This is a genomic window from Pseudomonas sp. R1-1, assembly GCF_051132135.1.
Taxonomy (GTDB): domain Bacteria; phylum Pseudomonadota; class Gammaproteobacteria; order Pseudomonadales; family Pseudomonadaceae; genus Aquipseudomonas.
Genome location: NZ_CP071663.1, coordinates 5,851,372 through 6,072,500, shown reverse-complemented (window position 1 = coordinate 6,072,500; position 221,129 = coordinate 5,851,372). Strand labels below are relative to the sequence as shown.

At 59.9% G+C, this 221,129-nt stretch carries 182 protein-coding genes, 3 tRNA genes, 3 rRNA genes and 2 pseudogenes (2 of these 190 only partly in view); 94 read left to right on the top strand and 96 right to left on the bottom strand.

The genetic code is table 11. The annotated features are described in order from the left end of the window. From J3P75_RS27060 to rrf (J3P75_RS27050), 3 genes are all read left to right on the top strand, one after another. Window positions 1-1,753: ribosomal RNA gene (locus J3P75_RS27060) — 23S ribosomal RNA — on the top strand; it begins 1,141 nt to the left of the window's first position. 152 nt (window positions 1,754-1,905) lie between these two features. Then, window positions 1,906-2,021, top strand: a 5S ribosomal RNA gene (rrf, locus tag J3P75_RS27055). A gap of 105 nt (window positions 2,022-2,126) precedes the next feature. After that, window positions 2,127-2,242, top strand: a 5S ribosomal RNA gene (gene rrf, locus J3P75_RS27050). Window positions 2,243-2,312: 70 nt separating this feature from the next. On the opposite strand, the gene J3P75_RS27045 is transcribed toward rrf (J3P75_RS27050), so the two are convergent. The 4 genes from J3P75_RS27045 to J3P75_RS27030 all read right to left on the bottom strand — a co-directional run bounded on the left by J3P75_RS27045 (window position 2,313) and on the right by J3P75_RS27030 (window position 7,662). Then, complete coding sequence (locus tag J3P75_RS27045) at window positions 2,313-3,491, bottom strand: PepSY-associated TM helix domain-containing protein (RefSeq protein WP_434708840.1); 1,179 nt, start codon at window positions 3,489-3,491, stop codon at window positions 2,313-2,315. Between the two features lie 77 nt (window positions 3,492-3,568). Beyond that, complete coding sequence (locus J3P75_RS27040; RefSeq protein WP_434708839.1) at window positions 3,569-6,073, bottom strand: TonB-dependent siderophore receptor; 2,505 nt, start codon at window positions 6,071-6,073, stop codon at window positions 3,569-3,571. Window positions 6,074-6,160: 87 nt separating this feature from the next. Next, window positions 6,161-7,162 (bottom strand): FecR domain-containing protein, encoded by a 1,002-nt coding sequence (locus tag J3P75_RS27035; RefSeq protein ID WP_434708838.1) that lies wholly within the window; start codon window positions 7,160-7,162, stop codon window positions 6,161-6,163. Then, on the bottom strand, window positions 7,162-7,662 hold the full coding sequence (locus tag J3P75_RS27030) for a sigma-70 family RNA polymerase sigma factor (protein WP_434708837.1): 501 nt from the start codon (window positions 7,660-7,662) through the stop codon (window positions 7,162-7,164). Before J3P75_RS27030 ends, J3P75_RS27035 begins: the two co-directional genes overlap by 1 nt. 311 nt (window positions 7,663-7,973) lie before the next feature. Between J3P75_RS27030 and J3P75_RS27025 the strand changes: the two genes are divergently transcribed. Further along, window positions 7,974-9,854, top strand: coding sequence for a methyl-accepting chemotaxis protein (locus tag J3P75_RS27025; protein WP_434708836.1), 1,881 nt, complete (start codon window positions 7,974-7,976; stop codon window positions 9,852-9,854). A 136-nt stretch (window positions 9,855-9,990) separates the two neighbouring features. On the opposite strand, the gene J3P75_RS27020 is transcribed toward J3P75_RS27025, so the two are convergent. The 5 genes from J3P75_RS27020 to J3P75_RS27000 all read right to left on the bottom strand — a co-directional run bounded on the left by J3P75_RS27020 (window position 9,991) and on the right by J3P75_RS27000 (window position 17,035). Beyond that, window positions 9,991-10,458, bottom strand: a complete 468-nt coding sequence (locus J3P75_RS27020) for an SRPBCC family protein (RefSeq protein ID WP_434708834.1) — start codon at window positions 10,456-10,458, stop codon at window positions 9,991-9,993. 23 nt (window positions 10,459-10,481) lie between these two features. Continuing rightward, window positions 10,482-13,871, bottom strand: coding sequence for an amino acid adenylation domain-containing protein (locus tag J3P75_RS27015; protein WP_434708833.1), 3,390 nt, complete (start codon window positions 13,869-13,871; stop codon window positions 10,482-10,484). Window positions 13,872-13,884: 13 nt separating this feature from the next. Further along, window positions 13,885-14,814, bottom strand: coding sequence for a diiron oxygenase (locus J3P75_RS27010; protein WP_434708832.1), 930 nt, complete (start codon window positions 14,812-14,814; stop codon window positions 13,885-13,887). Then, a complete protein-coding gene (locus J3P75_RS27005) occupies window positions 14,811-15,584 on the bottom strand; it encodes a DUF3050 domain-containing protein (RefSeq protein ID WP_434708831.1) in 774 nt (257 codons plus the stop codon). Before J3P75_RS27005 ends, J3P75_RS27010 begins: the two co-directional genes overlap by 4 nt. Before the next feature lie 740 nt (window positions 15,585-16,324). After that, window positions 16,325-17,035, bottom strand: coding sequence for a GntR family transcriptional regulator (locus tag J3P75_RS27000; RefSeq protein WP_434708830.1), 711 nt, complete (start codon window positions 17,033-17,035; stop codon window positions 16,325-16,327). Between the two features lie 194 nt (window positions 17,036-17,229). Here J3P75_RS27000 and lapG point away from each other — a divergent pair, with 194 nt between their 5' ends. Together lapG and lapD are read left to right on the top strand one after the other, a co-directional pair. Beyond that, window positions 17,230-17,922, top strand: a complete 693-nt coding sequence (lapG, locus tag J3P75_RS26995; protein ID WP_434593729.1) for a cysteine protease LapG — start codon at window positions 17,230-17,232, stop codon at window positions 17,920-17,922. A 14-nt stretch (window positions 17,923-17,936) separates the two neighbouring features. Continuing rightward, window positions 17,937-19,883: a cyclic di-GMP receptor LapD gene (lapD, locus tag J3P75_RS26990; RefSeq protein WP_434708829.1), complete on the top strand. Its 1,947-nt coding sequence runs from the start codon at window positions 17,937-17,939 to the stop codon at window positions 19,881-19,883. A gap of 140 nt (window positions 19,884-20,023) precedes the next feature. Here lapD and J3P75_RS26985 read toward each other — a convergent pair whose 3' ends face one another. Together J3P75_RS26985 and J3P75_RS26980 are read right to left on the bottom strand one after the other, a co-directional pair. Beyond that, a complete protein-coding gene (locus J3P75_RS26985; protein ID WP_090288078.1) occupies window positions 20,024-20,362 on the bottom strand; it encodes a tryptophan synthase subunit beta in 339 nt (112 codons plus the stop codon). 147 nt (window positions 20,363-20,509) lie between these two features. After that, window positions 20,510-36,445 (bottom strand): LapA family giant adhesin, encoded by a 15,936-nt coding sequence (locus tag J3P75_RS26980; RefSeq protein WP_434708828.1) that lies wholly within the window; start codon window positions 36,443-36,445, stop codon window positions 20,510-20,512. Window positions 36,446-36,805: 360 nt separating this feature from the next. Between J3P75_RS26980 and J3P75_RS26975 the strand changes: the two genes are divergently transcribed. From J3P75_RS26975 to pgaD, 24 genes are all read left to right on the top strand, one after another. Beyond that, window positions 36,806-38,158 (top strand): TolC family outer membrane protein, encoded by a 1,353-nt coding sequence (locus J3P75_RS26975; protein ID WP_434708827.1) that lies wholly within the window; start codon window positions 36,806-36,808, stop codon window positions 38,156-38,158. Between the two features lie 33 nt (window positions 38,159-38,191). Next, a complete protein-coding gene (locus J3P75_RS26970; RefSeq protein WP_090288085.1) occupies window positions 38,192-40,348 on the top strand; it encodes a type I secretion system permease/ATPase in 2,157 nt (718 codons plus the stop codon). Beyond that, window positions 40,338-41,705, top strand: coding sequence for an HlyD family type I secretion periplasmic adaptor subunit (locus J3P75_RS26965; protein ID WP_203420236.1), 1,368 nt, complete (start codon window positions 40,338-40,340; stop codon window positions 41,703-41,705). Before J3P75_RS26970 ends, J3P75_RS26965 begins: the two co-directional genes overlap by 11 nt. Before the next feature lie 335 nt (window positions 41,706-42,040). Next, entirely contained in the window at window positions 42,041-42,937 is an 897-nt protein-coding gene (locus J3P75_RS26960) for a TauD/TfdA dioxygenase family protein (RefSeq protein ID WP_434708826.1), read from the top strand. 21 nt (window positions 42,938-42,958) lie between these two features. Further along, window positions 42,959-43,819 (top strand): ABC transporter ATP-binding protein, encoded by an 861-nt coding sequence (locus tag J3P75_RS26955; RefSeq protein ID WP_434708825.1) that lies wholly within the window; start codon window positions 42,959-42,961, stop codon window positions 43,817-43,819. 20 nt (window positions 43,820-43,839) lie between these two features. Continuing rightward, a complete protein-coding gene (locus J3P75_RS26950; RefSeq protein ID WP_434708824.1) occupies window positions 43,840-44,706 on the top strand; it encodes an ABC transporter permease in 867 nt (288 codons plus the stop codon). Between the two features lie 174 nt (window positions 44,707-44,880). Further along, a complete protein-coding gene (locus tag J3P75_RS26945) occupies window positions 44,881-45,798 on the top strand; it encodes a LysR family transcriptional regulator (RefSeq protein WP_090288096.1) in 918 nt (305 codons plus the stop codon). 220 nt (window positions 45,799-46,018) lie between these two features. Beyond that, window positions 46,019-47,557, top strand: coding sequence for an MFS transporter (locus J3P75_RS26940; RefSeq protein WP_434708822.1), 1,539 nt, complete (start codon window positions 46,019-46,021; stop codon window positions 47,555-47,557). A gap of 26 nt (window positions 47,558-47,583) precedes the next feature. Then, a complete protein-coding gene (locus J3P75_RS26935; RefSeq protein ID WP_434708820.1) occupies window positions 47,584-48,651 on the top strand; it encodes an HlyD family secretion protein in 1,068 nt (355 codons plus the stop codon). Beyond that, a complete protein-coding gene (locus tag J3P75_RS26930) occupies window positions 48,648-50,225 on the top strand; it encodes an efflux transporter outer membrane subunit (protein WP_434708819.1) in 1,578 nt (525 codons plus the stop codon). Before J3P75_RS26935 ends, J3P75_RS26930 begins: the two co-directional genes overlap by 4 nt. A 78-nt stretch (window positions 50,226-50,303) precedes the next feature. Continuing rightward, complete coding sequence (locus J3P75_RS26925; RefSeq protein ID WP_434708818.1) at window positions 50,304-50,549, top strand: DUF2789 domain-containing protein; 246 nt, start codon at window positions 50,304-50,306, stop codon at window positions 50,547-50,549. 87 nt (window positions 50,550-50,636) lie between these two features. After that, entirely contained in the window at window positions 50,637-50,882 is a 246-nt protein-coding gene (locus tag J3P75_RS26920; protein ID WP_434708816.1) for a type II toxin-antitoxin system Phd/YefM family antitoxin, read from the top strand. A gap of 187 nt (window positions 50,883-51,069) precedes the next feature. Next, on the top strand, window positions 51,070-52,539 hold the full coding sequence (locus J3P75_RS26915; RefSeq protein WP_434708815.1) for a Fic family protein: 1,470 nt from the start codon (window positions 51,070-51,072) through the stop codon (window positions 52,537-52,539). Window positions 52,540-52,729: 190 nt separating this feature from the next. Further along, the gene (locus tag J3P75_RS26910; protein ID WP_434598506.1) at window positions 52,730-53,158 is read left to right on the top strand and encodes a MarR family winged helix-turn-helix transcriptional regulator; all 429 of its coding nucleotides are present in this window, start codon (window positions 52,730-52,732) and stop codon (window positions 53,156-53,158) included. Next, complete coding sequence (locus J3P75_RS26905; RefSeq protein ID WP_434708813.1) at window positions 53,155-55,218, top strand: FUSC family protein; 2,064 nt, start codon at window positions 53,155-53,157, stop codon at window positions 55,216-55,218. The genes J3P75_RS26910 and J3P75_RS26905 overlap by 4 nt, the downstream gene beginning before the upstream one ends. Next, the gene (locus J3P75_RS26900; RefSeq protein ID WP_434708812.1) at window positions 55,215-55,424 is read left to right on the top strand and encodes a DUF1656 domain-containing protein; all 210 of its coding nucleotides are present in this window, start codon (window positions 55,215-55,217) and stop codon (window positions 55,422-55,424) included. Before J3P75_RS26905 ends, J3P75_RS26900 begins: the two co-directional genes overlap by 4 nt. Continuing rightward, window positions 55,421-56,311 carry an efflux RND transporter periplasmic adaptor subunit gene (locus J3P75_RS26895; RefSeq protein WP_434708810.1) on the top strand — a complete coding sequence of 297 codons (891 nt, stop codon included), beginning with the start codon at window positions 55,421-55,423 and terminating at the stop codon, window positions 56,309-56,311. The genes J3P75_RS26900 and J3P75_RS26895 overlap by 4 nt, the downstream gene beginning before the upstream one ends. Continuing rightward, on the top strand, window positions 56,308-57,750 hold the full coding sequence (locus tag J3P75_RS26890) for an efflux transporter outer membrane subunit (protein ID WP_434708808.1): 1,443 nt from the start codon (window positions 56,308-56,310) through the stop codon (window positions 57,748-57,750). The genes J3P75_RS26895 and J3P75_RS26890 overlap by 4 nt, the downstream gene beginning before the upstream one ends. A 93-nt stretch (window positions 57,751-57,843) precedes the next feature. After that, window positions 57,844-58,479, top strand: a complete 636-nt coding sequence (locus tag J3P75_RS26885; RefSeq protein WP_090288119.1) for an NADH:ubiquinone oxidoreductase subunit N — start codon at window positions 57,844-57,846, stop codon at window positions 58,477-58,479. Between the two features lie 302 nt (window positions 58,480-58,781). Further along, the gene (locus J3P75_RS26880) at window positions 58,782-60,287 is read left to right on the top strand and encodes a YdgA family protein (RefSeq protein WP_434708807.1); all 1,506 of its coding nucleotides are present in this window, start codon (window positions 58,782-58,784) and stop codon (window positions 60,285-60,287) included. Between the two features lie 260 nt (window positions 60,288-60,547). Continuing rightward, a complete protein-coding gene (gene pgaA, locus J3P75_RS26875) occupies window positions 60,548-63,028 on the top strand; it encodes a poly-beta-1,6 N-acetyl-D-glucosamine export porin PgaA (RefSeq protein WP_434708805.1) in 2,481 nt (826 codons plus the stop codon). Between the two features lie 12 nt (window positions 63,029-63,040). Continuing rightward, on the top strand, window positions 63,041-65,038 hold the full coding sequence (gene pgaB, locus J3P75_RS26870; protein ID WP_434708804.1) for a poly-beta-1,6-N-acetyl-D-glucosamine N-deacetylase PgaB: 1,998 nt from the start codon (window positions 63,041-63,043) through the stop codon (window positions 65,036-65,038). A 1-nt stretch (window position 65,039) separates the two neighbouring features. After that, complete coding sequence (gene pgaC / locus J3P75_RS26865; protein ID WP_434593668.1) at window positions 65,040-66,395, top strand: poly-beta-1,6-N-acetyl-D-glucosamine synthase; 1,356 nt, start codon at window positions 65,040-65,042, stop codon at window positions 66,393-66,395. Beyond that, complete coding sequence (gene pgaD, locus J3P75_RS26860) at window positions 66,392-66,919, top strand: poly-beta-1,6-N-acetyl-D-glucosamine biosynthesis protein PgaD (protein WP_434708803.1); 528 nt, start codon at window positions 66,392-66,394, stop codon at window positions 66,917-66,919. Before pgaC ends, pgaD begins: the two co-directional genes overlap by 4 nt. Before the next feature lie 115 nt (window positions 66,920-67,034). Here pgaD and J3P75_RS26855 read toward each other — a convergent pair whose 3' ends face one another. Beyond that, entirely contained in the window at window positions 67,035-68,558 is a 1,524-nt protein-coding gene (locus J3P75_RS26855) for an FAD-dependent oxidoreductase (RefSeq protein WP_434708801.1), read from the bottom strand. A gap of 138 nt (window positions 68,559-68,696) precedes the next feature. On the opposite strand from J3P75_RS26855, the gene J3P75_RS26850 reads away from it, so the two are divergent. After that, entirely contained in the window at window positions 68,697-69,257 is a 561-nt protein-coding gene (locus tag J3P75_RS26850; RefSeq protein ID WP_203420252.1) for a YbhB/YbcL family Raf kinase inhibitor-like protein, read from the top strand. A 70-nt stretch (window positions 69,258-69,327) separates the two neighbouring features. Then, a complete protein-coding gene (locus tag J3P75_RS26845; protein ID WP_434711386.1) occupies window positions 69,328-69,561 on the top strand; it encodes a hypothetical protein in 234 nt (77 codons plus the stop codon). Window positions 69,562-69,638: 77 nt separating this feature from the next. Here the strand turns inward: J3P75_RS26845 and J3P75_RS26840 are convergent. Continuing rightward, a tRNA-Arg gene (locus J3P75_RS26840) sits at window positions 69,639-69,715 on the bottom strand. Window positions 69,716-70,146: 431 nt separating this feature from the next. Between J3P75_RS26840 and gabD the strand changes: the two genes are divergently transcribed. From gabD to J3P75_RS26825, 3 genes are all read left to right on the top strand, one after another. Beyond that, window positions 70,147-71,589: an NADP-dependent succinate-semialdehyde dehydrogenase gene (gabD, locus tag J3P75_RS26835; RefSeq protein ID WP_434708799.1), complete on the top strand. Its 1,443-nt coding sequence runs from the start codon at window positions 70,147-70,149 to the stop codon at window positions 71,587-71,589. A gap of 185 nt (window positions 71,590-71,774) precedes the next feature. Beyond that, on the top strand, window positions 71,775-73,052 hold the full coding sequence (gene gabT, locus J3P75_RS26830; protein ID WP_434708798.1) for a 4-aminobutyrate--2-oxoglutarate transaminase: 1,278 nt from the start codon (window positions 71,775-71,777) through the stop codon (window positions 73,050-73,052). A gap of 139 nt (window positions 73,053-73,191) precedes the next feature. Next, window positions 73,192-74,403, top strand: coding sequence for an HDOD domain-containing protein (locus J3P75_RS26825; RefSeq protein WP_434708796.1), 1,212 nt, complete (start codon window positions 73,192-73,194; stop codon window positions 74,401-74,403). A gap of 136 nt (window positions 74,404-74,539) precedes the next feature. On the opposite strand, the gene J3P75_RS26820 is transcribed toward J3P75_RS26825, so the two are convergent. Beyond that, on the bottom strand, window positions 74,540-75,529 hold the full coding sequence (locus J3P75_RS26820; protein ID WP_434708795.1) for a GGDEF domain-containing protein: 990 nt from the start codon (window positions 75,527-75,529) through the stop codon (window positions 74,540-74,542). Between the two features lie 145 nt (window positions 75,530-75,674). Further along, window positions 75,675-76,859 (bottom strand): delta-9 fatty acid desaturase DesA, encoded by a 1,185-nt coding sequence (gene desA, locus J3P75_RS26815; RefSeq protein WP_434708794.1) that lies wholly within the window; start codon window positions 76,857-76,859, stop codon window positions 75,675-75,677. 146 nt (window positions 76,860-77,005) lie between these two features. On the opposite strand from desA, the gene dibA reads away from it, so the two are divergent. The 6 genes from dibA to J3P75_RS26785 all read left to right on the top strand — a co-directional run bounded on the left by dibA (window position 77,006) and on the right by J3P75_RS26785 (window position 83,340). Then, entirely contained in the window at window positions 77,006-78,925 is a 1,920-nt protein-coding gene (dibA, locus tag J3P75_RS26810; RefSeq protein ID WP_434708793.1) for a phosphodiesterase DibA, read from the top strand. Window positions 78,926-79,141: 216 nt separating this feature from the next. Next, complete coding sequence (gene oscA, locus J3P75_RS26805) at window positions 79,142-79,324, top strand: sulfur starvation response protein OscA (protein ID WP_007917682.1); 183 nt, start codon at window positions 79,142-79,144, stop codon at window positions 79,322-79,324. A gap of 132 nt (window positions 79,325-79,456) precedes the next feature. Next, window positions 79,457-80,470 (top strand): sulfate ABC transporter substrate-binding protein, encoded by a 1,014-nt coding sequence (locus tag J3P75_RS26800; protein WP_434708792.1) that lies wholly within the window; start codon window positions 79,457-79,459, stop codon window positions 80,468-80,470. 173 nt (window positions 80,471-80,643) lie between these two features. Further along, window positions 80,644-81,462, top strand: coding sequence for a sulfate ABC transporter permease subunit CysT (gene cysT / locus J3P75_RS26795; protein WP_090288164.1), 819 nt, complete (start codon window positions 80,644-80,646; stop codon window positions 81,460-81,462). Between the two features lie 12 nt (window positions 81,463-81,474). Then, a complete protein-coding gene (cysW, locus tag J3P75_RS26790; RefSeq protein WP_090288166.1) occupies window positions 81,475-82,347 on the top strand; it encodes a sulfate ABC transporter permease subunit CysW in 873 nt (290 codons plus the stop codon). Window positions 82,348-82,350: 3 nt separating this feature from the next. Beyond that, window positions 82,351-83,340, top strand: coding sequence for a sulfate/molybdate ABC transporter ATP-binding protein (locus J3P75_RS26785; protein ID WP_332765794.1), 990 nt, complete (start codon window positions 82,351-82,353; stop codon window positions 83,338-83,340). A gap of 90 nt (window positions 83,341-83,430) precedes the next feature. Here J3P75_RS26785 and J3P75_RS26780 read toward each other — a convergent pair whose 3' ends face one another. Further along, complete coding sequence (locus J3P75_RS26780) at window positions 83,431-83,955, bottom strand: DUF962 domain-containing protein (RefSeq protein WP_434708791.1); 525 nt, start codon at window positions 83,953-83,955, stop codon at window positions 83,431-83,433. An 84-nt stretch (window positions 83,956-84,039) separates the two neighbouring features. Between J3P75_RS26780 and J3P75_RS26775 the strand changes: the two genes are divergently transcribed. Next, window positions 84,040-84,717 (top strand): Crp/Fnr family transcriptional regulator, encoded by a 678-nt coding sequence (locus J3P75_RS26775; RefSeq protein WP_434708790.1) that lies wholly within the window; start codon window positions 84,040-84,042, stop codon window positions 84,715-84,717. Window positions 84,718-84,839: 122 nt separating this feature from the next. On the opposite strand, the gene uraH is transcribed toward J3P75_RS26775, so the two are convergent. Both uraH and J3P75_RS26765 read right to left on the bottom strand, forming a co-directional pair. After that, window positions 84,840-85,250 carry a hydroxyisourate hydrolase gene (gene uraH, locus J3P75_RS26770; RefSeq protein ID WP_434708789.1) on the bottom strand — a complete coding sequence of 137 codons (411 nt, stop codon included), beginning with the start codon at window positions 85,248-85,250 and terminating at the stop codon, window positions 84,840-84,842. A gap of 11 nt (window positions 85,251-85,261) precedes the next feature. After that, a complete protein-coding gene (locus J3P75_RS26765) occupies window positions 85,262-85,747 on the bottom strand; it encodes a GlcG/HbpS family heme-binding protein (RefSeq protein WP_434708788.1) in 486 nt (161 codons plus the stop codon). A gap of 136 nt (window positions 85,748-85,883) precedes the next feature. Between J3P75_RS26765 and J3P75_RS26760 the strand changes: the two genes are divergently transcribed. The 3 genes from J3P75_RS26760 (at window position 85,884) to J3P75_RS26750 (ending at window position 88,296) form a co-directional block, all read left to right on the top strand. Further along, a complete protein-coding gene (locus J3P75_RS26760; RefSeq protein ID WP_090288178.1) occupies window positions 85,884-86,564 on the top strand; it encodes a heavy metal response regulator transcription factor in 681 nt (226 codons plus the stop codon). After that, window positions 86,554-87,942 carry a heavy metal sensor histidine kinase gene (locus J3P75_RS26755; RefSeq protein WP_434708787.1) on the top strand — a complete coding sequence of 463 codons (1,389 nt, stop codon included), beginning with the start codon at window positions 86,554-86,556 and terminating at the stop codon, window positions 87,940-87,942. The genes J3P75_RS26760 and J3P75_RS26755 overlap by 11 nt, the downstream gene beginning before the upstream one ends. A gap of 108 nt (window positions 87,943-88,050) precedes the next feature. Beyond that, entirely contained in the window at window positions 88,051-88,296 is a 246-nt protein-coding gene (locus J3P75_RS26750; RefSeq protein ID WP_186632139.1) for a helix-turn-helix domain-containing protein, read from the top strand. 37 nt (window positions 88,297-88,333) lie between these two features. Here the strand turns inward: J3P75_RS26750 and J3P75_RS26745 are convergent, their stop codons facing one another. After that, window positions 88,334-89,338 carry an AraC family transcriptional regulator gene (locus J3P75_RS26745; RefSeq protein ID WP_434708786.1) on the bottom strand — a complete coding sequence of 335 codons (1,005 nt, stop codon included), beginning with the start codon at window positions 89,336-89,338 and terminating at the stop codon, window positions 88,334-88,336. A gap of 100 nt (window positions 89,339-89,438) precedes the next feature. Here J3P75_RS26745 and J3P75_RS26740 point away from each other — a divergent pair, with 100 nt between their 5' ends. Then, window positions 89,439-90,512 (top strand): fatty acid desaturase, encoded by a 1,074-nt coding sequence (locus J3P75_RS26740; RefSeq protein WP_434708785.1) that lies wholly within the window; start codon window positions 89,439-89,441, stop codon window positions 90,510-90,512. 104 nt (window positions 90,513-90,616) lie between these two features. Here the strand turns inward: J3P75_RS26740 and J3P75_RS26735 are convergent, their stop codons facing one another. The 3 genes from J3P75_RS26735 to J3P75_RS26725 are packed head-to-tail and all read right to left on the bottom strand — an operon-like array spanning window position 90,617 to window position 94,652. After that, on the bottom strand, window positions 90,617-92,227 hold the full coding sequence (locus J3P75_RS26735; protein WP_434708784.1) for an arylsulfatase: 1,611 nt from the start codon (window positions 92,225-92,227) through the stop codon (window positions 90,617-90,619). A 14-nt stretch (window positions 92,228-92,241) separates the two neighbouring features. After that, window positions 92,242-93,057, bottom strand: a complete 816-nt coding sequence (locus J3P75_RS26730; RefSeq protein WP_434708783.1) for an ABC transporter ATP-binding protein — start codon at window positions 93,055-93,057, stop codon at window positions 92,242-92,244. Beyond that, window positions 93,054-94,652 carry an ABC transporter permease gene (locus tag J3P75_RS26725; protein WP_434708782.1) on the bottom strand — a complete coding sequence of 533 codons (1,599 nt, stop codon included), beginning with the start codon at window positions 94,650-94,652 and terminating at the stop codon, window positions 93,054-93,056. Before J3P75_RS26725 ends, J3P75_RS26730 begins: the two co-directional genes overlap by 4 nt. Window positions 94,653-94,945: 293 nt before the next feature. On the opposite strand from J3P75_RS26725, the gene J3P75_RS26720 reads away from it, so the two are divergent. After that, complete coding sequence (locus J3P75_RS26720; protein ID WP_434708781.1) at window positions 94,946-95,959, top strand: ABC transporter substrate-binding protein; 1,014 nt, start codon at window positions 94,946-94,948, stop codon at window positions 95,957-95,959. A 135-nt stretch (window positions 95,960-96,094) separates the two neighbouring features. On the opposite strand, the gene J3P75_RS26715 is transcribed toward J3P75_RS26720, so the two are convergent. After that, window positions 96,095-97,015 (bottom strand): LysR family transcriptional regulator, encoded by a 921-nt coding sequence (locus J3P75_RS26715; RefSeq protein ID WP_434708780.1) that lies wholly within the window; start codon window positions 97,013-97,015, stop codon window positions 96,095-96,097. Window positions 97,016-97,195: 180 nt separating this feature from the next. Here J3P75_RS26715 and J3P75_RS26710 point away from each other — a divergent pair, with 180 nt between their 5' ends. Continuing rightward, complete coding sequence (locus tag J3P75_RS26710; protein ID WP_434708779.1) at window positions 97,196-98,116, top strand: TauD/TfdA dioxygenase family protein; 921 nt, start codon at window positions 97,196-97,198, stop codon at window positions 98,114-98,116. A 105-nt stretch (window positions 98,117-98,221) separates the two neighbouring features. On the opposite strand, the gene J3P75_RS26705 is transcribed toward J3P75_RS26710, so the two are convergent. Both J3P75_RS26705 and J3P75_RS26700 read right to left on the bottom strand, forming a co-directional pair. After that, window positions 98,222-99,838 carry an alkaline phosphatase family protein gene (locus tag J3P75_RS26705; protein WP_434708778.1) on the bottom strand — a complete coding sequence of 539 codons (1,617 nt, stop codon included), beginning with the start codon at window positions 99,836-99,838 and terminating at the stop codon, window positions 98,222-98,224. Between the two features lie 190 nt (window positions 99,839-100,028). Then, complete coding sequence (locus J3P75_RS26700; RefSeq protein WP_434708777.1) at window positions 100,029-100,973, bottom strand: LysR family transcriptional regulator; 945 nt, start codon at window positions 100,971-100,973, stop codon at window positions 100,029-100,031. 165 nt (window positions 100,974-101,138) lie between these two features. Here J3P75_RS26700 and J3P75_RS26695 point away from each other — a divergent pair, with 165 nt between their 5' ends. From J3P75_RS26695 to J3P75_RS26640, 12 genes are all read left to right on the top strand, one after another. Then, window positions 101,139-103,499 (top strand): TonB-dependent receptor, encoded by a 2,361-nt coding sequence (locus tag J3P75_RS26695; RefSeq protein WP_434708776.1) that lies wholly within the window; start codon window positions 101,139-101,141, stop codon window positions 103,497-103,499. Window positions 103,500-103,617: 118 nt separating this feature from the next. Next, window positions 103,618-103,845, top strand: coding sequence for a hypothetical protein (locus tag J3P75_RS26690; protein ID WP_434708775.1), 228 nt, complete (start codon window positions 103,618-103,620; stop codon window positions 103,843-103,845). Between the two features lie 130 nt (window positions 103,846-103,975). Continuing rightward, the gene (locus J3P75_RS26685) at window positions 103,976-104,785 is read left to right on the top strand and encodes an energy transducer TonB (protein ID WP_434708774.1); all 810 of its coding nucleotides are present in this window, start codon (window positions 103,976-103,978) and stop codon (window positions 104,783-104,785) included. Between the two features lie 45 nt (window positions 104,786-104,830). Further along, window positions 104,831-105,556, top strand: a complete 726-nt coding sequence (locus J3P75_RS26680) for a MotA/TolQ/ExbB proton channel family protein (protein WP_090288209.1) — start codon at window positions 104,831-104,833, stop codon at window positions 105,554-105,556. 1 nt (window position 105,557) lies between these two features. Continuing rightward, entirely contained in the window at window positions 105,558-105,959 is a 402-nt protein-coding gene (locus tag J3P75_RS26675; RefSeq protein WP_434708773.1) for an ExbD/TolR family protein, read from the top strand. Between the two features lie 344 nt (window positions 105,960-106,303). Further along, the gene (locus J3P75_RS26670; protein ID WP_434708772.1) at window positions 106,304-106,885 is read left to right on the top strand and encodes an alpha/beta hydrolase; all 582 of its coding nucleotides are present in this window, start codon (window positions 106,304-106,306) and stop codon (window positions 106,883-106,885) included. Window positions 106,886-106,937: 52 nt separating this feature from the next. Next, complete coding sequence (locus J3P75_RS26665) at window positions 106,938-107,870, top strand: sigma 54-interacting transcriptional regulator (RefSeq protein ID WP_434708771.1); 933 nt, start codon at window positions 106,938-106,940, stop codon at window positions 107,868-107,870. 167 nt (window positions 107,871-108,037) lie between these two features. Then, a complete protein-coding gene (locus J3P75_RS26660; protein WP_434708770.1) occupies window positions 108,038-108,835 on the top strand; it encodes a MetQ/NlpA family ABC transporter substrate-binding protein in 798 nt (265 codons plus the stop codon). Window positions 108,836-109,485: 650 nt separating this feature from the next. Continuing rightward, window positions 109,486-110,151 carry an amino acid ABC transporter permease gene (locus J3P75_RS26655; protein ID WP_434708769.1) on the top strand — a complete coding sequence of 222 codons (666 nt, stop codon included), beginning with the start codon at window positions 109,486-109,488 and terminating at the stop codon, window positions 110,149-110,151. Then, window positions 110,132-110,791, top strand: a complete 660-nt coding sequence (locus J3P75_RS26650) for an amino acid ABC transporter permease (protein ID WP_434708768.1) — start codon at window positions 110,132-110,134, stop codon at window positions 110,789-110,791. Before J3P75_RS26655 ends, J3P75_RS26650 begins: the two co-directional genes overlap by 20 nt. After that, window positions 110,788-111,570: an amino acid ABC transporter ATP-binding protein gene (locus tag J3P75_RS26645; RefSeq protein ID WP_434708767.1), complete on the top strand. Its 783-nt coding sequence runs from the start codon at window positions 110,788-110,790 to the stop codon at window positions 111,568-111,570. Before J3P75_RS26650 ends, J3P75_RS26645 begins: the two co-directional genes overlap by 4 nt. After that, complete coding sequence (locus J3P75_RS26640) at window positions 111,567-112,439, top strand: transporter substrate-binding domain-containing protein (protein WP_434708766.1); 873 nt, start codon at window positions 111,567-111,569, stop codon at window positions 112,437-112,439. The genes J3P75_RS26645 and J3P75_RS26640 overlap by 4 nt, the downstream gene beginning before the upstream one ends. Window positions 112,440-112,545: 106 nt before the next feature. Here J3P75_RS26640 and J3P75_RS26635 read toward each other — a convergent pair whose 3' ends face one another. Then, complete coding sequence (locus tag J3P75_RS26635; protein ID WP_434708765.1) at window positions 112,546-113,742, bottom strand: AAA family ATPase; 1,197 nt, start codon at window positions 113,740-113,742, stop codon at window positions 112,546-112,548. A 146-nt stretch (window positions 113,743-113,888) separates the two neighbouring features. Here J3P75_RS26635 and J3P75_RS26630 point away from each other — a divergent pair, with 146 nt between their 5' ends. The 3 genes from J3P75_RS26630 to J3P75_RS26620 are packed head-to-tail and all read left to right on the top strand — an operon-like array spanning window position 113,889 to window position 119,103. Beyond that, window positions 113,889-114,992: an efflux RND transporter periplasmic adaptor subunit gene (locus tag J3P75_RS26630; RefSeq protein ID WP_434708764.1), complete on the top strand. Its 1,104-nt coding sequence runs from the start codon at window positions 113,889-113,891 to the stop codon at window positions 114,990-114,992. After that, window positions 114,989-116,053 (top strand): efflux RND transporter periplasmic adaptor subunit, encoded by a 1,065-nt coding sequence (locus tag J3P75_RS26625; RefSeq protein ID WP_434708763.1) that lies wholly within the window; start codon window positions 114,989-114,991, stop codon window positions 116,051-116,053. The genes J3P75_RS26630 and J3P75_RS26625 overlap by 4 nt, the downstream gene beginning before the upstream one ends. Next, complete coding sequence (locus J3P75_RS26620; protein ID WP_434708762.1) at window positions 116,050-119,103, top strand: efflux RND transporter permease subunit; 3,054 nt, start codon at window positions 116,050-116,052, stop codon at window positions 119,101-119,103. Before J3P75_RS26625 ends, J3P75_RS26620 begins: the two co-directional genes overlap by 4 nt. Window positions 119,104-119,200: 97 nt before the next feature. Here J3P75_RS26620 and J3P75_RS26615 read toward each other — a convergent pair whose 3' ends face one another. The 13 genes from J3P75_RS26615 to J3P75_RS26555 form a co-directional block, all read right to left on the bottom strand. After that, on the bottom strand, window positions 119,201-119,830 hold the full coding sequence (locus J3P75_RS26615; protein ID WP_434708761.1) for a class I SAM-dependent methyltransferase: 630 nt from the start codon (window positions 119,828-119,830) through the stop codon (window positions 119,201-119,203). A 104-nt stretch (window positions 119,831-119,934) separates the two neighbouring features. After that, a complete protein-coding gene (locus J3P75_RS26610) occupies window positions 119,935-120,291 on the bottom strand; it encodes a DUF6124 family protein (RefSeq protein ID WP_093106302.1) in 357 nt (118 codons plus the stop codon). Between the two features lie 413 nt (window positions 120,292-120,704). Next, window positions 120,705-121,349 (bottom strand): methionine ABC transporter permease, encoded by a 645-nt coding sequence (locus J3P75_RS26605; RefSeq protein WP_434708760.1) that lies wholly within the window; start codon window positions 121,347-121,349, stop codon window positions 120,705-120,707. Next, window positions 121,339-122,460 (bottom strand): methionine ABC transporter ATP-binding protein, encoded by a 1,122-nt coding sequence (locus J3P75_RS26600; protein ID WP_434708759.1) that lies wholly within the window; start codon window positions 122,458-122,460, stop codon window positions 121,339-121,341. Before J3P75_RS26600 ends, J3P75_RS26605 begins: the two co-directional genes overlap by 11 nt. Window positions 122,461-122,462: 2 nt before the next feature. Continuing rightward, window positions 122,463-123,272: a MetQ/NlpA family ABC transporter substrate-binding protein gene (locus J3P75_RS26595; protein WP_090288244.1), complete on the bottom strand. Its 810-nt coding sequence runs from the start codon at window positions 123,270-123,272 to the stop codon at window positions 122,463-122,465. Window positions 123,273-123,390: 118 nt separating this feature from the next. Then, the gene (locus J3P75_RS26590; protein WP_434708758.1) at window positions 123,391-124,749 is read right to left on the bottom strand and encodes an LLM class flavin-dependent oxidoreductase; all 1,359 of its coding nucleotides are present in this window, start codon (window positions 124,747-124,749) and stop codon (window positions 123,391-123,393) included. After that, on the bottom strand, window positions 124,749-125,942 hold the full coding sequence (locus tag J3P75_RS26585) for an SfnB family sulfur acquisition oxidoreductase (protein ID WP_434708757.1): 1,194 nt from the start codon (window positions 125,940-125,942) through the stop codon (window positions 124,749-124,751). The genes J3P75_RS26590 and J3P75_RS26585 overlap by 1 nt, the downstream gene beginning before the upstream one ends. A 38-nt stretch (window positions 125,943-125,980) precedes the next feature. Next, the gene (locus J3P75_RS26580; RefSeq protein WP_434711384.1) at window positions 125,981-127,222 is read right to left on the bottom strand and encodes an SfnB family sulfur acquisition oxidoreductase; all 1,242 of its coding nucleotides are present in this window, start codon (window positions 127,220-127,222) and stop codon (window positions 125,981-125,983) included. 232 nt (window positions 127,223-127,454) lie between these two features. Further along, a complete protein-coding gene (locus J3P75_RS26575) occupies window positions 127,455-128,219 on the bottom strand; it encodes a hypothetical protein (protein ID WP_434708756.1) in 765 nt (254 codons plus the stop codon). 463 nt (window positions 128,220-128,682) lie between these two features. Continuing rightward, entirely contained in the window at window positions 128,683-129,432 is a 750-nt protein-coding gene (tcyN, locus tag J3P75_RS26570) for an L-cystine ABC transporter ATP-binding protein TcyN (protein WP_434708755.1), read from the bottom strand. A 4-nt stretch (window positions 129,433-129,436) separates the two neighbouring features. Continuing rightward, window positions 129,437-130,102, bottom strand: coding sequence for a cystine ABC transporter permease (gene tcyL / locus J3P75_RS26565; RefSeq protein WP_434593513.1), 666 nt, complete (start codon window positions 130,100-130,102; stop codon window positions 129,437-129,439). After that, window positions 130,102-130,902: a cystine ABC transporter substrate-binding protein gene (gene tcyJ / locus J3P75_RS26560; RefSeq protein WP_434708754.1), complete on the bottom strand. Its 801-nt coding sequence runs from the start codon at window positions 130,900-130,902 to the stop codon at window positions 130,102-130,104. The genes tcyL and tcyJ overlap by 1 nt, the downstream gene beginning before the upstream one ends. A gap of 226 nt (window positions 130,903-131,128) precedes the next feature. Continuing rightward, window positions 131,129-132,121 carry a D-cysteine desulfhydrase gene (locus tag J3P75_RS26555; protein ID WP_434708753.1) on the bottom strand — a complete coding sequence of 331 codons (993 nt, stop codon included), beginning with the start codon at window positions 132,119-132,121 and terminating at the stop codon, window positions 131,129-131,131. 190 nt (window positions 132,122-132,311) lie between these two features. On the opposite strand from J3P75_RS26555, the gene epsC reads away from it, so the two are divergent. Together epsC and betT are read left to right on the top strand one after the other, a co-directional pair. Further along, the gene (gene epsC / locus J3P75_RS26550; RefSeq protein WP_434708752.1) at window positions 132,312-133,238 is read left to right on the top strand and encodes a serine O-acetyltransferase EpsC; all 927 of its coding nucleotides are present in this window, start codon (window positions 132,312-132,314) and stop codon (window positions 133,236-133,238) included. Between the two features lie 476 nt (window positions 133,239-133,714). After that, entirely contained in the window at window positions 133,715-135,676 is a 1,962-nt protein-coding gene (gene betT, locus J3P75_RS26545; RefSeq protein WP_434711383.1) for a choline transporter BetT, read from the top strand. Between the two features lie 24 nt (window positions 135,677-135,700). Here betT and J3P75_RS26540 read toward each other — a convergent pair whose 3' ends face one another. Next, window positions 135,701-135,961 (bottom strand): hypothetical protein, encoded by a 261-nt coding sequence (locus tag J3P75_RS26540; RefSeq protein ID WP_434708751.1) that lies wholly within the window; start codon window positions 135,959-135,961, stop codon window positions 135,701-135,703. A gap of 281 nt (window positions 135,962-136,242) precedes the next feature. Here J3P75_RS26540 and J3P75_RS26535 point away from each other — a divergent pair, with 281 nt between their 5' ends. Continuing rightward, complete coding sequence (locus J3P75_RS26535; RefSeq protein ID WP_093107020.1) at window positions 136,243-136,644, top strand: type II toxin-antitoxin system HicB family antitoxin; 402 nt, start codon at window positions 136,243-136,245, stop codon at window positions 136,642-136,644. 15 nt (window positions 136,645-136,659) lie between these two features. On the opposite strand, the gene J3P75_RS26530 is transcribed toward J3P75_RS26535, so the two are convergent. Then, the gene (locus J3P75_RS26530; protein ID WP_434708750.1) at window positions 136,660-137,697 is read right to left on the bottom strand and encodes a LacI family DNA-binding transcriptional regulator; all 1,038 of its coding nucleotides are present in this window, start codon (window positions 137,695-137,697) and stop codon (window positions 136,660-136,662) included. 206 nt (window positions 137,698-137,903) lie between these two features. Between J3P75_RS26530 and J3P75_RS26525 the strand changes: the two genes are divergently transcribed. From J3P75_RS26525 to mgrA, 3 genes are all read left to right on the top strand, one after another. Then, entirely contained in the window at window positions 137,904-140,129 is a 2,226-nt protein-coding gene (locus J3P75_RS26525; protein WP_434711381.1) for a TonB-dependent receptor, read from the top strand. A gap of 1 nt (window position 140,130) precedes the next feature. Then, on the top strand, window positions 140,131-141,450 hold the full coding sequence (locus J3P75_RS26520) for an LLM class flavin-dependent oxidoreductase (RefSeq protein WP_434708749.1): 1,320 nt from the start codon (window positions 140,131-140,133) through the stop codon (window positions 141,448-141,450). A 203-nt stretch (window positions 141,451-141,653) separates the two neighbouring features. Beyond that, entirely contained in the window at window positions 141,654-142,691 is a 1,038-nt protein-coding gene (gene mgrA / locus J3P75_RS26515; RefSeq protein ID WP_434708748.1) for an L-glyceraldehyde 3-phosphate reductase, read from the top strand. 323 nt (window positions 142,692-143,014) lie between these two features. Here the strand turns inward: mgrA and tauD are convergent, their stop codons facing one another. The 7 genes from tauD to J3P75_RS26480 all read right to left on the bottom strand — a co-directional run bounded on the left by tauD (window position 143,015) and on the right by J3P75_RS26480 (window position 151,474). Then, window positions 143,015-143,857: a taurine dioxygenase gene (gene tauD, locus J3P75_RS26510; protein WP_434708747.1), complete on the bottom strand. Its 843-nt coding sequence runs from the start codon at window positions 143,855-143,857 to the stop codon at window positions 143,015-143,017. A gap of 145 nt (window positions 143,858-144,002) precedes the next feature. Further along, window positions 144,003-144,836, bottom strand: a complete 834-nt coding sequence (gene tauC, locus J3P75_RS26505; RefSeq protein ID WP_434708745.1) for a taurine ABC transporter permease TauC — start codon at window positions 144,834-144,836, stop codon at window positions 144,003-144,005. Continuing rightward, a complete protein-coding gene (tauB, locus tag J3P75_RS26500; protein ID WP_434708744.1) occupies window positions 144,833-145,627 on the bottom strand; it encodes a taurine ABC transporter ATP-binding subunit in 795 nt (264 codons plus the stop codon). Before tauB ends, tauC begins: the two co-directional genes overlap by 4 nt. A gap of 16 nt (window positions 145,628-145,643) precedes the next feature. Next, window positions 145,644-146,621, bottom strand: coding sequence for a taurine ABC transporter substrate-binding protein (gene tauA, locus J3P75_RS26495; RefSeq protein WP_434708743.1), 978 nt, complete (start codon window positions 146,619-146,621; stop codon window positions 145,644-145,646). Between the two features lie 342 nt (window positions 146,622-146,963). Next, window positions 146,964-148,547, bottom strand: a complete 1,584-nt coding sequence (gene gshA / locus J3P75_RS26490) for a glutamate--cysteine ligase (protein ID WP_434708742.1) — start codon at window positions 148,545-148,547, stop codon at window positions 146,964-146,966. A gap of 219 nt (window positions 148,548-148,766) precedes the next feature. Next, window positions 148,767-149,150, bottom strand: coding sequence for a PaaI family thioesterase (locus tag J3P75_RS26485; protein WP_434708741.1), 384 nt, complete (start codon window positions 149,148-149,150; stop codon window positions 148,767-148,769). Beyond that, a complete protein-coding gene (locus J3P75_RS26480; protein WP_434708740.1) occupies window positions 149,150-151,474 on the bottom strand; it encodes a Tex family protein in 2,325 nt (774 codons plus the stop codon). Before J3P75_RS26480 ends, J3P75_RS26485 begins: the two co-directional genes overlap by 1 nt. Window positions 151,475-151,831: 357 nt before the next feature. Here J3P75_RS26480 and ompR point away from each other — a divergent pair, with 357 nt between their 5' ends. Beyond that, window positions 151,832-152,572 (top strand): osmolarity response regulator transcription factor OmpR, encoded by a 741-nt coding sequence (gene ompR, locus J3P75_RS26475; RefSeq protein ID WP_090288291.1) that lies wholly within the window; start codon window positions 151,832-151,834, stop codon window positions 152,570-152,572. 113 nt (window positions 152,573-152,685) lie between these two features. After that, a complete protein-coding gene (locus J3P75_RS26470; RefSeq protein WP_090288293.1) occupies window positions 152,686-153,999 on the top strand; it encodes an ATP-binding protein in 1,314 nt (437 codons plus the stop codon). 201 nt (window positions 154,000-154,200) lie between these two features. On the opposite strand, the gene rimK is transcribed toward J3P75_RS26470, so the two are convergent. The 3 genes from rimK to J3P75_RS26455 form a co-directional block, all read right to left on the bottom strand. After that, the gene (rimK, locus tag J3P75_RS26465; protein WP_007949201.1) at window positions 154,201-155,106 is read right to left on the bottom strand and encodes a 30S ribosomal protein S6--L-glutamate ligase; all 906 of its coding nucleotides are present in this window, start codon (window positions 155,104-155,106) and stop codon (window positions 154,201-154,203) included. Further along, window positions 155,103-155,522, bottom strand: a complete 420-nt coding sequence (locus J3P75_RS26460) for an ATP-dependent zinc protease family protein (RefSeq protein ID WP_231988050.1) — start codon at window positions 155,520-155,522, stop codon at window positions 155,103-155,105. Before J3P75_RS26460 ends, rimK begins: the two co-directional genes overlap by 4 nt. A 76-nt stretch (window positions 155,523-155,598) precedes the next feature. Next, entirely contained in the window at window positions 155,599-156,381 is a 783-nt protein-coding gene (locus tag J3P75_RS26455) for an EAL domain-containing protein (RefSeq protein WP_434708739.1), read from the bottom strand. A gap of 116 nt (window positions 156,382-156,497) precedes the next feature. On the opposite strand from J3P75_RS26455, the gene J3P75_RS26450 reads away from it, so the two are divergent. Further along, a complete protein-coding gene (locus J3P75_RS26450) occupies window positions 156,498-156,905 on the top strand; it encodes an RNA-binding S4 domain-containing protein (RefSeq protein ID WP_434708738.1) in 408 nt (135 codons plus the stop codon). Window positions 156,906-157,050: 145 nt separating this feature from the next. On the opposite strand, the gene J3P75_RS26445 is transcribed toward J3P75_RS26450, so the two are convergent. Continuing rightward, a complete protein-coding gene (locus tag J3P75_RS26445) occupies window positions 157,051-157,851 on the bottom strand; it encodes a phosphatase PAP2 family protein (protein ID WP_434708737.1) in 801 nt (266 codons plus the stop codon). A 105-nt stretch (window positions 157,852-157,956) separates the two neighbouring features. Here J3P75_RS26445 and hslO point away from each other — a divergent pair, with 105 nt between their 5' ends. Continuing rightward, window positions 157,957-158,859, top strand: coding sequence for an Hsp33 family molecular chaperone HslO (gene hslO / locus J3P75_RS26440; protein WP_090288303.1), 903 nt, complete (start codon window positions 157,957-157,959; stop codon window positions 158,857-158,859). 181 nt (window positions 158,860-159,040) lie between these two features. Beyond that, window positions 159,041-160,582: a phosphoenolpyruvate carboxykinase gene (locus J3P75_RS26435; RefSeq protein ID WP_090288305.1), complete on the top strand. Its 1,542-nt coding sequence runs from the start codon at window positions 159,041-159,043 to the stop codon at window positions 160,580-160,582. A 290-nt stretch (window positions 160,583-160,872) separates the two neighbouring features. Here J3P75_RS26435 and J3P75_RS26430 read toward each other — a convergent pair whose 3' ends face one another. From J3P75_RS26430 to J3P75_RS26405, 6 genes are all read right to left on the bottom strand, one after another. Next, window positions 160,873-161,124: a helix-turn-helix domain-containing protein gene (locus J3P75_RS26430; protein ID WP_434708736.1), complete on the bottom strand. Its 252-nt coding sequence runs from the start codon at window positions 161,122-161,124 to the stop codon at window positions 160,873-160,875. Between the two features lie 82 nt (window positions 161,125-161,206). Then, window positions 161,207-161,479: a type II toxin-antitoxin system RelE/ParE family toxin gene (locus J3P75_RS26425; protein ID WP_206414664.1), complete on the bottom strand. Its 273-nt coding sequence runs from the start codon at window positions 161,477-161,479 to the stop codon at window positions 161,207-161,209. Beyond that, a complete protein-coding gene (locus J3P75_RS26420; RefSeq protein ID WP_332765669.1) occupies window positions 161,479-161,922 on the bottom strand; it encodes a hypothetical protein in 444 nt (147 codons plus the stop codon). The genes J3P75_RS26425 and J3P75_RS26420 overlap by 1 nt, the downstream gene beginning before the upstream one ends. Before the next feature lie 131 nt (window positions 161,923-162,053). Continuing rightward, window positions 162,054-162,353 carry a hypothetical protein gene (locus J3P75_RS26415; RefSeq protein WP_434708735.1) on the bottom strand — a complete coding sequence of 100 codons (300 nt, stop codon included), beginning with the start codon at window positions 162,351-162,353 and terminating at the stop codon, window positions 162,054-162,056. Between the two features lie 339 nt (window positions 162,354-162,692). Continuing rightward, entirely contained in the window at window positions 162,693-163,835 is a 1,143-nt protein-coding gene (locus J3P75_RS26410; RefSeq protein WP_434708734.1) for a hypothetical protein, read from the bottom strand. A gap of 94 nt (window positions 163,836-163,929) precedes the next feature. After that, window positions 163,930-164,205, bottom strand: coding sequence for a hypothetical protein (locus J3P75_RS26405; RefSeq protein ID WP_434708733.1), 276 nt, complete (start codon window positions 164,203-164,205; stop codon window positions 163,930-163,932). Window positions 164,206-164,652: 447 nt separating this feature from the next. On the opposite strand from J3P75_RS26405, the gene J3P75_RS26400 reads away from it, so the two are divergent. From J3P75_RS26400 to J3P75_RS26390, 3 genes are all read left to right on the top strand, one after another. Beyond that, window positions 164,653-166,587 carry a RecQ family ATP-dependent DNA helicase gene (locus tag J3P75_RS26400; RefSeq protein WP_434708732.1) on the top strand — a complete coding sequence of 645 codons (1,935 nt, stop codon included), beginning with the start codon at window positions 164,653-164,655 and terminating at the stop codon, window positions 166,585-166,587. 127 nt (window positions 166,588-166,714) lie between these two features. Next, the gene (locus J3P75_RS26395; protein ID WP_434708731.1) at window positions 166,715-167,941 is read left to right on the top strand and encodes a 3-hydroxyacyl-CoA dehydrogenase NAD-binding domain-containing protein; all 1,227 of its coding nucleotides are present in this window, start codon (window positions 166,715-166,717) and stop codon (window positions 167,939-167,941) included. Window positions 167,942-168,084: 143 nt separating this feature from the next. Beyond that, entirely contained in the window at window positions 168,085-168,516 is a 432-nt protein-coding gene (locus J3P75_RS26390; RefSeq protein ID WP_434593433.1) for an acyl-CoA thioesterase, read from the top strand. A 55-nt stretch (window positions 168,517-168,571) separates the two neighbouring features. Here J3P75_RS26390 and J3P75_RS26385 read toward each other — a convergent pair whose 3' ends face one another. From J3P75_RS26385 to J3P75_RS26370, 4 genes are all read right to left on the bottom strand, one after another. After that, window positions 168,572-169,054 carry a glycine zipper domain-containing protein gene (locus tag J3P75_RS26385; protein WP_434593430.1) on the bottom strand — a complete coding sequence of 161 codons (483 nt, stop codon included), beginning with the start codon at window positions 169,052-169,054 and terminating at the stop codon, window positions 168,572-168,574. Window positions 169,055-169,382: 328 nt separating this feature from the next. Next, window positions 169,383-171,731, bottom strand: coding sequence for an FdhF/YdeP family oxidoreductase (locus J3P75_RS26380; protein WP_434708730.1), 2,349 nt, complete (start codon window positions 171,729-171,731; stop codon window positions 169,383-169,385). Further along, window positions 171,728-172,567: a formate dehydrogenase accessory sulfurtransferase FdhD gene (gene fdhD, locus J3P75_RS26375; protein ID WP_434708729.1), complete on the bottom strand. Its 840-nt coding sequence runs from the start codon at window positions 172,565-172,567 to the stop codon at window positions 171,728-171,730. Before fdhD ends, J3P75_RS26380 begins: the two co-directional genes overlap by 4 nt. Before the next feature lie 92 nt (window positions 172,568-172,659). Then, the gene (locus J3P75_RS26370; protein ID WP_434708727.1) at window positions 172,660-173,547 is read right to left on the bottom strand and encodes a LysR family transcriptional regulator; all 888 of its coding nucleotides are present in this window, start codon (window positions 173,545-173,547) and stop codon (window positions 172,660-172,662) included. A gap of 138 nt (window positions 173,548-173,685) precedes the next feature. Here J3P75_RS26370 and lysM point away from each other — a divergent pair, with 138 nt between their 5' ends. Further along, entirely contained in the window at window positions 173,686-174,126 is a 441-nt protein-coding gene (gene lysM, locus J3P75_RS26365; RefSeq protein ID WP_434593419.1) for a peptidoglycan-binding protein LysM, read from the top strand. Between the two features lie 91 nt (window positions 174,127-174,217). On the opposite strand, the gene yrfG is transcribed toward lysM, so the two are convergent. Then, window positions 174,218-174,880 (bottom strand): GMP/IMP nucleotidase, encoded by a 663-nt coding sequence (gene yrfG / locus J3P75_RS26360; RefSeq protein ID WP_434708726.1) that lies wholly within the window; start codon window positions 174,878-174,880, stop codon window positions 174,218-174,220. A gap of 88 nt (window positions 174,881-174,968) precedes the next feature. On the opposite strand from yrfG, the gene nudE reads away from it, so the two are divergent. After that, on the top strand, window positions 174,969-175,538 hold the full coding sequence (gene nudE / locus J3P75_RS26355; RefSeq protein WP_090288331.1) for an ADP compounds hydrolase NudE: 570 nt from the start codon (window positions 174,969-174,971) through the stop codon (window positions 175,536-175,538). 1 nt (window position 175,539) lies between these two features. Next, the gene (gene cysQ, locus J3P75_RS26350) at window positions 175,540-176,373 is read left to right on the top strand and encodes a 3'(2'),5'-bisphosphate nucleotidase CysQ (protein WP_434708725.1); all 834 of its coding nucleotides are present in this window, start codon (window positions 175,540-175,542) and stop codon (window positions 176,371-176,373) included. Window positions 176,374-176,576: 203 nt separating this feature from the next. On the opposite strand, the gene J3P75_RS26345 is transcribed toward cysQ, so the two are convergent. The 5 genes from J3P75_RS26345 to J3P75_RS26325 form a co-directional block, all read right to left on the bottom strand. Then, the gene (locus J3P75_RS26345) at window positions 176,577-177,032 is read right to left on the bottom strand and encodes a YiiD C-terminal domain-containing protein (protein WP_434708724.1); all 456 of its coding nucleotides are present in this window, start codon (window positions 177,030-177,032) and stop codon (window positions 176,577-176,579) included. Further along, window positions 177,029-178,411, bottom strand: a complete 1,383-nt coding sequence (locus tag J3P75_RS26340; RefSeq protein ID WP_203420335.1) for a sigma-54-dependent transcriptional regulator — start codon at window positions 178,409-178,411, stop codon at window positions 177,029-177,031. The genes J3P75_RS26345 and J3P75_RS26340 overlap by 4 nt, the downstream gene beginning before the upstream one ends. Next, a complete protein-coding gene (locus J3P75_RS26335; protein ID WP_434708723.1) occupies window positions 178,408-180,216 on the bottom strand; it encodes a sensor histidine kinase in 1,809 nt (602 codons plus the stop codon). The genes J3P75_RS26340 and J3P75_RS26335 overlap by 4 nt, the downstream gene beginning before the upstream one ends. 42 nt (window positions 180,217-180,258) lie before the next feature. Continuing rightward, a complete protein-coding gene (rfbC, locus tag J3P75_RS26330; protein WP_034151902.1) occupies window positions 180,259-180,804 on the bottom strand; it encodes a dTDP-4-dehydrorhamnose 3,5-epimerase in 546 nt (181 codons plus the stop codon). 82 nt (window positions 180,805-180,886) lie between these two features. Beyond that, on the bottom strand, window positions 180,887-181,411 hold the full coding sequence (locus J3P75_RS26325) for a DUF3916 domain-containing protein (protein WP_434708722.1): 525 nt from the start codon (window positions 181,409-181,411) through the stop codon (window positions 180,887-180,889). 209 nt (window positions 181,412-181,620) lie between these two features. On the opposite strand from J3P75_RS26325, the gene J3P75_RS26320 reads away from it, so the two are divergent. The 9 genes from J3P75_RS26320 (at window position 181,621) to J3P75_RS26280 (ending at window position 191,468) form a co-directional block, all read left to right on the top strand. Continuing rightward, on the top strand, window positions 181,621-184,533 hold the full coding sequence (locus J3P75_RS26320) for an aminotransferase (protein WP_434708721.1): 2,913 nt from the start codon (window positions 181,621-181,623) through the stop codon (window positions 184,531-184,533). Between the two features lie 303 nt (window positions 184,534-184,836). After that, entirely contained in the window at window positions 184,837-185,715 is an 879-nt protein-coding gene (aguB, locus tag J3P75_RS26315; protein WP_332765634.1) for an N-carbamoylputrescine amidase, read from the top strand. A 5-nt stretch (window positions 185,716-185,720) separates the two neighbouring features. Then, complete coding sequence (aguA, locus tag J3P75_RS26310; RefSeq protein ID WP_434708719.1) at window positions 185,721-186,827, top strand: agmatine deiminase; 1,107 nt, start codon at window positions 185,721-185,723, stop codon at window positions 186,825-186,827. 245 nt (window positions 186,828-187,072) lie between these two features. Next, complete coding sequence (locus J3P75_RS26305) at window positions 187,073-187,285, top strand: hypothetical protein (RefSeq protein WP_090288350.1); 213 nt, start codon at window positions 187,073-187,075, stop codon at window positions 187,283-187,285. 452 nt (window positions 187,286-187,737) lie between these two features. After that, on the top strand, window positions 187,738-189,024 hold the full coding sequence (locus J3P75_RS26300; protein ID WP_434708718.1) for an OprD family porin: 1,287 nt from the start codon (window positions 187,738-187,740) through the stop codon (window positions 189,022-189,024). 231 nt (window positions 189,025-189,255) lie between these two features. Beyond that, window positions 189,256-190,002, top strand: a complete 747-nt coding sequence (locus J3P75_RS26295) for a 2OG-Fe dioxygenase family protein (protein WP_090288355.1) — start codon at window positions 189,256-189,258, stop codon at window positions 190,000-190,002. Window positions 190,003-190,081: 79 nt separating this feature from the next. Then, window positions 190,082-190,459, top strand: coding sequence for a GNAT family N-acetyltransferase (locus J3P75_RS26290; RefSeq protein ID WP_016986309.1), 378 nt, complete (start codon window positions 190,082-190,084; stop codon window positions 190,457-190,459). Continuing rightward, the gene (locus J3P75_RS26285; protein WP_090288357.1) at window positions 190,456-191,172 is read left to right on the top strand and encodes an AzlC family ABC transporter permease; all 717 of its coding nucleotides are present in this window, start codon (window positions 190,456-190,458) and stop codon (window positions 191,170-191,172) included. The genes J3P75_RS26290 and J3P75_RS26285 overlap by 4 nt, the downstream gene beginning before the upstream one ends. Beyond that, window positions 191,151-191,468, top strand: coding sequence for an AzlD domain-containing protein (locus J3P75_RS26280; protein ID WP_090288359.1), 318 nt, complete (start codon window positions 191,151-191,153; stop codon window positions 191,466-191,468). Before J3P75_RS26285 ends, J3P75_RS26280 begins: the two co-directional genes overlap by 22 nt. Here the strand turns inward: J3P75_RS26280 and J3P75_RS26275 are convergent. Beyond that, window positions 191,385-192,311 carry a LysR family transcriptional regulator gene (locus J3P75_RS26275; RefSeq protein WP_434708717.1) on the bottom strand — a complete coding sequence of 309 codons (927 nt, stop codon included), beginning with the start codon at window positions 192,309-192,311 and terminating at the stop codon, window positions 191,385-191,387. The two genes, J3P75_RS26280 and J3P75_RS26275, sit on opposite strands and share 84 nt — an antisense overlap. A 780-nt stretch (window positions 192,312-193,091) precedes the next feature. Between J3P75_RS26275 and J3P75_RS26270 the strand changes: the two genes are divergently transcribed. Both J3P75_RS26270 and J3P75_RS26265 read left to right on the top strand, forming a co-directional pair. Beyond that, complete coding sequence (locus tag J3P75_RS26270) at window positions 193,092-193,502, top strand: MbcA/ParS/Xre antitoxin family protein (protein WP_434708716.1); 411 nt, start codon at window positions 193,092-193,094, stop codon at window positions 193,500-193,502. 11 nt (window positions 193,503-193,513) lie between these two features. Continuing rightward, window positions 193,514-194,179: an RES family NAD+ phosphorylase gene (locus J3P75_RS26265; RefSeq protein ID WP_434711379.1), complete on the top strand. Its 666-nt coding sequence runs from the start codon at window positions 193,514-193,516 to the stop codon at window positions 194,177-194,179. A gap of 48 nt (window positions 194,180-194,227) precedes the next feature. Here the strand turns inward: J3P75_RS26265 and J3P75_RS26260 are convergent, their stop codons facing one another. Beyond that, entirely contained in the window at window positions 194,228-194,503 is a 276-nt protein-coding gene (locus tag J3P75_RS26260) for a DUF3077 domain-containing protein (RefSeq protein WP_434708714.1), read from the bottom strand. A gap of 484 nt (window positions 194,504-194,987) precedes the next feature. On the opposite strand from J3P75_RS26260, the pseudogene J3P75_RS26255 reads away from it, so the two are divergent. Then, window positions 194,988-195,098, top strand: a pseudogene (locus tag J3P75_RS26255) (helix-turn-helix domain-containing protein); the annotation flags it as partial. 464 nt (window positions 195,099-195,562) lie between these two features. On the opposite strand, the gene J3P75_RS26250 reads toward J3P75_RS26255, so the two are convergent. The 14 genes and pseudogenes from J3P75_RS26250 to J3P75_RS26185 form a co-directional block, all read right to left on the bottom strand. Next, window positions 195,563-196,201, bottom strand: a complete 639-nt coding sequence (locus J3P75_RS26250) for an HNH endonuclease (protein ID WP_434708713.1) — start codon at window positions 196,199-196,201, stop codon at window positions 195,563-195,565. Then, complete coding sequence (locus tag J3P75_RS26245) at window positions 196,191-196,826, bottom strand: hypothetical protein (protein ID WP_434708712.1); 636 nt, start codon at window positions 196,824-196,826, stop codon at window positions 196,191-196,193. Before J3P75_RS26245 ends, J3P75_RS26250 begins: the two co-directional genes overlap by 11 nt. Next, window positions 196,823-199,105: a sensor histidine kinase gene (locus J3P75_RS26240; RefSeq protein ID WP_434708711.1), complete on the bottom strand. Its 2,283-nt coding sequence runs from the start codon at window positions 199,103-199,105 to the stop codon at window positions 196,823-196,825. Before J3P75_RS26240 ends, J3P75_RS26245 begins: the two co-directional genes overlap by 4 nt. Before the next feature lie 6 nt (window positions 199,106-199,111). Beyond that, window positions 199,112-200,383 (bottom strand): N-6 DNA methylase, encoded by a 1,272-nt coding sequence (locus tag J3P75_RS26235; RefSeq protein ID WP_434708710.1) that lies wholly within the window; start codon window positions 200,381-200,383, stop codon window positions 199,112-199,114. A gap of 352 nt (window positions 200,384-200,735) precedes the next feature. Further along, the gene (locus J3P75_RS26230; protein WP_434708709.1) at window positions 200,736-201,011 is read right to left on the bottom strand and encodes a hypothetical protein; all 276 of its coding nucleotides are present in this window, start codon (window positions 201,009-201,011) and stop codon (window positions 200,736-200,738) included. Further along, a pseudogene (locus J3P75_RS26225) lies at window positions 201,008-201,983 on the bottom strand (integrase domain-containing protein). Before J3P75_RS26225 ends, J3P75_RS26230 begins: the two are co-directional and overlap by 4 nt. A gap of 636 nt (window positions 201,984-202,619) precedes the next feature. Then, a complete protein-coding gene (locus J3P75_RS26220; protein WP_434708708.1) occupies window positions 202,620-203,777 on the bottom strand; it encodes an ATP-binding protein in 1,158 nt (385 codons plus the stop codon). Window positions 203,778-204,019: 242 nt separating this feature from the next. Continuing rightward, a tRNA-Thr gene (locus J3P75_RS26215) sits at window positions 204,020-204,095 on the bottom strand. A 75-nt stretch (window positions 204,096-204,170) separates the two neighbouring features. After that, window positions 204,171-205,007 carry an FkbM family methyltransferase gene (locus J3P75_RS26210; protein ID WP_434708707.1) on the bottom strand — a complete coding sequence of 279 codons (837 nt, stop codon included), beginning with the start codon at window positions 205,005-205,007 and terminating at the stop codon, window positions 204,171-204,173. Between the two features lie 342 nt (window positions 205,008-205,349). Then, window positions 205,350-206,585, bottom strand: coding sequence for a methyltransferase (locus J3P75_RS26205; protein WP_434708706.1), 1,236 nt, complete (start codon window positions 206,583-206,585; stop codon window positions 205,350-205,352). Continuing rightward, complete coding sequence (locus J3P75_RS26200; RefSeq protein ID WP_258450850.1) at window positions 206,566-207,255, bottom strand: ABC transporter permease; 690 nt, start codon at window positions 207,253-207,255, stop codon at window positions 206,566-206,568. The genes J3P75_RS26205 and J3P75_RS26200 overlap by 20 nt, the downstream gene beginning before the upstream one ends. Continuing rightward, window positions 207,252-207,947: an ABC transporter permease gene (locus J3P75_RS26195; protein WP_090288376.1), complete on the bottom strand. Its 696-nt coding sequence runs from the start codon at window positions 207,945-207,947 to the stop codon at window positions 207,252-207,254. Before J3P75_RS26195 ends, J3P75_RS26200 begins: the two co-directional genes overlap by 4 nt. A gap of 77 nt (window positions 207,948-208,024) precedes the next feature. Beyond that, window positions 208,025-208,774: an ABC transporter substrate-binding protein gene (locus tag J3P75_RS26190; protein ID WP_203420351.1), complete on the bottom strand. Its 750-nt coding sequence runs from the start codon at window positions 208,772-208,774 to the stop codon at window positions 208,025-208,027. A 13-nt stretch (window positions 208,775-208,787) separates the two neighbouring features. Beyond that, window positions 208,788-209,561 carry an ABC transporter ATP-binding protein gene (locus tag J3P75_RS26185; RefSeq protein ID WP_434708705.1) on the bottom strand — a complete coding sequence of 258 codons (774 nt, stop codon included), beginning with the start codon at window positions 209,559-209,561 and terminating at the stop codon, window positions 208,788-208,790. A 554-nt stretch (window positions 209,562-210,115) separates the two neighbouring features. Here J3P75_RS26185 and gabP point away from each other — a divergent pair. Then, complete coding sequence (gene gabP, locus J3P75_RS26180) at window positions 210,116-211,507, top strand: GABA permease (RefSeq protein ID WP_206414676.1); 1,392 nt, start codon at window positions 210,116-210,118, stop codon at window positions 211,505-211,507. 62 nt (window positions 211,508-211,569) lie between these two features. Here gabP and vapC read toward each other — a convergent pair whose 3' ends face one another. The 12 genes from vapC to J3P75_RS26120 form a co-directional block, all read right to left on the bottom strand. Beyond that, the gene (gene vapC / locus J3P75_RS26175) at window positions 211,570-211,977 is read right to left on the bottom strand and encodes a type II toxin-antitoxin system tRNA(fMet)-specific endonuclease VapC (RefSeq protein ID WP_434708704.1); all 408 of its coding nucleotides are present in this window, start codon (window positions 211,975-211,977) and stop codon (window positions 211,570-211,572) included. Continuing rightward, a complete protein-coding gene (vapB, locus tag J3P75_RS26170; protein ID WP_434708703.1) occupies window positions 211,977-212,207 on the bottom strand; it encodes a type II toxin-antitoxin system VapB family antitoxin in 231 nt (76 codons plus the stop codon). Before vapB ends, vapC begins: the two co-directional genes overlap by 1 nt. 163 nt (window positions 212,208-212,370) lie before the next feature. After that, window positions 212,371-212,823, bottom strand: a complete 453-nt coding sequence (locus tag J3P75_RS26165; protein WP_434708702.1) for a hypothetical protein — start codon at window positions 212,821-212,823, stop codon at window positions 212,371-212,373. A 6-nt stretch (window positions 212,824-212,829) separates the two neighbouring features. Further along, a complete protein-coding gene (locus J3P75_RS26160) occupies window positions 212,830-213,243 on the bottom strand; it encodes a hypothetical protein (RefSeq protein WP_208939122.1) in 414 nt (137 codons plus the stop codon). Window positions 213,244-213,272: 29 nt separating this feature from the next. Continuing rightward, complete coding sequence (locus tag J3P75_RS26155) at window positions 213,273-214,247, bottom strand: alpha/beta hydrolase family protein (protein WP_434708701.1); 975 nt, start codon at window positions 214,245-214,247, stop codon at window positions 213,273-213,275. A 67-nt stretch (window positions 214,248-214,314) separates the two neighbouring features. Further along, entirely contained in the window at window positions 214,315-215,373 is a 1,059-nt protein-coding gene (locus J3P75_RS26150; protein WP_434708700.1) for a PDDEXK nuclease domain-containing protein, read from the bottom strand. A gap of 179 nt (window positions 215,374-215,552) precedes the next feature. Beyond that, window positions 215,553-215,900, bottom strand: coding sequence for a hypothetical protein (locus J3P75_RS26145; RefSeq protein ID WP_434708699.1), 348 nt, complete (start codon window positions 215,898-215,900; stop codon window positions 215,553-215,555). Window positions 215,901-216,025: 125 nt separating this feature from the next. Further along, window positions 216,026-216,101, bottom strand: a tRNA-Phe gene (locus J3P75_RS26140). Between the two features lie 91 nt (window positions 216,102-216,192). Next, window positions 216,193-216,465, bottom strand: a complete 273-nt coding sequence (locus J3P75_RS26135) for an oxidative damage protection protein (RefSeq protein ID WP_434708698.1) — start codon at window positions 216,463-216,465, stop codon at window positions 216,193-216,195. After that, a complete protein-coding gene (gene mutY / locus J3P75_RS26130) occupies window positions 216,462-217,529 on the bottom strand; it encodes an A/G-specific adenine glycosylase (protein WP_093106005.1) in 1,068 nt (355 codons plus the stop codon). The genes J3P75_RS26135 and mutY overlap by 4 nt, the downstream gene beginning before the upstream one ends. Next, on the bottom strand, window positions 217,526-219,742 hold the full coding sequence (locus J3P75_RS26125) for an AsmA family protein (protein ID WP_434708697.1): 2,217 nt from the start codon (window positions 219,740-219,742) through the stop codon (window positions 217,526-217,528). The genes mutY and J3P75_RS26125 overlap by 4 nt, the downstream gene beginning before the upstream one ends. 33 nt (window positions 219,743-219,775) lie before the next feature. Further along, the gene (locus J3P75_RS26120; protein ID WP_434708696.1) at window positions 219,776-220,225 is read right to left on the bottom strand and encodes an acetyl-CoA sensor PanZ family protein; all 450 of its coding nucleotides are present in this window, start codon (window positions 220,223-220,225) and stop codon (window positions 219,776-219,778) included. A 225-nt stretch (window positions 220,226-220,450) separates the two neighbouring features. Between J3P75_RS26120 and J3P75_RS26115 the strand changes: the two genes are divergently transcribed. Next, a protein-coding gene (locus J3P75_RS26115; RefSeq protein ID WP_434708695.1) for an OFA family MFS transporter crosses the window boundary here: on the top strand, window positions 220,451-221,129 show its start. Its footprint extends 986 nt past the window's final position; 679 of the gene's 1,665 nt are visible here — the first part of the coding sequence; its start codon is at window positions 220,451-220,453; its stop codon lies off the right edge, out of view.

The following is a 221,129-nucleotide window of genomic DNA, read 5'->3' as shown; positions in this document are numbered from 1 at the left end:
CACCGAAGCTACGGGTATCACCTTCGGGTGATGCGGTAGAGGAGCGTTCTGTAAGCCTGTGAAGGTGAGTTGAGAAGCTTGCTGGAGGTATCAGAAGTGCGAATGCTGACATGAGTAACGACAATGGGTGTGAAAAACACCCACGCCGAAAGACCAAGGTTTCCTGCGCAACGTTAATCGACGCAGGGTTAGTCGGTCCCTAAGGCGAGGCTGAAAAGCGTAGTCGATGGAAAACAGGTTAATATTCCTGTACTTCTGGTTATTGCGATGGAGGGACGGAGAAGGCTAGGCCAGCTTGGCGTTGGTTGTCCAAGTTTAAGGTGGTAGGCTGAGATCTTAGGTAAATCCGGGATCTTAAGGCCGAGAGCTGATGACGAGTTACCCTTTGGGTGGCGAAGTGGTTGATGCCATGCTTCCAAGAAAAGCTTCTAAGCTTCAGGTAACCAGGAACCGTACCCCAAACCGACACAGGTGGTTGGGTAGAGAATACCAAGGCGCTTGAGAGAACTCGGGTGAAGGAACTAGGCAAAATGGCACCGTAACTTCGGGAGAAGGTGCGCCGGTGAGGGTGAAGGACTTGCTCCGTAAGCTCATGCCGGTCGAAGATACCAGGCCGCTGCGACTGTTTATTAAAAACACAGCACTCTGCAAACACGAAAGTGGACGTATAGGGTGTGACGCCTGCCCGGTGCCGGAAGGTTAATTGATGGGGTTAGCTAACGCGAAGCTCTTGATCGAAGCCCCGGTAAACGGCGGCCGTAACTATAACGGTCCTAAGGTAGCGAAATTCCTTGTCGGGTAAGTTCCGACCTGCACGAATGGCGTAACGATGGCGGCGCTGTCTCCACCCGAGACTCAGTGAAATTGAAATCGCTGTGAAGATGCAGTGTATCCGCGGCTAGACGGAAAGACCCCGTGAACCTTTACTATAGCTTTGCACTGGACTTTGAATTTGCTTGTGTAGGATAGGTGGGAGGCTTTGAAGCGTAAACGCCAGTTCGCGTGGAGCCATCCTTGAAATACCACCCTGGCAACTTTGAGGTTCTAACTCAGGTCCGTTATCCGGATCGAGGACAGTGTATGGTGGGTAGTTTGACTGGGGCGGTCTCCTCCTAAAGAGTAACGGAGGAGTACGAAGGTGCGCTCAGACCGGTCGGAAATCGGTCGTAGAGTATAAAGGCAAAAGCGCGCTTGACTGCGAGACAGACACGTCGAGCAGGTACGAAAGTAGGTCTTAGTGATCCGGTGGTTCTGTATGGAAGGGCCATCGCTCAACGGATAAAAGGTACTCCGGGGATAACAGGCTGATACCGCCCAAGAGTTCATATCGACGGCGGTGTTTGGCACCTCGATGTCGGCTCATCACATCCTGGGGCTGAAGCCGGTCCCAAGGGTATGGCTGTTCGCCATTTAAAGTGGTACGCGAGCTGGGTTTAGAACGTCGTGAGACAGTTCGGTCCCTATCTGCCGTGGACGTTTGAGATTTGAGAGGGGCTGCTCCTAGTACGAGAGGACCGGAGTGGACGAACCTCTGGTGTTCCGGTTGTCACGCCAGTGGCATTGCCGGGTAGCTATGTTCGGGAAAGATAACCGCTGAAAGCATCTAAGCGGGAAACTTGCCTCAAGATGAGATCTCACTGGAACCTTGAGTTCCCTGAAGGGCCGTCGAAGACTACGACGTTGATAGGTTGGGTGTGTAAGCGCTGTGAGGCGTTGAGCTAACCAATACTAATTGCCCGTGAGGCTTGACCATATAACACCCAAGCAATTTGCGAACTCGAAAGAGACCAGATTGCGGTGTGTGAAGACGAAACGAACCGAAAGTTCGAAACGCACAAACACCAGCTGTCACATACCCAATTTGCTGAAGCGAGGCCATCTGGTCACGACTCAGTACCCGAATTTCTTGACGACCATAGAGCGTTGGAACCACCTGATCCCATCCCGAACTCAGCAGTGAAACGATGCATCGCCGATGGTAGTGTGGGGTTTCCCCATGTGAGAGTAGGTCATCGTCAAGATTAAATTCCGAAACCCCAATTGCGAAAGCAGTTGGGGTTTTGTTTTAGTAGAAGTTCCTGTTTTTGCTGGCTTGTTACCGTGTTGACGGGCCAGATAAAGAATTTCTTGACGACCATAGAACATTGGAACCACCTGATCCCATCCCGAACTCAGCAGTGAAACGATGTATCGCCGATGGTAGTGTGGGGTTTCCCCATGTGAGAGTAGGTCATCGTCAAGATTCAATTCCGAAACCCCAATTGCGCAAGCAATTGGGGTTTTGTCTTTTCCGCAACCCGGAAACTCAATGATCAAACGGGGCGGCGTGCCTTGCTGATGCGTCGAGCCTGCCATTTTCGCCACCAGATATAGACGCCGGTGACCGACAAGCCTGCAATCATGACGCCTAACACTGCGATGATGATTTGCCCGGTAACACCGAAAATCCGTCCGCCATGTATCGGAAGTTGCAATCGGTAGAACTGCTCGCCCAACGTTCCCTGTCCCGCTATCTCCTGCCCTAACAATCGACCGTCAGTCCCATGAAAGAACAGCCATGATTTGCCATGCGCGTCAGTGTCATGCTGCCCGAATCCGGCACCGTAAAAGTTGTATTCGAAGCTGTAATACAGTTCTCCAATCGGTGCTGTCAGCCCTAGCCTTTTTCCCTCCTGCAACGCCCTGTCGTATGCCTGTTGATAACTCAACTGCGTTGCGCCCAGTGCATCTGCGGGCATTCGTCCTCGTGCCTCGTAGACGCTCGGTTCGATCGGTGAAAATAACGACACGGCGGGCTTGAACACCTGACTGGGCAGATTCATGGCCACGCTGCTGACTGCGATCGGCAGCAGCAACAACCACAGCCACAATCCCCCGGCGCGGTGCAGATCGAAGTTGAGCCGATAAGCGTGTCGGCCCTTTACTTTCCAGGCAGTCGACCACTTCTTCCAGAATGGCTTTCCACGCGGCAGCGTCAGCCAGAGCGCAACGAAACAATCGATCACCCAGGCAATCGCCACCAGACCCATCAACCACAATCCCCAATTGCCCGGCAGCGTCAGGTTGTAGTGGAACTCGAGAATGAACGGGATGAGATTCTCCCGTTGAAAACAGCATTCGCCCCAATAGCGCTGACCCTTCTGCTCGGCGTTCACAGGATCCAGATAGAACACTTGATTGCGCTCTTCGTACGGCTTGCCGGTCGGCGAGTTATTGCGCGCAACTGCGGCGAGCAACGCCGTATGGCCGACCTCGTCTGGATATTCCATGTACCAGACTTGCAGCTTCGGATGTGCCTTCTGCACAGCGTCAACCAGATCACCGGGAGGCAATCGCTCGCCCACCGCAGATGCTGCATAAAAATGCGGATTCAACCATTCATCCAGCTCATGATTGAACGCCAGAATGCTGCCCGTCAGTCCGGCCAGCAACAAAAAGACCGCCGTCGCCAAACCGATATAGCGGTGCAACAACACGAGAAAAGCACGCATGAGAACCCCCCTGCAAAAACGACGAAGCCAGCGCCTGATAGCTCAGGCGCTGGCTTTTTCATGCACGAAACAAATGGTTAGAACTGGTAGCTGACCGTCGCCGCGACATTGCGCTCTTCGCCCATGTAGCAGAAGTTCAGGCTGGCACAGGAAGCCACATAGGATTCGTTGGTCAGGTTGTTTGCATTCAGGCGTACGTCGACGCCTTTCAAACCGACCTTGCCCAAGTCATAACCAATCGAGGCATCGAACAACGTATAGGAAGGCACCTTCAGGGTGTTCTCCGCATCGGCCCAGCTGTAGCCGACATAACGAACGCCACCACCCAGGCGCAGGCCATCAAGTGCGGCACTGTCGAACTTATAGTCAGCCCACAACGAGGCCATGTGCCGCGGCGCCTGCGTCGGTGAGTTGCCCTTGTTCTCGATAACGTTGGTCGGCGTGCTCAACGTGCTGACCATCGACTTCGAATACTCGATGTCGGTAAAGGTGTAACTGCCGAGGAGTTTGAGGTTGTCGGTCAGCTGCATGTGCGCTTCCAGCTCCAGCCCCTGAGAGCGAACAGCCCCTACCGCTCGGTAGAAGTTTTCCTGCGGCAGCTTGGTCGCGAGGTTCTCCTGATCGATGCGAAACAGCGATGCAGTGAACAGGTTGTCGGTGCCCGGCGGCTGATACTTCAAGCCGATTTCCCATTGCGTGCCGTCGGTCGGTGCCAGCGGGTTGCCGGCGCTGTCGGCGTAGGAGTTCGGGTTAAACGATTCCGAGTAGCTGATATACGGCGCCAGGCCGTTTTCGAACAGATACAGCGCACCGGCGCGACCGGTCAGTTTGGTGCGTCGATCATTGATCTCGGTGCCGGCAGGGCGTCCTGCTTCGGCGATGCGGTTTTCGTCAGATGTCTCTACCCAATCCTGACGCAGGCCCAGTGAGAAACGCCACTGGTCCATTTCGATCAGGTCTTGCAGATAAACCCCGGTCTGCTCCAGGCGCCGCAGATAACTGGTCTCACCGTACATATCGATGGCCGAGTTGCCGTACACCGGGTTGAAGGCATTGATCGGGGCAAGACCGCCGCTGGTCCAGTCGACCACGGTTTTGCGCCGCTGATAGTCTGCGCCCAGCAGCACGGTATGCTTCGTCGCATCGGTAAAAAACTCGGCCTGGAGCATGTTATCAACGATGAACGCATGCAGACGCTCATCACCACCCGTGTAATAGCGGTTCAGCTCGTTACTGGTCGGCGAGGTCCAGCCATAGGCGTAGACCTGATCCATGTTTACTTTGGAATCGAGGTAGCGGAAGTTCTGCCGCGCGGTGAAGACATCGTTGAAGCGATGCTCGAATTGATACCCAAAGGACTGCTGGTCACGCGAATAACCATCGATACCCGGCTCACCTTCAAAGAAGTCTGTCGAGATACGCTGGCCGTTGCGCTGATGGATCGTGCCATCGGCCGGCACGCCACCGTGGTAGCCGCCATCCGGGTCGTGTTGCAGATATGCCTGCAGCGTCAGCGAGGTGTCTTCGCTGAAGTCGATGCTCAACGTCGGCGCCAGGGCGTAGCGCTTTTCCTTGTTGTGGTCGAATTGCGTGTCGGAGCGATCCGTTAAACCGGTCAGACGATAGGCGATGCGCTTGTCGTCATCGACCGGTCCGCTGAAGTCAAAACCCAACCCGCGCTGCCCCTGATTACCCACCGTGGCCTGGACTTGATGGTAGGCCTCGTACAGCGGTTTCTTGCTCGTCAGCGCGACCAGACCGCCGGGTGAGCTGCGGCCATACAGCACCGAAGAAGGGCCCTTGAGAATATCCACTCGCTCCAGAAAGTACGGGTCGACTTGCAGGGTGCTGTAAGTGCCGCTGTCACCCATCGACTTGAGACCGTCGAGATAAATGTTGTCCACCGAGCCATCGTTGAAACCGCGCATCGCCACGTAGTCGTAACGATGAGTCGCGCCATACGGATTGGTCAGCACGCCCGGGGCGTAGCGCATGGCCTGAGAGACGGTCTGCGAGCCTTGGTCGTCCATTTGCTCGCGCGTGACCACGGACACGCTTTGCGAAGTCTCGAGCAATGCGGTACTGGTTTTGGTGGCGATCTGGCTGTGAGTGGCGTTGTAGCCCGCCATGCTGCCCAGCGCGTTGCCGAGGGCGAAGCCTTTGATGTCGGTGGTCGGCAGGGCCAGCGCTTCGCTCTCGGCGAGCGGTCGCAGGATGTAGCGGCTGCCATCCTGGGTGACGGCTTCCAGGCCCGAGCCGCCGAGCAAATGGCTCAGCGCCTGATCGGTGGAATATTCGCCCCGAACCCCCGGTGACTGATGGCCCTGAGTCTGTTGCGGGGTCATCGACAAAGTGATGCCCGCCTGACGGGCAAACTGGTTCAGTGCCTCGTCCAGCGGCCCCGCAGAGATGTCATAGCGCGGGCTGACCGCACCGGCATTGGCGTCGGCCGCGAAAGTCAGAGTCGGCAATACACCCACGCTCAGCGCGGTAGAAAACAGCGCCGCGCGGACGGCGTGCTGCAGCAGACTCGATTCAACAGTGAAATTCAGAGAGTTCTTACAGTGGGCGCGGACAGTCATTGTGGGTTTCCGTAGGAAGTCGCAAACGCTTGGATTGAAGTGCTTACTGACTAAGCCGAAGCTGTTGCGCAAACCCGCCAAAAAACTTCACACCGCGTGTTCCACGTTCACCCACCAGCGTGTCCGGTAGCGCAATTGCACCGGCAGGGTCTGCGGCAGCACCGCCAGCAGTTTGTCCGTGTCCTCCAGGCGGAACACCCCGGACAGGCGCAGGTTGGCGATCTCCGTTGCGCAATTGAGCACACCCTGACGGTAGCGCCCGACCTCATTGATGAAATCGCCGAGGCGCATATTGCGCGTGACGATCAAACCGTCGACCCACGCGCCGACGTCCATATCCGGTACCGGCACCGGGCGAATCTGCAGGTGGTCGATGCGGTAGCTCTGGCCGGCGACGGCTTCGACCGAATTACCGCCGGAAACAATGGCAACGCGGCCGCTGGTCACAGTGAGCCGGCTGCAATCGTTGTCCTCACGCAGAATGAAGCGGGCGCCAATGGGCGCATACATAGCGTGACGGCTTTGCACGCGCAGCGGGCGATCGAACGGCGCGCCTTCATCGGCGCCGCCACAACTGACGATGATCTCGCCGCGAGTGAGTTTGATCAGGCGCTGCTGCGCCGTGTAATGCAGATCCACCGCGCTGGCGGTGTTGAGTTCGATGCGCGTGCCATCGGGTAATTGAAAACCGCGCTGCTCACCGGTCGCGGTGGCGTAATCGGCGCTCCACTGCCGCCAGGCGCCGCTGTCCTTGGCTAGCCACGCGGCGGAACCCATCAGTAATGCGCCTGAGAGCAACTTCAAGGCCTGCCGCCGGCCGAGACCTTGCGCACTGTTTTCCAGCGTGTTGAACGCCACCTGTGCGCCGGGCACCGCACGCAGGTTGCTGCTCAGTTCGGCTTGCAGCGACTGCACACGCTGCCAGGCCAGTTCGTGCTCATGATGTTCGGCCCGCCATTGTTCGCACTGGCGGCTCAGACGCGGATTGCCGTGGTTGTTGCGCAGGCGCAGCAGCCAGTGAATGGCTTGTTTGACCACTTGCGGTGGCGGCTCGGCGCGGCGGCCAAGTGCAGCGTTGTCCAAGGGCATCAGTGCGCGTACCGCAAGACATAACAGTGATACAGCGCTTCGGCAACGTAGCGTTCCACCGAGCGCAACGACAGCCCCATCTGCTCGGCGATCTGCTTGTGGGTAAGACCTTCGCACTGCGCCAGCAGAAAGGCCTGGCGTACCTTCGGTTTCAGTCCTTCAAGCATGCGCGCGATGCTTTCCAGCAGTTCGATGATCAGCGCGCGGGCTTCGCTGCCGGGCGTTTCGGCTTCGGGTAAATGGGCGATGGTTTCCAGGTAGGCGCGTTCGATTTCTTCACGGCGCCAGTGATCGATCACCAAGCCACGAGCGATGGTGCGCAGGAACGCGCGAGGGGCTTTGAGCTCCAGGTGTTCGCTGCGTTGCAGCAGGCGGACGAAGGTGTCCTGTGCCAGATCCGCCGCATCCGCTGCGTTGCCCAGCCGCATGCGCAGCCAGGTGTTGAGCCAGCCGTGGTGACAATGATAAAGCGTCTGTACCGCAAACTCGGGGGAGGACATGAACGCGACAGCCTGGACGTCACAAATGATAATTAGTCGCATTGTCTTCAAGGGTCGCAAAATTTGCAACCGCTGCTCACGCAACGCTCGGAATAATCTTCCGCCAGCCGCTCTGGCCCGCCGTTCGGCGGGAATCCGATCCAAACCTCATCCTTTTCTGACCCAACCCTAAGATTTCTCCGACGTGTGCCGACAGACTGGTGAGACATGCGTGCACCAAAGTAGAGCGGCCGGAAGAACGCTGCCTGCGCTGTACATGGAATGTTGCATCCGGAACGCATCCCCACTTTTGGCATAAGAAGTCCCATGAAATGAATCTAAAGTTCAGCCACAAAATTCTGCTGGCCGCCTCGGGCGTCGTGGTCCTGGCGTTCGCGCTGTTCACGCTCTACAACGACTATCTGCAGCGAAGCACCATTCGCCAGAACCTTCAGTCTTCCGTTCAGCAGGCCGGTGATCTGACCGCCAGCAGCGTGCAGAACTGGATGAGCGGGCGGATTCTGGTGCTGGAAAACCTCGCGCAGAACGTCGCGCATCAGGGCAAGGACGCCGATCTGCCGGGGCTGGTCGATCAACCGGCCTTCACTTCGAATTTCCAGTTCACCTATGTTGGCCAGGCCAACGGAGTGTTTACCCAACGCCCGGACGCGAAGATGCCGGACGGCTACGATCCGCGTCAGCGTCCCTGGTACAAGCAAGCGGTGGTCGCGGATAAAACCATGCTGACCCCACCGTACATGGCCGCGGTTGGCGGGCTGGTAGTGACCATCGCCATGCCGGTGAAGAAGAACGGTGAATTGCTCGGCGTGGTCGGGGGTGACCTGAGCCTGGAAACCCTGGTCAAGATCATCAACTCGGTGGACTTCGGTGGCCTCGGCCATGCGTTCCTGGTCAGCGCTGACGGTCAGGTGATCGTCAGCCCGGACAAGGATCAGGTCATGAAGAACCTGAAAGACATCTACCCGAACACCAGCGTGCGCATCGAGAAGGGCAACCAGAACGTCGTACTCAATGGCGAGGAGCGGATTCTGTCGTTCACCCCGGTCAGCGACCTGCCGAATGCGCAGTGGTACATCGGTCTGTCGATCGATCACGACAAAGCCTACGCGGCGCTCAGCCAATTCCGTACCTCGGCGCTGATCGCGATGTTTGTCGCCGTGGCCGCGATTGCGTTGCTGTTGAGCCTGCTGATCAACGTCTTGATGCGTCCGCTGACCACGATGGGCCGTGCGATGCAGGACATCGCTCAGGGCGAAGGCGATCTGACTCGCCGTCTGTCGGTAGAAGGCAAAGACGAATTCGGCGAACTGGGCAGTGCCTTCAACCAGTTTGTTGAACGGATTCACGCATCGATTTCCGAAGTGTCCTCGGCCACCCGCCATGTGCACGACTTGTCGCAACGGGTCATGGCGTCGTCGAACGCGTCGATCGTCGGCTCTGACGAACAAAGCGCGCGCACCAACAGCGTCGCGGCGGCCATCAATCAATTGGGCGCCGCCACCCAGGAGATCGCCCGCAACGCTGCCGATGCTTCGCAACACGCCAGCGGCGCCAGCGAGCAGGCCGACGACGGACGTCAGGTAGTCGAGCAGACGATTCAGGCGATGACCGAGCTGTCGCAGAAGATCAGTTTGTCGTGCACCCAGATCGAAACCCTCAATGCGAGCACCGACAACATCGGCCACATTCTCGATGTGATCAAAGGCATCTCGCAGCAGACCAACCTGCTGGCGCTCAACGCCGCGATCGAAGCGGCGCGTGCCGGTGAGGCCGGGCGTGGTTTTGCGGTTGTGGCGGACGAGGTGCGCAACCTGGCTCATCGCACCCAGGAATCGGCGGAAGAAATCCACAAGATGATCACCTCGCTGCAGGTCGGCTCGCGTGAGGCGGTGACTACGATGAACGCCAGTCAGGCGTCCAGCGAGCAGAGCGTGGAAGTGGCCAATCAGGCCGGTCTGCGCCTGGTCAGCGTGACCCAGCGCATCGGCGAAATCGACGGCATGAACCAGTCGGTGGCCGCAGCCACGGAAGAGCAGACCGCGGTGGTGGAAACCCTCAACGTCGACGTCAACCAGATCAACCTGTTGAACCAGCAGAGCGTGGCCAACCTCAACGAGACGCTGAAGGATTGTGATGCGTTGTCGCAGCAGGCCAACCGGTTGAAGCAGTTGGTCGATAGTTTCAAGATCTGACTGCGTTATCGTTCAATCGCGGGCAAGCCCGCTCCCACAGGAATTTCGGCGAACACTTTATTTGTGGACGACTCGAATCCTGTGGGAGCTGGCTTGCCAGCGATAGCGGTGGTGCATTCACCGCCAGACTCAACTCTTAAACAAACAGCTTCAGCACATTCCCCATCGCATCATTGGCAAACCCCTGCACAAAATCCCTGAACCCCGGCAACGCTTCCTCCCCTCCCGACGCCGGCTCGGCAATGATCGTCCACGTCGCCCGGGATTGCCCGTCGCCCAGCGTTTCGACATTCATCGCCGCCCACAGGTTGGCCACGCCCAAGGTGTTGTAGATCGTCGTCCAGGTCATGCTCAGTGCCTGCTCATCGCGGGAGTTGAGTTGCTCGACCACGACGTTGCCATCCTTGAAGACTTTCTTGCGCAGCGAGGACACGCCCTCGCCGGTCATTTCGATGTGCGACAGCGCCGGAATGAATCGCTCGAAAGCGCCAAAGTTGCCGACCACTGCCCAGACTTGCGCCGCGTCCGCCGGCACTCGCACCGAAGACACAACGTGGCAGCCGTGGGGGTTTTTGATCAGGGTGTCCGGTTGCAGATTGCTCATGGTGTTGCTCCTTTTTGGTGACGTCAGATGAAGTTGATCTGTTTCAGGTAGTCGCAGCCGCGGCGCAGCAGTGCCGGGGATTTTTGCGGGTAATGCGCGCCCATCTGCTGCACTCCGGCTTCAGCGTTGGCGTGACCGATCAGCGAGATGTCGCCGATGTCTTCTTCAAAGCCGTTGAGGTAAAAACCGAGCACGCCGAACAGCGCGTTGTCGGCGTCGACTCGGCTCAATTGCTGTTGCCAGTCGGCGACGCTGACCAGCGAAAACTCGCTGCCGGTTTCGCGGAATGAAGCGACGTAGGCGTCCCAGCTCAGCGGCTCGGGGTTGTGCAGGTTGAACACCGCACGGTCGGGCGAATAACGGCTGGCATGGAAGGCGATGAAGCGAGCAAGGAAGTCCACCGGCATCAGATCGAAGTTCAGCGCGAAGGCCGGCACCTGACCGAGCTGGATCGAGCCTTTGAGCATCAGCATCAAACGGTTCTTGTGCGGTTGGCAGACGCCGCTCAGGCTGTTGAAACTGATATTGCCGGGGCGATACAGATTGACCCGCACCCCGTGCTCGCGGGCCCGTTCGAGAATGCGCTCACCGACCCATTTCGACAGGTTGTAGCCGTTGCGGATGTAGATCGGTGGCGTTGTGGCTGCCGGCAGTTCCAGCACCCGGCCCGCGTCATCGACGCTGCTGGACGCCGACAAAGTCGAGACGAAGTTGAAGACCTTTTTGCTCTGCCCCTCGCACAGGCGCAGCAGGGCGAAAACCGGCTCGACGTTGTCCGTTGCCAGCGACTCGTAATCAAGCACATGGTTGACGTTGGCGGCGTTGTGCACCAGCGCGCCGAACTCGCGATCGAGGCGCTGATAATCTTCGTCGCTCAGGCCCAATTGCGGGCGGGTGATGTCCGCCGCATAGACCCGCACACGACTCAGATCCAGATGCTCCAGACGATTCTCGCGCAACGCCTGGGCAAAGCGCTGCGCCGCTGTTTGCCCGCCACCGTCACGCACCAGGCAGGCGACTTCGCTGGCGCCCCAACCGAGCAGCGCTTCGACAATATGCACGCCGACGAAACTGTTGGCGCCAGTGACGATGACCTTGTGCACATCGCCCATGCGACAGATCGGCAACGGCTGGAGATCCAGCGCGCGCTCGGCGTCGGCCATGGCCTGGGCGCTGAGCACAGCGTTGTCATCGGTGCCGCGCACCAGGGTTGCGAGCTTGGCGATGGTTGGCTGTTCGATGAAGCGATTGATCGAAATGCTGCGGCCGAATTCTTCACGCAGGCGCAGCAACATTCGTGACAACAGGATCGAATGGCCGCCCAGATTGAAGAAGCTTTCATCGGTGGAAATATCGCTGCCTGGCAGCTCCAGCAACTCGGCCCAGATTTCCAGCAGCAGCGCTTCGTCAGCATTCGCGGGCAGGCATTTAGGGCCGCTGTCCTGCACGCTGACCGGCAGCTCCAGCAGGGCCTTGCGGTCGACCTTGCCGTTGCTGGCGAAGGGCATGCCGGGGAGTTCGCTCCACGCCACCGGTTGCATGTAGTCCGGTAGAAATTGTCGGGCGTGAGCCTTCAGTTCGTCGCGAGCAGCGGCCGATTGCGGCTGGGCGAGAAAGGCCAGAATCCTGCGCTGGCTGTCGATCACCACGGCGACTTGCCGGTACAGCTGACTCTCGCGCAGACAACGCTCGATCTCCTCCGGCTCGACCCGGAAACCGCGGATCTTCACCTGATTGTCGCGCCGCCCGCACAGCTCGATACCGTGCTCGCCCCACCGCGCCATGTCGCCAGTGCGGTAGGCGCGCAGTGTTTGGCCGTCTGGCAGATTCAGGCGCAGATAGCGCTCGGCCGTCTGCTGCGGATTGTTCAGATAACCGAGGCAGACACCGGGGCCGACGATGAACAATTCGCCGACGGTGTTTTCCGCCACCGGTTGCAGATCGTCATCAAGAATCAACACCTGGCTGTTGGCGATCGGCGCGCCGAGGCTGCGGTTGCTGTCGCCCGGTTGCAGTTGCCGTGCGGTGATCAGCACCGTGGCTTCGGTCGGGCCGTAGAGGTTGTGCAGGGTGCCCTGACGGGTCAGCTGCTCAATCACGAACGGCTCGCAGACATCGCCGCCGGTCATCACCTGTACGCCTTCGAGTTGCTCCAGCGGCAGAATGCTCAACAGTGCTGGCGGCAGGAATGCGTGAGTCAATTGGCGGCGTCGGATCAGCGCCACCAGTTGCAGTGGATCGCGCCGTTGCGTGTCGTCGGGCACCACCAGTTCGGCGCCGCTGAGCAAGGTCGCAAAAATGTCGATCAGCGACGAATCGAAGCTCAGCGAGGAGAACTGCAGCACGCGACTTTCGGCCTGCAACTGTGCGTAATCGGCGTACCACGCCGTGAAATGTGCCAGGTTGGCCTGGCTGAGCAGCACACCCTTCGGATGCCCGGTGGTTCCGGAGGTGTAGAGCGCCATGCACGGTGCGTCGAGTTCGGGGCGCTGGCGCATCAAGGGCAGATCGACGTCCACTTCGTTGCTGTCGATGAGGCTGACGTCCAGTCCCGGCATGGTGGCGCTGAGCGGATGTGCGCCGTCATGCAGCAACAACAGCGCACCGGCGTTTTGCACAATGTATTGCTGGCGCTGCAAAGGATGGCTCGGCTCCAGCGGCAAATACACCGCGCCGCTGCCGAGGATCGTCAGAATCGCGGCGTACAGCTCGGGGCTTTTCGGCAGGCACACCGCGACGATCCACGGCTGCGGGTGCGGCTCCAGCAACGCTTGCAAACGCTGCTGAATCGCTCGGCTGCGGGCGTGCAACTGGCGATAGCTGATGGAGCGCTCGCCGAGGTGTAGCGCTGGCCGGTCGGCGTGCTGAATCAGGCTCTGTTGCAGGCGCTCGATAACGCTGACCTGGGCCTGTTCCAGCAGCGCGGCATTCGCCGTGTCGTTGCGTCGATGGACGTAAGCCAGGCTGTCGAGAAAGCGCAGGTTTTCCAGGCGCTCGAAATCCGGCGCGTTCAGGCTGGCGAGCTGTTGCAGGTATTCGCCGTCGCGGGACAGGCGGCTGACCAGCAGCGCCACTTCATCGACCACCTGCGCCAGGACTCGGTGGCGCAGCGCTTGGCCATTGCCTGACGGCTCATCGCCGATCGGCACGCGGCTGATCAGTGACGAGCCGCGAAAGCACAGCAGGTCGAGGATTGGCAAACCGGCGTGACTCGCACCGACGCCCAGACGCAAGTGCAAGTGCGGGATGGCGCAGCGATCGCCGGCGCCAATGAAGCCATCGTCGATGATCAGATCCACCGGCGCTTGCGCGGCAGCACTGCGCTGCACCGCGTGACCGTGTTGTTCAAGTTCCAGCGCCAGATCAGTCATGGCCTGGCTGGCGCCAATCAGCAAAATGTCGAGACGTTTCATGAAGACCTCCTTGTCACGCCAGATAGTCGCGCAGGGCGTGCTGCACGCAGGGCGCATCGAGCAGCGAGCTGTTGTGGAAGAACCTGACGATGTTGCCCACCAGCGGGTGATGGCGATTGATCGGGAAGGCCAGGCCGGCCATTTCCTCCCGAAGCGAACAGCGCGTGGCTTCGCTGACCGACAGCGCATCGATCAGGCGCAGGTCGAAGGACTTTTGAATGTCGTTGGTCAGGTAGTGGCCGATGAACACCGGCAGAATCTGCGCGATGGTTTCGCGGTCGGCTTCGCTCGCGGTGTGCCAGTAGATGCGCACCATGCGCGCCCAGAAGCTCGAATGGCGACCCTCGTCGAGCAAGTGATCAGCCATCAGCCCTTTGATTGACGGTTTGACCGAGTCGTCGCGGGCGAACGCAGCGACATCGCCGGTCACGGTGTTCTCCGCGATGGCCACGCAAATCAGTTCCACGGCACTGCGCAAATGCTCCGGTGCCAACGCCACGGCGGCGGGAATCGCCCGGCTCAACTCGATCTGATCGGGTAGCTGGATCGGTTCGATGCCGGTCATGGCCACCGTTTGCTGCATGAAATCCATCGCCACCAGCGCGTGGTAATCCTCATCGACCACCACGGTCATGGCGTCGTAACGACAGGCGAAGGGGAATGCCACGGCGAAGCGATTCTTGGCGATGCTGCGCGCGGTCTTATCGACAATTTCCGTTTCGAAAATCACCACATCGTTGATGAACTTGTACAGCGTCTGCACCAAGGCGAAATCACGCTGCTGCGGGCATTCGCGCAGGAAGGTTTCGCTGAGTACCAGCGGTTGTCGGCTGAGCGGATAGATCAGGCGCTCATCGTCTTCCAGCACCCGGCGCGGGCGGGTGCGAATGGTCGCGCGCTGTTCCCAGGCATCAGCAAAGGATTGATAGTCGGCGGCGTTCATTGGGTCACCTCCGCCAACGGTTCGCGCATGCTCAGGCGCAGGCCGTCCCACAAAGCGATGCGGCTTTCCACGGCGGCGACGGCGCTGGCATAGACCTCGGTTTCGCGTTGCGGGTCGCCGTCGACCAGGCGCTGAAGCAGGTGCTCGGCCGCCGGGCCGTGGTCTTCGGAGTCGACCTCGATATGCCGCTGCAGGTAGTAGCGAAAGGTCGGCGCTTGCTCGATGCCGATGCCCCAGTCATCGAGGATGCGCTGGAACATGCACGGGATTACGCTTTCGCGGCCGTGCAGAAACGCCGCCGCCACGCTGTGCCCCGGCGCATGCAGCGCGGTGTGCAAGGTGTCGCGGACAAACTGCGCGGCGGCCGGGTCAACCTCGACGCTTCGCAGCGCGACGTCATAGCTCACGCCTTCCTGTTGCAGCGCGACGAAACGTTCGACGGCTGTGGTGCTGGCGCCGATTTCGCGCATGGCGTCCAGGTACAGCTCGAAGTGGCTGTAGTGCCCATCGACCAGGCGGTCGTCCGACTCCTCGCCAAGCACGATTTCGTTGATCAGCCGGGCGGCTTGCGGATCACGCGGTGGTAACCAGGGCAATCGGGTGCAGGTCAGTTCCTGCTGCAGACGCTTGGTCAGCGACATGAAGTCCCACACGGCGAATACATGGGTTTCCATGAAACGACGCAATATTGATAACGAAGTGATCTCGGCAAAGATTGGATGATTGCTGAGTTCGACTTTCTTCAAGGCGAGTTGATGCTTGGAAGGCATGATGACGTCCTTAATCATTGGGGCGAAATGGAACTGCTTGTGCAATGGCGCAATTAATACTGCGCCGGGTTAGTTGTGTGTCTGTATCGTTTGAAGTTGGATGCCGGCAAACAAACTGTCCGGCGTATTTCTACGCAAAGTCCGGCTGTGCAAGCGTGCAGCCTTTACGGTGCGCTACGTCAGGGCGCCGCGTGCCGAAGTGTACACAGCCTTAACTTCGGCGATGAAAAAACTAATACAGATGGCAAACATTTAACAAGTGCAATTTTAATTATTTTAAGTTTGCTGTTTTTCAAGTGTGAAGAGTTTCAATAAGACTTTCGTTAGAAGTTTTATTTGGGCGTAGTTGCTCCTTTCAGCCAATAACGGCCAAAATTGGATGACAAGAGTGAATGCCTCACTCGAAGCATCTTTCTATAGAAAAGAATTATTTGATTGATAGGGGCGAAAGTTGGCCGGGACCGGCGCCAGAACTTCCTTTTTCCCGTGACAAGGCTCCTTCCGTAGGTTCCTGTTGCGGGGACTGCACCGTCAGGGCGGCGCGTCCCCGTTCTGTATGGGGTGGCCGTTCAAGAGTGCGGGTAATTTGTCGCTACGGCTATGACCGATTCGTCGGTGCCAAGCCGTAGGGATGGGGGCGGGCGATGCGGGAGAGGGCGAGCGGGCGCGCGGACTCGCCCACCGCACGGCGGGCGATCGCTTGGGAATTTGTAAGCGGGTGATTCGCGGGAGTTACGGTCTCAGCGGGCAACCGTACGGGTTTGTGCCGCGGGTGTAGCGAGGTAGCGGGTGATGACCTCGACACCGCGGTTGAGGTGCTGCTCCAGCAGTTCGATAGACATCTTGATGTCGCGCTCGCGCACGGCTTGCAGCATCGCCCGGTGATCGTCCTGGGACAATTTGCCCAGGCCCATCGACTCAAGATTGAAACGCAGAAAGCGCTCTTCTTCGTTGAGCCCGTCCTCGACCAGACGCAGCAGGCGTTTGTTCGGCGCTTTGCTGTACAGGGCCATGTGGAACAAACGGTTGAGCCGGCCGATTTCGGTGTAATCGTGCTGCGCTTCGAGCTCTTCGATGTAGGCGGCCGCCTCGGCGAGATCAGCGTCGGTCAGCAATGGGATCGACTGACGCATGGCTTCGGATTCGAGCAGGATGCGCAACTCGTAGGTTTCGGTTGCATCGCCCTGGATCAACGGCGCGACCACTGCGCCTTTATGCGTGGTCACGCTTAACAGATCCTGCGCCTCGAGCTGGCGCAAGGCTTCGCGCACGGGCATGCGGCTGACACCGAACAGATCCGCCAGATCCTGCTGGCGTAGCGCCGTACCGCAGGGCAGCCGACCATCGAGAATTGCCGAACGCAACGTTTCTTCGATGACCGAGCGGGCCAGATGCGCAGGAATCGGTCCGTCGACTTTAATGCTGTGCAGCGGTTTGGGCTTCTGTGTCACGACTACGCACCCTGTAGGTCGGTGATTTGGATCCAAATGACACTAGTGATTGCTCTACAGCTTGTCAAACCGTGTAGAAGGACGCGGTTACATTCATAGTTTAGCGTGTGCCGATGATCTCATGGTGCCATTGTTTTTTAGCGGGCTAAGCTTCAACATCAAACGCTTCCCTTCCTGCCCTCTGGAAACCTGCTGTGGCGGTACGATTCGCGATCCCTCGGACGTTGCGCTGGCTATGCTGCGCACTGCTGCTGGCCGGCGTCATGCTGGGCGGTCTGCATGCCGACTGGGATTTTTCCGCGATCAGCCGCAAGGCCACGGCACTGTACGGGCCGCTCGGCGCCGGTCAGCAACGCATCGATGCCTGGCAGAATCTGCTGGCGACGCAACAGCAGGCCAGCGAAATGGACAAGCTGAAAGTGGTGAACCTGTTTTTCAACAAACAGGTGCGCTACGTCGAAGACATCGATCTGTGGCGGCAGGTCGACTATTGGGAAACCCCCATCGAAGCCTTGTGGAAGGGCGCCGGCGACTGCGAAGACTATGCGATCGCCAAGTATTTCAGCCTGCGCCACCTCGGGGTGTCCAGTGACAAGCTGCGCATCACCTACGTCAAGGCACTGCGCCAGAACCGCGCGCATATGGTCCTGACTTACTATGCGACCCCCGATGCCATGCCGCTGGTGCTCGACAGCCTGATCGATCCGATTCAGCCGGCATCGCAGCGGACTGATTTGCTGCCCGTCTACTCTTTCAACGCCGAAGGGCTGTATCTGCCGGGGGCCAAGGGCAATAAGAAGGTCGGCGACACCAAACGCCTGTCACGCTGGCAGGATGTCTTGAAGAAAATGCAGGCCGAAGGTTTCCCGGTCGAGACGACTAACTAGGAGCACGCGCTCAGATGTCTTTGTTCAAACAGCTGTTGATCGCTATCTGTCTGTTCCTGGTGGTCGCCTTCACCGGCAGCTTCATGGTCAGTCTGGAGAGCTCGCGCACCCAGTACGTCAATCAGTTGCGCTCGCATGCGCAGGACGCCGCCACGGCGCTGGCCTTGTCGCTGACGCCGAATATCGACGATCCGGCGATGGTCGAGCTGCTGGTCAGCTCGATTTTCGACAGCGGCTATTACGCGAGCATTCGCGTGGTCGACGTGAAGACCGATCAGACCATCGTCGAGCGCAGCGGCATTCCGGCCGTGAGCAATGTGCCGGACTGGTTCGTCAAGCTGATCGGCCTGGAGCCGGCCGGTGGCGATGCCTTGGTCAGCCGTGGCTGGGAACAGGCGGCGCGGGTCGAGGTGGTCAGCCATCCGATGTTCGCCGTGGCCAAGCTGTGGCAAAGCGCGCTGGGCAGCCTTGGCTGGCTGTTGATCTGCGGTGCGCTGAGTGCGGTGCTCGGTGCGTTGCTGTTGCGTCGGCAGTTGAAGCCGCTGGACTACATGGTCCAGCAGTCCCACGCCATCGCCCGGCGCGAATTCCTCAGCCTGCCGGAGTTGCCGCGCACCCCGGAACTACGCCGGGTGGTGCAGGCGATGAATCAGATGGTCGAGAAGCTCAAGGCGCTGTTTCAGGAGCAGGCCGAGCGCAGTGAAAAACTGCGCGCCGAGTCCTATCAGGACAACCTTACCGGGCTGGCCAACCGGCGTTATTTCGAGATGCAGCTCAATGACCGGGTGAGCAATCCGGAGCAGGCCAGTTCCGGTTATCTGCTGCTGTTGCGGGTCAAGGATCTGGCCGGCCTCAACCAGCGCCTCGGCGGCCAGCGCACCGATGAATTGTTGAAAGCGGTGGGCGAGCAACTGTCGCGCGAATGCGCCAAATACCCGGAAACCCAGAACCTGATCACGCGGATTCGTGGCGGTGAATTTGCCGTGCTGGCGCCGGGCCTGGTCCGCGAAGAGGCGCTGCAACTGGCGCAAAACCTCGACAGCGCGCTGAGCAGTCTGCATGCGACCGGCGCGACCGATGTCGCTGCGGTGGCCTCGATCGGCCTGGCGCCGTTCGCTCACGGCGACTCGCCGCAACAGGTGCTGACCCTGGGCGATCAGGCGCTGGCGCAGGCCGAAGGGCAGGGCGAGCAGAACTGGGCGTGCATCGAGCAAAGCCTGACCGCCGAGGTTGGCGATGATCATCATGCCTGGCATCGCCTGCTCGATCAGGCCTTGAATCAGCAGCGTTTCGAGTTGTATTTCCAACCGGTGGTGGCGGCGCAGGACACGCAGCTTGTACTGCATTACAAGGTGCTTTCGCGCTTGCTTGATGAGCAGGGCCAGACCATTCCGGCCGGGCGCTTTCTGCCATGGCTGGAGCGCTTCGGCTGGACGGCGCGGCTCGATCGCCTGATGCTCGAGCGCGTGCTGGAGCAAATGAAAGAGCACGAAGATTCGCTGGCGCTGAACCTGTCCTCGGCGACCCTCGCGGATCCGCAGGCGCTGAACAAGGTCTTCGAGATTCTCCGCGCACACTCCAATTTCGGTTCGCGCCTGACCCTGGAAATCGGCGAAGAGCAGTTGCCTGAACAAGCGCTGCTGGAACAACTGACCCGGCGCCTGCGCGAATTGGGCTTCTCCTTGAGTCTGCAGCGCTTTGGCGGTCGCTTCAGCATGATCGGCAATCTGGCGCGGCTGGGCCTGGCGTACTTGAAGATCGATGGCAGCTACATTCGCGCGATTGATCAGGAGAGCGACAAGCGCCTGTTCATCGAAGCGATCCAGCGCGCTGCGCACAGCATCGATCTGCCGCTGATTGCCGAGCGGGTCGAGACCGAAGGGGAGCTGTCAGTGATTCGCGAGATGGGCTTGTATGGCGTGCAGGGGCAGTTGCTGGGTGAGCCGAAGCCTTGGGCCTGACCTGATCGTTCCCACGCTCTGCGAGGGAATGCACCCCCTGACACTCCGCGTCACAACGATGTTTGAGCGGTGCGGCTGGAACGCAGAGCGTCCCTTGATGCATTCCCACGCGGAGCGTGGGAACGATCACTACCGGGAAATCAGATCAACCCGCCCTCATCCTCATCGATCAACTGGCTCAACCCGCCCAGTGCCTCACGCGCCTGGTTGCGGTCCATCAGTTTGGCCTGCGCCGCGGGTGGCAGGTCGGTGACGCGGATCACGCCTTTCTGGGTCAGCACCTGAATCAGGTCGTCGAGTACCCGAATCATCTCGAAGTCGCTCTGCTTGAGCTGCTTGAGGCTGTTCTCCACGGCTTCGTTGGCGTACCACGCCTGGATTTCATGGTTGTCGGCCGGCAGGGTTTCCGTGGCTTCGGCGTACGCCGCAGCTTCCACGCGAATCAACTGGCCTTGCGCATCGCGTTGCACGTAAAACATTGAGCATCCCTCGGAAAAGAACCAGCGTCATGCTGTCAGCAGCATAGCCAACTGTGCGCAAGTATGCGGTGCGACGACGAAATCGTCACCGGGGTGAACTGACACAACGCAACGGCCGCCCCTGAGGGCGGCCGTTCTGTTTACGCATCAGCTATTGTTGTGGTCGACCTTGATGGTCGGGTCGCTGCCGGCAATCAGGTTGTGCAGGCTGGCGCTCGACCAGTTGTTGCCCTCCAGTTTGATCGTCACGTCCGGCGTTGCCGCCGCGGCATCGCCGGAATTGAATTTGCCCGCCGAGCTGACTTGCAGCGAAGACGTGCCGTCGACCGTGGTGATCTTCAGGAAGTTGTCGATGGTGCTGCCGGTTTCGCCCTGCAGCAGGTCGCGCAGGTCGATGCGGTCACCGTCGGCGGCCTTGAAGTCCTTGATCACATCACTACCGGTGTCGCCTGCCTTCCAGACAAAGGTGTCGGCACCGGAACCACCGATGAGGATGTCGTTGCCCTTGCCACCGATCAGCGTGTCGTTACCGCTGCCGCCGAGCAGGATGTCATTGCCTTTGCCGCCGTCGAGCAGGTCGTTGCCGCCCGAGCCGAACAGGATGTCATTGCCGGCGCCGCCCAACAGGGTGTCGTCGCCGTCGTGCGCACCGGATACATCGAACGCCTGATAGTGCTCGGTGATGTACTGGTGCACGTTGCTGGTGCTGACTTTGCTGACGTCGACGCCGGTTTCCTTGGCGACAAACGCCTGCATTGCCTGATAACCCTCACCGGCAATGCCGTTGAAGCTGACCAGATCGCCGAACAGGATGTCGTTGCCGTCGCCGCCGTTGACGGTGTCGTTGCCCGGCATCGTCGCTTCGGTGTGGCCGATGATCGAGTTGGCGAGGTCTTTCGGATCGATGTTAGTCTGCGGCGTTTTATCCGAATCGTAGGGCTTCAGATCGTTAAGGCTGACGCCGCTGTTGAGACCGATGGCTTCGACGTTCGACAGGCCATTGAGCAACGCGAAGCTGCTGGTGGAATTGTCGGTGGTGTACCAGTCGGTGCTGTTGCCGCTGCCGTTCAGACTCGACAGCTCGTAGGTGCCGTCACCCTGAGCGTGGATAGTGCCCAGGTTGCTCCAGTTCCAGTTGCCGTTTTTGTACGTCTGCAAAACCACAGTGCCAGCGCTGTTGATGCTCAGGTAATGGGTGTTGTCGATGTACGTGCTGAAGCTGTCGCCCGGCTTGTAGTTGCTGGTATTGACTACGCTGTCGAGCCTGACGCTGCCGTACAGCGTCGGATTGGTCTGCTCACCGCTCTGGTAGTAGGTCGGCTGGCCGTCGGTGATGAAGTACGTAAGGTTCTTCGCCCCGGTGTTGGCCACCGCGTCAGCGCTCTGGAACCAGTTGGCCGTGGTCTTGAACACGTCCTCGTAGTTGGTGCCGCCACCGGAGCCCATCGAGTCGAGCACGGCTTTGAGCTTGGTCAGCGCGTTCGGGTCGTTGAGATTGACCGACACCGACTTGTTGACCTGGGTATCGAAGTCCACCAGGAAGATGTTTACCGTGCCCGAGTTGCTGCCGCCCAGGCTTTGCTTGAGGGTGTTGAACACCGAGGTCAGCGAGTCCTTGGCCGCGTTGAGCGACGATGCGCTCATGCTGCCGGAGCTGTCGACCATGAAGGCGATGTTGTAGTTGGTGCCCGGCACCACAGTCAGACCGCCGATGTCGGCGACCATGATGTCGTTGCCGTCAGTGCCGGTAACGGTGTCGTCACCCGAAGTGGCGGTGACCGCGTTGTACACCGCCGGCACCACGGTGACCGGAATGGTCGCGGTGCTGCTCGCCGAACCGCCGACCATTTCAGTGGAGGTCGAGGTCACGGTCAGGTTGAACTGGCCGTTGTAGTAGGTCGGCGGGGTCACGGTCAGGCTGCCGAGATTCCAGCCAGTGACGTTGGCTTCGCCATTGCTCGCGGTAACGGTGAAGGTATGCCCGGCACCATCGCTGAGTACCGAACCGACCGGTGCGCCGCTGATTTTCACGCTCAGGGTTTCCGAGCCGTCGGTATCGGTCAGCGCGGTGCTGATTGCCGACAGTTTCACCGTGGTGCCTTCGGCGCCAGTGTTGAGCTTGTAGCCGTCGTAATAGCCTTCGCCGTTAGTGCCGTGCAGATCGGAGACGGTGACGCCCGAGTTGATCAGATCCTGCACGCCGGTGTAGATCGGCACGCCTGCATTGCTCAGGTCGATCGGCGTGCTGCCATTGACCGACAGGTTGACGTCGTAGCTGCCCGGGCCGCTCTGGTTGTGGTGGTAGATGTCGAGTGTGTAATAGCCGCTGGTGGTCGGGGTGAACGAACCGTTGATCGCCCCGCCCGCCCCCCAGGTACCCGACGCCACACTCTTGCCGCCGATGGTGATCAGCAAGCTGTCATCGGCGACACCACTGAAGGTGTAGGTCTTGCCGGCTTCCAGGTAGATCAGGCCCGAGGTCTTCGATGCCGTACCGGCGGCTACGCTGCCGTCGGACTGCACGTTGGTCACGCTGCCGCTGGAATTTGGCGTGCCGGCGCCATCGATGACGTTTTTCAACGTGGTCGAGTCCGCGCCATTGCCGCTGGTACCCAGGCCGGACAGACCGGTCCAGACTTCCTTGATCAGCCCGGTGGACTTCACGCTGTTGTCGGCCACGTTCACAGTCGGCGCGTCTGCCACTGGCGTGATGTCGATTTTTACCGTGCCGGTGTTGCCCAACAGTTGACCGTCGGTTGGCTGGAACTTGATTTGCGCGTAATCCGCCTGGTTGTTGCCCAGGCCGCTGCCGCCGTAACCGTTGACACCCGACTCGTTGGCATCCGGCATGAAGCGCAGCTTGCCCGCGTCGATGTCGGCCTTGGTGAAGGTCTGGTTATTGGCCACGTCCTTCCAGGTCGAACCGTCCAGATACTGCAGTTTGCCTTCGCCCGGCAGCTGGGTGATCTTGATCCCGAGGCTGCTGGCCGGGCTATCAACGTCGCTGACACCGAAGGTCGACCAGCCGAGTACCAACGGCGTGTCTTCGCTGCCGGTGACATTGCTCGGCGCCGCCACCGGTGCGTCATTGACCGCCACCACGTTGACCGTGGTGGTCGCGGTGTTGGAATAGTTGCTGCCATCAGTCACGGTCACGGTGATGGTCCGCGGCACGGTGCTCGGGTCTTCACTGCTGTTAGTGAAGCTGATGTTTTTGATCACCTGCATGTAATCGGCCAGCGTCGCGTTACCCGACAGGGTCAGGGTTACCGTGCCGTTGGTGCTGTTGGCATTGATGGTGATGCCGTTGACGCTGTTGCCCAGGTTCAGCGCATCGCCGTCCTGACGGTTGGTCAGCACTACAGTGGCGCCGGTGAGCAGGGTGCTGTCCGGATCGGTGATCTTGATATCGGTGTCGGCAATCGACACGCCCGCGCCCGGAGTGTTCTCGGTGAACGTGACTTTGTAATCGGCACCCGTGGCGCCGCTGGAGTTGTTGGCATCCAGGTCGAGTACCGGCGGCGCATCGTTGTCGATGATCGAGGTGCTGACGCTGCCGTTGGTGCTGCTGACCGCGAGGTTTTCGAAGTTGCCGCCAGTGGCCGAATCGATCTTGACCACGAAGTTCTCGGTGCCTTCGGTGATCTTGTCATCGAGAGTGGCGACGTTGAACTGCGCGCTGCTCGCGCCCGCCGGGATCTTCACGGTATAGACGCCGGTGAAATCCGAACCGTCGGCAGCGGTGCCGCTGTAGACGATTTTCAGGGTCACTTCGGTTTGCGCCGGGTGGTTCAGGCTGACCGTGTAGGTCGCGGTCTGACCTTCGGTTACCGAGGTGCTGCCGCTGATGCTGACGGTGGTGGTGTCGACGGTGTCGGTGACGCTGGTGACCGCTGGAGCGGTGCTGGTAACGAGATTTTCGAAACCGCCGCCGCTGGTGCCGGTGATGGTCGCCTGCACGCTGCCGGCGTCTTTGTAGACGTCGTCGGATGGTGCAGCAACGGTCGCAGTGCCGGTGGTTTCGCCAGCCTTGATGGTGATCACGGCGCCGTTGGACAAAGTCACGGTCACTGGCGAGCCAGCGGCGTTGGTCAGGGTTGCGGTGTACGTAATCTGACCACCCTCGGCCACAGAACCGGTCGCAGACAGCGTCAGGTTTGTAGTGTCGACGGTGTCGGTGACGCTGGTTGAGACCGGAGTCTTGTCGGCAACCAGATTCTCGAAGTTGCCACCGCTCACATTGGTGATCGAGTTGGTGATCGGCGCATGGCCGGTCAACGCATCGTTCGGCGCAATGGTGGTCGCGGTTCCGGTTGTCTGGCCAACACCGATGGTGATGGTTTGACCGTTGGCCAGGGTTACGACAACCGGCGAACCAGTCACTGGCGCACCGACGGTTGCGGTGTAGACGACGTTGCCGCCTTCAGCCGCAGTGGCGGTCGCGGTCAGTTTCACCGAGGTGGTGTCGATGGTGTCGGTGACGCTAGTCACTGCCGGAGTTGTGCTCGGCACGAGGTTCTCGAAGTTGCCACCGGTAGCGCTGGTGATGGTCGCCTGCACGCTGCCGGCGTCTTTGTAGACGTCATCGGATGGTGCCGGAACGGTTGCGGTGCCGATGGTTTCGCCAGCCTTGATGGTGATCACGGCACCGTTCGACAAAGTCACGGTCACTGGCGAGCCAGCGGCGTTGGTCAGGGTTGCGGTGTACGTAATCTGACCACCCTCGGCCACAGAACCGGTCGCGGACAGCGTCAGGTTTGTAGTGTCGACGGTGTCGGTCACGGTGGTGCTGACCGGTGTTTTGTCAGCAACGAGATTCTCGAAGTTGCCACCGGTCACGTTGGTGATCGAGTTGGTGATCGGTGCGTGACCGGTCAACGCGTCGTTCGGCGCTGCGGTGGTCGCGGTGCCGGTGGTTTGGCCGATGCCGATGGTGATGGTTTGACCGTTGGCCAGGGTTACGACAACCGGCGAACCTGTCACTGGCGCACCGACGGTTGCGGTGTAGACGACGTTGCCGCCTTCAGCCGCAGTGGCGGTCGCGGTCAGTTTGACCGAGGTGGTGTCGATGGTGTCGGTAACACTGGTCACTGCCGGAGTTGTGCTCGGCACCAGATTTTCGAAGTTGCCACCGGTGGCGCTGGTGATGGTCGCCTGCACGGAGCCGGCGTCTTTGTAGACGTCATCGGATGGTGCCGGAACGGTCGCGGTGCCGGTGGTTTCGCCAGCCTTGATAGTGATCACGGCGCCGTTCGACAAGGTCAAGGTCACTGGCGAGCCAGCGGCGTTGGTCAGGGTTGCGGTGTAAGTGATCTGACCGCCTTCGGCCACGGTGCCGGTTGCGGACAGCGTCAGGTTTGTAGTGTCGACGGTGTCGGTCACGGTGGTGCTGACCGGTGTTTTGTCAGCAACGAGATTCTCGAAGTTGCCACCGGTCACGTTGGTGATCGAGTTGGTGATCGGTGCGTGACCGGTCAACGCGTCGTTCGGCGCGATGGTGGTCGCGGTGCCGGTGGTTTGGCCGATGCCGATGGTGATGGTCTGACCGTTGGCGAGAGTTACCACAACTGGTGAGCCGGTAACCGGAGCACCGACAGTTGCGGTGTAGACGACGTTGCCGCCTTCAGCCGCAGTGGCGGTTGCGGTCAGTTTGACCGAGGTGGTGTCGATGGTGTCGGTGACGCTGGTCACTGCCGGAGTCGTGCTCGGTACCAGGTTTTCGAAATTGCCACCTGTGGCGCCGGTGATCGTCGCCTGAACCGAGCCGGCGTCTTTGTAGACGTCATCGGATGGTGCAGCGACGGTTGCGGTGCCGGTGGTTTCGCCAGCCTTGATGGTGATTACGGCGCCGTTCGACAAAGTCACGGTCACTGGCGAGCCAGCGGCGTTGGTCAGGGTTGCGGTGTAAACAATCGAACCGCCCTCAGCGACCGAATTGGTGGCACTGAGCGAAAGGTTGGTGGTGTCGACGGTGTCCGTAACGGTGGTGCTGACCGGTGTTTTGTCAGCAACGAGATTCTCGAAGTTGCCGCCGGTCACGTTGGTGATCGAGTTGGTGATCGGTGCATGACCGGTCAACGCGTCGTTCGGCGCGATGGTGGTCGCGGTGCCGGTGGTTTGGCCGATGCCGATGGTGATGGTCTGACCGTTGGCGAGAGTTACCACAACTGGTGAGCCGGTAACCGGAGCACCGACAGTTGCGGTGTAGACGACGTTGCCGCCTTCAGCCGCAGTGGCGGTTGCGGTCAGTTTGACCGAGGTGGTGTCGATGGTGTCGGTGACGCTGGTCACTGCCGGAGTCGTGCTCGGTACCAGGTTTTCGAAATTGCCACCTGTGGCGCCGGTGATCGTCGCCTGAACCGAGCCGGCGTCTTTGTAGACGTCATCGGATGGTGCAGCGACGGTTGCGGTGCCGGTGGTTTCGCCAGCCTTGATGGTGATTACGGCGCCGTTCGACAGGGTTACGGTGACTGGCGAACCAGCGGCGTTGGTCAGAGTCGCGGTGTAGATAATCTGACCGCCTTCAGCCACAGAACCTGTAGCACTCAGCGTCAGGTTCGTAGAGTCGACGGTGTCCGTAACGTTGGTCGAAACCGGCGTCTTGTCGGCAACGAGGTTCTCGAAGTTACCGCCGCTCACGTTGGTAATCGAGTTAGTGATCGGCGCATGACCGGTCAACGTATCGTTCGGTGCGATGGTGGTCGCGGTGCCGGTAGTTTGGCCGACACCGATGGTGATGGTCTCACCGTTGGCCAGCGTCACGACTACCGGCGAGCCGGTAACCGGCGCACCGACAGTGGCGGTATAAACGACGTTGCCGCCCTCGGCTGCCGACTCGGTCGCGGTCAGTTTCACCGTAGTGGTGTCGATGGTGTCGGTAACGCTGGTGATAGCCGGGGTTGTGCTCGGCACCAGGTTTTCGAAATTGCCACCGGTGGCGCTGCTGATCGTCGCCTGCACGGAGCCGGCGTCTTTGTAGACGTCATCGGACGGTGCTGGAACGGTTGCGGTGCCGGTGGTTTCGCCAGCCTTGATGGTGATTACAGCGCCGTTCGACAAGGTCACGGTCACTGGCGAACCAGCGGCGTTGGTCAGTGTTGCGGTGTAGGTGATCTGACCACCTTCAGCCACAGAACCTGTAGCACTCAGCGTCAGGTTCGTAGAGTCGACGGTGTCCGTAACGTTGGTCGAAACCGGCGTCTTGTCGGCAACGAGGTTTTCGTAGTTGCCGCCAGTCACGTTGGTGATCGAGTTGGTCAGCGGAGCGTTGCCAGCCAAGGCATCGTTCGGCGCGATGGTGGTCGCGGTACCAGTGGTCTGGCCGATACCAATGGTGATCGTCTGGCCGTTGGCAAGGGTTACCACAACTGGCGAACCAGTGACTGGCGCGCCCACGGTCGCGGTGTAAGTCACGGTGCCGCCTTCAGCCACCGAGGTATCGGCGGTCAGTTTGACCGTCGAAGTGTCGATAGTGTCGGTGACTTGAGTGATCGCAGGCGTGGTGCTCGGAACAAGGTTCTCGAAGTTGCCACCGGTGGCGCTGCTGATCGTTGCCTGCACGGAGCCGGCATCTTTGTAGACGTCATCGGATGGCGCCGCCACGGTTGCGGTGCCGGTGGTTTCGCCAGCCTTGATGGTGATCACGGCGCCGTTGGACAAGGTCACGGTGACTGGCGAGCCAGCGGCGTTGGTCAGTGTTGCGGTGTAGGTGATCTGACCACCTTCAGCCACAGAACCTGTAGCACTCAGCGTCAGGTTCGTAGAGTCGACGGTGTCCGTAACGTTGGTCGAAACCGGCGTCTTGTCGGCAACGAGGTTTTCGTAGTTGCCGCCAGTCACGTTGGTGATCGAGTTGGTCAGCGGAGCGTTGCCAGCCAAGGCATCGTTCGGCGCGATGGTGGTCGCGGTACCAGTGGTCTGGCCGATGCCAATGGTGATCGTCTGGCCGTTGGCGAGGGTTACCACAACTGGCGAACCAGTGACTGGCGCGCCCACGGTCGCGGTGTAAGTCACGGTGCCGCCTTCAGCCACCGAGGTATCGGCGGTCAGTTTGACCGTCGAAGTGTCGATAGTGTCGGTGACTTGAGTGATCGCAGGCGTGGTGCTCGGAACAAGGTTCTCGAAGTTGCCACCGGTGGCGCTGCTGATCGTTGCCTGCACGGAGCCGGCATCTTTGTAGACGTCATCGGATGGCGCCGCCACGGTTGCGGTGCCGGTGGTTTCGCCAGCCTTGATGGTGATCACGGCGCCGTTGGACAAGGTCACGGTGACTGGCGAGCCAGCGGCGTTGGTCAGTGTTGCGGTATAGGTAATCTGACCACCTTCGGCCACGGTGCCGGTCGCGGACAGCGACAGGTTGGTGGTGTCGGCAACGTCGATGACGGCAGTCGATACCGGTGTTTTGTCTGCAACCAGATTCTCGAAGTTACCGCCGCTCACGTTGGTGATCGAGTTAGTGATCGGCGCATGACCAGTCAACACATCGTTCGGTGCAGCGGTGATCGCGGTGCCGGTAGTCTGGCCAACACCGATGGTAATGGTCTGCCCGTTGGCCAATGTCACCACAACCGGAGAACCGGTTACCGGCGCGCCAACAGTAGCGGTATAGGTGACATTGCCACCTTCGGCGGCCGACTCGGTGGCAGTCAGTTTGACGGTGGTTGTGTCTACGGTATCCGTGACGTTGGTCACCGCCGGAACGGTGCTTGGCACCAGGTTCTCGAAGTTGCCGCCGGTTGCATCCTTGATGCTGACTTCGACTTTGCCGGCATCTTTGTAGACGTCATCGGATGGCGCCGCCACGGTTGCGGTGCCAGTGGTTTCGCCAGCCTTGATGGTGATTACGGCGCCGTTCGACAGGGTCACGGTCACCGGTGTGCCGGCCGGGTTGGTCAGCGTTGCGGTGTAGGTGATCTGGCCACCTTCGGCTACCGAATCACTGGCAGTCAGATTCAGATTGGTGGTGTCGGTGGTGTCAGTCACGGTGGTGCTGACCGGCGTTTTGTCGGCCACGAGGTTTTCGTAGTTGCCGCCGCTGACGTTGGTGATCGCGTTAGTGATCGGCGCGTGGCCGGTCAACGCATCGTTCGGTGCGGTGATGGTCACAGTGCCGCTGGTCTTGCCGACTTCGATGGTGATGTTCTGACCGTTGGCCAGGTTGACGACAACCGGCGAACCGGTGACCGGCGCGCCGACCGTGGCGGTGTAGGTGACAGTGCCACCTTCGGCAGCGGTCTCGGTGGCGGTCAGTTTGACCGTCGAGGTGTCGACGGTGTCAGTGACATCGGTGACCGCCGGCGTGCTGCTCGGCACCAGGTTTTCAAAGTTGCCGCCCGTGGCGTCCTTGATCGTGACTTCGATTTCGCCGGCGTCTTTATAGACATCATCGGTTGGGGCTGGAACAGTCACGGTGCCGGTGGACTTGCCGGCTTCGATAGTGATCACCGCGCCGTTCGACAAGGTCACGGTGACCGGCGTACCGGCGGGATTGCTCAGGGTCGCGGTGTAGACAATCGAACCGCCTTCGGCAACGGAGCCGGTCGCGGACAACGACAGGTTGGTGGTGTCGGCAACGTCAGTCACCGCGGTCACTGCGGGAGTCTTGTCGGCGACGAGGTTTTCGTAATTGCCGCCGCTGGTACCGTCGATTTTTACGCTCAGCGTGTTGCCACCGGCCAGAGCATCGTTCGGTGCGGTGAAGTTGACGCTGGCGTTGCTGGCGCCGACCGGGATGGTGATGGTCTGGCCATTGGACAAGGTCACGACTACTGGCGAGCCGGTGACTGGTGCGGTCACGGACGCGGTGTACACCACCACGCCGCCTTCGACGGTGCTGGCGCTGGCGGTCAGCGAAACAGTGCTGTTGTCGATGGTGTCGGTGACGTTAGTCACCGCCGGGGTCTTGTCGACCACCAGGTTTTCAAAATTGCCGCCGCTGGTCTTGGTGATGCTCGCATCGACCTTGCCGGCGTCCTTGTACACGTCATCGCCCGGTGCGGCGACGGTCGCAGTGCCGCTGGTCGCGCCTTTGGCGATATTGATCACCGCACCGTTGCTCAGGGTCACGGTCATTGCCGTGCCGGCCGGGTTGGTCAGGGTCGCGGTGTAGACGATCGAACCGCCCTCGGCAACGGTGCCGGTGGCGCTCAGGCTGATATCGGTGGTGTCGACGCTGTCGGTGACTTTGGTCACGACCGCAGAGCGATCGGCATCGACCTTTTCGAAGTTGCCGCCGGTGTGGCTGGAGATCGCCGTCTGCACCTTGCCGCCATCCACATATGGCGTGTTGGCCGGGGCAGGGAAGTTCACCGAACCGCTGGTGGCGCCGGCAGCGATGTTGATCACCGCGCCGTTGGCCAGGGTTACCGTCATGGCGGTGCCGGCCGGGTTGCTCAGGGTCGCGGTGTAGGTGATCTGGCCACCTTCGCTGACGGTGTCGCTGGCGGTCAGGGTCAGGCTGGTCTTGTCGACGGTGTCGTTGACCGTGGTGCTGACCGGGGTCTTGCTGACGTCGAGTTTCTCGAAATTGCCGCCGCTGGCGTCGGTCATGGTCACGGTGAGCTTGCTGACATCTTTGTAGACGTCATCGCTCGGCGCGGCGATGGTCACCGAACCGCTGGTCTTGCCAGCCTCGATGGTGATGGTCTGGCCGTTGCTTAGGTTGACGGTTACCGGCGTCTGCGCGGCGTTGGTCAGGGTCGCGGTGTAGGTGATCGAGGTGCCTTCGAGCACGTAGCTTTCGGCGCTGAGGGTCAGGTGCGTGGTGTTGACGGTGTCGGCGATATTGGTTACCGCCGGCGTCGGGTTGGCGACGAGGTTTTCGAAGTTGCCGCCCGCAGTGTCCTTGATGGTCACTTCGACTTTGCCGGCGTCTTTGTAGACGTCATCGGCAGGCGCCGGAACGGTCACGGTGCCGGTGGTCTTGCCGGCGTCGATGGTGATCGTCGAACCGTTGCTCAGGGTCACGCTGACTGGCGTGCCGGCCGGGTTGCTCAGCGTCGCGGTGTAGACGATCTGCCCGCCTTCGTTGACGTTGCCGGTGGCGGTCAGCGCAACGGTGGTGGTGTCGACGGTGTCGGTCACGCTGGTGCTGACCGGGGTCTTGTCGGCAACCAGATTTTCGTAGTTGCCGCCGCTGACGTTGCTGATCGAGTTGGTCAACGGTGCGTGACCGATCTGGACGTCATTCGATACGGGGGTGGTAACGCTGCCGGTGGTCTGGCCGACGGCGATGGTGATGTTCTGGCCGTTGGCCAACGTCACCACAACAGGCGAACCGGTGACAGGCGCGCCGACGGTGGCGGTATAGGTGACGGTGCCGCCTTCGGCAATCGACGTGTCAGCGGACAGTTTCACGGTCGAAGTGTCGACGGTGTCGGTAACTTCGGTGACGGCAGGGGTGGTGTTCGGAACGAGGTTCTCGAAGTTGCCGCCGGTGGCGCTGGTGATCGTCGCCTGAACAGAGCCGGCATCTTTGTAGACGTCATCGGCAGGTGCAGCAACGGTCGCGGTGCCGGTGGTTTCGCCAGTCTTGATGGTGATCACGGCGCCGTTCGACAAGGTCACGGTCACTGGTGAGCCAGCGGCGTTGGTCAAGGTCGCGGTGTAAGTGATCTGGCCACCTTCGGCCACGGATCCTGTCGCACTCAGCGACAGATTGGTGGTGTCGGCAACGTCGGTGACAGAGGTCGAAACAGGAGTTTTGTCCGCAACCAGATTTTCGTAATTGCCGCCGCTGACGTTGGTGATTGAGTTGGTCAGCGGAGCGTTGCCGGTCAGCGCGTCGTTCGGAGCGGTGTAGGTGATGGAACCGGTGGTCTGGCCGACGGCGATGGTGATGTTCTGGCCGTTGGCCAACGTCACCACAACAGGCGAGCCGGTAACCGGTGCGCCAACGGTGGCGGTGTAGGTGACGGTGCCGCCTTCGGCGACCGAAGTGTCAGCGGTCAGCTTCACCGTTGAGGTGTCGACGGTGTCGGTGATTTCGGTCACCACTGGCGTCGTGTTCGGAACCAGGTTCTCGAAGTTGCCACCGGTGGCGCTGGTGATCGTCGCCTGAACGGAGCCGGCATCCTTGTAGACGTCATCGGCCGGTGCAGCAACGGTCGCGGTGCCGGTGGTTTCGCCAGCCTTGATGGTGATCACGGCGCCGTTCGACAAGGTCACGGTCACTGGTGAGCCAGCGGCGTTGGTCAAGGTCGCGGTGTAAGTGATCTGGCCACCTTCGGCCACGGATCCTGTCGCACTCAGCGACAGATTGGTGGTGTCGGCAACGTCGGTGACGGTGGTCGAAACTGGAGTTTTGTCCGCAACCAGATTTTCGTAGTTGCCGCCGCTGACGTTGGTGATTGAGTTGGTCAGCGGAGCGTTGCCGGTCAGCGCGTCGTTCGGAGCGGTGTAGGTGATGGAACCGGTGGTCTGGCCGACGGCGATGGTGATGTTCTGGCCGTTGGCCAACGTCACCACAACAGGCGAGCCGGTGACAGGCGCGCCGACGGTGGCGGTATAGGTGACGGTGCCGCCTTCGGCAACCGACGTGTCAGCGGACAGTTTCACGGTCGAAGTGTCGACGGTGTCGGTAACTTCGGTGACGGCAGGGGTGGTGTTCGGAACGAGGTTTTCGAAGTTGCCACCGGTGGCGCTGGTGATCGTCGCCTGCACGGAGCCGGCGTCTTTGTAGACGTCATCGGCAGGTGCAGCAACGGTCGCGGTGCCGGTGGTTTCGCCAGCCTTGATGGTGATCACGGCGCCGTTCGACAAGGTCACGGTCACTGGTGAGCCAGCGGCGTTGGTCAAGGTCGCGGTGTAAGTGATCTGGCCACCTTCGGCCACGGATCCTGTCGCACTCAGCGACAGATTGGTGGTGTCGGCAACGTCGGTGACAGAGGTCGAAACAGGAGTTTTGTCCGCAACCAGATTTTCGTAATTGCCGCCGCTGACGTTGGTGATTGAGTTGGTCAGCGGAGCGTTGCCGGTCAGCGCGTCGTTCGGAGCGGTGTAGGTGATGGAACCGGTGGTCTGGCCGACGGCGATGGTAATGTTCTGGCCGTTGGCCAACGTCACCACGACTGGCGAGCCGGTAACTGGCGCGCCAACAGTCGCGGTGTAAGTGACGGTGCCGCCTTCGGCGACAGAAGTATCGGCGGTCAATTTGACTGTCGAGGTATCGATGGTGTCGGTGACTGTCGTCACGGCTGGAGCAGTGCTTGGTACCAGGTTTTCGAAGTTGCCACCGGTGGCGCTGGTGATCGTCGCCTGCACGGAGCCGGCGTCTTTGTAGACGTCATCGGCAGGTGCAGCAACGGTCGCGGTGCCGGTGGTTTCGCCAGCCTTGATGGTGATCACGGCGCCGTTCGACAAGGTCACGGTCACTGGTGAGCCAGCGGCGTTGGTCAAGGTCGCGGTGTAAGTGATCTGGCCACCTTCGGCCACGGATCCTGTCGCACTCAGCGACAGATTGGTGGTGTCGGCAACGTCGGTGACAGAGGTCGAAACAGGAGTTTTGTCCGCAACCAGATTTTCGTAATTGCCGCCGCTGACGTTGGTGATTGAGTTGGTCAGCGGAGCGTTGCCGGTCAGCGCGTCGTTCGGAGCGGTGTAGGTGATGGAACCGGTGGTCTGGCCGACGGCGATGGTGATGTTTTGGCCGTTGGCCAGCGTCACGATCACAGGCGAGCCGGTCACTGGCGCGCCAACGGTGGCGGTGTAAGTGACGGTACCGCCTTCGGTAACCGAGGTATCTGCGGTCAGCCTCACCGTCGAGGTGTCGACGGTGTCGGTGATTTCCGTCACTACTGGCGTAGTGTTTGGAACCAGGTTTTCGAAGTTGCCGCCGGTGGCGTCCTTGATGCTGACTTCGACCTGACCGGCGTCTTTGTAGACGTCATCGGCAGGGGCTGGAACGGTAACGGTGCCGGTGGTTTTGCCGGCGTCGATGGTGATCACCGAGCCGTTGCTCAACGTCACGGTGACGGGTGTGCCCGCCGGATTGGTTAACGTGGCGGTGTAATTAATCTGGCCGCCTTCGGCCACGGAGCTGGTTGCGCTGAGGCTCAGGCCGGTGTCATCGACCGAGTCGGTGATGGTCGTAACTGCTGGCGCGGTGCTCGGCACCAGGTTTTCAAAATTGCCGCCGGTAGCGCCGGTGATGGTGGTGCTGACAGTGCTGCCATTGTTGTACACGTCATTGGCCGCAGTCGGCACGTTGACGGTACCGACGGTTTCGCCAGCGGCAATGGTGATGGTCGAACCGTTCGACAGGGTGACGGTCACCGGCGTCTGCGCCGGGTTGGTCAGGGTCGCGGTGTAGGTGATCTGGCCGCCTTCGACGATGTTGTTGGTCGCGGTAAGGGTCAGGCCGGTGTTGTCGACCGAGTCGGCAATAGTGGTTACCGCTGGCGTGGAGTTCGGCACCAGGTTTTCAAAGTTGCCACCGGTAGCGCCGGTGATGGTGGTGCTGACGGTGCTGCCGTTGTTGTAAACGTCATTCGGCGCAGTTGGCACGTTGACGCTGCCGGTGGTCTGGCCGGCACCGATGATGATGGTCGAGCCGTTCGACAGAGTGACGGTGACCGGGGTTTGCGCCGGGTTGGTCAGGGTCGCGGTATAGGTGATCTGGCCGCCTTCGACAATGTTGTTGGTAGCGGTAAGGGTCAGGCCGGTGTTATCGACCGAGTCGGTAATGGTGGTCACCGCTGGCATCGGATTCGGCACCAGGTTTTCAAAGTTGCCACCGGTAGCACCGGTGATGGTGGTGCTGACGGTGCTGCCATTGTTGTACACGTCATTGGCCGCAGTCGGCACGTTGACGGTACCGACGGTTTCGCCAGCGGCAATGGTGATGGTCGAACCGTTCGACAGGGTGACGGTCACCGGCGTCTGTGCCGGGTTGGTCAGGGTCGCGGTGTAGGTGATCTGCCCGCCTTCGACAATGTTATTGGTCGCGGTCAGGGTCAGGCCGGTGTTGTCGACCGAGTCGGTAATGGTGGTCACCGCTGGCGTCGGATTCGGCACCAGATTCTCAAAGTTGCCGCCGGTTGCGCCGGTGATGGTGGTGCTGACGGTGCTGCCATTGTTATAGACGTCGTTTGCCGGCGTCGGCACGTTGACGCTGCCAGTGGTCTGGCCGGCACCGATGGTGATGGTCGAGCCGTTCGACAGGGTGACGGTCACCGGGGTTTGCGCCGGGTTGGTCAGGGTCGCGGTGTAGGTGATCTGGCCGCCTTCAGTAACGGTCGGGGCGGTCGTCAGGGTGACGGTGGTGGTGTCGACGGTATCGGTGACCTGGGTAGTCGCCGGAGTGGTCGGCGAGGTCACGGTGATGCCGTTGCCGCCGGTGGTACCGGTGACGGTCACGTCGATTTGCGTCGGGTCGTTGTACACCGTGTCGTTCGGCGCCAGCGGTACGTTGACAGTACCTGTGGTGGAACCGGCCGGAATCACGATCACCGAGCCGTTGGACAGCGTGATGGTCAGGTCAGTCAGTGGTGCCTGGGTCAGGGTCGCGGTGTACACCAGCACGCCGCCGGCTTCGGTAATGGTCGGCGTGGCGCTCAGGCTCAGGGTCGAGGCGCGCAGGGCATTGGTGGTGGTGTCGCTGGTCAGGCCACCGGTGGTGTCCTGGGCGACTTGCCCGGCGGAGTTGATCCCGGCAGTCGGGAAACCAATGGTCGGGTCGACACGGCCAGCGGTCGCGTCGAGCATGACGAAGCTGTGGCCGCCACCGGCGGCACCACCGGTACCTGCGGCGCTTGGGCCGGCAGCGGTGGATTCAAGGGCGGTGGTCGGGTCGACGCCGGCGGCGATGGCTTGCTGCAGCTCTTCTACAGAAGGCGCAGCTTGCGCGGTGGCTTCAGCCAGGTCGGTGCTGGAATCGGGCGCGCTGGCGCTCCACTGCGTATCGCGACCCAGATCAAGGGTACGGCCATCGGCCAGTTCCAGCGACACGGCGCCGGACAGCCCGGTATCGATCTGATCGCCGACATACAGGCGATCGCCTTCAACGAGTACGCGTCGCACGCCCTCTGGGGACACCACGAAAACCTGACCGACAATGCTTTTGACGATGGCAACAACACTGCTCATTGAAGACTCTCCGGGGTGTCGCGTTCAGTTGACTTCCATGGACCTGACGGGCGTCGGCGCCACTTCAGTCTGGACGTGTTTCGATAAAATGGATAACTTGTTGACGCTGTTTTTCGTCAATATTTTGGCTACAAATTTTCGCGATTAACTTTATGCCAAACTATTGACCTTCTGGGTGCCATCCTAAACAATCGCCCCACTAATGTCACATTGATATTTCCGCGGCGACCTGTCCTTCAGCCTGTCATCCAGTTCCTCTTTTGAACTTTCCGACATACGGTCTTTCGGGTTGCCATCATCCGACGCAGCGCCACGTTTTTGCTGTGATTCAAGACAAAGAAGTTCTGGGAAATTCCAACCATGCGTTCGCTTTTGCTCCTCGTCGCTCCCTTCGCTCTCGCCGCTTCATTCGTACAAGCACAATCCTTACCAGAAGCCATGCAACAGGCACTGGATGTCCATCCGGAAATTCAGGCGGGGATCAACAGTCGTTTGGCGGCGGATTATCAGTTGAAGGCGGCGAAGGGCGGATACCTGCCCAAGGTCGATTTGCTGGGTGGTTACGGCCGTGAAGGCACTGACAGCGTGACCACTCGCGCCAACGGCGGCGGCAATCACTGGGAGACGTTGAATCGCAGCGAGTCAAGTTTACGTCTCTCGCAAATGGTTTTTGACGGTTTTGCGACTTCCAACGAGGTTGCGCGTCAACAAGCCAACGTCAGCTCCCGTGCCTATTCGTTGCTCGGCACGTCCGAGCGCACCGCGCTGACCGTCGCACAGGTCTATCTGGATGTGCTGACTCGCCGCGAATTCGTGCGTCTGGCCGAGGAAAACCTCAAGAGCCACCAGCGCATCTACGACCAGATCCAGTTGCGCACCCAGCGCGGCGTCGGCAGTGGCGCCGACCTCGATCAGGCCGAAGCGCGGATGGCTCAGGCTCGCAATAACTTGATCACCGAGCAGACCAACCTCGCCGACTCGGAAACCAATTTCCTCAGCGCCGTCGGCCAAATGCCCGATCAACTGGAGCGCCCGGCGCCGTTCATGGCGATGATGCCGGCCAACCTCAACGAGGCCCGCGCGCAGATGCTGGAAAACAGCCCGATCCTGCGTTCGGCCGAGTCGGATATTGCCGCTGCCGAGAAGCAGTACGCCACCGCCAAGTCGACCTTCTACCCACGTTTCGATGCCGAGCTGGGCCGCACCGCCGACAACGACCTCGACGGCCAGAACGGCCACAACAACGAATGGCAGGCCATGCTGCGCATGCGCTTCAACCTGTATTCCGGTGGCAGCAACAAGGCTGACCTGGAATCCAAGTCGTACCTTGCCAACCAGGCGCTGGACATCCGCAACAACGCCCTGCGCCAGTTGAACGAAGAGCTCGGCCTGGCCTGGAACGCCCTCAACAACGCCAATGCGCAGGTGCCGATCGCCCAGCAATACGTCGATCACAGCACCTCGGTGCGCACCGCCTACCAGCGTCAATTCAGCCTTGGCGAACGCACCCTGCTGGACTTGCTCGACAGCGAAAACGAACTGTTCACCGCGTCGCGGCGTCTGGCGGAAATCAAGAACATTCAGTTATTTACTCAGTACCGAATCAAGGCGACCATGGGCGAATTGCTCAAAAGCCAGGGTGTAGTCGCGCCGTTGGCATCCGTTGTGCAGAACGATGTGAAACCCAAGGTCCAGCTGCCTGGGATGAATTGAGTTATCCCTTTCAACTGTCGAAGAGTGTCGAGCGTGGAATCAGAAGTCAGTCGAGTTCATCTCAGCCATGATCCACGCGCGTTGCATGACGATCCGTTGCTGGACGGTCTGCTCGCCCTTTGCATGCTGCACCAGAAGCCGGCCAGCGCCGCGATGCTGACCACCGGCCTGCCGCTGCCCAAACAACGCCTGAGTGTCGAGTTGCTGCCGCGTGCGGCAGCTCGCGCCGGTCTGCAAGGGCGAGTGCTGCAACGCAAACTGGAAGAAATCCCGGCGATCGCCATGCCAGCCTTGCTGCTGCTCAAGGACGGCCGCAGTGCCGTGCTGCTCGGCTGGCAGGGCGACAGTGATGCGCGGGTGCTGCTCAGCGAAAGCGATGGCGGCGAGTCGACCGTCAGCCGCGAACTGCTCGCCGACGACTACATCGGCAAAGTTTTCTTCGCTCAGCCGCAACACAAATTCGATGTCAACCACGGCACGCTGATTCCGCGTGCGCGCTCCTGGTTTCGCGACACCCTCAAGCGCTCGCGCTGGCTCTACGCCGATGCGATCGCCGCGAGTTTCCTGATCAACATCATCGCCATGGCCGCGCCGCTGTTCGTGATGAACGTGTATGACCGCGTGGTGCCGAACCAGGCCGAAGCGACCCTGTGGGTGCTGGCGCTGGGCATTACCGGCGCGTACATCTTCGATCTGATCCTGAAAAGCCTGCGCAGTCTGTGCCTGGACCTCGCCGGGAAGAAAACCGACCTGATCATCTCCGCGACGCTGTTCGAACGCATTGTCGGCATGGCGATGAAATACCGCCCGGCGCGGGTCGGCAGCTTTGCGCAGAACATCCATGAGTTCCAGAGCCTGCGCGACTTCCTTGCCTCGCTGACCTTGACCAGTCTGATCGATCTGCCGTTCACCATTCTGATCTTCATCGTGATCGCCATTCTTGGCGGGCATCTGGTGTGGATTCCGGTGCTGGCCTTCCCGATCGCCTTGCTGATTGGTTACGCGTTGCAGAAGCCACTGGTCGCGACCATGGAGCGCACCATGGCCCTCGGTGCCGAGCGCCAGTCGAGCCTGATCGAAACCCTCGCCGGCCTCGACGCGGTCAAGGTCAATAACGCCGAAAGCGAGCGTCAGTATCAGTGGGAGCAGACCATCGGCACCCTTAGCCGCCTCGAGCTGCGGGTGAAAATGCTTTCCGGTCTGGCGATGAACATCACCCTGCTGATCCAGCAACTGGCCGGGGTGATCATGATCGTCTTTGGCGTCTACCAGATCATCGCGGGCAACCTGAGCATGGGCGGGCTGATCGCCTGCTACATGCTCAGCGGTCGCGCACTCAGCCCGCTGGCCTCGCTGTCCGGTCTGCTCACGCGCTATCAGCAGGCGCGGGTGACCATGACGTCGGTCGACCAGATGATGGAGCTGCCGCAAGAGCGCAATTTCGAAGAACGCCCGCTGAGCCGCAAGGTGCTGCAAGGTGCCATCGAGTGCCGCCAGCTGAGCTTCACCTACCCGGAACAACAGAATCCGGCGCTGAAAAACATCAACCTGGTGATCCGTCCCGGCGAGAAGATCGGCATCATCGGCCGCAGCGGCTCGGGCAAGAGTTCGCTGGCGAAACTGCTGGTCGGCCTTTATCAACCGGACGACGGCGCGCTGTTGGTCGATGGCGTGGACATCCGCCAGATCGACGTCAGCGAACTGCGCTACAACATCGGCTACGTCCCGCAGGACATCCAGCTGCTGGCCGGCACGTTGCGCGACAACCTGGTTTCCGGTGCGCGTTATGTCGAAGACGAACTGGTCCTGCAAGCCGCCGAACTGGCCGGCGTTCACGAATTCGCTCGCTTGCATCCGCAAGGTTATGAACTGCAAGTCGGTGAGCGTGGGCAGAACCTCTCCGGCGGCCAGCGGCAGAACGTTGCCCTGGCGCGGGCGTTGTTGCTCAATCCGCCGATTCTGCTGATGGACGAGCCGACCAGCGCCATGGACAACACCGGCGAAGAACGCCTCAAGCAACGCCTGGCGGCGGTGATCGAAAACAAGACCGTGGTGCTGGTGACGCACCGGGCCTCGCTGTTGTCGCTGGTCGATCGCCTGCTGGTGGTCGATCGCGGGCAGATTCTCGCCGACGGCCCGAAAGCCGCGGTGATGGAAGCGTTGAAGAAGGGGCAGATCAGTGTTGCTTAAGTCCGGTGTCAAGGAGTCGATCCGTCGCTACTTCAAGGGTTCTGCTTCGCTGCAGGGCCAGCCGCTGCCGGAGGTCAACAAGGCGCTGATCGAAGACGCCCCGCGCGTCGTGCGCCTGACCATCTGGGCGATCATCGGCTTCTTCGTGTTCCTCATGCTCTGGGCCAACTTTGCCGTGATCGACGAAGTGACCAAGGGCGACGGCAAGGCAATTCCGTCGTCGAAGATCCAGAAAATCCAGAACCTCGAAGGCGGCATCGTCGCCGAACTGTTCGTCAAGGAAGGTCAGATCGTCGAGGCCGGCGCGCCGCTGATTCGTCTCGACGACACGCGTTTTGCTTCCAACGTTGGCGAAACCGAGGCCGATCGCCTGTCGATGCTGCTGCGCGTCGAACGCTTGAGCGCGGAAGTCGACGACCGTCCGCTGAATTTCCCCGAGGACGTGCTCAAAGCCGTGCCGGGTCAGGCGAAAAGTGAAGAATCGTTGTACATCAGCCGCCGTCAGCAGTTGCACGATGAAATTGGCGGCTTGCAGGAGCAGTTGATTCAGCGCCAGCAAGAGCTGCGCGAGTTCACCTCCAAGCAGGCGCAGTATCGCCAGCAACTGGGCCTGCAACGTCAGGAAATCAATATGTCCGAGCCGTTGGTGGCGCAGGGCGCGGTGTCGCCGGTGGAAGTGCTGCGGCTCAAGCGCGCGGAAGTCGAAACCCGCGGCCAGCTCGACGCGACCACCCTGGCCATTCCGCGTGCCGAATCGGCGATCAAGGAAGTGCAACGCAAGATCGACGAGACTCGCGGCAAATTCCGCAGCGAAGCGCTGACCCAGCTCAACGAAGCACGCACCGATCTGAACAAGGCCCAGGCCACCGGCAAAGCGCTGGAAGACCGCGTCAGCCGTACGCTGGTTACCTCACCTGTGCGCGGCATCGTCAACAAGTTGCTGGTCAACACCATCGGCGGCGTCATCCAGCCAGGCAGCGACATGGTCGAAATCGTGCCGCTGGATGACACCTTGCTGGTCGAAGCGAAAATTCGTCCGCAGGACATCGCCTTCCTCCATCCGGGACAGGAAGCGATCGTCAAATTCACTGCGTACGACTACACCATTTATGGCGGGCTCAAGGCGCAGCTCGAACAGATCGGCGCCGACACCATCACCGATGAAGACAAGAAAACCACCTACTACATGATCAAGGTGCGCACCGAGCGCAGCCATCTGGGCACGGATGAGAAACCGCTGCTGATCATTCCGGGGATGGTCGCTTCGGTGGATATCATCACCGGCAAGAAGTCAGTGTTGAGCTACCTGCTCAAACCGATCATTCGCGCGCGGGCCGAGGCGTTGCACGAACGCTAAATCTTTATTGGTCTTTCTGGCCTCATCGCGAGCAGGCTCACTCCTACATTTTGGAATGCGTTCCCCTGTAGGAGTGAGCCTGCTCGCGATGAGGCCAGCGCATTCGCTAAATATCCGTCGGTAAGTGACACAAATGGTCACCCGGGTCCGCACCAACCGCCATATAGTTATTCTCTAACGGTATTTAATTTCCAATTCTTATACCTATAAAGTCATCCCCCTGCGTACCTGCCGACCAATCGGCGCGCCGCACGAGCTGAACCAACACGCAATCCAGCGTGAGTGTCTGATCGACGAGCGCGCCTAGGAGCGCGCCGTGCGTGGGAGATGGAAAGATGTCCGCAGCTACTGCCACCCCGAGCGCCGCGCCCGCCGCGCCGCAAACCTTTGAAATTCGCCCGTTCACCGGTGCCGTCGGTGCCGAAATCGTTGGCCTCGACCTGAGTAGACCGGTCAATGACCAGGATTTCGCACGCATTCATCGCGCGCACCTTGATCACCATGTCGTGGTATTCCGCGACCAACGAATCACCCCGCAACAGCAGATCGATTTCAGCCGCCGCTTCGGTGTGCTGCAGATTCACGTGCTCAAGCAGTTCCTGCTGGCCAATCACCCGGAAATCCTCATCGTTTCCAATATTATCGAAAACGGCCAGAACATCGGCCTCGGTGACGCCGGCAAGTTCTGGCATTCCGATCTCTCCTATAAAGAGCTGCCGAGCCTCGGTTCGATGCTTCACGCCCAGGAGTTGCCGGAGGAGGGCGGCGACACGCTGTTCGCCGACATGCACAAAGCCTGGGACAACCTGCCCGCCGCGTTGCGTAACGCTGTCGAAGGCCGCTTCGCTGCGCACTCGTACACCGCGCGTTACAGCGAAACCAAATTCGAGGGCAACTGGCGCCCGACCCTGACCCCGGAACAACTCGCGCAAGTCGCCGAAGTCGTGCATCCGGTGGTGCGCACGCACCCGGAAAATGGCCGCAAGGCCCTGTTCGTCAGCGAAGGCTTCACCACACGCATCGTCGGCCTGCCGCAAGACGAAAGTCAGCAACTGTTGAGGGAGCTCTACGCCCACAGCGTGCTGCCGCAAAACATCTACCGCCATCAGTGGCAACCGCATGATCTGGTGTTCTGGGACAACCGCTCGCTGATCCACCTTGCTGCCGGCTGCCCCGCACACCTGCGCCGCAAGCTGTATCGCACGACCATCCAGGGCGATGCGCCTTTCTGATTCGCGGAGATTGCCAAGACCATGAACGCTCCCTTGCCAGGCCACGCGGCCAGCAACCCGGTCGCCCGCTGCGAAGCGCTGCTGGCGGTCGATCACGTCAGCCTCGAATACCGCACGCCGCAACGCGTGGTGCGCGCCACCCACCAGGTCAGTTTTGAAATCGACCCGGCCGACCGTTACGTGCTGCTCGGCCCGTCCGGTTGCGGCAAGTCGACCTTGCTCAAGGCTGTCGCCGGTTTCATCCAGCCGTCCGAAGGCGAGATCCGTTTGCAAGGCCAGCGCGTCGATGCGCCGGGGCCGGACCGGATTGTGGTGTTTCAGGAATTCGATCAACTGCCGCCGTGGAAAACCGTCAAACAGAACGTGATGTTTCCGCTGTTGGCCTCGCGCACGCTGAACAAAAAACACGCCGAAGAACGTGCGCTGCACTATCTGGAAAAGGTCGGGCTGGCGGCGTTCGCCGACGCCTATCCACACACCCTGTCCGGCGGCATGAAAGCGCGGGTGGCGATTGCCCGGGCGCTGGCGATGCAACCGAAAATCCTCCTGATGGACGAGCCGTTCGCTGCGCTGGACGCGCTGACCCGACGCAAGATGCAGGAGGAATTGCTGCTGCTCTGGCAAGAAGTGCGCTTTACTTTGCTGTTCGTCACCCATTCGATCGAAGAGGCGCTGGTGGTTGGTAATCGCATTCTGTTGCTGTCACCCCATCCGGGGCGCGTGCGCGCCGAAGTGCATAGTCATCAATACGATCTGCACAGCCTTGGCGGTGTGGCGTTTCAGGAGTCGGCGCGGCGCATTCACCGACTGCTGTTCGACGAAGGCCAGTCGCCCGACACCGAACGTGATCACGACTTCAACGACATTCGCATCGCCTATTGAGCGGCCAGGAGGACTACCCGATGAGCCATTCATCATCCGTGCGTGAAGAATTCGAAATCGAGCTCGAGCCGCTGACGGCCGTGCCGGTCGAGCGTGAACTGTCGCTGGGTACGCGGCTGTGGCAGCAGGGCTGGCTGCGCAAAAGTTTGATCCTTATCGTTCTGGCGATCATCTGGGAAGTGGTCGCGCGGATCCAGAACAATGACCTGATGCTGCCCAGTTTCCTGCAGACCAGCCATGCGCTGTTCGACGGCTTGCTCAGCGGTGAGCTGTTGACCAAGGTATGGATTTCCCTGGTGGTGCTGATCAAGGGTTATCTGATCGGTATCGTCCTCGCCTTCGCCCTGACCACGCTGGCGGTCTCGACGCAATTGGGCCGCGATCTGCTCAGCACAATGACTTCCATGCTCAACCCGCTACCGGCCATCGCGCTGTTGCCGCTGGCGCTACTGTGGTTTGGTCTGGGGCAGAACAGCCTGATTTTCGTGCTGGTGCATTCGGTGCTGTGGGCGTTGGCGCTGAACACCTATGCGGGATTCATGGGTGTCTCTGAAACCCTGCGCATGGCCGGGCGCAATTACGGTTTGAAAGGCTTGCGCCTAGTCCTGTTCATCCTGATTCCGGCGGCGCTGCCGTCGATTCTGGCCGGGCTGAAAATCGGCTGGGCGTTTGCCTGGCGCACCTTGATCGCGGCAGAACTGGTGTTCGGCGCCACCAGCGGCAAGGGCGGCCTCGGCTGGTACATCTTCCAGAATCGCAACGAACTGTACACCGACAAGGTGTTTGCCGGGTTGGCCGTGGTGATTTTGATCGGCTTGCTGGTGGAGAATCTGGTGTTCGATTCGCTGGAGCGGGTGACCGTCAAGCGGTGGGGTATGCAGCGCTGATTTGTGGTGTGGCGGCCGGCCTCATCGCGAGCAGGCTCACTCCTACATTTTGGAATGCGTTCCCCTGTAGGAGTGAGCCTGCTCGCGATAGCTTTATCAGCGGCACCACTTGATCTGAAGGATGTTTGCTAGCATTGCGCCCGGATCAATCCCGATCAGCCAAGAGTGCTCAGCATGCAACTCCCGGACATGAACCTGCTGGTCGCCCTCGACGCTCTGCTCGACGAAGGCAGTGTGGTCGGTGCGGCGCGGCGGATGAATCTCAGCCCGGCGGCGATGAGCCGTACGTTGACGCGGATTCGCGAAGCCATCGGCGATCCGATTCTGGTGCGCGCCGGCCGCGGTCTGGTGCCGACACCCAAGGCCCTTGAGCTGCGCGAGCAGGTGCGCGACGTGGTCGAGCAGGCCGCGCTGCTGTTCCGGTCTGCGGACAGCGTGGAACTGGGCACCCTGCGTCGGCGCTTCAGCATTCGCGCCAATGACTTTTTCGTCGGCGTCTACGGCGGCAAGCTCTTCGACACCCTCGACAAGCTCGCCCCGCACTGCGAACTGCGCTTCGTTCCGGAAGGTGACGGCGACGACGAAGCGCTGCGCGAAGGGCGCATCGACCTGAGCGTCAGCAACACCCGGCCGGTGACGCCGGAAGTGAAAGTGCAAAACCTGTTTTCAACGCATTTCGTCGGTCTGGTGCGCGAAGACCATCCGCTGCTCGATGGCGAAATCACCGCTGAGCGCTACGCCGGTTTTTCCCACATCAGCATGTCGCGCCGGGGCATCGCCCGCGGCCCGATCGATACGGCGCTGAATGCGCTGGGCCTGGAGCGGCGGGTGGCGGTGATCGCGCCGAGTTTTCACGCGGCGATGTTCGCCCTGCCGGATTCCGACCTGATCCTGCCGGTACCCAAGGAAGCCCTGCTGAGTGTCCGCCGCCTGGGCCTGAAGCTGCGCTCGTTCAACCTGCCGATCCCCTTGCCGATGCTGATGCTGACCCAGGCCTGGCACCCGCGCTTCGACAAGGACCCGGCCCACCGCTGGCTGCGCGAAACCCTGAAAACCTGCTGCGATGAAACGTGGCTGGCGGCACAGCCCTGATTTCCGAACCTACAACAAACCCCTGTAGGAGTGAGCCTGCTCGCGATAGCGGCGTGTCATTCGACACCTCAATCGACTACACCGCAATCGCGAGCAGGCTCACTCCTACAGGTGCTCATCGTTGTGTCTGATGCACTTATAACCTGCCCATAAGTCAATTTTCGGCATTGCCAAGCCCCACTAAAATGCTCCGGTATTTTTCTCTCCGGAGTGTGTATTCATGACATCCCTGACGGCTGCGGCGCCTGTCGCTGCGGCCAATCCGGCGACGGCGGCCGCGCCACCGGTGTTCGGGGCGCGGATCATCATTGGCCTGGTCGGCGTGCTGCTGGCGGTGCTGGTGTCGGGCCTCAACGAAATGGTGACAAAGGTTGCCCTCGCCGATATTCGCGGTGCGCTGCACATCGGTTACGACGAGGGCACCTGGCTGGTCGCCAGTTACACCGCCACCTCGGTCGCGGCCATGGCGTTTGCGCCGTGGTGTTCGGTGACCTTCTCGCTGCGCCGATTCACCTTGTGCGCGATCAGCCTGTTCACTGTGCTTGGCGTGCTGTGCCCGTTCGCGCCGAATTACGAAAGCCTGCTGCTGATGCGCACCTTGCAAGGCTTGGCGGGCGGTGCCTTGCCGCCGATGTTGATGACCGTCGCCCTGCGTTTCCTGCCAGCGAACATCAAGCTGTATGGCCTGGCCGGTTATGCGCTGACCGCGACCTTCGGCCCGGGACTGGGCACGCCGCTGGCCGGTTTGTGGACCGAGTACGTCGGCTGGCAATGGACGTTCTGGCAAATCGTGGTGCCGTGCCTGATCGCCATGGCGGCGGTGGCGTATGGCATTCCGCAGGATCCGCTGCGCCTCGAACGCCTGAAAAGCTTCAATTGGAAGGGCTTGCTGCTGGGGTTTCCGGCGATCTGCATGCTGGTCATCGGCCTGCTGCAAGGCAATCGCCTCGACTGGTTCGAATCGAACCTGATCTGCGCCTTGCTCGGCGCCGGCTCGCTGTTGCTGGTGGCGTTTCTGATCAACGAGTGGTCACAGCCGATTCCATTTTTCAAATTGCAGATGCTCGGCATTCGCAATTTGTCGTTCGCCCTGATGACGCTGGCCGGCGTATTGGTCGTATTGCTTGCTGTGGTGCTGATCCCGTCGAGTTATCTGGCCCAGGTACAAGGCTATCGCCCGGTGCAGACCGCGCCGATCATGCTGATCGCAGCCTTGCCGCAGTTGCTCGCGCTGCCGCTGGTGGCGGCGCTGTGCAACCTGCGCTGGGTCGATTGCCGCTGGGTGCTGGGGATCGGTTTGAGCCTGCTGGCGCTGTCGTGCCTAGGCGGGTCGCACCTGACCTCGGCGTGGATTCGCGATGATTTTTATGCGCTGCAGTGGTTGCAGATTCTCGGCCAGCCGATGGCGGTGTTGCCGCTGCTGATGCTGTCCACCGGCAGCATCACCCCGCTGGACGGGCCGTTCGCCTCGGCGTGGTTCAACACCGTCAAAGGGTTATCGGCGGTGATCGCCACCGGGGTGATCGAGGCGCTGACCACTTCGCGCCTGCATTTTCATTCGAGCATGTTGGTCGACAGTCTCGGCAATTCGCCGCTGGCCGATCACAGCGATCCGGGGCTCGCCCATCGCCTGCACGAACAGGCCGTGGTGCTGACCTCATCGGATCTTTACCTATGCATGGCCGGCGTCGCGCTGGCGTTGATTCTGCTGATTTTCTGGCTGCCGACGCGGATCTATCCGCCGCGCGCGCCGACTTGATTGCTGCACTGAAACAGAAGGTTTTTATGACGACTCAAGCAAAGCAAAAACTCGCGGTGGCCGTTGCCGCTGCGCTGGCCGTCGGCGTGCTGGTGTACCTGGCGCTGCCTGGCCTGTTTGGTAAACGCACCGAGCAAAGTACCAACGATGCCTTTGTCTCCGCCGATTACACGCTGGTGGTGCCGCGCGTCGCCGGGTTCATCAAGCAAGTGCTGGTCGAGGACAACCAGCAGGTCAAGGCCGGGCAATTGCTGGCGTTGATCGATGACCGCGATTTACGTGCCGCGGCTGAAGCGGCGGACGCGCAAACCCTGGTCGCCCGTGCGCAACTGCAAAATGCCCAGGCGACGCTGGAGCGCCAGACCTCGCTGATCGCCCAGGCTCAGGCCTCCGTGGTGTCGGCCAAGGCTGAGATGGCCTTCGCCCAGCAGGAACTCAATCGCTACAACCACCTCGCCGGTGTCGGTGCCGGCACGGTGCAGAATGCGCAACAGGCGCGTACGCGGATCGATCAGGCCTCGGCGCGGCTCGACACGGCGACGGCGAAACTGGCCGCCGAACGCAAGCAAGTGGAAATTCTTACAGCGCAACGGGACGCCGCCGAGGGCAGCCTGAAACACGCGCAAGCGGCGCTGGAAATCGCCAGTTTCAACCTCTCCTACACGCGCATCACCGCGCCACAGGACGGCATGATCGGCGAGCGCGCAGTGCGTGTCGGCGCCTACGTGACGCCGGGCAGCAAGCTGTTGGCGGTGGTGCCGTTGCAGCAGGCCTATGTGGTGGCGAATTTCCAGGAAACCCAGTTGACCGACGTGCAGCCGGGGCAGGACGTGCAGGTGCGCGTCGACAGTCTTGGCGGCGAGGCATTGAGCGGTCGCGTCGAAAGTATTGCGCCAGCGACCGGCGTGACGTTTGCCGCGGTGAAGCCGGACAACGCCACCGGCAACTTCACCAAAGTCGTGCAGCGGATTCCGGTGAAGATCGTGCTTGAGCCGGGCCAGCCATTGGCCGAACGGTTAAGGGTGGGGATGTCGGTGGAGGCGAGCATTCATACTGCGGATGCGAAGGTGGATCGCGAGGTGGTACAGCGATGATTGGCGTTGAATCGACTGCCGCTTTCGCGAGCAGGCTCGCTCCCACAATTAATCTCGGCAACACCACAAAACCTCTGTGGGAGCGAGCCCGCTCGCGAAGTGGCCAGTGGCAGCACATCACTTCAAGTGCCTTGCTCACCCTTTGTCTCAGCGCCTGCACTGTCGGCCCTGACTTCGAGAAACCCGAAGCCACGCAAATCACCGCCTGGGCCAAACCCGCCAAATCCGCCCCCAGCCAGGCCGTCAGCGAACCGCTCAACGAGCGCTGGTGGGAAGTTTTCAACGATCCGCAACTCTCGGCACTCGCCCAGCGTGCCGTTCGCAGCAACCTCGACCTGCAACTGGCCAGCAGCCGCCTACAGCAAAGCCGCGCCGCCCGACAGGTGATCACTGCCGAGCGTTACCCGAACACCGCGGCCAGCGGCAGTTACGCACGCAAGCGCAACAGTGGCGAAGGCTTGAACGATCCATCGGGGCATAACGGCGATTCAGCGTTCAACCTGTGGGATGCCGGGTTCTCTGCGTCCTGGGAGCTGGACTTCTGGGGACGCGTGCGCCGTGAAACCGAAGCCGCGGATGCCAACCTGCAAGTCGCCGAGAACGACCGCCGTGGTGTCTTGTTGACCGTGCTCGCCGATACCGCGCAAAACTACATCCAGCTGCGCGGCGTGCAGAACACCCGCGCCGTCACCGAACAGAACTTCGACGTCGCCCGTCACAGCCTCAAGCTTTCGCAACTGCGGCTGGCCGACGGCGTGGCGACCGATCTGGACGTCGCCGAAGCCGCCGCGCAAGTCGCCGCCATCGAAGCGCGTCTGCCGGCGCTGGAGCAGCGCCAGGCGCAACTGATCAACGCCATCAGCCTGTTGATGGGCGAGCCGCCGCAGGCCTTGGCCAAAGAGTTATCCACCGACGCAGCGGTGCCGCAGTCGCCACGGCAAGTGGCGATCGGCCTGCCATCGCAACTGGCCGAACGACGCCCCGACATCCGCCAGGCCGAAGCACGCCTGCACGCGGCCACCGCCACTATCGGCGTGGCCAAGGGTGATTTCTATCCGCGCATAACCTTGTCCGGCAACCTTGGCTCGCAAGCCATGCAACTCAGCGATTTCGGTTCATGGGGCTCGCGCGCGTTCGGCATTGGCCCGCAATTCAGCCTGCCGCTGTTCGACGGCGGACGCCTGCGCGGCATGCTGCAACTGCGCGAAGCGCAACAGCAGGAAGCGGCCATCGCTTACCAGCAAACCGTACTGCGCGCCTGGCACGAAATCGACGATCAACTGACCGCCTACAACGTCAGCCAGCGCCGCCGCGACAGCCTTGCCGAAGCCGTGCGCCAGAACCAGATCGCCCTGCGCACCGCGCAGCAACAATACGTCGAAGGTGTGTCCGACTTCGTCAACGTCCTCACCGTGCAGAGCGCCTTGCTGGCGACCCAGCAACAGTGGGTAGAAAGCTCCACCGGCGTTTCGCTGGCGGTGGTCGGCTTGTACAAGGCATTGGGTGGCGGATGGCAATCGGTGTATCCGGCGCAGCAGATGGCTGCGGCTGCGCCGGACGTCGCGAAGCCCTGAACCAACAGCGCCAGCTATGCTCAACTCCACTGGATCAAGCGGTTCAACGCCGCGCCTGAATGCCAGAGGAGTTGCAGCATGGAAAATCCACAACACAGCCTCCCGGCCCTGTTCAAACAACTCGGCCTGGATGACGACCCGATCAGCATCGACCAATTCATTGCCAGCCATTCTCCACTCAAGCCCAAATTGCATTTAGCCGATGCGTTTTTCTGGTCGAAAAGCCAGGCGCAGTTCCTGCGCGACGAGATTCTGGAGGATGCGGATTGGGCGGAGGTGGTGGATCAGTTGGATGTGATGTTGCGTAAGGGGCGGGTGAGATGACCAGGGAGAACCTTTGCGATCTGTCACCGCAACAATTGATAAGCTTCGATATCGACCGAAATTTCGATCGCATTCAAGGCACTCACCATGCAAAACGTTCTGGCCGATATGGCTGTCAGTATTTCTGAATTGAAGAAAAATCCTGCTGCCGTGCTAAAAGGCGCTAAAGGCGGTGCTGTGGCAATACTCAATCACCACCGGGTCGTGGGCTACATGGTGCCTGCTGACGTGTATGGAGCGTTGGTCGAGCGGCTTGATGATCTTGAGCTTATGCAAATTATGAGTTCCCGAGCTAACGAAACACCCATTTCGTTACGTCTGGATGATTTGTAGGTTTAAGTTTCTGTCGCCGGGGAACCACGAGTGGAGCAAGCTGCGTCGTTCGTAGCGGGAGCATTCACGCAAGGGGCGCAGCGTGTAAAAAAAAATGTAGGAAAGGGCTGAAATGTAAAAAAAACATGTTTGCTGTAAAAAAATCTGGGCTTTAATCGTCGCTGTAGATTTTTTGTGGAAGATGACGATGCCAACTGTTGGATACGCCTACCTGCGTGACGCGCTGAAGCTCAAGGCATTCGCTCCAAAGCGCATCGCTATGATCAAACCGGTCACCAGAATTACCTTGATCGGTGATTGTCTTGCTGTTCCAGCCGCCGTTGCGCCTGCACAGGGATCAACGCTAGAGCACATTCTGTTTGCGCTAAAGCATGAAGGAATAAACCTGTGCATTCTTGCCCAGGCGCTGGAATTTGTTGAAGCGAGCGATCTATCAAGCGAGCTGGGCAGATCCCCTAACGGCGTATTTATCCGTAAGACCTGTTTTCTATGGGAAAGCTTTACCGGTAAACAACTGGACTACTCCGTCCCGGTTCGAGGCAGCGTCGTCGCCTTGTTCGATCCCAAGCGATACGTCACCGGGCCAGCGGTTCGGAATAGTCGCTGGCGAGTCGATTTCAATGGTTTGGGGTCATTGCATTACTGCGCCACCGTTGAACGAACGGTGAGGCTACAGGAGCTGATCGACCTGAACATCGTTGGGCGAGCCCAGGTTTTCATGGCGACGTTGCCACCGGAGATGATGGATCGGGCAATCAATTGGGCCTATTTGCATGAGACTCGCGATTCCTTCGCTATCGAGAAAGAAGAGCCCAGCGAAGAAAAATCGCGGCGATTTGTTCGACTTTTGCGCCAAGCTCACGAGCGTACAGAGCTGAGCGAGGACTATCTGGTCGAGTTGCAAAACAGCACGGTCTCGAATCCCTTCGATAAAGCGGTGCTCTTCCGTCATCAACAGAACCATTTACACAACGGCTTGAGAGGCGCCGCGGGCGTCAGTTATGTGCCGCCAGCTGCGCAATTGTGTCGTGAGTTGATGGAGGAGTTGATGACGTTCGCCAATCACTCGGCGAAGCAGGTGGATCCGCTGATAGCGGCAGCGGTTGTGGCTTTCGGTTTTGTTTTTCTTCACCCGTTCATGGATGGCAACGGGCGACTCTCACGCTTTCTCATTCACCAGATCCTCTGCCAGTCCGGTGCTCTGCGAAATGGCTTTCTATTACCCGTTTCCGTGGCGATGAAGCATGAGGAATCCAGCTATCTGCAAACGCTGAAAGAGTTCTCGAAACCAGCGAGAGAGTTTTGGCGTGTCACTTGGCTGGACTCCGACCAGATGACATTCGATTTCATCGGTCACGACGCTATCTACCGATTCTGGGATGCTACTCATTGCGCAGAATTTACCTTGCAAATGGCCTTGCGAGCGCTTGAGGTTGAGCTACGAGAGGAGACTGAATTTCTCGAAAAATACGATTTCGTCATCAAAGCGGTAAATGATCGTTTCGATGTTCGAGGAAGCGATCTTTCGAGGTTGGTGATGATGTGCCTGGACAACGCTGGGAAGGTTTCAAAACATCGCCGCAAGCAATTTCAGTACAGCGTGCCGGAGGAGGTGTTCGACTTTATCGAGGAAATGTCCTCAGCCGATGGAGGCTAAAGCTTCAGTTAAGTGCGAGCACTGGTGCCAGGCCGTGGACTGTTGAAGGCGTTTAATCAAAGGTCTGTGGCGAACCCTTCTCACATATTTGTTTCAAAACTTGACTGAATTTCCTCTCCAATGCGATATTGATAGTTAGCAAACTAACAGTGTCCGTTTTCCCGTGTCCGATTCCCTCGACAATCTCCAGATGAACATCAGTAGCGCCATGGTGGTGGCCGCACGGCATTGGCGGAAAATCTGCCAGACCACGCTGGTGAACTATGGAATTTCCGAAGCCTGTGCCGTTCCATTGTTGATGATCGGGCGTCTTGGCGAAGGTGTGCGCCAGGTTCAGGTGGCTCAGGCTGCCGGCATGGAGAGCCCGTCGCTGGTGCGCCTGCTCGATCAGCTATGTCATTCCGGTTACGTCTGCCGTACCGAAGATGCGCAGGATCGTCGCGCCAAATGCCTGAGCCTGACCGACCGCGGTCGCGAGCTGGTGCAAGCGGTGGAGGTCGAGCTGGTGCGCTTGCGCCATGAAGTGCTCGAAGGCATTGAGCGCAGTGATCTGGAAGCTACGCTTCGGGTACTCAGGGCTTTTGAGGCGGCCAGTCCGCCTGTGGTGGTCAATTCTTGAACGGTTTTTTCACTGGCATTCCGCCGGCCCGGGACTGGTTCTACGGGGTCCGTACCTTTGCAGCGTCGATGATTGCGCTGTACATCGCGCTGCTCATGCAAATGCCGCGTCCGTATTGGGCGATGGCTACGGTGTATATCGTCTCCAGCCCGTTTCTCGGCCCGACGAGTTCCAAGGCCTTGTACCGTGCAATCGGCACTTTTCTCGGCGCTACCGCGGCGGTGCTATTTGTGCCGATGTTCGTGCAGAGCCCGTATGTGCTGGTGGTGGTGATCGCCTTGTGGACCGGGATTCTGCTGTTCATGTCCCTGCACCTGCGCACCGCCAACAGTTACGCGTTGATGCTCGCCGGTTACACCTTGCCGCTGATCGCCCTGCCGGTGGTCGATAACCCGCTGGCGGTATGGGATGTGGCCGAGGCGCGGACCGAAGAGATTTTTCTCGGCATTGCTGTCGCGGCCGTTGTCGGTGCGATGTTCTGGCCGCGTCGCCTGGCGCCGGTGTTCAACGATGCGGTGGGCAAATGGTTTGCCGACGCCACGACCTACAGCCAGAAGTTTCTCAGCCGCGATGTGCAGCCTGAGGAAGTCACGGCTTTGCGCATGGCCATGGTCGCCAGTTTCAACAGTCTTGAACTGATGATCGGCCAGTTGCCCCACGAAGGCGCGCGTCCGCAAACCGTGCGCAACACCAAGGAACTGCGCGGGCGGATGATCCACCTGCTGCCGGTGATCGATGCGCTGGAAGATTCGCTGTATGCCCTCGAGCGGCGCACCCCGGAACTGGTCGAACAATTCCAGCCGCTGCTGACGGCCACCCGCGAGTGGCTGAGCCATGCAGATGCTGACCTCGATCGCTGGCAAGCGCTGAAAGATCAGCTCGACGCTTTACAGCCGAGCGCTGAGGCGCTGGAGGATCGCAAACAGTTGCTGTTCTCCAACGCGCTCTATCGCCTCGGTGAATTCATCGACCTGTGGCAGGACTGTCGCAGTCTGCAGGATGCGATTCTGTGCGAGCGTCAGGACAGCTGGCGCGCGGTTTATCGCCACTGGCGCCTCGGCCGTTTGACGCCATTTATCGACCGTGGGCTGATGCTGTATTCGGTGGCTTCGACCATTCTGGCGATCATTGTTGCATCGGTGCTGTGGATCCTGCTCGGCTGGCCGGACGGCGGCAGCGCAGTGATTCTAGCCGCGGTCGCGTGCAGTTTCTTCGCCTCGATGGATGACCCGGCACCGCAGATCTACCGGTTCTTTTTCTGGACCGGCATGTCGGTGCTGTTCGCCAGCCTTTATCTGTTTCTGATCCTGCCCAACCTGCATGACTTCCCGATGCTGGTGCTGGCGTTTTCGGTGCCGTTCATTTGCGTCGGCACGCTGACCGTACAGCCGCGTTTTTATCTCGGCATGCTGCTGACGCTGGTCAACACCTCGTCGTTCATCAGCATTCAAGGCGCTTACGATGCCGACTTTTTCGCCTTCGTGAACTCCAATCTGGCAGGGCCGATCGGCCTGCTGTTCGCGTTCATCTGGACGCTGGTGGCGCGGCCGTTCGGCGCGGAACTGGCGGCCAAGCGCCTGACCCGTTTCAGCTGGAAAGACATCGTGCGCATGACCGAGCCGGCCAGCCTCGCCGAGCACCGGCAACTGGGCGTGCAACTGCTCGATCGGCTGATGCAGCATTTGCCGCGTCTGGCCCTGACCGGACAGGACACCGGGATTGCGATGCGCGAAGTACGCGTGGGGCTGAACATGCTCGATTTGCTGGCCTACACCCCGCGCGTCAGCGGTGCGCCCAAGGCCTTGCTGCAGCAAGTGGTCAGCGAGGTCGGCGAATATTTCCGCGCCTGCCTCAAGGCTGGCGAACGCCTGCCAGCGCCGAGCGGTCTGCTGATGACCCTCGACCGTACCCGCCGTGCGCTCAATGGCCAGGGTGACGATGAAACCCGTCTGCATCTGCTGCACGCCCTGAGCGGTTTGCGTCTGGCCTTGCTGCCCGGCGTCGAATTCGTCTCCAGCGCCGAGCCCGAAGAACCGCTGCCCGATGGAGCGCCCCTATGATCGGTGATCTGGACATCAGCGGCATCTTTCTGCCGACGCTGCTGGTTTTGATGGGCATCACCTATGTGTTGTTTGTGTTGGTGCATGGCGTGCTGCAACGCCTGCACTTTTACCGTCTGGTCTGGCACCGGGCATTGTTCAACGTGGCGCTTTACGTCGTGCTGCTGTACGGCGTGGACTCACTCAGTCGATACCTGATGACATGAAAAAACCGTTTTTGACTATTGGTCGCGTGGTCCTGACCCTGCTGATCGTGACGTTCGCCGTGGTTTTGGTCTGGCGCATGGTGATGTATTACATGTTTGCGCCGTGGACCCGCGACGGCCACATCCGCGCCGACATTATCCAGATTGCCCCAGACGTGTCCGGGCTGATCCAGCAGGTGGAAGTGAAGGACAACCAGCTGATCAAGCGCGGCCAGGTGTTGTTCAGCATCGACCAGGACCGTTTCAAACTGGCCCTGCGTCAGGCCAAGGCGGCGGTCGCCGACCGCGAAGAAACCCTCGCCCAGGCGCAGCGTGAAGCCAAGCGTAACCGTGGCTTGGGCAACCTGGTCCCGGCCGAGCAACTGGAAGAAAGCCAATCGCGCGTGGCCCGTGCGCAATCGGCGCTGGCCGAAGCGTTGGTGGCGGTGGACAGTGCGCAACTTAACCTCGATCGCTCGGTGATCCGCAGCCCGGTCGACGGTTACGTCAACGACCGCGCGCCGCGTCCGCAGGAGTTCGTCACCGCCGGGCGTCCGGTGCTATCGGTGGTCGACAGCACTTCCTTCCACATCGACGGCTATTTCGAAGAAACCAAACTCGACGGTATTCATGTCGGTCAGTCGGTGGATATCCGCGTGATCGGCGACCGCGCCAGACTGCGTGGCCACGTCGAAAGCATCGTTGCCGGCATCGAAGACCGCGACCGCACCAGCGGCAGCAACCTGTTGCCCAACGTCAACCCGGCGTTCAGCTGGGTGCGCCTGGCGCAGCGGATCCCGGTGCGTATCGCGTTTGATGAGGTGCCGACGGATTTCCGCATGATCGCCGGCCGCACGGCCACGGTGTCGATTATTGAGGATGATCAACCGCGGGAGCCTGCGCAATGAACAGGGCGCTGATGATCGCCGGGCTCGGCCTGATGCTCTCGGCGTGTCAGGTGGTCGGGCCGGATTATCAGGTGCCTGACGACGCGGCGATTCAGCGCAAGGACATTCAGGGCGAACTGACGGTGGCCGGCAAACCAGTGGTCTCGGCACCGGTGCCGGCGGACTGGTGGCGGCTGTATCAGGATCCGCGTCTGGATCAGCTGGTGCAGCAGGCCATGGCTTCCAACAGCGATTTGCGTGTGGCGGCGGCCAATCTGCAGCGCGCGCGGGCACAGGTCGATGAAGCCGAAGCGGCGGGCGGCTGGAGCGGCGGAGTGAAAATGGGCGCCCAGCGGTTGCAGGAATCCGGGCAGGCGTTTCTGCTGCCGGAGAAAGTGCCGGTGGCCAACATTGCCGATATCGGCATCAGTGCCTCGTACCAGTTCGACCTGTGGGGCACGTTGCAACGCGGCATCGAAGCGGCGAAAGCCAACGCCGATGCGACTCAGGCCGCCGCCGATACCGCGCGCATCACGTTGGTAGCGGATGTTGTGCGCGCGTACACCCAGGTCTGTGCCGCCAACGAAGAGCGCGAGATCGCTCAGCATTCCCTCGACCTGCAATCGCAAAGCACGTCGTTGATCCAGCGTTTGCGTGATGCCGGGCGCGGCGATGAAACCCAGGTCACCCGTTCGCAAACCCAATTCAAATCCCTGCGCGCGGATATGCCGCGCTACGAAGCGGCGCGTCAGACCGGTCTGTTCCGGCTGTCGATGCTGCTGGCCAAACCGGTCGACCAATTGCCGGCGGGCACCGCCAGTTGCGCCGAGCTGCCGAAAATCGCCCAGTTGCTGCCGGTCGGTGATGGCGCCGCATTGCTCAAGCGGCGCCCGGATATCCGTCAGGCCGAACGGCGTCTGGCCGCGGCCACGGCCGGGATCGGCATCGCCACCGGCGAGTTGTACCCGGACATCAGCATCGGCGCGACGATCGGTACGGTCGGCATCATCGATGATCTTGGCGATCCGTCGACCAACCGCTGGGGCTTTGGCCCGTCGCTGAACTGGAAAGTGCCGACCAACGGCGCCCGCGCGCGCATTCGCGAAGCCGAGGCCAACACCCAGGGCGCGCTGGCGCATTTCGACGGCGTGGTGCTCAACGCCATCCGTGAAACCCAGACCGGCCTGGCCCAGTACAGCGCGCTGTTGCAACGCCGCGACGCTTTGGCTGAAGCCGAAGAGTCGGCAAAACTGGCCGCCGAGCAGACGCATCGCTTTTTCCAGGCCGGCCGCGAGTCGTTCCTCGCCGACCTGCAAGCGACCCGCACCTACACCGATGTAACGGCGCAACTGGCCGCCGCCAACACTCAAGTTGCGATGAGCCAGATCGATTTGTTCCTCGCCCTGGGCGGTGGCTGGGAAAGCGGACGAACGCACGCTTCAAGTCCCGGCAAACCCTGAGGTCATTGCTATGCTTTGAAGTGTTGGAGGCGCGCCCCGTGCAAAGCGCGCCTTCTGCACGCATCGCTGGCGCTGGTCCGGGGGAAACCAATAATGAAAAACCCTTATGCTCTGGGCTTCTGGTGCGCCTTGATAGCGCTGGTTCTGCTATCGGCCACCTATTTCTACGGCATCATGCTGGCCCATCAGATCGACACGGCCATGGTCTTTCTCGACAGTGCCGTGGCGCTGATCGCGGTGATGGCGATCGTCGTGGTCGCGTGGGCTTCGGTTCAAGTGCAGCGGGTCAAGAAACGCCAGCTGGAACAAGGCAAGGTCCTGGTGCTGATCTGGGACACCAAAGTTGCTCTGCGCCGGGTCGAAACCGTGTTCGACCGCTATTTTTGGGGCAGCTACTGGCAGCCCGGGCGCACCTTCGCCGAAGTCATGGGCGAACTCACCGGCACCCCGCTGGAAAAAAGCCTCGAAGCCTTGAAGAAACAATGCCTGGAACTCGACAAGCAGATCGCCGACGAGGGTTGGCACTGGCTGAACAATGCCCGTGAACTGTCCGACGTCGCCACGGCCATGGCCCGCGAACGCTATCAACTGGATTTCTGCGACCCACGCGCCGAGGGGCCGGAGGGTGCGGTGATCGACCGCGACTTTGAAGTGCTGGTTTACACCTGGACGGCACGGCTGAAGAGCTTTGATCATCAACTCGATGAGATCGAGGCTGAATATTCCTGATGCCTGGCTGAATCAACCGGCCTCATCGCCAGCAGGCTGGCTCCCACATAGGTTTGTGTTCACCGCTGATCCCCTGTGGGAGCTAGCCTGCTAGCGATGGCGGCTTCGCTAACCGCGAAACTCTCGCTGCCTGCTCACTGTCCATTCCCCCCATGGACACTCTTTAACCTTTAAACATTGGGCCCAATCCCGTGCCCGGTGCTAATCTCCACCGCTGGATTCAGCGCAGTCGAGCCGCGACCCGGTCACGGGTTCAGGGAAGACGACCACACTCACAGCCACGGAAATCGATCAGGTCATTCATGAATAAATCAGCAGGCGTGCTTCTCGGAATTGTTGTTGCCATCGGCGCGATCAGCGCGGGCGGGGCCTGGTACACCGGGACCAAGATCGAGGGCGTGTTGAACAACGCCGTCAGCAACGCCAACAAAGAGCTGCAGACCGCCATGGCCGGCTCCAACGGCACGGCGTCGCTGGAACTGGTGTCGCTGGAGCGCCACACCTTTACCAGCACCGCGCACTACCGTCTCAAAGGTGAAGGCGAGATGTTCGGCGATGCGCCGGTCGAGCTGCTGTTCGTCGACCACATCGAGCACGGCCCGCTGCCATTCTCACGGCTGGTGTCGTTGAAGTGGCTGCCGGTCATGGCCACCAGCAACTACGAGCTGGAAAAGAGCCCGACCACGGAAAAGTGGTTCGCCGCAACCAAGGGCGCCGCACCGCTCAAAGGCGTGACCAACATCGGCTACGACGAATCGACCACCAGTACGCTTGACCTGGTGCCGTTCGAAACCGCGCTGGATGCCCAGTCGAACCTGAAGTTTTCCGGCCTGACCATGGACATTTCCGCCAGCGCCCAGGCGCAGAAGGTCAAGGCGGACGGCTACATGGACAACCTCAAACTCGTCACCGTGGCCGAAGACCAGACGCCGGTGCAGGTTGAACTCAACGGTCTGACCCTGGCCAGCAATCTGGCCAAGAGCAGCTACGGCTACTACACCGGGGAAAACACCCTGGAAGTGACCAGCAGCAAAACCACGTTCGGTGCGCAGCCGATGGTCTTGGGTGTGAAGAACTTCGAAATGAAGAACCGCACCGAAGAAAACGCCAGCAATGCCTCCGGACGTGCTGACTACAAAATCGGCGAAGTGACGCTCAACGACAAGAAAGTCGGCTCGGCGGCCATGGCCATGAGTCTGAAGAACCTCGACATACCGTCGACGATGTCGCTGATGCAGATCTACCAGACCAAGCTGCAGCCTTACGAAAAAGCCGCCGCCGAAGCGGCCGCTCAAGGTTTGCCGGCACCGGAGCTGAACCTGACCGAAGCGGAAAATGCGCAAGTCAAAGCCGACCTGCAGAAACTGCTCGCCGCCGGCCCGCAACTGGCGCTGGAGAACCTTTCGTTCAACACCGCCAACGGCGAAAGCCGCGCCAACCTGGTCATCGACCTGACCAAGCCGCAGTCGATGGATCTGCCGCCGGACCAACTCGGCAAGCAACTGATCGCGCTGCTGGACCTGAACATCCAGGTATCGAAACCGATGCTGGTCGATCTGCTCAGCGTGCAGGCGCAACTGGATGGCCAGACCGATGCCAAAGCCATTGTCGACCAGTCCAAGGAAGCGGCTGACATGTTTGCCGGCATGGCGGTCGGTTCGCAGTTGGCAGTGGTCGATGGCACCAATGTTGTGACCAAGCTGCATTACGCGGCCAATCAGGTCGAGTTCAACGGCCAGAAAATGACCGTCGAGCAATTCGTCGGCTTCCTGATGAGCAAGTTCGCCGGCGTCACGCAAGTGCAGTGATTCAGCGGCATTAATAGAAACGCCCGGCCTCTGTCACCCACAGACGCCGGGCGTTTTGCTGTCTGGCGTTCGGGTTCTTTCGCGGTCCCGGTCGGACTGCTGCAAGCATTCTGAACAATTATTGCGTTACGAAAACTGGTCTACGCTTGCGTGCAACACTGCCTGACTAAGCGTGGCCTCTGGACGTTGTAATCGGCCACCGTTACGAATGGGCAAAGAGGGGCATCGCGACCCGGCTGGCCATGTAAGGATGCTGACGAATGCCGCGTATTGATGGTCTTGTATTACATCGTGGTTTACGCCCTTTGTTTCGAGTCGCGCTGTGCAGCCAGTTGCTCTGGCCGGCCTTCGCGTTCGCCGACACAGCCTACGATCAGATGGTGCGCGATGCGCGCGTAGGGCACTACACGCCTGCGCTGACGGTTCTGCGCCAGGTGCCGCCGGGTCAGGCGAGCACCGGGCAAATCAGCGACCATTTGCAAATCGCCAGTTGGGCCGGATTTGACGCCGAAGTGGTGCAGGTCTACGAGACCGAGGGCCGCGACCGCGTGCTGCCGGTGCAGGCGCTGACGGCCACCGCGCGCGCCTACCGCAACCTCAAGCGCTGGGATAAAGCCACCGAGGTCTACAACAAGGCCTTGGCCCTGGAGCCGGACAACGCCGACCTGCAGCTGGGCCTGGCCCTGACCCAGGCGGATGCCGGCAAACCCGATGAAGCAGTGACACGGGCCAAAGCGCTGGTCGCCGCCAAACCCGATGATCCTGCGCGGCGTCTGGCGCTGGGCTATGCCTTGACCCGCGCTGGCAAGCAATACGACGCGTTGTTCGAATACGATCAGGCATTTATCCGCGCCGGCAGCAAACCGGAAGTCGCCCGTGAATACGTGGTTGCGCTGCAAAAGGCGCGCTTGCCGGAACCGGCGCTGCGCCTGGCCAGGCAGCGTCCGGGTCTTATCGATCCGGTGACCCTGCGCCGCCTCGAAGGCGATCTGGCTGCCGAACGCGTGCGCCTCGCCGAGTTCGCCACGCGCAGCGAAAAGGAACGCTACGTCATCGCCGACCGCGCGCTGGCCGATTACGACCAGTTGCTCGCCACCTGGACGCCGGATGCCACGGCTCACGATGACGTGATCCGCTGGCGCATCGACCGCATGGGCGCGCTCAAGGCGCGGGCACGCACGGCTGAGGTCATCAGCGAATACCAGAAGCTGCAAGGCGAAGGCGTGAAGATTCCGACCTACGCGTTGCGCTGGGTCGCAGCGTCCTTTCTGGATCAGCGTCAGCCGGAAATCGCCACCGACCTGTATCGCCAGGTGCTCTCGGCACCGGACGCCGATAGTGGTAATCGCCTTGAAGACACCACCGCGCTGTATTACTCGTTGCTGGAAAGCGATCGCGCCGAAGAAGCGCGCAAGGTTGCCGAAGACCTCGCCAAGGCACAGCGCCCGCGCGTCGAGCTAAAGGGCTTGCCGATCGGCAACCCCAACGATGAATGGATGGACGCCCAGCAACTGGCAGCGCAGGCCGGCACTTACAGTTCCGACCTGCCCCACGGCGAGGAGCGCTTGCAGACGCTGGTCGATCAGGCGCCGGGCAATGTCGGCTTGCGTCTGGCCCAGGCCGATCTGTATCTGGCGCGGCAATGGCCGCGCCGCGCGGAAAGCCAGCTCAAGGAAACCGAGAGTATCGCGCCGCGCGACATCGGTCTGGAGGTGGCGCAAGCGCGCACCGCCATGGAGCTGCAGGAGTGGCGACAAAACGATGTGCTGGTCGACGACGTGGTGGCGCGTAACCCGGACAACCGTCAGGTGCAGCGTCTGGCCCGTGAGCGCGAAGTTCACGACATGGCCGAGCTGCGCGTCGAAGCCTACGGCGGCAAGGCCAATGGCGGCGGCAGTGGCGATGCTGGCGCGGTCAGTGGCAGTCGCGATTTCGGCATCCAGAGCACCCTGTACAGCCCGCCGATCAACGAAGACTGGCGCGTGTTCGCCGGCCTCGGTTACGCCACCGGCGATTTCGCTGAAGGCACCGGTCACCATCGCTTCCAGCGTGTCGGTCTGGAGCGGCGCACCCGTGATATGACCCTTGAAGCGGAAGTCTCCAATCACGACTACGGTTTCGGCGACAAGCAGGGCGCGCGGCTGGCGCTGGCCCGCGACATCAACGATCACTGGCAGTACGGCGGCAGCCTCGAATACCTGTCAGCGGAAACGCCGCTGCGTGCGCTCAACAGCGATATCAAGGCCAATGGTGGCAGCGCGTTCCTGCGCTGGCGCGCCAATGAAAGCCGCGAGTGGCGCCTGTCGGTGAGCCCGTCGCACTTCAGTGATGGAAATAACCGCGTCGAAGCCTTGCTGACCGGTCGTGAGGGCGTCTACAGCGCGCCGAACCTGCAGGTCGATGCCGGTCTGGAAGTCGGCAGCAGCCACAACTCGCAATCCGATGACGTGCCGTACTTCAATCCCAAATCCGACTTCAGCGTGATGCCGCTGGTCAACGTCAGTCACGTGCTCTACCACCGCTATGAAACGGCCTGGAGTCAGCAATTCCAGGCCGGCGCGGGGACGTACAGTCAGCGTGATCACGGCACCGGCGGCATGGCCCTGCTTGGCTATGGCCAACGCTATGCGTGGAACGACGTGTTCGAGGTCGGCGGCCTGTTCAGTGTGATCAACCGGCCTTACGACGGAGATCGAGAAACCGATCTGCGCCTGCTCGTCGACCTGACTTTGCGCTTCTAGAAGAGTTTGAACATGCCTTTTATCTCGCGTTTGATCCTTCTGCTGGGAGCGCTGCTGGTCAGTGCCTGTGCCCAGCAAGCCCCGGCCTTCGCGCCGCCCTCCGAGCGCCCGGTGGTTGCCAGCGAACAACCGTGGCCGAAAAACCATTTCCTCGGCATCGCCTATCACGATGTCGAAGACCGTGATCCCGATCAGGCCGTGGTGGCGGTGCGCACCGAACGTATGATCGAGCAACTGGCGTGGCTGCGCGAAAATGGCTACCAGCCGGTGACGGTCGATCAGATCATGGCCGCGCGCAAGGGCGGCCCGCAGTTGCCGGCGAAAGCCGTGCTGCTGAGTTTCGACGACGGCTATGCGAGCTTCTACACTCGCGTGCTGCCAGTGCTGCGTGCCTACAACTGGCACGCGCTGCTGGCGCCGGTCGGCACCTGGGTCGACACGCCGCTCACTCAACCGGTGGATTTCGCCGGCACGCCGCGTGCACGTTCCGACTTCCTGACCTGGGATCAGGTGCGCGAGATCTCGCAATCCGGTCTGGTGGAAATCGCCGCGCACACCGACGCCAACCACAAGGGCATCCTCGCCAACCCGCAGGGTAACCTGCAGCCGGCCGCCGCGACCCGACGTTACGACCCGGTCACCAAGCGCTATGAGTCCGAAGCTGATTTCCGCGCACGGATTCGTACGGACGTGAGCGATATTTCCGAGAAGATCCGCAAGGCCACCGGCAAGAAGCCGCGCGTCTGGGTCTGGCCGTATGGCGCGGCGGATGGCACTTCACTGACCGTGGTCGGTGAGGAAGGCTATGAAATGGCCCTGACCCTGGATGACGGTCTCGATGCTCTCGACAATCTGATGAGCAGCCCGCGCTTCCTCGTTGCCTCCGACCCGGACGGCGAGCATTTCGCCAACAGCGTGGTCGGTGCGCAGGCGGAGCAGGCCATGCGTGTGGTGCATGTCGATCTGGACAACGTCTACGACCCGGACCCGGCGCAGCAGGACATCAATCTCGGCAAACTGGTGCAGCGCATGGCCGACCTGGGCGCCAACACGGTGTTCCTGCAAGCCTTCGCCGATCCCAAGGGCGATGGTCTGGTGCACTCGCTGTACTTCCCCAATCGCCACTTGCCGGTACGCGCCGATCTGTTCGACCGTGTGGCATGGCAGCTGCGCACCCGGGCTCACGTAAAAGTCTACGCGTGGATGCCAGTGCTCAGCTTCGAGCTGGACCCGAAGCTGCCGCGAGTGATCCGTTGGGATCCGAAAACCGCGACCACGTCGGTGGATCCGGATCAGTACAAACGCCTGTCACCGTTCGATCCCGAAGTGCGGCGCATCATCGGTGAGATCTACGAGGACGTAGCGCGACTGGCATCGGTCGACGGCATTCTCTACCACGACGATGCAGTGCTGTCGGACTTCGAAGACGCCGGTCCGCAAGCGCTGAAAGCCTACGCCGCTCAGGGTCTGCCGGGTTCGATTGCCGCGCTGCGCGATGACCCGGCAGCGATGCAACGCTGGACGCGCTTCAAGAGCCGCTACCTTATCGATTTCACCAACGAGCTGACGGCAAAGGTCCGCGCCATTCGCGGTCCGCAACTGCTGACCGCGCGCAACATCTTTGCCGAGCCGATGCTCAATCCCGAGAGCGAAGCCTGGTTCGCACAGAACCTCGATGACTTCCTCGCGACCTACGACTGGACCGCGCCGATGGCCATGCCGCTGATGGAAAAACAGACCCAGGCGCAGTCCGGCCCGTGGCTGGAAGCGTTGGTCGCCACCGTCAAGAAACGTCCCGGCGCGCTGCACCGCACCGTCTTCGAATTGCAGGCGCGGGACTGGACCAGGAAGGACCAGGCCGACATCGACGCTGCACAGCTGGCCGACTGGATGGGCCGTCTCAAGCGTCAGGGTGCGACCAGCTTCGGTTATTACCCGGACAACTTTCTCGACAATCTGCCGGACCTGAAAACCGTACGGCCTGCGCTCTCCAACAAGTGGAATCCCTGAGATGCTGGATAGACTGTTAGCCCTGCTGGTTCTGGCGCTCGTCCTCGGCGTGCCGCTGGGCCTGATCTTCCTGGTCACCGGGCAGTTCCTGATGGACTTCGTGTTCTTCTACCCGCTGTTCATGTCCGGCCTGTGGATTTCCGGCGGCCTGTATTTCTGGCTGCACTGGGAGCGCCACTGGCCATGGAAGGACGACACCTTGCCGCCGCCGCTGGCCGGTGAGCCGCTGATCTCGATCCTGATCCCTTGCTACAACGAAGGTGAAAACGCTGCCGATACCATTCACGCGGCACTGGCCCAGCATTATCCGAACATCGAAGTCATCGCGATCAACGATGGTTCCAAGGACAACACCGCCGAAGTCCTCGATGCGCTGGCCATGGAAGATCCACGCCTGCGCGTGCTGCATCTGGCGGAGAACCAGGGCAAGGCCGTGGCGCTGCGTATGGGCGCGATCGCCGCGCGCAGCGAGTATCTGGTGTGCATTGACGGTGACGCGCTGCTGGCGCCGAACACCGCGGCCTATCTGGTCGCGCCGATGCTGGATAACGCCCGTCTTGGCGCGGTGACCGGCAACCCGCGGATTCGCACGCGTTCGACGCTGGTCGGGCGGGTGCAGGTCGGTGAGTTCTCGTCGATCATCGGCCTGATCAAGCGCACGCAACGGGTGTTCGGGCGGATCTTTACCGTGTCCGGGGTGATTGTCGCGTTCCGCCGCACGGCGCTGAACCGGGTCGGCTACTGGAGCCCGAACATGATCACCGAAGACATCGATATCAGCTGGAAGCTGCAACTCGATCACTGGAGCATCTTCTACGAGCCGCGCGCGCTGTGCTGGATCCTGATGCCGGAAACCCTCGGCGGCCTGTGGAAGCAGCGCCTGCGCTGGGCTCAGGGCGGTGCCGAAGTGCTGTTCAAGAACATCCGTGGCATCTGGCAGTACCGCCATCGTTACCTGTGGCCGCTGCTGTTCGAATACTGCCTGTCGACCGGCTGGGCGTTCACCTTCCTGCTCTCGGTGATTTTCTGGGGCGTGGGCAAGTTCGTGGTCATGCCCGAGGCGATCGCTGTGCATCACTTGATGCCGCCGGCGTTTACCGGGCTGCTGCTGGCGTTCGTGTGCCTGGTGCAGTTCGGCGTCAGCATCATCATAGACCGCCGCTACGAGCCGGGTCTGGGCAAGACCATGTTCTGGGTGGTCTGGTATCCGATCGCATTCTGGTTCGTCAGTTTGCTGACTACGCTGGTCAGCTTTCCCAAAGTCTTGTTCGGCCAACATCAGCAACGTGCGCGCTGGGTCAGCCCTGACCGGGGCATCAAACCGCTCGGCGACGACGAAGAGGAGGTCATCAAATGAAAATCATCCGGACCCGCCAGCGCCCCGTTCTGCTGGTGATCGATGTGCTGATCACGCTGGTGGCGTGGGTCGGCCTGCTGTTTCTGCTGATTCGCGGCCTCTGGCCGTTGGTTGAGACGCATGCCGGCGGGCCGCGCATCGACAACTCGGCGTTCGATGCGCTGGGTACCTTGCAGATCTATTTGTGGGTGGCGCTGGTCAACGCGGTGGTGCTGATTGGCTGGGCGCGTTATCAGCAGCGTAAAAGTCGCAGCTTCGCCCAGCGCCGTTTGCCCTCGCCGGTGGTCGACGACCAAGGGCTGAGCAAGAGCTTCAAACTTTGTGACGAGCGCTTGCAGAAACTGCGCACGCCTGGGGTGATGACCATCCACAACGATCAGGACGGCGATATCAGTCACGTGGAAACGCATTTGCGGCCGGTACAACCGGCGGAGCTGCCGCCACCGTTGGCGCCGCTGGAGCATCCGCGGGTGATCTTTTTACACGCCGAAGATGACGAACAGCGCGAAACCCTGATTCGTTAACCCGATGTGATCGTTCCCACGCTCTGCGTGGGAACGCCTCCGGGGACGCTCCGCGTCCAGTGACGCGGAGCGTCACGGGCTGCATTCCCACGCAGGAGCGTGGGAACGATCGGTGTTAGTCGCGAATCAGCTTCCACGCTTCGGCCATCGACAGCGGCTGTTTCATCCGCTCGGCAAGCAGCGCAATCGCGCGCTGCCTGTCGCACGCCACCGCCGCGACCACAACGCCGTCTTTGGCGAACAGGCCTATGAACGGCGGTTTCTCCGGCTCGCCATCAAATTCGACTTCATCCCACGCGTCGGCGTAACCGAGATAGTCGTAATTCTTGCCGAAGTGATAGGTCCAGAAATACGGCACATCCAGGTAATGCTCATCGCCACCGAGCATGTTGGCAGCCGCGATACGCGCGTGTTGTTGCGCCAGGCGCCAATGCTCGATGCGTTGCGGCTGGTCGTTCAACGGGAACGTGGCGATGTCGCCGACGACCCATAGCCCCTCGCTCACGCGCATCCCGCCATCGACGCGCAACGATTGGTCGTCCTCCCTGGGCAAGGACGCGAACGCCTCGGTGGCCGGATGCACGCCGATCCCGGCCAGCACCAGATCAGCCGCGAGGCGCAGACCGTTGTCCAGCAGCACCGCGTCGACTTTGTCTTCACCGAGAATTTCCGTGGCCTCATGGTCAGTGATGAATTTCACCCCGTGTTCTTCGTGCAAGGCGCGAATCGCCTTGCCGACGGCTTCGCCGAACTGCTTGGCAAAGGGCGTCTCATGGCGGGCCAGTACCGTGACGTCGAGGCCGTGCTGACGCAGCGCCGAAGCGCATTCGAGGGCGATGAAGCTGTCGCCGATGATCACCGAGCGCTGATCCGCTTGAGCGGCGCCGATGATCTGTTCGGCGTGGGTTTTCGAGCGCAATACGAAGACATTGGCCAGATCGGCGCCGGGCAGCTTCAACGGATTGGGCGCGCCGCCGGTAGCCAGTACCGCAGCGTCATAGCGCAGGACGCCGCCGTTGTTCAGATGAAGAGTTTTGCCCGGTGCGTCGAGTGAGCTGACTTCGCCTTGCACCCGCTCGATGCGCTGCGCTTGGTAGAACGCCTCGTCACGCAGGGGCGGGACTTCTTTCGGCGCCATCTCGCCGGCAAGCACAAATTTGCTCAGCACCGTGCGGTCATAGCCGGCATCCGCTTCGCCGTCGACCAACACGATGCGTCCGCCAAAACCTTTTTCTCGCAGCGCGGCTGCACAGGCGGTACCTGCCGCACCTGCGCCGACCACCACGAACGTCCTTGGATCGTCGGCGGGCGGCGTATGCGGATCGGGCAGCGGCTGGTCATCGACCCAGACTTCATCGCCGCGTAGCTCCAGCGGATAACGCTTGAGACTGTCGAGTGACGGCGGCTCGCACAGAGCACCATCCTCGGCACGGTACGCGGCTTTATGCCAAGGGCAGATCAACCGCCCATGGCACAGCGCGCCTTCGGCCAACGGCGCGCCGGCATGCGGACACAGTCCTTGAAACGCACGCAATTGGCCGTTGGCCCGCAACAGCACGATCTTGCAGTCACCGATTTCCACTTGCAGGCCTCGATCTTGCGGAACATCGGCGAAACGGGCGACACGGTGCAGGGGCATGGTGGTTTCCTCACAGGCGTTTTTCTTGTGAACGCGTGCGGCAATTCGAGGTTCAGCCATTTGCTACTGCCACGGCATGAACGGTACGGCTATAGTTTGCAAGCCGACGACGGCCCCACTGCACAAGGTGCTCCAGGAATGACCCGATTGACCTCTCTCAACCCTTGGCTGGCGGCCGTTGCCGTCGCCCTTTGCGTGCAGTTTCCGGCGCAGGCCCAGGAACGCTTCACCCTGAGCATTCCGGGGGTTTCCGATAACCGCCTGTTCACCTCGGCCGCCGCCAGCGACGCCCAGGGTTGCGGCGGCAAGAACCAGTCGCCCGCGCTGAGCTGGAACGCCGGCCCGGCCGGAACCCAGAGCTACGCCATCGTCATGCACGACCCGGACGGCCAGAAAGGCCTGGGTGTCGATCACTGGATTCACTACGGCATCAAACCCGCGACCCGCCAGATCGCTGCCGGCGTCGGCGCCAAGTCCGCCCTCGAAGGCGTCGGCGGCACCAACAGCAAAGGCAACACCCATTACATGGGCCCGTGCCCGCCCGTGGGCGACAGCGCGCACCACTACATCATCCAGATTTACGCCCTGGATCTAGCCCCCGACGCCTTGCCCGCCGGCCTGACCCGCGCCGAGCTGATGGAAAAAATCAAAGGCCATGTGCTGCGCAACAGCAGCGCGGTACGGCGTTATCACCGCTAAGGTCGCTGGCTGACGCTTGCAACCCGCCAGCCATTTGGCATTGGCCCGCAAAAACGCGCACTATCGGGCCATGGCCAATGCGCTGGAGGACACCGTGGCAGCAAAAATCGACCGCATCGCCCAACTGCTCAACTGCCCGGAAAAAGGCGAGCAGATGCGGCGTGCCGTTACCGAGACGCGCAAGGAATTTTTGCTCAATCAGCCGGAGGAAGACCTCGTTGATGATGACGATGAGGTGTTTGACGAGGTTGAGGAGGAGGGCGACGACGATGAATATGATGAGTTTGACTGGACGACGGAGTGACGTTGATCCAACGATTACCCATCGGCCACAAAAAAGCCCCGGGCCATCACGGTCCGGGGCTTTCTCGTTTTGATTCATGGTGCACCAGGCGGGATTCGAACCCACGACCCCTGCCTTCGGAGGGCAGTACTCTATCCAGCTGAGCTACTGGTGCAGCGGGCGACATCATACCTAGGTCGACTCGGGGCGTCCATGCCGGGTTTCGGCGGGTTTTGTCAGGGCGCGTGTCGGCGAAATCGCTGCATTCCAGAAAGCGGTAACGTCCTGCAAAACCCTCGCTTGGCGCTTTGCCGGGGTTGATCTAAGGTTTTTCCTGCGGTACGGGTTTTGGGTGCGTTGATCTGAAAAATGGGCTTTTTGTTCTTTTTTTCGAACGACCTATTGTCCTTTAACCCCTTTGATCCTACGATCCGTTTGAGATTTCAAACGCTCTTTGCTGGGTGTCGAAGCGCTGGTGTTGCCAATCGTGCACTGCTCCTGCGCCACACCCGGTCACTGATTTCCCTGACGGCAGCCTTGCGAGGTGCCTTTCTACAATCATAATTTTGCTCCGCGCTGGCCGCGGTGCTGTTAAGGAAAGCCGACATGCAGCTTAAAGACACCCAGTTGTTCCGCCAGCAAGCCTTCATTGATGGCGCTTGGGTCGATGCGGACAACGGTCAGACGATCAAGGTCAACAACCCGGCCACTGGCGAAATCCTCGGCACCGTGCCGAAGATGGGCGCTGCCGAAACCCGTCGTGCCATCGAAGCTGCCGACAAGGCGCTGCCGGCCTGGCGTGCGCTGACCGCCAAAGAGCGTGCCGGCAAGCTGCGTCGCTGGTTCGAACTGATGATCGAAAACCAGGATGACCTCGCGCGCCTGATGACCCTTGAGCAGGGCAAGCCGCTGGCCGAAGCCAAGGGCGAAATCGTTTATGCCGCGTCGTTCATCGAGTGGTTCGCTGAAGAGGCCAAGCGCATCTACGGCGACGTAATTCCGGGCCATCAGCCGGACAAGCGTCTGATCGTGATCAAGCAGCCAATCGGCGTCACCGCCGCGATCACCCCGTGGAACTTCCCGGCGGCAATGATCACCCGCAAGGCCGGTCCAGCCTTGGCCGCCGGTTGCACCATGGTGCTCAAGCCGGCTTCGCAAACCCCATTCTCCGCTTTCGCCCTGGCCGAACTGGCCCAGCGTGCGGGCATTCCGGCGGGCGTGTTCAGCGTCGTTTCCGGCAGCGCCGGCGACATCGGCAGCGAGCTGACCAGCAACCCGATCGTGCGCAAGCTGTCCTTCACCGGCTCGACCGAAATCGGTCGCCAGCTGATGGCGGAATGCGCCAAGGACATCAAGAAAGTCTCGCTTGAGCTGGGCGGCAACGCGCCGTTCATCGTGTTCGACGACGCCGACCTGGATAAGGCCGTCGAAGGCGCGATCATCTCCAAGTACCGCAACAACGGCCAGACCTGCGTCTGCGCCAATCGTCTGTACATTCAGGACGCGGTCTACGACACGTTCGCCGAGAAGCTGAAAGTGGCAGTCGCCAAGCTGAAGATCGGCAACGGTCTGGAAGACGGCACCACCACTGGCCCGCTGATCGACGAAAAAGCCGTGGCCAAGGTGCAAGAGCATATCGCTGACGCCGTGAGCAAAGGCGCGACCGTTCTGGCTGGCGGCAAGGCGATGGAAGGCAACTTCTTCGAGCCGACCATTCTGACCAACGTGCCGAAAAACGCTGCGGTGGCCAAGGAAGAAACCTTCGGCCCGCTGGCGCCACTGTTCCGCTTCAAAGACGAAGCCGAAGTGATCGCGATGTCCAACGACACCGAGTTTGGTCTGGCTTCGTACTTCTATGCGCGCGACCTCGGTCGTGTGTTCCGTGTCGCCGAAGCGCTGGAATACGGCATGGTCGGCGTCAACACCGGGCTGATCTCCAACGAAGTCGCGCCGTTCGGTGGCATCAAGGCCTCGGGCCTGGGCCGTGAAGGCTCCAAGTACGGCATCGAAGATTACCTGGAAATCAAATACCTCTGCCTGGGCATCTAAGCCCTGCAAGAGCGCGCTGTAAACGCAAAGGGCACGAGAGCGCTGTCCCTTTGCGTGGCTTGAAACCTGCATTTTCTCTGCGGCCGGGAACGCCGTGGCAGTCGATCATCGCATGCTGCCACCGCCGATTCCTCCCGCTTCATCCTTGAACCACGCCGCCCGATGAGCGGCGAATGAGGACTGTAATGAGCAAGACTAACGCTGAACTGATGGCCCGTCGTACCGCCGCTGTACCACGCGGTGTTGGCCAGATTCACCCGATCTTCGCCGAATCCGCGAAGAATGCCACCGTAACCGACGTTGAAGGTCGTGAATTCATCGACTTCGCCGGCGGTATCGCGGTATTGAACACCGGCCACGTGCACCCGAAAATCATCGCCGCCGTGACCGAACAGCTGAACAAGCTGACCCACACCTGCTTCCAGGTGCTGGCCTACGAACCGTACGTTGAGCTGTGCGAAAAAATCAACGCCAAGGTCCCAGGTGGTTTCGCCAAGAAAACCCTGCTGGTCACCACCGGTTCCGAAGCCGTCGAGAACGCCGTGAAGATCGCCCGCGCCGCCACGGGTCGCGCTGGTGTGATCGCCTTCACCGGCGCCTACCACGGCCGCACCATGATGACGCTGGGTCTGACCGGTAAAGTCGTGCCGTACTCGGCCGGCATGGGCCTGATGCCAGGCGGCATCTTCCGCGCGCTGTACCCGAACGAACTGCATGGCGTGAGCATCGACGATTCGATCGCTTCGATCGAGCGGATCTTCAAGAACGACGCCGAGCCGAAAGACATCGCTGCGATCATCATCGAGCCGGTACAGGGCGAAGGTGGTTTCTACGTCGCGCCGAAAGAATTCATGAAGCGCCTGCGCGCGCTGTGCGACCAGCACGGCATTCTGCTGATCGCGGACGAAGTACAGACCGGCGCTGGCCGTACCGGTACGTTCTTCGCCATGGAACAGATGGGCGTTGCTGCCGACCTGACCACCTTCGCCAAATCCATCGCTGGCGGCTTCCCGCTGGCGGGCGTCTGCGGCAAGGCCGAATACATGGACGCCATTGCACCAGGCGGCCTCGGCGGCACCTACGCCGGTAGCCCGATCGCTTGTGCCGCTGCGCTGGCGGTGATGGAAGTGTTCGAAGAAGAACACCTGCTGGACCGCTGCAAGGCTGTCGGCGAGCGTCTGGTCACTGGCCTGAAAAACATTCAGGCCAAATACCCGGTCATCGGCGAAGTGCGTGCGCTGGGCGCGATGATCGCGGTCGAGCTGTTCGAGAACGGCGACAGCCACAAGCCAAACCCGACTGCTGTAGCTGCCGTGGTGGCCAAAGCGCGTGACAAGGGCCTGATCCTGCTGTCCTGCGGCACCTACGGCAACGTGCTGCGCGTACTCGTACCGCTGACCTCGCCGGACGAGCAACTGGACAAAGGTCTGGCGATCATCGAAGAGTGCTTCTCGGAGCTGTAAGCCCCGGCATTCTGTGATCGGCTCGACAAAAAACCCGCTTCGGCGGGTTTTTTCATGCCGGTGCAAACATATCGGCGTTTCGCGCTGTAACGATTGGCCAGCATTGGCTAAGGTCAAGGCATTGCCAGGGAGTGCGTGCATGATTGCCGTTGAATTACCCGCCGTACCGCGTGTGCTGATTGCCGAGGCCGACCCTTGGTCGCGCGATCTGCTCAAACAAGTGCTGCTGAACGTGCGTTGCGATGCGCGGCTGGATCTGTGTGCCGATGGCCAGCAAGCGCTGTCGATGCTCACCGAAATTCCCTATGACCTGGCCATCGTCGATTGGGAGTTGCCCGGCGTCGATGGCTTGAATGTGCTGCGCAGCGTGCGTCAGCGCAAGCGCAACCCGCCGCTGCCATTCATTTTGATGAGCAGCCGCAACGACAGTGCCAGCGTGCGCGAAGCCATCCCGCTGGCGCCGACGGCGTACCTGACCAAACCGTTGAACATGGAAGGCCTGACCGAGCGTTTGCAGGGTTTGCTGCTCAACGCCGGTCAAGAGGTGTTCTGTGAAGTGCCGGCCCTCGCGCCGGGCATGACCCTGGCGGCGTTTCTTGAGCGCCGCCGTGAGCAAACCGACGGCGCGCCGTTGATGACCGACGTGCAAGTGGCGGTGAAGCGCAGCCTCAATCCCGATGGCCTCGACCTGAAGCTGCTCGAAGAAGAGATTCGCACCGACCCTCAGATCACCGCGGTACTGATCGCCGCGGCCAACAGCGCGGCGCAGCACCATGGCGCGCCGGTGCAGTCGCTGGCGCAAGCCCTGCATCGGCTGGGCACCGGGCAAAGCATGAATCTGATCCTCGGCCTGGCGCTCAAGCGCAGCGCCCGGCTCAGCGATCCGTGTCTGGCGGATTACGCCGAACGTTATTGGGGCTTGTCCCTGCACACTGCCGAATATGCGCGCACGCTGGCGCGTTTACTCGATCTGGATCAGGAGCGCTGCTATTGCGCCGGCATGCTGCACCGCCTCGGCGATCTGGCGCTGCTGCGCTGTCTGCAGGAGTGGCAGCAGGCGGGCGGGGCACTGGACGAGCACCAGGAGGTCGGTGAAGCGCTGGCGCAGTTTGGTGCGGCGTATGGTTCTGCGTTGCGTACACGCTGGCGTCTGCCACTGGAACTGCGCGAATTGATCGCCTCGGTCTATCAGCTCGGCGGTGGGGTGTATTCTCGTGAGGCGCTGGTGATGAACATGGCGGCGCAGATGGCGCGGCTGACCGAGCATGAGGGTGTCGAGGAACTGGCGAAGAGCCGTACGGCGCGGTTGCTGAAAATTGGATTGCCGGAATTGATGCGGATGCGTAAATAACCGGAGCGCACAAATCCCAATGTAGGAGTGAGCCTGCTCGCGATAGCGGAGGGTCAGTCATTAACGTTTCGTCTGGCACTCCGCGATCGCGAGCAGGCTCACTCCTACAGGGGAATGTGTTGAATATGAAACCGGGTCAGGCCGCAATAATGCGATTTTTGCCCTGGCGCTTGGCTTCATACATCGCCGCATCTGCGCGAGCGAACAGGTTGTCGAGGCTTTTGTCGTCATCGGTCAGGCTGGTCAGCCCTTGGCTCACGGTGATGCCGAACGTCTGGCCGTCATGGCTGAATTGCAAGCGCTGAATCTCCTGCTGCAAGCGTTCCGCCACTTGCATGGCCATTTCCGGTGCACAACCGGGAAACACTGCAGCAAATTCTTCACCACCAATTCGCCCGAACAGATCGCCACGGCGCAATGAGCTGCGGCCACACTCGGCAATCCGTTGCAGCACGGTGTCGCCTTCCGGGTGGCCGTAGCTGTCGTTGATTGTTTTGAAATCGTCGATATCCAGCAGCAAAAACGCCATCGGCGTACCGCGCAGGCGTGCTTCTTCGAATTCGCGGTTGGCGCATTCAAAGAAGTGTCGGCGGTTACTGCTTTGCGTCAGCACATCGGTGGTCGCCAGGCGTTGCAGCTCGGTTTCCATGTGCTTCTTGTCGGTGATGTCTTCAGCGATGCCGACGATAATCACCGGTTGGTCCGGATCGTCCTGGCGGTTGATGAAGCATTTGTCGCTGAGCCAGCGCACCTGGCCGTCGGCGGCGATGATCCGGTACTCGCGGTCTTCCACCGCGCCCTTGTGCAGGACTTCGGCGAGGCTGCGCTCGGCGTAGTCCAGATCATCGGGATAGATGCTGTCGCGCCACTGGTTGTAGTCGCCGAGCAGCAGCCCGGCGGAGCGACCGAAAATCCGTTCGTAGGCGGGGCTGACGTACAGCACCTGACGGGTTTCCCAGTTGAATGCCCAGAGCACGGCATTGACGCTGACCAGCAAGGAACTGAACAACTGTTCGCGCTCGCTCAGGCGTGCGACTTCGCCTTGCGCATGCATCAGCGCCATCAGGGTTTGCGCGGCCTCGGGCCACTGCGGAACGGATGAGTCTTTTGGATTGTTGTTGACCATCGGCACAAATCTCAAAGGGCGTGCCGCGAGTTCGACAGCGGCCACAATACAGCCCGCCGGGGTGGCGAAGTGTCTTTGAGATAGGCGATTTTCGGCGAAGTTCCAAACGGTGCACCCGGGACGCCGGGTGCACCGATCAACGGTCTCAGACGGCTGCAGGACGCAGCGAGTAGGTTTTCAACTGGTCGGCGAATTCACGCAGGGACTGAATGCCGCTGGCCTCGGCCTCGTGAATCCAGTCCTTGATGGCGGCGAGCATGTCGTGGCCATTGGAACTGGTCTTGACCCAGATCTGCTGCAGGGCCAGGCGTTTTTCGTAAATGACCTTCAGTGCCTGGCTGTGCTCGAGCATGGTCTGGATGCGCAGGTGATGACGGTCTTCCAGCAGGCTGGTCTCGCGCGACAGCAAGCGCTTGGCGCGGTGGAACTGGTGGCGCACCGAATGATCGACCTTGGCCAGCTCCTGCTGGACCAGCGGGCCGATTACCAGCTTGCGATACTGGGCCATGATCTGGAAGCGGTTGTTGAGGATCGCCATGGCGGTATCCATGTCCAGGCTGCCCTTGCCTTCGACCCGGTGCGCGATCGGCGCAACTCGCTGAACCCTGGCCAGACCGAGGAAGCTGAAGACCTTGATCCACGCCCAGCCGAGGTCGAATTCCCATTTCTTCACCGACAGCTTGGCCGAATTGGGGTAGGTGTGATGGTTGTTGTGCAGTTCTTCGCCGCCGATCAGGATGCCCCAAGGCACCAGATTGGTCGCCGCGTCGCGGCATTCGAAGTTGCGATAGCCAACCGCGTGGCCCAGACCGTTGATCACGCCAGCGGCCCACACCGGAATCCACATCATCTGGATCGCCCAGATGGTGATGCCGATGGTGCCGAACAGCAGCAGATCGATGACGCCCATGATCGCCACGCCCAGCAACGGGTAACGGCTGTAGAGGTTGCGCTCGATCCAGTCCTCGGGGCAGTTCTTGCCGTAGATGCGCAGGGTTTCCGGGTTCTGCGCTTCGGCGCGGTACAGCTCGGCGCCGGTGCGCAGCACCGTGGACAGGCCTTTGATCACCGGGCTGTGCGGGTCATCTTCGGTTTCGCATTTGGCGTGGTGTTTGCGGTGGATGGCCGTCCACTCACGGGTGTTCTGCGCCGTGGTCAGCCACAGCCAGAAGCGGAAAAAATGTTTAAGGCCTGCATTCAGCTCCAGCGAGCGATGCGCTGAATAACGGTGCAGATAGACCGTGACGGCAACAATCGTCACATGGGTCATCAGCAGGGTGACCGCGACCAGCGACCAGGCCGACAAGCCAAGAAAACCTTCGTACCACATAGGCTATAGGGCCCTCGATAAAGATAAAAACAGCCGTTGCATTATCACCAAGCACACGGATAAAACCAGTCGCCCTTCAAGGAAAGAGTCGCTGGATGTTTCTTGACCTATAATTCCAACCTTTTTGTAGGGACATGGACAGTCGAATGCCTGCCACTTACCGCGATGCCTTGCGTGCAGCGCTGCTCTATCTCGTACTTGCCACGGTCTGGCTGCAAGGAGCTGATCATTTATTAAACAATTTCTTCGATGACCCCGTCGATATCGCCCGATGGCAACTGATCAACGGTTACCTGTTCGCCGCGGTGAGTGCCGGGGTGATCTTTCTGGCGCGGGCGCGCCTGTACGGGTTTCTCGGCATCGGCGCCCGGTTGCGCGAGCGCCATGTCGATCGTGAGCGTTTGCGTCAGGCCGCCGCGGTGTTCGACTGCACTCGCGAAGGCGTGCTGGTCACCAATCATCAGGGCCTGATCGTCCACGTCAATCGTGCGTTCATGGCGATCACCGGTTATCAGCGCGAAGAAGTCATCGGTCAGCAGCCGAGTCTGTTCAAGTCTGGCCATCATCCGCCGGGTTTCTATCAGGCCATGTTCGCCACGTTGCAGGCGCAGGGTGAATGGAGCGGGGAGATCTGGAACCGGCGCAAGAGCGGCGAAATTTATCCACAGTGGCAAACCATCCGCGTGATTCACGATGATCATGGCCGGCTCAGCCATTACGTCGCGGTGTTTTCCGACATCAGTGCGATCAAGCATTCCGAGGACGAACTCAAACACCTCGCGCACCATGATCCGCTGACCGATCTACCCAATCGCCTGCTGTTCAGCGACCGCACCGAGCAGGCGCTGGCCTCGGCGCAAATCCACAAGCGCGGCTGCGCGCTGCTGATGCTCGATCTCGATCACTTCAAAATGATCAACGACAGCCTCGGCCATAACGTGGGCGATCGCTTGCTCAAGGCCGTGGCGGCGCGTTTGCAGGGATTGTTCGGTCCCGGCATCACCCTCGCGCGGCTCGGCGGCGACGAGTTCGCCGTGCTCGCCGAAAGTTGTCCACAGCCGGTGCAGGCAGCGGCGCTGGCGCAACGCATGCTCGATGCGTTCAAGGACGCGTTTCGCATTGATGGCCACGAATTGTTGATCAACGCCAGCATCGGCATCAGCCTGTTCCCCAGCGATGCCCTGAGCGCCGAGCAACTGCTGCGCAATGCCGATGCTGCTTTGTTCAAGGCCAAAAGCAGCGGGCGCAACGGTTATGCCTTGTACACCGAAGAACTCACCGCCCACGCCCAGCAACGCGTGGAACTCGCCTTTGAATTGCGCCGCGCGCTGGCGCAACACGAACTGCGGGTTTACTACCAACCGGTGCATGACCTGCGCAGCAGCCGGCTGATTGGCGTCGAGGCCTTGGTGCGCTGGCAGCATCCGCAACGCGGTCTGGTCTCGCCGGCGGAATTCATTCCGATTGCCGAGCGCACCGGACTGATTGCCGACATCGATGCGTGGGTCATGCAGCAGGCTTGCCGGCAGATGTGCCAATGGCAACAGGCCGGCGTGGTGCTGTCGTTCGTCGCGGTGAATGTGTCGTCGCGACTGTTTGCCCGGCGCGAGCTGTATCAGCAGGTGGCGCAGGTGCTGCATGACACCGGCCTTGAGCCGGCGTATCTGGAACTTGAAGTGACCGAAAGTGCGGTGATGGACGACCCGGAAGTCGCATTGGAGCAGATGCATCGTTTGCGTGAGCTGGGTATCCGCCTGGCGATCGATGACTTTGGCACCGGCTATTCATCGCTGTTGCGACTCAAGCGTTTGCCGGTACAGAAACTCAAGATCGATCAGGGCTTTGTCGCCGGTTTGCCGTGGGATGACGATGACGTGGCGATCGTCCGGGTGATCATCGCGCTGGCCCGCAGCATGGGCATGCAGGTGCATGCCGAGGGCATCGAGCAGATTGAGCAGGCGAAATTTCTGCTCGAACAGGAATGCGATCTGGGGCAGGGCTACTGGTTTGGCCGGCCGAGCCCGGCGCAGGAGATTGACTGGGCGCACACGCCGTTGATTGGTTGACGCATCAACTCATACCCGTCGGGGAGGCTGTTGGAATCTCAGCGCAAAGCGCCGTTGGCGGCGTTCCTGTGGGGTGCGTGGAAAGGAGTGGTTTTCTGGTTATATAAACATTCTTAAATAGTCTTTTTAAGAATATCCGCACCTCTCTTATATTGCTTCCACGCCGAACGCAGTGCCGCCCACTGCCAGGCATATCCCCTTCAAAGGAGCAGCACCATGAGCGCATCCCTTCGCAGCGTTGACGGTCAGGACGAAAGCACGATCTTGCGTGAAATCCAGAGCGCCCTGCGCGATCTGCGTTTCGGCGCGGTGGAAATCACTGTGCACAACGCCCAGGTCGTGCAGATCGAACGCAAAGAGAAATTCCGCTTGCAGCAACCCGGCAAGCAACCGGGCTGAAGATTGCAGCCTGCGCCAGCTCCTGCGGGGAGCTTCAGACAAGAGCTGGCGCAGGCGGCGATCTTTGACCGGCAGCCCATTTACGCAATCCATAAGAAAAAGCCACCACCAGGAATTCCAGGAGCTTTCACCATGTCGTCGATTCGCCGTTACGCTTTGGCCGCGCTGGCCAGTGCCGTGTTTGCCGGTTCCGCGGTTGCCAAGGATTACGAACTGCTCAACGTGTCGTACGACCCGACTCGCGAGCTGTATCAGGACTACAACGCCGAATTCATCAAGTTCTGGCAGAAAGACCATGCCGGCGACACCGTGAAAATCCAGCAATCCCATGGCGGCTCGGGCAAACAGGCGCGTGCGGTGATCGACGGTCTGCGAGCCGACGTCGTGACTCTGGCCCTGGCCGGCGACATCGACGAAGTGGCCAAGCTCGGCAAGAGCCTGCCGGCCGACTGGCAGAAGCGTCTGCCGGAAGCGAGCACGCCGTACACCTCGACCATCGTCTTCCTGGTGCGCAAAGGCAACCCGAAAGGCATCAAGGACTGGGGCGATCTGGTCAAGAACGACGTCTCGGTGATCACGCCCAACCCGAAAACCTCCGGCGGTGCGCGCTGGAACTTCCTCGCGGCCTGGGCCTACGGTCTGAAAGCCAATGGCGGTGACGAAGCCAAGGCCAAGGAATACGTACAGACCCTGTTCAAGCACGTGCCGATTCTCGATACCGGCGCACGCGGTTCGACCATCACTTTCGTCAACAACGGTCAGGGCGATGTGCTGCTGGCGTGGGAAAACGAAGCGTTCCTGGCACTGAAAGAAGATGGCGGCGCCGACAAGTTCGACATCGTCGTGCCTTCGCTGTCGATCCTCGCCGAGCCGCCAGTGGCCGTGGTCGACAAGAACGCCGAGAAGAAAGGCAATGCACAGATCGCCGAAGCCTATCTGAAGCACCTGTACAGCCCGGCCGGGCAGGAAATTGCGGCGAAGAATTTCTACCGTCCGCGTGACAAGGACGTGGCCGCGAAATACGCCCAGCAGTTCCCGAAACTGGAGCTGGTCACTATCGACAAGGACTTCGGCGGCTGGAAATCCGCGCAGCCGAAATTCTTCAACGATGGCGGCGTGTTCGACCAGATTTATCAGGCGCAGTAATCTGACTTCAGCCACACATCAAGCCTGAAGCCAGGCGCGGAAAATGTGGGAGCGAGCCTGCTCGCGAAAGCGCAGTGTCAGACGACGTAGAGTTGACTGATACTCCCTCTTCGCGAGCAGGCTCGCTCCCACATTGATGCGTTCAGCGGAATGCTTTTTAACCAGGGACTTTTATGTCGCGTCGTATCTCCCCCGTCATACCCGGCTTCGGGCTGACGCTGGGCTACACCTTGGTGTACCTCAGTCTGATTGTGCTTATCCCGCTGGCGGCGATGTTCGTCCACGCCGCTCAGCTGACCTGGGAGCAGTTCTGGGCGATCATTTCCGCACCACGAGTGCTGGCGGCGTTGAAGCTGAGCTTCGGCACCGCGCTGTGCGCGGCGATCATCAACGGCATCATCGGTACGTTGCTGGCCTGGGTGCTGGTGCGCTACACCTTCCCCGGGCGCAAGGTGATCGATGCGATGATCGATCTGCCATTCGCGCTGCCCACAGCCGTGGCCGGTATCGCATTGACCGCGCTGTATGCCCCGACCGGCCTGGTCGGGCAGTTCGCCACTGACCTGGGTTTCAAGATCGCCTACACGCCGTTGGGTATCACCCTGGCGCTGACCTTTGTGACTCTGCCGTTCGTGGTGCGCACAGTGCAACCGGTGCTGGCCGACATTCCTCGCGAAGTCGAAGAAGCCGCTGCGTGCCTCGGGGCCAAGCCGATCCAGGTGTTTCGCCATATCCTCGTACCGGCGCTGCTGCCCGCATGGCTGACCGGTTTTGCCCTGGCATTTGCCCGTGGCGTTGGCGAGTACGGTTCGGTGATTTTCATCGCCGGCAACATGCCGATGAAAACCGAGATTCTGCCGCTGCTGATCATGGTCAAACTCGACCAGTACGATTACACCGGCGCCACGGCCATTGGCGTGTTGATGCTGGTGGTTTCCTTTGTCCTGTTGCTGCTGATCAATTTGCTGCAGCGGCGCATCGAAACCCCATAAGGAGGCGCGCACATGTCCCAATCGTCTATTGCGGCCGCCTCGGCGGCCAACGCTGCGCGGCGTGGCAGTGCCACCTCGCGCAGAGTCCTGATCGGTCTTGGCTGGCTGATCTTTTTCCTGTTTCTGCTGCTGCCGTTGTTCATCGTGGTATCGCAGGGTTTGAAGAACGGCCTCGGCGCGTTCTTCACAGCGATCTTTGAGCCCGATGCACTGTCGGCGCTGAAACTCACGGTGTTCGCGGTGCTGATTTCGGTGCCGCTGAATCTGGTGTTCGGCGTCAGCGCTGCGTGGTGTGTGAGCAAATACTCGTTCCGTGGCAAGAGCATGCTGGTGACACTGATCGACTTGCCGTTCTCGGTGTCGCCGGTGATCGCCGGTCTGGTCTACGTGCTGATGTTCGGCGCGCAGGGCCTGTTCGGGCCGTGGCTGCAGGATCACGATATCCAGATCGTCTTCGCCCTGCCGGGCATCGTGCTGGCGACGATTTTCGTCACCGTGCCATTCGTGGCCCGTGAGCTGATTCCGCTGATGCAGGAACAAGGCACCCAGGAAGAAGAGGCCGCGCGCCTGCTCGGCGCCAATGGCTGGCAGATGTTCTGGCACGTCACCGTGCCCAACATCAAATGGGGCCTGATCTATGGCGTGGTGCTGTGTACCGCGCGCGCCATGGGTGAGTTCGGTGCGGTGTCGGTGGTGTCCGGGCACATTCGCGGGGTGACCAACACCTTGCCGCTGCACGTCGAGATCCTCTACAACGAATACAACCACGTGGCCGCGTTCGCCGTGGCGAGCCTGTTGCTGATCCTGGCGCTCTTTATCCTGCTGCTCAAGCAGTGGAGCGAAAACCGTATCAACCGCCTGCGCGCCAGCGCCGCGGAGGAATAATTCATGTCGATCGAAGTGCGTAACGTCAGCAAGAATTTCAATGCATTCAAAGCGCTGGACAACATCAGCCTGGACATCCAGAGCGGTGAGCTGGTCGCGCTGCTGGGGCCGTCGGGCTGTGGCAAAACCACCCTGCTGCGCATTATTGCCGGTCTGGAAACCCCGGATCAGGGCAACATCGTTTTCCACGGTGAAGACGTCTCCGGCCACGACGTGCGTGATCGCAACGTCGGTTTCGTGTTTCAGCACTATGCGTTGTTCCGGCACATGACGGTGTTCGACAACGTCGCGTTCGGCCTGCGCATGAAACCGAAAAACCAGCGCCCGAGCGAAAGCCAGATTGCGACCAAGGTTCACGAACTGCTGAACATGGTGCAGCTGGACTGGCTGTCGGATCGTTACCCGGAACAGTTGTCCGGTGGTCAGCGCCAGCGCATCGCGCTGGCGCGTGCCTTGGCGGTGGAGCCGAAAGTGCTGCTGCTCGACGAGCCGTTTGGCGCCCTCGATGCCAAGGTGCGCAAAGAGCTGCGCCGCTGGCTGGCGCGTCTGCACGAGGACATCAACCTGACCTCGGTGTTCGTGACCCACGACCAGGAAGAAGCGATGGAAGTCGCCGACCGTATCGTGGTGATGAACAAGGGCGTGATTGAGCAGATCGGTTCACCGGGCGACGTCTACGAAAACCCGGCCAGCGATTTCGTTTATCACTTCCTCGGCGATTCGAACCGTTTGCTGCTCAGCGACGACAACCACGTGCTGTTCCGCCCGCACGAAGTGTCGTTGTCCCGACATGAGCTGGAGGATCACCATGCCGCTGAAGTGCGCGATATCCGGCCGTTGGGCGCGACCACGCGGGTGACGTTGAAGGTTGAGGGGCAGAGCGATCTGATCGAGGCTGAAGTGGTCAAGGATCACGACAGCCTGATCGGCCTGGCCAAGGGCGAAACGCTGTTCTTCAAACCGAAGGTCTGGCAGAAGGTCGCCAACCTCTAAAGCAACAGCATCGCCAGCAGGCTGGCTCCCACACTGGATTTGTGATCACCAAAAGTCCCCTGTGGGAGCCAGCCTGCTCGCGATTGCGGCCTAAACAGCCGCACGATTCGGATTGACCCGCACCCCTCCCGCCCGCGCCTCGATCTGCTCTTTCAGCTCATGCCGCAGCCCGAGCAAAAACGCCAGCTCGGCGACGACAAACAGCGGCCCGACAATCAGCCCGCTGATGTCGTCGACAAACGCCGGTTTGCGCCCCTCATAGTGATGCCCGACAAACTGGATCACCCAACCGATCACGAACATTGCCAGACCGCTGCTCAGCCAGACCATGGTGCTCTGCTGCGCCAGCGCATGCCCGGCCCAGACCGACAGCCCCATCAGCACCGTCATCAGTACCCCGAGCTTCAATTCCAGTCGCAAGTAAAACCACGCCGAGGCCAGCGCCAGCAGAACAGCGGGAGATATCCACAGACCGCCCAGCGACCATTCCGGGCGTGACAACAACACCGCCACCGCGACGACAATCAGCGGAATGCCGATAAAGTGGCTGGCGATGTTGCGCGGGTCGCGGTGGTAGGCGGCGTATTGGCTGAGATGGTCGACGAGGCTTTTCATTGTTGTTCCTCCAGTGGGATTGGTTGCATCATCCCTCGGCAACAGGGTTCGCTCTGTCGGGCAGGCGACAATCCAGGAGGGTTTATGCACATACGTTCACGGCTGCTGACCGGGCACTGGTTCAGTCATCTGCCGGCATCCTTTCAGGATAGTCTGCTGGCGGCGGGCCGCGAGCGGCGGCTGACGGCGGGACAGCGCCTGTTTCAGCGCGGTGACGCACCGTGCGGCTTGTACGCGGTGCTCGATGGCGCCGTGCGCATTGGCGCGGTGAGCGAGCAGGGCAAAGAGGCGTTGTTGAGTCTGGTCGAGGCGCCGCACTGGTTTGGCGAAATCTGTCTGTTCGATGGTCAGCCGCGTACCCATGATACTTATGCAGTCGGGGCCTGCACTTTGCTGAACATTCCGCAGGCGGCATTGTTGAAATTGCTCGACGAGCAGCCCGTGTATTGGCGCCATCTGGCCTTACTGATGAGCCACAAACTGCGCCTGGCCTTCATCAGTCTGGAACAGCTCAGCCTGCTGCCGGCCCCCGCGCGGCTGGCCCATCGTTTGTTGATGATTGCCGAGGGCTACGGCGAACTCGACGCGCCACGTCGGGTGCTGCAACTGCCGCAGGAACAATTGGCGGCGATGCTGTCGCTGTCGCGGCAGACCACCAACCAGATCCTCAAGGATCTGCAGGGGCAGGGGATTATTGGCCTGGCATACGGCGAGATCGAAATCCTCGATGCTGCGCGATTGCGTGCACTGGCCACACTCTAAGATTCACACCGCCCCCTGTAGGAGTGAGCATGCTCGCGATAGCAATCTGTCAGTTGATTCAACATTGACTGATACACCGCTATCGCGAGCAGGCTCGCTCCTACAGGGGGGCGGCGTTTGGATCACGAACCACGATAAGTCGAGAAACCATACGGGCTGAGCAGCAGCGGGATGTGGTAATGCTGGTCGGTCTGCTTCACTTCGAAGATCACCGGGATTTCCGGGAAGAACGTGTCGTGCTTGATCTTCTTGTAGTACTCGCCGGTCTTGAACACCACGCGGTATTCACCCGCTTCAAAGGGCTGCTTGGCCGGGAACAGCTCGGCGATTCGCCCCTGTTCGTTTGTGGTGCCTTGCGCCAGCGGCTGCCAGTCCGTGCCGACATGCTTTTCCAGCGAGACGTTGATGCCTGGCGAAGGCAGGCCGTTTTCCAGGTTGAGCACGTGCACACTCAACGGGTTGCCGGCGGCCAGCGCCAGGCTCGAAACAGCGCTGAGGCCAAGGGCGGCGAGGGTCATGCGCAGGATGGTCATGGTGGTTCTCCTTAGTGGGAAGAGGTGATGGTCAGGCCGGCCTTGTCGGCGGCCGCGAGGGCGCAGTTTTCGTCTTGCTCGCCGCCACCGGAACCGGCCACACCCATGGCGCCGACCAGTTCGCTGCCGGCGAACAACGGAATGCCGCCGCCCAGCAACAGCAATTCATCGAGTGTGTTGAGGTTGGCGGTTTCCGGATTGCTGCGGGCGCGCTCGGCGAACAGTCGCGTTGGCGTCTTGGTCGACAGCGCGGTGTAGGCCTTGCGCTGGCTGGCGGCGGTGTTGTGCGGACCGATGCCATCGCCGCGCAGGGTCACCAGCAGATTGCCGCCACGGTCGAGCACCGACACCGTGCCGGTGCAGGTGCTCATCGCCTTGTCGGCGAGCCAGCGGGCGGTTTTCAGATCGAGGTCGGCGTGGCGTGGCAATTGCGGGCTGGCGACAGCGGCGCCACTCAGGCCGATCATCAGGCCTGCAACGAGGTATTTGACGGTCATGGACAAGCTCCAGAAGCGAAGGTCGTCACCTTAACGGCCGGTCCTCGTCAGAACCTCGTCAGTTGGATTACAAGTTTGTAATGGGCAACGCCGCCGAAGGCGCCTAGCCTGTGTGCCTTAATGAACGAGGTGTGCCATGCGTTTGCTGGTTGTAGAAGATGAGGCCAAGACTGCGAATTTCCTCGCCAAGGGCCTGGGCGAGTCGGGTTTTGCTGTCGACGTGGCGCTCAATGGCCTCGATGGCCGCTACTTTATCGAGCAGCAGGAATATGACCTGATCATCCTCGACGTAATGCTGCCGGGTCTCAACGGCTGGCAATTGCTGCAACTGATCCGCCAGCGTGGCGCCACTCCCGTGTTGTTTCTCACGGCCAAGGACGCCATTGAAGATCGCGTACGCGGCCTCGAACTGGGTGCCGACGATTACCTGCTCAAACCCTTTGCCTTTGCCGAACTGCTCGCGCGGGTGCGCACCTTGCTGCGCCGCGGACCGATGCGCGAAGCCGAGTCTTACCAGATCGCCGATCTGGAAATCGATGTGCTGCGCCGCCGCGTCAGTCGTGGTGGTCAGCGCATTGCCCTGACCAACAAGGAATTCGCTCTGCTGCAATTGCTCGCCAGTCGCCAGGGCGAAGTATTGTCGCGCACGCTGATCGCCTCGCAGGTGTGGAACCTGAATTTCGACAGCGACACCAACATGGTCGAGGTCGCCGTGCGCCGGCTGCGCTCGAAAGTCGATGACCCGTACATGCCCAAGCTGATTCACACCGTGCGCGGTGTCGGTTATCAACTGGAAGCGCCCGACGATGTGGAGTAAGTCGATCGCCTGGCGTCTGGCGCTGGCCTTCGCCATCGTCTGTGCATTGGTGCTGAGCGCGATTGGCGTGTTTCTTTACCGCTCGCTCGCCTCGGAACTGGCCTTTCGTGACGACATGGCCCTGCTCGGTCGCCTCGAACAAGTGCGCGCGTTACTCGCCGACAGCGACAGCCTCGACGCCTTGCAGGCGCGGCCGCGGTTGTATCAGAACATGCTCGGCAATCTCGACAGCCTGCTGCTGGTGCGCCGCGCGGATGGCTCCAGCGTGATCACCATCAACCCGCGCCAGCGCGAGTTGCCGAGCTTGAAGGCGATTGCCCGCGAGCAGATGCCGCAACGTCGCGACGTGCTGACATGGCAGGCCGCCGACGGTGCCGAAGTGGCGCTGTTGTCCGGTCAGGCGCAGGGTCCGAACGGTGAACCACTGACTGTAATCGCCGGCAAGGTGCTGATCGAGCGTGAACAGATGCTGAGCAGTTATCGCCTGCGCCTGTATATCTCCGTCGGCCTCGGCGCGTTGCTCGCTTTTGCTCTTGGCCTGTTGCTGTTGCGCCGCGGCCTGCGACCGTTGCGCCAGTTGAGCGCAGCGGTGCGCGGCATCGATCTGCGCAGCCTTGATCAACGCCTGCCCGCCGAGGGCACACCGACAGAGCTGCGCGAACCGGTACAGGCGCTCAACGGCATGCTCGCGCGGCTGGACGACAGCGTGCAGCGCCTGTCGCAGTTCTCCGCTGACCTCGCCCATGAAATCCGCACGCCGTTGCACACCTTGTTGGCGAGCAACGGCCAGGCGCTGAATCATCCCCGCAGCTCCGCGGAATATCAGGAAGTGCTGGCCTCGAACATGGAAGAGTTCGAACGGCTCAAGCGCATGGCGGAAAACCTGATGTTCCTCGCCCGCGCCGAACAGGCCGAGCGCGCGCTCAATCTGCAAACGCTGGATTTGCACAGCGTCGGCGATGAGCTGTGTGATTACTTCGAAGCCCTGGCGGACGATCGCGACCTGCGCCTGGACAACCAACTGCACGGCGAACTGCTCGCCGATCAGCAATTGCTGCAACGGGCACTCGGCAACCTGCTGGCCAACGCCGTACGCCATGCTGCCCCCGGCACCGTTATCAGCCTGCGCCGCCGCGACGAGCCCGGCCGGGTCTGGCTGCAAGTGCACAACCACGGCCCCGTCATCGCGCCCGAGCATCTGGGCAAACTGTTCGACCGCTTCTACCGCGTCGATCCCTCACGGGCGGAACCTGGGGATTCGGGTGGGTTGGGATTGGCGATCGTGCAGTCGATCATGCGGTTGCATGGGGGGCAGGTGCGGGTGAGGAGTGATGCGGCGGGTACTGTATTTGAGTTGGGATTTTTGGTGCGACATTGATCATTTGAAAAGAGGATGAAGGCCATTTTTTTGCAAGAAAATGCATTCAATAGAATGCATATCGACTGAAAATGAAAAAATGCATCGTAAATAATGCAGGCGGCTCAGATGGAAAACATAGGCAAATTAATTAGAACTCTCCGAAAAGCGAATGGGCTGTCTCAGCAAGCCCTCGCTCTGAAGTACGGTATGAGTCGCGCGACCATCTCCGGCATCGAGAACAACACGGTCTCTGACATTGGTCTGCGTAAGGTAGAGGTAATCTTGAATGGCTTCGGCTATGTACTAGACGCGGTTCGTCGACCAGCCCGTCCCACTCTCGATATGCTCAAGAAGGAAAATTTCCACACTTGAGTACTTCCACTGCCTCATAGCTTGTGCTGGTTGTAACTCAACGCAAGCCATCACGAAACTGCCCCGGCGTCATCCCGGTCCAGCGTTTGAAGGCGCGGCTGAAGCTGCTGGTGTCGGCGAAGCCGAGCAGATAACTCACTTCGCTCAACGAACATTGCGGATCGCGCAGGTGCAGCAGTGCAAGGTTTTCTCGGCTTTCGTTGAGCAGGGTGTCGAAGCGGCACCCTTCATCGGCCAGATGCCGTTGCAGGCTACGCAAGCTCAGGTGCAAGGCCTGGGCGATGCGCTCGGCGCTCGGTTCGCCTTCGGGCAATTGCTCTTCGATGGCGTCGCGCACTTTGCGCTCCCAGGTCAGCGGTTGCAGCTGCGCCAGGGTGCGCTTGAGCACCGCTTCGTTGTGTTCGGCCAGTTCCGGGTTGGCGTCGTCGAGATGGCTGTCGAAGTCGGCGAGGGCAAATTCCAGGCGATCCTCCGCGCAGCCGAAATGCACCGGGGCGCGAAAGACTTTGTGCCATTGATGGGCATCGGTCGGTTCAGGGCGGCGCAGATAAACCGCCAGCGGCGCGTAATCGCGACCGAGGCGATTACGGCAGGTGCGCACATAGATCGCCGTGAACGCGTCGATGGCTTCGAAGGCCGGCGGCGGGTTGCCTGACGGAATTTTCAGACGAAATTGATAGCGGTCGGCGCTGCGGCTCAGCTGCAGTTCCAGCGCATCGCTGACCACCGGGTGATAGCGCACGATGCGCTCGAATACTTCGCGCAAGCTGCCGCTGGCGACCAATGCATAGCCGAGGGCGTGGAAGGTGGTCGGACTGACGAAGCGCGACACGCGCAAGCCCAGCGCCGGGTCACCGCTGGCCTCAACGGCGAGCGCCCACAGCCGTGTGGTGCCGGACAATGGATAGCGCGCGTTGGGATCGTCCATCAGGCTCGGGTCGAGGCCGGCCTGTTGGCACAGGGCGAGGCTGTCCAGCCCCAGCGCATCGAGTTGCTTGCGCAGGGCGCGGGTCCAACTGGCGAGGGAGGTCGGTTCCTTCATGCTGATTGGCGCGTCCGGTCAACAGGTTGGCGTTCTTGGCTAGCGCGATTGGCGCCCCGGCAAGGCACGATTGACACATCTTAGACCCGAGGATGGAAGCATGGACGGTACTTCTGCAAGCCCCCAGCGGCTCAATGCGGCGCAGCGATCAGCGCATATTCGCGAGGTGGTGCTGGTCAAAGGTGTGGAGCTGCGCGAGCGCTACCCGATTCTTCAGCATCAGGACGCGTTGGGCGCAGGGATTCTGGCGTTTGCTTTGGTCGGCATGATCGGCTCGGCTGCCTTGTATATCAGTGGTCACATGGCGTGGTGGGTGTGCCTGTTGCTCAATGCGTTTTTTGCCTCCCTGACCCATGAGCTCGAACACGACCTGATCCACAGCATGTATTTCCGCAAGCAGCGCGTGCCGCACAACCTGATGATGGGCCTGGTGTGGCTGGCGCGGCCGAGCACGATCAACCCGTGGATTCGTCGCCAGTTGCACCTCAATCACCACAAGGTCTCCGGCACCGAAGCCGACATGGAAGAGCGCGCCATCACCAACGGCGAGCCGTGGGGTTTTGCGCGGCTGTTGATGGTCGGCGACAACATGATGTCGGCTTTCATCCGTCTGTTACGGGCCAAAACCTGGGCGCACAAGCTCGGCATTCTCAAGCGCGTGTTCAAGGTCTACGCGCCGTTGGCGCTGCTGCACTGGGGCGCGTGGTATGTGTTTTTGGGTTTTCACGCCGCGAACGGCGTTGCCGCTCTGCTGGGCGCGCCGATCGACTGGTCAGCCAATACGCTGGCGGTAATGCAGGTCATCGATATCGCCGTTGTGGTGATCATCGGCCCGAATGTGCTGCGCACGTTTTGCCTGCACTTCATCAGCTCGAACATGCACTACTACGGCGACGTCGAGCCGGGCAATGTGCTGCAGCAATGTCAGGTGCTGAACCCGTGGTGGCTGTGGCCGTTGCAGGCGTTCTGCTTCAATTTCGGCAGCAGCCACGGGATTCATCATTTTGTGGTCAAGGAGCCGTTTTACATCCGCCAGATGACCGTGCCGGTCGCGCACAAGGTGATGCGCGAGATGGGGGTGCGGTTCAATGACTTCGGTACGTTTGGGCGGGCGAACCGGTTTGTGCGCCGGGATGCCGTTGCGCAGAAAGAGGTGCGTACGGCTCAGGCTTAACGATCGACTGCCAAGGCCTCATCGCGTGCAGGCTCGCTCCCACAGGGAAACGCATTTCAAATGTGGGAGCGAGCCTGCTCGCGATGGCGATAGTGCAGGTAACATCAATCCGGCTGAAACGGCGAAGCACTCAGGATCACTCCGGTCTCCTCCACATACCGCTGCCAATGCCCGATCAAGTCAGTGAGCTTGCCCGGTTGACTCAACGCCAGATCGTGAATCTCCCCCGGATCACTCGCCAAATCATAGAGCTGCCAGGTCGCCGATCCCACTGGCCCGGGAATCCATACGGCTTTCCACGAGCCTTGGCGAATCGCCCGGCGGCCGAATAATTCCCAACCCGTCACCGTGTGCTCGTCATGCACCTGCGCGGTCTCGCCGGACAAAAAACCCAGCCATGATTTGCCGCGCAACGGCGCGACCGCTTTGCCTTTCCACTGTTTGCCCGGATGCCTCACACCGGCCAGATCGAGAATCGTCGGGGTGACGTCCATCACCGTACCGAAGCCGTGGCTGATCTGCCCTTTGAGTGCCAGTTGCGGATAGTGCAGCAACGCCGGCACACGAATGCCGCCCTCGGTGGTGAAGGCCTTGAACAGTCGCGACGGCGCGGTCGCCACTTGCGCCCAGTTCGGCCCGTACCAGACGTAGGAATTGGCTCGACCGATGTTGTCGAGGCTGTTGTCGTAATGCTGGTTGAGGTAGGTCATCAGTTCCGGGCCGAACTTGGGAAACGCTTCCAGCAGCGCGCCTTCGGCACCGTTATCGGACATGAACAGAATGAACGTATTATCGAGCTGCCCCTGCTGGCGCAGGTAATCAACAACGCGGCCGATGTTCCAGTCCATGCGCTCGACCATCGCCGCGTAGACCTCCATGGCCCGTGCGGAAATCTGTTTTTGCTCGTCGCTCAACGCGTCCCACTGCGCGCTGAGCTGGATCAGCGGATGCGGCTCGACGTCAGGTTCGATCAGGCCGAGGGCCTTGAGTTTTTCCAGGCGTTCGAGGCGCAGCACTTCGGGGCCGGCGTCGTAGCGGCCGCGGTATTGCTCGACGATGTCGGCAGGCGCCTGCAGCGGCCAGTGCGGTGCAGAAAAGGGTAAATAAGCGAAGAACGGTCGGGTCTGGTCGCGCTCCTTGAGGTACTGCAGCAACTTGTCGCCGAAGGCATCGGAGGAATAGAAATCCTTGGGCAACTCGTCAATGAACTGATCGTCTTCGATGTACAGCGCCGGGGTGGATTTCAACAGGCCCGGTGTCTGCTCATCGTAGGTCGGCTCGAAGCCGTAGTGGTTGGCCGCGCCCGGCAACAGCGAAAACGAGCGCTCGAAACCGCGCGCGTGCGGCGCCAGTTCGGCGGTCAGCCCCAGGTGCCACTTGCCGCTCATCAGGGTTTGATAACCGGCCTCGCGCAGCAATTCCGGCAGCGCCACCACGCGGTCGTTGAGATAGCCTTCGTAACCCGGTTTGCCGATCAGTTCGGGCGTCAGTGCTTCGGCCATGGTGCCGATGCCGGCGATGTGGTGATCGGTGCCGGTGAGCAGCATCGAGCGGGTCGGTGAGCAGGTCGGTGCGGTGTGAAAGTCGGTCAGGCGCAGGCCGTTTTTCGCCAGCGCATCGAGGTTCGGCGTGGCGATTTCGCCGCCGAACGCACCGATGTCGGAGAAGCCTAGATCGTCGGCCAGAATCACCAGAAAATTGGGACGTTGCGGCATTGCGAAACTCCTGTTCAGCAGGCAATGAACGTCAGCGGCAGATCGCGGATCTGCACCGGCACGCTCGGTTGGTAATGGTCATCACTGGTCAGTTCGTGCAACAGCTCTTCACGCAGTTGATGAAAGTCGAAACTGCTGCGCTGGCGCGGATGCGGCAGGGCCACGTCGACCACTTGCTTGATCCGCCCGGGACGCGGTTCCATCACCACCACACGATCAGCGAGGAAGATCGCTTCCTCGACGTCATGGGTGACCAGAATCGTGGTGATCTTTGCGCGTTCGCGGATCGCCAGCAGCTCGTCCTGCATCTGCTGGCGGGTCAGTGCGTCGAGGGCGCCGAAGGGTTCGTCGAGCAGCAGAATCCGTGGGCTGGCAACCAGTCCACGGGCGATCGCCACACGCTGGGCCATACCGCCGGAGAGCTGGTGCGGATAGGCGCGGGTGAAGTCGTGCAGGCCGACCAGATCGATGAAATCGTTGATCCGTTGTTGCTTCTGCGCGGCGCTCAGCGGCTCATTGACTAGGCCCAGACCAATGTTGTCGGCGACGCTCAGCCAGGGAAACAAACGGTGCTCCTGAAAGACGATGCCGCGTTCGCTGCCGACGCCCTTGACGGCCTGGCCATCTACGCTGATCTGCCCGCGAAACTGCGTATCGAGTCCGACCAGCAAGCGCAGCAAGGTCGATTTGCCACAGCCGCTGGAACCGACGATGGCGACGAACTCGCCTTCGGCGATGTCCAGATTGAATTCGTGGATGGCCTCCAGTTCGAAGCCGTCGACGTCGAAGGATTTGCCTACGTGGGTGAAGCTGACAATCGGTGCGTTCATGCGTGTCTCCAGCGGGTCGCGCGAATTTCCAGGCGTTGGCCGATCAGGTTGAGCAGGGCGCCGGTGAGGCCGACCAGGAGCATGCCGGCCATGATCAGGTCCATGCGCAGCAGTTGCTGTGCGCCGATCATCTGGCTGCCGATGCCGCCGTTGGACGGCATGAAGTATTCGGCGCCGATGGTGCCGAGCCAGGCGTAGATCAGGCTCAGCCTGAGGCCGGCGAAAATGCCCGGCGCGGCACCGGGTAACACCAGGCGGCGCAGGCGCTGGCCGAGGCTCAGGCGCAGCACCTGCGCGGCTTCGTTGAGTTGCGGCGAGAGGTTGGCGACGCTGCGTTGCGTGGCGATGAACAATGGAAAGAACGCGGCGAGGGCAACGAACACCCACTTGGCCAGTTCACCGAGGCCGAACCACGCAGTGAGCAGCGGCACCCAGGCGAAAATCGCGATCTGGCGGATCGCCGCCAGCGTCGGGCCGAGCAAGCGTTCGCTGGTGCGCGACAGACCCAGCAGCAAGCCGAGGGCGAAACCGAGCCCGCCGCCGAGCAGCAAACCGCCGACCGTGCGCCCGAGGCTCAGGGCCAGGCCGCTGCTCAGCGTACCGTCGCGCAGGCCTTCCCAGGCGGTGAGCAGGACTGTCAGCGGGCTGACCAGAATGTTGGCGTCCACCCACTGCTGATCCACCGCCAATTGCCACAGCGCCAGCAAACTCAGCGGCAGCAGCCACGGTTGCACTCGCTGCCAGCCGTGATAACGCGGACCGCGACGGATCTCGGCGGTGGCCGGATGCGGCCAGTGCACCAGTTTGCGATCGAGCAGGCCGATGCCGCGATCCATGGCCACGCCGAGCAAACCGATGACCACGATGCACACGAACACGATGTCGAGCATGAACAACTGCCGCGCCCAAACCATCAGGTAGCCGATGCCTTCGCTGGAAGCCAGCAGTTCGACTGCCAGCAGCGAGGTCCACCCGGCGGCCAGTGCCAGACGTACACCTGCCATGAACGCGGGCAGGGCGGCGGGCAGAACCAGGCGGCGGATCAACTGGTGTGGCGGCAGGCGCAGTACCGCTGCCGCTTCACGCAGCTTCGGTTGCGCATCGCGCACCCCGACCAGCGTGTGCAGGGTCACCGGCACCACGATCGCTTTGATCAGCACCACCAGTTTCAGCACTTCGCCAATGCCGAAAAACACCATGAACAAGGGAATCCAGGCCAGTGTCGGAACCTGCGCCAGTCCGGCGAAGGTTGGCAGGATCAGCCGCTCCAGCCGCTGGCTGAATCCCAGCGCAGCGCCCAGTACGGCGCCTGCTGAAATCCCTGCGAGCAGGCCCCAGAACAAACGCTGCAAGCTGATCCACAGGTGGCTCCAGAGTTCGCCTTGCGCCAGCTCCGCGGCGCTGTTCCAGACCAGCGAAGGCGCTGGCAAAATCTGCTCGCTCATCCACGCGTTGCGTGCGGCCAGCCACCACAGCGCGAACAGAGCGAGCGGCAGCAGCCATGGCAAAACTCGCTGGTTGAGGCTTGGCCAGATCGGTTGGCGCTTGAGCGGTGGTGCCGGCAGCGGCAGGCTGAGCAGGGAGTGTCGGGCCATGGTTGACCTCCGTTGTCGGATGCAGACGGACCGTATGCAAAATTGATCTAACAAATAGAGAATCAATGCTATCGAGAGATAAGCGAAACCATTTAAGGCCTCCAGCACAGGCGCATCCAATGCATTCGAAGAATATTTTCGATGCTGCCCATGCATACGCCGCTACAAGCCCCGGCCGCGCTTGCTTAGGTCGTAAAGCTATAAAAATGTGAATTTATAGTATTTAAGCGCAGGTGCCGCTTCGGCCTACTTTCGGCTCCTCAACGCCCAGTCGCGATCAAGGAGCTGCACCCATGAACCTTCCCTTCAAACGAGTTTTCAGTCTGTTTGCGGTTCCCGCGCTGGCTGGCCTGCTGGCGTTCAGCGCCCACGCGGAGGAGCTGAAGGAAATCCGCATTGCCGTGCCTGACCTGAGCGCCGGTACTCAGCACAGTGGTGGCGGCGTGGTCGATGTGCTGCGCGATCAGCAGATCTTCGAAAAGGCCTTTGCCGAGCAGGGCATCAAGATTCAATGGAGCTTTTTCAAAGGCGCAGGGCCGGTGATCAATGAAGCGTTCGCCAACGGTCAGGTCGATCTGGCGTATCTGGGCGATCTGGCGGCAATCATCGGTAAGTCCAACGGGCTGGACACCCGCCTGCTCAGCGCCACGGCACGCGGGGTCAAGCAGTACCTTGGCGTGGTGCCGGGGTCGGGGATCAAGACCCTGCAGGATCTCAAGGGCAAACGCGTGGCGATCTTCCGTGGCACCGCCACACAGCTTTCCTTCGACGCGGCGCTGGCCAGTCAGGGCTTGAGCGAAAAGGATTTGAAGGTCATCAACCTGGACTTCAACGCGGCGGTCGCAGCGCTGGCGGCCAGGCAGATCGATGCTTCATGGGGCAGCTCCGCACTATCAGCGCTACAAGCCAAAGGCCTGGCGGAGTTGCCGCTCAATACCAAGGATCTCGGCGGAGCAGGAAGTGTGCAGGCCGTGCTGCTAGGCACGGCAAAGTTTGTCGACGCGCACCCCGAAGCGGTGGCGAAACTGCTCAAGGCACAGCAGCAAGCATTTGCGTGGCTGAGCGAAGAAGGCAACAAGGGCGCTTACGTGCAACTGGTGTCGGGGCTGGCCAGTTACCCGCCGGTGATCCTGACGCAGGATTTGCAGGATCAGAATTTAAGTGAAGTGTTCCAGTCGACACTTGACCCGGTGTTCCTCGGCAAACTGCAGGACTCGGTGGACCTGGCAGCGCAGCAGAAGCTGATTCGCAAGCCGTTCAAGGTCAGCGATTGGGTGGCGCCTGAACTGGCGGCGGCCAAGCTGTAGGGTGACGGATCGTTCCCACGCTCCGCGTGGGAATGCAGCCCGGGACGCTCCGCGTCCCAAAAGCGGACGCAGAGCGTCCATTGATGCATTCCCACGCGGAGCATGGGAACGATCGGCGTCTGCCGTGAAGGGTTTTCATACGGCAACGCTGATGTGCTGTTTATCCACCGCCACCAGCGTCTCGATCATCGCCCTTGCCGCTGGCGACAAGCGAAACCCGGTACGGCTGACGATGCCGCAGCGCGCGTTCATGCTCTCCAGATTCTGCGGCAAGTTACGCCAGTGCAGCAGCACCAGCGAACCCTGGGCGATGTCCTCGACAAACGCCTCCTCTGTGCCCACGCCGATCGCATTTGATTGCAGGACCACTTTGACCAGCGCCGGGAAATGCTCGGTCTCGATGGTCGGGGAAAAATCGGTGCGGCCGCTGAGGTTGGCCAACAGTTTGCGGATCCCCGGCGGGATCAGCGTGGTCGCCAGCGGATAGTCGAACATGTCGTTGGTCGACAGGCTTTCCTTGGCCAGCAATGGATGTCCCGGACGGCAGAAAAACACCCCGCGTTTGGGCGTCAGCGCCTGGGTCTGGAAATTCGGGTCGGATTCGAAATGGCGAATGTCGGCGATGAAGAATTCGATCTCCTCGCGGCTCAACGCGCGGCTGAGTTTTTCCCAGTTATCCACCTGGAAACAGGTGCGCACTTTCGGGTGTGCATTGATGAATTGCGCCACCGCATCCGGCACCAGTTTCACCGCCGGCGCCGGGCCGCAACCGAAGTGCACTTCGCCGGCATCGAGCTTGGTCATCTGCGTCACCTCGGCACTGAGCAGCGCCGCGCCTTGCACAAGGCTCAGGGCGTGCTGCAGCACCACCTGGCCTTCGGGTGTGGGGCGCAGATCCTTGTTGCCGCGGTCCACCAGCACACAGCCGAACTCCTGCTCCAGCCCCTGAATGCTGCGACTGAACGCCGGTTGAGTGATGCCCATCGCGTCCGCCGCACGGACAAAACTGCGGTGTTCGTTGAGGGCGATGAAGTAGCGCAACTGGCGAAGATCCATATGCTTTTCCGGCATCCTAAAAATAGCTCGAAGGCATTTGCGACGAGGGTTGCCTGAGGTTTTAAATGCAAGCTCTTATTCCGTCAACGAAGCATGTCGATATCTGTTAGATGTAAATAGCATATGGATAGAGCGTTGTTTCGCTGCCGCCAACCGTAAACAGTCGATGAGGGTATACCCATGAGCAATGCCGCACTCGCTGTAAAACCCGCTGTCCACGCGCTGGAAATTCACCCGGTGGCCGGTCGTATCGGCGCCGAGATCCGTGGCGTGCACCTGTCCGGTGAGCTGGACGCCGCCACGGTCGAAGCCATCCAGCAGGCACTGGTCGAGTACAAGGTGGTGTTCTTCCGCGAACAGACTCAGCTTGATGATCAGCGTCAGGAAGCCTTCGCGCATTTGCTCGGCGAACCGGTGGCGCACCCGACCGTGCCGTCGCGCGAAGGCACCCGCTATCTGCTCGAACTGGACGGTGCCGAGGGGCAGCGCGCCAACTCCTGGCACACCGACGTGACCTTCGTTGACGCTTACCCGAAAGCCTCGATCCTGCGCTCGGTGGTCGCCCCGGCATTCGGTGGCGACACGCTGTGGGCCAACACCGCCACGGCGTACAACGGCTTGCCGAGCGAGCTGCGTGAACTGGCCGACAAACTGATCGCCGTGCACAGCAACGAATACGACTACGCCAGCGCCAAGCCGGACGTTTCGGCGGAGAAGCTTGAGCGCTACCGCAAGGTTTTCACTTCGACGGTGTACGAAACTGAGCATCCGGTCGTCCGGGTGCATCCGATCAGCGGAGAGAAGAGCTTGCTGCTGGGGCATTTCGTCAAACGCATCAAGGGTTACTCGCAGGCGGACTCGGCGCACCTGTTCGGGCTGTTGCAAAGCCATGTGATCCGTCAGGAAAACACCGTGCGCTGGCGCTGGAAGGCCGGTGACGTGGCGATCTGGGACAACCGCTCGACACAGCATTACGCGATCGATGATTACGGCACGCAGGATCGGGTGGTACGTCGGGTCACTTTGAAAGGCGAGGTGCCGGTGGGGGTGAGCGGGCAGCGTAGCCAAACCGTCAAAGGTGCGGATATCGTCGGCGTCTGAGTGGGCCCCATCGCTAGCAGGGCTAGCTCCCACAGGGATTTGCGTCAGACACAAAGGATGTGAACGGCGCACACCTGTGGCAGCTAGCCCTGCTAGCGATGCTTTCTACCAAACCCCGATCTGCACCACTTTCTCGCTTTCAGGCTCTCCATAACGAAACCGCTGCCCACGCAAATCGACCTCCTCATGGCTGATCGTCGTGCGCCGCTTCAACCCGCGCAGCCATTCAAACAGATACCCCGCATGCTCCTCGCGCACGGCCGCGTACGCGGGGTCATCGCCCAAATCGCGCAGTTCATGCGGATCATTCAAAAGATCAAACAACTGTGGCCGGAAGCCGTCGTACGCCAGGTATTTCCAGCGCTCGCTGCGCACCATGGTCATGCGGCAGCGGTCGATCGGCTGGCCAAGACGCTCGCGCGCCGGTGCCTGAAAGGCGTAGTCGTATTCGCTGATTGCATAGCGGCGCCAATCGGGATTCTCACCGTGCAGAAGGGGAATCAGCGAGCTCCCTTCAAGCCGATGCTCGGCCGCCGGCAATCCCAGCGCAGCAAGAAATGTCGGCAGCGCATCGATGGTTTCCACCAATCGCTCATCAACCGTACCGCGGGTTATATCCGCCGCCGTGCGCGGGTCGCGCACGATCAGTGGCACGCCCACCGCTTGTTCGAGCAAAAACTCTTTCTCGCCCAGCCAGTGATCTCCGAGAAAGTCGCCGTGATCGCTGGTGAACACGATCAGCGTGTCGTCCCAACGGCCGTTGCTTTGCAGAAAATCGAACAACCTTCCGAGTTGGTCATCCACCTGTTTGATCAGGCCCATGTAGGTAGGGATTACAGTCAATCGTACTGAATCCCGGGAGAAGTTGAGGCTTTCCTGATGTTGACGAAAGGCCGTGTATACAGAGTGTTTGCTGGCTTCGGAGGGCGTCGCGCGGATCGTTTCGACAATCGATTTCGTACTGTACAAGGCGTGGTATGGGGCTGGTACGATGTAGGGCCAGTGCGGTTTGATGTACGAGAGGTGTAAACACCACGATTTCTCGCCTTGCTCGGTGATGAAGTCGATGGCTCGATTGGTAGTGTAGACAGTCTCTGAGTGTTGCTCGGGAATTCGTGCTGGCAGATTCGCATGACGCATTTTCCAGCCACTGAGGATCTCGCCGTTCGCGCCTTCGGCGGCGTTGGCCCAGTCATGCCAGGGGTTACGCCCGTCGAAACCGTGTTCGCGCAGGTAATGGGTATAAGGAGCGGATTCGCGCTTGTCGTCGAACAGTGGGTCGTCGGGGTAGATGCCGTCATGGCGCATGTAAGGTTCGAAGCCGACTTCGTTGAGGATCTCGGCCTGTTGGCTGTCAGGGTTGATTGCCAGGCGCTGCAAGGCATCGATGTTTGCCGTTGCGTGAGTCTTGCCGACCAGAGCGGTACGAATGCCGCGCGGGCGCAGGTAATCGCCGATGGTCAATTCCTCCAGCGGCAACGGCACGGCGTTCCACGCCACCTGATGGCTGCTGACATAGCGCCCGGTGTAGGCCGACATTCTTGAAGGACCGCAAATCGTGCCCTGGGTGTAAGCGCGGCTGAACCGTACGCCGGCCGCAGCGAGGCGATCGATGTTCGGCGTGTGCAGATGCGGATGACCGTAGCAGGACAGGTAATCGCGGCGCAGCTGGTCGCACATGATGTACAGCACGTTACGCACGGGGTTGGGCGGGGTGGGCATGGGATTCACCGGTCAGTGGGACAGGTGAGGGTTTTCGCTGTCGGCGGGGGTGTTCGGCAAGTGCGTTTGGAGAATGCGTTTCATGCAGCGGATGCATCGGTGCATGTACTGGTGTTATCGCGAGCAGGCTCACTCCTACAGGGGAACGCATTTCAAGTGTAGGAGCGAGCCTGCTCGCGAAAGCGTCAATTCAGACAGCAAAATTCTCCAGTGAACAGACTTCTTCATCCACCGCATCGATCGCTTTGATCTGCTCGATCATCGCCTCCGCCAGTGGCGATAACCGATACCCGGCGCGGCTGACGATCCCGTAGCGGGTATACAGCTCCTCAAGATCGTCAGCCAATCCTTCGATCTTCAGACACACCAGTTCACCCTTGGCCAAATGCAACGCGTCGGAATAGGCCCCGACAATTCCGATCGCATCCGAACGCAGCACCACGCTGAGCAGGCTCGAACTGTTCTCACATTCGACGCTCGGGGTGAAATCCGGCCGGCCGCTGAGGTCGACGATGACCTTGTGCAGGTTCGGCGGGCGAATGCTCACCGCCAGTGGAAAACTCATCAACTGCTCGGCGCTGATCCATTCAAACGCCGCCAGCGGATGCCCGGCGCGGCAGCAGAAATGCCATTTGCGCGCGCGCAGACGATGGGTCAGATAGTCCGGGTCCGCCTCAAACTGCCGAGTGTCGGCGACGAAGAATTCGAACTCCTCACTCAAAAGTCGTTTGCTCAGGCTTTGCCAGTCATCGACCTGAAACTGCACCCGCGCTTTCGGATAGCGCCCGATGAACGCGCCAATCGCCCGTGGAATCAGTCCCGCCGCTGGCGCCGGCCCGCAACCGAAGCGTAACTCCCCGGCTTCGAGCCCGTTGAACTGGCTGATCTCGTTGGCCATTTGCTGCGCGCCACTGACCAGCCGCCGCGCATGTTCGAGCAGTACCTGACCCTGTTTGGTCGGCGGCAATTCCTTGCGCCCGCGATCGACCAACTGACAGCCGACACTGTGTTCCAGCGCTTGAATGCTGCGGCTGAACGCCGACTGCGACAGGTTCACCGCCTGCGCGCCGGCGACGAAGCTGCGTTGTTCAGCCAAGGCGATGAAGTGACGAAGTTGGCGCAGGTCGATATGCATTTTTCACATAAAAAATATCCGGGAAATGCATTGGATATGCATTAGGTCGACTCCTTATAAAGGCAATCTCTTATGCAGTAAATATTTGTAAATCCATAAATAAATAACTGAAAAGAATATGCAGCGCTGATGAAGGCTGTGTGTTTTTTGACCAGGAGCCGCGCCATGAGTCCGTTGAAACACGCATCAATCCAACCACCACGACGGCTCAAGCGCCTGCCCCTGGCCCTGTTTCTCGCTGGCAGCGCGAGCTGGACTCACGGCTATGCCGCCGAAGCCGAAACGCCGGCGCCAGTCTCCGCAGGCAAGGCTTCGGCCAGCAGTTCGCAGCTGGAAACCGTGACCGTGACCACCCGCCGTCGCGAGGAAAGTTCGCAGGACGTACCGACGCCGATGAGCGTGGTCAGCGGGCAGAATCTGGAGACGCAACGGGTGTACCGGATTCAGGATCTGCAGCAGCTGGTGCCCAGCGTCAACGTCGCCTACATGCATGCGCGGCAGTCCAGCGTGTCGATTCGCGGTCTGGGTAACAACCCGGCCAGCGATGGGCTGGAGGGCAGCGTCGGCCTGTACATCGACAACGTTTATCTGGGCCGCCCGGGGATGGCGGTGTTCGACTTGATGGACATCGAACAGCTGGAAGTCTTGCGCGGGCCGCAGGGCACGCTGTTCGGTAAAAACACCACCGCCGGGGTAATCAACATCAGCACCCGTGCGCCGACTTTTACCCCGGAGCGCAGCATCGAAACCTCGGTCGGCGAGGACGGTTATTTTCAGACCAAGGGCACCATTTCCGGGCCGCTGAATGAGCAACTGGCCGGGCGTTTTTCCGCGTATCGCACGCGCAGCGACGGCGACATCAAAAACGAATACGACGGCCACGACTTGAATGGCGGCTCCCGCGAGGGCTTTCGCGCGCAACTGCTGTTCAAGCCGAACGAAGATTTCAACCTGCGCTGGATCGGTGACTACAACGAAGAGGATTCCAGCGCCGGCACCCGCGTGTTGTACAACACCGGTCCGACCATCAATGGCGTCAACCTTTATCAATCCCGCGCCAACGCGGCCGGCGCGACGCTGGTCAACGGCACACACCGCAAGGTCAATCTGGACAACGACCAACACGTGACGGTGCATCAGGGCGGCACTTCGGTAGAAGCCAACTGGACGTTGCCAAGCGATTTCACCCTGACTTCGGTCAGCTCGTATCGTTTCTGGAATTTCACCCCGCGCAACGACGACGGGCTCAACGTGCCGGCCAGTTACAACGCCGGGGTGTCGGTGGAAGACAAACAGTATTCGCAGGAATTTCGCCTCGCCTCGCCCAAGGGTGAATTCTTCGATTACGTGGTCGGTGCCTACTATTTCGGTTCCGATCTGGACAACAAATCCTTCGCCTATTACGGCCCGCAGGCGGACATCTGGAACGGCACGCCGGCGGGTGCGCTGGCCAATGTCACCAGCGTCGGCAAGGGCCACATCACGACCGACAGCTTTGCCCTGTTTGCCCAAGGCACCTGGCACCTCACCGAGCGGCTGGATTTCACCGCCGGGGTGCGTGGCACTTACGAAGAGAAGAATGCCGGGGTCAGCCGCAATGCTCCGGTTGGCGGTGCGGCCGTGGCCGGCGCGGCAGCCAATGCGCGTCGCGGCCGCGCCGGCGCCTACGATTCCGGAGACTTGAATCAGTACAGCTCGAGTCCTTCGGGGCTGCTCAATCTCAGCTATCGCATCACCGATGACGTGCTGGGCTACGCGACGTTGTCCCACGGCGAAAAGTCCGGCGGGGTCAACCTTGCGGTCGGCTCTGCGCCAACTGCGGGTGCCGACTCGTTGCTGATCGGCACCGAACGGGCGAACAACGCCGAACTCGGTTTCAAAAGCACTTTGTGGGATCACCGTTTGCAGCTCAACGCCAACGTGTTCTGGACCCAGGTCAACGCCTACCAGACCAACGCCTATGACGCCGACAACCGCGTGCAGTACCTGACCAACGCCGGTTCCGTGCGCTCGCGCGGCATCGAGTTCGAAAGCACCGTGGTACCGCTGCGTGGCCTGACGCTGAACTTCAACGGCTCGTACAACGACGTCAGCTACCTCTCCTACAAGGATGCGCCGTGCCCGCCGGAAGTCAGCCAGGCGCCGGGTGCGCCGGCCTCTTGCGACCTCAGCGGCCATCAAGTGGTCGGCGCTTCGAAATGGATCGGCAACGCCAACGGCGAATACAAATGGAATCTGGATAACGGCTTCGAACCCTACGTCACCGCCAGCTATGCGTTCCGCTCCAAAGCTGTGGGCACGGTTGAGGATTCCGATTACGGCCAGATCCCCAGTTACGCTGTGGTCAACTTTTCCACAGGCTTGCGTGGTGACTTCAACCAAGGTCAGTGGGATGTTTCGTTGTGGCTGAAAAACGCCTTCGACAAAACCTATTACACGACGCTGTGGACCGGCGGCAACGGTGGTTATGAGGGACTGCTCGGCACGCCGCGTACGCTTGGCGTTACCGGGCGTTATGATTTCTGACCGTACCCATCGGATACACCTACGGTGAGAGTTCAGAACATTGTTTTTCCGTGAGCACAGTTTTGAAAAAGTGCGTGCGCTGGGAGCGCGAATAAACAGCTGATCAAACAAGAGGCCGGTGCGCGCAAGTGCATCGGCCTTTTTAGTAGCTCAGCAAAATGTTTTTCCAACTAACGACAGGGTTTCAGCTTGTTCTCTTAAACCGGGTCTAGTGCATCCGATGCGCTGGATGAATACTTTCAATGCCCTCAATGCATGCGATTTTTCGCATCTCGCTGCAGCCCGCGTGGCGCAAGGCTTTGGCGAAATTGATCGTTTTCTATATTCCATAAAGACCTATGCATAACGTGAAAGATTACTTTCGGAGATAAGCGACAGGACCAATGATTCACCCACGGGGCAGCCGTGGGGGATTCAACAAAACGGTTGCTCAGCTGTAGTGCAAGAACCGCAAAAGGACCGCAGGGAGTCAAACAATGGGCAATGTCCAGACCGCCGCCAGCGCAGGGGAATTGCTATGGCGGCAAACGCCGGGTGGCGAACTGATCGACCTCGGCCGGCCGCACCGTGTGCCGTTGGGGCAGCTGCGTTTGCAGCGTGCGCCCAAGGGCATTCTGAGTCGCCGCGAAAGCGTTTTGCTCGCGGTGCTGGCGTTGGTGGTGCATGGCGCGGTGATCTACTGGATCAATCAGCATCCGACTCCCGCGCTGCCAATCGTGCCGCCGGAAATTCCGCCGATGACCATCGAGTTTTCCCGTCCGGCCCCGCCCGCGCCGCCGGTTGTGGCGCCGCCGCCTCCTGCGCCGGTGGTTGAACCACCGCCACCGGTGGAAGACGAGCTGGCGGTGAAGCCGCCACCGCCTAAACCCGTGCCGAAGCCCAAGCCGGTAGTCAAGCCGCCACCCAAACCGGCGCCCAAAGCCGTCGAGCAACCGCCAGTGCCGCCCAAACCGGCCGCCCCGGTCGCTGCGCCAGCGCCAGCCGCGCCACCGGCGCCGGCCCCGGTCACACCAGCCTCAGCCAGCGCCGCTTACCTGAAAAACCCGGCGCCGGAATATCCGTCGCTGGCCCAGCGTCGCGGATGGGAAGGCACGGTGTTGTTGCGCGTACACGTGTTGGCCAGTGGCAAACCGGGCGAGATCCAGATTCAGAAAAGCAGCGGTCGCCAGCAACTCGACGATGCGGCACTCAACGCCGTGAAACGCTGGAGTTTCGTCCCGGCCAAGCAGGGCGATGTCGCCCAGGACGGCTGGGTCAGCGTGCCCATCGATTTCAAGATTCACTAAACCGCAATCAAATTCGCGCGAAACGTTTACACGAGGGAATACATCATGACGCTACTGGCTTCTCCACTGGAATCCATCGAAAGCGCGGTGATCTGGCTGCTGGTGGTTTTTTCCGTCGCCACCTGGGGGCTGGCACTGCTCAAGGCGTTGCAGTTCGGCCGTTTAAAGGCGCAGGACCGGCGTTTTCATAAACGCTTCTGGGCGGCGTCGAGCCTGGATGCTGCTGCTGAACTGAGCGAAACTCAGCCCGGCGCTGCGGCGCGTGTCGCGCAGGCCGGTTACGCGGCGATTCAGGTGGGCGAGACGCCACAGGCCAATGACCTGAGCCAGGCGATCAACCATCAGGATCGTCTGGAGCGTGCCTTGCGCCAGCAGATCGTTCGTGAGCGACGTTCGCTGGAAACCGGTCTGGCGGTGGTTGCGAGTATTGGCAGCACCTCGCCGTTCATTGGTTTGTTCGGCACGGTGTGGGGAATCATGGAGGCGTTGAAGGGAATCAGCGCGGCGGGCTCGGCGAGCCTGGAAACGGTGGCCGGGCCGATCGGTGCGGCACTGGTGGCAACCGGTGTGGGCATCGCGGTCGCGGTACCGGCGGTGCTGGTTTACAACTACTTTTTGCGCCGTCTGAAACTGACCGCGGCGGACCTGGACGACTTCGCCCACGACTTCTACAGCCTGGCGCAGAAGAGTGCGTTCCGGGTGTTGATTCACCCGACCGCACACAAGGCTTCTGCGCCGGGGAATGCGCCAAAAGTGAAGGAGGCCTCCTGATATGGCCTTCTCCACGCAAGACACGGATGAGGTGCTCAGCGAGATCAACGTGACCCCGCTGGTGGACGTGATGCTGGTGCTGCTGGTGGTGTTTATCGTCACCGCGCCGCTGCTGACCAACGCGATTCCGATCAACCTGCCGAAGACCGAAGCGGTGGCGCCGGTCGAGCAGAAGGACCCGCTGGTGGTGAGCATCGACGGTGCCGGCAAGCTGTTTATCAACAAGGACGAAACTCAGCCGGAGTCGCTGGAGTTAAACCTCAAGGCGGCCAAGGCCAAGGACCCGGAGGTGCGTGTGCAGTTGCAGGCCGATGACGGCGTGAATTATGGCGAAGTCGCGCGGGCCATGGCGTCGATCGAGCGGGCAGGGATTACCAAATTGTCGGTGATTACTGCGCGGTGACAGATTCAACAGTTTTCCGGGGCCGTTTCCTTGGCAGGGTGCGGCCCTTTTTTTGTGTATGACTTTAGAAGATCCCCTCACCCTAGCCCTCTCCCAGAGGGAGAGGGGACTGATCGGGGTGGATGGGAGAGCTACATCGTACCCAGTCGTACGAAACTTCAAACCCAGCGCAAGTCGGCCCCCTCTCCCTCGGGAGAGGGCTGGGGTGAGGGGGAAAAGATCTAAAGCCATGCGCACATCTGATATTCAATTAAGATCTTAATAAATAGCTTCTTATTCCTTAACGAATATAACTCCCGTCCCTATACTCGACCGAGAACAGACACGACGCAGGAGAGCTTCCCATGCGCAACGAATCAATCCGCTACCTGATTGTGCCGGGCTGGCAAGGATCGCCAGAAGATCATTGGCAAACCCACTGGCAGAACAGCCTGCCGAACAGTGCGCGGGTGGAGCAGGCCGACTGGCTGACGCCGCGCCGTGAAGACTGGGTCGCAGCGCTGGCCGAAGCGATAGCTGCCGACAGCACGCCGGTGATCCTGATCGCCCATAGCCTGGGTTGCATCACCGTCGCGCATTGGGCGGCGACCGCGCCGCTGCAATATCTGCGTCAGGTGCGCGGTGCGTTGCTGGTCGCGCCTGCCGATGTCGAGCGTCCCGCGTGCGCACCGGCATTGCGCAACTTCGCGCCGATTCCCGCGGATCTGTTGCCGTTTCCGAGTCAGGTCGTCAGCTCCGACAACGACGCTGCGGTCAGTGCGCCGCGCGCCCTTGAGCTGGCGCGCAACTGGGGCGCGGAAGCGGGGATTCTCGCAGGCGCCGGGCATATCAACGTCAAGTCCGGGCATCAGCGCTGGGAACAGGGTTTTGCTTATCTTTATCGCCTGCAAAACCGCCTGGAACATCACGCCCGTCGTCGCGCCTGACTTTCATTTTTAACGCCCCCGTCTGCCAGGCGGTTCAGGGCGGGAGCCTGCCATGAGTTTCGAAACTTTCGGTCAGCCGTTGCTGACCTTCCCCGATGCGGAAAAAAGCCCGCTGAGCATTCGCGCCAAAGCGCTGGTGTTCGTCGATCCACGCTCGCGCCAACTGCGCGAAGAACTGGAGCAACTGGCGCCACGCGCGATCTCGGTGTTGATCCGTGGCGAGACTGGCACCGGTAAGGAGCTGCTCGCTCGGCATATCCATCGTGCCAGTGATCGCAGCGGGCTGTTCGTGTCGGTGAACTGCGGGGCGATCAGCCCGACGTACGCCGACGCCGAACTGTTTGGCTATGCGGCCGGCAGCTACAGCGGTTCGGCCAGCAGTCGCGCCGGCTGGTTCGGCTCGGCCAATGGCGGCACGTTGTACCTGGACGAAATCGGCGATTTGCCGCTGCCGATCCAGGTCAAATTGCTCGCCGCGCTGGAGAATCACGAAGTCACTCGGGTCGGTGCGCATCAACCCAGCCCGGTCGACGTGCGGCTGGTGGCTGCGACCAGCATCGATCTGGCCCAAGCCGTCGATGCGGGGAAATTCCACGAGCGGCTCTATCATTATCTCAGCGAGGGCCAGCTTGAACTGCCGGCACTGCGGGCGCGAACCGGCGATATCCTGTCGCTGGCCGAATATTTTCTTGGTATCTACAGCCAGCGTCTCGACTTGCCCGTGCCCTTGATCAGCGAAGCCGCGCAGCATGCGCTCGAACAGCATAGCTGGCCTGGCAACACGCGAGAGCTGGAAAATGTCATTCATTTTGCCCTGCTGGTCAGCACCGGCGAAGAAATCCTGCCGCAGCACCTGAACCTGCCCGAGGTGTCTGGGCCGGGGCTGCAGATCGAACGGCTGGTTGCGCAAATCAATATCGGCGGCAGCACGGCGGAACGTAAAGCCTTGAAAGAACTGCTGATTCGCTTGAGCGATGGACTATAGCCATTTTCTTCAACATGAACAAAATGGAATATGAAGCTGAATAAACGTTATTGTCCGGGAATAAAAAATCCGGGTATTGTCCGCCTCACGCCAGCGATATCACTTCGCTGGCACACGTATTAGATGCCGTCGTCGATGACGACCGTGATTTTCGATAAGGACACTGCATGAAAAAGGTTCTGTTGTTTACCGCATTGGCGGCTGCTTTGACTGCTTCTCTCGCCAATGCTGGCGAAAAACTGGTGGTCGCCGCGACCCCGGTGCCGCACGCTGAAATTCTCGAGCTGATCAAACCGACCCTGGCCAAAGAAGGCGTGGATCTGGAGATCAAGGTCTTCACCGACTACGTGCAGCCGAACGTACAGGTGGGCGAGAAGCGTCTGGATGCCAACTACTTCCAGACCCTGCCGTACCTGAACAGCTTCAACCAGGGCAAATACAAGGACGACAAGGCCAAGTACCTGGTAACCGTGCAAGGCGTGCACGTTGAACCGTTCGGTGGCTACTCGAGCAAGTACAAGACTCTGGCTGAACTGCCGGATGGCGCAACTATCGCCATCCCGAACGAAGGCAGCAACAGCGGCCGTGCGCTGATCCTGTTGCAGAAGGCTGGCCTGATCGAGCTGAAAGATCCGAGAAACGCTCTGGCAACGCCGAAAGATATCGCCAAGAACCCGCACAACTTCAAGTTCAAGGAACTGGAATCGGCCCTGCTGCCGCGCGTGCTGAAAGAAGTTGATCTGGACATGATCAACACCAACTACGCGCTGGAAGCCAAGCTGAACCCGCAGAAAGATGCGCTGGTGATCGAAGGCGCTGACTCGCCATACGTGAACTTCCTCGTTGCCCGTGAGGACAACAAGAACAGCGACGCCATCCAGAAACTGGCCAAGGCGCTGACCAGCCCGGAAGTCAAAGCGTTCATCGAGAAGAAGTACAGCGGCGCGGTATTGCCGGCGTTCTGATTCGAGTGTTGATTTGAAGTGAAAACGCCGAGGGCCAGTGATGGTCCTCGGCGTTTTTGTATGTGCCTTGAAAAGCCCCCTCATCGGAACGTCGCCCGCCTCCCCCTCTCCCGGAGGGAGAGGGGACTGATTGGGGGATGCGGCAGAGGTTCGCCGACCTGATATGGCTGTACCGAATCCATAATCGACTCAGTCATTCAGGTCGATGTATGACGCCAGACACCTCGGTCGGCCCCCTCTCCCTCCGGGAGAGGGCTGGGGTGAGGGTGCTCTTGATCTCAGGCTACCTGCGCCTTCAAAGCCCGGCGCAACGCCACCAGCAATTTCAAAATATCCTGCGGATCCAGTCGCTGCGGTGTTTTTACGTCCATGTCATCTTCCTTGTTGTGGTTTGGCCGAGGGAGTCTGGCCAAAAGCTGCCCGTCCTTGGAGGCCTTTCTTGAAAAAAAGATCCTTCCTACAGCGCAAAGAAAAATAGCCTTCTTACTCCTTCCCGGCAAACCGACCAGATAGTTTTTTGAGTGATATTAATATGCTTTAACGGTATTTAAACTCTTGTTTTTATACCTATAAAGTCAGTGCCTGCCGGACAGCCATCCGCTGTCCATGGATTGCTTCACCGTCGTTTACCGAGCGACGTCAGGACAGGCATGACTTTCGACTACGCATTTATCCTCAGCACCCTGCCGGCGTTTCTCAAAGCCGTCGGCGTGACGCTGCAGGTAGGTTTGATCGCCATTGGCACCTCGCTGCTGGTGGCGCTGCTCAACGCGACGATCCTGGTATTTCGCACGCCGTACCTGCGCAAACTGGTCGGTGTGTACGTGGAACTGGCGCGCAACACGCCGCTACTGATCCAGCTGTTCTTCGTCTACTTCGCCTTGCCGGCATTGGGGATCAAAGTCTCCGGTTTCACCGCGGCGATCATCACCATGACCTTTCTCGGCGGTGCCTACCTCACCGAAGTGCTGCGTGCCGGCATCGAGGCGGTGCCGCAGGCGCAGCTGGAATCGGGGCGGTCGATCGGCCTGTCCCACGGCCAGTTGCTGCGCTACGTGATCCTGCCGCAGGCGGGCATTCTCAGCCTGCCGTCGCTGTTCGCCAATTTCATCTTTCTGCTCAAGGAAACCACCATCGTCTCGGCGGTGGCGGTGCCGGAAATCCTCTACACCACCAAGAGCTACATCGCGCTCTACTATAAAACCTACGAAATGCTCGCCGTGCTGACGCTGATCTGCGTGCTGCTGTTTTTGCCGCTGTCGCTGCTGCTCAGCCGTCTGGAAAGGAGGCTCCAGCATGGCCAGTTCGGGTCTTGAATTGCTTTGGGTGTCGTTGCCGCAACTGGCCAGGGGCGCCGGGCAAACCCTGTCGATCTCGTTTCTGAGCATCGCCATCAGCACGGTTGGCGGCGTGTTCTACGGCGTGTTGCGTACGCTCAACGTCGGGTGGCTCAACGCAATTTTGCGGGTGTACCTGGAGTTGTTCCGGGCGATTCCGGTGCTGGTCTGGCTGTACCTGCTGTTCTTCGGCCTGCCGATTTTCTTTGGCCTGAGCCTGCCAAGCTTTTGGTGCGCGGTGCTGGTGCTGTCGCTATGGGGCGCCAGCGAAGTTGGCGAAGTCGCGCGCGGTGCGTTGCATTCGCTACCACGCGGCCAGCGTGAGGCAGGGCTGTCGATCGGTCTCAACGTTGCGCAACTGTACGGCTACGTGCTGCTGCCGCAAGCACTGAAGCGCATGACACCGCCGACCATCAACGTCTATACGCGGATCATCAAGACCAGTTCGCTGGCGGTGTTGATCGGTGTGGTCGATGTGATCAAGGTCGGCCAGCAGATCATCGAGCGCACCTACGAATCGGTACTGATCTATGGCGCGCTGTTTCTGTTTTTCTTTTTCATCTGCTACCCGCTGTCGGCCGCCTCGCGCGTGCTGGAGCGACGCTGGACGCAAGCATGAGCGCACTGATCGAGTTTCATGGCTTCAATAAATTCTATGGCGAGCAGCAGGTGCTCAATGGCATCGATCTGCGCGTGCAGAGTGGCGAAGTCATCGTCATTCTCGGCCCCAGCGGCTGCGGCAAAAGTACGCTACTGCGCTGCCTTAACGGTCTGGAACAGGCCCACAGCGGCAGCCTGAAATTTGTCGGACGCGAGCTGCTCGACAAGGCCACCGACTGGCGCGAAATCCGCCAGCAGATCGGCATGGTGTTCCAGAGTTATCACCTGTTTCCGCACATGAGCGTGCTCGACAACCTGCTGCTCGGCCCGCTCAAAGTGCAAAAACGTCAGCGCGGCGAAGCGCAGCAACAGGCCGAAGCCTTGCTCACGCGCGTAGGCCTGGCGGACAAGCGCGACGCCTTCCCGCGTCAGCTCTCCGGTGGTCAGCAGCAACGCATCGCCATTGTCCGTTCGCTGTGCATGAACCCACGGGTGATGCTCTTCGATGAAGTTACCGCCGCTCTTGACCCGGAAATGGTCAAGGAAGTGCTGCAAGTGATTCAGGGCCTGGCCCGAGAAGGCATGACCCTGCTGATCGTCACCCATGAAATGGCCTTCGCCCGCGCGGTGGCCGACCGTATCGTGTTCATGGATGCCGGGCGCATCCTCGAACAGACCCCGCCCGAGATTTTCTTTACGAACCCGCAAACCGCACGCGCGCAGCAGTTTCTGGAGAAGTTCTCCTTCGTGGCAACACTGCCGAAAACGAAACCGACCAAGGAACTGGAACTGCTATGAAAACTGCCGCTTTGTTATTGCCCCTGTTGAGCCTGGCCTTGCTGGCCGGTTGCAGCAAAACCGAAGAACCGGCGAAGCCGAAAGTCGCCAGCGTGAGTGCGGCGCCAGCCGGCTACCTGGAGAAGATCAAGGCTCGCGACAAGCTGATTGTTGGCGTGTTCACCGATAAACCGCCGTTCGGCTTTGTTGACGAGAGCGGCCGTTACGTCGGTTTCGATACCGACATCGGCCGACGTTTTGCCAAGGATCTGCTCGGCGATGAAAACAAGGTCGAGTTCGTCGCGGTGGAACCGGCCAGTCGTATTCCGTTTCTGCAAAGCGACAAGGTCGACCTGATCCTCGCCAACATGACCGTGACCCCGGAGCGCAAGGAGGCGGTGGAATTCACCAACCCCAATCTCAAGGTTGCGGTGCAGGCCTTGGTGCCGCAGGGCAGCTCGGTGAAAAAGCTCGATGATCTGGCGACTCGCACCACCATCGTCACCACCGGTACGACCGCCGATATCTGGCTGACCAAGAATCATCCGGACTGGAAACTGCTCAAGTTCGAAAAGAATTCCGAGTCGCTGCAAGCCCTGGCCAACGGCCGCGGCGATGCCTACGCGCAGGACAATCTGGTGCTGTTCAGCTGGGCCAAACAGAACCCCGGATATCGCGTGCTCGAGGAAAAACTCGGCGCCGAAGCGCCGATTGCGCCGGCGGTGAAGAAAGGCAATCTCGAGTTGCGCGACTGGGTGAACAGCGAGCTGGCGAAGCTGGGCGAGGAGAAATACCTGCTCAAGCTGTATGACCAGTATGTGCGCAAGGAACTGAGTGATGACACCCGGCCTGAGAGTGTGATTGTCGAGGGGGGCAAGTGGCAGGGGTGATGGTCTGATCAATAATTGGTGGCTTGAAGGGCCTCTTCGCGAGCAGGCTCGCTCCCGCGCGTACGACTGTGGGAGCGAGCCTGCTCGCGAATTTTTCAGTCACCGCTCAGTCAGGCCAGTTCCACGCCGGCTCATCCAATACCCGCTGGCCAACCAGCCCGGTCTGCCCCAGCGTTTTCTCCAGCACGATGCAATTGCACTCCGGATCCTCCTGCAACGCCGAAATCAGCCGCCGCGCATGCGACACCACCCACACCTGACACTGCTCCGACGCACGAATGATCAGCCGTGCCAGTGCCGGCAGCAGATCCGGGTGCAGACTGGTTTCCGGTTCGTTGAGCACCATCAGTGATGGCGGTCGCGGCGTCAGCAGCGCCGCGACCAGCAGCAGATAACGCAAGGTCCCGTCCGACAGCTCTGCCGCCGACAACGGCCGCAGCAAGCCTTCCTGATAGAACTCGATGGCGAAACGGCCACCGGCCAGCGGTGCGATGTTCAGCCGCGCACCGGGGAAGGCATCGCTGATCGCCGCGCGCAAGGCGTCGGGGTCGCCGATTTCGATAATGGTCTGCAACGCTGCCGCCAGGTCGCGGCCGTCGTGGTGCAGCACCGGCGTGCGGGTGCCCAGTTGCGGCTGGCGCACCGGCGCCTCGGCATCGCTGCGAAAGTGATCATAGAAGCGCCAGCGGCGGATGAACTCGCGCATCTGGAATACCTCTGGCGAGCTGCGCAGGCTACCGATCTGGTCGAACAGGCTGTCGAAGTTCGGCGTGTGCTGCGCCAGGACATCCCATTTGCGTTCGGTGCGCGCGCGGATCATCGGCCCATCGCGATCGACCAAAAGGCTCGCCGGGCGATACAGCGGTCCGGCCCAGATGCATTCGCGCTTGATTTGCGGGTCGAGGCTGAAACGCGAGGGAATCGGTCGCGCATGCTCCGGCAGCATGAAGTGACCATTGGAATCAGGCAGACCAAGGCTGATCGAATAACTGAAATCCTCCCCGGCAAACCCCAGGCGCAACCGCTTCACGCCTTGACGCACTGTCGGCTCGATCGCCACCTCACCGTTGCGCATGCGCCGGCTGATGGTTTCCGGCCCGGCCCAGAACGTCGAGTCCAGTCCGCCCTCGCGGGCCAGCGCATTGACCACGCCGCCCTGCGCCGTTTCCGCCAGCAGGCGCAGCGCGCGGTAGAGGTTGGATTTGCCACTGCCGTTAGGCCCGGTGATCAGGTTCAGACGCCCGAGCGGGATCACCAGTTTGTTGATCGAGCGGTAATTGGCCACCGCCAGGGTATTGAGCATGAAATCCTTCTCCGGGTGACTGCAGAACGTCTGCAGCATACCCGCAATGAGATAAATCTGTGCTTGGCGCCCGCAACCGTGGAACCCTGTTCTAAGCTCTGAAGTCGTATCGTCTCGACAGCAGCATTAAAGGCCAAGGAGTGTGCATGGCGGGTCCCGGATTGAAAGTGCTGATGGCGTTGAGCGCCATGGTCTTGCTCACCGCTTGCGGCGACAAGAAACCCGCTCAGGAATACTTGCCACGGGTCTTTGTGCAAGAGGTCAAACCCCAGAACTACGCGGCAGCGGTGACTCTTACCGGTGACGTGCAGGCGCGCGTGCAGACGCAATTGTCATTTCGCGTGGGCGGCAAGATCATCCAGCGCATGGTCGACGTCGGTGACCGCGTCACTGCCAAACAGGTGCTGGCCAAGCTTGACCCCAAGGATCTGCAGACCAATGTCGATTCGGCCCAGGCTCAGGTCCTCGCCGAGCAGGCCCGCGTGAAACAGGCCGCGGCGGCCTTCGTCCGCCAGCAAAAACTGCTGCCCAAGGGCTACACCAGCCAGAGCGAATACGATTCCGCCCAGGCAGCCCTGCGCAGCAGCCAGAGCGCCCTGAGCGCCGCGCAGGCACAACTGGCCAACGCCAGGGATCAACTCAGCTATACCGCGCTGATTGCCGATGCGCCGGGAGTGATCACCGAGCGTCAGGCCGAAGTCGGGCAAGTGGTGCAGGCTACTGCACCGATTTTCAGCCTGGCCCGCGATGGCGACCGTGATGCGGTGTTCAACGTGTATGAGTCGCTGCTGGCTGAGCGTCCGGAGGACAATTCGATCGTGGTCAGCCTGCTTGATAACCCCGAGATCAAAACCACCGGCACCGTGCGCGAGGTCACCCCGGCAGTGTCGGCGCAATCCGGCACCGTGCAGGTCAAGGTCAGCCTCGACAAGCTGCCGCCGGGCATGCAACTCGGCTCGGTCGTCAGTGCCACAGCGAAAGGTGCGGGTAAATCGGCGGTGGAGCTGCCGTGGTCGGCGCTGACGAAAAACATTAGCGAGCCAGCCGTGTGGATGGTCGATGACAAGGGCGAGGCGCAGTTGCACACGGTCACGGTAGGTCGCTATCTGACCGGCAAGGTAATCATCAGCGAGGGCCTGAAGGGCGGAGAAAAAGTCATCGTCGCCGGCGGGCAACTGTTGCACCCCGGCATGAAAGTCGAGATCGCTGAAAACACTTATAAGGATTTGCAACCGGGAGCGCAGCCATGAAGCGCCTCGGACTGTTTTGCCTGGCGCTGTTGCTCGGCGCCTGCTCGGAAAAGGAAACGCCGCCGGAACCGGTGCGCCCGGTGTTGTCGGTCAAGGTCGAAGCGTTGAGCGAGGAAAGCCTTGGGCGTTTCGCCGGCAGCATTCAGGCGCGCTATGAAAGCAACACCGGCTTCCGCGTCGGCGGGCGCATCGCCAGGCGCTACGTCGATGTGGGCGCCGAAGTACAGAAGGGCACGCTGCTCGCCACCCTTGACCCGTCCGACCAGCAAAACCAGCTGCGTTCGGCCGAGGGCGACCTGGCCAGGGTCCAGGCGCAATTGATCAACGCCCAAGCCAACGCGCGCCGCCAGCAGGCGCTGTTCGATCGCGGCGTCGGCGCGCAGGCGCAACTGGACGTTGCCACGACCGAGCTGAAAACCACCCAGGCTTCGCTGGATCAGGCGCGCGCGGCGGTCAACCAGAGCCGGGATCAACTCGGCTACACCGAACTGCGCGCCGATCACAAAGCCGTGGTCACCGCGTGGAACGCCGAAGCCGGGCAGGTGGTGACCGCCGGCCAACAAGTCGTGACGCTGGCCCAGCCGGACATCAAGGAAGCGGTGATCGACCTGCCGGATACGCTGGTCGATCAGCTTCCGCCCGACGTGGTGTTTTCGGTGGCCGCGCAACTCGACCCGAGCATCAACACCACGGCGATCATCCGCGAAATCGAGCCCCAGGCGCAGAGCGCCACACGCACGCGCCGGGCGCGTTTGACCTTGACCGACACCCCGGACGGTTTTCGCCTCGGCACGGCGATCAGCGTGACCCTCAGTTCGGCGATCAAACCGCGCATCGAATTGCCCGCCACCGCGTTGCAGGAGGTCGAAGGCAAACCGCGGATCTGGGTGATCGACACCCAAAGCAAAACCGTCAGCCCCCGCGACGTTACGGTGATCAGCCGCACCGACAGCAGCGTGGTGCTGGCCGGCGGCGTGAAGAACGGCGAGCGGGTGGTCAGCGCCGGCGTCAACAGTCTCAAACCCGGACAATCGGTAAAACTTGACGAGGACAGTCAATGAAAGGCTCTTTCAACCTCTCCGAATGGGCCCTCAAGCATCAGTCATTCGTCTGGTATCTGATGTTCGTCGGATTGCTTATGGGGGTGTTCTCCTATTTCAATCTGGGTCGCGAAGAAGACCCGTCGTTCACCATCAAGACCATGGTCATCCAGACCAAATGGCCCGGCGCGACCCAGGACGAAACCCTCAAGCAGGTCACCGACCGCATCGAGAAAAAACTCGAAGAGCTCGACTCGCTCGATTACGTGAAAAGTTACACGCGCCCCGGCGAATCGACGGTGTACGTGTACCTGCGCGATACCACCAGCGCCGAAGACATTCCGCAAATCTGGTACCAGGTGCGCAAAAAGATCGATGACATTCGCGGGCAGTTTCCCCAAGGGATTCAAGGGCCGGGATTCAACGACGAGTTTGGCGATGTGTTCGGCTCGGTCTATGCGTTTACCGCCGACGGGCTGACCATGCGCCAGTTGCGCGATTACGTGGAGCAGGCCCGCGCCGAGATTCGCAGCGTGCCGGGGCTGGGCAAGGTCGAAATGGTCGGCCAGCAGGACGAAACGATTTACCTGAACTTCTCCACGCGCAAACTCGCCGCGCTGGGCATCGATCAGCGTCAGGTGGTACAAAGCCTGCAGTCGCAGAACGCGGTGACGCCGGCCGGGGTGATCGAGGCCGGGCCCGAGCGGATTTCCGTGCGCACGTCGGGGCAATTCGCTTCGGAAAAGGATCTGGCCGAGGTCAATCTCAAACTCAACGACCGTTTCTATCGTCTGGCCGATATCGCCGAGATCCGCCGCGGCTACGTCGACCCGGCCACGCCTGAATTCCGCTTCGACGGCAAACCGGCCATCGGTCTGGCGATTGCGATGCAGAAGGGCGGCAACGTTCAGGAGTTCGGCAAGGCCTTGCACCAGCGCATCGACGAACTGACGGCAGACCTGCCGGTGGGCGTCGGCGTGCACACGGTCTCCGATCAGGCAGTGGTGGTGGAAGAAGCCGTCGGCGGCTTCACCAGCGCCTTGTTCGAGGCGGTGATTATCGTCCTGGTGGTGAGCTTCATCAGCCTCGGCGTGCGCGCCGGTCTGGTGGTGGCGTGCTCGATTCCGCTGGTGCTGGCGATGGTCTTCGTGTTCATGGAATACAGCGGCATCACCATGCAGCGGATTTCCCTCGGGGCGTTGATCATTGCCCTCGGCCTGCTGGTGGACGATGCGATGATCACCGTGGAGATGATGGTCACGCGTCTGGAGATGGGTGAAACCAAGGAGCAGGCGGCGACGTTCGCCTACACCTCGACGGCATTTCCAATGCTCACCGGTACGCTGGTGACGGTCGCCGGGTTCGTGCCGATCGGCCTCAACGCGAGCTCCGCCGGTGAATACACGTTCACCCTGTTTGCGGTGATTGCCGTGGCGATGATCGTCTCGTGGGTGGTGGCGGTGTTCTTTGCGCCGGTAATCGGCGTGCATATCCTCAGCGACAAGGTGAAGGCGCATGACGCCGAACCGGGTCGCATCGGTCGCGCCTTCAACGGCGGCCTGTTATGGGCGATGCGCAACCGTTGGTGGGCGATCGGCGTCACGGTGCTGCTGTTCGTGCTGGCGGTGTTCTGCATGCGCTTTGTGCAGAATCAGTTTTTCCCCGCTTCGGACCGTCCGGAAATTCTCGTCGACCTGAACCTGCCGCAAAACGCCTCGATCGATGAAACCCGCAAAGCGGTGGACAAGCTCGAAGCCACGCTCAAGGGCGACCCGGACATCGTGCGCTGGAGCACCTACATCGGCCAAGGCGCGATCCGTTTCTACCTGCCGCTCGACCAGCAATTGCAGAACCCGTACTACGCGCAACTGGTCATCGTCAGCAAGGATTTCGAGGCCCGCGAAGCGCTGAGCCAGCGCCTGCGCGAGCGCTTGCACAAGGACTTCGTCGGCATCGGCAGCTACGTGCAGGCGCTGGAGATGGGCCCACCAGTCGGGCGTCCGATCCAGTACCGGGTCAGCGGCAAGGACGTCGATCAGGTGCGCAAACATGCCATCGATCTGGCCACCGAACTGGACAAGAACCCGCATATCGGCGAGATCATCTACGACTGGAACGAGCCGGGCAAAGTCCTGCGCGTTGACATTGATCAGGACAAGGCCCGCCAGCTCGGGCTGTCGTCGGAAGACGTGGCGAACCTGATGAACAGTATCGTCAGCGGCTCGCCATTGACCCAGGTCGATGATGATATCTACCTGATCAACGTGGTCGGCCGCGCGGTGGATTCCGAACGCGGTACGCCGGAAACCCTGCAGAACCTGCAGATCGTCACGCCGAGCGGCACTTCGATTCCGCTACTGGCGTTCGCCACCGTGCGCTATGAACTGGAGCAGCCGCTGGTGTGGCGTCGCGACCGTTTGCCGACGATCACCATCAAGGCTTCGGTGCGCGATGAGATCCAGCCAACCGATCTGGTGAAACTGCTCAAGCCATCGATTGACGCTTTCGCGTCGAAACTGCCGGTCGGCTACAAGGTTGCCACCGGCGGTACCGTCGAGGAAAGCGGCAAGGCCCAGGGGCCGATTGCCAAGGTCTTGCCGTTGATGCTGTTTCTCATGGCAACGTTCCTGATGATCCAGTTGCACAGCGTGCAGAAGATGTTCCTGGTGGCCAGCGTCGCGCCGCTCGGGCTGATCGGCGTGGTGCTGGCGCTGGTGCCGACCGGCACGCCGATGGGCTTCGTGGCAATTCTGGGGATTCTTGCGCTGATCGGCATCATCATCCGCAACTCGGTGATTCTGGTGACGCAGATCGATGAGTTCGAGCAGAAAGGCTATGCGCCATGGGATGCGGTGGTGGAAGCGACCGAGCACCGGCGCCGGCCGATTCTGCTGACTGCCGCAGCGGCGAGCATGGGCATGATCCCGATCGCTCGCGAAGTGTTCTGGGGGCCGATGGCCTACGCGATGATTGGCGGGATCGTGGTGGCGACGTTGTTGACTTTGCTGTTTCTGCCGGCGCTGTATGTGGCCTGGTACAAGATTCGCGAGCCGCAAAAGGACGCGGCTTAAAAGCGAGTGCTGCGCACTCATCGCGAGCAGGCTCACTCCTACAGTTGAAACGCGTCCCCTGTAGGAGTGAGCCTGCTCGCGATGACGTCAGAACGGTTTATGAAGATTTACGCCAGACACTCGCCAACCAAGGCTGTTGCTCGCGCGGCAACCCCGCTGGCCGGTAGTAATGCTCCAGTTCGACAAACCCCGCCGCCGTCAGCAAACCTTGCCAGGCCTGGAGATCGTGATACGAGCCATAGCGCGGCCCGTTCCAGCCCTCCCGGTTATCCCCGCGTGGATTGGAGCTGAACAACACACCACCGGCTTTCAACGCGCCGTGCAATTGCTTGAGCACCCGCGGTAATTCCTGCAACGGCACATGAAACAACACCGCGTTGGCGAAGATCCCGTCGAAGCGCTCCGCCGGCAGATCCAGCTTGAGGAAATCCTGCTGCAATACCTCGCAGCCGCTGTCCTCACGGGCCATGCGGGCAAATTCCTCGGAACCGTCCAGCCCGACAGCGATGTGCCCCATACGGGTAAACGTCTGCAAATCCCGTCCCGGGCCGCAGCCGAAATCCAGAACCGTAAACGGCGCCAGGCCTTGAATATGTCGCAGCAACGCATCGATGTTCTGACTGACATCGTGGTCGCGGGTGCCTTCGCGGAAGTCTTCGGCCACCGCGTTGTAATGACCAAGCGTCGTGGCGGTGATCTGTTCGAGGTCGCTGGGCGTCTGCTTCATCATCAATGCTGTTTGGCGGAGGGAGAAGCGGACTATAAGCTTTTTCACCGGCAAAAAAACGCCGCCTGCGCTGTTGCCAGCGCCGGCGGTGATGATGCGTGGACTCAGTGCTGCTTCGCGCCCAGGCAATCGATCGAGCGGTCCATCATCGCTTTGGCCATCTCCAGCAGATGCCAGACCGAGAACACCATGGCTCGATCCGCGCCCCCGAGCTGATCGCCGCATTGATGGACAGTCACCGAAGCGCAGCGCAGCAGATCGGCGACATACAACTGGGCATCTTCCAGCGTCACGTCTTCGCTGATGCTGTAGACACGTTTCTGTCCGGCCACCGTGACGTGATTGCCGGCCAGATGGGAGTCAACGGCGCGGCACAGTGCCGAGCGATCCTTGAGCAAATCCTCGGTGAACCGCTTGGTGGAGGTAAGGCTGAGTGGCGGATCGGCAAGATTTTTTTCCACGGGTAAACTCCTGACTTCAAGTGGGGAGCCAACCATTTCGCGACTAAACGAGCAGGGCGGCGGCTGCACGCGGATCAGTCGCCGGCCGCCGGTTATCGGCGCACCCGAAAGTGCCCTGCGCACAGCCAACATCAGGCAGCTTGAAGCTCTGCCAAGGTCAGGCCTGACCGCACGCCCAGCGAATCCGGACAACTGAATCCGGTCACCGCCAAGCAGTGACGAGCGGAGATTAGCTACAGGATATTTCGGGTACAAGCGGGCAAATCATTCTAGGAAGCGTCCTGCAAACCCGCGTGGATCGGGCTGGCGAAACGATAAATCTGGCGTAGGACGGGTCTGATTTTTAGGAAGGGCATTGCCCAAATGCGTGCGATCACATGGATCTGCTTGATGGCCACCTGCCGCTATCGACCTTAGCGCTTATTCAGCCCGCGCGCCAGCCTGTCTCCACCCAACTGAATCACCGCCACCAACGCCACCAGCAAGACAATCACCGTCAACATGATCTGGCTGTCAAAGCGCTGATAGCCGTAGCGATAAGCGATATCCCCCAGCCCACCAGCACCAATCGCCCCAGCCATGGCTGACGAATTGATCATCGTCACCAGGGTAATGGTGAAGCCACCGACAATCCCCGGCAGCGCCTCGGGCAGCAGCACATGCCAGACAATGTGCCAGCGCCGGCAACCCATGGCCTGCGCGGCTTCGATCAAGCCATGATCGACCTCGCGCAGACTGACCTCGGCGATCCGCGCAAAGAATGGCGTCGCAGCGATGGTCAGCGGCACGACGGCGGCCCAGACACCGTAGGTGGTGCCGACGATCAGGCGGGTGAACGGAATCAGCGCGACCATCAGAATCAGAAACGGGATCGAGCGGAACAGATTGACGAAGGCGCCCAATGCACGATTCAGCATCGGCGCCTGGTAGATCCCGCCCTTGTCACTGGTGACCAGAATCACCGCCATGGGAATCCCCGCCAGCAACGCGATCAACGACGACACACCGACCATCAGGAAGGTGTCGATAAAACCCTGCAGCAAGCGCTCAAACCACATAACCCAATACCTCCACTCGTTGCGCCCATGGCGCGGCGCGCTCGCGCAACTGCTCGGCGCTGAACGAAGAGCCGCTGACCGCCAATAACAGTTGCCCCAATGCATGCCCCTGAATCCGTTCTACGCCGCCCTGCAACAGCTTTACCCGCCCGTCCAATGCAGCGAACAGCGCCGCAAGGTCCGGTTCGTCGCTGGCGCTGCCGGTGAACTGCAAGCGCAGCACTACAGCGTCGCTGGCGGAAGTCGATTGCGCGAGCAAACGGCTTTGCAGTTCTTCCGGCAAGGCGTGTTGCAGCGGCGCAAGCAGGGTCTGGCTGACCTCGTGCTGCGGATTGCCGAACACCTGCCAGACCGGGCCTTGCTCGACGACACGGCCATGCTCAAGCACGACGACGCGGTCGCAGATCTCGCGAATCACCGCCATTTCATGGGTGATCAGCACGATGGTCAGGCCCAGACGCTTATTGATCTCGCGCAGCAGAGCAAGGATCGATTGCGTGGTCTCCGGATCGAGCGCCGAAGTCGCTTCGTCGCACAGCAGAATGTCCGGGTCGTGCACCAGCGCACGGGCGATGCCGACGCGCTGTTTCTGTCCGCCGGAAAGCTGTGCCGGATACGCCTTGTGCTTGCTTTGCAGGCCGACCAATTCAAGCAGTTCGCGGACCTTTTCCTCGCGCTGCTGTTTCGGCACACCCGCGACTTTCAGCGGCAGCTCGACGTTCTGCCAAACGGTCTTGGCCGACATCAGATTGAAGTGCTGGAAGATCATCCCGATACGTCGGCGCAGGGCGACGAGACGGTCTTCGTCGAATTCACCAATGTCGACCTGATCGATCAAAACGCGCCCCGAGGTCGGCTGCTCAAGGCGATTGATCGTGCGGATCAACGACGACTTGCCGGCGCCGCTGCGACCGATGATGCCGAACACTTCGCCGCGCTGAATCGCCAGATCAATGCCCTGCAAGGCGGCGACCGGACCTTGCCGGCCGTTGTAGGTTTTGCCCAGCCCGATGAAGCGCACATGGGCACGGTTCAGCTCGGGATGCAGCTCGGTTTGTTCAGCAGTGTGTGGCTCTGGAGTCTCCAGTCGCCGTTGGATCGCGGCGGTCATGCTCAGCTTTCCCAACCGGCTTGATAGAGCTTGCCGTGAGCTTTATCCAGCGCTGCGCGAACGGCCGGCGAATGCTGGTAGATGTCGACGAATTTGATCAGGCGTGGATCGGTTTTGCTCTTCGGCTGAATGACGAACTGAATCACGTATTCCTTGTGATCGAGGCCGTCGAACAGCAGCGCCGAACCGGCATCGAACGTCTTCGCCAGACGAATGTAGGCCGGGTAGCCCTGGACCAGATCGGCGTCATCGTAAGCGCGTACCAGTTGCACGGCTTCGACCTGGAGAATCTTGATCTTCTTCGGATTGGCGACGATGTCATCCTCGGTGGCTTTGTAGCCGACGCCCGGTTTGAGCGTGATCAAACCGGCCTTGGCGAGCAATTGCAGACCGCGACCGCTGTTGATCGGATCGTTGGCGATGGCAACGCTGGCGCCTTCCGGTAACTCGTCGAAGCTTTTGTATTTTTTCGAGTACAGGCCGACGTTGTTGATGATCCCCGGCGCGAACGGCACCAGATCAAAACCCGACGCGGCTTTGGCGTTTTCCAGAAACGGAATGTGCTGAAAATAATTCACATCGATATCGCCGGCAGCGAGGCTGACGTTCGGCGCGATCCAGTCGGTGAACTCCACCAGCTCGACCTTCAGGCCTTGTTTCGAGGCCTCTTCGACGGCCGCTTCCAGCGGAATGGCGAAGGCGGCGGTGGTGCCGATTTTCAACGGTGCATCGGCGGCAAACACTGCCGAGCTGAACAGGCCGAGGGCCAGGGCCAGTGCTTTGACTGGGTGGGAGAGCAGATTCTTGGTCATGATGGTTTTCCAGTCAGTGCATGAATTTTTGGTGTCCGTTGTGGCCTCATCGCGAGCAGGCTCACTCCTACAGGGGGAACGCATTCCAAATGTAGGAGTGAGCCTGCTCGCGATGCTTTTAGCGGCGAAACGCGGAGCCTGTGTGTCGCTCAGGCAACTGCGCCTCGCCGTGAAACAGCTTTTCGCGCAACGTGCCGCTGTCATACGCGGTCTTGTACGAGCCGCGCCGCTGTAGTTCGGGAATCACCAGATCGATGAAATCCACGTAGCTTTCCGGCGTGACGATGCGGGTCAGGTTGAAGCCATCCAGCCCGGTTTCGGCGATCCACGACTCCAGCTCATCGGCCACTTGTTCAGGCGAGCCGACCACGGTGATGTAGCGGCCACCGAGAGCGTGCTGGTCGAGCAATTTGCGCCGGGTCCAGTCGTTGTTCTGCAGAGTTTTGGTGGCCGACTGGATCGCGTTGCTTTTCACGTACTGGATCGGTTCGTCGATTTCGTACCGGGAAAAATCGATGCCGGTGGAGGCGGAAAAATGCGCCACGCCGGCCTCGGCGCTGGCGTAGCCGAGGTATTCGGCGTGCTTGGCCCAGGCCGCTTCTTCGCTGGCGCCGACAATCACATTAAGGCCCATGAACACCTTGATGTCTTCGGGGTTGCGTCCCGCAGCAACCGCACTGGCGCGGACCTTGTCCACTCGTGCCTTGGTCGACGATTTGTTCTGGCCGCTGATGAACACGCACTCGGCGTGGCGCCCGGCGAACTGCAAACCGCGCTCGGAACTGCCAGCCTGAAACAGCACCGGCGTACGCTGCGGCGACGGTTCGCACAGGTGATAACCGTCGACCTGGTAGAACTCGCCCTTGTGCTCGACCTTGTGCACTTTGTCCGGCTGCGCGTAGATGCGCTGCTCGCGGTCGTTGAGCACCGCGTCATTTTCCCAGCTGCCTTCCCAGAGTTTGTAGAGCACCTGCAAGTACTCATCGGCCTGATCGTAACGGCGGTCATGTTCGACCTGCGCGCTCAGGCCCATGGCTTTGGCGGCGCTGTCGAGATAGCCGGTGACGATGTTCCAGCCCACCCGGCCGCGGCTCAAATGATCGAGCGTCGACAGACGCCGGGCGAACAGGTACGGCGCTTCGTAGGTGAGATTGGCGGTGAGACCGAAGCCAAGATTTTTCGTCACCGCAGCCATCGCTGAGACCAGCAGCAAAGGGTCGTTGACCGGCAACTGGATCGACTCTTTCAGCGTCACGTCGAGCGAGTTTTGGTAAACGTCATACACGCCGACGATGTCGGCGATGAACAAGCCGTCGAACAGGCCGCGCTCAAGCAATTGCGCCAGCTCGGTCCAGTACTCGAGAGTGTTGTACCGGGTCGAGGTATCGCGCGGATGCGTCCACAAGCCGTGATTGATATGGCCGATGCAGTTCATGTTGAACGCGTTGAGCAGAATCTTCTTTTTCGCCGCGCTCATCAGATCGTCCCTCGCAGCGGAGGCTTTTCGTCGTTGAGGTAATAATTGCCAACGGCGTGATATTTCCAGCGCACCGGGTCATGCAGTGTGTGCACGCGGGCGTTGCGCCAGTGGCGGTCGAGACCATGCTCGGCGAGGGTGGCCTGGCTGCCGGCCAGTTCGAACAGCGTGCTGCCCGCCGCCAACGAAATTTCCGTGCTGATCGCGCGTGCTTCGGCAACGGCGATCGAGGCCGCTGCAACGGTTTCGGCGTTCGTATCAGCCTGTGCGGCATCGAGAAATTCGCCGGCACGTTCAAGCAGGGCTTCGCTGGCGTGCAGGCGAATACTCAGGTGGCCGAAGCTCTTCAAGGTCAGCGGGTCCTCGCTGGCCTTGTCGTTGCCGGAATCGATCCACGGCCGCGTCTTGCTGCGCACGAAATGCAAAGCGTCCTCGTAAGCGGCGCGGGCGATACCGGTATCGATGGCGGCATGAAGGATCTGCGCCAGCGGCCCGACCGTGGTCGGCCGTTCGAAAGCACTTTGAAACGGCAGCACGTCTTCAGCGGCAACGTAAACGTCTTCGAACACGACCGAGCCGCTGCCGGTGGTGCGCTGGCCGAAACCGCTCCAGTCGTCGATCACGCTCAGACCTTTGCTGTTACGCGGGACAAAGGCCAGTTGCTGCACGCCATTTTCATCCACCACCGAGGTCGGAATGCGCTGCGCGTAAATCGCCCCGGTCGCGTAAAACTTGCGCCCGTTGATGCGATAACCGTCGCCGTCACGCGTAAGGCGGGTGACGCGGTCGTGAGCGGTTTTGGTACCCAGTTCCGCCAAGGCATTGCCGAAACGCTGGCCGGCGAGAACCTCGGCGTACAGGCGTTGTTTCTGTTCGTCACTGCCATTCAGGCGCAGCACTTCCAGGGCGTAGAAATGGTTTTGCGGAATCTGCCCGAGCGAACCGTCGGCCTGCGCGATCAGCGCGATGACTTTGGCCAGGGTCACGTTGGACACGCCCGCGCCGCCATACGCCTTGGGCACGCTGATGCCCCACAGGCCGGAGCGGGAAAACACTTCAAGTTCGGGCAGCGGCAGGCGCCGTTCGCGGTCGCGCAGGGCGCTGTCGCGTTGGAAATCTTCGGCCAGGTCGCTGGCGACGATCAGGGCTTGCTCATCGCTGGTGATGAGCGCGACAGGTTGAGAAAAAGTCATGTGCATCTCCAGAGATCTGGTCAAAAGTGTTCTGGTCGTCAGATCCAGGAGTGACGGGCTGGCAGCGTGCCGTTGAGGCGATACGCGCCAACCGCGTGATATTTCCAGCGCACCGGGTCATGCAGGGTGTGCACCCGAGCGTTGCGCCAGTGGCGGTCGAGGTTGAATTCGGCGAGGGTCGCGCGGCTGCCGGCCAGTTCGAAAAGCTTTTCGCTGGCGAGCAAGGAAATCTCGGTGGTCAGCACTTTCGCTTCGGCCACGGCGATCGAGGCACGTGCGGCGGAGGCCGCAGTGATCGGTGCGGCATGCACCTGATCGAGCACTTGGCCTGCCTTGCGCAGCAGCGCTTCGGCGGCATGCAATTCGATCTTCAGTTTGCCGATATCGGCGATCACGTAGAGGTCATCGCTGGCGCGATCGACCTTGGCATCGATCCATGGCCGTGCCCGGGTTTTAACGAAGTCGATGGCATCGTCAATCGCGCCACGGGCGATGCCGGCATCGATGGCCGCCTGAATCAATTGCGAAACGGCGCCTTGGGTGTTCGGCGTTTCGTTGATCTTCCAGTTGTCGATGACCAGGCTCGACTCGACGCGCACGTTGTTGAGCAAAATCGTGCCGCTGGCGGTGGTCCGCTGACCGAAGCCCGACCAGTCGTCGACGATGCGCAAACCCGGCGTGCCGCGCCGGACGAACGCCAGCACTTGCTTGCCTTCATCGTTCAGCGCTTTGACTGCCACCCAGTGCGCAAACAGCGCGCCGGTGGAATAGAACTTCTGGCCATTGATTACATAATCATCGCCATCGGCGCTGATCCGCGCTTTCAATTCCAAGGTGTTTTTACTGCCGCGTTCCGGGCCGGCATTGCCGATGCGCCAGCCTTGCAGAACGCTGTCGAACAACTGCTGTTTCTGCGCCTCGCTGGCGCAGCCAAGGATCAGGTGAATGATGCCGAACTGGTTCTGCGGGATCTGCCCCAACGCCGGATCAGCCGCGGAAATGATCGCGAAGACTTCCGCCAGCGTGACGAACGAAACCTGCGGGCCACCGTACTCGCGCGGGATGGCAATGCTGCCCAGGCCGATGCGGGTGAACTGCTCGATTTCCGACCACGGCAACTTGCGCTGACGATCGCGTTTCGCCGCCTGAACGCGGGCGACCTGCGCCAGCTCATGGGCAGCCTTGATGGCCTGGGCGTCGTTGCGCAAGACCTGCGCGGGCAACAACAGCGGGGCGATGTCCAGATCCGACTGGACGTTTGCATCGGCCAGACTGGACATCATTGCCACTCCCTGGCTGCACGCAATGCCCTGGCGATCTGCACTGGGGTGATTGTGTTCCGGACCATACGACCTACCTCACATCTCATTGAAAACGCCGCAAGGTGCGGCGAATGAAGGAATGTCCGGTGGTCCGGTGTATATACCCTAAGCGCGTATAAACATTAAATAAACTAACTTCTAGGAATATGCATAGAAGGCGGGAGCGAACCTTCGTCACCTCTCGACAGCATCAATGCTCGCGTGCTTCGGCCGCTTTGCAATCGGGCTTCAACGGGACTTTCAGGTAAGGATTGACGCAGCCGATCTTCAGCGTGCGCGGCGGTGCCCAGCGGGAGTTGTTGCCAACCCGATCGAGGATGCAATAGGTCACGTCCAGGCGCAGATCTTCGCCTGCTTCGACAATCACCGCCGGCGGCACCCAGACCTGGATCGGCAAGCCGATGTCGGCAGCGGTGATCGGCGCCAGGTCCATGCGCACATCACCCCAGCGCAAGGTGATGGCGTCATCTTCGGCCATGTTCAGGTACGGCTCGATGCTCAGCGGCACGCCGCGTTTGATCTGGTTCGGGTTGATGCCGTGGCGGCGGATGGCCTCGGGGATCGTCACCGGGGCCAGTTGCTGGTTTTCGTCTGCGCTCAGGGCCGATGGCTGGCCGCCGGGGCAATCGAGTTTGACCAACACTCGCGTCGCTGCCGAGAACGCCGGGCCGTGGCCGACCTGCATCACGCGGTAATGAATGCGCGCAGTGCCGTTGTCGATGAAGCTCTCCGGCACACGCAGGCTGACTGCCGTGCCGACATCCTCGGCGGTCAAAACTCTGGAGGCGACGTAACACTTGTTCCAGAACAACTCGATGAGGTCGCCGCTGTCCATGTCGGGGTAGGGCGCGACCTCGATCAACAGATGGGCGGCGGCGGCCAGATTGATGCCGGTTTTCTGCGCGGGCGCCAGGCTCGGCGCTGCCAGTTCGGGGGTATGCGAAGTGCGGGTCATCGATTTCTCTCCTTGAAGCCTTGCAGCGAAGTCCGTTTCTGAAAGAACAAAAGGCGTGAATAAACCGGCAATAAAGCGTCGAACTTTTATTCAAGTTGAAGACGGCGTGGTTGAACTGGATGGTGCCGGTTGTCGACTAGATAAGAGCGTGTCGGGAGGAGTGTCAATAGACGAACTTAGTTAATCCGCGAATTACAAGTTAATCAGAAAGTTCCTACGGCGCGTACGCCCAAAGCCTACGCGGTGGGGCGAATCGGGCCACGAGCTTCACGGCTTTTTGCCCGTTTATGCGTGGATTTATGGGTGGGTCATCAAACCGAAGGGGTAGAGTTACAGGCTCAACTCAACTGTTGCACAATGTATAAAAAAGCGCCGGTTACAGGTTTTTTAATAGTGCTTTATATAAAGGCTGGATAAGGCATCTTCCATCCCTGGAAGTTGCCGAAGTGCAGTTAAAACAGACTCAGGCGTGATTCAGAAACTTGCTGAGAAACTGTTGTGTGCGCTGTTCTTTCGGATTGGCAAACAATGCCTTGGCTTCACCTTGTTCGACAATGACGCCCTTGTCGAAAAACACCACACGGTTGGCCACGTCGCGAGCAAAACCCATCTCGTGCGTGACGATGACCATGGTGCGTTTCTCTTCAGCGAGGCCACGGATGGTCGCCAGTACTTCACCGACCAGTTCCGGATCGAGCGCCGAGGTTGGCTCATCGAACAGGATCACTTCCGGCTCCATCGCCAGGGCCCGGGCGATTGCGACGCGCTGCTGCTGACCACCGGAGAGTCGACGCGGGTAAGCGTCCTCTTTGCCGGCGAGTCCGACCTTGGCCAAGAGTTTTTTGCCCAGCGCAACAGCCTCGTCATGCGGAATCTTCTTGACCACGATCGGGCCTTCGATGACGTTTTCCAGCGCGGTGCGATGGGGGAACAGGTTGAAGTTCTGAAACACAAAACCCACATGCTGGCGCAGATTACGCACCAGGCTCTGTTGCTGGTTCAGCGGGCGGCTGGTATCGATTTCGATATCGCCAACCTTGATCCGGCCGCTGGTGGGTTGTTCAAGGAAATTCAGGCAACGCAGGAATGTGGTTTTCCCCGAACCGCTGGGGCCGATGATCGCCACGACCTCGCCTTCCTTGACCTCCAGATCGATGCCGTTGAGCACGACCTGATGTTTGAATTGCTTGGTCAGTTTTTCCACGACAATCATGGGCTCAGGACTCCTGGTCGTGCCGATTGACCCGCTCTTCCAGCTTGTTCTGCAGGTGCGACAGCACCGTGGCCAGAATCCAGTAGATCAGCGCGGCGGCAAGATACATGGTGAAGACTTCGAAAGTCCGGGCGGTAATCAGTTGCGCTTGACGGAACAGCTCTGGCACCTGAATGGTGGCGGCCAGCGCGGTGTCCTTGACCAGCGAAATGAAGCTGTTGCCCAGCGGCGGCAGCGCCGTGCGCATCGCTTGCGGCAGGATGGCCCGGCGCAAGGTCTGCGCGCGGGTCATGCCGATGCTCGCAGCCGCTTCCCACTGACCCCGTTCGATCGAGCCGATCGCGGCGCGGAGAATTTCACAGGCGTAAGCGGCCATGTTCAGCGAGAAGCCGATCAGTGCCGCTGGCAGCGGATCAAGCTCGAGACCCAGTTGCGGCAAGCCGTAATAGATCACGAACAGTTGCACCAGCAACGGCGTGCCGCGAAAGAACGACACGTAGATGCGCGCCAGCCAGTTGACCGATTTGAAGCGCGACAGGCGCATCAGTGCCAGACCGAAGCCCAGCAGCAGGCCGAAAAACATGCCGCCGAGGCTGAGGACTACCGTGTAATACGCGCCCTTGAGCAGGAAGGGCGCGGAATCCAGGGCGAGTTGGAAAGCTTCTTCCATTATTGAGTGACGTCAGCGTTGAAGTATTTCTTCGACAGCTTTTCCAGCGTGCCGTCGGCGCGCAGTTCGTCGAGCGCCTTGTTCACCGCCGCCAGCAGTTCCGGCTCGCCTTTGCGCAGGGCAATCCCGGATTCCTGACGCGAGAACGCTTCACCGGCGGCCACGGTTTTCGGGGCTTTCTTGGCGTATTCCAGCGCGGCCAGACGGTCGATCAGGATCGCATCGGTGCGGCCGTTGTTGAGGTCGGCGAACTTGGTCGGATCATCATCGTAGGTGCGTACGTCAGCACCTGGCACGTTGGCGCGAACCCATTGTTCGTAATTGGTGCCCAGGCCGACACCGACTTTCTTGCCGGACAGGTCAGCGGCGGTCTTGATGTTCAGCGCGGCTTCCTTGCTCTTCAGCACCAGCGCCTGAATCCCGGAAACGGTATACGGTTTGGAGAAGTCATACTTCTTCTTGCGCTCGTCGGAGATGGTCACCTGGTTGACCACGATGTCCAGACGCTTGGATTCCAGCGCGGCGAGGATGCCGTCCCACTTGGTCGGCTGAACCTTGGCTTTGACGCCGAGTTTTTGCGCCAGCGCTTCGGACAGTTCCACCTCGAAACCGGACAGCTTGCCATTCTCGTCGACGAAGCTGAACGGTGGATAAGTGCCTTCCAGGCCGACGTTGAGCACGCCTTTGTCCTTGATCTGTTGCAGTTGCTCACCGGCCACGGCCTGGCCGATCAGACCGGCGCCCAGCGCAAGCCCCAGCGAACCGACCAGCAGAGTGCGACGTAGTGCGGAAAAATTCATGACAAGCCCCTGTGTTTTCTTATGGAAGACGCTTAAGGAATGTAGGCACATTCGGGAATTTGACGACAGCGCTATCCTGCCTCAAAGCAGCTTATGCGTCTTGCCCGAAATTCGCCTGCGGCGTGACTATAGGATGTCGGCTATAGACTTGAAAATACTCAATATCTGACTGGTTATTCTTTTCCTGCATATGGATCGCTCCCACGCGGAGCGTGGGAATGATCAGTTACAGAAAGTCCTTGTAGGCAAACAACGCTGGCGCCCCGCCCGTATGAAGGAAAATGATCGGGCCGTCATCGAAACGCTGGCGACCAATCCCATCGAGCAACCCCGCCATGGCCTTGCCGGTATAGACCGGGTCAAGCAACAGACCTTCCTGACCCGCCAGCAGTTTCACCGCTGCCAGGGTTCCGGCGTTCGGCTCGCCATAACGCGGGCCGAAATACTCGTCCCACAGCTCGACTTTGAAACTGGCCGGCAACTCGACACCGAGCAGGTTTGCGGTGCGCTCGGCGAGGCTCTGGACCTTCGGCCGTTGATCTTCTTCACTGCGCGATACGGTCACGCCAATCACCGGCAGTGGTGGCAGCACTTCGCTCAGGGCGAGGGCCAGACCGCTATGGGTGCCGGCGCTGCCCGAGGCCAGCACGACGGCGGCGAACTCCAGTCCGGTGTCCTTGATCTGTTCGGCCAGTTCCAGCCCGGCGCGTACGTAACCCAACGCACCGAGCGCATTGGAACCGCCGATCGGCACCAGATAGGGCTTTTTGCCGTTGCTGCGGAGACGCACCGCGAGGGCGGCCAGTTGTTCGTCAGCGTTGTCGAGATTGTCGACCAGCTCGACCTTGGCATCGAACAGATCCAGCAGCAGACGATTGCCGTTACCGGTGTAATTGCTGTCCTCGGTACCCAGCGGGTTTTCCAGCAGTGCCACGCAACCGAGACCGAGTCGGGCGGCCAGCGCAGCCGTCTGGCGAACGTGGTTCGATTGCATCGCACCCGCGGTGATCAGCGTATCAGCGCCTTGTGCCAGCGCATCGGCGGCGAGGTATTCGAGCTTGCGCAGCTTGTTGCCACCCATGGCCAGCGGCGTCAGGTCATCGCGCTTGATGTACACCTCGCGGCCGAGCCAGGTGGACAGACGCTCGAGCTTTTCCAGCGGCGTAGGGTGGCCGAGCAGGTCGAGACGGTTAAAGCGTTCCAGCTGATTCTTGATCATGGGTCCGTACTGGCGGAGGAAGATGAAAGGACTATAGGCACGCGCTTTTGCAGGGGCAACCGGCAATCGCTTATAGCCTGTTGGACTTAGGTCAGCACTATCGGTTCTTAATTTACGCTTGCGGTCATGCCGTAAAGTGGGCGCCGTTGACGCGGCCAGACAGTCCGGCCGCCCGTGAGGAGTCCCTACCGTGAGCGAGCGTTCCAGTCATTGGCAATTGCACACCATCGTCGGCCAGTTGCGCAGCGCGCGCGATCAGTGGCGGGCACAGAATGGCCGGGCATCCGGCGAGCAGGGTGGTCGCGAGTTGCCTTCGCGCGCGGCAATGGCGGAAATTCTTGAAGCACTGTGCGGCGCGCTGTTTCCGATGCGTCTGGGGCCGGTTGACCTGCGTGAAGAAAGTGAAGATTTTTACGTCGGCCACACCCTCGACGTCGCGCTGAATGCCTTGCTGGCGCAGACTCGTCTGGAGCTACGTTACGTTGCGCGCCACAGTGCCCAGGACGACAGCGAGGTCGAGGCGCGCGCAATTCAGATCGTTCAGGATTTTGCCGTGGCTTTGCCTGGCTTGCGCACCTTACTCGACACCGATGTGCTGGCGGCCTATCACGGCGATCCGGCCGCGCGCAGTGTCGACGAAGTGCTGCTGTGCTATCCGGGGATTCTGGCGGTGATTCACCATCGCCTCGCGCATCATCTGTACCGCGCAGGGTTGCCGCTGCTGGCGCGGATCAGCGCGGAAATCGCCCATTCGGCAACCGGTATCGATATCCATCCGGGCGCGCAGATCGGCCGCAGTTTCTTTATCGATCACGGCACGGGCGTGGTGATTGGCGAGACGGCGATCATTGGCGAGCGCGTGCGGATTTATCAAGCGGTGACGCTGGGGGCGAAGCGCTTCCCGGCGGATGAGGACGGCCAGTTGCAGAAAGGTCATCCGCGCCATCCGATCGTTGAGGACGATGTGGTGATTTACGCCGGGGCGACGATTCTCGGGCGGATCACCATCGGCAAGGGGTCGACCATCGGCGGCAATGTGTGGCTGACGCGCAGCGTGCCGGCGGGGGCGAATCTGACGCAGGCGAATTTGCAGCATGATGACGGGACGCAGAAATAAGGACGTGGAATCCTTTTCCCCTCACCCCAGCCCTCTCCCAAAAGGAGAGGGAGCCGACGGAGGTGTTTTGGGTTATCCATCGACCTGAGAGACCGTGTTGATTATGGATTCGTCAAAGTCATTTCAGGTCGCCGTAAGTCTCAAATACCGCCCGATCAGTCCCCTCTCCCTCTGGGAGAGGGCTAGGGTGAGGGGCTTTTGATTCCGCAACCGGAGCAGTGAACGAATCCCCCGAAACCCGCGTCATACCCCTCCTCGGGCCGCTGTAGGAAAACTACCGCCCAGCCCTGCGATTAGTCCTTACCACCCTATCCATGTTTAACTTGAACGTTCATTCAAGTTAAACCGGTGGTTCGCTGCCCGCTCACAACAGGAGGCTTGCCTTTGCTGAGTCCGATCATTTCAGCCATGTTTCAACCCCTTGAGGTGCATGTTTCATGAGTGCATCGTCTACCCCCGCCAGCGGTCTGGTGCGGATGAATCCGCCGGTGTTCTACTTTGCCGCGACGGTCATTCTGCTGTTTGGTCTCGTCGTCATCGCCATGCCCGAGCAGGCCGGTGCCTGGTTGCTGCAAGCGCAGAACTGGGCAGCCAGCACGGTCGGCTGGTATTACATGCTCGCGATGACGGTGTATCTGATCTTCGTGGTGGTCACCGCCTTATCCGGCTACGGCAAGATAAAACTCGGTGCCGACCACGACGAGCCCGAATTCAGTTACCTGTCCTGGGCCGGCATGCTGTTCGCCGCCGGGATCAGCATCACGCTGTTTTTCTTTTGCGTGTCCGAGCCGCTCACGCACATGATTCAGCCGCCGCAAGGCGAGGCGGGCACCGCAGATGCGGCGCGTCAGGCGATGCAGATTCTGTTTCTGCACTGGGGCCTGCATGGCTGGGGCGTGTTCGCCTTCGTCGGCATGGCGCTGGCCTATTTCGCTTACCGTCACAACCTGCCGCTGGCGCTGCGCTCGGCGCTGTATCCGCTGATCGGCAAACGCATCAACGGCCCGATCGGTTACGCAGTCGATGGCTTTGGCATCATCGCCACGGTGTTCGGTCTGGGTGCCGACATGGGTTTTGGCGTGCTGCACCTCAACTCCGGTCTCGACTATCTCTTCGGCATCGCTCACACCCAGTGGATTCAGGTCGGCCTGATCACATTGATGATGGGCGCAGCGATCATCGTCGCCGTCTCCGGTGTCGATAAAGGCGTGCGGGTGATGTCCGACATCAACATGCTGCTGGCCTGTGCGCTGCTGCTGTTTGTGTTGTTTGCCGGGCCGACTCAGCACCTGCTCAACACCTTGATCCAGAACCTCGGCGATTACCTTGGCGCCCTGCCGATGAAGAGTTTCGATCTCTACGCCTACGACAAACCGAGCGACTGGCTCGGCGGCTGGACGGTGTTCTACTGGGCCTGGTGGATCGCATGGTCGCCATTCGTGGGCCTGTTCATCGCACGGATTTCCCGTGGCCGCACCATCCGCGAATTCGTCTTCGGCGTGCTGTTGATTCCGCTCGGTTTCACCTTGGCGTGGATGTCGATTTTCGGTAACAGCGCCCTCGATCAGGTACTCAACCATGGCATGAGCGCGCTGGGCATGTCGGCCATCGACAACCCGTCGATGAGCATTTATCTGTTGCTGGAAACCTATCCGTGGAGCAAAACCGTGATCGCCGTGACGGTGTTCATCAGCTTCGTGTTCTTCGTCACCTCGGCGGACTCCGGCACTGTCGTGCTTTCGACGCTGTCGGCCAAGGGCGGTAACCCGGACGAAGACGGACCGAAATGGCTGCGGGTGTTCTGGGGCGCGATGACTGCGCTGATCACCAGTGCGCTGTTGTTCTCCGGCAGCATCGATGCACTGAAGTCAGCGGTGGTACTCACGTCGTTGCCGTTCTCGCTGATTCTGCTGCTGATGATGTGGGGACTGCACAAGGCGTTTTATCTGGAGTCGCAGAAGCAGATTGCGCAGTTGCATTCGCTGGCGCCGGTTTCCGGTTCGCGGCGTGGCACCGGTGGCTGGCGCCAGCGCCTGAGCCAGGCAGTGCACTTCCCGTCGCGTGACGAGGTGTATCGCTTCATGGACACTACGGTGCGCCCGGCGATTGAAGAAGTCACGGCAGTGTTCGTCGAGAAAGGCCTGAACGTGGTCACCCAGCCAGACCCGGCGCATGACAGCGTCAGCCTGGAAATCGGCCATGGCGAGCAGCATCCGTTCATCTATCAAGTGCAGATGCGCGGTTACTTCACGCCGTCATTTGCGCGCGGTGGCATGGGCTCCAAACAGCTCAACAACCGCCGCTATTACCGCGCCGAAGTGCATTTGAGCGAGGGCAGTCAGGACTACGATCTGGTCGGCTACACCAAAGAGCAGATCATCAACGACATCCTCGACCAGTACGAACGGCACATGCAGTTCCTGCACCTGGTGCGTTGATCGGCGGCTGAGCGTCGGGTCTGTTCAGGACTCGGCGCTCAGCACCATGAACAACACCATCGCCGCCATCGGCACGCCGAACACCGCACTGCCAATCGCTATTTCCGAACCGACGGACTGGCCGGAATGCACCACCCCCACCGCGCCATTGATCAACGTCAACGCCAGCCACAACACGGCGAAGCCGTAGGCCATGGTCTGCCGACTGAAGCCGATGCGCTCACCGATGTAGAGCATCAGCGCGAGCAGGACCAGGCCGAAGAAAATGATGATGGCGGTGTGCATGGGGCGTTCTGCCTGAGGGAGATGTCGTGCCGGGAAGAGCGCCTTCGCGAGCAGGCTCGCTCCCACAATGGACCTAGGCTGAACATAAATCTATGTACGCAGGAAATCCCTGTGGGAGCGAGCCTGCTCGCGAAGGGGCCTCCTCGGTGTCACCTTCAGCATAGCCAATCCCGCCGACTCTAAGCCTGTCAGAGGACCAATTCCAAATGTGTATTTTGAAATTACGGCTAGGGGTTACACCTATAGTTGCGATCATCAACTCGCATACGTACAGGATTGGTATGAAATTCCCGGTCGTTCTGCACAAGGATGCCGACTCGGACTACGGAGTGATTATCCCGGATGTCCCCGGCTGCTTTTCCGCAGGCGCTACGGTTGCTGAGGCTTTTGAAAGTACTCGGGAGGCGTTGGCGCTTCACTATGAAGGTCTGGTTGCCGACGGAGCGCCACTGCCGCAGGTGCAAGACATTGATGCGCATCTTGATAATCCGGATTACGCAGGAGGAATCTGGGGCGTGGTCGATTTTGATATCACGCCATATTTCGGCAAGTCAGTGCGGTTCAACGCCACACTGCCTGAGCAACTGTTGGAGCGTATCGATCAAACAGTCAGGCGCGATCAGCGCTACAACTCGCGGTCAGGATTCCTGGCTGCGGCTGCCTTGCGCGAATTGTCGAGCTGAGCGAGATGCTGGAGATCAGGTGCTTTCCCGCTCTATAACCTGACATTGCAGCAGGTTCAAACGTTGCACCTCGTCGCACGGCAACACGCCAAGGCTTTCCAGCACGCGGGTTGCGGCGAGCACGCCGATTTCCAGTGCCGGTGGTTTGATCGTGCTCAGGCTGGGCAGGAGCATTTCAGCGAAGGGGTAGTCGCCGAAGCCGAGCACGGCGCAGTCTTCGCGGATTTTCAGGCCTGCGCGTTGCCCCGCGAGCAGGCCGCCGGCGGCGAGGTTGTCGTTGGCGAAGAAGATTGCATCGGGGCGCGGTGACGCGTTCATCAGCGCCTCCATCGCCTGTTTGCCGGCATCGAACGGTGCGCGGTCGGCGTCGGGCGCGAAGACCCACGGTTCCAGGCCCGATTTGCGCAGGGTCGCGGCATAGCCGTCGCGGCGTTCCAGTGCGCTGAAATCCCCCGGCGCGCTGTTCTGCACGAAGGCGATGCGCCGGTAGCCTTTTTCGAGCAGATGCGTTGCCGCCGTCACCCCCACCTCGAAGTGCGAAAAACCAATCTGCATCGGCTCGCGATCCGGCTGATAATCCCAGGTTTCAATCACTGGAATATCCGCTTCGGCGATCATCTTTTCCGTGCCTGCACTGTGAAAGTGACTGGTCAGCACCAGCGCGGCCGGCGACCAGCCAAGAAACGCGCGCACAGCGTTTTCTTCCTGTTCGACGTCGAAGTAACTCGACGCCAGCAACAACTGATAACCGTGGCGGCTGAGGGTGTCGCTGAAGCCTTGCAGGGTATTGGCGAAGATTGGCCCGGAGATGTTCGGGATGACCATGCCGACGATTTTCCCGCGCGCTGAAGCCAGACCGCCGGCGACCAGATTCGGCACGTAACCCAACTCAGCCACCACTGCCGCAATGCGTTCGCGGCGCTCGGGCGAAACCTGTTCCGGCTGGTTGAAATAGCGCGACACGGTGATCGCCGAAACACCGGCTGCGCGCGCCACGGCATCAAGGGTCACACGGCCGGCGCCACGGCGTTTGCGGGGCTTGTCTGCGCTCACGCGTCGCTCCTCATTAAAAACCAAATCGCATATAAAACTAATTTTTCAGTATTGGACGCTCTATGGCTGAGTTGCCAATATTGCCGATGTTAGCGCTAACAAAGCGCATTGTCTGCTACTCGCTCGAGCGAATGCCCAAGACACCGAATCAGGCGCTGTCGTCGCAGAACGACAGCGGATCAGGGCCAATTTCGAGCGGGCAGAACATGCACAACATTCCTGGGGCGAGACACAAACTGGCGCAGTCGATTCGCGCCACTGGCTGGTTACTGACAGGGTTGGCGGCGCTGCCGTTGCCCAACGTACTGGCGGCTGACAGCCGCGATCAAGAGCCGACGCTGAAGTCGGTGACCGTTACCGCGACCCGCCGCGAGGAGTCGCTGCAAAAAGTCCCGGTCGCAGTTTCGGTGATCGACGGCGAGCAGCTTGAGCGCGATAACCGCAACGGCGTGGCGAGCATCGTTCAGCAGGTGCCCTCGCTGAATTTCCGCACCGGCGCCTCGAACAAAGACACCTCGTTATTCGTGCGCGGCGTCGGCACGATTTCCACCTCGCCCGGCGTTGAGCCGACTGTCGCCACCGTCATCGACGGCGTGGTGTATGCGCGTCCGGGGCAGGCCACGCTTGATCTGCTCGATCTCGAGCGCGTCGAGGTGTTGCGCGGCCCGCAGGGCACGCTGTTCGGCAAGAATGCTTCGGCCGGCGTACTCAACATCACCAGCAAGGCGCCGACTAACGAGACGCATGGCTACGCTGAGCAGTCGTACTACAGCGGCAACGAAAGCCGCACGCGTTTCGGCATTGGCGGCAGCCTGATCCCCGACACTCTGAAAGGCTCGATCAGCACGCTGTTCGGCACCTACGACGGCAACGTCGATAACCAGCACAACGGCCAGGAGGTCAACGGCTACAACCATCGCGGCGTGCGCGGCAAGCTTGAATTCACCCCCAATGACGACGTCACGTTCACCCTGATCGCCGACTACATGCAGTCCCACGACGATGCGCCCAATGGCGTGGTCAGCCAATCCCTGACGCCGGCCTTCAGTAATGCGCTGAGCCCGGTGAATGCCACCAGCCACAACCGCGACATCAACACCGACACCCGCTCTCACATCGAGGACATCAACAAAGGCCTGTCCGCCCAGCTCGACTGGCAATTGAGCGATTACACCCTCACTTCGATCACGGCATGGCGCGGCTGGGACAACACCCAATATCAGGACGGCGACCGTCTCGGCAGCGTGACCGCGGCGTTCCCTGGCACAGCGGACAAGGGCGACCTGGCGTTCGACCAGTATTCCCAAGAGCTGCGTCTGGCCTCGCCGAAGGGTGAATTTCTCGAATACGTTGGCGGCCTGTTCTATATGCACGGCAAGGACGACGAGAGCTATCAGCGCACGCTGACGACCACCACGCGTACCGACCGTGGCGTTGCGGATTACAGCACCACCAGCGACAGTTATGCGCTGTTCGGCGAAAGCACGCTGAACTTCACTTCCGACTTTCGCGGTATCGCCGGGCTGCGCTATACCCACGATGATCTGGAATATGATCATCGTCGCGTTTCCACTTCGTCGACCACGGTCAGCGGCATCCAGCCGGCGACCCGCAGTTCAGGTTCGGTCGATGAAGACGGCTGGTCCGGGCGTCTCGGCGTGCAGTACGACCTGAGCGATACGGTCACCACTTACCTGACTTATTCGCGTGGCTACAAAGGCCCGGCCTACAACGTGTTCTTCAACATGCAGCCGCGCGACACCGAAGCGCTGAAACCGGAAACCTCCAACACCTGGGATGCGGGCATCAAGGCGACCACCTGGAACAATCGCCTGACGACCAACCTGGCGATTTTCCACAGCGACTACGACAACTATCAGGCGAACTTCTTCGACACCGTCGCCGGGCAGGTGGTGACGCGCCTGATCAACGCCGGCAGCGTCAGCACCGAAGGCGTCGAACTCGATTACGCCGTGCAGGCCACCCAGCAACTGAAGTTTTCCGGCGCGCTGGCCTACACCCGCGCACGCATCGACGAGTTCGCCTGCCCGGCCGGCGCGGCGGCGTCGTGCAACGTCAACGGCAAACCGCTGCCCTTCAGCCCGGACTGGAAAAGTTACGTGCGCGCCGATTACACCATCGCGCTGGATAATGGTCTGGACCTCGAACTGGGCACCGATTACAGCTGGCAAAGCGAAGTGCAGTACGACATCAGCCAGAATCCCGATACCAAACAGGGCGCCTATGGGCTGTGGAACGCCAGCGTCGCACTGGCCGATTACAGCAACGGCTGGCGTGTTGCGGTGCTCGGCAAAAACCTCGCCGACAAGTCCTACTCGCCGTTGCTCGCCAGTGGCGGCAGCTACATCTACCGCGCGGTGCCTCGGGACGACGAGCGCTATTTTGGCGTGCAACTGCGCAAGGATTTCTGAGATGAGCAGACAGATGAAACTCGGCGCGTTTCTCATGGCCACCGGGCACCACGTGGCCGCTTGGCGGCATGCCGATGTGCCGGCGAATGCCGGGCTGGATTTCGCCCATTACAAGCGGCTGGCGCAGATTGCCGAAGCGGCGAAATTCGATGCGCTGTTCGTCGCCGACAGCGTCGCCGCACCGACCCACGACATCGCCAGTCGCATGGCGCGCTCCGATCACTTCGAACCGCTGACCTTGCTCTCGGCCCTCAGTGCGGTGACCGGGCACATCGGCCTGATCGCCACGGCGACCACCAGTTACAACGAGCCGTACCACGTCGCGCGCAAATTCGCTTCGCTTGATCATTTGTCCGGCGGGCGAGCGGGGTGGAATCTGGTCACCTCGGACAACGCCGCCGAAGCGCTGAATTTTGGTCGTAACGAACATATCGGCCACGCTGAACGCTACAGCCGCGCGCGCGAATTTCATCAAGTGGTCACCGGCCTGTGGGACAGCTGGGAGGACGACGCGTTTGTGCGCGACAAGGCCAGTGGTGCGTATTACCACCCGGAAAAACTGCACGTGCTGGATCATGTCGGCGAACACTTTCGGGTCAAAGGACCGCTGAATGTCGCCCGGTCACCGCAGGGGCAACCGGTGATCATCCAGGCCGGTTCGTCCGAAACCGGACGCGAGTTGGCCGCGCAGACGGCTGAAGTGGTGTTCACCGCACAGTCATCCTTGGCCAGTGCGCAGGCGTTCTACGCCGACCTCAAGGGGCGCCTGCCTCGGTACGGTCGCAATGCCGATTCGCTGAAAATCATGCCCGGTGTCTTCGTTGTGGTCGGCCGTACCGAAGCCGAAGCGCAGGAAAAGTGTGAAACGTTTCAGCAATTGGTCGAACCCGAGGTGGGCGTGGCCTTGCTTGGGCGTATGCTGGGCAACTTCGATTTGTCGAAGTATCCGCTGGACGGGCCATTACCGGAGTTACCACTGACGCAAAGCGGTCAGCAGAGCCGGCAGACATTACTGACCGAGCTGGCGGGGCGCGAGCAACTGAGCCTAGCTGAACTGGGTCGTAAAATTGCCGGTGGGCGTGGGCATTACAGCCTGGTCGGAACGCCCGGGCAGATCGCTGATCAGTTGCAGGAGTGGTTCGAACAAGGCGCGGCGGACGGTTTCAACCTGCTGGTGCCGCACCTGCCGGGCGGGCTGGAAGACTTCGCCAACGGCGTGGTTCCGGAACTGCAGCGGCGTGGACTGTTCAGAACGGAGTATGAAGGCCGGACGTTGCGCCAGAACCTCGATCTGGCGCGACCGAAAAACAGATTTGCGTGACCGCTTCGCGGTCAATCGCCAGCAGGCTGGCTACCACACTGGATGGCAGCCTGCTCGAAGGGGTTGGCTCCCACACTGGATGGCGGCCTGTTGAAGGGGTTGGTTTTCCAGCAGCAATGCGGTCCCCTGTGGGAGCCAGCCTGCTGGCGATAAGGTCGGCACGACCTTGCAGAATTCAGACAAGACAGACAAGAGAAAACTCGATGATCTACACCGCTGCCGAAAACCGCTACGACTCCATCCCTTACCGCCGCGTCGGGCGCAGCGGTCTGGTGCTGCCGGCATTGTCGCTGGGCCTGTGGCACAACTTCGGCGACAGCACGCCGATCGACACCCAGCGCGCCCTGCTGCGCACCGCCTTCGACCTGGGCATCAACCACTTCGACCTCGCCAACAACTACGGTCCGCCATACGGCAGCGCCGAGATCAATTTCGGGCGTCTGCTGCGTGAAGACTTCAAGCAGTACCGCGACGAGTTGATCATTTCCAGCAAGGCCGGTTGGGACATGTGGCCCGGCCCGTACGGGCAGGGCGGCGGTTCGCGCAAATACGTGCTGGCCAGCCTCGACCAGAGCCTGCAACGCTTGGGTCTGGACTATGTCGATATCTTCTATTCGCACCGCTTCGACCCGGACACGCCACTGGAAGAAACCGCCAGTGCCCTCGCCACTGCCGTGCAACAGGGCAAGGCTTTGTACATCGGCATCTCGTCCTACTCCGGGGTGAAAACCCGCGAAATGGCCGAGCTGCTGAAAGAGTGGAAAGTGCCGCTGTTGATCCACCAGCCGGCGTACAACCTGCTCAATCGCTGGGTGGAAAAAGATCTGCTCGACACCACCGAAGAACTCGGCACCGGCGTGATTGCCTTCACCCCGCTGGCGCAAGGTCTGCTCACCGACAAATACCTCAACGGCGTACCGGCGGATGCGCGGGTCAATCGCCCGGGCGGCGGCTCGTTACAGGCTTCGCACCTGTCCGAGGAAAATATTGCTCACGTACGGGCGTTGAACGAGATCGCCCAGCGTCGCGGGCAGAGCCTGGCGCAACTGGCGCTGGCATGGACACTGCGCGATCCGCGAGTGACTTCGGCACTGATCGGCGCGAGCCGGCCGGAGCAGATCATCGAGAACGTCGGCGCATTGAAGAATCTGAATTTCAGCGCTGAGGAACTGGCGGAGATTGACCGGTTTGCCCAGGAGGGCGGGATCAATCTGTGGGAGAAGCCTTCGACGGCGGAGTGATGAAGATTGGGTTGGGTCAACAAGATCCAACCCCCTCACCCCAGCCCTCTCCCCCAGGGGGGCGAGGGGGAAAGGGAGCCGATTTTCATGATTTTCAATACCTGAATTCAACCCGACATTTCAGGCCGATGTAGCTCGCAAACACCTCCGTCAGTCCCCCTCTACCCGAGGGGGGCGAGGGGGAAAGGCAGCCGATTTTCATGATTTTCAATACTTGAATTCAACCCGACATTTCAGGCCGATGTAGCTCGTACAAACATCTGCGGTCAGTCCCCTCTCCCTCCGGGAGAGGGTTAGGGTGAGGGGCTTTTGCTGTTCAGGGCTCAGCGAAAAAACGGCACATCCCCCAACACCGTCGCCCGCTGCATCACCCGCCGCGCGGGGCGGTAATCGTCTACCGCGTAATGCTGCGTCACGCGGTTGTCCCAGAATGCAATGTCGTCCTTCTGCCAGCGCCAGCGAATGGTGAACTCCGGCCGCGTTGCGTGGGCGAACAGAAATCTTAGAATCGCTTCGCTCTCAGTCTCCGCCAGTTCATTGATCTTCGAGGTGAAGCCCTCGTTGACGAACAGCGAGCGCCGGCCGCTGACCGGATGCGTACGAATCACCGGGTGTGACAGCGGTGGATTCTTGCGCCGTGCTTCTTCCCATTGGGCCAGCGCCTCGGGCGTATTGCCGTAGCGTTCCCGCGGAAACGAACGGGTGAAATCGTGAGTCGCGGTCAGCCCTTCGAGCAAGCCTTTCATGGGCGTCGACAACGCCTCATACGCTGCAATGCCGCTGGCCCACAAGGTGTCGCCACCGAACTCCGGCAGCAACTTGGCGCTGAGCACCGCGCCCATCGCCGGGGTCGGCAGGAAGGTCACGTCGGTGTGCCAGATGGCGTTGTCGCGTACATCGGTGACGGCCGTATCAAGGATCAGAACTTCTGGCTGATCGGGCACATTCGGGTAGATCGGATGAATGTGCAGGTCGCCGAAATACGCGGCGAAGCGTGCCTGTTGCGGCGGCTCGATCGGCTGGTTGCGGAAGAACAGCACTTGATACTCGAGCAGCGCCTGCTCAATGGCATCGCGGTGTTCCAGGCTCAATGGCTGGCTGATGTCGACGCCACCGATCTGCGCGCCGAGGGCCGAGCTTAAGGGGGTGATGGTGAGGCTGCTCATGGTCGTACTCTTCAAATTCGGGTATCGAGCTTCTTGTGGGAGCGAGCCTGCTCGCGAATGCGCAGTGTCAGGCAATAGTGCTGTGACTGATCCGACGCTTTCGCGAGCAGGCTCGCTCCCACAACGATTGTTTACATGACGTGGGTCAGTGCGCCTGGCCATGCCACGGAACCAGCTTGCGCTGCAGGGCGCGCAGGCCCATTTCCATGGCGAAGGCGATCAGGGCGATGACCAGAATGCCCAGCACCACCACATCGGTGACCAGAAACTGCGCGGCCGATTGCACCATGAAGCCCAGGCCACTGGTGGCCGCGATCAATTCAGCGGCGACCAATGTCGACCAGCCAACCCCCAGACCAATGCGCACACCGGTCAGAATGTCTGGCAGGGCGCTGGGCAAAATCACATGGCGAATCAGTTGTGCACGGGTCGCCCCCAGCGACTGCGCGGCGCGCAATTTCGCCGGATCAACCGTGCGTACGCCGGTCGCGGTGGCGATGGCAATCGGCGCGAAAATCGCCAGATAGATCAGCAGCACTTTCGACAACTCGCCGATACCACACCAGATCACGATCAGCGGCAGATAAGCCAGCGGCGGAATCGGCCGGTAGAACTCTATCAGCGGATCGAGCACGCCACGGGCGATGCGGTTGGCGCCGATGGCGATGCCCACCGGCACGGCGGTCAGAATCGCAAAGCCGAGGCCCAGACCGATGCGGCTGAGGCTCGCGCCCAGGTGCTGCCACAGGGTCGAATCCATGTAGCCAGTGGTCGCCAGCAACCAGCCTTTTTGCAGCACCGCGGACGGTGGTGGCAGGAACAGCGGTTCGATCAATCCAGTGGCCGTCACCGCCCACCAGATCGCCAGCAACGCGATCAACGTCAGCAGGCTGATCCAGCGTGTACTCAGGCTGCGGCGCACCGGGGTGACCACCGAGGATGTTTTCACCGCCGCAGCGGTGACGTCGTAGCTGCTCATACGCGCTCCTGCCGTTGCCCGGCGCTGCGTTGCGAGAACACTTTGCTCAACACGTGCTCGCGAGTTTCGATAAAGCGCGGATCGGATTTGATCGCGCGGGCCGACTCGCCAGCGGCATAACGCTGACCAAAATCCAGGTGCAGGCGCTCAACGATCTGCCCCGGATTCGGCGCCAGCAGAATCAGGTCGGTGGCGAGGAACACTGCTTCTTCAATGTCATGGGTAATCAGGAAAACCGGCTTGGTCGTGCGCTGCCAGACTTGCAGCAGCAGCTCTTGCATCTGCTCGCGAGTGAACGCGTCGAGAGCGCCGAAAGGCTCGTCCATCAGCAACACGCGAGGATCGGCGGCAAGAGCGCGGGCGAGGCCGACACGTTGTTTCTGGCCGCCGGAAAGTTGCCAGATACGGCGGTTTTCAAACCCCGAGAGATCCACCAGCGCGAGCATTTCACGGGCGATTTTTTCGCGTCTGTCCCTGGCGACACCGGCCAGTTCCAGACCGAATGCAACGTTGGCCAGCACGTCCTGCCATGGCAGCAAGGCGTCGTCTTGAAACACCACACCACGCTCGGCGCTCGGGCCTTTGACCGGCACGCCGTCAAGGATGATGCGCCCGGCACTCGGTTCGACGAAACCGGCAATCAGGTTCAACAGCGAAGTCTTGCCACTGCCGGACGGGCCGAGGGCGACCAGCAACTGCTGGGGCCCCAGGGTCAAAGAAATATCCGCCAGCACCGGCTCAGGGCTGCCCGGGTACTGTGCGCTGATGCGCTCCAGCTGTAGCAAGGCCATCGCTGTCTACTCCCGATCAGTTGGTGATGTATTTGGCGCTGACGTACGGCGCGTAGTCCGGCAGCACAGCTTCGACCTTGCCCTGCTCCTTGAGGAACGCGGCGGTGTCGGTGATGGCTTTGGTGGTCGGCGCGCCGAGGTCGCTGACCTGATCCGCCGCCAGCGGGTAGACGTTGCCTTGCAGCAGCAACGGAATGTCGCTGGCCTTGGCGCCGGACAGCTTGACCAGCTTGTCGACATTGGACTGATTCGCCAGCCAGGCTTGCGGATCCTTGCGGTAATCGGCGTAGGCGTCGAGGGTGACCTTGGCGAACGCGGTGACGATTTCCGGGTGCTTCTCGGCGAAGTCCTTGCGCACGATCCACGCATCGAACGTTGGCGCGCCAAATTTGGCCAGCTCGCCGGAGGTGATCAACACTTTGCCGTTCTCCTTGGCCACGCCGAGTGCCGGATCCCAGACGTAGGTGGCGTCGATGTCGCCGCGTTTCCAGGCGGCGATTATCGCGGGCGGGGCGAGGTTGAGCACGGTGACTTTCGACGGGTCGATGTTCCAGTGTTTCAGCGCGGCGAGCAGGCTGTAGTGCCCGGTGGAGACGAACGGCACGGCGATTTTCTTGCCGATCAGATCCTGCGGCGTCTTGATGCCGGAGCCATCGCGCGCAACCAGTGCTTCGGCGGCGCCGATCTGCGTGGCGATGAGGAAGGTTTGCACCGGAACCTTACGCGTGATCGCGGCGGTCAGGGGACTCGAACCGAGGTAACCGATCTGCACGTCACCGGAGGCGATGGCGGCGATGATGTCGGCGCCGTTGTCGAACTTGCGCCAGGCGATATCGGCTTTGGTGGCTTTTTCGTAAGCGCCGTCGGCCTGGGCAACTTTTGCCGGGTCAACGGTGGTCTGGTAGGCGACGGTGAGATCGGCAGCCTGCGCCAGAAAGCTTGCGGCAGCCAGAGTGGCAGCGGCGAGCAGGCGAAGCGGGACATTCAGTTTCATTGAAGAGCTCCATATCAGGCGACCGAGCGTCGGCGTGGATGGAGACTAAATGATCTAAGAATCTTGAAATAAATAACTTTTTCGAATGAGCTTATGAGCGGAAAAATCTAAGCGCGAGGAGGTTGTGGGCGGTTCGGATTTATTCGTTCGACGTTAGATCTTTGCCCCCTCACCCCAGCCCTCTCCCCCAGGGGGGCGAGGGGGAAAGGGAGCCGATCTTCATGTTTTTCAAGTCTTGGGTTCGGCGCGGTATTGCAGGTTTACGTACGTCGCACCAACACCGCGGTCAGTCCCCTCTCCCTCCGGGAGAGGGTTAGGGTGAGGGGCTCTTCAAGGGGCTCTTCAGTTGCTGATTGCGAGGATGCTTGCCTGATACGAACCGACAAACACATCAAAATCCCCCACCTCGTTCTGCTCCAGCTCAGCCTGCGCTGCCAAAGAAGTGCGCGCCACTTCCTCAAACTTCGCCTGCTCATCCGCCGGCAACGGCTCGCTGCGGAAGAACTCGGCATGGGCCTGGCTCTGGCGCAGCGAGAACTGCGCAAAGCTTTCCTTGTGCTCGGCCATCGCCGCCAGTACCTGTGCCGACGGTGTCAGGGACGGATCGCTGACTTTCGCCAGTTGCGCATCCAGCGCCTGGCTGTGCGCATCGCCGCCGTGGCTCTGATCGAGCAGCGCAGCCAGCGGAGCGATGTGCTCGAGCAGTTCGGCAGCCCAGGTCTTCATCTCGACCGCTTGGCCGTCGCGCTGCAATTGCAGGCCCGGACGCCGACCTTCCTTGACCACGCTGAGGAAATTCGAGGTCGCGTTACTGCACGAAGTGTTGGTCAGCAGCGGGCTGTCGTTCAACGCGCAGTACAGCAGGAACGCGTCGAGGAAGCGCGACTCGGTCAGGTCGATGCCCATCGGCAGGAACGGGTTGATGTCCAGGCAACGCACTTCGACGTACTGAATGCCGCGCGCCATCAAGGCCTGGATCGGCCGCTCGCCGGTGTAGGTCACACGTTTCGGGCGGATGTTGGAGTAGTACTCGTTTTCGATCTGCAGGATGTTGGTGTTGAGCTGCACCCACTCGCCATCCTTGTGCGTGCCGACTTCGACGTACGGCGCGTACGGCGTGGCCACGGCTTTGCGCAGGCTGTCGGTGTAGCTCGCCAGATCGTTGTAGCACGGCGTCAGACCGGCCTGGGCGTTGCTCTGGTAACCGAGGTCGCTCATGCGCAGGCTGGTCGCGTACGGCAGGTACAAGGTGTCCGGGTCGAGCTGTTCGAGCTGATGCGAACGACCGCGCAGGAAACCCGCATCCAGCGCCGGCGACGCACCGAACAGATACATCAGCAGCCAGCTGTAGCGACGGAAGTTGCGGATCAGCGCAATGTAGGACACCGACTGGAAATCGCGGTCGGTGCCGACGAAGCCCTCGGACTCGCGCAACAGCGGCCAGAGCTGTTCCGGCAGTGAAAAGTTGTAGTGAATCCCGGCGATGCATTGCATGGTCTTGCCGTAACGCAGGGCCAGGCCCTTGCGGTAGACGTATTTGAGCTGACCGATGTTGGAGGTGCCGTAATAGGCGATCGGGATGTCTTCCTCGGCCGGCAGCGGGCACGGCATCGATGGGCTCCACAGGTACTCGTCGCCGAGTTTGCTGTAGGCGAAGCGATGAATCTTGTCCAGGCTCGCCAGGGTGTCGGCCGGGTCGGGCAGGGCGGGCGTGATGAATTCCAGCAGCGACTCGGAGTAGTCGGTGGTGATCTGTTCGTTGGTCAGCGCGGAACCCAAGGCTTCGGGGTGCGGCGTTTGCGCCAGGCGACCTTCGCTGGTCACGCGCAGGCATTCACGTTCGATACCGTGCAGGCACTGCTCGAGCAGAGAGAGGTTAGCGCGCTCGCCGAGCAGAGCCAGGCGGCGGTTGAGAAGTTCGCTCAATTTGGATTCCTTCACGCGTCAGTCGCCCCAATATGGGGGTGGGCAGGACGGTCTACAAGGGTGAAGTTGAAACTGGCGTTATCGCCTGGTTTAGTAGCGGCAGGCCATTTGCCGGTCAGTCAGGAACTGCACAATCCTTGTGGGAGCGAGCCTGCTCGCCGCACCGTCGCTCCCACAGGGTTCGTTGCGCCGAAATTAACCCAAAATGATGGCCAACATCTACAGGACAGCGAAGGTGCCTTGCGCTTTTGCGACCAGTTTGTCGCCCTGCATCACATCGGCTTCGACAACCAGCGTGCGGCGGCCCGGGTGGATCACCCGCGCCGTGCACACTACCTCGCCCTCGGAAACGGCGCGGATGTAGTTGATCTTGCATTCGATGGTCGCGCTCTGCTGATCGAACCCGTGGCTGCTGGAGCAGGCCAGCCCCATGGCGATGTCGACCAGACTGAACAGCGCGCCGCCGTGCAGTTTGCCGCCGCGATTACGCAGCTGCGGCTCCAGCACCAGGGCGACTTGCGCCACCCCGGTTTCCAGGCTGTGCAGGCGGCAGCCCAACAGCTTGAAAAACGCGCTCTCGACGAGCCCGGCCGGCAGCTCCATCAGCGTTTCTTCAACTGCTTGGCGTTGGCGAACAGCGAGGCCATCGCATTGTTCACCGGCGCTGCGGTGACGGTTTCCTTGCGTGGCGCGTTGTTCGACGGCTGGCGTTGCGCCGAGCCCGGACGCGAGCCACGGGCGCCGTCGATTTTCTCGCCCGGCGTGTCGCCCATGCGCATCGACAGGCCGACGCGTTTGCGCGGGATGTCGACTTCCATGACCTTCACCTTGACCACGTCACCGGCCTTCACCGCTTCGCGCGGATCCTTGATGAATTTTTCCGACAGCGCCGAAATATGCACCAGACCATCCTGGTGCACACCGATGTCAACGAACGCGCCGAACGCGGTCACGTTGGTCACCACGCCTTCGAGGATCATCCCCAGTTGCAGGTCCTTGAGGTCTTCGACGCCTTCCTGGAACTCGGCGGTCTTGAACTCCGGACGCGGGTCGCGGCCGGGTTTTTCCAGTTCCTGAAGGATGTCGGTCACGGTGGGCAGACCGAAAGTTTCGTCGGTGAATTTCTTCGGATCGAGGCGCTTGAGGAAAGCGGCATCGCCGATCAGCGAGCGAATGTCACGGTCGGTTTCGGCGGCGATGCGCTGCACCAGCGGATAGGCTTCCGGGTGCACCGCGGACGAATCCAGCGGGTTGTCACCATTCATCACGCGCAGGAAGCCGGCGGCCTGTTCGAAGGTCTTTTCGCCCAGACGCGCGACTTTCTTCAGCGCCGCCCGGGTCTTGAATGCGCCGTGTTCGTCGCGGTGCGCAACGATGTTTTGCGCCAGTGTCGCGTTGAGGCCGGAGATGCGCGCCAGCAGCGCCACCGACGCGGTGTTGACGTCGACGCCGACGGCGTTCACGCAATCCTCGACCACCGCGTCCAGACCGCGCGCCAGTTTCAGTTGCGACACGTCGTGCTGGTACTGGCCGACACCGATGGATTTCGGATCGATCTTCACCAGCTCCGCCAGTGGATCCTGCAAGCGACGAGCAATCGACACTGCGCCACGGATCGACACGTCGAGATCGGGGAATTCCTTGGCCGCCAGTTCCGATGCCGAGTACACCGATGCGCCCGCTTCGGACACCATGACCTTGGTCATTTTCATCGCCGGGTATTTTTTGATCAGCTCGATCGCCAGCTTGTCGGTCTCGCGGCTGGCGGTGCCGTTGCCGATGGCGATCAGGTCCACCGAATGCTTGGCGCACAGGGCGGCCAGGATGGCGATGGTCTGATCCCATTTGTTGTGCGGCACGTGCGGGTAAACCGTGGCGTGATCGAGCAGCTTGCCGGTCGAGTCGACCACGGCCACTTTGCAACCGGTACGCAGGCCCGGGTCGAGGCCGAGGGTAGCGCGCGGGCCGGCCGGGGCGGCCAGCAGCAAGTCGTGCAGGTTGTGCGCGAACACATTGATCGCTTCGGTTTCGGCACCATCGCGCAATTCGCCGAGCAGGTCGGTTTCCAGATGGGTGTAGAGCTTGACCTTCCAGGTCCAGCGCACCACTTCACCGAGCCATTTGTCGGCGGCGCGATTCTGGTTCTGGATGCCGAATTGCTGGGCGATCATGCCTTCGCACGGATGCATGGTACCCGGCAGTTCGTCGCCAACTTTCAGTGCGGAGCTGAGAATGCCTTCGTTGCGGCCACGGAAAATCGCCAGCGCACGGTGCGACGGCATGCTTTTCAGCGGTTCATCGTGTTCGAAGTAGTCGCGGAACTTGGCGCCTTCTTCTTCCTTGCCGGCGATCACGCGGGCGCTGAGAGTGGCTTCCTGTTTCAGGTAGTTACGCAATTTTTCCAGCAGGCTGGCGTCTTCGGCGAACCGCTCCATGAGGATGTACTTGGCGCCTTCCAGCGCAGCCTTGACGTCCGCTACGCCTTTTTCGGCATCGACGAAGCGCGCGGCTTCGGCTTCGGGGGCCAGAGTCGGGTCGTTGAACAGGCCGTCAGCCAGCTCGCCGAGGCCGGCTTCGAGGGCGATCTGGCCCTTGGTGCGGCGCTTCTGCTTGTACGGCAGGTACAAGTCTTCGAGGCGAGTCTTGGTGTCGGCGAGCTTGATGTCGCGCTCAAGAGCCGGCGTGAGTTTGCCTTGCTCTTCGATACTGGCAAGGATGCTGATGCGCCGTTCGTCGAGTTCTCGCAGGTAGCGCAGGCGCTCTTCCAGATGACGCAACTGGGTGTCATCGAGGCTGCCGGTGACTTCTTTCCGGTAACGGGCGATGAAGGGAACGGTAGAGCCTTCATCGAGTAGCGCGACGGCCGCTTCGACCTGTTGTGGGCGTACACCGAGTTCCTCGGCAATGCGGCTGTTGATGCTGTCCATAAAACCACCTGACATAGTGTGAAAGCAGGCTCGCGGGCACGGAAATAAAGGCCCGGAGTCTGGTTGAGCGGCTAGAGAATTGCCGCTGCCTGGATCAAGAGGCAGCCCATTGACCCGTGAAATCGAACGATTACTGCGCGGCGCGGGGAAAAAGCCTGCCACCTGCGGTAACGATTCAGACGTTGCCTGGCACAAAACGCCGCGCATTATAACCAGCGTTCTGTCATTCGGGGGCGTTGCAGTCTGTAGGCATAAACCCCGGTTTTCTGGCAGTGAAGGAAAAATCTGCTAACAATGCACACGGTGCGTATAACGGCAGCTACGCCATAATGCGCGCCGAGCTAAAAGGAGCATCCAATGAGCAGCACTGCACAAACTGCTGAAGGCGAAAAAATTCTTATCGTTGACGACGATCCAGGGCTGAGCAGCCTGCTGGAACGTTTTTTCGTCAGCAAGGGCTACCGTGCCCGTACCGTTCCGAACACCGAGCAGATGGATCGTCTGCTGTCGCGTGAAGTGTTCAATCTGGTCGTGCTCGACCTGATGCTGCCGGGCGAAGATGGCCTGACCGCCTGCCGCCGCTTGCGTGGCGCGAACAATCAGATCCCGATCATCATGCTCACCGCCAAAGGCGACGAGCTGAGCCGCATCAAGGGCCTGGAGCTGGGCGCCGATGACTATCTGGCCAAGCCGTTCAACCCGGACGAGCTGATGGCTCGGGTCAAAGCTGTGCTGCGTCGCCAGGCCGCCCCGGTACCCGGCGCGCCAGGCAGCGAAGACGAAAACGTCACCTTCGGTGATTACGTGTTGTCGCTGGCGACCCGCGAACTGAAGCGCGGTGACGAAGTGCACATGCTCACCACCGGTGAGTTCGCGGTGCTCAAAGCGCTGGTGATGAACGCCCGTCAGCCACTGACCCGCGACAAGCTGATGAACCTGGCCCGTGGCCGCGAATGGGATGCCCTCGAGCGTTCCATCGACGTGCAGATCTCCCGTCTGCGTCGGATGATCGAACCTGATCCGTCCAAACCGCGCTATATCCAGACTGTCTGGGGCGTTGGTTACGTGTTCGTACCGGATGGCACCGCCAGCAAGTGATCGGTGATTTGTAGGAGCGGGTCTGCAGGGGCTGGTCGAGAGGCCAGGTCCGCAGACTCGCAATCCGCAATATGCGAGCATTGCTCGCTCCTGCAAGTGTGTAGCGGTTAAAGATGAAAACCCCCGTCTGGTTCCCCCAAAGTTTTTTCTCCCGCACCCTCTGGCTGGTGCTGATCGTCGTGCTGTTCTCCAAGGCGCTGACCCTGGTTTATCTGTTGATGAACGAGGACGTGCTGGTGGATCGCCAATACAGCCACGGCGTCGCCCTGACGCTGCGCGCCTATTGGGCCGCCGATGAAGAAAATCGCGCCAAAATTGCCGATGCCGCCACCCTGATCCGCGTGGTCGGCGCCGGTGTGCCGGAAGGCGAACAGCATTGGCCGTACAGCGAAATCTACCAGCGGCAGATGCAGGCGGAGCTAGGTGCCGACACCGAAGTGCGCTTGCGCATGCATTCACCGCCGGCGTTGTGGGTACGCGCGCCAAGCCTGGGCGATGGCTGGCTGAAGGTGCCGTTGTACCCGCACCCTCTGCGCGGTCAGAAAATCTGGAACGTGCTCGGCTGGTTCCTGGCCATCGGTCTGCTGTCGACGGCCTCGGCATGGATTTTCGTCAGCCAGCTCAACCAGCCTTTGAAGCGTCTGGTCTATGCCGCGCGCCAACTCGGTCAGGGCCGTAGCGTGCGTCTGCCGATCAGCGACACGCCGAGTGAAATGACCGAGGTTTATCGCGCCTTCAACCAGATGGCCGAAGACGTCGAACAGGCCGGACGCGAGCGTGAGCTGATGCTCGCGGGCGTGTCCCATGATTTGCGCACACCTTTGACCCGGCTGCGGCTATCGCTGGAGCTGATGGGCGACCGCAACGACCTGACCGACGACATGGTCCGCGACATCGAAGACATGGACGCGATTCTCGACCAGTTCCTCGCGTTCATTCGCGACGGTCGCGACGAGTCGGTGGAAGAGGTCGACCTCAGCGATCTGGTGCGTGAAGTGGCAGCGCCGTACAACCAGAACGAAGAGAAGGTGCGCTTGCGCCTGGAGCCGATACAGCCGTTTCCGCTGCGTCGGGTATCGATGAAACGCCTGCTCAACAACCTGATCGGCAACGCCTTAAACCATGCCGGCGGTCACGTCGAAGTGGCGGCTTACGTGTCCGGAGACGTCAGCGCGCCGTACGTAGTACTGAGCGTGATGGACCGCGGCGCGGGGATCGATCCGTCGGAGCTGGAGGCAATCTTCAACCCGTTCACCCGTGGCGATCGTGCGCGAGGCGGCAAGGGCACCGGGTTGGGCCTGGCGATCGTCAAACGGATTGCGTCGATGCACGGCGGCAATGTCGAACTGCGCAATCGGTCCGGGGGTGGGCTGGAAGCGCGGGTGCGGTTGCCGTTGGGGCTAATGTTGCCTAGGGACGCTGTGTAGATCAAAAGCCCCTCACCCCAACCCTCTCCCGGAGGGAGATGGGGCAGACCGAGGTGCCTTGCGTCATACATCGACCTGAAAGACTGGGGCGATTGTGGATTCGGCACAGCAGGATCAGGTCGGCGTATCTTTTATGCATCCCCCAATCAGTCCCCTCTCCCTCCGGGAGAGGGTTAGGGTGAGGGGCTTCTGCTCTTAGCTCTAGCCCTTGCCTTTGGTGCGGGTCATATTCGGCCCGCCATTCTTTTCCAGATGCTCAATGATGATCCCCGCCACGTTCTTCCCGGTGGTGGTCTCGATCCCTTCCAGTCCCGGCGACGAATTCACCTCCATCACCAGCGGCCCGTGGTTTGAGCGCAGGATATCCACCCCCGCCACCGCCAGGCCCATGACCTTGGCTGCACGCAATGCAGTCATGCGTTCTTCCGGGGTGATCTTGATCAGGCTGGCGCTACCGCCGCGGTGCAGGTTGGAACGGAATTCACCCGGTTTGGCCTGGCGCTTCATTGCCGCGATGACCTTGTCGCCGACCACGAAACAGCGGATGTCCGCGCCGCCGGCTTCCTTGATGTATTCCTGCACCATGATGTTCTGCTTCAGGCCCATGAACGCCTCGATCACCGACTCTGCAGCGGTCGCGGTTTCGCACAGCACCACACCGATACCCTGAGTACCTTCCAGCACCTTGATTACCAGAGGCGCGCCGTTGACCATGTCGATCAAGTCGGGAATGTCGTCCGGCGAGTGTGCAAAACCAGTCACCGGCAAACCGATACCGCGACGCGACAGCAGTTGCAGCGAACGCAGTTTGTCCCGCGAGCGGGCGATGGCCACCGATTCATTGAGCGGGAATACCCCCATCATTTCGAACTGGCGCAACACCGCGCAGCCGTAGAAAGTCACCGACGCGCCGATCCGCGGGATCACCGCATCGAAGCCTTCCAGCGGTTTGCCGCGATAGTGGATCTGCGGCTTGTGGCTGGCGATGTTCATATAGGCGCGCAAGGTGTCGATCACCACCATTTCATGCCCGCGCTCGGTTCCGGCTTCGACCAGACGGCGGGTGGAATACAGACGCGGATTACGCGACAGCACAGCGATCTTCATGCAACACCTGTGGAAAAGGTAGATACCGGGAACACCGGCTTGTCTTGTACATATTTGATGCCCGGATTGACCACCAGGTGGCCATCGATCAGGGCTTTGGAGCCGAGCAACAGGCGATAGCGCATGGACTTGCGGCAGGCGAGCGTGAACTCGACCCGCCACACCCGATCGCCCAGGGCCAGGGTGGTGCTGATCACGTAGCGCACCTGCGCATGGCCGTTGGAGCTTTTGATGGTCTTGCGCGTCACCAATGGCGCTTCGCAGCGACGATGACGCAACTGCACCACCGTGCCGAGGTGCGCAGTGAAGCGCACCCACTTCTCGCCGTCACGTTCGAACGGCTCGATGTCGGTGGCGTGCAGGCTGGAGGTGCTGGCGCCGGTGTCGATTTTCGCGCGCAGGCCGGCGACTCCCAGATCCGGGAGCGCCACCCATTCGCGCAGACCGACAACGGTCAAATGATCAAATGTCTTCAAAGAAAGAAACCAACGATTAACGTGTCCAGGCCTCAGGCGACACCTGGGCCAACGCTTTGAATGCAGGCCTGGCGAACCAGTAGCCCTGCATCAGAAATATTCCACAGTCCGCCAGGAAATCCCGTTCACCGGCGCTCTCGATACCTTCGGCGATGACTGTAACGTTCAACTCCGCACAGATTGTGACAATCCCCCGAACGATCGCCTGACGAACACGGTCACGATCGACATCGCGAATCAGCGCCATGTCGAGTTTGATCAGGTCCGGTTGGAAATCCGCCAGCAGATTGAGCCCCGAATACCCGGCACCGAAATCGTCGATGGCGGTCTTGAAGCCGAATTCGCGGTATTCACGCAGAATATTGGTCAAATGGCGATAGTTATCTACGTGCTCGCTTTCCAGGGTTTCGAAAATCAGCCGGTCGATCGGAAAATTGTGTTTTTTCGCCGCCTCCAGGGTACTGCGAATGCATAACTCTGGACGATAGACGGCGTTGGGCATGAAGTTGATCGACAAGTATGTCTGCATGTTTAGCGCAGCCGCGCCTTCGATGGCGCGGGTCCGGCAGAGCTGGTCGAAGCGGTAGCGGTTTGCTTCTGTAACCTGATCTAACACGGACATCGCGCCTTCACCGGCGACGCCGCGCACCAACGCTTCGTGGGCGAACACCGATTGATCGCGCAGGTCGACGATCGGTTGGTAGGCAAAGGCAAAATCGAAGTCCAGCGGCTCGCTTTGCTGGCAGCCCTGGCAACCGCTTTTGGGCGCGGTCAACGAAGAGGGGAAAATTGTAGTCACTCGAACACTCCATGCCGCATAGCCGGCCTAGATCACAGTCTATCTGGAGGGCCGAGTTCTTGCGCCCGACAGAAACGGTAGTACAGTTCCGACTACTGGCTGAACGAGGAATTCATATGGCGCAAAAACAGGAAGAGGACGACAACGTCCGTCTCGACAAGTGGCTGTGGGCCGCGCGTTTTTATAAAACTCGCGCCTTGGCGAAGGCCGCAATCGAAAGCGGCAAGGTGCACTGTCGCGGTGAACGCTGCAAGCCGGGAAAGGAGCCGCGCATTGGTGACGAATTCCAGATTCGTACCGGTTTCGAAGAACGCACGGTGCGGGTTGAGGCGTTATCGATTGTGCGGCGCGGGGCGCCGGAAGCCCAGACACTGTACAGCGAGACCGAGGCGAGTATTGCCAAGCGCGAAGCCGCAGCAGCGATGCGCAAGGCGGGGGCGCTGGGTGTCAGCACCGACGGCAAGCCAAGCAAGAAGCAGCGGCGGGATCTGTTCAAGTTTCGCGGTAGCAGCAACAACGATTAACCTCCAGGTTAGTGCTGTCAGTCCCGGCATCGCCAGCAGGCTGGCTCCCACATTGAACCGCATGATGTTCAAGCAACTCGGTCTACTGTGGGAGCCAGCCTGCTGGCGATTGGAGCGCGCAGCACTCGCTGAAGGCGACGCGGTATCAGGCGCTACGCATCACACTCATCCGCGACACCACCGGCAGCTTGCCGAGCAGCGCGAAAATCGGCGCAGTCACCTTCAACCAGAAGTTCGCCGCGTGATAAGCGAACGGCGTGTAATAACCCCAACCCAACGCCCACACCGCCAGCAACACGCCGCCGATGTAATCGTCCTGACCCCAATGCGCACCGGCCACCAGGCGCGGCAACATAAACAACAGCGCCAGGCCCCAGACGGTCAGAAACTGGCCAGCCGTGCGGCTGAACACCGCCATGAACAACGCCCAGATCAACAGCACCGAGGCATGATCACCAGGGAAACTCTGGCCGGAGCGGTCCTTCAGCTCCCAGGTCTTTTCCAGGTGCGGGAAGTAATCGCTGATATGCACCGCGCCTTCGAGCACCATCGACGGGCTGCTGTGCTGCCAGCCCATGTGATCGGCGAATTTGGAAAACAGTGCGCGGATCACCACCATCAGCAGCAGGATCGAGAAAAAACCAAAAAATGCGCGGCGCACGTCGATCGCCTTGAACACCCAGTCGCCCTTGATAAGCAGCGTCAGCAAAATCAGACCGACAACGATGTCGAACGGGCGCAGACTTGCAATTGCCCAGATGTGGAGCCATATCGGGTTGCTGGCCAGCGGTGTGTTGAGCGAGCGGAACAGCCACTCGTCGAAAATCACACACAGCATCTGGCCCGTAGGCCATAACCAGAAAGCCAGTAGCGCCAATGGCACTACGTTACACAGAACCAGCCGGCCGAGGTTCCACCTTGATTGGAACAAACCCGGATTGTTCATAAAATGCCTCCCATGGCCAAAACGCCGGCACCAAAAAGGGTGCCAAGAACCGCAAATTTTCACGTTTTGTAATCATTTTGTCATCACTTTCAGATACCCGGACCTATGACCGACCTAACGGATACCGATTTCACCCAACGTTTCATCTTCGACGACAGCGACACTCGCGGCGAACTGGTCGCGCTTGAGCGCAGCTACGCCGAGGTTCTTGCCAAGCATCCGTACCCGGAACCGGTGGCGCAGTTGCTCGGCGAATTGATGGCGGCGGCATCGCTGATGGTCGGCACTTTGAAGTTCGACGGACTGCTGATTTTGCAGGCGCGCTCCGAAGGGCCAATTCCGCTGCTGATGATCGAATGCTCCAGTGAGCGCGAGATTCGTGGCCTGGCGCGCTATGACGCCGAGCAGATTGCCGCCGACGCCACCTTGGCTGATCTGATGCCCAACGGGGTACTGGCCCTGACGGTCGACCCGACCGTTGGCCAGCGCTATCAGGGCATCGTTGATCTCGACGGCGAAACCCTGTCGGACTGCTTCACCAATTACTTCGTCATGTCGCAACAGGTCGGAACTCGCTTCAAGCTGTTCGCCGACGGTCGTCGTGCCCGCGGCATGCTGCTGCAGCAATTGCCTGCCGATCGCTTGAAAGACGAAGAAGATCGCGCCGCCAGTTGGCAGCACCTCACTGCGCTGGCCAGCACTCTGGGCGCCGATGAACTGCTCAGCCTGGACAACGAAACCGTGCTGCACCGCCTCTACCACGAAGAGCAAGTGCGCCTGTTCGATGTGCAGCATTTGCGCTTCAACTGCAGCTGCTCGCGGGAACGCTCCGGCAATGCGCTGGTCAGTCTTGGGCTGGAGGATGCGCTGGCGCTGGCGGCTGAACAGGGCGGCAAAGTCGAGATCGACTGCCAGTTCTGCAATCAGCAGTACGTGTTCGACTCGGCCGATATCGCTCAATTGTTCGCTGGCGCGGGTGTCGACACGCCGTCAGATACCCGGCACTAAAACGGTTCAGCGCAGGTAAATTCACTGCGTAGCGACGGAATTTCGCCGTTACGACGGGAGGACCCTACTCTTTTTGGGCTTTTCTGGCATAATTCGGCCCACTTTTTTCGCGGTAGTAGTGCACGACTTTCTACTACAAAACGTTTGGAGCACACTCGGCCACTGGCCGACGGGGAACCTCATGACGCAAGCCAATAACGCCGTGTACACCGATCTGAGTGTTGATGATCTGGTAAAAGAAGCCCTGCAACGCGGTGAGGGCGAGCTTGCCGATACCGGCGCTCTGGTAGTCCGCACCGGTCATCGCACCGGCCGTTCGCCAGTCGACCGTTTCATCGTTGAAGAGCCTTCCACCCAGGCCGCTATCGCCTGGGGCCCGATCAACCGCAAGTTCCCGGCCGACAAGTTCGATGCCCTGTGGGCTCGCGTAGAAGCCTTCAACAACGCGCAAGAGCACTTTGTCTCCCACGTGCATGTAGGCGCTGCCGAAGATCACTACCTGGCCGTGAAAATGACCACTCAGACTGCCTGGCAGAATCTGTTCGGTCGTTGCCTGTTCATCAACCCGGCCCAGTACAACCCGGCGGGTCGTGATGAGTGGCAAGTGCTCAACGTGGCCAACTTCGAGTGCGTGCCTGAGCGTGACGGCACCAACTCCGACGGTTGCGTGATCATCAACTTCGCGCAGAAAAAAGTCCTGATCGCTGGCATGCGTTACGCCGGTGAAATGAAGAAAGCCATGTTCTCCGTGCAGAACTTCCTGCTGCCGGCCGCTGACGTGCTGCCGATGCACTGCGCTGCCAACATCGGCGAAGAAGGCGACGTGACCCTGTTCTTCGGTCTGTCGGGCACCGGTAAAACCACCCTGTCGGCCGACGAAAGCCGTTACCTGATCGGTGACGACGAACACGGCTGGGGCGAAGGCGTGGTGTTCAACATCGAAGGCGGTTGCTATGCCAAGTGCATCGACCTCTCGGAGAAGAACGAGCCGGTCATCTGGAAAGCCATCAAGCACGGCGCGGTGCTGGAAAACGTCGTCATCGACGACGCCAAGCACGCCGACTATGCCGACGTCAGCCTGACCCAGAACAGCCGTGCCGCCTACCCGCTGGAGCACGTGGCCAAGCGTTCCGAGAAGAACCTCGGTGGCGAGCCGAACGCGGTGATCTTCCTGACCTGCGACCTGACCGGCGTACTGCCGCCAGTGTCGATCCTCAACGAAGAACAAGCGGCGTACCACTTCCTGTCCGGCTACACCGCACTGGTGGGCTCGACTGAAATGGGTTCGGGCAGCGGCATCAAGTCGACTTTCTCCACCTGCTTCGGCGCACCGTTCTTCCCGCGCCCGGCCGGCGAATACGCAGAGCTGCTGATCAAGCGCATCCGCGGTTTCGGCTCCAAGGTCTACCTGGTCAACACCGGCTGGACCGGCGGCGGCTACGGCGTCGGCAAACGCTTCAACATCCCGACCACCCGCGCGGTGATCGCAGCGATCCAGAGCGGCGCACTGATCGGTGCTGCCACCGAACACCTCGACACCATCAACCTCGACGTGCCACTGGCCGTCCCGGGCGTCGACACCGTCCTGCTCAACCCACGCAACACTTGGGCTGACAAGGCTGCGTACGACGAGGCTGCGAAAGCACTGGCCGGTCTGTTCATCGAGAACTTCAAGAAGTTCGAAGTGAGCGACGCGATCAAGGCTGCAGGGCCGAAGTTGTAAGAATCGGTTGTTGTGAATGAAAAAGCCGCCCTTTGGGGCGGCTTTTTTGTGGGTCAGTTCTTAGTCTTCCTTCTTCAATTTATTCACATCGTTTAAAAGCTCGGATAGAGAAAAAGTGTTGAGTGGAAACTTGCGACTGGACTCAATGAATAGCTCTCCGTAACTCGAGTTTTGCTCCGTTGAGCCGCAAGCATTGACGCTGCCGCCGCTGGCAATGACTCGTGCTCGCTTCCCGTTGTTTGTATGTTTGGAATCGGGTCAGTCGTGGATCCTGCATGGAGCGTCCCAGGTCATCTGCAGATGCCAGCAGGTTCAAGTCTTGTTCCAGACCCAGAACCTGCATTACTGACACATAAGCCCCTATCGTCACCCCCCGTAGCACCTGTTTCCAGAGACCGTAGTGTCATGACTGACATTCCGGCTCGTTCGGCGACCTGTTTGGCAGTCAGCTTTCTGCGCAAACGTGCCAATCTCAGACGGTCGCCCAGATTGCTCAGCAGCGCTGCAGTTTTCGGAAGCAGGGGCGCGGTTTTTTTGGCCATAACGCTGATATTCCTTCACTCGAGTAGTGATGGCGCCAGAATAATTGCACTTACCGCTCGATATAGAGGCTCTAGTACGCCATCACGGCCATTGCTGCCGGGCATGAATAATTCGCAACACCTCCACGTATTCATCTTTGATCGTGTAGACGATGACGTAGTTGGAGGCAGCAACTATTTCCCTAGTGCCTTCAACTTTGCCCTTTTTGTATAAGGTGGGACGCTGTCGGGCGATGTCCCCTTTTGATTCGAAAACGTCGTCCAGATCCGCAGCCGCTTCAGGATTGTCTTGCCCGATGCGATTCATGATTCGGTCTCGGTCATCAAGCGCTTGTTGGCGCCAGACCAGCCTCATCAGCGCGCTCGTTGACGCAAGGCATCACGCTTGGCAGCGAATATTCGGCGAGCATCTTCATCGCTAACGCTTGGTCTTGGATCATCGATGCTGATCTGAACTTGCTGCTTGAACCATTCTTCATACGCAGCGGCTTCATGTGCCTGTTTCAGAGCTTCGGAGCGATCCGGACGAGCATAAGTTTTAAGTTGCAGCGGATCGTAGTTTGAGGCGTCCACTCCAAAGCGGCTTATACCTAAACCCTGCAGATAGCTGACTAGGGTTTCAAGTCGTTTGAACAGACGCACCTGACCGCTGCGTTGCGCTGCCAGTGCAAATGTTTTGCTTCCTTGCTGAATTTGGATCGACCAGCCACCGGGTTTGGCGATGATGCTGGTGCTGCTAACAGAACCGTTATCAATCAGGTGGGTAAGGGTGCTGTGATCGATGGTTTCAATGATCATGAAGACAAGTCCTTGGCTGAACAATGGCTTCCATCGTACGCAATCAATAGTAGTTTGCAAAATTCACTCCTTGGGCTGGACGCCGGGTGTCCAGCAATCATGTTCTTAAGTTAAAGGCTGGCAGCTTGTTATCAGGTCGGTGCTTTCCAGTTGAGCATCCGCTGTTGCGCGACCTGCATCAGGTCACAGCCGTCCTGCGTCAACAGATAAAGCGCGTGGGTGATGTGTGGGATGTCTTCGACGTCGGCTTGTTTGAAGTTGAGGCAGTACAGGGTGCGGAGCAGGTCGCTGGAAGCGCGCAGACGCTGGACGGCACATTCGAGGATGTCTTGCGGGTCGGCGGCGGTGTCGATGAGCAGCGGCTTGGTGGCGGTGAGGCTGGATTCGAGTGGGTGGTAGCGATCGGTGAGAAACTCATTCCATGTTTTCATTTTTTGACATCTCTGAAGGCAACGAAAACCGCTGCTACCGTGACCAAGCGGTGGAGGCGGACTGTGTTCAAGTTGGTCAAACCGGCAGAGATAACCCGGTACGCCGAAGCGTCCCAAACACAGCCGCCATTAAGCGTGCCGACAGAATGTGCTGGCAGCATACAAGGGCATGCATCAGTTATCTCTGTTTTCAGGTGACCAAACCTGAGCCGCTAAGTGAACAGCGACAGCCACGACTATAAGTTCCAGCCCTAAACCCCGATAGAAGACAAAGAGTCTGCCTGCGTAGGACCGGTATGAAGATCTCATCGGACGTTGCCATCAACGGCTGTTCACTTTTCAACGCAGATGTTTATACGCCGCCAACTCCAGCACGCTGGTCGTCAACCCCGTTGCCGGCGTGTAGATCGACCCCTTCACCGCCGAGAACGGTACGCCTTTGCTGCCCAGCGACACATAGCGTTCGCCTTGATCCAGTTCGGTGAAGTAGGTGTAGGAAACCTTCTGCATCAGTTTGTAGCGTGCTTCGTCGCTGGCGATGGCGCCGGTGAGGCGCAGCAGGTCGGCTTCGCTGAGGTTCAGGGTTTTGTTCAGTCGCACGCCCCAACGTTTGAGGCAGGTTTCGGCGAAGTGGCGGACGACGCGGCCCGGTTCGATGAAGGTTTTCAGATCGCTGCTGCTGGTCGGTACGCCGCCGGCGGCGGTGGCGTTACCGGCCATGGTCGCGTGGCGGCCGGCCATGGGGTAGACGCTGGTTTTGGTGCCGACCGCGGTCTGTGGAATGACGCAACTAAAGCCTTTGGAGCGCTCATCGCGGGCATAGAATGCGACGTACTCTTTGACGTTGGCACCGAGCTTGATGCGTTGGTCCTGGAAGTTGCCAATGCCCGGCACCGGATCAAGAGCGAAGATATTCACCGGAATATGGTTCAGCTGTGGATCATTCAACATTGCGTTGGCCAACATATGGCAGCTGATTCCGCCGCGACTCCAGCCCACCAGGTTGACTTGGGTCGGGATTACGCCGTCCTTGCGGAAAGTTTTGATGATTTGCTCTTGTAACGTTTGCTGGGTCACGCTGCGATCGCCGTAGTTATATTTACGCCAGAACCAAGAACCTTCGATCTTTACATCTTCGATGGGAATGCCCGCGGCTTTAAGGCGGTTGTATTCTTCTTCGGTAAGTTGTTCGCGCTGCCAGTCGCATTTGCCTTTTATGATATTTGCGGCGTGCCGCACGTTTTCTTCCCAGCCTTTGCCGAACAGTGTGCCGGTGAGGCCGTATTCCTTGGTTTTGGTGAACAGATCGTCGGCTTGCAGGTTACCGCTGCCCGGTCCGTCGACGACGATCCATTCGGCGAATTCGCGACCCGCATGGTTGGCGGCCAGTGTCGAAACCAGTTCGCCGTCCCAGAAGTTTTCATGGCTGACATCAAACTTGTTGGAGCCGGTGCCGCAAAAGAAAATTGTTAAAACAGTCATTGTGTTGCCCTTGGTTAGTTGTAAGAGCAAACAAGTTAGTGGTGGTTGTGTGGATAAATAAAGCGTTCTGTTGTTTCTGCGTTTGTAGTGCTGCTTAGTTATAAGTTGTTTGTGGGGAGTTCTGCTTGGCGACTTCAAGTAAGTCGCAGCCGTCCTGTACCAGTAAATAAAGTGCGTTGACGATATTGGGAATGTCTTTTACATCGGCCTGTTTGAAACATACGCAGTAGAGTGTTTCCAGCAGGTCGGCGGCGGCGCGCAAGCGCTGATCGGCGGCGTCGATAAGGTCGCGCGGGCTGGCATGGCTGTCGATGAGCAGGACCGGGTTTTCGCTGTAGCGGGTCTTGAGCGGGCGGTAGCGGTTGATCATGGTCAAGCGTGTCCTGTGCTGAGGCGTTCGGGCGGGCTGGTGGTGTGTCAGGCCGCGCCGGTCACTATAGAAGGGCGTTTTGCGGTGAGACAAGACAGCCGCAATGGACAGCTTTCGTAGGGACTTTTTCGTCAATTGAGCGATCTTTCCTACACGTTTTCGCGGTTTGTTTTGGCCAGGAATCGACCGGTGAATATTCCTACTTGTGTGGCAGACGATTCGTGATCGACCTTCATAACGTGTGCCTCGGAGTCGGTAGGAAGTTTCCAGGCGTCCGACACTCGCTTGAACGGAATTGGCTCTTTTTGACTGTGTTCCGCATGCCTTTGCGTTGAGCATTTCCCGACGCGGTATCATTCCGAATCGATTTGCCCCCGACCTTTTCTCGACTCGCTGCGATCGCCCGCTAGGCTGTTGGCATGGCAGCAGTCAACGGAGTGACAGCGAATGCACAACACCCTGGAACAGGTTTTTGGTTTCTCACAGTTTCGACCCGGACAAGAAACCGCGATCAGTGCGGTGCTGGCCGGGCGCTCGGCGGCGGCCATTTTTCCCACCGGTTCCGGCAAGTCGATTTGCTATCAACTGCCGGCGCTGTTGTTGCCACACCTGACGCTGGTGGTGTCGCCGCTCTTGGCGTTGATGCAGGATCAATTGGCTTTTCTGCAGCGCCATGGCATCTCGGCCGGCAGCATTGATTCGGCGCAGAATCGTGATGACGCCAATGCGGTGATGGCCCGCGCCCGCTCAGGTGAATTGAAGATCCTGATGGTCTCGGTAGAGCGCTTGAAGAACGAGCGCTTTCGCAACTTTCTGCAGCAGGTGCCCATCTCGTTATTGGTCGTGGACGAGGCGCACTGCATTTCCGAGTGGGGCCACAATTTCCGTCCTGACTACCTCAAGTTGCCGGACTACCAGCGCCAGTTCAACATCCCGCAAGCCTTGCTGCTGACCGCTACGGCAACGCCGAATGTGATCGCCGACATGCAGGCCAAATTCGATATCGCCGCCGAGGACGTGGTCACCACCGGCTTCTACCGGCCCAACCTCAATCTAATGGTGGAACCGGTGCGCGGTGAGGACAAGCGCCGGCGTCTGGTGGAGTGGATGAACGCGCGAGCGGGCCAGCCGAGCATCGTCTATGTGACCTTGCAAAAAACCGCCGAACACATCGCCGAGCACCTTGAGCGCAATGGCATTCAGGCCGAGGCGTATCACGCCGGTCTGCCCCACGATAAACGCGAAGCGATCCAGAAACGCTTTATGGCCGGACAGTCCAATTGCATCGTGGCGACCATTGCGTTCGGCATGGGCATCGACAAGAGTGACATTCGCAACGTGGTGCATTTCGACCTGCCCAAATCCATCGAAAACTACAGCCAGGAAATCGGCCGCGCCGGTCGTGACGGGCAACCGTCCGATTGCCTGGTATTGGCTAATCGCGACAGCCTCAACGTGCTGGAAAATTTCGTCTACGGCGACACGCCGGAACGTGAAGGCATTCATTGCGTGCTGGGTGAAATCCAGGCCTCGGCAGGGCAAGGGCAGTGGGAGTTCATGCTCGGGCCGCTGGCGGACCAGAGCAACATCCGCTCGTTGCCGTTGAAGACTTTGCTGGTTCAGCTGGAACTGCGCGGCTTGATCGCGCCGCGCTACGCCTATTACGCCGAATACCGCTTCAAATATCTGCTGGAGCCGGAGGTTCTGCTTGAGCGTTTCGACGGCGAACGCCGGGACTTCGTTGCCGCACTGATCCAGACCTCAACCCGTGCACGTTCGTGGGCCACGGTGAATTTCGACGCGATGTACGCGCAGTATTCTGCTGAGCGCAGCCGGGTGGTGAAGGCGTTGGATTACTTTCAGGAAAAAGGCTGGATCGAGCTGGAAAGCAAGCAGATGACCGACGTCTACAGCCTGCTGCGCAGCGATTTCAATAGCGAAAATTTAAGCACCGAGTTACACGACTATTTCACCCGCCATGAGCAGGCTGAAATCACGCGTATTCACGCCATGCTTGCGATGTTCGCCAGCGAACGCTGCCTGGGTTATCGGCTAGCCGAATACTTCGGCGACCACAATGCTCCGCAACAGTGTGGACACTGTTCGGTGTGTCACGGCCACGTTGCACGACTGCCACCGGCGCCGGAGCTGCCAGCGCTTGTGGACGAAAACTTTGCGCTGTTGTGTGGCGAATTTATCCACAAGCACGAGCAGCACACCGGAGCGATGCCATCGGCTGAGCGGCTGACGCGATTTTTGTGCGGGATCAGCGTGCCGCTGTTCACCAAACTGAAGGCGCGGACGATTTCGGGGTTCGCGGCGCTGGAGGAGTATCCCTTTGCCGAAGTACGCCGTTGGGCTGCTGACAATCTACCTGGCTGACCGGGACGTTGTGGGAGCGAGCCTGTATCCATCCGCTGAATACCAACCATCATGGTAATAAACTTCAAAAACCGTGATTGGCTGACTATGGTGATTCCAGTCTTTGGATCGCCAACAAGAGAACAACATGAGCCAGACATCATTCGATATTCAGCAAGCTGCGGTGATCGGCGCGGGCACCATGGGCCGTGGCATTGTCATGTGCCTCGCCAATGCCGGCGTCGCGGTGCAATGGGTGGACAACAATCCACAGATGCTCGAACAGGCGCTCGCCGCTGTTGCCGAAACCTACGCGCACAACGTGCGCCAGGGACGGATCGATCAGGCCGAGGCTGACGCGCGTATCGCCCGGGTCAGTGCTGCTGCCGATTATGCGGCGATTCGCAATGTCGATCTGGTGATCGAAGCGGTGTACGAAAATCTTGAGCTCAAGCAAAAGATCTTTCGCGAACTGGATGGCCTGCTCAAGCCTGAAGCACTGCTGGCCAGCAATACTTCGGCGCTGGATATCGATGCGATCGCTGCGGCCACCCGCCGTCCGGAGCAAGTGCTGGGCCTGCACTTTTTCAGCCCGGCGCACATCATGAAACTGTTGGAGATCGTCCGCGGTGCGCAGACCTCGCCGGCAGCGCTGCAGGCGGCGCTGGCGCTGGGCAAGCGCATGGGCAAGGTCAGCGTGGTATCGGGCAATTGCCATGGCTTCATTGGCAATCGCATGTTGCATCCGTACGTACTGGAAGCCCGCAAGATGCTACTCGAAGGCGCTTACCCGCATCAGGTTGATGCAGCGCTGCAGGGGTTCGGATTCGCCATGGGGCCGTTCCGCATGTACGACGTGGTTGGTATCGATCTTGAATGGCGTGCCCGCGAACTGGCCGGCAAGGGCCAGGAAGCGCCAGAGGTGCAGGTCGACAACCGTCTGTGCGAGCTAGGCCGCTTCGGGCAGAAATCCGGTAACGGTTATTACCATTACGAACCCGGCAGCCGACAGGCAGAGCATGACCCCGAAGTCGACGCACTGGTGTTGCAGGTCAGCGAAGGGCTGGGTTTCCAGCGCCGCGAGATCGGCTCTGGGGAAATTCTCGAGCGCTGTTTGCTGGCGCTGGTCAACGAAGGCGCAAAAATTCTCCAGGAAGGCATTGCCGAGTCGGCCCATGACATCGATCTGGTGTACCTGAACGGCTACGGCTTCCCGGCCGACAAGGGCGGGCCGATGGCCTGGGCGGATCGGCAAGGGCTGGCGGATATTCATCAGCGTCTGCTGGCGCTGGAGACGCGCCAGGGTGATCAGTGGAAACCGGCGCGATTGATTGGTGAACTGGCGGCGCAGGGAAAGGGGTTTGCTGATCGTTGAAATATTGCGGCTGTGCTGATGTCTCGCGAGCAGGCTCGCTCCCACAGGAAATCACGATCCAATGTGGGAGCGAGCCTGCTCGCGAAGGCCGTCGCACGGTTTTGACTTAGACTCGCCAAAACACTTTCAGGAATCGCGGATCAATGTCCAACCCGACCCCCCAACGCTCCGACTACCCACACTTCCAGCCCATCACCACGCGCTGGCACGACAACGACGCCTACGGTCACGTCAACAACGTCACCTATTACAGCTTCTTCGACACCGCCGTGAACACGTATCTGATTCAGGTCGGCGGGCTGGATATCCATGACGGTGAAGTGGTCGGTTTTGTGGTCAGTTCAGCCTGCGATTATTTCGCGTCGATTGCCTTCCCGGATCTGATCGAAATCGGCTTGCGCGTGGGCAAGCTGGGCAACAGTTCGGTGCAGTATGAATTGGCGGTGTTCAAGGTCGGTGAGGCAGAGGCCTGTGCGGCCGGGCGCTTCGTTCATGTCTTCGTGGACCGGGCGAGTAATCAGCCGGTGCCGATTCCGCCCGGGTTGCGCGCCGCGCTGCAACGTTTGGCCGTTTGAATCAGGCAAAAAAAATCGCAGCCCTCGGGCTGCGATTTTTGTTCAAGCCTGCGCCTTAGCGGTGGCGATAGTGCTTGTGATGCTTGCGGTGGCCGTAAGCGTGGCCACGGCCTGGGTGACCACGATCGCGATAGTAACGGCGATCATCGCGACGATCGTAATGACGATCATCGTCATCGCTCTTGTTGCCCATGTAGTTGCCCAGCGCGCCGCCTGCACCGCCACCTGCTGCGGAGCCGATCAGGCTGCCGGTGGTGCCGCCCAGACTGCGACCTACGACGTTACCGCCGGCCGCGCCCAATGCGCCGCCAATAGCGGCTTCGCCACGGCTGCGCTTGTCGGCGCCGACCGCGCTACCACCCGCGCCGCCCAAGGCTGCGCCGATGGTGGAACCTGTATTGCCGCCTAGAGATTGACCGACGACCGAGCCAAGAACCCCGCCCAATGCGCCGCCCACACCTGCTTCGGTGGTGCCTCCGGCAGAAGCGAAGCCACTGACCAGGCCAAGGGACAACAAGAGAATCGAGGAGAACTTCATAGAGGATGAGCCTCAAAGGGATGACGGCGCCGATCCTGAGGCTCTGCAATGGGCGTGACAATCAAAATCCGACGAATAACACGACTTGTATACAATATTGCAAGTTACTGTTTTTTCACCGGAACTTAACCGATTTTCGCCGGTCTTTAGCTACTTCGGACAGGCCGTTTTTATGCAAAAACGGCCTTTTTTGTGGGCGATTGAAAAGTGTCCGGCACGGTTCGCAAGTTGGCAGTTCCATCGCTTTCGCGAGCAGGCTCGCTCCCACAGGGATAGCATTTCAATGTGTGAGCGAGCCTGCTCGCGAAGGGGCCAGTACTAGCGCCGATTAAGCCGATTTGGCCATGATCAACCCAGTCTCACTCGCCGCTTCCAGCCGGATCGCAATGAACTTCGATGTCGGCGTGTGGCTGCCATCCCCGGTGCTTTCCAGCGGCACCAGCGGATTGACTTCCGGATAGTACGCCGCCGCTTGGCCGGCAGGAATATCGAACGCCAATAATGTAAAACCTTTCACCCGGCGTTCGCGGCCATCGTCCCACAACGACACGATGTCGGCCTTCTGCCCCGGACGAAAGCCCAGGCGAATGATGTCGGCTTCGTTGGCGAACAACACGTCGCGCTGACCTTTGACGCCGCGATAACGGTCGTCGAGTCCGTAAATCGTGGTGTTGTACTGATCGTGGGAACGCATCGATTGCAGGATCAGGTCCGGCAGTTGACCGGTGGCACGGGTGCGTTCGTGCACCAGATCCTTGGGCAGCAGGTTCGGACGGAAATTGGCCCGGCCCGACGGCGTGTTCCACTTGCGCGCGCCGGCGCTGTTGCCGAGGTAGAAACCACCCGGGTTTTTCACCTTCTCGTTGAAGTCTTTGAAGTTCGGAATGGTGTCGGCAATCAGTTCGCGAATGCGTGCGTAGTCGGCGACCAGCCAGTTCCAATCCACCGGCTTGCTGCCCAATGTCGCGGCGGCGATGCCGGCAATGATCGACGGCTCCGAGCGCATCTGGTTCGACAGCGGCTGCAACTGGCCGTTGGAGGCGTGAACCATGCTGAACGAGTCTTCCACCGTAACCGCTTGCGGGCCTTCGCTCTGGATATCAATGTCGGTACGGCCCAGGCACGGCAGGATCAGCGCATCCTTGCCGTGAGCCAAGTGGCTGCGGTTGAGCTTGGTGCTGATCTGCACGGTCAGGTCGCAATTGCGCAGCGCCTGGAAGGTGCGCGGGCTGTCCGGCGTGGCCTGGGCGAAGTTGCCGCCCAGACCGATGAACACCTTGGCGCGGCCCTCGGCCATCGCATGAATCGCCTCAACCACGTTGTGCCCATTGTGGCGCGGCACCTTGAACTGGAAGCGGCGCTCCAGCGAATCGAGGAACGCCACCGGCGGACGCTCGTTGATGCCCATGGTGCGGTCGCCTTGCACGTTACTGTGGCCGCGCACCGGGCACAGACCGGCGCCCGGCTTGCCGATGTTGCCGCGCAGCAGCATCAGGTTGGCGATTTCCTGGATGGTCGGCACTGAATGGCGGTGCTGGGTGATGCCCATCGCCCAGCACATGATCACGTTTTTGCCTTTGGCGTACATACGCGCGGCTTGTTCGATTTCGACCAGGGTCAGGCCCGATTGCTCGACGATCTGCTCCCACGATGTGTCATCGACCACGCCGAGATATTCCAGCACGTTGGCGCTGTGGGCATTGAGGAAGTCGTGATCGAACACCGCCGGCTCGCCGGCCTTCTGCGCATCGCGTTCCCATTGCAGCAGAAACTTGGCCATGCCACGCAGCACGGCCATGTCGCCGCCCAGCGCCGGGCGGAAATAGGCGGTGTTGGTCGGCTTGTCGCCGTTGGTAAGCATTTCAATCGGGTGTTGCGGGTGCTGGAAACGTTCCAGACCGCGCTCTTTCAACGGGTTGATGCACACCACTTGCGCGCCGCGCTTCACCGCTTCACGCAATGGCTCAAGCATCCGCGGATGGTTGGTGCCGGGGTTCTGGCCCCAGACGAAAATCGCATCGGCGTGCTCGAAATCATTGAACGTCACCGTGCCTTTGCCGACGCCGACACTTTGCGCCAGCGCCACACCGCTTGCCTCGTGGCACATGTTCGAGCAGTCAGGGAAATTGTTGGTGCCGTAAGCGCGCACGAACAACTGATACAGATACGCCGCTTCGTTGCTGGCACGCCCGGAAGTGTAGAACTCGGCCTGATCCGGGCTTGGCAGATTGCGCAAATGCTTGCCGATCAGGGCAAACGCATCTTCCCAACTGATCGGCTTGTAGCGATCAGTTTCAGCGTCGTAAACCATCGGCTCAGTCAAGCGGCCCTGATATTCCAGCCAGTAGTCGCTCTGCTCCAGCAACGCAGTGACGCTGTGTTTGGCGAAGAATTTCGCATCCACGCGACGCTTGGTCGCTTCCCAGTTCACCGCTTTGGCGCCGTTTTCGCAGAACTTGACCATGCCGCTTTCCGGCGAATCACCCCAGGCGCAGCCAGGGCAGTCGAAGCCGCCGTTCTGGTTGGTCTTGAGCATCATGCGCAGGTTCTTCAGTGCGTTGTCACTGGTCAACCAGGCCTGGGCCACACTGATCAGGGCACCCCAGCCGCCGGCGGCACCTTTGTAAGGCTTGTAGCGCGGGACAGGTTTCTGGTCGGCTTGATGATGTTGGCTCACGCTTGATTCTCCATCGCGGGGCTGTACACCCGCGGCGCACTTTTCTGCGGCAGGTGGATGAGATTGAGGTTGTGGCGCCGTGCCCATTGCACGGCAAGGCCGGTCGGTGCCGACAGACTGACAAGGGTCTGAATACCGGCACGCAGGACCTTCTGGATCAGTTCGAGACTGCAACGGCTGGTGACAATCGCCAGGCCGCCCTCGGTGGGAATCTTCTGGCGAATCAGTCCGCCGATCAGCTTGTCGAGGGCGTTGTGCCGGCCAATGTCTTCGCGGCCGAGCAGCAACTCGCCGTTGCCATTCATGAACACCGCGGCATGCACTGCGCCGCAATGCTGTCCCAACGGCTGAAACGCACCGATGCGCTGGCGCAGGCCGTCGAGCCAGGCGATCGGCGGCAGCGGCGCGCCGGGCAAGACCTTGAGGTCCGGCAGCGCCTGCTCCACCGCTTCCACACCGCACAAACCACAACCACTGGTGCCGGCCAATTGCCGACGTTGTTCCTTGAGGTTCCAGAAGGCGCGATTGGCGATGGTCACCTGCGCGTATTGCGCCGAGCCCGAGCCGGTCAGTTGCAGGTCGTAGATATCGCTGGCGTCGGCGATGATGCCGCTGCCGAGGCTGAAGCCGACGATAAAGTCTTCCAGATCCGTCGGCGTCACCAGCATCACCGCCTGACTGATGCCGTTGTAGGCGATTGCCAACGCGACTTCCTCGGCCAGCGCGGTGCTGGCCGATTCCTCGCGGGGCAAATCGCTGTAGCTGTAGGTCTGGCTGGCGGCGGGCGCGGGCGTTTCGAGGGCTGGCGCCGCGCAGGTTGGGCGCTTGGCGTTCATGGCATCACCGACGGTTTGATCTAGGTCAAGACTAGGCGCGGCAAGATGTCGCGTCTAATCGCTATTACCGATCTACCGATAGATGCCGTCGATCAAGCCTGTTTTGGCGATTTTTGATACAGCGCGAAACAGGCTTCCGCCAGCGCCGACCGCGGTGCGCCTCGGCGCATGATCAGGCCCAGCGGCGCCAGCGTGCGGGCGTTTTCGATCGGTTGCAGGCGCAGGTGATCGGCCAGCGTTTCCGCGCCGCCATCGAGCGGCATGATTGCGCAGCAAAAGCCGCCCTGTACGGCCTGTAACAATTGGTGCACGGCGTCGGTTTGCAGCAAGGGCTGTGGGGTCAGGCCGCGGCTGTGGAAGTTGTGGTCGATGGACTGGCGAAAATGCATGCCGCTGGTGAGCATGCACAGCGGCAATTCGATCAGTGCTTCCCAGCTCAGCGGTTCTTCGCCAAAGGTGAACGAGCGCTGATCGTAAAGCAGGCCCATGCGCGTTTCGTCGAAGGCCAGCGAGTCAAAGCGCTCGCTGTCCAGACGCTCCAGATAGGACACGCCGATGTCGATGCGATTGTTGGCCAGATGTTCCAGTACCTGCTCGGAACTCAGCGACGACAGTTCGAAGCGCAACTCCGGATGCGCCGCGTGCAAACGTTGCATCAGCGGCAGCGGATCGAAACTCGACAGCGGCACCACGCCCAGGCGCAACGTACCGATCAGATTGCCGCGGCAGGCCGCTGCTTCCGCCTGCAAACCGTCATAAGCCGCCAGCACCGTGCGCGCCCACGCCAGCACACGTTCGCCCGGCGCGGTGAAACCTTCAAAGCGCTGGCCACGGTTGACCAGCGGCAGGTCGAGTTCTTCTTCGAGGCTGCGCAGGCGCATCGACAAGGTCGGCTGGGTAATGTGGCAACGCGCAGCGGCCTGGCCGAAGTGACGGGTTTCGTCGAGGGCGATGAGGAATTTCAGTTGCTTGATGTCCATCTTCGCTCCGGGAAAGGTTGGCGGGGTGGGCGATTCTACCGCGCGCGTGCGCACAGGGTCATTGGTCGGACTGGAACCGGGTTCGTCCGGGGTGGTCTAGGCTTGGGCGTCTGGAACCCAAATCAAGGAGTGTGCGCTATGAGTCTTTTGAGCTTTGTGAAGGAAGCCGGTGAAAAGCTGTTGGATCTGCTGACCCCCGGCAATGCCAATGCCAGCGAGCAGTTGAAGGAACACATCAGCAAGGTCGGGCTGGGCAATCCCAACGTACAGGCGACCGTGGACGGCGACAAGGTGACGGTGACCGGTGAAGTCGCGAGCCAGGAAGAGAAAGAGAAAATTCTTCTGGCGGTGGGCAACATTCAAGGGGTGGGTAGCGTCGATGACCAGATCACCGTGACCGGGCCGGTGGTGGTCGCTGCCGAGTTTGTCGAGGTCAAAGCAGGTGACACGCTGAGCGCGATTTCGCTGCGAGTCTATGGCAACGCTAATCAGTACCAGAAGATTTTCGACGCCAACAAGCCGATGCTCAAGGATGTGGACAAGATCTATCCGGGGCAGAAGCTTCGCATTCCGAAATAATCTCCAGCCCCAATCGCCAGCAGGCTGGCTCCCACAAGAAACCGCATTTCAATGTGGGAGCCAGCCTGCTGGCGATTGGGCTAGCCCGGTTTCAAAGCCCGGCAATCAAATCCCGATAATCCTCGACCGCAGCAAACTCGGCGGTGTCCTTCGGTCCCTTGCGACTGTCAGGCTCTTTAACCGCGAGCAAATGCGCCACGCCAAAATCCCGTGCACTGCGCAGAATCGGCAGGGTGTCATCGATGAACAGGCTGCGCGCCGGATCGAAACCGATATCCGCCTGCAAGGCATCCCAGAACTGCGGATTCTCCTTGGGGTACCCATAATCGTGGGAGCTGATCAGCCGTTCGAAGTACGGCGCCAGTTCGATCCGCTCCAGTTTCAGCGACAGTGAGTCGCGGTGCGCATTGGTGATCATGATCACCCGTTTGCCGGCGCGTTTGATCGCTTCGAGAAAGGTGTCGGCATCCGGGCGCAAGGCGATCAGATGTGCGGTTTCCTGTTTCAGTTCGCGCACCGACAGTTTCAGTTCGGCACTCCAGAAGTCCAGGCAATACCACTGCAACTGGCCGGCATGGCGCTCGAACAGCGGCTGCAACTCCATCTCGGCCATGGCCCGGCTGATCCCGTGCAGTTCGGCGTAACGCTGGGGCAGGTGTTCGAGCCAGAAGTGATTGTCGAAGTGCAGATCCAGCAACGTGCCGTCCATGTCGAGCAGAACGGTATCGATGTCGGACCACGGTAATGAAGGCATGGCAACGTCTCGAGCGGTAGAAGGATATCCGAGGTAAACAATCGGGAAAGCCGCGTTATAGTAGCGCGTTCACGCCAAGGAGCTTTGCATGCGCCAGAAACCCACCGTACTTGCCCGCGAGATCGTCGCCACCAGTCGTCTGTTCGCGGTCGAAGAACTCAAGCTGCGCTTTTCCAATGGCGTGGAGCGCACGTACGAGCGGCTGGTCGGCAAGGGCGCGGGATACGGCGCGGTGATGATCGTCGCGATGCTCGATGCCGAACATGCGGTGCTGGTCGAAGAGTATTGCGGTGGCACCGATGCCTACGAACTGTCCTTGCCCAAAGGCTTGATCGAGCCGGGCGAGGATGTACTGGCAGCGGCCGAGCGCGAGCTCAAGGAAGAGGCCGGTTTCGGCGCGCGCCAATTGGAACATCTGACCGAGCTGTCGCTGTCGCCCGGGTACATGAGCCAGAAGATCCAGGTGGTACTGGCCACCGATCTTTACGAAGAGCGCCTGGAGGGCGACGAGCCTGAGCCGATGCGCGTCGACAAGGTCAACCTGCGCGAATTGTCGGCGCTGGCGCTCAATCCGCAATTTTCCGAAGGCCGCGCGCTGGCGGCGCTGTATCTGACGCGCGATCTTTTGACCCAGCGCGGTTCTTTCAATCTTGAGTGAGATGTCGATGAATTACCCCCACCCATTGATGGCACCTGTTGTTGCCCTGGCATTGCAGGCCGGCGAGGCGATTCTGCCGTTCTGGCGCGCGGGCGTAGAAGTCACAGCCAAGTCCGATGATTCGCCGGTGACCGCCGCCGACATGGCCGCGCATCACGTTATCGTCGCCGGTCTGACAGCGCTGGACCCGAGCATTCCGGTGTTGTCGGAAGAAGACGCCAATATCCCGCAAAACGTGCGTGCTGGCTGGCAGCGCTGGTGGTTGGTGGACCCGCTGGACGGCACCAAGGAATTCATCAGTGGCAGCGAAGAATTTACCGTCAACATTGCCCTGATCGAAAACGGTCGGGTGGTGTTTGGCGTGGTGTCGATGCCGACCAATGGTCGCTACTACGTCGGCGGCGCCGGGCTTGGGGCGTGGCGTTGCGACGAGCACGGTACGCCGGTGGCGATCCACGTGCGTGAAACGCTGCAACCGGGCGAAGCCTTCACCGTGGTTGCCAGCCGCCGACACTCGAGCCCCGAGCAGGAGCGTTTGCTGGCCGGGCTGAGCGCAAGTCTGGGCGAACTGCAGTTGGCCAACATTGGCAGCTCGCTGAAGTTCTGTTTGTTGGCCGAAGGCGCGGCGGATTGTTATCCGCGGCTGGCGCCGACTTCGCAGTGGGACACGGCGGCGGCTCAAGGCGTGCTGGAAGGTGCGGGGGGCGAAGTGCTGGATTTGCGCGGTGAAGCGTTTTGTTATCCGGCCCGGCAATCGCTGTTGAATGAGTTTTTTCTGGCGTTGCCGGCGAAGGCTTTGTGGCGCGAGAGATTGTTGGAGTTGGCCCGGGGTTAGGGTTCTTATCCAGATTGCCCTCACCCCAGCCCTCTCCCCCAGGAGAGGGAGCCGATCGCGGGATATTGGCGAGCCGCGTCGACCTGGTCGAGTTTTGCTGAATCCGCAATCGCTGCGGTCTTTCAGGTCGATGAACAACGCAAGTCACTTCGGTCCGTCCCCTCTCCCTCCGGGAGAGGGCCAGGATGAGGGGCCGTTGATCTTCAACGATGCAAAACGTACTGCCCGGTAAATATCACGGCGTGTTCATCACTGCCCTGATTGACGATGCGCGTATCAAGCGTCAACCGTGCCCGTCCATAACGCCGATACATCGCCAGAAACTTCTTCCACACCGCCACGTCAGCCGACGGGCAGATCGCCGTGGCATCGCCGGTCACCGGCAGCGGATAACTGATCTGCCCTTCCTGAATCACGATATGGCCGTCGGTAATCCCCTCTTCCTTCAGGCGCAAATGCAGCCAGCCCCAACCGGCCAGCACCGCGCCGCAATAGAGGCTGCCGCCAAACATCGTACTCTTGTGATTGACGTTGGGCCCGAGCGGCAAGTGCAGGCTCAGTTGCTGGTCATGCCATTCAATAACCGTCAGGCCCATCTCGGCGGTCAGCGGGATGTCGTGGTGCAGCACCGATTGCAGATAGTCAGTGTTGTCGCTCATTCGTTTTCGTCCCCCTGGCTGCTGTCGCCGAAGTTGAGGCCATGTTTGCGCAATTTGTCGTGCAGGGTCTTGCGCGGAATGCCCAGGGCTTCGGCGAGGCTGCGCACCGAACTGTGCGAACGCGCCAGTTCTGCAGCGATCAGGGTTTTTTCGAAGTTTTCCACTTGCTCGCTGAGCCCGCCGCTGACGACTTCGACCGGTGCGCCGGCGCTGCCTTCGGCGCCATTGTCCAGCGCCAGTTCCAGACCGAGGGCAAAACGTTCGGCGGCGTTTTGCAGTTCGCGCACATTGCCCGGCCAGGTGTGACGCAGCAGTAACGCGCGTTGTGCCGGTTGCAGTTCATGGGGTGGCAGACCGTGGCGGGCGCTGGCCTCATCGGCGTAGTGCTGGAATAACAGCAGCGCATCTTCGCCGCGTTCGCGCAGCGGCGGAATGCGCAGAGGTGCGACGTTTAGACGGTAATACAAGTCGGCGCGGAAACGCCCCTGATCGGCCGCCTGGCGCAGATCTTCCTTGGTCGCGGCGATGACGCGGATGTCCAGCGGGATCAGTTGATTGCCACCGAGTCGTTCGACGACGCGTTCCTGCAACATCCGCAGCAATTTGACCTGCACGTCCAGGCTCATGCTCTCGATTTCATCGAGAAACAGCGTGCCGCCATTGGCGAATTCGAACTTGCCGATCCGGCGTTTTTGCGCGCCGGTGAACGCGCCGGGTTCATGGCCGAACAGTTCGCTTTCCACCACCGATTCGGCCAGTGCGCCGGCATTGATCGCCACGAACGGGCCATTGCGGCGGCTGGACAAGTCATGCAGGGCGCGGGCCACCACCTCTTTGCCGGCGCCGGTTTCGCCGAGAATCAGCACGTCAGCCTTGGTCGCTGCCAGCGCGCCGATCTGCTCGCGCAGACGCAACATCGGCGTCGAATGCCCGACCAGCCGCGCGCTCAGTTCGTTGCGGTCACTTAGGGCCAGACGCAGGCTGCGGTTATCCAGCACCAGACGACGCAAGGCGAGGGCGCGGCGCACGCTGTCGAGCAGCGCGTCGCTGGCGAAAGGCTTTTCGAGAAAATCATAAGCGCCAGCGCGCATCGCCTGCACGGCCAGCGGTACGTCACCGTGGCCGGTGATCAGCAACACCGGCAGCTCCGGATCTTGAGCGTGCAATTCGCTCAACAGTTCGAGGCCGTCCATGCCCGGCATGCGAATATCGCTGACCACCACGCCCGGCCAGTCACGCTCCAGTTGCGCAGCCAGACCCTTGGCTTCGGACAAGGGCAGAATTTTCAGGCCGGCCAGATCCAGTGTCTGGCCGAGGGCCTGACGCAGGTGCGGATCGTCGTCGATCAACACCACCTGAATGCGATTGTCGATGGTCATGCACTTCGGTCCTCGGAGGGTTGCAGGCTGACCCCGGGCGCGCCGGCGCGCAGCCGCAGGGTAATCAGGGCGCCACCTTGCTTGTGGTTGGCGAACGACAGTTCACCGCCGAAGGCGCGCATCAGCGTTTCACAAATGGCCAGCCCCAGACCCAGACCCTGCGTGCGGGTCTTGGTGGTGTAGAAAGGCTCGCTGGCGCGGCCAAGGGCTTCCATGCAAAACCCCGGGCCGTTGTCACGGATGTACAGATTGACGCCGTCGGCAGTGGCTTCGGCACTCAGCCACAGTTTGCGCGGCGGACCTTTTTCCGTCAGGGCGTCGAGGGCGTTGGCGAGCAGGTTACCGAGGACTTGGCGTAAGCGCGTTTCACCCGCCTCGACCCACAGTGTGGCGGCGGGCAAATCGCGGATCAGTTCGACTTCCATGCTGCGCCGACGCTTGGCCAGCAGGGCCAGCGCATCGTCGAGCGCCGGTTGCAGGGCGACGCTTTCCGGGGCGTGGCGATCGCGTCGGGCGAAGGCGCGCAGGTGGGCGATGATCGAGGCCATGCGCCCGGTCAGTTCGCTGATCAGTTTGAGATTGCCGCGCGCGTCGTCGGTGCGCTGATGATCGAGTAATACCTCGGCGTTTTCCGCATAACTGCGGATCGCCGCCAGCGGCTGATTGAGTTCGTGGCTGATGCTCGCCGACATCGTCCCCAGCGCCGACAATTTACCGGCCTGAACCAGATCATCCTGGGCACGAACCAATTCCTGCTGCGCGGTTTCGCGTTCAAGCACTTCCTGCTTCAGCCGTCGGTTGAGGCCTTCGAGATCGCTGGTGCGCTCGGCAACCCGGCCTTCCAGCTCACGCCGTGCCTTGGCCTCGAAGGCGATGCGCTCCAGATAGTGGCGACGGCGCTGCATCATCAAACCCACCAGCAGCATCACCACCAGCAGCGTCGCCCCGCCAATCGCGACGACGGTGCGCACCGGGCGGTCGATCAGTGTGCGCGGTGCGAGGATGCTGACGCTCCAGCCGGTTTCGGCGATGTCGTGGGTCTGGATCAGCCAGGCGTCGGCGCTGAGATTCAGCGGTCGCGGCTCACGCGTCGGGTACGGCTGGATCGCGGTGATCGCCGAGCGTTCGCTGTCGCTCAGAATACGCGTCGAGCGGAATCGCCACTCTGGCCGCGAGGTGAGAATGACCACACCGTTGTGGTCGGTGACCAACAGTTGTTCCGGGGTTTTGCCCCACAGACTTTCGGTGTGGTCGAGATCGACTTTGATCACCAGCACGCCGATGACTTTTTCGCCGTTGCGCACGGCGGCGGCGAAGAAGTAACCGCGCTTGGCAGACGTCGTGCCGAGGCCGAAAAAACGCCCGAGGCGTCCGGCCATGGCTTCGCTGAAGTACGGGCGGAAGGAAAAATTGCGGCCGACGAAGCTGTCATGCTTGTCCCAGTTCGACGCCGCCAGCGTCTGGCCGCTGGTGTCCATCAGGTACATCACTTCAGCGCCGGTCTGCGCGGCGATGTTCTTCAGCAGGCGATTGGCATTGCCTTGGCTGACACCGTCATCCGGCGCGCCAAGCACGGCCCGCAGCGCCGGCAAGTCGCCGAGAATCTGCGGCAACACCTCGTAGCGGTGCAGGGTGCCCAGCAGGTTGGCGACGTACAAATCGAGGGTCTGGCGGTTCTGCCCGGCCAGTTCGCTGCGGTAGTAGCGCTCGGCGAGATGTTCCAGCGGCCACAATAGCGGCGCGAGGCACAGCGCGAGCAGGGCAAGGCTGCGCCAGCGGGGTCTGCGAGGAAGCGTTGGTTTCATGAGCCGGTTGCGCCTGTAGTGACAGGCGCATTATGCCCGGCCTCAGGCGAAGACGTCAGCGTCCTTGAGCAGCGCGGCGGCCTGGTCCTTGGCCGACAGTTTCGGCGCTTCGTCCAGTTGCCAGTCGATGCCCAGCGCCGGGTCGTCCCAGCGAATGCTGCGTTCGGACGATGGATCGTAGTAGTTGGTGGTCTTGTAAAGAAATTCGGCGAACTCGCTCAGCACCACAAAACCATGGGCGAATCCTTCCGGTACCCATAACTGACGATGGTTTTCCGCCGACAGACGCACCGCCACCGATTTGCCGAAGTGCGGCGAACTGCGGCGGATATCCACGGCCACGTCCAGCACTTCACCGACCGTCACGCGAACCAGTTTGCCCTGGGTGTTCTGCAATTGGTAATGCAGGCCACGCAGCACGCCTTTTTGCGAGCGCGAATGGTTGTCCTGGACGAATTGCGTATCAAGGCCGGTCGCGTCCTGGAACGCCTTGGCGTTGAAACTCTCGTAGAAGAAACCGCGCTCGTCACCAAACACCTTGGGTTCGATGATCAGAACACCGGGCAGATCGGTGGTGATTACATTCATGAGGATTTCCGTAGTCAGGTGTGAATGGTCGCCATTCTTGCGCAAAGTGCCGCGCGGTGCGAGCCCGGATGACGTGGTCGAATCAATCGACCTCACCGAAATACCAGCGTTCTTCTTCATGAATCTGGCCTTCCCAGTTTTCAACCTTGTAGCGTAAGCCTCGTTCACCCATGCCGGGTGGCAGGACGAGTCCCCATTCCTGAGCCAGGCTTCTACCGGTTTCAACTTCTTCGCTGTCAGCCAAAGGGATATGACCGCGATGGTATTCGAGGTCTGTATAGATACAGATTTCGCTGGAAAACATGCCCGGAACACAAATGGCTGCAACAACCCGGCAGTCGATGGCGCCCGCTGGACGTGACATGCGCAGATGTTGTGCTGCGTCGACCATGTGCTGCGCGCATTGCCTTTTCAGCTCGGCGGTTGCCTGTTTTCCTTCCACCAACGACATGTGAATCGGAATTTTCCAGTTGCAGTATTTACTTTCCTGGGTCAGGCCGGCTGGGAAATGTCCCTCGAAGTCAGCGGCCCAGTTAGCCAGGGCACTAAGTCGGCGAGGGATGTTGCGGACCTTTTTATTCGAAAGGGCGAGGCGACGGAAGGACATGAAGAGGATTGCATCCTGCGTGAAATTCAGCACGCAGGTTGCCCAGAGTTGCGCGGAAACTCAATCTGAAAGTCCTGTATGAGATTTTCCCAGCGAGGCTCTCGCTACGGCGTTGCCGCGTCCGACTGCTTTGTCGCCGTGATAAAGAGTTGCGCATCGCCGAAAGCAATGGCGATATAAGCGCCTAATAAAATTTCAGGGGTCGTTCCATGCCGCTCGCCACGTTGATTCACCGCGCCAGTTTGCCCAGCCCGCAGGTTTCGCAGGCGCAAGCGCAGCAATGGCTGGCGGAGCATTACGGGCTCAGCGGCGCTCTGCACGCACTCGGTAGCCAGCAGGATCTCAATTACCGCGTCGACAGCGCGCGCGGGCGCTTTGTGATGAAAATCTGCCGCGGCGATTACGCACTGGTGGAGCTGCAAGCCCAGCACGCGGGTCTGAAATATCTGGCCGAGCACTCGGCAATAGCAGTGCCGCGCGTCATTGCGGCGAAAAACGGCGAGGACTTGCTGACGCTGCACGCCGGCGGTGAAGCGGTGCACGTGCGGCTGCTCGATTACATCGAGGGCCAGTCGCTAACGCATCTCGAGCATCTTGGCCCCAAGGTAGTAGCAGGCTTTGGCCGGCTGTGCGGTGAGATGGATCTGGCGCTGGCCGGGTTTGATCACCCGGGTCTTGCGCGCACCTTGCAGTGGGACGCGCGCCACGCCAGCGCGCTGATCGCGCATCTCTTGCCGGTTATCAGGGACGCGCAGCAGCGCACCTTGATCGCCGAGGCTGCCGAACAGGCCGAGCGCCGCTTGCAGCCGCTGCAGGACAAGCTGGCGGTGCAGGCGATCCACATGGACATCACCGATGACAATGTCGTCTGGGCGCGCGATGCCCAGCGTCACTGGCAGTTGCAGGGCGTGATCGATTTCGGCGATCTGGTGCGCACCTGGCGCATCACCGATCTGTCAGTCACTTGCGCTGCGTTGCTGCATCACGCCGACGGCGATCCGTTTGTCATCCTCCCGGCGGTGCAGGCCTACCATGCGGTCAATCCGCTGCAAGACGAGGAATTGCAGGCGCTGTGGCCATTGATCGTCGCGCGCGCGGCCGTGCTGGTGCTCAGTGGCGAGCAGCAGGTCAGCATCGATCCGAGCAACAGCTACAGCCGTGACAACCTCCGCCATGAGTGGGAAATCTTCCGTGTTGCCACTTCGGTGCCGCTGGCTTTGATGGAAGCGGCGATCCTGACGGCAGTGGGGCACAGCCTGCCGGCGATCGACAGTGGCGATTTTGCACCGTTGCTACCAGGACTGCTCGGACGCGAGTTTGCCCTGATCGACCTGGGTGTCCTGAGTCCGCATTTCGAGGCCGGCAACTGGCAGCAGGCGGGTGTTGATCAGCGTTTGTTGGACGAAGCTGCGGCCGTGCATGGTCTGGCGGCGAGCCGCTACGGCCAGTATCGGTTGTCGCGTACACAGCCTGACAGCGCCGTCGAGCCGCAGACTTTTCCGCTGCACGTTGAACTGCGTGTTCCCCATGGCAGCGTCGTGCAAGCGCCGTTCGCCGTTGTCCTGCGCGAAACGGCTGACGGCGCGTTGTGTCTGGACGGCCCGCAGCTCAGCGTGCGCCTGTGGGGCGTGACGGCTTCGCTGCCCGTCGGTTCGGCACTGGTCAAGGGGCAGGCGCTGGGCTCGGTCAGCGGCCCGTTGCTGGTGCAACTTTGCCGAGACGCACAAGTGCCGACGCCGCTGTTCTGCGCACCATCGCGTGCAGCAGCGTGGCAGGCCCTGTGTCCTTCGCCGGCCGTGGTGCTGGGGCTGGCCTGCGATGCCGAGCCGGAACTGGACGGCAAAACCCTGCTCGAGCGGCGCGACGCGAGTTTCGCCCGCACGCAAAAACACTACTACGTCGACCCGCCGCGCATCGAGCGCGGCTGGCGCAATCATCTGATCGACATGCAGGGCCGTTCCTATCTCGACATGCTCAACAACGTCGCGGTGCTCGGTCACGGTCACCCGCGCATGGCGGCAGTGGCGGCGCGCCAGTGGTCGCTGCTCAACACCAATTCGCGGTTCAACTATGCGGCGGTCGCCGAGTTTTCCGAACGCCTGCTGAAGCTGGCGCCGGAAGGCATGGACCGGGTGTTTCTTGTCAACAGCGGCAGCGAGGCCAACGATCTGGCGATTCGTCTGGCCTGGGCTTACAGCGGCGGGCGCGACATGCTCAGCGTGCTGGAGGCCTATCACGGCTGGACGGTGGGCGCCGATGCGGTATCGACTTCCATCGCCGACAACCCCAGAGCCCTCGAAAGCCGCCCGGACTGGGTGCATCCGGTGACCGCGCCGAATACCTATCGCGGTGAATTCCGTGGCCTCGATTCAGCGCCGGATTACGTGCGCAGCGTTGAACAGCAATTACACAAACTGGCTGAACAGAAACGCCAGTTGGCCGGGTTCATCTGCGAACCGGTGTACGGCAATGCCGGTGGCATCTCGCTGCCGCCGGGGTATCTGCAACAGGTCTATGGGCTGGTGCGCGCCCGGGGCGGCGTGTGCATCGCCGATGAAGTTCAGGTCGGTTACGGGCGCATGGGCCATTTCTTCTGGGGCTTTGAAGAACAGGGCGTGGTGCCGGACATCATCACCATGGCCAAGGGCATGGGCAACGGCCAGCCATTGGGCGCGGTGATCACGCGGCGGGAAATCGCCGAGGCGCTGGAGGCCGAGGGCTATTTCTTCTCGTCGGCGGGCGGTAGCCCGGTCAGTTGCCAGATCGGCATGGCAGTGCTGGATGTCATGGAAGACGAAAAACTCTGGGAAAACGCCCTGGTGGTCGGTGGTCATTTCAAGGCGCGGCTCGAAGCGTTGATCGATAAACATCCGCTGGCGGGAGCGGTGCATGGTTCGGGGTTTTATCTGGGACTGGAGTTGATCCGTAATCGCGACACGCTGGAACCGGCGACCGAAGAGACCGCGCTGCTGTGCGATCGCTTGCGGGAGCTGGGGATCTTCATGCAGCCGACCGGCGATGATCTGAACATTCTCAAGATCAAGCCGCCGATGGTGACATCGCGCCAGAGCGTGGACTTCTTCGTGGATACGCTCGATCAGGTCCTCAGCGAAGGTCTGTAAACACCGCAAATATTCTGTGGGAGCGAGCCTGCTCGCGAAAGCTATCGATCATTCGACATCATTGTTGACTGTGAGATCGCCTTCGCGAGCAGGCTCGCTCCCACATTTGTTTTAGGTCTTTAGTTCGATTTGTATCGGTATTCGTAGGGGTTATTTAGACGGAATGCGTCTCCATAGCTTCTAAAGCCGATATTTATCGGCTATAAAGTCGTCATTGCTCCGGCATGGCGATCTCTTGTCCGGTGCGCGCGTTTATTTTTCGGTCGACTTCCGACCGTCGAAGCACCTGTCCGGAGATGATTCATGAGCCGTATCGTTACCGTTGCCGCCACTCAGATGGCCTGTTCGTGGGATCTGCACGCCAACCTCGAAATCGCTGAAAGACTGGTGCGTGAAGCCGCCGCCAAAGGCGCGCAGATCATCCTGATTCAGGAATTGTTCGAGGCGCCGTACTTCTGTCAGAAGCCCAACCCGGACTACTTGCAGCTGGCGACGACGGTCGAGGACAACGTCGCGATCAAACATTTCCAGAACATCGCCAAAGAGCTGCAAGTGGTATTGCCGATCAGCTTCTACGAACTGGCCGGCCGCGCGCGGTTCAACAGCATCGCGATCATCGATGCCGACGGCAGCAACCTCGGGATTTATCGTAAAAGCCATATTCCGGACGGCCCCGGCTATCACGAGAAGTATTACTTCAACCCCGGCGATACCGGTTTCAAAGTGTGGAACACCCGTTACGCGAAAATCGGCGTGGGCATCTGCTGGGACCAGTGGTTCCCGGAAGCCGCGCGCAGCATGGCGTTGCAGGGCGCGGAAATCCTGTTCTACCCGACCGCGATCGGCAGCGAACCTCACGACCAGACCATTTCCTCGCGCGACCATTGGCAGCGCGTGCAACAGGGCCACGCCGGCGCCAACCTGATGCCGCTGGTCGCCAGCAACCGCATCGGCCGCGAGGAACAGGACGGTTATGACATCACGTTCTACGGCTCCTCGTTCATCGCTAACCAGTTCGGCGAAAAAGTGCAGGAGCTGAATAAAACCGAAGAAGGTATTCTTGTGCACACTTTCAACCTCGACGAGCTCGAACATATTCGCAGCGCGTGGGGTTCATTCCGTGACCGCCGTCCGAACCTGTACGGTGCGTTGAAAACCCTCGACGGTTCCCTGGAGTCCTGATCCCGATGACCACCCTGAAAAGTACCCCGCGCGCCGACGGCTTTTACATGCCGGCCGAGTGGGCAGCGCAAACCCAGACCTGGATGATCTGGCCCGAGCGCCCGGACAACTGGCGCCTGGGCGGCAAACCGGCGCAGGCCGCACACGCCGCGGTAGCCAAAGCGATCGCCCGTTTCGAACCGGTGACGGTGGCGGTCTCCGCCGGCCAATATGAAAACGCCCGCGCGCGCCTCGACGTGCCGAATATCCGCGTCGTCGAGATGTCCAGCGACGATGCCTGGGTGCGCGACAGCGGCCCGACGTTTGTCATCAACAACAGCGGCGAAGTGCGCGGTGTGAACTGGGATTTCAACGCTTGGGGCGGCTTTGATGGCGGCCTGTATGCGCCGTGGAATCGTGATTCGCAGGTCGGCGGCAAGATCCTCGAGATCGAGCGCAGTCCGCGTTACCGCACTGAAGGTTTTGTGCTCGAAGGCGGTTCGATTCACGTTGACGGTGAAGGCACGTTGATCACCACTGAAGAATGCCTGCTCAACCGCAACCGCAATCCGCACCTGAGCCGCGAAGAAATCGAAGCGGTGCTCAGCGCCAATCTGGCTGTGGATAAGATCATCTGGCTGCCGGACGGTCTGTTCAACGACGAAACCGATGGTCATGTGGATAACTTCTGCTGCTACGTGCGCCCGGGCGAAGTGCTGCTGGCCTGGACTGACGATCCGCAGGACCCGAACTACCCGCGCTGCCAGGCTGCAATGAACGTGCTGCAAAGCAGCACCGACGCCAAGGGTCGCCCGTTCACGGTGCACAAGATGCCGATTCCGGGGCCGCTGTACGCGACCGAGGAAGAGTGCGCCGGCGTCGATCCGGTCGACGGCACCCAGGAACGCAACCCGTCCGTGCGCCTGGCCGGTTCCTACGTCAACTTCCTGATCGTCAACGGCGGCATCATCGCGCCGAGCTTCGACGACCCGATGGATGCGCCGGCCCGGGAAATCCTGCAGAAGCTGTTCCCGCAGCACGAAGTAGTGATGGTGCCCGGTCGCGAACTGTTACTGGGCGGCGGCAATATTCACTGCCTTACCCAACAGCAACCGGCGCCGCACAAAGAGTGAGTTGAGTCGTAACAGCCTGAGTTGGCAGGTAAAAAAGCCTGACGTTTGTTAACGTGCCGGTCAGGAACACCAAGCCCGCGGCCCGAAAGGACCGCGGGCTTTTTTTGTCTCCGCCGGTCGCCCGAGCAAAAGCTTGGCATAGCTCTTGTATTGCTTCTGATGCACTAGGGAGGGAGAAGAACTTCAACAGTTCTGTCATGAATCTTGGATAACGTAGCCGCTCACGAACGGGAGAGAGCGCTGAAATGAACGCCGAAGTGAACGTAATCAGCGAGCGGACTTTGCATCCCATGGCCGTTAACGGCGAAACGCTCCAGCGTGTGGCGCACTGGTTGAAATCCAATGGAACGCGTCAGATCAGAGAACCTGATCCGCGCCGGATGATGATCGAGCGCTATCCCGCTGACCTGTTCAGCGAGGCCGAACTGGATGCGTTGTGGGCTGTGATGGAAGGATAGGAAGAACAACAGGGACTGGAAAAAGCGCTGCCGGGAAGGCGGCGCTTTTTTATGCCCGACACAAAACGAGTGTAGGAGTGAGCCTGCTCGCGATAGCGGTCTGCCAGTCGACAATATTGCAACAGACAGACCGCTATCGCGAGCAGGCTCACTCCTACAGTTCAAAACTCCCTGCTCAACCTTGGTTTTCTGCAACAGCCTAGCTAAGAATTTACGTTTCTTAGACGATTTCTGCCTATTTAAAGACGATTCTTGAAATTGACACATTGTTCAGGCCGCGGCTACGATTCGGCCCAACGCCTGTGGCTAACCGCCATGACTCAAAACAAGGAGCAGGCCCGCCATGACTTGTCGTCGGCGGGTCTTTTTGTTTCGGGGTGAATACAAGAGTGCAAAAGCGCCGTTTCAGCCGTTCGACACAGCGCGTTTCAACCCGTAATAAGGAAAACAAAATGTTGAACAAGCGAATCAGTCTGATCGCACTGGGGATGTTGAGTGCTACACAGGCCATGGCTAACGACCAGGCCGAATCCAAGGGTTTCGTTGAAGACAGCAGCCTCAAAGTGCTGCTGCGCAACGCCTACATCAATCGTGATTACAAAGACGGTCGTGCGGACAAAGCCGAGTGGGGCCAGGCGGCGATCGGTACGTTCTCGTCCGGCTTCACCCAAGGCACCGTGGGTGTCGGCGTTGACGCGTTTGGTCTGTACGCGCTGCGTCTGGACGGCGGCAAGGGCCGCACCGGCGCGCAGGGTATCGACTTCTTCAAACAGGAAAACGACGGCCGCGCGGCCCATGACATCGCCAAGGGCGGCGCAGCGGTCAAATTCCGTGTGTCCAACACCGTGCTGACTTACGGTGACCAGATGCCGGCCCTTCCGGTGCTGAGCTACGACAACGTGCGTCTGCTGCCGGAAAGCTACACCGGTACCTTGATCACTTCCCGTGAGATCAAAGGTCTGGAACTGAATGCCGGGCGTTTCACCGCCGAATCGCGCAAGAGCGATGAAGGCCGTGACAGCGGCGGTCTGAAGGCGATCAACGTCCTGGGCGGCAGCTATCAGTTCACCGAACACTTCAAAGGCGCGCTGTACGCTTCCGATGTTGAAGACGTCTTGAAGAAACAGTACGTGAATGCCAACTACGTGATTCCGTTCAACAAGGATCAGTCGCTGACCCTGGACTTCAACGGCTATCGCACCAAGCTGGACAACTCGTACGTTCGCGAAAACGGTGTTACCGGCGACGACAACAAGATCTGGAGCCTGGCAGCGACCTTCGCCACCGGCCCGCACTCGTTCACCGTGGCGCACCAGCGTTCGACTGGCGACAGCAACCTCGGTTACGCCTACGGCGGCTATCAGAAAGATCAGGGTCGTGTCGGTGACGGCGGTAACTCCATCTACCTGGCCAACTCCTACTGGTCCGACTTCAACGCCGAAGACGAACGCAGCTGGCAGTTGGGCTACGGCCTGGACTTCGGCGCCTTCGGCGTACCGGGTCTGAGCTACAACTTCGCTTACGTGCGTGGCGACAACATCACCACGTCGACCAGCGAAGGCGGCACCGAGCGCGAGATCTTCAACCAGGTCAAATACGTCGTGCAAAGCGGCCCGGCCAAAGACCTCAGCGTGAAACTGCGCAGCTCGATTCTGCGCGTATCGCAGAAATCCAACGAGTACAACGTCAGCGGCAACGAGCTGCGTGTGTTCGTCGACTACCCGATCAACATCTTCTGATGATCTGGCAGCTGTATCAAAAATGAGAAAACCCCGATTCGTTCGGGGTTTTTTTTCGTCGGTTTTTCGACAAAAAGCGGAAAAAACCCGTGTTTTTGTCATGTAAAAGTTGCTTTTCAAGCGCTGCAAGTGCCGTTTCAAACAGCGCTTCAAATGCCTGAAATTCTTTCTCATGGACGCAAATTCTCCACCTAATAGATTAGGCCGCTCAACGCAGCGGAGATTTGGGTAATGATCGTTTTGAACAGAGAAGTAGGCGAATCGCTACGGCGCGACAAATATGTCAACGTCCAGGGTGGTGACTTCAATCTCTACGGTCATTTTGCCGACTTCGTCAGATTGACCAAAAGTTGGGAAAACATGGAGCCTGACAGCTACTACGGTCAGGCCGAAGCCGGCATGCGTTACCGTCGTTACAGCGACTTCGAATACAACCCGAAGACTCGCGAACTGAAGCAACTCGAACATCGCGCCTACGTGCAATCGAAGGAAAACAACGCTTACGTCGGCGGCGTTGTGCGGCACTTCCAGGACTTCTCCGAGGAAGTGATGAATTCGCCGGTGATGCGCAGCCTGATCGACACGGACTTCGAAGTGTATAAAAGCGTACTGCCGGAAGAGCTGCACGATGAAATCTGGCAGTGCCAGATCCATCAGATCCGCATCGAGATCAAACCCGGCAAACAACTGGAAATCACCCCGGAAGGCATTCACTGCGACGGCTACCCGTTCAGCGGTGTGCATTTCTGGGGGCGCAATAACGTCGAGGGTGCGGAGAGTCGTTTGTACGACATCCACGAGCATCAACTGGCGTCGACCACTTACCAGGAAATTCTCGATACCACCTATTTCCTCGACCGTGACATGCGCCACTACGTGACCCCGGCGCGCAATACGCACACCCATGCCATGGCGTTCCGGCAGATTCTGGCGATTTCCTTCTCGCGGCCCGGGACCGCTTTCGACATTGTTCGCTAATCAGATCACCCCAATCGATGGCGTCGAGTGCTCGACGCCGGTGGTGCTGCGCCGTGCCACGGCCAAGGATGCGCAGCGCATGGAGCGCTTTTTCCGTCAGTTCGACGAAGTGTCGTTCTGCGAATGGCAGGACGCCAAGTGCCTGCGCGGCGTTTTGATCCAGAAAACCACCACCGCGTACCTGGCCTTCGACGTTGCCGGCGAAATCGTCGGTGCGGTGTTGGGTGGCATGCTCGGTAGCCGCGGCACCATCAACCACTTGGCGGTCAGCCCGCGCTATCGCAGCCAGGGCGTCGGTCAACGGCTGGTTGAAGCGGCGTCATCCGACATGAAACGGGTCGGGGTGTTGCGGATGTTTCTGTTCGTCGACGATGCTAACCTCGCGGGCAAGCGTTTTTGGGCCGCCCAAGGTTTTTGCGAGCCTCACGGCGAACGGACATTTGAGAGGGACCTATGAATGAAACGTCCGGCAGTGCGCCGTTGATGGCCGACCATCAGCCGTCGCGCACGTTTGCCGAAGCCAGCCCGGTGGTCGCCGGGTACTTCACGGTGGCGTTCGTCTTCGGCCTGATGGCGGTGAATGCCGGGCTGCCGATGTGGCTGCCGGTAGCGATGTGCTTGTTCGTGTATGCCGGCGCTTCGCAATTCGCCGCGCTGGCGCTGATCTCCAGCGGCGCGTCGCTGACCACCATCGTGCTGACGACTTTTCTGATCAACGCGCGGCACATGCTGATGTCGGTGTACATGGCCAAGGCCTTGCGTGCGCTCGGCCTGAGCCGCATGGAGCGCTGGTGCTACGCCGGTGGCCTGACCGATGAATCCTTCGCCTTCCACAGCGTCAAGCTCGGCACGGGCGCCCCGGTTAACGTGCGCTATTTGATCGGTTTTAACCTGTTCTGCCACACCTCTTGGGTGCTCGGTGGCCTGCTCGGCGCGGTGTGCGCGCAGTACGCCGCGCACCTGATCAAATATCAGCTCGATTACGCCCTGACGGCGATGATGCTGTATGTGCTGGTGTCGCTGTGCAACACACGCAACAAACTCATCGCTGCCGCCGCTGCGGTAGTTTGCATGGGTGCGTTGAGCCTGATGGGCAGCTCGCCGTTCAATGTGTTTATCGCCACGTTTGTGGGCTGCGGAGTCGGTGTATGCCTGACCAAACGTTCCTGATTCTGGTGGTCGCGCTGATGATGGCGGTGACGTTCCTGCCACGCGCGCTGCCGCTGCAAATCAACACCGAACACTGGCCGCCGTTTATCGCGCGGGCACTGGAATACTTGCCGGTGGCGATCGTCGCCGCGATCAGCCTGACCCCCTTGTTGATCAAGGACCGGCAGATACAGCTCGATCGCCCGGAATTCTATGCCGCGATTCCGACGTTGCTATGTGCGTATTTCAGCAAAAACCTCTTTCTCAGTGTGGCGGTGGGAACGGCTGCGTACATTGCGCTCGGCTCGTTCATGTAACGGCAGGTCGACGACATCGCTCAACGCCTGGCTCGACAACTCTGGATTGTTCACCGCCAGGCGCACTTCGAGGAAATCCTCGAAACCGGGGAAAATCGTCAGGCCGTTTTTCTGCGCGGCTTCACGCGAAACCATGCCCACTGCATCCATCTGCGTGATCAACGACAGCGTCAGGGTTTCGCTGCACGAATAAACCATGCGCTGGCCGTTTTCATGATTGCCCAGCCCCGCATCGAGAAAGCGCAAAAAGCTGTGGGAATACGGACAGTCTTCCGCAGGACGCACCTGAAACTTGTTGCCCAGCAAGGTCAACGGATCGTTTTCCTGCCCGCAATGCGCACCGACCACCTGGACCTGCACGTCCGGCAACACAATGCTCGGCAAGCCCGGGCGCTGCGGACCGATCAACACCGCCAGGTCGAAATCTTCATTTTTCAGCTTGCTGAGATTTTCCATCGACTCGGCGTAGCTGAACTCCATCTGATAATCCGGAAACACCTCGATCAGACGCCCGATCATGCGCCGGTTGAAGTCAGGCGCCAGGGTATTGTTCAACGCCACCTTCAACGTGCGCTGCCCCGGTACTTTCAAGGCCGCGACTTTTTCTTCCATCTGTCGCGTCGCAATCAACACTTTATCGATGTAAGGCGTGAGCTCGGTGCCTTGCGGCGTCAGCGTCAGACCTTTGTTGGAACGTCGAAACAAACGAAAACCGAACTGTTCTTCGACCTTGTTCAACTGCGCGGCCAACGCCTGCACGGTCAGACACGAATGCTCCGCCGCGGCCGACAACGAGCCGGTCTGCACGATGCGCATCAGGTTGCGTAAGGTTCTGCTATCCATGGGTAATGCCCTCTGAAGTGGGCTGGGTATTGTTGTTTACGAGACGACCGAACCGGCGCCATATGCTGGCTATATTCCCGTACCTGAGCATAGTTGTCGCGGACTTGGTAGCGAATTGATTTCCCCGCCGATGGCTGGAGGCTGACAGAGGATCGGGGTTTTTGGTGACTTGCAGGTGATGGGGGTCAAGAAAAGTGAATGGTTTTGGTGCAGAAGTTTGAGCTATCGCTGGGAAAAGGCTGACAGCGTTAGTAGTTTTTGCCTACTAATACATGGATATATCCGAGGTGAACCAGCGCCCGAACTGATAGCGGGCACTCAGTAAAAAAGTGAAGTAGTGGCCGGTAGGGGCTGGGAAATTGGCAACAAGCGGCTCCAGGCATTGGCGATTCGAGCGCGGCCGTTTATTACCCGAATCCCTATCGACAAGACTGCTCAAGCGACATTGAAAGCACGAACCATTTGTCAGCGGTTCGAGGCGGTCAGCGAAATGCTAAAAAACTCAGGCAATAAAAAACCGACATCACTGTCGGTTTTTACTCCCTAAACAGGGAAAAGAGGTCTCACCCGGACGCTGATCATCAGGTCATCAGCGGGGTTCCTAACGCCGACTGTTGCCACCTGATAGCAGTCGGTTTCGCGCTCTTCGGCCGATTCTCGCCATCGCGAGAGAAGCTGTCAATTCGCGGTCGGTCTATTGCAACTACACTTGCGGAGTATATTTATAGCTTGGTTCATATCTGTACTAGTATCCAAGCATGACGAATCAGGAGAGTCTCAATGACTACCTTATCTCCAGCTCACACGCCCCGTGAACAACTCGACGCCCCCGAAGCCGGCCGCGTTGCGCTGAAGTTCTTTTTCAATCTCATGGAGCACTGGGGCTGCAGCGCCGAGCAGCAACGCACCTTACTTGGCGGCGTCGGCAACACCACGTTCTACAAATACAAGCACCTGCCGCCCAACATCCGTTTGCCCCACGACACCCTTGAGCGCATTTCATACCTGATGGGCATTCACAAGGCGTTGAGCATCATCTTCAGCAACAGCCGCGAACGTGCGTACACGTGGGTCAGCAGCCCGAACACGGCAGCACCATTCAATGGCAAGACGGCGCTGGATTACATGCTGGCGGGGAGGGTGATCGACATCGCCGATGTGCGCCGCTACCTCGACGGAGTGCGCGGTTGAAGACCCCGGCGCTGGTCGATGTGCCATGGCCGCGGGCGTATCGCATCGTCAACAGCAGCTTCCCGCCGATTGCCCTGTTCGAAGACGTGCTTGACCCCGAAGACCTCGAAATCGCCTACGCCATCGAAGCGCTGACCAACGATCGCCTGATCGAACAGGCCGGCGTGCTCGCCCGCGTACGCCCCGAAGATCGCCTGTCCGGCCCCGGCTCCAGCCCGGTGATGGCCGCCTTCACCCACGTCGGCAAACGCAGCCGTTTCAGCGACGGCACCTTCGGCGTTTACTACGCCGCGAGCAGCCAGGCAGCGGCGATTGCCGAAACCTGTTTCCATCAGGAGCGTTTTCTTGCTGCGACGCAGGAAGCCGATCTTGAGTTGACCATGCGCACTTACGTCAATCGAGTGGTCAAGCCGCTGCATGACGTTCGCCAAGGCTTCGAAAGTCTGCATCAGCCTGACCCGGAAGCGTACGGCCCATCGCAAGCGTTCGCGCGGCAGCTGCGCGACGCTGAATCGTGGGGCTTGCTCTATAACAGCGTGCGAATGGCTGGGCATGAATGTGTTGCGGCGCTTCGGCCGCCGGCGGTATCGATTCCGAAGCAGGGGAAGCATTTGCGGTATGTGTGGAGTGCGAGCGAGCGCAAGATTTCGATCGTGTTTGAGATTAATCAGGTTTGAGCCCAAAAGCCCTCGCATTGACGAGAGGGCTTAGTGGGACGATTTACGTCAATGGCTGACTGGCGGCGCATCCAGCACCTTCACAACATCATCGATCAGCGCCTTGCTCAATTCCTGCAAATACTGCGAGGCATAGGCGTGGAGATCAGGATCTCGAGAAATCGTGGAGTCCGCAGTGAGAAGCTTTGAAATGTGTAGCAGGTGCGATGCATGTGATAAAGCGGCAACCACCGGTACGCCCCGGTTGGTGCGGAACATCGCCTGGTTGGACTGAAAGGAAAAATGCGTGAGGCCGGGTATTTTCAGATCGAGGGGACTGGTCATTTCGTTTCACCGTTCGATTGAAAGTGAAGCGAGGTGAGCTGTTTAGCGAGGCGGCGGATTGCGGATGGATTTATGTCATTCATCTGGGAACTCCCTGTATCAAATGAAAGAGCTGCCTTTTCGTTCTCAGGCGAAAGGGTGGCAGCTATGCGCAGGCTGAGAAACCGGAGATACAGGAACCCGGCAGACCCGAAGGTCTCCCACGCACAGCCGCCATTGCACGTTAAGACGGACACAAAAAAAAGCGCCGTCAATCGTGGGTTGGGGCGCTGGTGCGCCTGCATCTTACGCGGGTTCTCAGGCCCGGTCGCTGAATTGGCAGCGACGGGATTGACGTTAGCTTGGCGCCGGTAGGCGCGCAATCGTGGCCAGTGGTGGCTTTGGGTGGCTTGTCGTTACAACAGATTTCCCGAGATCTCGCCCGGCGCCTTCGTAGGTCACGACTATCTCTGGCATTTCTTAAGCACAGAAGTAGGAGGCAGCAATGGTCGACGAACTGGAGCAGTTTCAGCAGGACTTGCTGGAGTCTGTGCGGCAAATGAAAGCCGGTGAGGGAGCGCGCGCTACCCACGTGCCGCTTTCTACGGCGGAGGACCGAGTGTTGAGGAAACAACGACTCATTAACCGGGAGTCGAATTCTCCATTGACTCCGCCAGCTTAGCGCTCTGAAAAAGCTGCTTATGTGATTAGGCGTTTTTATGAATAGGCCACAATTATTGCTATTTCATAATTTGGCATAAAGTCGGGAATTTGAGCTTTCTGAGGCGGTTTTCTGGGTAACGGCGGGAACGCAGGTCGATGTGCGAGGAGGAGAGGCGCAATTACTACTGAAGCTGAAAACGCTACCAAAATATCAGCACACAGAAACAACGAAGCCCCAGCATTTCTGCAGGGGCTTTGTTTTTTATGGTGCGGCACTAGGAGTCGAATCTTTCTTTAAATGTCTGTATCAAATGGTTATTTTTAGGGGAGGAAAATCCAGCTACCCCTAAAAACATCCTTTTCAAAATATCTACCTATTCGCTGTTGTATAGAGATTGATAGCTCTAAGTATCGCTTTCAAAGATTTGAATAGCTAAGCAGGAGCGCATCTATCTGTTTGCGTCTCTCTAATGTCTGCTCTTTAGTTAGCCGCCCCTCAACCTCTGCTGTGGTCAGATATTGGGTGAGGCGAAGAATGCCCTCTAATGTGCGTGTTTTTCTATGCTCTATGAGTCGCTTTCTTCTGATGTTAACCCTACTGCTTCGGTTTAAGTGCATTTTTTTTATCATGTACTCCACTGGACCAGCTAATGCGGTGATGTGGCCTGTGTCTTCCACCATTAAGAACTCATCAATATGGCGCTCAAATCGATCAATGTAGCCAATTTTCCCTATAAAGGTCAGAGCGCCATCTTCTTTGGAGCAAGGCCAATCAGAGGTCTTTAGTCCATTGCACTTAGGGCATGACAGGTGTAGGTTGTACGGATGGGTAGATAATTTTTCAAAGTGCTCCTGAGGGCGGAAGTGATCTAGATGCATTTCGTCGCCGCCATGCTCGGTTACTGATATGTCACAGTAAACACATCGCTGTTGGCAATCCTCAGAGATCTTTTCATAATTTGATCTGTAATCGGCATAAAAATTTTTGCGATTGCTGTAGTAATCTTCGATTTTGCGGCGGGAAAGTTTGGGGAAAAACATAACGTTATTCGCCATCCAGTTGTTTCAATTGCTTTTCAATTTCTGCAAGCAGTTGTTCTTGTTTGCTCAGTTCTTCAGAAGGGACTATCGCCTCTGTGGTCAGTACTTGGCGTACCCGCAGAAAATCAAGAGTGTTATATTCTTCTACTTCTTCGGGCGAAAGACTATCTTCTATGGACTTTTTAAGTAGTTCATCAAAGCGGATATTTCTAGCAGACTTTATTTCATTGAATGAGTTAATGTGACGACGCATTAGGATAGAGCATTCTTCTTTGTAAGCAGGCTGCTCAACCCTACTTTTGTCAATTATATATTCAACCGAGCCAAATGGAGGCTCAATCAGCCCCATTTCACTGGTTAGAATATATAAAGGAAGCTTTGCGTCTAGCAAACGTATAGCTGTGACAAGCTGGGAACCCTTGTAATTGGCACCCACTTCGACATGTAATTTTTCATCTATAACAATTGAAACTACCCTCTCGAATTTTTCAATCGTAGCTAACATGTCAGAGATGGTGGGGGATGGCTCTATAGCGAACACGTCATATTCGTCGCCATAAATATCTTGCAAAGTGCCTCGATACAGGGTTCTTGACATTTTTTCATCGTCAATGAAAAGAACTATTTCCTTGTTTGTCATTTGTTTTTTCCTCTAACAGGGACTTTGATAGTGAACTCAGCCCCACCTAAGTCACTATGCGCTTTCGCACTAATAGATCCAAGCATATGATCTTCGACATGAGTCTTAACTATAGAGAGGCCCATGCCGGTTCCGATAACATTCCCACGGCCATCTCGCTTACCGCTATTCATCGGTATAAATATCGACTCCTCAGTACCGGCTTCTAAGCCAATTCCTGAGTCTGAGTAAATGACCGTGATTTCACCATCAGTTTGATAAAGGTCAACACGGATAGTTGATTTTTGGCGTTGCTTTTGTGCTTCAATAGCCCAGATTGAGTTGGTCATAAAGTTTATGACTATGCTTTCCCAATCTATTTCAAACGCATAAACTTCATAAACAGCTCCGTCCGTGCGAATGTTTATTTCAGACGAAACTCCCATTTTATCAAGCGTGACAGAAAATATTTCAAATACATATTTAAATACGCCTGGGATATGTACCTTTTTTCGCGTGCGCTTGTCAGGCTTAATGTTCTCAATGGCAAATTTTGAGAAATTGTCTACATACTTTGCCCCGTCCTTAGCAATTTGAATGCAATCTATAGGGGCGTCTAATAGACCATGAGGATTGTCGAGCTTTTCTAAATATGCCAAGGCTCGAGTAGACCCATTTAAAGCAAATCCAGAGTGCTGTCGGACCTCATGCCCGAAGCTGATTGTTAGAATACCAATTGACGCCAAGTTTGAAAGTGTGTTTTTTTGTTCTTCTAGTTCCTTCTTCTCTGCGCGCAATGCATCTAAATATTCTTGCTCCGCCTGACTTTGCTTGTGTCTAAGTGCTTCAAGATGGCTTAGTCGTTGAGCTACGAGTTGAGATGGAGATAGTGATTTTTTCTTGTTTTTTTTCTTGCGACTTATAGAGGAAACGGTCTTTTTCAGGTCCTCTATTGCATTTTCTACGTCTTCGTTTGATTTGCTTAAGATTCTTGCAAGCTCAGTAGACAGGTCTAGCTTCCCATCGCTACTAGCATCTTTTTGTACAAGCGTCTCAAAGGTCTCAATGACTTTCAGTAAGAAGGTACGTAACTGAAAGAAAGCGCTATTTTCTACTATGCCTTCTCGGTTTGCTTGGTCGTTGAGAATGGCATTAGTTTCTCGAGAAATTAATACTGAGCCTATTATCTGATTTGGGCCGATTTTCCAACCTAATTGGGAAAGCCCCCCTGGGCTGGAAACTTTTCTCAAGCCGATGTCAAGCCAGTCGCCCTTGCCTGAAGGCTCGCCATAAGGACGGACTCGAAAATGATCTCTATAAAGTCGAACGCCTTGGTTAAGGCGCATAAATTCCCTGAAGTTTCTAACCTTCAGATTGAGCTTGCTGAGGTTTTCAGTATCTTGGGCTAAATAGTAAAATTCGAATTTTACTGGACCGAAAAGAGGAACGGAGCCGCTATTTTTTAACCAGGAACTCCATGCAACTGGCTCCTGTAAAATATCGAGTTTTTGCTGATTATTTGTATAGCACGCTTCTACGTTACCATTAGAATCAACAGTGGCTTTGACTTTCCATCGGGCTGCGCTGAGAAATTTCTCTGAGTTCAACGACTTATCGATTTGACTCTCACCCTTCCTTATTTTAAGCCTGATAGAAAACTCATTTTCAGCTTGAAATGGAGAGGTCAATAGTCTCAATTCATTTTCTAGAATATCTAAGAAATTTTGGTCCCATTCATCCTTGAGACCAATGAGAACCATCCGTGTTCCACTGCTCTCAGGATTAGAAAAAACACTACCGTATTTATCTGTGATAGGCAGGTCTACTTCATAAATTGGATGTTTTATTTCAGATAAAGATTTGTTGGTTTTTTCAAAACGTTTCCAGTCAATGTTTAACTGTATAGCTTTGGTCATTTCTTTGGTTTTGCTATAGAGTACTAACTTTTTGCAAAGGCGATCAATGCCAAGGCGGCCCAGGCCCTTCGCGCCAGTTAATACCCTGCATTTCCCGGCAGAGCGCTCTACTACTGACTTATTGTCAGTGCCGATTTTCAACCAATGCCCTAGTAAAGTTTCGGGATCCATCCCGCTACCATTGTCATCTATTATAAGAGTTGAAACAGAATTTTCTCTTAAGTGAAAATCTAAGGTCACATGATCGGCATCCGCATCGTAAGAGTTTTTTATAAGCTCTGACAATGCCACTGTCGAACTGGAGATGCTTTCGCGACCAAGCTGAAGAGTTACTCTAGCAGAAAACTCAAACGGCTTTTCATCGACGAGGGTCCTTTTAATCATATTGAGTCACCATAAAGGTATATCCTTGACTACTCCCACCGTCAGATGGCGGCAACGGATTCTATTGTTGATAAAATCATTTGTGCGTTTAGATTTTAAAGCCTCTACTAACCTGCGACAGTCTTCTAAGCTATTGGATTTGGGCTTTACGACAATAAGATGGTTCTCGACTGCCACGGGAAATGATTCGTTTATTATTGCTGCAGATGCCCGGAATTTATCCGATGGGCTAGAAGTGCGTCGAATTACTACGAATGGTGGCTCAATCAGCCTTCCTTTAAAGTTTCGTTTTTCTGAAAGATTGGTTATTGAACTCCAAAGAGGCGTATTTTTGGAGTGGGCGTAAGGCGAAGATGGGCCTTCAAGAGGATCGCGATATGCTACTAGCGGCCCAATGCAAACATCGTAATGCTCAGAGATAGTGGAGCTTTTACACTGTTCTGGGAACCAGATAATAGTTTGGTTCTGGGGTGGGGTAGCAAAGCCGTGTATCAGAAAAACATCAATATCAGTTTTCTCATTGAAGCGACCGGCTATCTCAGCGTGGCCGTCAATATTTGCTTCGACAAAAACGCGCCAGTTTTGATAGCGACTCCCTGATCGTAGAACGTCAGGGAGTATTGCGCTTATTGCGCAGTTAGGCGGAACGCGCCGCAGATAGTGATCGAAAACAACGCCAGCCGCATTGACTTTGCCTATCCTCCAATAATTCTCTCGAGGGGAGTCCCAGCTCGAAAACGGAGGATTCATAAGCAGGTGTGTCGTGTTGCATATATCTTGAACAGTTACGGACATAGCATCTTTTACTATGATTTGTGATAGTAAAGATTGTGCCTCATCAATCGTGCAGTCTTTAGTGGCTCCACGATTTAATGCTTCGAGGACAAGGCGTAGTTTTGTAGCTCGAATAAAGGATTCGTGAATGTCGAATCCTACGAGGACTCCTCCCCATTGGCGTAGAGTTTCAGATAGATACTCTTTAACCTCTAGCCTTCGAGAAAATTCAATCAACAGGTTTCCAGTGCCACATGTTGGGTCGAGAACTACTGAATCTAATGAAATGGGTGCATTAAAGGCGGCTACGGCGCAGGTGGAAAGCTCTTGGCCAGTGAAAAAACTCCCAAATTCCCTCATTTCATAAATGGATAGGAATGTTCTCAGTACGGAGTCAGCAGAGTCAAGGTTGACCAGCTCAGCTAGCGCTTCTCGATCAATAGTGTCGATTATTGAATCGAAAAAATTTTCTAGTGCGTGATTGTGAGGATTAAATTTATTCATAGCATTGCTTTTCTAAATCTCGAATAAAAGCATCCAAAAAGTTTTGCATGCTACCACATTTTTAAGCTGCCTCCTAGACTTGGCGTTAATCGCTATTCAATGGTCGCGGATTTTGTCTTGTGCTGTGATTGTCCACAAAGTGGGCTTCATGTACTTATAATTTATTTATATGTGAAGAGAGTATCTTCTAATTTCGTATGGACTGCGCGAAGATTAAGAAGTTGAGAACCTGAATGTCCATGGTCAGTCTGATCGGTTGTGGCCGTTTATGATTAGGCCATCAGCAAGCCATTTTTTATGGGTTGTTTCGGGTCGATTGCTGATAGAGGTTATTGATAGAATCAGTTTCGGCTCAGAGATAGAAAACCCTAGATTTGTCTAAACGACGAGCGAGCAGCCGAACCGTTAGCAGGTAGTAGTACCGTGTCGCCTCACTGCGGTGGTTTATGCGGTGCTGTAGGAACCAAGCCACATGTTTTTTCTGCCAACACCAAGGAGTTTTTTGCAGCCAGCGTTTTGCAATTTCAGCTTGGATGACGTTCGCCTGCCGCAAGTGGCGTTGTCGCGTCGCGTGCGACCCGGTCAGCACGCTAGTCAAGAACAACTCCATATCGAATGACTTACTCATGACCGACCTCCAATGTACGCAGCGACTACGTCGATCCGGCTGCGTCCCAGCTCATAGGTGATCTGTCTCCAGGCCTCACGATCAAGGTTTCTATCTACCTGGCAACATTGGCCGCCGTTGATAGGCGCGCAGTCTAGAGTAATTTTCTCATAGTGCTCACATGCGTACGCCGCTCGTAGCTCATGGAAGCCTTTGAGGTTGTGCATGCAGGATGTCCCGCGCAGGGCGGATGATTTCTTGCAGCAGATTTAGATAGCTTTCGTGTGGCGCAATCAGGTTGCGGCTTCCCGCAGGCGACACCTGTCGCGCAAACTCAAGTGCACTACGAACATGGTCGTCCACTACGATCCACCGCGGTGTGGAGGCGCCGGCTCTCCCACCTTTGGTGCTGTCCTGGATGTTGATCTTGCCGCAGAATTCAGCATCACGGCTTAGCCGTGGCAGGTCAGCCAAGATAGCCTCACGCAAGCGCATGCCGGTGGCTCGCGCCAACAGAACGATCGCAGCGGCCCGTAGCTGATCTCGACTCAAAAACGCATCGACGATCTGATTAACCCGCTCGCGGTCTTGGCCTTGCGGCACCGAACGACGGACCCCGTTGTGCTGCATGCCCAATGCCTTGCTCGGACTTGGCAATTTCAAGCACTGATCACCGCGAAGCGCCGTCATCGTCCTATTGACGCTGGACAGCCGGTTTTGTGCGGTGCTGACAGCAAGGTCACCGCGCCTAACCACGTCGCGCAGATACGCCGCATAGTCAGCCATTACCCTCCGATCAATCTGCCGCGCATCATTGATACCGGGCCCCTGTTCTGAGCGGCACCACTTCACGAATGCCTGCCACCGATCAGTGTGCCTTCACCATGCCGTAGTGGCCGCCGCCAAACATGTCTTTCAACGCCTGCGGCCCTGCATAGCTCAGTGCCTGCCGTAGCCGAAATTGCGGCCATCGCGTCTGCCCACCAATGCCATGTCAGTCACCTCATCGTTCGCTCTCCGATCCTCGCCCAACGTCATCCCGCCAAGAATGTTGAGTGTTATCAGGGATCAAGGATCCTGCGACCTGTGGGGATGTCCTCTAACGCGGGACTGACGGCTCCTTACGTCTGGGAGCGCGGGCATCTCATGATCTGGCCTCCTGAGCACCAATACCGGTGGGCGGGTGGAGGCCGCGCTGGCTGACGAGACCAGCGCCTGAAAGATCCTGAGCCGGGAGAACACAGCGATGCGATGACTGGGGCATACCTGACTGTCAGTCAGGTGCAGTCCATTCCGTGGGCTGCGGCACCATCATCTGCATCGCTGTTGCTGGTGACTTCGGTGTTTGTCACGCCGATTGTCACGAGGGGGAATGCCGCAAAGCCTTGTACGAGTGGGCTGCAGCAGCGGTAGGAGCGCCCGTCTCTTTCCGGGAGAAAGAGACGGGCGCAGGTTGGCGCAATGAAATGGCCAAGCGGATAGGTTGCTGCAGGGCAGCTAGGAAAGGAATGAATTGCCGCAGTGGGCACGCTGGTAAAAGTAAGCATCCATCACATCGCTGTGACCGTGCGGGCTGCCGGACGTTAATCGCACTTTGGAAGCACCTCCACGGAGGGGCCAACGCGCAACCTAACTCCCCTCAATCAAAGCCCGCTCTTCCAGCCAGATCTCTTGAACAAACTGATCTGTAATCGCATAAATCCCGTGCCCGCGTCGCATGATGATGTTCTCGGCAACCAGCGCTATTACCACCGGTTGAATCTCTTCGACCCGCACTTCTCGCCCTACCGATTTTGAATACTCCGCCGCTGCATCGGTGGAGAAAATACCGCGAGCATCACCTTCCGTTGAGGCGATTTTGTTGAAGATGGCTTGGGCCAGGCTGCCCAGTTGTTCGACTTTTTCCAGCTCGATGCTGGCCGCCGCCGAGCGTAAAGTGCTGGCGATTACGGGAAGGAAAACATCGGGCTCGCCCTCTTGCTGCAATAGCTGGCGCAGGGCTTTGAGCATCTCTTCAGGTCTGTTTCCCAAGGTATCGAACGCGTCGATGGCGACTTCGAGGCAAGGCAGTTTCTCCTTTTTCACTGTCATTGCGAGTCGGTTGAGCAGGAATTCAACGTAATCGCCTTTGAGCAACGGGTAGGCGGCTGACGTGGCGCCGGAGAAGGCTTGGTTGCGTTTGGCGGTCAATTCGCTGACTTGCGCCCTGTGGGAGCCGGTTCCGATGAACAGAAAATAGCCTGGTGTATGTGGGCGTGGGTTGATTGCGTCTCGAGCGGCTTTGAGCGCCAGCAATAACTGGTTGCCGTCATCGGAAGAAATGGCGTGTTGCACTTCATCGATGATCAAGACGAGATCTGTCTTTGCTTGATCCACGACTTCTGTGAGTGCTTGCGCCAGTGTCGGTCCGTGGGGGCTGCCAATGCTGTCGAGTTTGAAGCCGAACTTGAATACTGCGGCGCCAGTTTCGACATTGCTGACGCGTCTGAATGTTTCCAGTACCGAGGAGCCCGGCGTTTGCAGATCTTTCAGAGTTCTTTTGATGGCGGTGTGTAAGAGCGTGGCTGGGTTAGCGAGAGTATTGCTCCACAAGTCGACGTAAATTACCAAAGCACCGCGATCTTCCAGTGCCGGGACAAGATCGTTCCTCAGAAATGTGGTTTTGCCTGTACGGCGCGGGCTGGACAGGAATAGCCCTGAGCGCAGACCTTCATCGAGTACGCTCGGACTCAAAAGCTGGTTTGCCATCGATTCAGCCAACTCAGAGCGCTGAAAGAAGTTGCTCATCCAATTACCCCTGCTTGTGGGCAAGCCATAATTATTGGCTGTTCATAATTCATTATAAAAAATGAGATTTGAACCGTTGGCGCAAACGCGGCGTTTGCCAGTTACGTCGCAAACAAGCCGAGCAGTAGAGCTTTACCTAAAAAGGGCAGGAGCAGGTCATATCAAGGCCAGACGTCGCCCCAAAATATGAATACCCCAGAAACAACAAAGCCCCTGCATTTCTGCAGGGGCTTCGTTTTGTATGGTGCCGGCACCAGGAGTCGAACCCGGGACCTACTGATTACAAGTCAGTTGCTCTACCAACTGAGCTATACCGGCGTGTGGGCGACGATTATAGCGATTGGGAAGATCCTGTAAACCCCTGAATTCAGACTATTTTTGCGTTGCCGCAAATCAGGCTCTGCGCAGTACGTTTCGCAGCTTCTGCACGGCTCGAACCGTGCGGCTGTTTTGCAGCGCACGCAGTTGGCTTTCAGCCTGTTCGGCGCGGTGCAGGGCGTCGGCGAGCTGTTTGGCGGTGTCGGGCGTATCGACGCTGAGCGGATGCGCGAGAGCGTGGCCGCGGCAGAGCTGGAAGTTGTCGAGGGTGCAGGGTGGAATCTCGAAGGCCGGTTTGAGGTTGAGGTGTTCGTCGGCGAGGAACCAGGTGTTGAGGCCGTCGAACATGACGGACTGATAGCCGGCGTTCGTTACCAGGTGCTCCCAGGTGTGGTCGCGCAGCCATGGGGTTTCGATCAGGATGATCCATGGGCGGAAGCGGCTGAAGTCCATGCCGCGCAGGACGGTTTCTTCGTGGCCTTCGACGTCGATCTTGAGGAAGTGGATGGGCCGGTCGGTGGCGTGTTGTTCGCAGATCGAGGTGAGGGTGCGGGCCTCGACGGTGAAGCTTTGCACGTTCATGCCGAGGTCTTTGCGTTGTTGGGCAACGACGGGGTCGGCGGTGGACAGGCCGGTGTCCGGGATGCCGTAGAAGGTTACGGCGCCCGGCTGGTCGCTGGCGATGCATTGCACGCTGGTGTCGCGCGGGCGTTGCTGGCAGAGCGCGTCGTAGTAATTGTGCATCGGTTCGACGTTTATGCCGTGCCATCCATGATCGTAGAACGCTTTGGTGACCGAGTCGTGGTTCGGGTCGTTGGCGCCGACGTCGATGTAGAAACCGTGTTCGAACTGCTTGAGCGCGCGCCACAGGCGGACGTCTTCGAAGTTCTGGGCATAGGAGATGAACGTCACGGTCGCTTCCTGTCGGTCGATTTATTATTCAGGCATGTGCCGGCGAGGCGGTGAAGCTTTGTATAGCAAGGCTGGCGGATGCTCGCAATTATTCGCTTTGCATGCCCGAAATTCGGCGGTTATGCCGTTTTGATTGGCGGCTTATGCACAACGCGAAGCCTCGATTGTCTGCTTAGGCCGGTTTTCTAGCAGCCATTCTCATTTTGTATGCAAATCGCTGTTTTGCCGGTTTTTTATTTATGTGAACAAAAAATGACCAGAGCGGCAGAAGGGTCGAAACAGGCGGATGTATTGGATCCACGCAAGTTTCATCAACAGAGTTATCCACAGGTTGGCGGGCTGTTATCCGCGCTCGGCCAAGAGCAGTAGATTACGCGGCGTCAGCGGCGTTTCGCAGAATGTGCCGAGACGCACGACGTAGCCTCGCTCGACCAAAAAAAGCGCTCGATCCAGATTCAGCCAAAGCTCCAGTGGCCGGCGGAATAGTCCGCGCAGCAGTTCCAGATTGCGAACTTCGGCCAGACGCTGCCAACCGGCGGCTTCCAGACTCTTCCAATCCATCGAGTCGACTGTGGATAAGTCTTTGAGGGCGGCGAGATCGTGGCAATAGTCAGCGAACGGTTTATCCAGCCAGGCGCTCGGCAGTGACGGAGTGGGCAAGTATTCGTCGACGCCACGCAGCTGCCGTTGCAGCAAGTCGAAGGCGAGGCGTCGCGCCATGGACGTGTCGCGCTGGCGTCGGACTCGTGCACCGGCGGTGACGGTTTCGCTCATCGGCAGGGCCAGATCTTCCAGCGATAACCGTAGGAAAGATCTCAGGCCGGAGGAGGACAATGCCTGATATTCGCTGTGAACGGTGCGGTTGTAGCAGCACGGCGCAATCGCCATCTGCTGGCACCCGGCCGCGCTGGCCAGTTGCATCAAGCGGACGTGCAGATCGCCGCAAGCGTGGAGCGCGACGGGGGTTTGGGCAGCGTTCAACACGGTGGATGCGTCGGCTGCGAGCACGTCCTGCTCGATATGCAGAGCATGCAGATGGTGACGCTGACTCAGCGCCTGACCGCTGGCAACCAATGCTGGATCGTACTCAACACACGTCAGTTGTTGTCCTTCGCTCAAAAGCCGTCGACCCAAGTGGCCCTTGCCCGAACACCAGTCGAGCCAATGCGTCGGCGGCAATGAAAAAGCCAATCGGCTGGCAAACGCCTCGATCTGCTGCCATTTGCGCCCCGGCACATCGACGTTCAATCGGTGGCCGGCGGTTTCCAGCGTTTGCCCCGGCAGCGAACCGACCGCGCTTAATTTCGCCGATAACTTTGCCAATGAGGCGAACGGTTCAGGCGCATCGGCACGGTCAGCAGGTTGGTTATGAGCGTTCTCTGCGTCGTCCAGTGAGCGCCCGCGTAGCCACGAAGACAACTCGGGGTAGGACGTTTCCCAAGGAAGCGAAAGATGAGTGAACGGACGAGGTCTCCAAAGCGCCTGATGCTCAACCAAAAAAGCATCCAGCGCAGTGAAGCGGGCGAGTAGGGCCTCGCCCGTCAGCACGTCGGAAGATTCAGCGGCCCTGGCAGGCATCGACGCGCAGCCAACGCTCCAGCAGCTTGAAGCCGCGCACCAGCACGTAGGCCATGACCAGATAGAACACGCCAGCGGCGAAGAAGATCTCCACCGGCAAATAGGTGCGGGCAATGATCGTGCGCGCCATGCCGGTCAGCTCGAGCAAGGTCACGGTGCTCGCCAGCGCGCTGGCCTTGAGCATCAGGATCACTTCGTTGCTGTAGGCCGGCAGGCCGATGCGCGCGGCACGGGGCAGGACGATGTAGAACATCGCTTTGGGTCTGGACATGCCCAAGGCCCGCGCGGCTTCGATCTCGCCGGGTGGAATCGCCTGAATCGCGCCGCGCAGGATTTCGGCAATGTACGCCGCCGTGTGCAGCGTCATGGTCACGGTCGCACACCAGAACGGATCGCGCAGGTACGGCCACAACGCGCTTTCACGCACCGCGTCGAACTGCGCCAGGCCGTAATAAACCAGGAACAGTTGCACCAGCAGCGGCGTGCCACGGAAAAAGAAGATGTAGGCGTAAGGCAGCGAGCGCACGTACCACAGCTTCGAAGAGCGGGCGATGCCCAGCGGAATGGCGAGCAGCAGGCCGGCGATGACCGCGATGGCGACCAGCTCCAGCGTCAGGGTTGCGCCTTGCGCGAGTTTCGGCAGCCACTTGATGATCACTTCCCAGTTCATTGAGCGCTCCTCGCAAAGCCGCGGGCGGCGCGTTTTTCCAGGAAGTGCATGCCGGTCATCGCCAGCACCGTCAGGCCCAGATACATGACGGCCGCGACCATATAAAAGGTGAACGGCTGTTTCGACACGGTCACGCCGATCTGCGCGTGACGCATGATTTCTTCCAGGCCGATCACGGAAACCAGTGCGGTGTCTTTCATCAGGATCATGAACAGATTGCCCAGGCCGGGCAGGGCGATGCGCCACATCTGCGGCATGATCAGGCGGGTGAAGATCCGCCATTTCGACAGGCCCAGGGCCTGGCCGGCCTCACGATGGCCCTTGGGAATGGCGAGGATCGCGCCGCGAAACACTTCGGTCGCGTAGGCACCGAAGCACAGTCCCAGGGCGATCACGCCGGCGGCGAAGGCATTGAGTTGCAGGTCGGGGTTGCCGAAGTACTCGCCGAGGGCGCGCATCAGGTTGACCGTACCGAAGTAGATCAACAGCACCCAGAGCAATTCCGGAACGCCACGTACCAAGGTCGAATAAGTGCCGCCAAGCCATTGCAGCGGCTTGTACGGGGAAGTCTTGGCCAAGGCGCCGAGCAGGCCGAGCACCAGGCCCAGGCACAGGGCGGTGAGGGCCAGTTGGACGGTCATCAGCGCGCCGGCAGCAAGCGCCGGGCCGAATCCGTAAAGGTCGATAATCATGGATTTCTGTTCAAATTGCGGCAGGCAAGGTCGGGAGCCGACGCCGCTGTAGCACGGCGCCGGTCCCGCAGATCAGATCAATAGATGCTGAACGGGAAGTACTTGTCGTTGATTTTCTTGTAGGTACCGTCAGCGACGATTTCCTTCAGTGCAGCGTTCAGCTTCTCGCGCAGTGGGTCACCCTTGCGCACGGCGATGCCGATCTTGTCGCTCTCGACGACCGGGTCGCCCTTGAACTCGTAGTTCTTGCCAGCGTCGGTTTTCAGCCAGTCGTAGTTGGCGTATTTGTCGGCGAGAATCGCGTCGACACGACCGGACGTCAGGTCGAGGTAGGCGTTTTCCTGGGTGTCGTAGAGGCTGACCGAAACGTCATCGCCGTAGGTGTCTTCCAGCCAGGTGCCGGCCAACGTCGCACGCTGGGTACCGATCTTCTTGCCTTTGAGCGAATCCTTGTCGGTTTTGAAATCGACGTTTTTCGGCGCGATAAACTGCAGCTTGTTCGAGTAGTACGGGTCTGTGAAGTCCACCGCGCCCTTGCGCTCGTCGGTGATCGACAGCGAGGAGATCAGGAAGTCGAACTTCTTCGCGTTCAGGGCCGGAATGATGCCGTCCCAATCGGAAGTGACCACGCTGCATTCGACTTTCATCTTCGCGCACAGGGCGTCACCGATTTCCTTGTCGAAGCCGACCACCTGGCCGCTGGCGTCTTTGTTGTTGAACGGCGGGTAGGCCGCTTCGATGCCCATCTTCAGGGTTTCAGCCATGGCACCGGCGCTGAACGCCAGGGTGACGGCGGCGGCCAGAAAGACCTTTTTGAAATTCTGCATGCATGTTGCTCCGTTAGCGGTTGCTGGACATGAATTGTTTGCAGCGCGCCGAAAGCGGGTTTTCGAACACCTGCTGTGGCGATCCTTGCTCTTCTATAAGGCCCTGATGAAGGAACACCACTTCGCTGGAGACCTGACGGGCGAAGCCCATTTCGTGGGTCACGAGCAGCATGGTGCGGCCTTCTTCGGCCAATGCGCGGATGACACTAAGTACTTCCTGAACCATTTCCGGGTCAAGCGCGGAGGTGGGCTCGTCAAACAGGATCACCTTCGGCTGCATCGCCAATGTGCGGGCGATGGCCGCGCGTTGTTGCTGACCGCCGGACAGTTGCGCCGGGTAGGCGTGGCGCTTGTCGGCGATGCCGACCTTGGCCAGCAGCGCTTCGGCGACTTCGATGGCTTCGGCCTTGCTCTGGCCGAGCACGCGACGCGGGGCTTCGATGACGTTGTCGAGCACGCTCATGTGCGGCCACAGATTAAAGTTTTGAAATACAAAACCAATCTCCGAGCGCAGGCGGTTGATCTGTTTGCCGTCGGCGGCAACCAGTTCACCGTTCTTCGCGGCTTTGAGCTTGAGTTTTTCCCCGGCCACCAGAATCTGGCCCTGATGCGGGTTTTCCAGCAGATTGATACAGCGCAGGAAAGTGGACTTGCCGGAACCGGAGGAACCGAGGATCGAGATCACGTCGCCATCGCGGGCGGTCAGCGATATGCCTTTGAGCACCTCAAGCTGTCCGTAGCGTTTGTGCAAGTTGCGGATTTCCAGCGCGGGCGTGGCCTCAGCCATGTGCGTTCCTCATATATGTTGCGCTCCTGCTGTTGGCGGGCCTTCCAGGCGAGGCGGCCAAGCTAGCATAGCGTTTCAATGGCAGCCAACAGCGCTACGAGCGGTAATCGGGTGGCCTGTGGCAGGGTGTCGCATCGGCGCAGCAGACTGTCGCCCCATCAACAACCGAACGGGTGTTTGATCCAGCACGCCCGTGGGTGTCGCGTAAAAAAAGGCGCGATGTTGCCAGCTTTGGCAGGGTGTTGGAAGCGCTATCCGGCCGAACGTTCTTGTTTTGCCCTTTTTCTGTGCGTCGCAGGCTTTTTCTGTGTGTTTCTGGTGCGTGGAATCGTCCTGTAATGTGAGTCGCAGGGTAACGCTCTGGCGAATAGCCATTAAACTCAAGGACTTGCATCGAGCACGGCATCGCCCGCAAGTCCCCGGCGGCCAAGGGTATGAAACATTTTGGCGCAAATATTGCGTGCAGAATAAGGAACAGCCCGTTGGATTCTTTTTACGAGAAAGAATTTTCCGACCGGCCGGATGCACCCGCTTTCCTTGCAAAGGTAGTCTCTATGAGCAGTACCCCAAGCTCCAATGGCCTCGAACAGGGGCTCAAACCGCGTCATGTGACCATGTTGTCGATCGCCGGTGTGATCGGCGCCGGTCTGTTCGTTGGCTCCGGCCACGCCATCGCTGCTGCTGGCCCGGCCGTGCTGCTGGCTTACGCCGCTGCCGGTACGTTGGTGGTGCTGGTGATGCGCATGCTCGGCGAAATGGCCGTCGCCTCGCCGGACACCGGTTCTTTCTCGACCTACGCCGACCGCGCGATCGGTCATTGGGCCGGTTTCACCATCGGCTGGTTGTACTGGTGGTTCTGGGTGCTGGTGATTCCATTGGAAGCCAACGCCGCGGCGACCATCCTGCATGCGTGGTTCCCGGGCGTGGATATCTGGGCTTTCGCCTTGGTCATCACCATGCTGCTGACCGTGACCAACCTGTTCAGCGTGAAGAACTACGGTGAGTTCGAGTTCTGGTTCGCTTTGATCAAGGTGTTGGCGATCATTGGCTTCATTGCCCTCGGCCTTGCTGCGATTTTCGGCTTCCTGCCGACGAGTCAGGTCAGCGGCGTTTCGCACCTGTTCGACAGCGGCGGCTTCCTGCCCAATGGCATGGGCGCCGTGCTGGGCGCGATCCTGACCACCATGTTTTCGTTCATGGGGACTGAAATCGTCACCATCGCGGCGGCGGAATCGAAAGACCCGGGCAAGCAGATCTCCAAGGCCACCAACTCAGTGATCTGGCGGATCGGCCTGTTCTATCTGGTGTCGATCTTCATCGTCGTGGCGCTGGTGCCGTGGAACGATCCTACGCTAGCTAATCTCGGCTCTTACCAGACCGTGCTGGAGCGCATGGGCATTCCCAACGCCAAGATGATTGTCGATATCGTCGTGCTGGTGGCAGTAACCAGTTGCTTGAACTCGGCGCTGTACACGTCTTCGCGCATGCTGTTCTCGCTCGGCAAGCGCGGTGACGCCCCGGCCATGTCGACCCGCACCAACAAGAGCGGAACGCCTTACTGGGCGGTAATGCTGTCGACCGGCGCAGCGTTCCTCTGCACCTTCGCCAACTACGTCGCTCCGGCCGCGGTGTTCGAGTTCCTGCTGGCCAGCTCCGGCGCCATCGCCCTGCTGGTGTACCTGGTGATCGCCTTCTCGCAACTGCGCATGCGCAAGCAGCGCGTGGCACGCGGCGAGAACATCGTCTTCAGCATGTGGCTGTTCCCGGGCCTGACCTACGCGGTGATCATCTTCATCATCGCGGCCCTGACCATCATGCTGTTCCAGGAAGCCCACCGCGTCGAAATCCTCGCCACAGGCCTGCTGAGCTTGCTGGTGGTGGCTGCCGGCCTGCTGGTATCGCGCCGTCGCAAGCTGGAAAAACGTGGTGCGGTGGTGTTGAACTGAGTCGCAACGCGCGATGTGAAAACGGCCGCTGTCAGGGATGACGAGCGGCCGATTTTTTCCTCTCATTCGGGTTGAACCCAGTCCTCAATCCGCAAACCAGGAACACGCTCAAACTCGCGCACATTGTTCGTCACTACGATAAGACCAAGCGACCTCGCGTGGCCTGCAATCATTTGGTCGTATGGCCCGATCGGTGTTCCAGCTTTCGCAAGTTCGGATCGAATCATACCGGTCTGAGCTGCTGCGTCATTGTCGAAAGGCAACACATCCAATCGCGCAACGAATCCTTCGACAACGGCCAGATTCTTTTCTGGAGCCGCCGACTTTTCAGCTCCGTAAATAAGCTCCATTAGCGTGATAGCGCTAATGCACAACTGCCCGGAATGACGATTGAAAGCCTCTCGGACAATTTGCGGTTTGCTCTTGATAGTGAAAATGCAGATGTTGGTATCCAGCATGTATTTGATCATCAGAACGACTCGCGCTCCTGATCGGAGGGCTGCTCACGGGTAGCCATAAAGTCAGTCGTGACGCCATCACCATCAAACCAACTATCCCAGCTTTCACCAGCAGGCGTAATAACGCGCGTTCTGCCGATCGCGATGACTTCCACTCGTTTAACGTCTCCGGGCATCGCAACTGCCTTTGGCAATCGAACGGCTTGGCTTCTATTGCTCATGAATATTGTCGTCTGTTCCATATTTGACCTCTTGGGGCTGCTCCTCTAACGATTTCAAGAATAGGTTTTACTTGGGATATGTCAATGGGATATACCGCGTCGTCCGATCAAGGGTCGCCAAGTCGCCCAAAAAAACGGCCGCTGTCAGGGATGACGAGCGGCCGTTTTTGTTTCTGCGCAGGATTTATTCGCTCTTTTCTTCCGGCGAGTCCACCGATTTGCCATAAGCATCCAGCGCCACCCCGAAATCGGAGATGAACTGCGGTTCGCTCAGCCAGGCCTGGGCTTCTTCGATGGTTATGCCGTCGGCCCACATGCGATAGTCGATCAGCATGTCGGCGGCCAGGTGGGTGGCGGCCATGCCTTCGTTGTCGGCGTTTTCCATGTCGAGCAGTTCAGGATGGTCGACGATGATGAAGGCCAGTTCGCGCAGCAGCGTCAGCAGCATCTCGTTGCGGCTGACAGCTTCGGCGTCGCGCATTTTGCTGAACATCGCCAGGGTGTATTCCGGAATCGGCTCGGCGAGGTGGCCGAGGTCTTCGTCCTGATCCAGCGGTTTACGGCCGACCATGCGGATTTGCTTGGCTTTGGCTTTGGCGCGTTTGGCGCGTTTCTGTTGCTTGTTCAGGGATGCCATGGGTACTCAGTTCTTCTGTTGGGTTTGTGCGGCGATCGCGTCGGACGCGGCCACATAGTCGGCCTGGAAGGCCGGGGATTCGATCCACGCCAGCGCGCCGGCCTCGTCGGTTTCCTGCGACCACTGGCGATATTCGATCAGCGCGGCGAGGATGAAATCCATCGCGCCTTCTTCGCCTTCCTGCTCATAGACCAGCTCCAGCAGCGGGTCTTCGAGGAATGCGCTGCACATCGCTTGCTGGCTGATCTTCTCGGCATCGATCATTTTCTTGAACAGCTCGGTGAGGTCCACCGATTCGAAGTCGATGCGGTCGTCGTTCGGGTCCAGTTCGACCGGCGCCTCGGCGCGTTTGGTGCGATTCTGTTTGGCCTTGGTCTTGGCCCGGGCGGCGCGTTTTTGCTGCTTGTTGGCGGAGGCCATGGTGTGTTCCGTCGTGCGTTGGGAAGGGCTCAGCTGCGCGGGACTTGCCGTCCGGGTGTGTCGGGGGTCAGTGCGCCGGTCTGCAGCCAGGTCAGAGCGATGGGCCATAGTGTGGCTTGGTATGCGCTGCGAAAAAAGGCGAAATGTCCGACTTGTCGTTCGCCGATGTCCCGCGGCTCGATACGCAGGTGGGTTTTTGCCGCGTTGCTGAAGTAGCCGAGCAGGCGTTCGATGGCCGGGATCGTGCCGTAAGGGTCGTCGCTGATGCTGATGGCCAGAGTTTGTGCATGGACATTGGCGAAGGGCAGGGCGCCAGTTTTCCGCAACAGGGCGCGACCGCTCGGGCGCTGCTCGAAACGCGCGGCAGGCGTGCTCCAGTCGCGTACAACGCCCTTCGGTGTGTCTTCCAGCCAGCCGAGCCGCTTACCGGGAAAATAACCGTAGAGCAGCGTCAGCAAAGGCATGACTACATGCCATTTGCCGAACATGCGCCAGCGCTGCTCGGGAGCGTAATCGCGCCAGTACGCAAACTGTGCGCCGACGGTGACCAGCCGTCGGATGGCTCTCCCGGATTCGGCCAGCCCCGCCGCGCAACCGCCGAAACTGTGGCCGACCACATCGATCGGCTGCCCGGGAAACTCCCGCTGCGCCCGTTTGAGCATCGCCTGGAAATCCAGCGCGCCCCAGTCGGTCCATGACGCGTTCAAGCCTTTGAGCGAAGCGCGGCGTGATTCGCCGATGCCGCGATAGTCGTAGGTCATCACGTCGAAACCATGGCTGAACAGATAGGCTGCGAATCGTGAGTAGTGGCGACAGCGCACAGACGTGGCGGCGTTGATGATGACGACCGGGCGTTGCGGGTCGGGTGAGGTGTGGCGCCAGGTGAAACCGCCGAGTGCATAGCCGTCGTCGGCGGTTTCGTTGAAGGCAATACCTTCGCTTGCAGTCAAAACCGGTTGGCTCAATTCGGCGTCTTCCAGTTCGGTTGTGTGCTGACTGCTCATGGCGCGCGACCTCGGCGGAGAGTTGCCAACGATAGTCGCAGTGGTGTCTGTGAACAATCCAGCCGGTTTATTCAGCGGATTGGGTGAGCAGGCGTTCTTCAATCAGCGCCTGTTCGCGGTTCAGTTCGGCACGTAACTCTTCTTCGCTCGGCAATATCGTTTTGTAACTGCTGGCGAACAGTTGCTCATTGCCTTTGAGCATCGAATAGCGCGCAACCGAGTCGTTGCTCTCGGCGCTCAGAATGATGCCGACAGTCGGCTTGTCGCCCTCGCTGCGCTTGAGCTCGTCGTACATGCGCACGTACATGTCCATCTGCCCGACGTCGCGGGCGCTGAGCTTGCCGCGTTTGAGGTCGATGATCACGAAGCACTTGAGCAGGTAGTTGTAGAACACCAGATCGATGTAGAGATCAACGCCGTCAGTGCTGATGCGTTGTTGCTGAGCGACAAAGGAAAAGCCTTTGCCCAGTTCAAGCAGAAAGCTTTGCAGGTGGTCGATAAGAGCTTGTTCGAGTCCGCTTTCCCTGACTTTTCCTGCTGAGGGCAGGCCGAGGAATTCGAGCATGACCGGATCGCGAATGAATTCCCGTGGATTGCATTTCATCGCATTGATGTTGGTGGTCGCTTCCTCGACCACTTCGGTTTTGTCCTGGCTCATGAGCAGGCGCTCGTAGTAGAGCGTCAGGATCTGTCGATCAAGGGCGCGGCTTGACCAGTTGAGGTCGGCGCATTCATTCATGTACCACAGGCGCGCTTTTTCGTTTTCGACGCGTAGCAGGCGACGGTAATGGGTCCAGCTCAATTCGTGACGCAGTGCGTCACGAATTGGAAACGCCTGATAAAAGAGGCGCATGTAGCGCAGATTGGAAGCATCAAAGCCCTTCCCGAACTGCTCCGTCAGATCCTTCGCCAGTAGCGCCAGCAACCGCTGACCATAACCCGCACGCTGGGCGCCCTTCTGTTCGAATTCGACAATATGCCGGCCGATCTGCGAGCAAGTCTGCACTTGAATCGTATCAACCGCGCGCAGCACTTTTTGCCGCGCCTGGCGAATCAACTCGCCCAGCTCCCCCAGCAGTGAATCGATTTTCGGGTCTTGCGTGTCGGCAGGTTTTAGCTGGCTCATCGGGTCTTCCGCGTCAGAGTGAACAGACGCAAAAGCATGACGATTGTCGCCGTTTGAGTATGTCGGGGGAGACGGTGAAGTCCGCAGGAAGAAGAGATTGCCATTGCAGGACGTCGCCGGGCACCGAAGCTTTGCCGGGCTGACGTCTGTAGTCCATTTCGTACGCTTGAGGACAACCGTTAACGCGAAGGCGATTTGCGTTTGGTTCTGGCCGCAGGTTTGTCGATGCGCGTCAGTCTGTGCCACGCCAGGCCCGCGGCCAGCAGCAAGACGCCGAACAGACCTTGAAGTACGACATGAAACCAGTACGCGCCCGGCTGCCCGGCGAGGCTGTAAACCTTGGCTGGCCCGCCGCGCGTGGCGGTGCTGATCGTCTCGTGGATAACGCCGTCGATGGCCGAGTAACCCAACAGCGCGCCGGTACCGATCAGAAACAGGCAAATCATGATTGCCAGCCCTCTGGACGCCAGGCTTTCCTGGTGCTGCGGCGGATGGGGCAGGGGCACGCGGGTTCGTTTCTGGTTCATCGCGGGGATAGCCCTCTTCCGTAAGGGGTGCTGATGGTAGCGCGGATAAAGGGGCGGGAAACTACCCTGACTAAATCGCAGGCATAAAAAAACCCTGAATCTTTCGATTCAGGGTTTTCGGTATTTGGTGCCCAGAGACGGAATCGAACCGCCGACACGGGGATTTTCAATCCCCTGCTCTACCGACTGAGCTATCTGGGCAACGGGGCGCATTAAAAGGGTTTTTCGGATTTACGTCAACGACTTTTTGAAAATTTCTTAAATTAATTCCGTCGCTTACGAAAAGCCCGGGTTATTCGGATGGCGGCACGTAGCCTTCGGCCTTGGCGTATTCCTCGCCGGAGAAGTACTTGTCCATTTCGCCCTGAAGGAATTTGCGGTCCTCGGCGTTCATCATGTTCAGGCGCTTTTCGTTGATCAGCAGGGTCTGGTGTTTCTGCCAGTCGCCCCAGGCCTTGGCGGACACGTTTTCGTAGATGTCCTGGCCCTTGGCGCCGGGGAACGGTGCTTTCTCGAGGCCTTCGAGTTGTTCTTTGTACTTGCGGCACATTACGGTGCGGGTCATGGTGATACTCCTGCATTCAAGACGGCGGCCGCGCGTTCGAGCAAGGTCTTGACCGGGGCGGCGAGGCCCAGGCGCGGCGGGGTGGCGAGGTTATACCAGAGCCAGTCGGCCTCGGCCACGTGATGGGCGGCTTCCTGCACCTGAACCAGCCAGGGTTCGATGGACAACTGGAAATGGCTGAAGGTGTGGACAAGGCTTGGCAGCGCCTGCTGCTGGCCCATGGTCAGCGAGTGCTGATCGGCCAGATGTTGCAGATCGTCCAGATCATCCAGCTCCGGCAGGCTCCACAAGCCGCCCCACAGGCCTGTCGAAGGGCGGCGATAAAGCAGAATCGCGCCTTCACCGTTGGCGAGCATCGGCATCAGCGTGCGCTTCTGCGGGATGGCTTTGCGCGGCTTGGGAATCGGGTAACGGGTTTCCAGACCGAGCATGTGCGCTTCGCAGCCACGCTCCAGCGGGCACAGCAGGCAGCTCGGTTTGCTGCGCGTGCAAAGAGTGGCGCCGAGATCCATCATCGCCTGGGTGTAGGCGTTGACCCGATCATGCGGGGTGAAGCGCTCAGCGTTGGCCCACAGCTGTTTGGCGACCTTCGGCTCGCCGGGGTAACCCTCCTGCGCGGTGAAGCGCGCCAGCACGCGTTTGACGTTGCCATCGAGGATCGGCGCGCGCAGGCCCATGCTGATGCTGGCGATGGCGCCTGCCGTGGACAGGCCGATGCCGGGCAATTCGGTGAGTTTTTCAACGTCGCGTGGAAACTCACCGCCGTACTGGCTGACGACGATCTTCGCGGTCTTCTGCAAATTGCGCGCGCGAGTGTAGTAACCCAGCCCGGTCCACAGATGCAGCACTTCGTCTTCCGGTGCGGCGGCCAGCGCTTCAACGGTGGGCAGCGCGGTCATGAAGCGATCAAAATAATTGAGCACCGTGCTGACCTGGGTCTGCTGCAACATGATCTCCGACACCCATACCCGATACGGGTTGATGTTCTGTTGCCAAGGCAGATCATGGCGGCCGTGGCGGTCGAACCAATCGAGCACCGCGCTGGAAAACTGCTCCGCTGTCATCGCTTGAACAGCCCCTTCAATGCGTTCTTCAGTTCCGGGCTGACTTTGTCGCCCAGTTTTTCGTCGATCTTTTCGCTGAGCTTGTCGCCGGCCATTTTGCTCGCGACCTGACCGAGCCGGTCATTGTCGATGCGGCAGGCCTTGGCGCCGAGTTCCAGCGGGCCGCGGCAGCGCAGCGGCCATTCGACGCCGACGAATTTTTCGCCGACCTGACAGGCCGGGTCAGGCATGGCGCTGGTGTCGCCTTCGACGATGATGCCGACTCGGTAATCCATGCCGAGGACGCGCAGGTCTATGTCGCCGTCACCGTTGACGGTCATGCCGGGGATGCGCACTTTCAGGTCCGGGTTGCTGGCGACGCCGTTGCGCACCGTCAGGTTGCCCTTGAGCTCTTCGAACGGCGTGTCCTTGCCGCGCGGCTCGCCGCTGAGGGTTTTGCGATTGAGCGTGGCGATGCCTTTGCACAATTGCTGCTCAAGGTTGGCATTGAGCAGCACGCCGTTGTTGATGACGAAGCTGGCGTTGCCGTTCAGCGTGTCGATCAGTGCCTGCTGGCTGTTGCCGCTGCCGGTGAGGCTGCTGGTGAGCGTCACCAGGCCTTTGACCGGCGGGTTCTTGCCTTGGCTTTCGATGATCTTTTCGGCGGGGACGCGATTGAGTCGGGTCTGCAGATTCAGCACCGGTGCGCTCGGACGCACGTCGAGTGTGCCGTTGGCGACGAATCCACCGTTGTACAAGTCGCCGCTGAGGTTGGTCAGGGTCAGCAGGCCGCCCTGACCGCTGGCCTTGAGCGCGGCGTTGTCGATCGGCAGCTTGTCGAGGGTCAGTTGGCCGAAGCTAAGGTCAGCGTCTACATCGAGCTTGGCCAGACGGTCGACTGGCAGCAGGCGCTCGGTGCTCCAGGCGGTTTTGCTCGGTTTGTCCGGCAGCGGCGTGGTGCCTGCGACGGCTCCGGCCTCGGTGCTGGCGACTTCGGCCTGACGCGTTTGCGTGGCGCTGTTGGCCTGCGCCGATTTTGGCGGCAGATAACGGTCGGCGTTGAAGGTGTCGGCCTTGAGGATCATCCGCAGCGATTGCTTGGCGAAGTCTTCCACGGCGATGCGGCCGCTGATGCTGCTGTCGTCGAGCTTCAGGTTGATGTTGTCGAAGGCGATGCTGCTGGGCGTGGCCGCGATGCGGCTGACCAGTTCAACCTTGCTCAGACTGCCCTCAGCCATGGCCGGCAGAGTCTGACCGACGCCGTCGACGAATTTCGCCAGATCGAACTGGGCAATCGAGATGCCGCCGCTGATCCGCGGCGTCTTGTCGAGGTCGTTGGCTTTCAGTTCGCCCAAGGCGCGTAGCTGGTTGGCGGAAATCTTGATGCCGGTCCATTCGGCGACGTTCGCCGCTTTATCCAGCAATAACTGCCCTTGCGCCGCGAAGGTCATGGTCTTGCCTTGCAGCGGGTCGCCGGCCAGTTCGCCGGACAACTTCAAATCTTCGAATTTGTAGCGCTGTACGGCGCGCTCGAAACGCAGCTCGCCGCTGAGCTCGGTGCGCACACGCAGCACCGGTTGATTGGTGCCGAGAAACGCGGTGGCTTTTACCGGAATATTGGTCGAGTCATGGACCGGACCGGTGCTCAACTGAATGCTTTCGGCGCTGAACTGCTTGCCGGTCAGCTCGTCGGTGTATTCAACGCGGGCGTTGTTGACGGTCAGGCTGTCGATGTCGAGGCGGATAGGCTGCGCCGGTTTTTCCACGGCGACGGTCGGTTCGCTGGCAGGCGCGTCAGTTTTGGCCGGGGGCGTTGTGCCAGGCGCAACCGGCACCTTGCCGATGTCTTCCCAATTGCCGTGACCGTTCTTGTCGCGGTTCAGGCGCAAGTTCAGGCCCTCGACGCGGACATCGCTCATTTGCACTTCGCGGCGTAGCAGCGGCAGCACGCGTACCGACAGGCCGAGCATCTGCAGGTCGGCGAACGGTTCGGCAGGTTTTGCCAGGGTGGCGACGCTGGCCTCGTGCAATTCCAGGCCGAGCCACGGGAACAGGCTCCAGCCGATATCGCCATTGAGCGTCAGCTCGATGTGGGCCTTGTCGCGAGCTATCTGGCGGATCTCGTCTTTGTAGTCGTTGGGATCGAAGAGGTGGGTCAGGGCAAAGCCTGCCGCCACGATGATCAGCAACAACCCGAGAAGCACCAGACCCAGGATTTTGCCGAACGCTTTCATGGGCGAGTCCTTGTAGTGAGTCGAATTCGTAAATTAGCCGGGGAGTATAGCGCTGCAATGGCCCGGTTCGCTGTGGCGTCCTGTTGCCAGTACGTCCAGCGTTAGGTGGAGTTTGGCCGCGAGGGCTTGCGCTTCGACCTGCCCGGCGGGCGCGAGCAGGCGCAATTCGGCCCCCGCTTGCGACGCCATTTCCTGCGCTTGGTTCACCAGCCGCTCGGCGACTCCGCGACGGCGGGTAACTTTTCGTACGCATAAATGGGACAAGTACCAGACGTCGTGGTGCCTTTGCAGGCGTCCGGCACCGAGCAAGCGATCGTTGAAGCGTCCGGCGATCAGAGCGCCGTCGGCGAGGCTGCTTTCGATCAGTCCGCACGCCCCGGAAAACGGTGCGTACAGCCATGGCGGCGCGTCGCGATAGATCTTCTGCAAGTCCTGCTGATCCTGATAACTGGCGTCTTGTAGCACCTGGACGGTGATCGGCATGGTCGTTTCCTGAGTGGTACGAGAACAGATGACTTGAAAAAAGGTGATATCAGTTTGGTTTTTCTGTCACCTGAGAATGGTAACCTTCGCCAGTTCGTCCGCCCGTCTGCGACTTAACGTCGCGCCTTCAAGGAGCTTCACCTGAAAAAAACGGTCATGCCTGCGTGCATAAGGCCGAGGGTGAGCAGTGGCTGGCGAACCATACTAACAATTGGGGGATACACAATGAGCACGAGCATCACGGCGGACGGCCTGCGCGCCGACCAGCCTGCGTTCCTGTCCAAGGAGCGCATCATCGCCAAGCCCGGTTTCAACCGCTGGCTGGTTCCACCGGCCGCTTTGGCCATTCACCTGTGCATCGGCATGGCCTACGGCTTTTCGGTGTTCTGGTTGCCGTTGTCCAAGGCGCTGGGCGTTACCGCTCCGGTGGCTTGCGCACCGGACATGAGTTTCATCGCACAGGTATTTTCTTCGAACTGCGACTGGCCGATCTCCATGCTCGGCTGGATCTACACGCTGTTCTTCATCTTCCTCGGCTGCTCGGCAGCGATCTGGGGTGGCTGGCTGGAACATGCCGGGCCACGCAAGGCAGGCGTGGTTTCGGCTCTGTGCTGGTGCGGCGGTCTGTTGATCTCGGCGCTGGGTATCTATACCCACCAGATCTGGCTGATGTGGATCGGCTCCGGGGTGATCGGTGGTATCGGGCTGGGCCTGGGCTATATCTCGCCAGTGTCGACCCTGATCAAGTGGTTCCCGGACAAGCGCGGCATGGCAACCGGCATGGCGATCATGGGCTTCGGGGGCGGCGCGATGGTCGGCGCACCGTTGGCCACTGCGCTGATGAGTCACTTTGCTTCGGCTGAAGGCGTGGGCGTTTGGCAGAGCTTCGTGGCCATGGCCGCGA

Excerpts from the sequence above, each read along its gene's own strand:
- J3P75_RS27045 (WP_434708840.1), bottom strand. The coding sequence starts at position 3,491 with ATGCGTGCTTTTCTCGTGTTGTTGCACCGCTATATCGGTTTGGCGACG.
- J3P75_RS27040 (WP_434708839.1), bottom strand. The coding sequence starts at position 6,073 with ATGACTGTCCGCGCCCACTGTAAGAACTCTCTGAATTTCACTGTTGAA.
- J3P75_RS27035 (WP_434708838.1), bottom strand. The coding sequence starts at position 7,162 with ATGCCCTTGGACAACGCTGCACTTGGCCGCCGCGCCGAGCCGCCACCG.
- J3P75_RS27030 (WP_434708837.1), bottom strand. The coding sequence starts at position 7,662 with ATGTCCTCCCCCGAGTTTGCGGTACAGACGCTTTATCATTGTCACCAC.
- J3P75_RS27025 (WP_434708836.1), top strand. The coding sequence starts at position 7,974 with ATGAATCTAAAGTTCAGCCACAAAATTCTGCTGGCCGCCTCGGGCGTC.
- J3P75_RS27020 (WP_434708834.1), bottom strand. The coding sequence starts at position 10,458 with ATGAGCAATCTGCAACCGGACACCCTGATCAAAAACCCCCACGGCTGC.
- J3P75_RS27015 (WP_434708833.1), bottom strand. The coding sequence starts at position 13,871 with ATGAAACGTCTCGACATTTTGCTGATTGGCGCCAGCCAGGCCATGACT.
- J3P75_RS27010 (WP_434708832.1), bottom strand. The coding sequence starts at position 14,814 with ATGAACGCCGCCGACTATCAATCCTTTGCTGATGCCTGGGAACAGCGC.
- J3P75_RS27005 (WP_434708831.1), bottom strand. The coding sequence starts at position 15,584 with ATGCCTTCCAAGCATCAACTCGCCTTGAAGAAAGTCGAACTCAGCAAT.
- lapD (WP_434708829.1), top strand. The coding sequence starts at position 17,937 with ATGTCTTTGTTCAAACAGCTGTTGATCGCTATCTGTCTGTTCCTGGTG.
- J3P75_RS26985 (WP_090288078.1), bottom strand. The coding sequence starts at position 20,362 with ATGTTTTACGTGCAACGCGATGCGCAAGGCCAGTTGATTCGCGTGGAA.
- J3P75_RS26980 (WP_434708828.1), bottom strand. The coding sequence starts at position 36,445 with ATGAGCAGTGTTGTTGCCATCGTCAAAAGCATTGTCGGTCAGGTTTTC.
- J3P75_RS26975 (WP_434708827.1), top strand. The coding sequence starts at position 36,806 with ATGCGTTCGCTTTTGCTCCTCGTCGCTCCCTTCGCTCTCGCCGCTTCA.
- J3P75_RS26960 (WP_434708826.1), top strand. The coding sequence starts at position 42,041 with ATGTCCGCAGCTACTGCCACCCCGAGCGCCGCGCCCGCCGCGCCGCAA.
- J3P75_RS26955 (WP_434708825.1), top strand. The coding sequence starts at position 42,959 with ATGAACGCTCCCTTGCCAGGCCACGCGGCCAGCAACCCGGTCGCCCGC.
- J3P75_RS26950 (WP_434708824.1), top strand. The coding sequence starts at position 43,840 with ATGAGCCATTCATCATCCGTGCGTGAAGAATTCGAAATCGAGCTCGAG.
- J3P75_RS26945 (WP_090288096.1), top strand. The coding sequence starts at position 44,881 with ATGCAACTCCCGGACATGAACCTGCTGGTCGCCCTCGACGCTCTGCTC.
- J3P75_RS26940 (WP_434708822.1), top strand. The coding sequence starts at position 46,019 with ATGACATCCCTGACGGCTGCGGCGCCTGTCGCTGCGGCCAATCCGGCG.
- J3P75_RS26935 (WP_434708820.1), top strand. The coding sequence starts at position 47,584 with ATGACGACTCAAGCAAAGCAAAAACTCGCGGTGGCCGTTGCCGCTGCG.
- J3P75_RS26930 (WP_434708819.1), top strand. The coding sequence starts at position 48,648 with ATGATTGGCGTTGAATCGACTGCCGCTTTCGCGAGCAGGCTCGCTCCC.
- J3P75_RS26925 (WP_434708818.1), top strand. The coding sequence starts at position 50,304 with ATGGAAAATCCACAACACAGCCTCCCGGCCCTGTTCAAACAACTCGGC.
- J3P75_RS26920 (WP_434708816.1), top strand. The coding sequence starts at position 50,637 with ATGCAAAACGTTCTGGCCGATATGGCTGTCAGTATTTCTGAATTGAAG.
- J3P75_RS26915 (WP_434708815.1), top strand. The coding sequence starts at position 51,070 with ATGCCAACTGTTGGATACGCCTACCTGCGTGACGCGCTGAAGCTCAAG.
- J3P75_RS26910 (WP_434598506.1), top strand. The coding sequence starts at position 52,730 with ATGAACATCAGTAGCGCCATGGTGGTGGCCGCACGGCATTGGCGGAAA.
- J3P75_RS26900 (WP_434708812.1), top strand. The coding sequence starts at position 55,215 with ATGATCGGTGATCTGGACATCAGCGGCATCTTTCTGCCGACGCTGCTG.
- J3P75_RS26895 (WP_434708810.1), top strand. The coding sequence starts at position 55,421 with ATGAAAAAACCGTTTTTGACTATTGGTCGCGTGGTCCTGACCCTGCTG.
- J3P75_RS26890 (WP_434708808.1), top strand. The coding sequence starts at position 56,308 with ATGAACAGGGCGCTGATGATCGCCGGGCTCGGCCTGATGCTCTCGGCG.
- J3P75_RS26885 (WP_090288119.1), top strand. The coding sequence starts at position 57,844 with ATGAAAAACCCTTATGCTCTGGGCTTCTGGTGCGCCTTGATAGCGCTG.
- J3P75_RS26880 (WP_434708807.1), top strand. The coding sequence starts at position 58,782 with ATGAATAAATCAGCAGGCGTGCTTCTCGGAATTGTTGTTGCCATCGGC.
- pgaA (WP_434708805.1), top strand. The coding sequence starts at position 60,548 with ATGCCGCGTATTGATGGTCTTGTATTACATCGTGGTTTACGCCCTTTG.
- pgaB (WP_434708804.1), top strand. The coding sequence starts at position 63,041 with ATGCCTTTTATCTCGCGTTTGATCCTTCTGCTGGGAGCGCTGCTGGTC.
- pgaC (WP_434593668.1), top strand. The coding sequence starts at position 65,040 with ATGCTGGATAGACTGTTAGCCCTGCTGGTTCTGGCGCTCGTCCTCGGC.
- pgaD (WP_434708803.1), top strand. The coding sequence starts at position 66,392 with ATGAAAATCATCCGGACCCGCCAGCGCCCCGTTCTGCTGGTGATCGAT.
- J3P75_RS26855 (WP_434708801.1), bottom strand. The coding sequence starts at position 68,558 with ATGCCCCTGCACCGTGTCGCCCGTTTCGCCGATGTTCCGCAAGATCGA.
- J3P75_RS26850 (WP_203420252.1), top strand. The coding sequence starts at position 68,697 with ATGACCCGATTGACCTCTCTCAACCCTTGGCTGGCGGCCGTTGCCGTC.
- J3P75_RS26845 (WP_434711386.1), top strand. The coding sequence starts at position 69,328 with ATGGCCAATGCGCTGGAGGACACCGTGGCAGCAAAAATCGACCGCATC.
- gabD (WP_434708799.1), top strand. The coding sequence starts at position 70,147 with ATGCAGCTTAAAGACACCCAGTTGTTCCGCCAGCAAGCCTTCATTGAT.
- gabT (WP_434708798.1), top strand. The coding sequence starts at position 71,775 with ATGAGCAAGACTAACGCTGAACTGATGGCCCGTCGTACCGCCGCTGTA.
- J3P75_RS26825 (WP_434708796.1), top strand. The coding sequence starts at position 73,192 with ATGATTGCCGTTGAATTACCCGCCGTACCGCGTGTGCTGATTGCCGAG.
- J3P75_RS26820 (WP_434708795.1), bottom strand. The coding sequence starts at position 75,529 with ATGGTCAACAACAATCCAAAAGACTCATCCGTTCCGCAGTGGCCCGAG.
- desA (WP_434708794.1), bottom strand. The coding sequence starts at position 76,859 with ATGTGGTACGAAGGTTTTCTTGGCTTGTCGGCCTGGTCGCTGGTCGCG.
- dibA (WP_434708793.1), top strand. The coding sequence starts at position 77,006 with ATGCCTGCCACTTACCGCGATGCCTTGCGTGCAGCGCTGCTCTATCTC.
- oscA (WP_007917682.1), top strand. The coding sequence starts at position 79,142 with ATGAGCGCATCCCTTCGCAGCGTTGACGGTCAGGACGAAAGCACGATC.
- J3P75_RS26800 (WP_434708792.1), top strand. The coding sequence starts at position 79,457 with ATGTCGTCGATTCGCCGTTACGCTTTGGCCGCGCTGGCCAGTGCCGTG.
- cysT (WP_090288164.1), top strand. The coding sequence starts at position 80,644 with ATGTCGCGTCGTATCTCCCCCGTCATACCCGGCTTCGGGCTGACGCTG.
- cysW (WP_090288166.1), top strand. The coding sequence starts at position 81,475 with ATGTCCCAATCGTCTATTGCGGCCGCCTCGGCGGCCAACGCTGCGCGG.
- J3P75_RS26785 (WP_332765794.1), top strand. The coding sequence starts at position 82,351 with ATGTCGATCGAAGTGCGTAACGTCAGCAAGAATTTCAATGCATTCAAA.
- J3P75_RS26780 (WP_434708791.1), bottom strand. The coding sequence starts at position 83,955 with ATGAAAAGCCTCGTCGACCATCTCAGCCAATACGCCGCCTACCACCGC.
- J3P75_RS26775 (WP_434708790.1), top strand. The coding sequence starts at position 84,040 with ATGCACATACGTTCACGGCTGCTGACCGGGCACTGGTTCAGTCATCTG.
- uraH (WP_434708789.1), bottom strand. The coding sequence starts at position 85,250 with ATGACCATCCTGCGCATGACCCTCGCCGCCCTTGGCCTCAGCGCTGTT.
- J3P75_RS26765 (WP_434708788.1), bottom strand. The coding sequence starts at position 85,747 with ATGACCGTCAAATACCTCGTTGCAGGCCTGATGATCGGCCTGAGTGGC.
- J3P75_RS26760 (WP_090288178.1), top strand. The coding sequence starts at position 85,884 with ATGCGTTTGCTGGTTGTAGAAGATGAGGCCAAGACTGCGAATTTCCTC.
- J3P75_RS26755 (WP_434708787.1), top strand. The coding sequence starts at position 86,554 with ATGTGGAGTAAGTCGATCGCCTGGCGTCTGGCGCTGGCCTTCGCCATC.
- J3P75_RS26750 (WP_186632139.1), top strand. The coding sequence starts at position 88,051 with ATGGAAAACATAGGCAAATTAATTAGAACTCTCCGAAAAGCGAATGGG.
- J3P75_RS26745 (WP_434708786.1), bottom strand. The coding sequence starts at position 89,338 with ATGAAGGAACCGACCTCCCTCGCCAGTTGGACCCGCGCCCTGCGCAAG.
- J3P75_RS26740 (WP_434708785.1), top strand. The coding sequence starts at position 89,439 with ATGGACGGTACTTCTGCAAGCCCCCAGCGGCTCAATGCGGCGCAGCGA.
- J3P75_RS26735 (WP_434708784.1), bottom strand. The coding sequence starts at position 92,227 with ATGCCGCAACGTCCCAATTTTCTGGTGATTCTGGCCGACGATCTAGGC.
- J3P75_RS26730 (WP_434708783.1), bottom strand. The coding sequence starts at position 93,057 with ATGAACGCACCGATTGTCAGCTTCACCCACGTAGGCAAATCCTTCGAC.
- J3P75_RS26725 (WP_434708782.1), bottom strand. The coding sequence starts at position 94,652 with ATGGCCCGACACTCCCTGCTCAGCCTGCCGCTGCCGGCACCACCGCTC.
- J3P75_RS26720 (WP_434708781.1), top strand. The coding sequence starts at position 94,946 with ATGAACCTTCCCTTCAAACGAGTTTTCAGTCTGTTTGCGGTTCCCGCG.
- J3P75_RS26715 (WP_434708780.1), bottom strand. The coding sequence starts at position 97,015 with ATGGATCTTCGCCAGTTGCGCTACTTCATCGCCCTCAACGAACACCGC.
- J3P75_RS26710 (WP_434708779.1), top strand. The coding sequence starts at position 97,196 with ATGAGCAATGCCGCACTCGCTGTAAAACCCGCTGTCCACGCGCTGGAA.
- J3P75_RS26705 (WP_434708778.1), bottom strand. The coding sequence starts at position 99,838 with ATGCCCACCCCGCCCAACCCCGTGCGTAACGTGCTGTACATCATGTGC.
- J3P75_RS26700 (WP_434708777.1), bottom strand. The coding sequence starts at position 100,973 with ATGCATATCGACCTGCGCCAACTTCGTCACTTCATCGCCTTGGCTGAA.
- J3P75_RS26695 (WP_434708776.1), top strand. The coding sequence starts at position 101,139 with ATGAGTCCGTTGAAACACGCATCAATCCAACCACCACGACGGCTCAAG.
- J3P75_RS26685 (WP_434708774.1), top strand. The coding sequence starts at position 103,976 with ATGGGCAATGTCCAGACCGCCGCCAGCGCAGGGGAATTGCTATGGCGG.
- J3P75_RS26680 (WP_090288209.1), top strand. The coding sequence starts at position 104,831 with ATGACGCTACTGGCTTCTCCACTGGAATCCATCGAAAGCGCGGTGATC.
- J3P75_RS26675 (WP_434708773.1), top strand. The coding sequence starts at position 105,558 with ATGGCCTTCTCCACGCAAGACACGGATGAGGTGCTCAGCGAGATCAAC.
- J3P75_RS26670 (WP_434708772.1), top strand. The coding sequence starts at position 106,304 with ATGCGCAACGAATCAATCCGCTACCTGATTGTGCCGGGCTGGCAAGGA.
- J3P75_RS26665 (WP_434708771.1), top strand. The coding sequence starts at position 106,938 with ATGAGTTTCGAAACTTTCGGTCAGCCGTTGCTGACCTTCCCCGATGCG.
- J3P75_RS26660 (WP_434708770.1), top strand. The coding sequence starts at position 108,038 with ATGAAAAAGGTTCTGTTGTTTACCGCATTGGCGGCTGCTTTGACTGCT.
- J3P75_RS26655 (WP_434708769.1), top strand. The coding sequence starts at position 109,486 with ATGACTTTCGACTACGCATTTATCCTCAGCACCCTGCCGGCGTTTCTC.
- J3P75_RS26650 (WP_434708768.1), top strand. The coding sequence starts at position 110,132 with ATGGCCAGTTCGGGTCTTGAATTGCTTTGGGTGTCGTTGCCGCAACTG.
- J3P75_RS26645 (WP_434708767.1), top strand. The coding sequence starts at position 110,788 with ATGAGCGCACTGATCGAGTTTCATGGCTTCAATAAATTCTATGGCGAG.
- J3P75_RS26640 (WP_434708766.1), top strand. The coding sequence starts at position 111,567 with ATGAAAACTGCCGCTTTGTTATTGCCCCTGTTGAGCCTGGCCTTGCTG.
- J3P75_RS26635 (WP_434708765.1), bottom strand. The coding sequence starts at position 113,742 with ATGCTCAATACCCTGGCGGTGGCCAATTACCGCTCGATCAACAAACTG.
- J3P75_RS26630 (WP_434708764.1), top strand. The coding sequence starts at position 113,889 with ATGGCGGGTCCCGGATTGAAAGTGCTGATGGCGTTGAGCGCCATGGTC.
- J3P75_RS26625 (WP_434708763.1), top strand. The coding sequence starts at position 114,989 with ATGAAGCGCCTCGGACTGTTTTGCCTGGCGCTGTTGCTCGGCGCCTGC.
- J3P75_RS26620 (WP_434708762.1), top strand. The coding sequence starts at position 116,050 with ATGAAAGGCTCTTTCAACCTCTCCGAATGGGCCCTCAAGCATCAGTCA.
- J3P75_RS26615 (WP_434708761.1), bottom strand. The coding sequence starts at position 119,830 with ATGAAGCAGACGCCCAGCGACCTCGAACAGATCACCGCCACGACGCTT.
- J3P75_RS26605 (WP_434708760.1), bottom strand. The coding sequence starts at position 121,349 with ATGTGGTTTGAGCGCTTGCTGCAGGGTTTTATCGACACCTTCCTGATG.
- J3P75_RS26600 (WP_434708759.1), bottom strand. The coding sequence starts at position 122,460 with ATGACCGCCGCGATCCAACGGCGACTGGAGACTCCAGAGCCACACACT.
- J3P75_RS26595 (WP_090288244.1), bottom strand. The coding sequence starts at position 123,272 with ATGACCAAGAATCTGCTCTCCCACCCAGTCAAAGCACTGGCCCTGGCC.
- J3P75_RS26590 (WP_434708758.1), bottom strand. The coding sequence starts at position 124,749 with ATGAGCGCGGCGAAAAAGAAGATTCTGCTCAACGCGTTCAACATGAAC.
- J3P75_RS26585 (WP_434708757.1), bottom strand. The coding sequence starts at position 125,942 with ATGACTTTTTCTCAACCTGTCGCGCTCATCACCAGCGATGAGCAAGCC.
- J3P75_RS26580 (WP_434711384.1), bottom strand. The coding sequence starts at position 127,222 with ATGTCCAGTCTGGCCGATGCAAACGTCCAGTCGGATCTGGACATCGCC.
- J3P75_RS26575 (WP_434708756.1), bottom strand. The coding sequence starts at position 128,219 with ATGACCCGCACTTCGCATACCCCCGAACTGGCAGCGCCGAGCCTGGCG.
- tcyN (WP_434708755.1), bottom strand. The coding sequence starts at position 129,432 with ATGATTGTCGTGGAAAAACTGACCAAGCAATTCAAACATCAGGTCGTG.
- tcyL (WP_434593513.1), bottom strand. The coding sequence starts at position 130,102 with ATGGAAGAAGCTTTCCAACTCGCCCTGGATTCCGCGCCCTTCCTGCTC.
- tcyJ (WP_434708754.1), bottom strand. The coding sequence starts at position 130,902 with ATGAATTTTTCCGCACTACGTCGCACTCTGCTGGTCGGTTCGCTGGGG.
- J3P75_RS26555 (WP_434708753.1), bottom strand. The coding sequence starts at position 132,121 with ATGATCAAGAATCAGCTGGAACGCTTTAACCGTCTCGACCTGCTCGGC.
- betT (WP_434711383.1), top strand. The coding sequence starts at position 133,715 with ATGAATCCGCCGGTGTTCTACTTTGCCGCGACGGTCATTCTGCTGTTT.
- J3P75_RS26540 (WP_434708751.1), bottom strand. The coding sequence starts at position 135,961 with ATGCACACCGCCATCATCATTTTCTTCGGCCTGGTCCTGCTCGCGCTG.
- J3P75_RS26535 (WP_093107020.1), top strand. The coding sequence starts at position 136,243 with ATGAAATTCCCGGTCGTTCTGCACAAGGATGCCGACTCGGACTACGGA.
- J3P75_RS26525 (WP_434711381.1), top strand. The coding sequence starts at position 137,904 with ATGCACAACATTCCTGGGGCGAGACACAAACTGGCGCAGTCGATTCGC.
- J3P75_RS26520 (WP_434708749.1), top strand. The coding sequence starts at position 140,131 with ATGAGCAGACAGATGAAACTCGGCGCGTTTCTCATGGCCACCGGGCAC.
- mgrA (WP_434708748.1), top strand. The coding sequence starts at position 141,654 with ATGATCTACACCGCTGCCGAAAACCGCTACGACTCCATCCCTTACCGC.
- tauD (WP_434708747.1), bottom strand. The coding sequence starts at position 143,857 with ATGAGCAGCCTCACCATCACCCCCTTAAGCTCGGCCCTCGGCGCGCAG.
- tauC (WP_434708745.1), bottom strand. The coding sequence starts at position 144,836 with ATGAGCAGCTACGACGTCACCGCTGCGGCGGTGAAAACATCCTCGGTG.
- tauB (WP_434708744.1), bottom strand. The coding sequence starts at position 145,627 with ATGGCCTTGCTACAGCTGGAGCGCATCAGCGCACAGTACCCGGGCAGC.
- tauA (WP_434708743.1), bottom strand. The coding sequence starts at position 146,621 with ATGAAACTGAATGTCCCGCTTCGCCTGCTCGCCGCTGCCACTCTGGCT.
- J3P75_RS26485 (WP_434708741.1), bottom strand. The coding sequence starts at position 149,150 with ATGGAGCTGCCGGCCGGGCTCGTCGAGAGCGCGTTTTTCAAGCTGTTG.
- J3P75_RS26480 (WP_434708740.1), bottom strand. The coding sequence starts at position 151,474 with ATGGACAGCATCAACAGCCGCATTGCCGAGGAACTCGGTGTACGCCCA.
- ompR (WP_090288291.1), top strand. The coding sequence starts at position 151,832 with ATGAGCAGCACTGCACAAACTGCTGAAGGCGAAAAAATTCTTATCGTT.
- J3P75_RS26470 (WP_090288293.1), top strand. The coding sequence starts at position 152,686 with ATGAAAACCCCCGTCTGGTTCCCCCAAAGTTTTTTCTCCCGCACCCTC.
- rimK (WP_007949201.1), bottom strand. The coding sequence starts at position 155,106 with ATGAAGATCGCTGTGCTGTCGCGTAATCCGCGTCTGTATTCCACCCGC.
- J3P75_RS26450 (WP_434708738.1), top strand. The coding sequence starts at position 156,498 with ATGGCGCAAAAACAGGAAGAGGACGACAACGTCCGTCTCGACAAGTGG.
- J3P75_RS26445 (WP_434708737.1), bottom strand. The coding sequence starts at position 157,851 with ATGAACAATCCGGGTTTGTTCCAATCAAGGTGGAACCTCGGCCGGCTG.
- hslO (WP_090288303.1), top strand. The coding sequence starts at position 157,957 with ATGACCGACCTAACGGATACCGATTTCACCCAACGTTTCATCTTCGAC.
- J3P75_RS26435 (WP_090288305.1), top strand. The coding sequence starts at position 159,041 with ATGACGCAAGCCAATAACGCCGTGTACACCGATCTGAGTGTTGATGAT.
- J3P75_RS26430 (WP_434708736.1), bottom strand. The coding sequence starts at position 161,124 with ATGGCCAAAAAAACCGCGCCCCTGCTTCCGAAAACTGCAGCGCTGCTG.
- J3P75_RS26425 (WP_206414664.1), bottom strand. The coding sequence starts at position 161,479 with ATGAGGCTGGTCTGGCGCCAACAAGCGCTTGATGACCGAGACCGAATC.
- J3P75_RS26420 (WP_332765669.1), bottom strand. The coding sequence starts at position 161,922 with ATGATCATTGAAACCATCGATCACAGCACCCTTACCCACCTGATTGAT.
- J3P75_RS26415 (WP_434708735.1), bottom strand. The coding sequence starts at position 162,353 with ATGAAAACATGGAATGAGTTTCTCACCGATCGCTACCACCCACTCGAA.
- J3P75_RS26410 (WP_434708734.1), bottom strand. The coding sequence starts at position 163,835 with ATGACTGTTTTAACAATTTTCTTTTGCGGCACCGGCTCCAACAAGTTT.
- J3P75_RS26405 (WP_434708733.1), bottom strand. The coding sequence starts at position 164,205 with ATGATCAACCGCTACCGCCCGCTCAAGACCCGCTACAGCGAAAACCCG.
- J3P75_RS26400 (WP_434708732.1), top strand. The coding sequence starts at position 164,653 with ATGCACAACACCCTGGAACAGGTTTTTGGTTTCTCACAGTTTCGACCC.
- J3P75_RS26395 (WP_434708731.1), top strand. The coding sequence starts at position 166,715 with ATGAGCCAGACATCATTCGATATTCAGCAAGCTGCGGTGATCGGCGCG.
- J3P75_RS26390 (WP_434593433.1), top strand. The coding sequence starts at position 168,085 with ATGTCCAACCCGACCCCCCAACGCTCCGACTACCCACACTTCCAGCCC.
- J3P75_RS26385 (WP_434593430.1), bottom strand. The coding sequence starts at position 169,054 with ATGAAGTTCTCCTCGATTCTCTTGTTGTCCCTTGGCCTGGTCAGTGGC.
- fdhD (WP_434708729.1), bottom strand. The coding sequence starts at position 172,567 with ATGAACGCCAAGCGCCCAACCTGCGCGGCGCCAGCCCTCGAAACGCCC.
- J3P75_RS26370 (WP_434708727.1), bottom strand. The coding sequence starts at position 173,547 with ATGGACATCAAGCAACTGAAATTCCTCATCGCCCTCGACGAAACCCGT.
- lysM (WP_434593419.1), top strand. The coding sequence starts at position 173,686 with ATGAGTCTTTTGAGCTTTGTGAAGGAAGCCGGTGAAAAGCTGTTGGAT.
- yrfG (WP_434708726.1), bottom strand. The coding sequence starts at position 174,880 with ATGCCTTCATTACCGTGGTCCGACATCGATACCGTTCTGCTCGACATG.
- nudE (WP_090288331.1), top strand. The coding sequence starts at position 174,969 with ATGCGCCAGAAACCCACCGTACTTGCCCGCGAGATCGTCGCCACCAGT.
- cysQ (WP_434708725.1), top strand. The coding sequence starts at position 175,540 with ATGTCGATGAATTACCCCCACCCATTGATGGCACCTGTTGTTGCCCTG.
- J3P75_RS26345 (WP_434708724.1), bottom strand. The coding sequence starts at position 177,032 with ATGAGCGACAACACTGACTATCTGCAATCGGTGCTGCACCACGACATC.
- J3P75_RS26340 (WP_203420335.1), bottom strand. The coding sequence starts at position 178,411 with ATGACCATCGACAATCGCATTCAGGTGGTGTTGATCGACGACGATCCG.
- J3P75_RS26335 (WP_434708723.1), bottom strand. The coding sequence starts at position 180,216 with ATGAAACCAACGCTTCCTCGCAGACCCCGCTGGCGCAGCCTTGCCCTG.
- rfbC (WP_034151902.1), bottom strand. The coding sequence starts at position 180,804 with ATGAATGTAATCACCACCGATCTGCCCGGTGTTCTGATCATCGAACCC.
- J3P75_RS26325 (WP_434708722.1), bottom strand. The coding sequence starts at position 181,411 with ATGTCCTTCCGTCGCCTCGCCCTTTCGAATAAAAAGGTCCGCAACATC.
- J3P75_RS26320 (WP_434708721.1), top strand. The coding sequence starts at position 181,621 with ATGCCGCTCGCCACGTTGATTCACCGCGCCAGTTTGCCCAGCCCGCAG.
- aguB (WP_332765634.1), top strand. The coding sequence starts at position 184,837 with ATGAGCCGTATCGTTACCGTTGCCGCCACTCAGATGGCCTGTTCGTGG.
- aguA (WP_434708719.1), top strand. The coding sequence starts at position 185,721 with ATGACCACCCTGAAAAGTACCCCGCGCGCCGACGGCTTTTACATGCCG.
- J3P75_RS26305 (WP_090288350.1), top strand. The coding sequence starts at position 187,073 with ATGAACGCCGAAGTGAACGTAATCAGCGAGCGGACTTTGCATCCCATG.
- J3P75_RS26300 (WP_434708718.1), top strand. The coding sequence starts at position 187,738 with ATGTTGAACAAGCGAATCAGTCTGATCGCACTGGGGATGTTGAGTGCT.
- J3P75_RS26295 (WP_090288355.1), top strand. The coding sequence starts at position 189,256 with ATGATCGTTTTGAACAGAGAAGTAGGCGAATCGCTACGGCGCGACAAA.
- J3P75_RS26290 (WP_016986309.1), top strand. The coding sequence starts at position 190,082 with ATGGAGCGCTTTTTCCGTCAGTTCGACGAAGTGTCGTTCTGCGAATGG.
- J3P75_RS26285 (WP_090288357.1), top strand. The coding sequence starts at position 190,456 with ATGAATGAAACGTCCGGCAGTGCGCCGTTGATGGCCGACCATCAGCCG.
- J3P75_RS26280 (WP_090288359.1), top strand. The coding sequence starts at position 191,151 with ATGCCTGACCAAACGTTCCTGATTCTGGTGGTCGCGCTGATGATGGCG.
- J3P75_RS26275 (WP_434708717.1), bottom strand. The coding sequence starts at position 192,311 with ATGGATAGCAGAACCTTACGCAACCTGATGCGCATCGTGCAGACCGGC.
- J3P75_RS26270 (WP_434708716.1), top strand. The coding sequence starts at position 193,092 with ATGACTACCTTATCTCCAGCTCACACGCCCCGTGAACAACTCGACGCC.
- J3P75_RS26260 (WP_434708714.1), bottom strand. The coding sequence starts at position 194,503 with ATGACCAGTCCCCTCGATCTGAAAATACCCGGCCTCACGCATTTTTCC.
- J3P75_RS26250 (WP_434708713.1), bottom strand. The coding sequence starts at position 196,201 with ATGGCGAATAACGTTATGTTTTTCCCCAAACTTTCCCGCCGCAAAATC.
- J3P75_RS26245 (WP_434708712.1), bottom strand. The coding sequence starts at position 196,826 with ATGACAAACAAGGAAATAGTTCTTTTCATTGACGATGAAAAAATGTCA.
- J3P75_RS26240 (WP_434708711.1), bottom strand. The coding sequence starts at position 199,105 with ATGATTAAAAGGACCCTCGTCGATGAAAAGCCGTTTGAGTTTTCTGCT.
- J3P75_RS26235 (WP_434708710.1), bottom strand. The coding sequence starts at position 200,383 with ATGAATAAATTTAATCCTCACAATCACGCACTAGAAAATTTTTTCGAT.
- J3P75_RS26230 (WP_434708709.1), bottom strand. The coding sequence starts at position 201,011 with ATGAGTAAGTCATTCGATATGGAGTTGTTCTTGACTAGCGTGCTGACC.
- J3P75_RS26220 (WP_434708708.1), bottom strand. The coding sequence starts at position 203,777 with ATGAGCAACTTCTTTCAGCGCTCTGAGTTGGCTGAATCGATGGCAAAC.
- J3P75_RS26205 (WP_434708706.1), bottom strand. The coding sequence starts at position 206,585 with ATGCCTGCCAGGGCCGCTGAATCTTCCGACGTGCTGACGGGCGAGGCC.
- J3P75_RS26200 (WP_258450850.1), bottom strand. The coding sequence starts at position 207,255 with ATGAACTGGGAAGTGATCATCAAGTGGCTGCCGAAACTCGCGCAAGGC.
- J3P75_RS26195 (WP_090288376.1), bottom strand. The coding sequence starts at position 207,947 with ATGATTATCGACCTTTACGGATTCGGCCCGGCGCTTGCTGCCGGCGCG.
- J3P75_RS26190 (WP_203420351.1), bottom strand. The coding sequence starts at position 208,774 with ATGCAGAATTTCAAAAAGGTCTTTCTGGCCGCCGCCGTCACCCTGGCG.
- J3P75_RS26185 (WP_434708705.1), bottom strand. The coding sequence starts at position 209,561 with ATGGCTGAGGCCACGCCCGCGCTGGAAATCCGCAACTTGCACAAACGC.
- gabP (WP_206414676.1), top strand. The coding sequence starts at position 210,116 with ATGAGCAGTACCCCAAGCTCCAATGGCCTCGAACAGGGGCTCAAACCG.
- vapC (WP_434708704.1), bottom strand. The coding sequence starts at position 211,977 with ATGATCAAATACATGCTGGATACCAACATCTGCATTTTCACTATCAAG.
- vapB (WP_434708703.1), bottom strand. The coding sequence starts at position 212,207 with ATGGAACAGACGACAATATTCATGAGCAATAGAAGCCAAGCCGTTCGA.
- J3P75_RS26165 (WP_434708702.1), bottom strand. The coding sequence starts at position 212,823 with ATGGCATCCCTGAACAAGCAACAGAAACGCGCCAAACGCGCCAAAGCC.
- J3P75_RS26160 (WP_208939122.1), bottom strand. The coding sequence starts at position 213,243 with ATGGCCTCCGCCAACAAGCAGCAAAAACGCGCCGCCCGGGCCAAGACC.
- J3P75_RS26155 (WP_434708701.1), bottom strand. The coding sequence starts at position 214,247 with ATGAGCAGTCAGCACACAACCGAACTGGAAGACGCCGAATTGAGCCAA.
- J3P75_RS26150 (WP_434708700.1), bottom strand. The coding sequence starts at position 215,373 with ATGAGCCAGCTAAAACCTGCCGACACGCAAGACCCGAAAATCGATTCA.
- J3P75_RS26145 (WP_434708699.1), bottom strand. The coding sequence starts at position 215,900 with ATGAACCAGAAACGAACCCGCGTGCCCCTGCCCCATCCGCCGCAGCAC.
- J3P75_RS26135 (WP_434708698.1), bottom strand. The coding sequence starts at position 216,465 with ATGACCCGCACCGTAATGTGCCGCAAGTACAAAGAACAACTCGAAGGC.
- mutY (WP_093106005.1), bottom strand. The coding sequence starts at position 217,529 with ATGACAGCGGAGCAGTTTTCCAGCGCGGTGCTCGATTGGTTCGACCGC.
- J3P75_RS26125 (WP_434708697.1), bottom strand. The coding sequence starts at position 219,742 with ATGAAAGCGTTCGGCAAAATCCTGGGTCTGGTGCTTCTCGGGTTGTTG.
- J3P75_RS26120 (WP_434708696.1), bottom strand. The coding sequence starts at position 220,225 with ATGCCGATCACCGTCCAGGTGCTACAAGACGCCAGTTATCAGGATCAG.